Raw genomic sequence first — 230,686 nt, forward strand, 5'->3', positions numbered from 1 at the left:
AACATAATGTCATCACCTGGCTTATAACCTGCTTTTTCAATAGCTTGAAGTAAAGTATCCAAAGCATCTTCAGTTCCTTTGAAAGTAGGTGCAAAACCACCTTCGTCACCTACTGCAGTAGATAATCCTCTTGAATGAAGAATAGATTTAAGATTGTGGAAAATTTCAGTTCCTTTTCTCAATGCGTGAGAGAAAGAATCTGCTTTTACCGGCATGATCATGAATTCCTGGAATGCGATAGGAGCATCTGAGTGAGATCCACCATTGATTACATTCATCATTGGAACAGGAAGTGTATTGGCATTTACTCCTCCAACATATTTATAAAGAGGCATTCCCAATTCTGCAGCGGCAGCTCTGGCTACAGCCAAAGAAACCCCAAGAATAGCATTGGCACCAAGATTTCCTTTGTTAGGCGTTCCGTCAAGATCAATCATAATCTGATCGATATAGTTTTGTTCAAAAACCGGCTGGCCCACTAAATTCTCTGCAATTACTTCTTTAACATTTTCAACAGCTTTCAGAACTCCTTTCCCCTGATATTCTGAACCACCGTCACGTAATTCTACCGCCTCGTGTTCTCCTGTAGACGCTCCTGAAGGTACAGCTGCACGGCCCATTGCCCCGCTTTCTGTAAATACATCTACTTCAATGGTAGGATTTCCTCTGGAATCTAAAATCTGTCTTGCTTCTATGTAAGAAATTGCACTCATTTTTTATTTTTTTTAGTTTAGACAAATTTAATCAAAATTTAACTTTTAGGGGTATTTCACGGGATTTTTTTGAAATAAATCGAAGTTAAATTTTAGTTAATTTATATTATGATAATTCCACATTTTCTGGATCTTAAAAATAGAGGAACACTAAAAAAACTCACCTTAAAAAGTGAGCTTCTTTATACAATTATGATAAGCTATTTATTATTTTCTGGGCGAAGGAGAGAGAAGGCCAGCCAGAGCACCTATTGCTCCTGATGAAATGGTGGCAAAGATGGTGACCAGCTGATTATCTTTGGCGGATCCGTCATTCCAGTAAGCAATGAGAATAAGTCCTGCAATAATAGCAATGACTGCCAGCCCAAGCATCAGTACAATAATCCTGTAGATCCAATAGTCTGTATCTTTAGGATTTCTTATTTCTACATTTTTAATCGCTTCTATAGGATTTGTTTTGAACTTCTGCTGAAGATCACTGTTGTTTTTTAAAGCAGCTTCTAAATCTCCAATACTGTCGTTAATGAGAGTTTTCATGGCTTTTAATTTTATATATCAAATTTCCCTCTAAAAAATGTACCTGTCAAGTACACAAAAGGGTAATTTATTTATACTATTATTTTAAAAACCAGATAAGTTCCGGAGTTGTCAGAAACGATATTGCATTCGCCAGACAATTCACTCATTCTTCTTTTCATATTCCGGAGACCATTTCCTTCTTTCTGATCCTGTGAAATCCCAGTTCCGTTATCAGAAATTTTTATGGAAAAGGTATTTTCTTCCTGCAAAAATGAAAGTTTCAAAGTACTTGCATGACTGTGTTTATAGACATTATTAACGGCTTCTTTTAAACAGAGAAAAAGATTACGCCTCATTTCAGTGGAAAGGGATGTTTCTGCAATGATATTTTCATATTCCGAGTATACCACGATTTTTGTTTTCTTTAGAAAATTTCCGGTATAAAGGACAGCATAATCAACAAAGCTTCCTAATGTATCATTTCCTGAGTTCAGACTCCAGAGCATTTCCCGCATGGAGATATTCATTTCCTCAGAAGTTTTCAAGAGCTCATCAATATCACTTTGCAGATCATCATCTTCAGCTTTCTGTTTCAGAAATTCTGCCTGAAGCTTCAATGCCGAAATTCCTGCTCCAAGATCATCATGCATATCGTGGGAAATACGTTCCCGTTCCTGTTCCAGCACTTTCTGTTTTTCGAGTTCTTTTTGAAGGAGCTGGTTCTGGTGTTCGGATTCTTTGAGCTGTTGTTCTTTTAGGTATAAAAGCTGCTTTCTGTTGTACATCAATACAACAAAAATTGTAAAAGCAACCAACAGCACAACCAAAAGTAATGCTATAAAAAAAATAAGCTTTATTTCTGAAGGCAAAGACTTCATTTTTTATTCATCAGTTTATATTTATGCAAGGCTTATATTTATGCAAGGCAATATAAAATAAGCCACAGCATACGATATTGATTATATTTAATATTTGTTTCAGCAGTTTTAGAAACGGTTTATCAATTTCATTCAGCAGATACATTGGAATAATTCTGAAAAGAAAAAAACAGCTCCATAAAAGTAGCGAGGTTGAGATCCAAAATACGGGATCTTCTGTAATTTTCGATTTACTGATATTGTTTAATTTATAACTGCACCAATACAATACCTGCAGTATATTGATTACACAATACGTGATCGCCATATTCAAATTGTATTTATCCATATAAAAAAGTTCAATATTCCATAATATTGCGATTAAAACAATGGCAGATATGGCAACTGCAATCTTTTTATTGCTGGTGTATCGAAAATAAAAGATGATAAAATAAAAACTATTGAAGACATTCAGATAATTATACTGAATTGATTTTGTTAAAATAATATTAGTCTCTGAAAAGAAATCTACAACAAAATTTACGATTAAATACAACAAAAAATAGTCTTGAGAGGATAATTTTCTTCCTCTCAAAACTATTATACCTTTTATTACAACAATAAAAGAAATTATATAGTAAGCTGTAATAAGCATTTTATGGCTCCAGACTTCCCTGATCGTAATATGGAAATTCTCTGCTAAATAATTGTTTGTTGTTATCTGCCGGCATAGCAGCCAGATATACTGACTCTTTTTCGGTTGCGGAACTTAACGTCTTTTTTCGGCCAATACACGGTATGAAATTAATTCTGGTAACCGTTTTTTGAAGACAGCCTTCCAGATACATATGGATTCTATCGATGTACTGTTTAACAAGAATCAAATCATAGCATATAGAGTTGGCTACATACCGATCACTTGATGCTCCACTGAGGGTTCCGCCTAAGGGTGTTCTATCAAAATCACCAAAACCTGATACATTAACTTCATAATAGGTTTCCAGATTAAAGACAAAATAATGTTTATCAGTTGTGACATTTTCAGGCTCATTATGGAAGGAAAGGGTTGCATACAAATATCCTTTCATACTGTTCAAAAATAATTGATTTGCGGGGAGCATTCTAGAAAATTCACCGACGGTACTATCTGTAATTTCTCTAAAAGAGATCTTCATTTTGGTATAACCATCATTCAAATGGTTTCTAACAAGGGTTTCAAATAAACGGAAGTCAATATACAGCTCCTGTGCAAGGTTGGGAGCTCGCTGCTGGAATACTCCACTGTTTACCCGAAATTCTTCATCCCCAATAGGATGTGTTACAAAAAAGATGATACCATTCTTTGTAATATATTCCTTTATCCATTGTTCCCTTTCTGTAAACTCAGCCATTTCATAGAAATCTTTAATTGTTCCGGCTTTCTGCATTGCAATGATGGTTGCTTCCAGTGCACATTTAAAATCATACAATTCTTTTTCCATAGTTTTTAGTTTTTTGATTGATTAAATTTATTAACGGCCTCCACTTTGTTGTTTACGTGAAGTTTTCTGTAAATATTTCCTACATGTTTTTTTACGGTATCAATGCTGATGAATTTCTGATCTGCAATCTCTTTGTAGAGCAGCCCTTGTGAAAGAAGTTCAAGAATTTCTTTTTCGCGTTCCGTAAGTTCATCAAAGCCTTTTATTTCCGGAAGTTTTTTTTCGAAATGCATCAATACCCTTCTTGCAATTGAGAAACTCATAGGAGCCCCTCCATGATACACATCCCGTATAGAAGAAAGAATCTTATCCATACTTTCTCCTTTTACCAGGTATCCCATTGCGCCAGCTTTTAAAGAATTAAAGATTTTTTCATCATCATCAAAACTGGTACACATGATAAACTGTGTATTGGGCATTTCTTTTCGGAGTTTTTCTATGATTTCGATTCCGAGCATATCCTGTAGCTGGATATCCATCATTACTACATCAGGGGAAATATCAGGGAGATTCATCATGGCATCATTCCCATCAAAGAACTGAGCAATTACTTTCATATCCTTCTGATAATTGATGACCTTCTTCAACGCATTGTTGTAGTTTTTTTCGTCTTCTACTATGGCTATGGAAATGCTCATGACTTTGTTTGTTTGAAGCAAATTTCAACAGAAAACAATTTGAAATCAATTACACCTTTGTGTAATATTCGTGTTTGAGTTTGCCGTGATGGTTTCAGTCTTTTAGTTTTATTAAATTTAATCAATTTTCCACTTAGAAACAATACAATACTAATTATTTCACAATAAATTAAAACAAAAACAATTAAATATTAATACATATCATAAAATCAATCGTTATTTCACAAGTTGATCAAGAATAGGATGATCAATACTGCTTATAGTAGGATGAAAGTCAATCTGTTCAAAGATTTGAATGAGGTTTTTACCTTTTTTCAGCCATACTCCAGGAATGTAAAGTGTTTGTTGGGGCCCTGCAGTACTCCAGTATCTTCCTGCATTTTTTCCGTTGATGAAAACAATGCCCTTTCCAAAATTTCTCATATCAAGAAAAGTATCTCCCGTTTCATCAAGGGTAAATTCAGCTTCCTGAATTACAGGTGAATGGTCTGCAATATCCTTATTTTTAAAATGATGTTTAGGAAAAGTATCAAATGGTAAAGGAAGCATTTCCCAGTTTCCAACCATCTCAATCCCGTTCATTTTCACAGGGCTTATAATTCCTTTTAGATTATGAACAATCTCTGCTCCGTAATTAATCCTACCCATATTTTCCACCAGAATTTCCAGTCGGTCTCCTGATTTTATTTCAAGATCGAGATCATACTTTTTATGTATCCTGTTCATCTCTCCTTTCCATTTTCCATTGATGTAGATATTCGCATAATCCCGCAATCCTTTTATCTCTAGTTTTCCTTTCTGATCTTTATCAAACTTTCTTCTGTAGAGCATATATCCGTTTCCAAGATTCAGATCTTCAAATGTGAGCGGCTTGTCACTTATAACGGGTTTCTGATGATCGGTAAGATCAAAAAGACAGTTTACTTTTGAAAATTCAATTGCTGGAATCGTAATAACTTTGACTGGCTTTGGAACGTCAGGAAGTTTATGCTTGTTTATTTTTTGAAAAATTTCTCTCAAAGCATTGTATTTAGAGGTAGCCCATCCTGCTTCACTTATGGGAGCATCATAATCATAGCTGGTAAGATCCGGCTGGATGTCATGATCCTTATCGTAATTGGCACCGCTCGTAAACCCAAAGTTGGTTCCCCCATGAATCATATAATAATTAAAAGAAATACCATTTTCTATATACAGCTTTGTTTGCTTTACGACTTCTTCTGTTGAAACCTTAACAAAAGGTTCTGCCCAATGATCCAGCCAACCCGGATAATATTCTGCTACCATGTAGGGACCTTTCCCTCCATTATATTCATTGATACTTTTCTTTAAAACATCAATATCACTCTCTCCATTTGCTGTGGGTAAAGCACCTTCAATAGAACCTCCTTTAAAAAGTGAACTCCCGTCTGAAGTAAATAACGGCACTGAAATTCCGTTTTTCAATAGCATTTCTTTGATCTTATGGCTGTATTTCCTGTGCTCTTCAAGAGGAATATCTTTTCTCTGAGCTGCATATGATCCAAATTCATTTTCTGCCTGCACCATAATCACAGGGCCTCCATTATTAATCTGCAGCGGTACAATCTGTTTTGCCAACTGATGGATGTATTTATTACATTCTTCTAAAAAGGATTTATTATCTCTTCTTATTTCAAGGTCTTTATTCTTTTGCAGCCACCATGGATATCCGCCAAATTCCCACTCTGCACAAACATAAGGTCCCGGGCGGATGATAACATATAAACCTACTTCCTGGGCTGTTTTTATAAACTTCTGCAAATTTTTCTCGCCTGAAAAATTCCATTTCCCCGGGGCTTCTTCATGATAATTCCAAAAAACATAAGTGGTCACTGTATTCAAACCCATGGCTTTCATCATCTGCATACGATGCTTCCAGTATTCTGACGGAACTCTTGGATAATGCATTTCTCCGGAATAAATCGTGAAAGGTTTTCCATTTAAGAAGAAATGTCCATCTTTGATTTCAAAATTTCTCTTTTGTGAAAACATAGTATTCAAGGAGAAAAATAAAAGAAATATGCATAAATAACGGTTAAAATTTCTCATATTGTAAGGCATGATTTTTGTAAAATTAAAGTATAAAAATCATATTGAATATCAAATAATATAATCATGAAAAAAAGTCTTTTAGCATTAGGTGCTGTACTTGCATTGGCTGTAGTGAGCTGTAAAAAAAGTGAAAGCGGAAACAAAAGCATTATCAAAACAGACAGTTCAGAAACTGTAATTACAGATAGCAACGGAAAAATAGATTCTGTGACTCAAAGTTCATCAACAGTAGATGTAAATGGCAAAAAAATTGAAAAAACAGATTTTGTTTATAAAGCAACAGATGGTACTTTGGTAAAGGTTGTTTTCAAAAACGATCCGAAAGAAAGTACAGTAGCTATTACCAGCAATAAGAAAACATTCACGCTGCCAAAAACAGAAACAAAGGGTGATGAAACAATTTACAAGAAAGATGATATGACTGCACACGTAAAAGGAGACAGCCTTCACCTTGAACAGGGTAATAATATTATTGAGCTGAAAAGAACGAAAATTTAATAAGATCTTGTTCTTTGATTATAAAACAAAAAAACCATCCGGAATCCGGATGGTTTTTATTTATATCTGAATGAATATTATTCTTCAGTTTTTTCTTCAGTAGTATCAGCTTTAGCTTCTTCTACTTTCTCTTCTACTGCAGGAGCTTCAGCAACTACTGCTTCAGCTTTTTTAGGTGCAGCAGTTGATCTTCTGCTTCTTCTTGTAGCTTTTTTCTCTTCAGCATTAGGGTTGTAAAGCTCGTTGAAATCTACTAATTCGATAAGAGCCATATCAGCAGCATCACCTGGTCTGAAACCTGTCTTAATGATTCTTGTATAACCACCGTTTCTTTCAGCGATTTTAGGAGCTACAGTTCTGAATAATTCAGCAACCGCAAATTTATTTTGAAGGTAAGAGAATACTACTCTTCTGTTATGTGTAGTATCTTCTTTTGCTTTTGTTAATAGAGGCTCAACATATACTCTTAAAGCTTTAGCTTTAGCTACAGTAGTGTTGATTCTTTTATGCTCAATTAGAGAACAAGCCATATTAGAAAGTAAAGCACTTCTGTGAGAAGCTGTTCTTCCTAAGTGATTGAATTTTTTACCGTGTCTCATTATTAATTATTTATCAGCGTCTAACTTATATTTTGCAACGTCGAAACCGAAGTTAAGACCTTTTGAATGCACTAATTCTTCTAGTTCTGTCAAAGATTTTTTACCAAAATTTCTGAATTTCATCAAATCAGACTTACTGTAAGAAACCAATTCTCCAAGAGTTTCTACTTCAGCTGCTTTCAGACAGTTAAGGGCTCTTACAGAAAGATCCATATCTGCTAATTTAGACTTAAGAAGTTGTCTTGTGTGAAGAGTTTCTTCATCGTACTGGATAGATGCTTTTACAGCTTCTGTTTCAAGCGTAATTCTCTCATCAGAGAATAACATGAAGTGATAAATTAATATCTTAGAAGCTTCAGTTAAAGCATTCTGAGGGCTGATAGACCCGTCAGTTTCTATATCTAATACAAGTTTTTCGTAGTCTGTTTTTTGCTCTACACGATAATTTTCAATGCTGTATTGTACTTTCTTGATCGGCGTGAAAATAGAGTCAATGGCAATAGTTCCTACAGGAGCATTGTTTGACTTATTTTGTTCTGAAGGAACATATCCTCTACCTTTTTCAATATTGAAAGTAATTTCGAAAGTTACATCAGTATTTAGGTTACAAATCATTAAATCCGGGTTTAATACCTCGAATCCGTTGATCGATTTTCCTAAATCACCAGCAGTAATGATCGTTTGACCTGAAACTTTAGCAACAACCTGCTCGTTAGCCTGGCCTTCTGCTGAAGCTTTTAATCTTACCTGCTTAAGGTTAAGAATAATTTCGGTAACGTCTTCGATTACTCCTGGAATAGTTGAAAATTCGTGCTCTACACCTTCTATTTTGATAGATGAAATAGCGTATCCTTCCAGAGAAGAAAGCAACACTCTTCTCAAAGCATTACCGATTGTAAGCCCGAAACCTGGTTCTAAAGGTCTGAATTCAAATTGACCTTTAAATTCATCAGAGTTAAGTAAAATTACTTTATCGGGTTTTATGAATTGTAAAATTGCCATATTATTGGGTTGAGCAAAAATTTGATTAAAAAATTATTTAGAGTAAAGTTCGACGATAAGGTTCTCCTTAATGTCCTCCGGAATTTGGATTCTTTCTGGAGCAGAAATGAAGGTACCTTCTTTCTTCTCATCGTTGAATTGTAACCACTCATAGTTTGACTTAGAAGCCAATGCATTGGTAACAACTTCAAGAGACTTAGACTTTTCTCTTACAGTGATTACATCACCAGCTTTTACCAAGTAAGAAGGGATATTAAGAATTTCTCCGTTCACAGTGATGTGTCTGTGAGAAACTAATTGTCTTGCACCAGATCTAGTTTTAGCAAACCCTAATCTGTATACAACGTTATCCAATCTTGATTCACAAAGTTGTAATAGAACTTCACCTGTTACTCCTTTGCTTCTGTGTGCTTTTTCAAATAAGTTAGCAAACTGTCTTTCTAAGATACCGTAAGTATATTTAGCTTTTTGTTTTTCAGCCAACTGAACTGCGTATTCTGATTTTTTAGCACCTCTTCTTTTGTTAGGACCGTGTTGTCCTGGCGGTTGGTTTTTTCTTTTTTCGAAGTTTTTATCATCTCCGTAGATTGCAGCACCAAACTTTCTAGCAATCTTAGTTTTAGGTCCAATATATCTTGCCATAATGGGTAAATTCTAAAAATTAAACTCTTCTTCTTTTTGGTGGTCTACATCCGTTGTGTGGCATAGGAGTCACGTCAACGATTTCTGAAACTTCAATCCCTGAATTGTGGATAGATCTGATAGCAGATTCTCTACCTGCACCTGGACCTTTCACAAACACCTTTACTCTTCTTAAACCAGCTTCGTGAGCTACAGCAGAGCAATTTTCAGCTGCCATCTGAGCAGCAAATGGAGTATTCTTTTTAGAACCTCTGAAACCCATTTTACCGGCAGAAGCCCAAGAGATAACCTCTCCGTTTTTATTTGTTAAAGAAATGATGATGTTATTGAAAGAAGCCTGAATATGCGCTTCACCAATAGCTTCAACTTTTACTTTTCTCTTCTTAACTACTTTAGTTTGTTTTGCCATAATTCCTAACGATTATTTACTAGCTTTTTTCTTGTTAGCAACAGTTTTTCTCTTTCCTTTTCGGGTTCTAGAGTTGTTTTTCGTTCTCTGGCCTCTTAAAGGTAATCCAAGTCTGTGACGTATTCCTCGTTGGCATCCTATGTCCATCAATCTCTTGATGTTCAATTGCACTTCAGATCTTAATTCTCCTTCAACTTTTACGTTTTCTAAGATATAAGTTCTGATTGCAGCCAATTCATCGTCATTCCATTCGTTGACTTTTTTGTCTTCGCTGATACCGGCAGCTTTAAGGATTTCAGAAGAAGTACTTCTTCCAACTCCGTAGATGTAAGTTAAACCGATAACTCCTCTTTTGTTTTTTGGTAAATCAATACCTGCAATTCTCGCCATAATTTAATTAACCTTGTCTTTGTTTAAATTTTGGGTTCTTCTTGTTGATTACGAACAGTACACCTTTTCTGCGTACGATTTTGCAATCAGCGCTTCTTTTTTTAATTGATGCTCTTACTTTCATTTTGATAGTATTTATTTTTTACAAATGCCAAATGGAATGAGAATTCCATTTGGCTAAATGTTTTTAATATCTAAATGTGATCCTCCCTTTCGTTAAATCATAGGGAGACATTTCTAGTTTTACCTTATCACCAGGTAAAAGTTTAATATAATGCATTCTCATTTTACCAGAAATATGAGCAATAAGAATATGCCCATTTTCAAGTTCTACACGGAACTGAGCGTTCGAAAGTGCTTCCGTTATAACGCCGTCTTGTTCAATATGTTTTTGTTTTGCCATAAATTAATATCCAGTCGTTCTAGACAGTTTAGACTGCATTAAACCATCATAATGATGATTCAGCAGATAAGTATTAATCTGTTGAACTGTATCTAAAATTACACCTACCATAATTAATAGGGACGTTCCCCCGAAAAATAGGGCAAACGCATCTGTCTGAACAAAGCTTCCATGCACAATTGCTGGAAGGACTGCAAAGATAGATAAAAAAATTGCACCTGGCAAGGTAATTTTTGATAAAATATCATCTAAGTAATCTGCTGTCTCTTTACCGGGTCTTACTTTCGGTACTAAACCTCCATTTCTCTTCAAATCATCAGCCATCTGGTTTACCGGAATTGTAATTGCAGTATAGAAAAACGAGAAGATAATAATTAATAGCGCAAACAATACATTGTACTGCCAGCTAAAAACATTCTTGAAACCTGCAAGAAAAGTGTTAGACTCATCGAATTTTGTTAATAATCCTGGTACGAACATCAATGCCTGAGCAAAGATAATCGGCATTACACCAGCAGCATTTACTTTCAATGGAATCCATTGTCTTGCTCCCTGCATAAGATTTTTGTTTACACCTCCTCTTGCTTGAGCTCTGCTTACATACTGAATTGGAATTTTTCTAACAGCAACCGATAAGATTACTGCGAGAAGAACTACCACCATCCAGAATAATACTTCAATAAGGATCATGATAGATCCCATTCCTCCTTTACCGTTCTGCACGGCCATCTCCTGTACGAATGCCTCAGGTAATCTTGAAAGGATTCCCACCATAATAAGGATAGAAATACCATTTCCGATACCTTTATCGGTAATCTTTTCACCTAGCCACATTGCAAATACTGAACCGGCAACCAAAATAACGATACTTGGCAACCAGAACATGATTGAATTTGGCTCTACATAGTATGCAGACTGGAACTGAGCATATGGTAAGAATAATTGAGTAATAGAAGTTAAGTAAGAAGGTGCCTGTACCAGACAAACTCCAATCGTTAACCATCTTGTAATTTGGTTCAATGTATTTCTACCTGACTCTCCATCTTTCTGAAGCTTCTGAAGATAAGGAATAGCCATCCCCATCAACTGAACAATAATAGAAGCAGAAATATAAGGCATGATCCCTAACGCCATTACGGAAGCGTGGCTGAAAGCTCCCCCCGTAAACGACGAAAGCAAGCCAAGGAGACCTGCTCCTTGCTTGTTACCGCCTTGATTTTTATAATGCTCTAAGAGATCTCCCACCTCTGCAAGGTTAATTGCAGGAAGTGAGATATAAGATGCGAATCTATACACAAGGATAATACCTAAAGTGAAGAGAATTTTATCTCTCAATTCTTTAAGACTCCAAATATTTTTAAGTGTTTGTATAAATTCTTTCATTAGTAAGTATTATAAGGTAATTGCTTTTCCACCTGCCTTAGCAATAAGCTCTTCAGCAGATTTCGTGAATTTATCAGCAGAGATTGAAACCGCAGATTTCAATTCTCCTCTACCCATAATTTTCACTAATTCGTTTTTAGAAACGATCCCGTTTGCTACTAAAACTTCTTTCGTGATCTCTCCAGTGATGGATTTGTTCTCGATTAAAGTTTGGATAGTATCAAGGTTAACACCTCTAAACTCTTTTCTGTTTACGTTTTTGAATCCGAATTTAGGTAATCTTCTTTGTAAAGGCATCTGTCCACCTTCGAAACCGATCTTCTGAGAATAACCAGCTCTAGCTTTCTGACCTTTGTGTCCTTTTGTTGAAGTACCTCCTTTTCCTGTACCTTGACCTCTACCAATTCTTTTTGAGTTGAAAGTAGATCCTGCAGCAGGTTGTATGTTATTTAAATTCATTTTAATTTCTCTTTTATAAAATTATTTTTGAACTTCTAGTAAGTGACCTACAGCAGCTATCATTCCTAAGATAGAAGGAGTAGCTTCATGCTCTACAACTTGGTGAAGTTTTTTTAATCCTAATGCTTCAAGCGTTCTCTTTTGGGTTTTTGTTCTACCAATAGCGCTTCTTACTTGCTTTACTTTAATTGTTGCCATTGTTTTATTATTAACCGTTAAACACTTTACTTAGAGAAACTCCTCTCATTCTAGCGATCTCTTCAGGTCTTCTGATATCCAATAACGCTTTGAAAGTAGCTTTCACCACGTTGTGAGGGTTAGAAGATCCTTTAGATTTTGAAAGGATATCGTGAATACCAGCTGATTCCAATACCGCTCTTACCGCACCACCGGCGATAAGTCCTGTACCGTGAGAAGCAGGTCTTAAGAAGATATCTGCACCACCGTATCTAGCAGTAGTTTGGTGAGGAATAGTATGGTTCATTACAGGAACTTTCACAAGGTTTTTCTTAGCGTCTTCAACTGCTTTAGCAATTGCAGAAGCAACCTCTTTAGATTTTCCTAAACCGAAACCGATAATACCTTCTTCATTTCCTACTACAACAATAGCAGAAAATCCGAAAGCTCTACCCCCTTTAGTTACTTTTGTTACTCTGTTAACAGCTACGAGACGATCTTTTAATTCTAATCCTCCCGGTTTTACTCTTTCTATATTATCTAGTCCTAACATATTTTCCGAAATTTAATGATTAGAATTTAAGTCCTCCTTCTCTCGCACCATCAGCTAGAGCTTTTACTCTACCGTGATATACGAAACCGTTTCTGTCAAATACAATACTTTCGATTCCTGCAGCGATAGCTTTAGCAGCGATAGCTTTACCAACAGCAGCAGAAACTTCAGTCTTAGTACCTTTAGCGTCTACACCTTTCTCTCTAGAAGAAGCTGATGCTAAAGTTTTACCATTTTTATCGTCGATTAACTGAGCGTAAATTTCCTTATTACTTTTGTATACAGATAATCTTGGCAATTCAGAAGATCCAGAGATTTTCCCTCTTACTCTTCTTTTGATTCTTATTCTTTTTTCTAATTTACTTAATGCCATAATACTTATAATTTATTAAGCAGATTTACCAGCTTTACGTCTAACAATTTCTCCTACGAATCTTACACCTTTTCCTTTGTATGGCTCAGGCTTTCTGAAAGAACGGATCTTTGCAGCTACCATTCCTAGAAGTTGGTTGTCGTGAGACGTTAAAGTAATAATTGGGTTTTTACCTTTTTCAGTCAATGTATCAACTTTTACTTCACTTGGAAGTTCTAATACGATACCGTGAGAGAATCCTAAAGCTAACTCAAGTTTTTGACCTGCGTGTGAAGCTCTATATCCTACCCCTACTAGTTCTAGTTTCTTTTCGAAACCTGTATTTACACCAACAATCATGTTGTTGATTAACGCTCTGTATAAACCGTGAAGCGCTTTGTGTTGTTTAGTATCAGATGGTCTGTTTACATTCAGTTCGCCATCTTTTTGTTCTACAGTAATTCCTGCTGTAAGCTCTTGAGAAAGTTCTCCTTTAGCTCCTTTTACAGTTACTACACCGTTGTTTTCAGTGATTGTAACTCCTGCTGGAATTGTTATAATTGCTTTACCAATTCTTGACATTTTCCTCTGATTAAAAATTAATAAACATAGCAGATTACTTCACCGCCTACTTTCTCTTCTCTAGCTTTCTTGTCAGTCATTACTCCTTTAGAAGTAGAGATGATAGAAATACCCAAACCGTTTAGTACTCTTGGAAGTTCAGTAGAACCTTTGTACTGTCTCAAACCTGGTCTAGAAGCTCTTTGAATAGACTTAATAGCAGGTTTGTTAGTTTGCTTATCGTACTTTAAAGCGATTTTGATCACTCCTTGAACAGCGTTATCTTCAAACTTGAAGTTTAAGATATACCCTTGATCAAATAGGATCTTAGTAATCTCCTTTTTGATTTTCGATGCAGGAATTTCCACCACTTTGTGGCCTGCGCTTTGTGCGTTCCTTACTCTAGTTAGGAAATCTGAAATTGGATCTGTTACCATTTTTCTTTTATAAATTATTGGTTAAAGAACAATCAGTATTGAAAAGACTTGAAGAGAAAAATATCAGACTTCAGAAAACTTCGGTCTGATATTTATTCTTTAGTATCTTGACAACTTAATTGTCCCGATTTTTAATTAGTAATTATTACCAACTAGCTTTTCTTACACCTGGGATAAGACCGTTGTTTGCCATTTCTCTGAAAGTTACTCTGGAAATACCAAACGTTCTCATGTATCCTCTTGGTCTACCTGTTAGTTTACATCTGTTGTGTAATCTTACAGGAGAAGCATTTTTAGGTAATTTTTGAAGTCCTTCGTAATCACCAGCTTCTTTAAGAGCTTGTCTTTTAGCAGCGTATTTAGCAACTAGTGCTTCTCTTTTGCGCTCACGCGCTTTCATTGATTCTTTAGCCATTTCTTAGTTCTTTTTAAATGGTAAACCGAAGTGAGTTAGTAATGCTTTAGCTTCTTTATCTGTTTTCGCAGTAGTAACGAAAGTGATGTCCATCCCTTGGATTTTTTTCACTTTGTCAATCACGATTTCAGGGAAGATAATCTGCTCAGTAATACCTAAGTTGTAGTTACCTCTACCATCAAAACCGTCAGCTTTGATTCCAGAGAAATCTCTGATACGAGGTAAAGCAGAAGCAGTAAGTCTGTCTAAGAACTCATACATTCTGTGAGCTCTCAACGTTACTTTTGCACCTACAGGCATACCTTTTCTAAGTTTGAATGCAGCCTCATCTTTCTTAGAGATTGTTCCTACTGCTTTCTGACCTGTAATGTTTGTCAATTCTTCTACAGCATAATCAATAATTTTCTTATCTGCAGTAGCATCTCCTAAACCTTGTGATACAACGATTTTCTCTAATCTAGGTACTTGCATGATTGACTTGTACCCAAATTCTTCCATCATTGCAGGAACAATTTGCTCTTTGTATATTTTTTTGGGTCTTGCTATAAATTCCATGTTAATTCAAATTATAAAGTTTCACCCGTTGCTTTGTTAACTCTCACTTTCTTATCTCCTTCGATTTTGTAACCGATTTTGATAGCTTTTCCGTCTTTACCAACTAAAGCTACGTTTGAGATATGAATAGAAGCTTCCTTTTCAGTAATTCCTCCTTGAGGATTTGAAGCTGAAGGCTTAACGTGTTTTTTAACGATGTTAAGTCCTGCAACGATTACTCTAGGGTCTTTTCCTTCTTTCTTGATCACTTCAATAACTTCACCAGTCTTACCTTTGATATCTTTCTTACCAGTAGTAATGATTACGTTATCTCCTCTTTTTATTTTTAACTTTGACATTTCTTTAAAAAATTTTAAAAATTAAAGTACTTCAGGAGCTAATGAAATGATTTTCATATATTCTTTGTCTCTCAACTCACGAGCAACTGGTCCGAAAACACGCGTTCCTCTCATTTCTCCCGCTGCGTTTAGTAATACACAAGCATTGTCGTCGAATTTGATGTATGAACCATCTTTTCTTCTTACTGCTTTTTTAGTTCTTACTACTACAGCTTTAGATACCTGACCTTTTTTAGCGTTTCCTGATGGTGTAGAATCCTTGATAGTAACAACGATTTTATCACCAACTGAAGCATATCTTCTTCTGGTTCCTCCCAGAACTCTAATAACTAGTACTTCTTTAGCACCTGTGTTATCAGCAACTTTTAATCTTGATTCTGTTTGTAACATTATTACTTAGCTTTTTCAATGATTCTTACTAATCTCCATCTCTTGCTCTTGCTCAAAGGTCTAGTTTCTTGGATAAGAACTGTATCACCTTCTGTGCATTCGTTGTTCTCGTCGTGTGCAGTATATTTTTTCGTTTTCAAAACGAATTTACCGTACATCGGGTGCTTTACTCTTGTAGTTTCACTAACAACAATAGTTTTTTCCATTTTATTGCTGGAAACCACTCCGATTCTTTCTTTTCTTAAATTTCTATCCATTGTAAAATGAAATTATTGTTTGTTAGTTAACTCAGTGTTTAGTCTTGCGATTGTTTTTCTCAAATCTCTGATTTGAATCGGGTTTTCAATTGGGCTGATTGCATGAGCTAATTTCAATTTAGAATATTGAGCTTTTGCTTCAGTTAATTGAGCTTGAATATCACCCGCGCTTAAATTTTTAATATCAGCATTTTTCATTGTATTCAAAGATTATAGAGGTTTAACAAAATCGTTAGCAACGATGAATTTAGTAACTACTGGTAATTTTTGTGCAGCAAGTCTTAAAGCTTCCTTAGCGATATCGTAAGGTACTCCTCCGATTTCGAACATAATTTTACCTGGTTTTACTACAGCTACCCAATATTCAACAGCACCCTTACCTTTACCCATACGTACTTCCGCTGGTTTTTTAGTAATTGGCTTATCTGGGAAGATTTTGATCCATAGTTGACCTTCTCTCTTCATGTATCTTGTTGCAGCGATACGAGCTGCTTCAATTTGTCTCGCAGTGATCCAAGCTCCTTCCGTTGCTTTGATCCCAAAAGTTCCGTAAGCAAGTTGACTACCTCTTTGGGCATTCCCCTTCATCTTCATCTTGTGAACTCTACGGAATTTGGTTCTTTTTGGTTGTAACATAATTTCTAAATTTTAGATTTTAGATTTTAGATTTTAGATTTTTTTTAATTTTAAAAAAGTAACGGTAATTTAAAATTCAAAATTTCTAATCTAAAATTTTAATTATTATTGTTATTGTTGTTGTTTTTTCTAGGTCTTCTGTTGTCTCTGTCTCCTCCTCTGTTTCCTCTGTCTGACTGACCTCCTTTTTTCTGTTGTCCCACTAATGGAGAAAGTTCTCTTTTACCGTAAACTTCACCTTTCATGATCCAAACTTTTACTCCTAATCTACCGTAAGTAGTGTGAGCTTCTGCCCAGTGGTAATCGATATCAGCTCTGAAAGTTGACAATGGAATTCTTCCTTCTTTGAAAGATTCTGATCTTGCCATTTCAGCTCCGTTCAATCTACCAGAGATTTGAACTTTGATACCTTCAGCACCCATTCTCATAGTACTTGCCATTGCCATTTTAACAGCTCTTCTGTAAGAAATTCTGTTTTCAATTTGCTTAGAAATACTATCAGCAACTAGTACAGCATCTAATTCAGGTCTTTTGATTTCGAAAATATTGATTTGAATATCCTTACCTGTAAGTTTCTTCAATTCTTCTTTCAATTTATCAACTTCCTGACCTCCTTTACCGATGATAAGTCCCGGTCTAGCAGTAGTGATTGTAACTGTTACTAATTTAAGTGTTCTTTCAATATAGATTTTTGAAATACCACCTTTAGATAATCTAGCTTCAAGGTATCTTCTGATTTTGTAGTCTTCAGCGATTCTGTCTCCATAATCGTTTCCACCAAACCAGTTAGAATCCCATCCTCTGATGATACCTAATCTATTACCAATTGGATTTGTCTTCTGTCCCATACCTTGATTAATTTTCTTTATTACCTAAGATTAATGTAACGTGGTTAGATCTTTTTCTGATTCTATACCCTCTACCTTGTGGAGCTGGTCTTAGTCTCTTCAATTGTCTTGCGCTATCCACGAAGATTTCTTTAACGATAAGGTTAGCTTCTTCAATATCCGCACCTTCGTTTTTAGTCTGCCAGTTTGCCATAGCAGAAAGAAGTAATTTTTCTAACTTGTTAGAAGCATCCTTCTTAGAATATTTTAGGATATAAAGAGCTTTATCTACCTGCTCTCCTCTAATGATATCAGCAACTAATCTCATTTTTCTTGGAGAAGACGGGCAATTATTTAATGAAGCTTTTACAACGTCTTTGTTAGCTTCTTTTCTTGCGATTGAACTATCTTGTTTTCTTGATCCCATGATTATCTGCTTCCTTTATTTTTGTTACCACCATGACCTCTGAAAGATCTTGTTGGAGAAAATTCGCCTAACTTGTGACCAACCATGTTTTCTGTAACATAAACAGGGATAAAAGATTTCCCGTTGTGTACAGCAATAGTTTGTCCTACGAAGTCCGGAGAGATCATCGATGCTCTAGACCAAGTTTTAATAACTGTCTTCTTACCAGACTCTATGTTTGTCTGAACCTTCTTATCTAAAGTATGATGAATGAATGGTCCTTTTTTAAGTGATCTTGCCATAATTATTTACGTTTAGATATGATATGACGGTTAGACGCTTTATTTTTCTTTCTGGTTTTGTAACCTTTAGCAGGCATACCATTTCTAGATCTTGGGTGACCTCCTGAAGAACGCCCTTCACCACCTCCCATTGGGTGATCTACTGGGTTCATTACAACCGCTCTTGTTCTTGGTCTTCTACCTAACCATCTGCTTCTACCAGCCTTACCTGATACAGTTAACTGGTGGTCAGAGTTAGAAACAGATCCAATCATTGCCATACATTCAGTAAGGATCATTCTAGATTCTCCTGAAGGTAACTTGATGATTGCATATTTTCCGTCTCTTGAAGTTAATTGAGCTGAAGAACCAGCACTTCTTGCTAAAATAGCACCTTGGCCAGGCTTCATTTCAACACAAGAAATCACAGTACCTAATGGAATGTTTTTCAACTTCATTGCGTTCCCTACATTTGGTTCTACGCTTTCACCAGAAATTACTTTCTGATCAACTTTGATACCGTTTGGAGCGATGATATATCTCTTCTCTCCATCAGCATACTCTAGTAAAGCGATAAATGCAGTTCTGTTTGGATCATACTCTACAGTTTTTACAGTTGCTTCAACGTTTGCTTTGTTTCTTTTGAAGTCAATAATTCTGTATTTCTTTTTGTGTCCACCTCCGGTGTAACGCATGGTCATTTTACCAGTTTGGTTACGTCCACCTGACTTACTAATACCAACTGTTAGAGATTTCTCTGGTTTGTTGGTAGTAATTTCTTCAAAATTGTTAACAATTCTGAATCTCTGTCCCGGGGTGATAGGTTTTAATTTTCTAACAGACATTACTATTATATATAATTAATAATTAATTTACAGCAAAAATATCGATAACCTCACCTTCAGCAAGTTTGATTACCGCTTTTTTCAATTTGTTTGTCTTTCCTACTTGAAGACCTTTTTTAGTGTATTTTGAAGAAACCTTCGGAGCATAAATCATTGTGTTAACGTCTGCTACTTTTACACCGTAAGCTGCTTCAACAGCCTTTTTAATCTGGATCTTATTCGACTTAGGGTTAACTAAGAAAGAATAAGTACCTCTTAAATCTGTAAGGTAGTTAGCCTTTTCTGAAATAACTGGTTTAATAATAACTGACATGACTTATTTCTTTAAATTTTCCTGGAATTTTTCAACTGCACCTTCGAAGAAAATGATCTCACCAGCATTTACTAAATCGTAAGAACTGATTTCGTTGAAGTTCATTACTTTAGTTTTAGGTAAGTTTCTTGAAGATAAATACACATTCTTGTTAGCTTCAGGAAGAACGAATAAAGATTTTTTACCGTTAAGTTCCAATGCATTTAATACATTGATGAAATCTTTAGTCTTAGGAGCATCAAAGCTCACATCTTCTAAAACTTTAATGCTGTTGTCTCTCATTTTCTGAGATAAAACAGATTTCTTAGCCAATCTCTTAAGAGCTTTGTTCAATTTGAATCTGTAGTCTCTTGGTTTTGGTCCGAATACTCTACCTCCACCTCTGAAAGTTGGAGATTTGATATCACCATATCTAGCAGATCCTGATCCTTTTTGCTTCTTAAGCTTTTTAGTAGAAGCAGTAATTTCGCTTCTTTCTTTTGCTTTATGAGTTCCTTGTCTTTGTGCAGCAAGGTACTGTTTAACTTCTAAGTAAACCGCGTGCTGATTTGGCTCAATTCCGAATACTGTTTCGTCTAGAGTTACTTTTCTTCCGGTCTCTTTTCCTGATGTATTTAATACTACTAGTTCCATTTTCTGATAATTACATAAGAATTTTTAGCTCCCGGAACAGCACCTTTTACTACTAAAAGATTTTGTTCTTGATCAACTTTTAACACTTGAAGGTTTTGAACAGTTACCTGCTCACCTCCCATTCTTCCAGCCATTCTCATCCCTTTGAATACTCTTGAAGGGTCTGAACCAGCACCGATAGAACCTGGAGCTCTAAGTCTGTTGTGCTGACCATGAGTTGCCTGCATTACACCTCCAAATCCGTGTCTTTTAACAACACCCTGGAAGCCTTTACCTTTTGAAGTTCCTGTTACGTCAACATATTCACCTTCGATGAATAAATCAACTTTTACTTCTTCTCCTACTTTCACATCAGCGAATCCATTGTGGAATTCTACTAATTTAGCTTTAGGAGCAGAACCAGCCTTTTTAAAATGGCCAGCTAACGCTTTACCAACGTTCTTCTCACTCTTGTCATCGAAACCTAACTGCACAGCTGTATAACCGTCGTTTTCTAAGGTTCTGACCTGTAAAACCGAGCATGGACCTGCTTGAATAACTGTACAAGGAATGTTTTTTCCTTCTTCGTTAAACAAAGATGTCATACCGATTTTTTTACCAATAATACCTGACATTGTTTATATTATAATAAAATTTATCCTTTATTTATCCCCATTTTTCGGAAGTCTGAAGTAATTTCTACTTTTGATATAGGCATACTACGCCCCTAAAATGAGTGTGCAAATGTATGAATAATTTTGTAACTGACAAATATTTTGACTAAAATATTTTGATTTTTAATCAATTAGATGATTTTAAAAAAATTCAGAACAAATTTCTCCAAGATTTATTTTGATTTTTAAAAAGAAATTAAGATGAAGACGTTACCGGGCAATCACTTTCACTCCTGCTTCTTCCAGTTTAACCCTGTCTTCAGCACAGATACCATCATCGGTAATCAAATAATCCACCTGATCCAAATCCGCAATCTTTCCAAATCCTTTTTTATTCAATTTTGAGGAATCCGCGAGAATAACCGTCTGATCCGCACATTCCATCATAATCTGATTCAAATGAGCTTCTGCAGCATTGGAAGTACTGATTCCAAATTCAGGATCAATCCCGTCCACTCCCATAAAAAGTTTATTACATGAAAACTGTTTGAGGATTCCTTCGGAAATAGATCCTACTATAGAAGTAGAGCTCTTTCGTACTTCTCCTCCTAATTGTATAATATTAATATTAGGATTATTACAAAGTTCAATGGCTACCCGTAAAGAAGATGTCAATACAGTAAGCGGCCCAAAGTTCATCAACATCCTGGCAAGATAATGCATGGTTGTTCCGGATGCCAGAATAATACAGTCGTTTTCCTGAATCAATGACAGTGCAGCTTTTGCAATAACCTGCTTGGCCTCCACATTGATATTTTCTTTTTCCCCAACATTTTTTTCATAAGCATATCTTACCTGCTTACTCGCTCCTCCATGATTTCTGAAAAGAAGCCCCAGACTTTCGAGATAGTTCAAATCCTTTCGGATCGTAACTGAAGATACATTGAGCTTTTCACACAGATCCTGCACAAGTACATGCCCTTTCTCATCCAGCTCTTTAAGTATTTGATCCTGCCTTGGTAATAGCTTTTCCATTTTATTCGTTTCATCAAAAATACCGTTTTTTTTCGACATCTTAAAATTTCATTTATTTTCTTTTTGCTTTCATTTTTAATTTATATATTTGAAAACGAAACATAAACGAAACATTTATGAAACGAAACGAAGAACTTAGTAAGTTAACCCATGTAAAAGAATGGGACTTTATTGTCATAGGAGGAGGAGCCAGTGGTTTAGGTTCAGCATTAGATGCTGTAAGCAGAGGATTCAAAACATTATTGCTTGAATCTCATGACTTTGCAAAAGCAACATCCAGCAGAAGTACCAAATTGGTACACGGTGGAGTTAGATATCTTGCCCAGGGAGATGTCGGATTGGTAAAAGAAGCATTGAAAGAAAGAGGACTCTTAGCAAAAAATGCAGCACATATCGTAAAAAATCAGTCTTTTATTATTCCCAACTATACATGGTGGGGAGGAATCTATTATAAGATAGGATTATCAATTTATGATTTTCTTGCCGGAAAACTGAGTTTAGGTAAAACAAAATACATCAGCAAATCAAAAACCGTTGAAAAGCTTCCTACTATTGAACAAAACCATTTGATGAGTGGGGTTGTTTACCAGGACGGACAATTTGACGATGCCAGACTTGCGATTAACCTTACCCAAACCATCATTGAAAAAGGCGGAAGTGCCGTTAATTATGTAAAAGTAGTTAATCTTCTGAAAGATGCTTCTGATAAAGTCATCGGTGTGGTTGCAGAAGATCAGTTTTCCAAAGAGCAATATCAGATTCATGGTAAAGTAGTCATCAATGCTACAGGGGTATTTACCAATGATATTCTTAATATGAATAATCCTAAACATGGTAAGCTGGTAGTACCAAGCCAGGGAATTCACCTTGTACTAGATAAATCCTTCCTGAAAAGTGATGATGCCATCATGATTCCGAAGACATCAGACGGCAGGGTTTTATTTGTTGTTCCATGGCATGACAGAGCGTTGGTAGGAACTACAGATACGCTTTTAAAAGATGAAAGTTTTGAACCGCGTGCCCTGGAAGAAGAAATCAACTTTGTTTTAAATACCGCAAGACAATATCTGGCTAAAAAACCAACGCGTGAAGATGTAAAATCTGTTTTCGCAGGTCTTCGTCCGCTTGCTGCTCCTAAAGACGGAAGCAAAAGCACAAAAGAAGTTTCCCGAAGCCATAAGGTTATTGCATCTGACACCGGATTAATTTCCATCATTGGTGGAAAATGGACTACTTACCGTAAAATGGCCGAAGATACCATTGATAAAGCAATGGAAGTTCACAAGCTTGGTAATAGTACTTCTAAAACAGAACACATGTCTATTCATGGAAATGTAAAACCAGAACAGGTAGACCGAACGAACCATCTCTATGTTTACGGATCTGATATTCCTGCTATCAAAGCATTACAGGAAAGCAATTCGCGTTATGCTCAAAAGATCCACCCTGATCATCCTTTTACTGTAGCAGAAGTGGTATGGGCCGTAAGAGCTGAAATGGCAGAAACCATCGAAGATATTCTGGCAAGAAGAGTCCGTTTACTGTTCCTGGATGCAAGAGCAGCAATAGACAGTGCTCATAATGTAGCAAGAATCATTGCTGAAGAAAAAGGATATTCTGAAGAATGGGCTCAGCAGCAGGAAAATGAATTCATTGAATTAGCAAAAGGGTATTTATTAACTCCTTACTCACCTAAAGTTATCAACCTAAATTAGCATTATATACATGAATGAAAAACTAATTCTCGCTCTTGACCAGGGAACAACTTCCTCCAGAGCGATTCTCTTCAATCACAGTGGAGAAATAGAATATGTATCTCAAAAAGATTTCAGACAAATATTTCCTACTCCGGGTTGGGTAGAACACGATCCCAATGAAATTTGGTCTTCACAGATCTCCGTAGCAGCAGAAATTATTGCGAAAGCAGGAATCTCCGGACTTGAAGTTGCAGCTATCGGAATTACCAATCAACGTGAAACAACAATCGTTTGGGATAAGGAAACCGGTGAGCCCATCTACAATGCAATTGTATGGCAGGACCGCAGAACTTCAAAATATTGTGATGAACTGAAAGAGCAGGGACATGCAGAAACGATCAAAGAAAAAACAGGACTTGTTCTGGATGCCTACTTTTCAGCAACCAAATTAAAATGGATTCTTGATCATGTAGAAGGAGCAAGACAAAAAGCTGAAGAAGGAAAATTATGTTTTGGAACCGTTGACACATGGCTTGTATGGAAGCTTACCCGTGGAAAAATGTTTATTACGGATGTTTCCAATGCCAGCAGAACAATGCTTTTAAACATTCATACACTAGAATGGGATAATGATTTATTAGAATTATTCGACATTCCTAGAAACGTTCTTCCTGAAGTAAAACAAAGCAGTGAAATATATGGAGAAACTGCTACTACTCTATTCTCTACCAAAATTCCTATTGCCGGAATTGCCGGAGACCAGCAGGCTGCCTTATTCGGACAGATGTGCACCACTCCGGGAATGGTAAAAAACACCTATGGAACAGGATGCTTCTTATTAATGAACACAGGAGCAGAAGCTGTTTCTTCTAAAAACAATCTTCTTACAACAGTAGCCTGGAAAATCAATGGAGAAGTCAACTATGCACTGGAAGGAAGTGTATTTGTAGGAGGTGCAGCTATTCAATGGCTAAGAGACGGTCTTAAGCTTATCCGTTCTTCTGAGGAAGTAAACAAACTGGCTGCTTCTGTACCAGATAATGGCGGAGTTTATTTTGTACCTGCACTGACTGGTCTCGGCGCTCCTTACTGGGATCAGTATGCCCGTGGAACAATTGTAGGAATTACCCGAGGTACCACTGATGCCCATATTGCAAGAGCCACACTGGAAGGAATTGCATTTCAGGTTTATGATATTGTAAAAGCTATGGAAGCCGATTCCGGAACAGCCAGTCTTGAATTAAGAGTAGACGGCGGCGCCTCTGCCAGCGATCTTCTGATGCAGATACAGTCTGACCTTTTCGGATTTAAAATTACAAGGCCAAAAACATTGGAAACCACTGCACTTGGAGCTGCCTATCTTGCCGGACTTGCAGTAGGATACTGGAAAAGTATAGACGAAATCCAGGAACAGTGGATTGTAGACAAAGACTTCCACCCTCAATTGGACAGAGAAAAAGTGGATAAAATGACCCACTTCTGGAAGAAAGCGGTAAAAAGCGCTCAAAGCTGGATAGAAGATTAACTCACATATCAAAAAAACTTATATGACCCCATTTATTGCAGAAGTTATCGGTACGATGCTTCTTATATTGTTAGGCAACGGTGTTGTAGCCAATGTTGTCTTAAAAGGTACGAAAGGAAATAATTCCGGATGGATTGTGATTACTACCGCATGGGCATTAGCCGTATTTGTGGGAGTAACCGTTGCAGGGCCAATAAGTGGGGCCCATCTGAATCCGGCTGTAACGATTGGTCTTGCAGCTGCAGGGAAATTTTCATGGGATCTCGTCCCTTCTTATATCGCAGCCCAAATGATTGGAGGAATGTTGGGAGCTTTTCTGGTATGGCTGTTTCATAAAGATCACTTTGCTATTACAGAAGATGAAGGCGCAAAACTGGCTTGTTTCAGTACCACTCCTGCTATCAGAAAAACATCGTCTAACCTTATCAGCGAAATTATCGGAACATTTGTACTGGTATTCTGTGTCTTTTATTTTGCAGATCCAAGCATTTCTTTACAGGCAGATCCAACTGCTAAAGTAGGATTGGGTTCTATCGGAGCCATTCCCGTTACGTTTGTAGTATGGGCAATCGGTTTATCTCTTGGAGGAACTACAGGGTATGCCATTAACCCGGCAAGAGATCTTGCTCCAAGAATCATGCACGCCATTTTACCTGTAAAAGGGAGCAGTGATTGGGGATATGCATGGATTCCTGTAGTAGGTCCTGTTACAGGAGCTATTATCGCTGCCGTTTTATATGGATTTCTAAAATAGTAACAGATGATGAGAAAAGTCTTACAAGGAATCTTCCTACTTGCTATAGGCACAGGAAGGTTATTTTCACAGGAAAATGGCGAAACCAAGGAAACTAAAGAAGGGAGGCTTGATTTTACGGCCAACATTCAGAACAATCACCTATGGAGAGGCCTTATTATTACTGATAAACCGGTGGTAATGGGTAATCTTTCTTATGCCTTAGACGCAGAAAAGAAATGGAAAGTAGGAATCTGGGGAGCTTCTGCATTAGCGGATGATAAAGACAATACCCATTATAAAGAGATCAATTATTATGTTCAATATTCTGACGGACGTTTTTATATCGGATTATGGGATCTTTATAATTCCAGGAATATCAATACTGCTGTGGCCGCTGATGATATCTTCAGTTATTCGCAGAGAAGAACGGCTCATATCATTGACTTAAGAACAAACTACACTTTCGGACCTTCATTCCCTATTAATATTGAAGCTGATATTATGCTCTATGGAGGAGCTAATGCGGGAGAAGTTATCCTTGAAGCCGACGGAAGCTATAAGAAAAACAGATATTCTACTTACATTCAGGCAAGTTATCCTGTTATTAAGGGGCAGAAAGTAAATCTGGACGCATTTGTAGGAGCAGGATTTGCTCTCAACGACAAAACATTCCTGTATGGCAATGGTAAAAACAGTTTCGACATTGTAAATGTAGGTCTAAAGGCTGGAAAAGTGGTGAAGATCACTGATCATTACAGTCTTCCTGTATCAATGATGGCTATGTGGAATCCATCCAATAAGTATGCAAGAATTCAGCTTGCAGCAACCGTTTTTTAATTTGACTTTAACTCAATTATAGAAAGCCACTTCGTTTAGGAGTGGTTTTATTTTTCAAAGAACCTCCCCATCAACGGATTAGATTTACCTCTTCAAAATAACCAATCTGTACGGTATATCTTTTACAGTTTACAATAACCGTATTTTTACGGTCGATGTTTTGCTGAAATATCTTTACTTTTGAAAAAAAATATCTATGAAAAAGTTTTTCAGTGTAATGATTCTGTGCATCAGTATTTTTACATGGGCACAGCAGACAGAAGTTCCTTTTATTGGATACAGAGCTTTTGATATTATGAAGGGGTATAGTGGCACCGGTACTCCTCATTATTATGTGGATGTAAAAAATAATGGGGATGTCCATTTTGGATATGTCCAGGTGAATCAGGCTAGCGGAGAAGAAACAACGGAGGAGATCAATGCAGGAAAATATGCTCCGAATAAGGTAATGAAAGTGGTTTTTAAAAAATATGAGGAAACGTTTTTCGTGAAATTCGACAAAGAAAAGATTTACCTTACCGATGAAAAGGGAAACGTTAAAAATCTTGAAGGCTGCTGCTCATCTTCTGATAGCATCAAAAAAGAAACTTGTACCTGCGAAAGCGAATTTTTTAAGTAGTATAATAATATATAGAGAAAGCCATTCCATTTGGGATGGTTTTCTTGTTGTTGGGAACCACCCCGTCAAATTATAAATTTGCACCCCTCCGGAGGAGGGGAATAGTTATACAATCTACTGCATTGGAACAAGTCATAGTACGTAAATACGATATTCTTTTGCTTCTGACCTTTAATCACCGGGATTTTACGGTTTATATTCTGCCAAAATATCTTTAATTTTGAAGGGTGATTTACACCAATGAAACATTTTAAAATTTTATTTCTACTTCTTCTCTTTCTTACTGTATCATGCAACAGGAAAGAGCATCATTCTTACACATTTTATTACTGGAAAACCAAACTGAAGCTTGACAATGCAGAAAAGAAAGCATTGGATAAAGCCTCAATTCCTTATTTATATACCAGATTCTTTGATGTAGATAAAGTGAACGGGAAATTTCAGCCGGTGGCAGTGATTACCAAAGACCAAAGTTTTCAGACAGACAAGCAGATTGTTCCTACAGTTTTCATTACCAATCAGACGTTACTGGGCATTTCTGCGGAAGAGATCAAATTCCTGGCAGAAAGCATTCATTTATTGGTTCAAAAGAAAACAGAAGAATATCAACTGAAAACCTATCCTGAAATTCAAATCGACTGTGACTGGACTGCCGGAACACGGAACGATTATTTTAAATTCCTGAAAGAACTGAAGAGAGTTTCCGGAAAAGAAATTACCTGCACACTTCGTCTTCATCAGGTGAAGGATAAAAAACAAACCGGGATTCCTCCTGTTGAAAAAGTATATCTGATGTGCTACTCTACTTCTTCGCCATTGAAAAAGTCTGATAAGAATTCTATTCTGGATGTGAATATCTTAAAAAGCTATCTTTCAAAAATTGAAGAGTATCCTATCAAAAAAATTGAAGTCGCACTTCCTATTTATTCATGGGGAATTGTCACCAACCATTTGGAAAAACATAAACTCATCAATGCTTTATCCAAAAGAGATCTGGAAAATCCGAATTTCAAAAAGATATCCGACTATGAAATTGAGGTTCTGAAAGACGGATTCTACTTTGGAAGTTATTTAAACAAAGGCTTCAAAATAAAGGTAGAAGAAATAGCTGAAGAACAGCTTGAAGAAGTAGTTTCGTTTTTGGAGAAAAAAATTCCACACTTTACTATTATTTATTATCAATTAGATAGTAAATTTGTGTTAGATCGGAAATTTTAAATCTCCCTGAGACAGAGACCTGCCAACGGCCAGAACCAAACCATACAATATTAAAACTAAAAACACTACACACCCTATGAAAAAGTATATTCTTTCACTTGCGGTTGTATCACTTTTCTATACACAATCTGATGCCTGCGCGTGGTCAGATCCTGATTATGATTACTTCAACCTTTTTACGCAAACCATTATCAAGGACAAAGCGTATCTTCCTTTTCTGCACAACTATTCAAGCAGGTTTTATGGAGGTTACAACTCATCATTGATCCCTGATGACAATGTGGAAACATGGAAAAAGTTTTTTAATAATCAGCTCAGTTATTCTGAAACCCAGAATCTGGTGTATAAGATCAGCATGAACGACCTGAATGCTTTAAAGAACGGAAATCCCACAAATCCTCTTTTACAAAAGCTCGGTACAGGATTTTACTCAAAATATAAAGAGGCTATTGATTATTTAATTGAAGCCAAATATCTTGAGCCTTTTATGAGCATCAATTATGTTGAAAGTGAGAATTCATTTTATTACGACAGAGATGCCAGCAGAAAAAATGCAACAGCTCTTGATTATCATAAAACTATTGCCGCCTTAACTTCTTTGTACAATGCAGCAAGAAATCCCGAAATCAAACAACGTTACGGGTATCAGCTGGTTCGTCTGAATCATTATACAAGAAACTATGATTCTGCAGTACAGGCTTTTAAAACTTATGTGGCTCCCATAAAATTAAAAGGATCGGTTTACTTTATGTCTCTGGATCAACTGGCAGGAGCACAAAGAGGATTGGAAATGAACAGTGATGCCAACTGGAACTTCTTTCAGGTATTCATGAATAGTAAAGACCGTAAGGAATCTGCATTTGTTTCTATGAAGCTTTCTGATACGGCATCTTTCAGCAATATCATGAAAAGAGCCAATACGAATGAAGAAAAGAATATGGCTTATTTCCTTTTAGGATATGAAGACTTCAACAATCCTATTCCAATGATGGAAAAAATGTATGAAATCAATCCTGATTCTGAAATTCTGAAAGTAATGGCTGCCAGAAGTATCAATGAGCTGGAAAGAAGCTATTTGCCTACGTATTACTATACTTCAGAGGCTCAAAAGGTATCGGCAAAAGAAAACTCTGTGAACGACGCTGCAAAAAACAATTCTACAGCTCAAACAAAACCTGAAGTAAAGGAAGAAAAACTTTCTTTCTGGCAGAAAATTGTAAGGTTCTTTAAAAATCTTTTCGGCGGTTCGAAATCTGAAAAAACAGGTGATAGTGCTAAAGCTGATCAAAGTGATGATGAGTTATTTAGTAATCCTGACCGAATTCCATTCTATAACAGAACAGGTTATTACTACGATGAAAAAACACAGGATTTCCTTGATGATCTGGAGAAATTCACTGATAAAACAAAAGAAAAATCCAAAGATGAATACTGGCAGATTGCCGATGCTTATCTCAAATTTTTAAAGAAAGATTACAAAGGAAGTTCTGAAATTCTGGACGACATCAAAACAGCTAACCCTGAATATCTGGAGGAAATCAAAAGAATGAAAGTTCTGAATGATATTGTTTCCCAGCCTAAAATTGATGCAGAATATGAAGATCACCTGATGAAAGATTATGCGGAATATTTCGTAGAGAAAAAAGTAGAAAAAGACACCGCGGCTACAGATAATTTCGATTATTATGGTGAAGTACCTTCTACTGCAGATTTCCTTAAAGATGTTATTGCTAACCGTTATTTCCTTCAGGGAGAAGACGGAAAATCTTTCCTGATGAACAATAAGCTCTCTGATCTCCAGTACAATCCAAATTCCAACTTAGTGAAAAGTGTGGAAGAGTTTTACAGAAAGCCCAATAAAACTCAGTTTGAACAACAGATCATTGCCAAAAACATGGACAGTGTAGGCAATATTGATGCCTTCTTCAGTACCATTTATGGAGACAGAGCCATGAGGCTTGCCGATTTTGAAAAGGCAAAAGCTTATTATGGAAAAGCAAAAAGCTTTGCAGGTATTCCAAGACAGAATTATGAATGGACAGAAAAGAATGGGCAGACCATCACTCCAAAACAATATGCACCCGCAGAGTATGACGGATTTAAAAACATTTCAAATCTTGTATTCGGACATAATGTTTGGGAGAGTTTCGGAAGTCCTGATGCTGAAAGTATGAAAGCCGAAAACTATACAGATTTCCCTTTCATCAAAACAAGTATGGATAAACTTGAACTGGCAGACGCACTGATTCAACTTAAAAAGATTGGAAACGGAACGGATGAAAAAGCAGCAAAAGCCAACCAGCTTATCGGAAACTTATTGTACAACACCTCCATTTTAGGCTATTACCGTCAATTGTTTGTTATGGATATTGATAACAGCAACGGAGGTAAATACGACTTCTGGAATACGGACAGAAAGAATCCTTATAAGTATTATTATAAAAACTTCCTTGATACCTCTTATATTGAACCTGACAATTTTGATCTGTCTATCAATTATTATCAAAAAGCACTTAAGCTTTCCAATAATAAAGAAGAAAAAGCAAGAATCCTATTCCAGATGGCAAGTGCTGAACAGGGGAAATATTACCAGTATGAAGCGAAAGCTCCAAAAGATTTTGATTATTCAGATCCGAAATGGTCTGAAAAAGAAGACGCCCGCCAAAAGGAAATGGACCAACTTAAAAACCAGAAATACAGAACCTACTTTGCTCAGCTAAAAGCTCAGTATTCTGACACTGAAACAACGAAGAGCCTTATGGGCAGCTGTAGTTATTTCAGTTATTTCATGAGATAATATCTTCCATAAAAAAACCTCTGAGTGATCAGAGGTTTTTATTTTGGTATTTTTACCGTATTATTTTTTCACAAATTTAGTGGTGCTCTTCTCTTCTTTATTATTGATTGTAATAAAGTAGATTCCTTTAACCAGTGTTCTTACATTAATTTTACCCTCTCCTATGGTTCCTTTTGCAATCACCTGTCCCGGAGCATTGAAAATTTCATAAGAAGCGTTTGAAGAAACATTCATGACATTCAATACATCTTCTACCGGGTTCGGATAAATCTTAACAGATTTGGTACTTCCAGCTTCAGAAACAGCCAATAGACTGGATACAGTAGCCTGCTTCGCTGCGTAGAAAACATTTCCGATTGCAGAAACTCTCAGGTGAATTGTTTTTCCGGCTAAAGATGCAGGAATGAAAACACTTGCCGATCCGTTATTTGGTACTGATGCTGCCAGATCACTCCAGGTTACTCCACCATCTTCTGTATAATCAATTTTAACATTCGCTACATTATACGGAGAAGCTGTAGTTCCGGAAACCGTCCATGCAATAGTAGAGTTTGCATTAGGAGTCAGTGATGTTGTATTAACGGTAAACGCAGCCGCATTCCCTACAACGACAGTCTGTGTAGCATAAGCAGTCTGAGCCTGTCCTCCCGGTTTATTATCTCTTACCGTTACCCGGAAGTTTGTTGTTCTTGCTACTGTACTGGCAGCTTCAAAATCTGTTGTATTTTTTACAGCACCGCCAAGCACGGTAGCCAGTTTTGGAAAATATCTTGTAGGACTTGCAGTAGGTGCCCAGGATCTGAAATTCGCTCCTGAACTTGTATTTCCAATATTATTTTTGGTTACTCCATTGCCTAAACTACTTGGATTTACCTGTTCCCAGCAATAGGTCAGTGCATCTCCATCCGGATCTGTAGCTGATGCTGTTAACACAAATGCTGTAGATTTCGGAATGGTATAAGTAGTAGGCATTGCTGTAACCACAGGTGGGTTATTGGTAATCGGAGTTTCAATATCTGCTGTTACAGAAGCAAGATTGGTCTGTACCTGCTCAATACTTACATTATGAAAATACACATCGGAATGCTTTTGTACATCTGTATTTGGACCTGTAATTCCGGCATATCCCATGATGGTAGACCCTGAACCTGGTTCTACTTCCTGATTCAGAAAATTTTCGTAGAAACTGTATGTATGGGAATCTCCCAATTGATGTCCGATTTCATGCGCTACAAAATCAATATCAAAAGCGTCTCCACTTGGTGGTAATTGAGCGGTACTGTTTTGGTTCCATGTTCCACCAGCGTAATAATCTATTCCAGGGGAAGTATATCCACTTCCTTTATAATTGCCTGGAGAAGGTGAGTTTTGACAATTAGGATCAATACTTGTAGAGGTATCATTACTTCCGATACAACCGATGCAACCGGCACTTCCACCGCCACCTGTTGCTCCAAATAAATGTCCTATATCAAAATCTGCATCTGTAACACCGTATGCTCCTCCATGTAATGTATTCATCAATTCATTATTCCATTTGCACATAAGACTGGACTCGCTATAAGGATCATTGGCAGCATCCGTAAATATCAGGTTGGGAGCATTAATCGCATTAACATGTACATTAAATTCTTTTTCAAGTACACCATTCACTCTTGATAAGGTAGCATTTATTTGGGTAAGAGCACCTGCTGCCCCTCCAAAGAAAGCAGTATATTCCCCTGTTACAGACATTGCCAGTCTAAGGGTATGGAATGTTTTATTATTTGATTTTGCTGTAGATCCGGAGTTCATAAGCTTCTGCATTCTGGCAACAGCTTCTTTATCTTCTTTTGTATTACACACAAATGCATGTCCGTTCTTATTAGTCTTCCCATGAACGGAATAATAAGACTTATCAGACGTTGCAGGTTCTATAAATTCATATTGCCCGTCGGCACCAATAATCATAGACTGGAAATCATTGGGAGCAACGCTGAACCGGATGTATTTGGTTGGATCATCAGTTCCAATCCCTACATAAGAGCCCAACTGGTATTTATTAGCCAAAGCTTCATCCATAACGGGAAAACTGTTGACTGTAAATTTTTCTATTTTTCCATCAAGAGTAGGAATATTGATAGTGATGGGAGAACCTTCACCTATTTTAGGAGCTCTTAGCAACTGCGTTCTTATCTGGTCAATATCAAGCTGGTAGTAAACAGAACGATCACTCTTTTTTATTATTTTCTGTTGAGGCAACCCTCTGCTCCATTGTGCATTTGCTGATATTGCGAACAACAATACTGGCAAGCAAAATAATTTTGTTTTCATATATTTTTTTCAATAAATGTAGATATTTATCAAAAAAAATACTAAAAATCAGATGAAAAATCAAAAACAAGCCCGAAAACCACCATAACACCCATTAAAAAATTAAAAATAAACCACAATATTTAAAATATTAAGAAAATTTTTAATCAATTCTATTTTTGTTCCCGCTTTTGCAGCCATTCTTCATGTTTTCTTTTGAAGAATTCATATTTGTAATCCTGGTTTCTTTGTGCCGCATCTATGGAATGAGATGTATGAATATCGGCATCTTTTTTGGCAAGCTGCCCCAGTTTTTCATAATAGATGTGGAGCTGATCAAGTTCTGCTTCTGTAAGGTCTTCAATATCTACAATACGGTTGCTTGCTTTTTCATGAGCGGCAATGAGTTCATTCAGTTTGATCTGTATGGCTTTGGAATCTTTGTTCTGAGCTTTCTGAATCAGAAATACCATCAGGAAGGTAATGATTGTTGTTCCGGTATTGATGACAAGCTGCCAGGTTTCAGAATAATCGAAAAAAGGTCCGGAAACTGCCCATATTACTACAATAAGAAAAGCGCCCATAAAAGCATATGGACTTCCTGTAAATTTTACAGCCCAGTTTGAAAATTTTTCAAAAAAACTATGGTTCTTTTTTTCCATGATTGTCATTTTATAGAGTGATTAAATGTATAAAATTAACAGGAATCAGGAGTCATAAATACAAACAAAAACATTAAGACAATACTACTGTCTTAATGTTTTCTAATTAAAATTGATATGAATGTTTGAAATATATTATTTGATTTTTCCTGAAAAACGATTTTCAAGGTTTTGTTTTTCTTCTGCTATCATGCTTTTACCGATGTGAGGAGGTGAAAAAACTTTTGGATAATATGTATTATTCCAATGCTCCTTCCAGGGTGAAATGTTACCCCAAGAATACATACTTGTAGGATTTTTATAATGTTTTTCAATATTTTCTCTTGCTGTTTTCAGTTCTTCTTCAGACAAATGTTCTTCGGAACATGAAGCTAAACCAGCTGTGGCAATCAATACTAAGAATACTGTTTTGGTAATTTTCATTATATTTTTTTGATTTAGAATTTATAGTTTACCTGTACAGCAAAGTTTCTAGGCTGAATCTGATCAATGTATCCACCTCTGAAATAAGAATTATATCCTACTGAATCAAAGATGTTATTGAAGAATCCTCTTAATCCTAATCCATTTTTGAAGGAATATCCTATCTGGGCATCTACCGTAGTATATTGCGGCATGAAGAAAGGTTTTTCTCCTGGCTGAGTTCCATTCACATGGCCATTTTCTGTATTGGTATATTGTTGTTTATAGTCATCTACTGGTCTTTGTCCAACAAAATAGATTCCGGCTCCTACGTCAAGGCCTGTTAACATCCCTGTATCGAATTTATAATTCAGCCACGCATTAGCAGAATGCTTAGGCGTATTAATAGGTGCTGAACCATTCACAAATGAAGGGCTGTCTTCATATTGTGCATCCACATAAGCCCATCCCGTCATCACTTGTAGGTTGGGAAGAATTTTACCTATCAATTCAACTTCAACACCCTGTCTTTTTAAGTTACCGGCAAGGGCATATTTTCCGGTAGGATTTCCGCCATCAAGAAGTTCATATGATAAATTATCTGTCTTGATATCAAAAAGCGTTACATTAAATCTTAATCTTTCATTCAGCCAGTCTGATTTAATTCCAGCCTCCCATTGTTTTGTAGTAGATGCTCCTACAGTCCCTCCGTTGAACAATACATTATTGGAACTTCTCAACGCAGTAGTGCTTGTATAGGAACCAAATATGTTCATATTTTCAATCGGAGAAATCATAATCCCCAGTGAAGGATTCCATGCGTAGTCTTTTTCTTTATCTGAGCCAATGAGTCTGCTGTAACGAACTCCTAAATGAGCTTTAATATACTTATTAAAAGTAATGACATCCTGTGCCATTAGCCCCATTGTAGGTGCTACTGTGTTAATAGCATTAGCCGTTGATAAGTCTATATTAACTCCCGCAGGAAGAATATTGTTGATTTCATTCAGGACATTGATCTGGTCAACATCTTTAGCTTTATACGAAGTGGTTGTAACATTAGATTCTTTCCAGTCAAAACCTACCTGAAAAGTATGTTTCATGAATCCTGTCATGACATCGGCTCCAATAAAATCGAACTGAAATACTTTATTTAAATCCTCTCTATCAGATCGGGTTAATGTTCTGTTACGGAACTCTGTGGGATTATCTCTCTTTAAAGGAGCCAGCGCTGCACCTACAATTTCAGTCTGATAAGATGAGCTCATATAAGCCGCCCTTAATTTCAATTTCTCAGTCAGCTTTCGTGTAACCGTTGTTGAGAAGTTGAATGTTTCAGTCTTTGCCTTATCTGTAGAAAATCCAAGGAATTTTCTTCCCGGCATTTTATATATTGCCTCAGTATCTCCTTTGGCAAGGTTTACAGTTCCTCTATCCGGTGTTGTATTGTTATGCATATAATCCATTTCCACCACAATCTCAGTTTTATCGTCCGGACGGATGGCAATGGATGGATTTACGTAAATACGCTCTGTATTAATAAATCTTCTGAAGCTATTATTATTTTGGTACGCTGCGTTTAGTCTGACAGCAACTTTCCCCTGAGAATCTAATACTCTCTGGAAGTCAACTGTTGGTCTATAGAAATCCCAGCTACCGTATCTGAAGCCAACATTAGTCTGATTGATAAATTTAGGAACTTTAGTGACCACATTAATCACTCCACCTGCAGAACCTAAACCGTCACCTATTCCCTGTGTAACAGCCGCAGATCCTTTAATTATCTGAATACTTTCTATTCCCTGCATATCAGTAAGCATTCCTGCAGTACGGAAATCAGAATCCATCTGAACCCCGTTCTTTAAAACCGGAACTCCTCTGTATCCTCTGATAGACATACTTTCTCTGGTTCCGCCGTAGCTACCGAATTGAGTTACTCCAGGAACATTCTTTGCAACGTCTGTAACCGTTAACCCTCCTAGATCCTCAATTACTTTATGGGAGATTACTGAAATACTCTGAATCTGATCTCTGGTTTTTAATGGCAATCTTGTGATTGTCTCCAAACCTTGTGGTTGCTTTTTTCTTTCACCGAATAATTCTACTTCGTCAATTTCCTTCGACTTTTTAATAGAATCATTAACTTTCTGTGCATTTACAAAAACCCCACCTAACACAAGCAGAGAAAAGGATACTACTTTATTCATCTGATAATTTTTTGCAAAATTATTATTTTTATTCATTCTAAATAAATAAACAAGAGTGACATATGTCACCTGAAAAAGAAGTATTAATATCAGATCATTAATCTTATCCTAAGACCCATTATAATCTCCAAACAGATTCATAACATCATTAAAGGTTATTTCTCCAACGCCTTTTATGGTTATAGAAAGTACAATGCAAAAAAAAGCAGATTTGATGGTTTTACAATCTGCTTTTGATCGTTTTAATTCCGTTAAGTAATCGCTAAAAAAAATCCGTCCCTAAAAAGGAACGGATTTGTATAATCATTGCAAAGTATGCATTTATCACACTTTAATTTCAACGTCTACACCTGAAGGAAGTTCTAATTTCATTAGAGCATCAACAGTTTTAGAAGAAGAAGAGTAGATATCCATTAGTCTCTTGTGAGCTGAAAGTTGGAACTGCTCTCTTGCTTTCTTGTTTACGTGCGGAGATCTCAATACTGTGAAGATTCTCTTATTCGTTGGCAATGGAATTGGACCGTTTACAACAGCACCAGTAGCCTTTACCGTTTTTACGATTTTCTCAGCAGACTTGTCTACCAAGTTGTAATCGTAAGATTTTAGTTTTATTCTGATTCTTTGTGACATTTCTTTAATTTAAAAATTAACCTTTTGCTTTAGCTATGATTTCTTCAGCAACGTTTTGTGGAGTAGCTTGGTACTTCTCTAATTCCATAGAAGAAGTAGCTCTTCCTGATGAAAGTGTTCTTAGAGTAGTTACATATCCAAACATTTCAGAAAGTGGAACAGAACCTTTGATTACAACAGCACCGTTTTTCTCTTCCTGACCACTGATAGTACCTCTTCTTTTGTTAAGGTCACCAATGATGTTACCCATATATTCTTCCGGAGTTACAACTTCCAGTTTCATAATAGGCTCCATAATTACTGGCTTAGCAGCACGTCCCGCTTCTTTAAATCCTAATTTAGCAGCCATTTCAAATGAAAGAGCATCAGAATCCACCGCGTGGAAAGATCCGTCTTTAAGAATAACTTTAATACCTTCAACTTCGAAACCAGCCAAAGGACCGTTTTTCATTGCAGCTTTAAAGCCTTTTTCAATTGCAGGAACAAATTCTCTAGGAACGTTACCACCTTTGATCTCATTGATGAATTCTAAACCAATTTTACCTTCTTCTGCAGGTCCTAGTTCAAATACAATGTCAGCAAATTTACCTTTACCACCAGATTGTTTTTTGTAAACTTCTCTGTGTTGAGCAACTTTTGTTAAGTTTTCTTTGTACTCTACCTGAGGTTGTCCTTGGTTTACTTCAACTTTAAACTCTCTCTTCATACGGTCAACAATGATATCTAAGTGAAGCTCACCCATACCAGAGATAATCGTTTGTCCAGAAGCTTCGTCAGTTCTAACCGTAAACGTTGGATCTTCTTCAGCCAATTTAGCTAGAGCGTTACCCATTTTATCCTGGTCAGCTTTAGTTTTAGGCTCAACAGCAATACCAATTACCGGATCAGGGAAAACCATCGATTCAAGAACGATTGGGTTTTTCTCGTCACACATTGTATCACCAGTTTTGATAGACTTGAATCCTACCGCTGCACCAATATCACCAGCTTCAATATATTCTACTGGGTTTTGCTTGTTAGCGTGCATCTGATAGATTCTAGAGATTCTTTCTTTATCTCCTGAACGAGTGTTCAAGATATAAGAACCAGCATCCAGTCTTCCAGAGTATGCTCTGAAGAATGCTAATCTTCCCACGAACGGGTCAGTAGCAATCTTAAATGCTAGAGCAGAGAAAGGCTCATCTACAGATGGCTTTCTTGTAATTTCAGCATCTGTTCTTGGGTCAGTACCTTTGATATCATCTTTATCCAATGGAGAAGGCAAGTATTTACATACTGCATCCAACATAAACTGTACTCCTTTATTCTTGAATGAAGAACCACAAGTCATTGGGATAATAGATAAATCGATAGTAGCAGCTCTCAATGCAGCATTAATTTCTTCTTCTGTAATTGAATCCGGATCTTCGAAGAATTTCTCCATCAAAGTTTCGTCATATTCAGAAACAGCTTCTACTAATTTCTCTCTGTATTCAAGAACTTCATCTTTCATGTCTTCAGGAATTGGCACTACTTCGAAAGTAGCTCCTTGTCCTGCTTCATCCCAGATGATCGCTCTGTTTTTAATTAAGTCAACAACACCTTTGAAATCTTCTTCAGCACCGATTGGTAAAACGATTGGAACTGCGTTAGATCCTAACATTTCTTTAACCTGGTTTACCACGTTAAGGAAGTCAGCACCTTGTCTGTCCATTTTGTTTACAAATCCCATTCTTGCAACTTTGTAGTTGTCAGCAAGTCTCCAGTTTGTTTCAGACTGAGGCTCTACTCCATCTACTGCAGAGAATAAGAATACCAATCCATCCAATACTCTTAAAGATCTGTTTACCTCTACTGTGAAGTCAACGTGTCCCGGTGTATCAATGATGTTGAAGTGGTAAGGTTTAGTATCAGCAACAGGTTTTCCTTGATCTGTTGGAAAGTTCCAAGAACAAGTGGTAGCTGCAGAAGTAATAGTAATACCTCTTTCTGCTTCCTGCTCCATCCAGTCCATTGTAGAAGCACCATCGTGAACTTCTCCAATTTTGTGGTTTACCCCTGTGTAGAATAGAATCCTTTCTGTAGTGGTAGTCTTACCTGCATCAATGTGAGCAGCGATACCAATATTTCTTGTAAATTTAAGATCTCTTCCCATTTCAGATTAGAATTTGAAGTGTGAGAAAGCCTTGTTAGCTTCCGCCATTTTGTGAGTATCAGATTTCTTTTTGAAAGCAGCACCTTCTTCTCTTGAAGCAGCTACAACTTCGTTAGCTAATTTCAAAGCCATAGACTTATCATTTCTAGCTTTAGAATATTTGATTAACCATTTCATTGCCATAGAAATTTTTCTATCAGCTCTGATTGGCATAGGGATTTGGAAGTTAGCTCCACCTACTCTTCTAGAACGTACTTCTACGTGAGGCATTACATTTGTAAGTGCATCTTTCCAGATTTCAAGTGCAGTTTTTTCGTTATCTCCTTTTTTAGTTTCTACGATCTCTAATGCATCATAGAAAATTTTGAATGCGATAGACTTCTTACCGTCTAGCATTAAGTTGTTTACGAATCTCGTTACCAATTGATCATTAAATTTCGGATCTGGTAACAACGGTCTTTTTTTCGCTTTTGTCTTTCTCATTGCTTTTGTACCTTATTTAATGATTATTTTTTCTTTCCTTTTGCAGGAGCAGCAGCTGCTTGTCCTGGTTTAGGTCTCTTAGCTCCGTACTTAGATCTTCTCTGAGTTCTTCCATTTACACCAGCGGTGTCTAATGCACCTCTTACGATGTGGTAACGTACTCCCGGTAGGTCTTTCACCCTTCCGCCTCTAACCAATACTATCGAGTGCTCTTGAAGATTATGTCCTTCGCCCGGGATATAGGCGTTAACTTCTTTACCGTTTGAAAGTCTTACCCTTGCTACTTTTCTAAGTGCAGAGTTAGGTTTCTTAGGTGTAGTAGTATATACTCTCGTACATACTCCACGTCTTTGTGGACAAGAATCAAGGGCAGCCGATTTGCTCTTCTTGGCAAGCGTGGCTCTTCCTTTTCTTACTAATTGTTGAATAGTAGGCATTTAATTGCTTTTTATTTTAGGGTGCAAAAATAGTAATATTTTTTTAATCTGCAAATACTTATATAAAAATTAAAATCAAATACTTACATCCCAAATCAATCACATTTCATAAGTACCATTATGGAAGTACAATCTACATGCGGAAAAGAGACAGAAAAATTTATATTCCGGAGCTTTAAAAATGGATATTAAATAATTATGAAATTTATCTTTTTAAAGATGATGTATAAAATTTTTCATTGTAAACAGATTCCGGACTCCTTCTCCGATATATCCAAACTATATTTAAAAACTTTCTTATAGTTATCATCTATTAATAATCAGAGGTGTTCGGCACGATATTTCGTAAATTTGAAGTACACAAAATAATAAACGATCTATCACATCCACAAAGCTTCTTCCTACACTTAATAGAAGCTGTGATTGTATACGACCATAAAAAAATAAATATATACATATGAAAAACGCAAGTATTATTGGCCTTAAAGAAGCCGACTGCAAAAACATTTCAGAAAAATTAAATGTACTGTTAGCGAACTATTCTGTATTCTATCAGAACACCAGAGGTTCTCACTGGAATATTAAAGGAGAACAGTTCTTCATCCTTCACCCAAAGTTTGAAGAATTGTATAACAGTCTGGTTTTAAAGATTGATGAAATCGCAGAAAGAATTCTTACCCTGGGAGCTACTCCTGCACATAATTATTCTGATTATTTAAAGGTGGCAACCATTAAAGAAAGTAAAGAAGTGACAGACGGTACTAAAAGTGTTGAGCAGATTCTTAATTCATTTAAAGTAGTCATTGATCTCCAGAGAGAACTTTTAGACATTACAGATAAAGCTGGAGATGAAGGTACCAACTCTCAGATGAGCGACTATATTACGGAACAGGAGAAAGAAGTTTGGATGTACAATTCTTATCTTGGAAAATAACTCCATCAAAAGCATGGAAATATTTCAAAAAAATCGCCTTACATTTAGGCGATTTTTATTTTTTATTTTTATATTTGCGTTAAAATTACACATATTATGAACGGCGTAAGATTAAATTCTATTCTCGATAATGATTTCTATAAAATAACCATGCAGAATGCAGTGGTAAAACTATTCCCGGGTTCTATTGTAAAATATGAATTTATCAACAGGGGAAAACACCACTTTCCGGATGGATTTGATGCAGCTTTAAGAGAGGCCGTTAATAAGATGGCTGAACTTAAACTTACGAAAGACGAAAAAAAGTTCATGGCGAGAACCTGTCCTTATATAGATCTTCCTTATCTTGATTTTTTAGAAGGGTATCATTATGATCCATCCGAAGTAAAAATACATCAGGAAGGAGGCGATCTTTCTGTTACGGTGGAAGGTCTTTGGTACAGAACCATCCTTTGGGAAGTTCCATTGCTTGCACTGATCAGCGAGCTGCATTATGAAATGAACCACATGGAAAGAGATTCTAATGAGGTCGTAATGAGCAAGACGATAGAAAAAGCAGATTCACTAGGCAGACTTGGAGTAACATTTGCAGAATTTGGAACCAGAAGAAGACATTCTTATAAGGTACAGAATCTGGTGATGGAAGCTTTGACCCAGAAAAAAGAGTCTACCTTTATAGGAAGTTCAAATGTTCATTTTGCTATGAAGTATGGCGTAAAACCTATCGGAACACACGCACACGAATGGTTTATGTTCCATGCTGCTGAATATGGATTCAAAATGGCCAATGAAATGGCACTGGAACATTGGGTAGATGTTTACAGAGGTGATCTTGGAGTAGCCCTGTCTGATACTTATACTACTGATGTTTTCTTCCAGCAGTTTGACAAAAAATTTGCAAAACTTTTTGACGGGGTGCGTCATGACAGTGGTGATGCTTTAGAATTTGCAGACAAAACCATTGCACACTATCAAAGAAATGGCATCAATCCTATGTTTAAATATATTATTTTTTCTGATGCATTAAATCTTGAAAAAGTAGAAGAAATCACCAATTACTGCAGAGGGAAAATTGGGATCTCATTCGGAATCGGAACCAACCTTACCAATGATGTGGGATTAAAACCAATGAACATTGTGATGAAACTCATCGGTGTACAGGCTCCCAATAAAGAATGGATTCCTACCGTAAAACTTTCTGACGAACATGGTAAATATACAGGCGATCCAAAGATGATTGAACTGGCGAAAGAATTTTTAAGAATAAAAGATTAAAATAAACTCATCTGAACAATAAGATAAACCTCGTATCCATCGAGGTTTTTTTGTATCATGCCTTCATTTGAAATTCAATTCAGAAATCTTTAAGATTTTATTATATTTATCAAAATAAAACAAGATGAAATCAAGAACTTTACTCATCGTAGGTCTCCTCCTATCAGCATTATCTATTGCTCAGGAAAAGAAAGCAGATAAACCTAAATACAATCAGGAACTGGCTACATCTTTAGGGGCTGACAAATATGGAATGAAACCCTATACTATTGTCATGCTGACAACAGGTACCGCTAAGATTGAAGATAAAGCCAAAATGGGCGAACTCATGAAAGGTCACATGACCAATATCGGGAAACTGGCTGATGAAGGTAAAATTGTTGTCGCCGGACCTTTCCTCGAAAAGAATAAAGAAAACTACCGCGGTATGTTTATTTTCAATACCAAATCTAAAGAAGAAGCCGAACAATGGGTAAAAACAGATCCTGCAGTTCAGGCTGGTGTTTTCAGTTATGAAATATTCCCCTGGTACGGTTCTGCTGCCCTGCCTTTGTATCTTAAACATCATGATGAAGTTGCAAAAGAAAATCCTTAATAAACAAGAAATCCCTCAATTGAGGGATTTTTTATTAATCAAAACAGATATACGGTTTTCTTGGGGGATAACAGCAATAAGGATTACTGCAGAATATGTATCCTGCCGGACAACCTCCATCTACGGGTGCCTCACAAGCTAATGCCGCACCACCCAAAACAGTTTTTAACTCTTTTCTGTTTAAGCTTTTTAGATTTTTCATGATTAATTTAGTTTAATTTAGTTTCCTACTCTTGAAGATTTTCGGATTCCTCTTTTTATTTCTCTTTATATGGAATTAAATATACGGTTTATTTTTAAAAAATTCTGAATTTCAGATCATTATCATTAAAAAAACAATTATTTTAAGAAATACATCTTGTCACAATGAATTAATTTAATTATTTTAGCTCAAAAGCAATATAACTTACATAACTCACTGTAAATAAGTGATAAACCAATATCATAATTAAAAATTAAACCATGAAAAAGAACTTAACAAAACTTTTAAGAACAGATTTGAAAAATGTATTCGGAGGAACTCTTTATCCTGCAGAATGTCCCGGAGGATGCCACGGTGAAGGCATGATCAGATGTCCTGACGGCACCACTACTATGACTAATTTTATATGTATGGGAGGAACCTGTCAACCGGCAGCCATGTGCAAACCATTGGTTCTTGAACCTTTTCCAGATCCGATTACCATCACCCCGTAATCTGATAAATTAAAAAAGAGACTGTTTTCTGACAGTCTCTTTTTTTTACAATTATAATTTTACCTTAAAAAATATCGCTGCCGATGATATAACCATTGGTACCGTTTATCTTTTTAACTGCATTATTATTAAATCGATATTTATTATAGACACCAATATTAGGAATATATCTTAAAGTATTACCTTCCCTCATATATATCTTATTGGTATAATTATCCTGTTTAAGATCATTATCAGGTGTTAAATCCGCCCCGCGCTCTACTGTTGACAAATTACTTGGACTCACAGTCGCGATTTCACCACTGGTAATATTAAACAATCCGTAAAGAGTCATAGGACTTTGAATATATCTAAGTTTGTTTTCAAACATAAAAAATATCTGGTTGGTAGCAGGATTTCTAACAAAATTACCATTCACGAGGTTTGCAGTATTGGTATAATCCAGTCTCACCTGATTATCAATTAAATATTGATCTATATAAGCTTTTAACTGAGCTTTCTTTACAGGATCTTTAATAAATTCATAAAGAGGGATCAAACCATTGCTTCCAAATTCTACCAACACTGCATTAGCTGGTGTTGAGCTGTTTTGCCAGCTTGAAATATTAATTTTAGGATTTGCCTGGTCAAGGTTTAGCTCTCCCACCAAACTCTTCGATGGATCTCCACCTCTGGTTTTAAAGGATAATTTTCTAGAAAAGTTTTTACTGGATTCTGAAGTATCGATGTCATTATCAACATTGGCATCAAAAATACTCTTTACCCCAACTTTAACTCCCACTCTGGCTGCTTTTTCACGGCTTTGATTGGTGGTTTCAGATTGAAACATAACATCTAACTTAGCTCCGGTATAAATATCAATGGCAACGTGGGTTCCATAATCGTTTACAATCTGCGCAGGGCTATTATTCTGTAAATCACTGGAAAACTCCGGTGTCAAATAATCAGATAATAAGACAGGAGTAGCATTAAATCTAAATCTTCTTTGCTTAATTAAAAGATTATAACTTCCATAAATGTACTTTGCATCAAATTTGTTGGTAGTAGTGTTGCTAACCGCAGAACTAAAAGTAACCGAAATAAGTTTTTTAAATAAAGAGAATCCAGCTGAAGCTCCTACTTTGGTAGAGACCATTTTTGAATAAGCTTCTGCATTTTCCCCATACTCTTCAAGGTATTCCTGAGAGAATACATTATCAGTGATCAATCTACCTGCCTGTTCGTTTTTAAATTTCTCAATATCAATCACCTGATATCCTGCAGCGTTAGAATTAGCATATTCCCCCGTGGCATTATAACCGTATCCTAAAACATCATAGATACCATCACCAGCGCTTTTAGCAAAATTTCTCCCTGAATTTTTTTTTGAGTTTTCATTTAGGTTAGGATTTTCCAGCTCATCAGTAGAGCAAGAAGCTGCAAACAGTAATATAATACTGGCAAACAAGAAACTTAGTTTTTTCATATTTTTATTTTAAGTCTGTAAACTTACTTCTTTGTACCCAAAGCCAAAATGACATAAATCATATATAAGGGAATTAATTAAAAAATATGCAATATTATACTGTACTAATAATTTCTCAATATCTTTAAATAAAAATCTACCATGAAAACCATTGAGGAAGTTCTGAAAAAACTGGATGAAATCATTATCTGGTGTAAAGAAAATCAAAGTCCGGCAGGATATTTTGCCTGTACCTACCGAATCATGACAGCCCAGGTTCTGAAAGGAATCCAGCAAAAAAAGTTTGAAGACAATCCTAGAATGACATTGCTCGACATTGCTTTTGCACAGAGATACCTTCAGGCATGGGAAAGCTACAGCAAAGGAAAAAGATGCACCAATTCATGGTACATTGCATTTGACGCCGCTAAAAACAAAAATCTTTTGATTTTGCAGCATATATTTTTGGGTATGAATGCTCACATCAATCTGGATCTGGGTATTTCTGCAGCGACGATAATGCCTTACCGGAAAATAAATCCTTTGAAAAAAGATTTTGAAAATATTAATAATGTCATTGCTTTTATTAATCAGAACGTGCAGGAGTCTTTAAACAAAATCTGTTATCCCGTAGACCTTATTGACCAACTCTCTAACGGAAAGGATAATGTGGTACTTGATTTTGCAATTTCCAAAGCACGAGACACCTCATGGGCAACAGCAGTCATTGCATGCAATACTCCAATTTTCTTAAGAGAATCTGTAACCGGTATTGTAGATTATGCAACAGCAAAAGTCGCTACACAAATTCTGAACCCAAAGATCCTCACTCCCACCCTTTTAAAAGAACTTAAAAAATGTGAAAGCAGTGATGTGGTGAAAAATATTGAGATTTTAGAGTCTACAAAAAATACTTAACAAAAAAGGCCGGGATCTTCCTCACGGATCCCGGCCTCATAATGAACAAAATAAAAGAAACTATATTGCTCCTTTATGCTTTTTACGATAAGCATAATGGAAAATAATAGGCAGTATTGTAAAGGACAGCAGCATACAGACAATCAATCCTCCAACAATCATAATGGCTAAAGGTTTCTGAATTTCTGAGCCCATTCCGTTTGACATCGCTGCGGGAAGAAGTCCCATAGATCCCATCAGGGCAATCATCACCACTGGGCGGATTCTACTCTTCACTCCTTCTGCAATGGATTCTTTGAGAGACATTCTGTTTTGGAGATTTTCTTTCATCACTCCAATCAGGACGATACCATCTATCGTTGCAACACCAAAAAGGATAATGAACCCGATTCCCGCTGAAATTCCAAAGATGGTTCCCGTAAACCAAAGGGATAAAAATCCTCCGATAAACGCAAATGCCAGTGTAATGGATGAAATCAGCGTATCTTTTATGTTTCCAAAGTTGAAGTACAACAGCATCAGAATAAGAACTAAAGAAATCGGTACTACCATTGCCAGCTGTTTTGCAGCTCTTTCTTTGCTTTCAAATTCTCCGGCCCAGGTCATTTTATGGTTTTTCGGAAGTTTTACTTCTTTGTCTACTTTTGCTTTTGCTTCTTTGATGGTACTTCCCAGGTCACGGCCTTCAATATTAAATCCAACTCCGATGTATCTGCTGTTTCCTTCACGGTAAATAAATGATGGTCCTGTATGATAATCAATCGTTGCAATTTCTTTCAACGGAACTTTTTTATTATCCTGAGTCGGGATGAGAATATTCCCCATCTTTTCAGGAGTATCTCTGTAATCTTTTTCAAATCTCAGCATGACATCAAACATTCTTTCTTCTTCATAAAATTTAGTGGCAGCCTGTCCGCCAATCGTCATTTCGATGACTGCCTGTGCATCTGCTGTGGAAACTCCATACTTGGCCATTTTAGAATCATGAAGCTGTATTCTCAATTCCGGCAATCCAATATTTTTAAAAACATTCACATCGGATATTCCCGGAACTGTTCTGATGGAATTGGCTACTTTATTGGCATAATTTTCAAGTTCGAAAAGATCATTCCCGAAAATTTTAATGACCAGCGGAGCTTTTACTCCTGCAACATATTCTTCCACATTATCCTGTATTGGCTGGCTGAATCCAAAGTTGATACCAGGATACTTTTCAAGAGAGACTCTCATTTCTTCAAGGAGTTCTTCTTTGGATATTTTTTTCTTCCATTCGTTTTCCGGCTTCAGCTGAATGTTGAATTCAATATTAAAAAATCCGGTGGGATCTGTTCCGTCATTGGGACGGCCTGTCTGGGTCATGACAAATTTCACTTCATCATATTTCATGAGAATCTCCTTCATCTCTTTGGTCAATCTTACAGACTCATCCAAGTTGACACTGTTGGGAAGAGTTGCTCTCACGTAGATGGCTCCTTCGTTCAGTTTTGGTAAAAATTCGGATCCGTAATTTGAAAATCTCCATCCACAAATGGCAAGTAAAGCAACAAAGCCAATCATGAATCCTTTTTTGTGACGGTCACTGAACTCATAGATTCTGTAGATATTAACTCTGAAAAATCTCGAGATAAAGTTTTCTTTCTCTTCAATATTTTTAGTCAGTAACAGTTTACACATTGCCGGAACGTAGGTTAAGCTTAAGATCAATGATCCTAACAACGCATATCCAAGCGTAAATGCTAACGGTGAGAACATTTTTCCTTCCACTTTCTGGAAAGAGAAAATCGGCATCAGGGCAACGATAAGAATCAACAGGGCGAAGAAAATATAACTTGCTACACTTCCGGCACTTTTCTTAATAATTCCCAGTTTTGAAATTTTGTTGAATCTTTTCAGCCCTATCTTCTTGGCTTTAAGTTCGAGGGCGACAAAGACATGTTCAACAATGACCAGCGTTCCTTCCAGAAGCAGTCCGAAATCCAGTGCTCCCATGGAAATCAGGTTTGCCGGAAGTCCCTGAATTTTCAACATAATAATTGCAAATAAGAAAGCCAAAGGAATTACCGATGCTACAATGAAAGTTGTTCTCCAGTTGTAGAGGAATATAAATACAATGATGGAAACCAGAATAACTCCTTCAATAAGGTTTTTGGAAACAGTATGAACAGTAGTATTTACCAATTCTGTACGGTCAATGATCGGAACAATCTGAACATCACCGGGAAGTTCTCCTCCGTTCAACTGCTCTATTCTATCTTTCAGTTTCGCAATCACTTCACTTGGATTTTCACCACGAAGCATGATGACAATTCCTTCTACAACATCATTTTCTTTGTTGTATCCTACCTGTCCTAATCTTGGTTTTGCCGAAATTTTTACTTCAGCAACATGCTTTACCAAAATAGGAGTAGAACCTTTTACCTCAATCTGAATATTCTCAATATCTTCTTTTTTCTCCAAAAGACCAATCCCCCGCACTACATAAGCCTGATCACCTTTTGCCACTACATCTCCTCCTACATTAATATTACTCTTCGAAACTGCTTCATACACATCCAGGGGGGAAAGGTCGTAATTGTGTAATTCCGTAGGATTAATTTTTATTTCATATGTTTTTTCTTCACCTCCAAAGCTTACCACATCAGCAACACCGGGAACCGCAAGTAATTCTCTTTCTACCACCCAATCCTGGATTGCCGTCACTTCTTTGATGGGAAGTTTACTCTTGATAATATACCGGTAAATTTCACCGGTAGCTCCGGACGGAGGTTCAATACTATATTCTGCTCCGCCAGGAAGTTCTACATTTCCTAGTTTATTGGAAGCATACTGCTGTGCATAAAAATCATTGACATGATCATCAAAAATAACAGTCACCACTGATAATCCAAATAGGGAAATAGACCGTACCGAAGTTTTATTCGGAATAGCATTCATTTCCTTGGAAATAGGTATGGTGACAAATTTTTCTATTTCTTCAGCACTTCTTCCAGGCCATTGGGTAATGACTCTTACTCTGGTATTGGTAACATCCGGAAATGCTTCAATGGGGGTATGTAAATAAGAATAGATTCCTCCGGCCAGCAATAGGAAAGTTCCCAGAAGAACAATCAATGAGTTTTTTAAAGAGAAGGAAACTATATTCTGTACAAATTTTCGCATTACTTCGTGGAGTTATTTAATTGGTTTTTCAGGTTTTCATAAATCAGCAATCCGTTGGAAGCAATCACATTTTCACCCGGTTTCAAATTTCCTTCTACATAAATATACTGACTGTTGGAAGCTATTTCCGTCACAGGTCTTATTTCCAGTTCACAGTCCTTTTTGTAAACCACTACATAACTTTGGTTGTTATCAAAAATCAAAGCTTTTGCAGGAATAGCCAATGCACTTTTGTTTTGTGAGTTAACGGGTAATACAACATCTGCAGACATTCCGGGTCTTAGCTTCATTCCATTATTATCCATAATGATCTTGGCTTTGAGAACCCTTTCATTTTCGTTGAAAACCTGGGAAATATTATTGATCTTTCCTGAAAAGCTGTCATCCGGATAGGCCAGTGTTTTTACCACTACGGGCTGATCTACATAAACATGTCTCATATTGGTTGCGTATACATTAGCCATGACCCAGACTTTATCCAGATTGGAAATCGTAAACAGCTGATCTCCACCAGCAGTAACAGGCATTCCTTTAGCAATATTCTTTGAAATAACATATCCGTCTGCCGGAGCTTTTATCTGAATGGTATTTCCTCCTGCTGAATACAGCTGCATATTTTTCTGTGTTTTGGAAATATTAGATTGCAAAATGGCAACTTCCGAACGGGCTTCCTGTAAATCTTTCTGTGAAGCAATATCATCTTTATACATGGCTTCTACAGAAGACAGCTTTCTTTTGGCTACTGCCAACTGTGCCTGTAAAGTTTGGGTATCATCCTGCATTTCATTCACAGCCGTACTTTTTACACTTGCCAGGGTTTGTCCCTTTTTCACATAATCGCCAAGAGAGAAATAGGTATCAATCACCACTCCGTCCACAAGACTTACAAAAGGAACCGTTTTATCTGAATTACTTTCCACCTCTCCGGTAAGGGTGATACTTTCTTCTATGGGAAGCATTTCTGCTTTAACCAGCTTAATATCTTTTTTAAGTTCTTTGCTGATGCAGTAAGCTTTATCGGCTTCTTTATTTTCTTCTTTTCCGGCGCAGCCTGTAAAGATCATGAGAGCAGACAGATAAGCTGCAGCAATGTATTGGGTAATATTTTTGTTCATATCTTATAAATCTTGTCCTACAACATACTGCAGGTTTTCGTAGTATTGATTAAGTTCTTTTTTAGTATCCAGAATGATCATTTTATTTCCGATGTAGGTATCCAGAAAATCCATGTATTCCAGCATGCTGATATTTCTTAGTCTGAAATTTTTCTCATGACTTACCAGCAAGCCATCAAGTGTAGATTCATAATTTTCATCAATTTCTTCTGAAACCTGTTGGGTACGGATATAGTTTCTGAAAACAGAGACAATTTCATTCTCAGACTTCAGCATGTTTTTACGGGTCTCAAGTTTACTTTTCTCAATTTCAAGCCTCGCTTCCTGAATATTTCCTTTATTGCGGTCGAAAATGGGAAGATCCATAGAGACACCTAATCCTATAAAATCTTTCATGATATTTCCTCCGCGGTCATAGCCAATAGAAACGGCGACATCGGGAGTTTTCATAGCATTTTGAATCTCCAGATTTTTAGCCGCATGCTTTTCTTTATTCCTTGAAATCATGATATCAGGACGGTTTTCTTTTGCTTTTTCCATCCATTGGGCAACCTCTAATTCGGAAAGTTGTTTTTCGGGCATCACAAATGAATCCGATATAACCAGATAAGACTGGGAAGGCAGCATCAATAAAGCTTTAAGCTCTACCTGCTGATCCTCGATTTCCTGTTTTAATGAAATCAGTTTCTTTTTAAATTCAATTTCCTGTGCTTTTAGGCGGACATATTCAGCTTTACTGATGTTGCCCAAATTCAGTTGATTGTTATAGGATTTTGTTAGTTTCTCAATGGAAGCAATCTGTCCCTGATAAATTTTCTGCTGTTCCTGATTGTAAAGAATTTCGGTAATGGTATTTCTAAGTGTTTTTTTAAGCTCACGTAAAACTTCCTGCAATTCGTACTTCTCGCCTTCCACTTCTATTTTCTGCAGCTCGATATTTTTTCGTCTTTTACCTGCTGTCTGAATCACCTGCTCTATCTCTGCAGAGATTTGGGTATTCTTTCCCCAATTTCCGATCAGCGCCGGCTGCTCTTCAATATCATACGTTCTCCATAGGTTTACTTCACTGATGCTCAATGTAGGATTAGGCCAGTATTTAGCCTGAACCGCTCTTGCTTCAGCTTGGGAAATTTCAAGCTTCTGTGCAATGAGGTCGAGGTTTTTAGCCAGAAAAATAGTTTCAGCCTCCTTTCTGCTGATTTTCATAGTATCTGAAATCTGCGCTGAAAAGAAACTGAAACAATGAATATAAAATAGGGTAAAAAATAGCTTCTTCAAGGGTCTTTTATTTATGACTACAAAGCTATTTGTCTAATATTAGAGGGAATTGTAAAGAAAATTAGAATTCGGTTAGTTCAACATTAGAGTTTGATTAGAACTTTTTTTATTCCTGGGAAGTGTGTTGAATTAATATGTTTTGGCTGAAGCCGAAGGATTTTGAATGCATTTTGTAAGTGGGTTAAAAACCGCTCCTATTGAATATTCAAATCTCTCACAGATTTCACGGATGACACAGATTTTTAAGATTTAAAATGAATCTAAAATTATCAATTTGCGAGATCTGGAAAATCTGTGGGAGAAAAAATCAAGAATGAGCTGGAAATTCAAGAAGAACACTGGTCCCAACATTTACAACGGAATCAATTTTCATTGCAATATGATGATGATCAAAAATACTTTTAGAAAGGGATAAACCAATTCCACTGCCTTTCACTGTGTCTACATTTTTTCCCCTGTAAAAAGTCTCAGCTATTTTCATAAGATCATCCGCTGGAATTCCCCTTCCTTCATCTCTTACTTCAATATACAACTGGCTGTTTTTCTCTGATAATACAATCACTACAGGTTTATCATAAGAATACTTGATCGCATTTTCAACAATATTATATAATGCCAAATATAGCAGAGTTTCATTTCCCGGAAATTCCAACAAAGCAGGTTTTGTTACCTGAAGCTGTATTTTAATGGATGAATTGTTTTCTTTTGCTTTCGGTTCTAATTTCTCATAGATTTTCCAGATCAGCTCATCCACTCTCATCAGTTTATGAGAAGATTCCAGTTTAGACATTCCGGACATCAGCAGAAGATTGTTTAAAATATTTTCAATCTCATAAACATGATCTAATGATTCTTTTGCCACTTCTCTATATTCTTCCGGAGTTCTATCCTTTTGGGCAAAGACTTCCAGGTTTCCGGAAATTGCTGCCAGCGGAGTTTTAAACTCATGAGAAACATAATTAATAAAATTCTGCTGTAAGAGAACATTTTCAGAAATCCTTCCCAACAGTTTATTGTAAGATTTTATAAGATCTTCAATTTCATCATTGGTATTGGTAGAAGTAATTGCCGTAGAAATATTATTGTAATCCACTTTATTAATACGTTCTACAACATTGGAAATAGGTTTATAAACCACCTTAGAAAGATACCTGCTCAGAAAGTAAATTGCCAGCAAACCCACTACCAGTACAGAAAGCATAATAATGGCAAGCCTCAATATCTGTGATTGAAAAGAATCGTTTGATGATTTTACAAAAACCACGAAATCACCTTGATTATCCGGATAAAAAATTCCATAGTAGAATTGATTATCAGACATAAACTGAATTCCTTTATTATTTCGGACAGCCTGCAGATGAGAAAGCTTTATATTTTTATCATTCACATTATGTCCAAAGGTAACTTCGTTATGCTGATTGTAAACCGCTACCCTGTTATTCTGAATCAGGTGATTATATTCTTTTTTGATCTGAGCATGACGGTCTTTTGGAAGCTCATCTTTTTCAAGGTAATAAATAGCAGAAATAAGAGCCGTATTTCTAAGCTTTTCAAAATAAAAAATCTTGGTACTGTCATAATAAGCAAAGAATATCACCGCAGATGTGATGATAGAAACAATGCCGAACGAAAGGCTTGAAATAAGGGTAAACCTGTTTCTGAGAGTCATTTTCAGTCTTTAATCAAATAGCCGGTTCCTTTCACCGTATGGATTATTTTCTGTTCTGTTTCGTCAATCTTATTACGCACGTAGGAAATATAAACGTCTACTACATTCGTTGTATTATCAAAATCAATTCCCCACACTTTATGTAAGATCTGGGTTCTGCTCAGCACTTTATTTTTATTCTCCATAAGGAAAGTGAAAAGCTTGTATTCTGTAGGAGAAAACTCAATTTCCTTATCATTCTGGGTAACCTTATGAAGGTCTGTATCAATGGTGATATTTCCACATGACAGATACTGGTCTTCTTTCTGATAGCTCAGTTTATTGCGTCTTGTTAAAGCTTTAATCCTTGAAATCAGTTCTTCAAAATGGAAAGGTTTAGATAAATAATCATCCGCACCCATATCCAGCATTTTGATCTTGTCATCCGGACTGTTCAATGCACTTAAAACTAAAATCGGAGTATAATTTCCTTTAAATCTGATAATCTGGGTAAGCTGCATCCCATCCAGTCCGGGAAGCATGATATCCATTAAAATAATATCGAAATCATAGGTATGAAGAAGTTCACGAGCCTTTTCCCCGGAATCTGCAAGCGTCGTATTATATCCAGCCTCGGAAAGGCCTTTTATCAGGAAATTGCTGATTCTTTGATCATCTTCTACCAACAAAATATTCATAAGTCTCTGAAATTTCCTATAAATATAGGTATTCTAATTAAGAAAGGAAGCCGGAGGCTGGAAGAGAGAAGTAATGAAGCTTTATCAAATAGTCTCAGGCATTTCATCCATCTTTTAAAATAGTAGAACAAACACCTATTATTGTCCATGCAGCTTCCAGCCTTTTTTCATAATTTTGGAAGATGGAGATGATATATTTAATTATTGGGTTGGTTGCCGGTGGTGTACTGGGCGCTGTTATATTATATTTTGCACTGAAATCATCAATGGTTTCAAGGAGTTCTTATGACGAGCTGAATACCTTATCTATTAAAAACCAGTCTGATCTTGAAAATTCCAATCTTAAGATTCAGGAACTTAATCAAAATATCAATAAAGAGAAGGAAGCCAATATCCTACAGCAGGACCATTTGGATGATTTGAAAAATGAATTTTCTAAAATTTCTGCCGAATATGCTTCTTTAAGCACTCAGTTTCAGGAATTAAAACAAACCAATCAAAGACAAGCTTCGCAGATAGAAACCCATATTCTTGAAAAGCAGTCTATTTTTGCAAAAAACTCCGAACTTTCAGCAAAAAATGAAGTTCTCCAAAAATCTCTTGACACTCAGAAAGAAGAAATTATCAAGATCCAGGAAGAATCAAAACTTCAGTTTGAAAACCTTGCGAACAAAATTTTAGAAGAAAAAACAGAGAAATTCACCACTTTAAATCAGAATAATTTAAAAAACATTCTGGAGCCTTTTCAGGAGAAAATTGCTGATTTAAAAAATAAAGTCAACGAGGCCTACGAAAAGGAAAATAAAGAACGATTCTCCCTCGCTGAAAAAGTGAAGGAACTGGCAGAACTGAACCAACAGATTTCTGATGATGCCAAAAAACTTACCCGCGCTCTGAAAGGAGAAAGCAAAACTCAGGGAAACTGGGGTGAGATGATCCTTGAAAGCATTCTTGAAAAATCCGGGCTGGTAAAAGGAAGAGAATATTTTCTGGAACATGAATTACGCGATGAAGACAATAACGCTTTATTCTCCGAATTCTCCGGAAAAAAAATGCGCCCCGATGCAGTGATAAAATATCCGGATGAAAGAAATGTCATCATTGATTCCAAAGTATCCCTGACTGCCTTTACAGATTTGGTAGACGAAACCGATCCGGACGTGTATGCCATAAAGCTGAGCCAGCATCTTGGATCTATCAAAAAACACATTTCACAGCTAAGTCAAAAAGCTTATGACGACTACGACAAGTCTATGGATTTCGTCATGATGTTTATTCCTAGTGAACCAGCCTATATTGCAGCCATGCAGGCTGATCATAATCTATGGAACTATGCTTATGAAAAAAGAATACTTCTGCTTAATCCAAGCAATCTGATCACTTCTCTTAAACTGATCGCTGATCTTTGGAAACGTGAATATCAGAATAGAAATTCTATAGAAATTGCTGATCGCGGAGCAAGACTGTATGACAAATTTGTAGGTTTTGTGGAAAACCTGGAAAAAGTAGGGCGAAATCTGGATCAGGCAAAGAATGTATATAATGATGCCTACAAACAACTTCACACCGGAAATGACAATCTCATTACCCAAACTCAAAAGCTGAAGTCATTAGGAATTAAAAACAAAAAAGAACTGCCTCAAAGTCTTATCGATAATAGTAATCTTATTGAACCGTCAGACAGCTAATCCTCATAAAGAAGTCGCTTACCACAGAAAGTTCAGATTTAAGTTTTGTGTAAAAAGAAAAATAAATTTCATTTGAAGTTAAATGGAAAAGCCTTTTTATGAAAACCAGGGAAGTTCAATCATAAATTTTGCATAATTTTGCGGAATGTTGATAGAAAGTTTTCAAAACGATAAAATAAAAAATGTCACTAAGCTCCTTACTGACAACAGATTTCGTAAAAAATCAAAAGTTTTTGTAGTAGAAGGCCAACAGGAAAATGAAAGAGCCATGCAGTATGATTTTGAACCGATGGAGTTCTTTATCTGTGAAAATATTTTTAAAGGAACCCTTCCCGGTGGAAAAATTCATTATGTAAGTGAAAAAGTATATGAAAAAATAGCGTACAGAGGAAGTTCTGAAGGGATTATCGGGATCTACCACGCCAAAGAAACGCCACTTTCTTCATTTATTCCTAAAGAAAATTCTACAGTAATTATTGTGGAAGGAGTGGAAAAACCAGGAAATCTTGGTGCTATTTTAAGAAGCTGTGAAGCATTTGGAGTAGATGCATTGATTGTTGCTGATGGGAAAACCGATTTCTACAACCCTAATGTAATCAGATCCAGTGTAGGATGTCTTTTTGGAATGGAAGTATATCAGGCTGAAAATGAAGAAACATTGGAATTCCTGCAAAAGAATAGTTTCAATATCTACACTACACTCATGGATGAAAGTGCTGAAGACCTTTATAAAAGAGATTTCAGACAACGTTCGGCGGTATTATTCGGTACAGAACATTCGGGATTAAGTGATTTCTGGATTGGAAAAGGAAAAAACACGCTGATTCCTATGGCCGGAAGTATTGATTCTCTTAACCTGAGCAATGCAGTAGCGATTACCTGCTATGAATCTTTGAAACAGAAGAAAGGATAAATCCTATATAACTTTTTATAAAATGAGATTGCTTCGCCTTTGGCTCGCAATGACTAAGCACAAAAAAACCGTTTCACTGGGTGAAACGGTTCTTTTATTGTTAAGCGTATGCTAGAATTATTTCTTAGCAGCATCTTTAGCAGCATCAGCAGCTCCTTTAGCAGCATCAGCAGCTCCTTTAGCAGCGTCAGCAGCACCTTTAGCAGCATCTTTAGCAACTTCAGCACCAGCAGCAGTAGTAGCAGCAGCAGCATCTTTAGTAGCTTCTACAGCAGTAGTTGCAGCAGAATCAACAACTTTAGCAGCTGAATCAGAAACTACAGCAGCAGAATCAGCTACAGTAGCAGCAGCAGAATCAGTTGTACCTTCAGTAGCAGTAGCTTCAGTTTTTTTACAAGCAACTAGAGAGATTGCAGCGATAGCAGCTACGAATAATGACTTTTTCATAATAAATTAAATTTAATTTTGTTAATATTGTTTTATAAAATTTTCTTCTGTTCTGTTATTTGAACAAGACAAAGGTAGAGCAGTTAGAAAATTTGTCTATGAAAAATAATTGTAATACCTTTGTAAAATAGTTTTACAAAAAAACATAGCTGATAATCAACAATTTAATTACTTTTTGAAAAATTGACAGATTTAGATCTATTACACTTTGAACAGCTAAAAAAGGAAGTTCAGGGTCAATACTTAAAAGAATATACCCCTTCACAGGATGATATCTCCAAGTGGAAGGGTATAGATATTATATATTTCCAGGAAGACCTGCGGAAAAAAGCAAAAGGTAACATCAGTGAAAAGTCATTTTACACCTATTTTAAAACTTCACCTGTTACTAAATTGCCAAGAATAGATATGCTCAATTTATTGAGTATTTATACAGGTTATGACTCGTGGTATGAATTCAAAAAACAACATCTTTTTGCCGGTGAATTATTACTGGAAAATGAAAATCTGGAGGAAGAAGAAATCAATGAACTAGAAAAAACAGTTTCTTCGGCACCTGAACTTCCAAAAACAGAAATTCAGCCTAAAAAACCCGAAATAAACACCCCACAAAACACTGATTTACAAAAATCAAATACTGATAATCAAAACGTTACAAAAAACAACACAACAACTAATGAAATTGAAATTTCATCGGTTCCGCTTAAGAAAAATTTCTTCAAAAAGAATGCCTGGGCACTTGTTACTTCCGTTTTGATTACCATTACCGGTCTTTTAGGATTTAAGGATGTACTTTTTTCAAAAACTTACAAATATTGTTTCATTGATAAAGACAGAGGAGTTTCCGTTATCAATACATTGGAAATAATGGTGGTGAAAGAAAATGAGTCTCCGTTGATGTATAAAATAAAGCCGGGCGAGTGTTTTTATTATTCTACGAAGGATAAAAATCTAAAAATGCGAATCAGCGCTCCTTTCTACGAGCCTCAGGAGGTAAATCGAAATCTTGAAAATGCTCCGGAAGAAGAAAAAATCGAGCTAAAACCGGATGATTATAAGATGGCCGTTTATTATTTCTCTATAAAAGACATTAAAGGAGGAAATCCTGATGAACAGGTTGCTCTTATTAAGCAGAAAAGAAATCAGCTGGAAAACCTGATCAGTAATAATGCTGTAATCTACCAGGTTTATGACAATGATACGTATGGTATAGAAAGCCTGAATAAGCAGAAATATATAACACTGGTAACCACGCCTACCACTTCTCTGAAAAACCTGAATGTAATAGAAATGAAAAAGGATAACAAAGGTAAGATTGTATCCATCAAATTTAAAATTGCTACCACAGATGAAAAGAATAAGTAATTTTTTAATTTTCACCGTGCTTCTGACATTATTTATTGCCTGTAATAATAAAACCTCAGAGGTAAGCGACCTCGATAAACTACGAAACAGCAACAATGAAAAAAGCTATCCTGCGGTACAAATGGATAGCATGCAGGCAATCAATTCCATTACTAAACAAAAAGTTCAGGAACTCCTGGATCTGTCTACCCTATACCTTAGCGGAAACAGAAATACAGAAATAGATACGGTTATTTACTCACAGATGGAAAGTTATTTCCATAAACCGGATTCTCTGACTTTTAAAAGATTATTGAAGGAACTGGACAGCCTGAAAGCAAAATCAGCAAAGGTCAGCAGCCTGAATGTGTATAAAGAATTCTATAAAAAGGACACCTTAGACTACGCCAAGTTCAATGTGGAGTACTTTGACAATAAAAACAAGTCTTTGGGAAGCTTTGAAAAGAACGCACAATACATCCTGCTTTCAACGTCCAAGCTTAAAAAAGAATTTAAGTTTTACTTTTTAGATTTTTATTCCAAACCGCTTAAGAATGACAGTACTTTAGTAGGAGTAACCAAATAGTCCAGGGGAATATCATTTTCCCAGACATCATCCACATATTCATCGGGGTCAAAATAATTGACTCCGATTTTTTTGGTCTCAGCGGACACATTTTGAAACAATCCATCATAAAACCCTTTGCCATATCCTACCCTATTTCCTTTTTTGTCACAATACAACAAAGGTGTAATCACATAATCAAATGCATTCTCACCGGAATCTTCATTGGAAACAGGCTCAGAAATCCCCCAACTATTGGTCTCAAAGACCGTTTCTTCAAAAACTTCTATAGTAATAAGCTGATCACCTACAATTTTAGGCACATAAACACGGATATTATGAGCCAGAAAATAGTGTATGAAGATTTGGGTATCAATTTCCTTTCTTACCGGAATTGGAACAAAAACATGTACTTTTTCCGATTCTTTTGGATTGAAATAATGAATGAAATTTTCAAAAATATTCTCTGATAACAAGAAAGCCTCATCAGGAGACAAGGCTTTTCTTTTTTGAGTGTATTTTTTTCTAAGCTCAGCTTTTAGCATAATTATTAAGTTATTTGAACTGAAATAATTTGTACCTGACAAGCTTTTGCAGCTTTATCGCTTATTCCGGATTATGCGTTTTGCACAATTCTGTACAGTTTATCAGATAAACGAACTCTAAATGGAAGCTCGAAGGTAATCTGATCTCCAATTTTTGCTGTTTCACAAGGACCTCCGTTCGCATAGATTTCAGTAATAGTAACTTCCTGCTCCCCAGTGGTAGGACCTGAAATTAATACTTTATCTCCAACTGACAAGTCTTTATGTTCAATTAAGAACTGTGCAATTTTTGATTTTGAGAAGTAATGTTCAGCCTTCCCGATCAATTCTTTTTTAACAGCAATCTTTTGACGGATATTTTTTGTTTCAGCTTTCGCTAAAGGTTTATCAGTTAAATCCCCTGAATTTTTGAATTTCAAGGCATCAGATTTTCCTTTTCTGAATACTTTATTCCCAACCTGCAGTCCTTTTCTTAATTTTAGCTGCTCGTCCCAAGGTAAATGTACCGTATCCAGACATTCTGTGGAACAGCAGTTTTCCATGGCTGCTTTACAGTCATCACACTGGATAAACAATAGATGACAAGCATCATTCGCACAGTTGGTATGATTATCACAAGGTTTTCCACACTGGTGGCACTGGGCAATGATATCATCAGTAATCCTTTCTCCCAAACGGTGGTCAAATACAAAGTTTTTACCGATAAACTTACTTTCTATTCCTTCTTCTTTGATCTGGCGGGTATATTCAATAATTCCGCCTTCTAATTGATAAACATTTTTAAACCCTTGATGTTTGAAGTAAGCACTGGCTTTTTCACAACGGATTCCTCCGGTACAGTACATCAACAGGTTTTTATCTTCTTTAAAATCCTGTAACTGCTCATTAATAATTGGTAAACTTTCTCTGAAGTTTTCCACATCCGGAGTAATAGCTCCTTCAAAATGTCCTACTTCACTTTCGTAGTGATTTCTGAAGTCTACTACGATAGTATTTGGATCTTCAAGGAGATTGTTGAATTCCTGAGCTTTTAAGTGAATTCCTTTGTTGGTAACATCAAAAGTCTCGTCATTCAAACCGTCAGCAACAATTTTGTTTCTGACTTTTATGGTTAATTTTAAAAAAGAGTAATTGTCCTGGTCTACCGCTACGTTCAAACGGATTCCTTTCATGAAGTCATACACTTCCAGCGTATCTCGAAAAGCCTCAAACTGGTCTGCAGGAACACTCATCTGAGCATTGATTCCTTCTGTTGCAACATAAATACGGCCAAGGGCGTCAAGGGCATTCCAGGCTATAAATAATTCGTCGCGAAATTTTTTGGGGTCTTCGATTTTGGCATACGCATAGAAAGACAAAGTAAGACGGTCTTTACCGGCTTCATCAATAAGTTGAGCTCTTTCTTCTGCGCTTAAGGTGTTATACAGTTGCATGCTATAAACATTTTAAGTGAGAATAAAATTTTTGCAAAGATAAGAATTTTAGAATTAAGTATATTGATGACAGAAATCACGAGTTGTGAACAATCCGTGATCAGAAGTAAACAATGCGTAATAAAAGAGTAAAAAATCCAGCATATTTTAACCAACATTCTGTCATATTTTCTTTAATTTTTTTTTAAGTTTTGTTAACTCTGGCATTAACAATTATGACATAAGACACAAATTGATATAATAGCCGTTAAATTTTAGTTAAAATTGAAACATAGCATACTAATTGCTTACTTATTTAACATTAAATTTGTTTACTCAAAAACATAAAAAAGAAATTAATTAATAAACAAGAAAGATATACAATGAAGAGTACTTTAAAAAAACTATTACCATTTGCAGTAGTTGGAGTCATTTCCGGAGCTACTACCGTTGGAGGTTTACATTATTTCGGACACAACTCCAATAATGGAGATCAATCTTATTTTACAACCGCTGCACCTAATACTTCATTCGCAGGAATGAATACAGGAGCTGTAGGTGATGATTTTGTAAAAGCAGCGAAAACAACCGTTCCCGCTGTAGTTACCATTAAGAATTACCAAAGCAGAACAGCAAGCAGGGCTTCAGAACAGGACTTGTTCGACTTTTTCTTTGGAGATCCTTTCGGAGGAAGAGGCCAGCAAAGACAGAAGCAACAGCAGACTCCTGAAAATATGCCATCAGGAATGGGTTCCGGTGTAATTATCTCTCCAGACGGTTATATCATTTCCAATAACCACGTTGTAGCAGGTGCTAATAAGCTGGAAGTAGTGTTGAGCAACAAGAAATCATATATTGCAACATTGGTGGGAACAGACCCTAATACGGATATCTCTTTATTAAAGATTGAAGAAAAAGGTCTTCCTTATTTAAATTTTGCAAACTCAGACAATATTGATGTAGGACAATGGGTACTGGCAGTAGGAAATCCATTGGGATTAAATTCTACCGTAACCGCTGGTATTGTTTCTGCTAAAGGAAGAGGTATCGGAATTCTGGGAAGCCAGGGAAAAGCAACGAATCCTATTGAAAGTTTCATTCAAACCGATGCAGCCATTAATCCGGGTAACTCAGGAGGAGCTTTGGTGAATACGAATGGGGAACTTATCGGGATCAACTCAGCGATTCAGTCTACTACAGGATATTACCAGGGATACGGATTTGCTGTTCCTGCCAATCTGGCAAGAAAAATTGTTGAGGATATCAAGAAATTCGGAATTGTACAGAGAGGATTCCTTGGAGTTCAGTCTTTAGATCTTTCAAATGATCAATTGGTAACTTCATACAACAAACAGTTTAAAACAACTCTAAAAGTAGGTTCAGGAATCTATATTACAGGATTTGGTGAAAACAGTGGTGCTGAAGATGCAGGATTGAAAAAAGGAGATATAATCACCAAAGTAGACAACTACGACATCACAGATTTTGCTGATCTTTCAATGTCCATCGGAAGCAAGCGTCCTGGAGATAAAGTACAGGTGACTTATGTAAGAAATGGTAAAGAAGGAACTACTTCTGTAACACTTAGAGACCAGAAAGGAGGAACTTCTACCAGAACGAAAGCCGACCTAAGTGTGACTGAAAAAATCGGAGCTGAATTTGATCCTCTTACAGAGCGTTTCAAAACAGAATATGGACTGAACAGTGGTGTTGTAGCGAAAAATGTATCTGAAGGCAGCGAAATGGCTAAAATCGGGATCGTTGACAACTACATCATCATTGAAGTAAATGGCAAACCAGTAAATTCACAAAAAGATGTAGAAAAGACTCTGGAGAAATATCAGGGGAATGTACAGGTAAAATTTGTGGATGACTACGGAAGAATTTATACGAAAGGATTTAAAATGCCTTAATCAGAAAACAAATTGGTTTTCATATCAACAAAAAAACGCTGCAGAAATCTGCAGCGTTTTTTTATATTTTATTTAGGCTTATTCATTTTTTCAGAAATTATTTTCTTCCTGTTCCGCTCATAAATCACTTCTACAATCTTACCTCCAATCCAGGAAAACGGAAAAAATGTAAGGAAAATAGAGATCTTATAAAATGTGGGATGATAAGGAAAAATAATAACATCCAGCATTGCGATAAAGAGCATAATGAATCCGATCAGAATAGCATAGGCTACTTTAGCATATTTTACAATAATAGCTGTTGCGACTCCTCCAATTGTAGTTCCCAGACCGGAAATAAACAACAGGAAGCCGAAAAATGCCTTGTCATCTTTCATGCTGAAAAGAAACCTTTGCCAGTGCTCAAACGGAGCAAAAGCCTCAAAAGTTACCCATTGCGGAAACACCCTTATACCAAGAGTAATAATAAGTCCGGCAATACCAAGACCTACCAGAACCGCAATTGTATTTCTTATAAAATTCATTAATCCTGATGTGCAATCATAGAAATTTCGATATCCACATTTTTAGGCAGGCAAGAAACCTGTACGGTTTCACGGGCCGGGTAGCTTTCTGAATCTAAGTAAGAAGCATAGATATCATTCATTACAGCAAAATCATCCATACTCTTAAGGAAGATGGTAGCTTTTACAACATTTTTAAAAGTCATACCTGCTTCAGTAAGGATCGCTTCAAGGTTTTTCATTACCTGGTGCGTTTCCTTTTCAATTCCTTCTACCAATTTACCAGTTGCAGGATCTACAGGAATCTGTCCGGAGATATATAAAACTCCATTTGCCATATTAGCTTGTGAATAAGGTCCGATAGCTGCAGGTGCATTAACTGTGTTGATTATTTGTTTCATATGTGGATATTATTTTTTCTAAAGTTATAGGCAGTCACATCTACAGTATTCATTAAAAAGAAAATCTCGTTAGCAGTGACTTCATTAGAATTTATTTTGCTTGCAAATATAAAATTTATATTCTCAAATGCCAATCTGATATTAGAAAGGTGCATTAGGCTGGGTAAAGCTTCTGTCTTTGTACTTCAATGCATCACTTAAGATATTGGCTTTGATCCCGATAAAGAAGTCATATACTTTATACTGCCCGAAAGGAACCCAGTTGAAATTGATGGTAAAACTTCGCTGATCTCTTGAAAAACCAATTCTTGTATACGCCAATTCTTTAGTCACCATATCATAATGCGTACTTCCGTTGATATTCCAGTAAGGGGTAAGTTTAATACTACCATCCAAACCTAAAGATGCAATTTTATTACCAAACCTGCTTAATCCTTTTGAGTAGGCATAATTGGCACTAATATTCAAAGTCCATGCCTGATCAAAGTGAGCATAATGATCATCATCAAAATAATAATTTTCATTTCTGACTTCTCCTTTGGACGAATACTTTTTAGCATAATCTTTCTTCTCTCCAAAAATTTCGCTGCTTAAAGGATAAGACAACTGAACGTTGAATCCCTGTACACTGAAATGCCCGAACTGTTCTGTTCTTATTCCTGTATCCTGTCCTGATGAGAAGTCAATTTTATAAGGTTCCAGTGCCAGACTGGTATTTACCGTAAGTTTATTGTTGAAAAAAGAAGACTGTCCATTGATTGAAAATACGGACCACGGATGATCTTTAGCGGCAAAGTTGTAGCTTCCTGCAAAGTTTAAAGATTCAAAAATTTTGACTTTTTTCACTCCTGTAGAATCACTCTTAGACTTTACTTTCATCTCAATATTGTTACCGATATTGAAACCTAAAGCTCCCTGCATACCACTTGACGGACTTGAGATGATCCCTTTTTCAAAAATAGAATAAGGGGTCAGTGCTCCGTTGGCATTGTAATAATTCTTGTAATATCCGAAGTTAGGACTTGAAAAGTCCGGTGAATAAGTAAAGCTCACACTTGGAGTCATCATATGTCTCACCGCTTCCACTGTAGATCCTTTTTTGAATTTCATCATTCCGAAAAGCGTTGTCTGAAGACTGGCAGAAGTAGAGAAGGTAGAATATCCTGTAAAGTTTTTATTGATCTCGTCAACGGTTACATTTTTTACGGGATCATAATATCTGTTCAGCGTTTTTGTAGTCAAAGCGTTATCAATATTCGCACTTAAACTGAAAGTGAAATATTTCGCCAATGTTGTATTGGTTGCTAAAGCGATGTTATTTTTAAGCCCTGTCTGCATCTTATCCCACATTTCTTTTTTAAACAGCTCATTTTCCTGAGTGTTTACGAAATTGGTAAGGTTGAATCCGGTATTTACTGTAATATTTTCAAGAAGTCCCTGTCTGATTCCTGTTCTTGATTTAAACAGATAAAACTGGTTGATGGCTACGTTCATTTGCGGAAGACGAAGGTCTGCCAATCCCGTTGCAAAGTTTTGAGAATAAGAAGCAGTTCCTGTAATCGTCATCGGAAGTTTCAGGAATCTCTTGGTAAGGGTTACCGTAGAGTTCTGCTGGGTATTCAATACATTCTGGTTGAAAATGTAGTTGTTATTAAGCGGATTATTATAAAACTTGGTACTTACAATATCTACTGAAGCACTGAATGTAAGGAAAGGATTAGCTTTAGAATCCTGAGAATGCGTCCAGTTTATTCTGTATGTACTGTTTTTGGTATAATCATCCAGTCCTTTAATTCCTCTTACCATGGTACCGATGTCTGCCGTAAAGTTTCCGGAGTAACGGTATTTCTTCTGATAGTTCATCTGAGGACGTAAATTCCAGCTTCCTTTTGTATAGATATCAGCTAAAACTTTAAGATCGAAGTGTTCTCCAATGGGTTGGTAATATCCTATTCCATTCAGGAAGAAACCTACATCTTCCCTTTCCCCGAAACTTGGGATCAGGATACCCGCTGCTCTTTTATCCGAGAACGGCAAAATGGCAAAAGGAAGATAAAGCGGTGTAGGAACCTGCTCAATAAACATTTGAATAGGACCTGTAACGATCTGGGATTTATTCTTGGTTTTAATCAGCTTAATATTATAAGCTCTCATAAAATAATCCGCTGCCGTATCTTTTTTCTTAATGAAATAATCATCCGTTGTATAATCCGCTTTTCTCATCGCGAATACGGAATCATTATATTTTTTTGTTTTCTGAGCTATAATTACCCCTTCACTTTCTTCTGTTCTTGCATTGAAAGCAATGGCCTGTTTCGTTTTTGTATTATAACTGAATTCGTTGGTTTCATATTTTTTTCCTGCCTGAGTGGTAATTACAGGTTCAATAATCTTCCCTAAAGAGTCCTGTTTTCCTCTGGCATAGATCAGACTTTTATTATCATCAATAGAGATATAGTCTGCATCAATCTGCATATCCTGATATTTTACCTGAGCATTTTTATTCAGGAATGTCATTTTTTTCGGGACATCTCTTCTCTGATCATCCGCTTTGGTACGAAGAACATCATTTAAAGATTCTTTTTTTACAACTATGGTATCCTTTTTGGAAATAGTATCATTAACCGCATTTTTAGGCAATTTTTCAGGAGTTTTCTGTGCTAAAAAATTGTTAAAAATTAGGATAATTAAAATTTGTAATATATTTTTGAAGACGGTTTTGGCCAATTTTATACTATATAATTAAGGCTCAAAATTAATATAATTTTTATAACTGTAAGATGTACAAACAAAATTTTAAAATAATTTTATCATTTCTCCTTATCCTTACCAGCAACTTTATTTTCTCCCAAAAGAAGTTTACTATCGTTCTGGATGCGGGTCACGGAGGAAGTGATCATGGAGCCAACAGGACTTATTCTGACATTGGAAGAGTCGCAGAAAAAGACATTACACTTTCCATTACGTTAAAAGTAGGGGCAATGTTGGAGAAAAACAGAGACTTCAAAGTAATATATACCCGAAAAATTGACGAATATCCTTCTCTGTCGGACAGAACCAATCTGGCCAACAGGAGTAAGGCAGATCTTTTTGTATCTATTCACTGTAATTCTTCTCAAAGACCTACAGCATATGGTACTGAAACATATGTACAGGGACCTAACCAGAATAATGAAAACCTGGAGGTTGCTAAAAGAGAAAATGACGTGATCTTTCTGGACGAAAAAGATAAGCAGACATTCGGGTCGTATAATCCGGATTCACCAGAATCATTAATTGCCCTGAAGCTTCAACAAAGTAAATATCTGGAGTCAAGTCTTCTTTTGGGAGGATTGGTAGAAGATAACTTTGTGAATAAAGATAAAAGATCTTCAAGAGGTGTATTCCAGAAGAACCTTCACGTTCTCCGTATGAACGCCATGCCATCTGTACTGATAGAAACAGGGTTCATCAATCATCCTGAGGAAAGCCACTACATTGCATCAGACAAAGGACAGAGTGAAATTGCGGAAAGTATCTACAATGCCATTATTGATTATAAAAAAGCTATTGACAGAAAATCCGGAGGTTCTATTGCTGTCAGAAAACCTGAACCTGAAAAGCCGGCAGAAGTTCCTTTGAAAAATGATTTCAGAATTCTCTTAATGAGTTCACCTACTAAATACAATGAAAATGATCCAGCACTGAAAGGACTGAACTATATTCTTACCCTTAAGGAAAACGGACAATATAAGTACTATTACGCTGTAACCAATATGGCTTCCGTGAAAGACATCAATCTTAAAACGGCCAAGGATGCAGGCTTCAGAAATGCTTTTGCGGTAGGATTTATGCCTAACCAGAGAATCAGCATGGGATATTATACAATAGAAGTATATTCCGGTGATAAGCTGAATGGTAATTCTTATATCCTTCAGAATTTAAAAGATGTGGAGCGAAATAAGGACAGTGGTATATTTTATTACACGTATGGAAAAGTATACACCTTAGAAGATGCTGTAAAACTTCAAAAAGAACTTGAAGCTAAAGGTGTCAAAAATACTGTGATACAGAAAGTCTACAAATAATTTAAAAAAATAATTTTGAAGTTAAAAAGTTAATGATTACTTTTGCAACCTCAAAATTTGGCCTATTCGTCTAGTGGTCAGGACTCAAGATTTTCATTCTTGCAACAGGGGTTCGATTCCCCTATAGGCTACAACTTATAAACCTTTAGCTGATCAGTTAAAGGTTTTTTTATGGGCTCTTCTGTTCTTATTTTTTAAATTTTAACAGCTTGGAGTACCTTTCAAATTTTGTCATTATATTATTAATGAAAAGGACAGGGATTTTTAGCATACTGACACTCTGATAATTACTGTCATTATATTAAAAAGGAGTTTACTTTTATTTGAAAAAAGCATTCTGCCTATGTTATATGTTACAAAAGCATTATATTTGCAAAAATTTTAGCCATAGTTGGTCACCCAAATATGGTCACACTGATGAAAAATATTATTGATAAATCATTGTTTGTAGTTTTCTACAGGCTATCAAATTTTATATCATGCCGGATTTAAAAATACAAGAAGCTAAATTGCTTTTTAAGAAAATCCACTCTAACCCAAAAAGTTATGATTTACAAATCAATGAAGGCGGGATTACAGGCAGAGATGATAAAATCAGTTTCAGACTTTACAGGACTGGAGAAAGGGTTGCTTTTGAAGTAACAATTGACGAACTTACTTTCACCAACACCACTGGAGAATGGAATAATGCACTGATCATGCTAGGAAATACGATCAAAAAATTAGAAAAAGAACAAGAAAATTTAAAAATAGAACAAGCAATAAATAAACTTAGAAAGTACCTCTCAGAAGAAAATTAAAATTTTTGAAAATAAATTTGGTAGTTTAAAAAAAAGTTTATAGTTTTGCACTCACATTTAAACGATATGGCAAATCATAAATCAGCACTAAAAAGAATCAGACAAAACGAAACTAGAAGACTTCGTAACAGATATTACCACAAGACTGCTAGAACAGCTTTAAAAGCTTTAAGAAATGAAGAGAACAAAGCTGCTGCTACAGAACAATTGCCAAAAGTTATCGCTTTATTGGATAAATTAGCTAAGAAAAATATTATCCACAAGAACAAAGCAGCTAACTTGAAAAGCAAATTAACAAAGCACGTTAATAAATTAGCGTAATAATATAGCTGGCCCGTTCGTCTATCGGTTAGGACCTCAGATTTTCATTCTGGTAAGAGGGGTTCGATTCCCCTACGGGCTACTTACATCTTATAAAACCACTGTAATAACGGTGGTTTTATAAAGATCACAGTAGAAAAGCTATAACAAAATACATCTAACCGGCCCGTTCGTCTATCGGTTAGGACCTCAGATTTTCATTCTGGTAAGAGGGGTTCGATTCCCCTACGGGCTACAATAAGAGTTGATACTTATAAAAACAAAAACTAGCACATTACTTCGGTAATGGAAGATAGAGGGCCCGTTCGTCTATCGGTTAGGACCTCAGATTTTCATTCTGGTAAGAGGGGTTCGATTCCCCTACGGGCTACAAAAGGACTTTTTAGAAAGTCCTTTTTTCGTTTCTGCATATGCATTCTGGCACTTCCTTTCCAAAAACACCAACGTTTTAAGCATTCTCACCAATTGATTATACGGATTACTACCGGATAAAACAATCTTTTTCCTGAATAAAGCTTCCCATTTACTAAACTGTTTATACTCTACTCTACAGTCATATTAAATTTCATTAAAAATATCACCAATAATGGAAATATTGCTTTCTCATTATTCCACTAATCCTTAAATTTGAATAAAACTATTCATTTTAAAATATATAACATGAAATTCAATTTACTTTCGGGGAATCCATTCTCTTTCAAAGCCGGGCTGATGGCTTTATTTCTATTTTCAGCCAGCACAATGTTTTTTGCACAAAACAGAATTTACGCCCATGCCCAAAGCTCGGGTGTATTCGGAGTAGCCTGCCTGGGATGTCGTATAGATAATCCACTTAATGCTGTAGGATATGACGAAGATGATTATTCAACAATGGTATTGGGAACAGCTCTATTGGGAGGAATTCAGCAGACACTGATTTTCCCTGACCTAAGATCAGACACAAGACTGGTTGTAGGAATCGGTACAGACAATATTCCTTTATCTGTGCAACTATTAAGCGGAGTAACTCTTGAAACAATGAACGGAGGAACCTCTAATGACGACCGCAGAACCATTGATGTCAGCCTTCTTAAACTGGGAGCCACGCCGAACAGAGGTACCGTAGAATTCAAACCAACAAAGCCTTATGATGGGATAAGAATAGGCTTAACAGGAGGAGTACTAAGTCTTGGCGGCGGATTCAGAATTTATTATGCTTATCAGGATCCATTGGCAAACATTTTGGCCCACAGCTTAAACGGACAGGTAACTCTTGGAGGAAACGTAGCTTTGGAAGGCTCAGAGGTTACACTATATAATACATCAGGAAAAGAAGTATTCCGTTCTACATTGAAATCAAATACTTTTGAATCCAGACAATCAGACGGTATTTATATCATGAATGTAAAAACCAAAGAAGGGAAAACATACTCCAGAAAAATTTTAATCAAATAATTCAATAAGCAATAAAATAAATACGGCAGTCTTTTTAGGTCTGCCGTATTTTTTGTCTTCATTTTCAGAGAAATACAAAAATATCTATCATTAAATAAAAACAAATTCACAACCACAAATATCAACAAATCATTAACAAATCACAGAAATATGAAATAAAATAAGCAACATAATCATTTTATTTATAAATTTACAAAAAGCTAAAACCCAAAATTTTCCAACATATGAAAACTTATTTATTACTTAGCCAACGCACGATGAAAGCTGCAGTTTTGGCGTCATTCCTATTTTTAACAAGCACAATGTCTTTTGCACAGATTGTAAAAACCTATGCAAGCAGCCAAACCAATCAGGTACTTGGAGTATGCTTAGGCTGTGGTGTATTGAATCCTGAAAATGCTTTAGGAAGTAACGAAAGTGATTACTCCACCATTCAGGTTTCAGTAGGTCTTTTGGCAAGAACGGAACAGACATTGATCTTCCCAACGACCAATATCGCGAACAACACCAATAAGCTTGTGGTTGGAATTGGTTCCAATGGAACTCCATTATCTGCTCAGGTATTGGGAGGTGTAACTATTGAAACATTTAACGGAGATGTTTCCAACAACGACTACCAAAGTCTTACCAATACTCTGATCAACCTGGGAGCCGGAGATCCGAGCAAAGCTGAAATTGAACTTAACATGAACATTCCTTTTGACCGTATCAAAATCAATGTGAATTCAGGGTTATTGAATATTGGCGGTGAGCTTAGAGTATACTATGCTTATCAGTACAAAGATCCATTCATCAATTTCATGGCTCACAGCCAGAACGGGCAATTCACTCTTGACAAAAATGTTTCTGCTGAAGGTTCAGAGGTTACTCTAACGAATACATCAGGAAAAGAAGTATTCCGTTCTAAGCTGACCTCAAATACATTTGAAACAAAACAGCCACAAGGAGTATACATCATGAATATTACCACTAAAGAGGGAAAAACATATTCTAAAAAAGTGATCGTTAAATAAAAAAATACATAACAAATCGAACCCGGCAAGCTTTTCAAGCTTGCCGGGTTTTTTATATTCAATCTAGAATCATATCCGGCTCATAATGATGTTGAATGATAAATAAAAACCCCTGATCAGTTTTGATCAGGGGTTTTATTAACAAGATTACGAACTAAAATACTATTAGTTTTTGATTACTTTTTGCTGATATACAGCTTTATCTGTCACGGCTTTCAAAATATAAATACCTTTTGGAAGTGAACTTACATTGATCTGTCCGTTATTCAGTTGTGCATTTACTACTCTGCCTGAAGCATCATACATAGAAACATTCTGAATTTTCTCCTGAGTTTTAATCATAAGAATATCAGTTACAGGATTCGGATAAATACTGAATTCCAGTTTTTTCACCTCAGCTGTAGCTAAAGTTGATGTGGTACTGTTTACCGTAATTGTCTTTTCTACCAGCTTACCATTTGAGTTAAAGCTGATCACAATATCAGATGTCCCCGAAACAAGCGGCGTCAGAACCAATTCATCACTATTGTTAATAGCAGCAGAAACGACCGTAGGATTACTGTTTGATTTTATAGTTTTTACCACAGATACCGCCATGTTATCTGCATCAGAAACTATTGATTTCAGATCAACGGTTGTGGTATTCCCAGCTGTAATCTGTGAAGGTAAAACGTTGCTTACAACAGGAACGGAATTGTTGGTAAATACTGTCAATGCAGGGAACCAATAATAATCGTTCAGTGTTTTTGTATTGATAAGAGCTCCGGTCATATCATAGGTATGAATCCAGTTTTTCTGATAATGAGCTCCATATCCGCTTTCCGTTGTATTCAGAACCAGTTCTCCGGTAACAGGATTTATACGAAGCGCCGCACCGTAAGGAATTTGCTTAAATTGCCCTGTCTGCCCTGGGATTGCAGCAAAATTTTCGTTAAATGTTTTTGTAGTAACATCGAATCTTACAATCTGTGTTCCTGAACTCCAGCTGCTGATTGAATTGATCCAGTATAAAGCATTTTCTTTGTTACTTGCTGAAAATTTACCTGCATTCCATGCTCCCCAGTCACCGATATATTTTGTTGTTGGGATATTGTAAACCTGTGTTGCAAAAGTAGTAGGATTGATGCTGATCAGCTTCTGATCCTGAATTCCCCATATACTTCCGTCTTTAGCCTGAGCAACTGAGTAGAAACCTCCGGCAATAGTACTTACTACGGTATCTGTATTAGGATTTATGACTAAAATCCCTACTCCTTGTTTCACCGCAAATACATATTGTGAAGTACGGATCATATTTCCGATCTGTCCCGTTCCACCCGTTCCGGTAATTAAAGAACCAACCTGTAAATTATCAATATTGAAAGTAACAATTCCTGTAGAAGTACCGATATATCCTTTATGTTCGTTTACTCCCACAAATGATCTACCATCACCACCTCCGATATTGTTGAATCCGGCAATTTTCTGCATGGTCTGTGCATTGGCTACAACCAATCTTCCTCCAGGTGTATATTGAGTATCTCCTCCATCAGCAGCTTGTTTTGACACGAAATAGAATTTATCACCATAGATTGTTCCGTATTGTGTAGTGGCACCGAAAGCCTGATTATTATTTGCATTGCTGTATACACGATAGTTGATCTGCCCGTTATTGTCAATGAAGTTTACGGAACCATTGGTATGGCCAAACCATTCTTCGTTCACCATGAAATATCCATTGGTAAAGTTATTGGAAGCCACATAAGGAGAAACCGGAGTGATGGTAGAAGAAATAGGAGTTTCATTAAATCCTACATTAAAATTCCAAACATCCCATGAACCGTTTTCCAAAACACGTGAAGAAGCTCCTACACTAGAATATCCAAAATCGGCATCCGCAGGGTTCTTTACCCAATATGCCCAGTATCCGTTCACGGTCCAGCCTGACTGCCAGTGATCATTAGCAGCATCTACAATCGTATAGCTGTCAAAATCATAAGCTGTAGTATTCACAAAGCCATTCACCGGATATAGCGGATAAGTGGCATTTCCGCTTTTGATCAGTGCATTGGTATTCTGCCCATTCAGGTCAAATCCTATTCCTCCAACAGCGGATCCAAACTGCGTTCCCTGATAAAGCAGTGTATATAATCTGTGGTCTGCTTTAGCAATAGCTTTCAGCATATCTTCACCTGTAGCATTTCCGTTCCATTTGAATCCCCAAACCATAGCATCAGGGTTTTTGCCATCGTTCCACTGTACTACAAAAGCAGCCTGGTTGGTGCCTGATCCTACCCAATACTGAATATCAGAAAAACTGATTGTAGTGGTATTAAGCTTGCTGATCCCTGAAATATCATTTCTGGGTACACCCTGAACTTTTATCTGTGCATTTGATAAGCATGCAAACAGAAAAAGCATCATAAAAAGATAAAACTTTTTCATTTTTTATTAATTTAAATAGATTGTATTATTGACTTATTATTTGAAGTGTAAATCGTAAGCTCCCGCCACTTCTGTGGAAACTTCTCCCAGCCAGCCAGCTTCCTGATTAACTCCTGTGTATATTTTCATAAAATCGACTCCCGGAAGTTTCACATATTTTCCACTTCTGTCTACCGCCCAGGAAATATCAATATTGGAGGCATCATCAGTATTCGGAGCATTATCCGCATATCCGAATTCATATGATTTTCCTACCCAATAGGATCCGTCACCGCTCTGATCGAAGAAGTTATTTGCCAGTCTGGTTCCCGAAAAACTGTAAGAAGGATCTGTAAACCATAAAGGATAATAGCTTTGTGCATGAAACGTATTTTTTGTTTTAAATCCCTGATTCCCCAGATTATCATTCCACTTGATATATTCTACATCAGTCTGCCAGAATTCGGTCCCGGGTACAGGAACTTTATTTTCATTAGGCTTATGGTACGTAATACTATAATCTTTTACGGTTGTATTTTTGAAATATTCGCTGCCTGCAATTTCGTACCACTCATCATTATCGGGTTTCCCATTTTTATTTTTGTCGTAGGCCACCATAATAATTCCCGGCTCACAAGATCCTGAACGCTGATCATTAGCATCATTTCCAAAGAATGCATTTCCAAGCACTTTAAAATCTCTTCCATTCAGATTGGGAATTGTATGATCAAAACCGAAAACGACATAACCGCCATATCCTCCAAGGCTGATCATCGTAGAATTCCCTCCTACCAATGATTCATTTGCTTTCTGAAGCATATTCGCAGCAGTATTTCCAGGTATATATTCCGGAATTTCATTCATGAACTGTCCTACAGCAGGACGGAATTCTAATACTTTGGAAATATATTTACTATAAGGTGTTTTTTCTTTGGTAACGATTATTTTAGAATGATAAATCTGCTCCTTCCCTTTATTGTTGATCTTCAAAGTCAGAGGATACGCATCTGCGTCCGGACTGATAAATTCAAGTTCTGAATTTTGAGAAATGATAGAATCATTAATGCTCCATGTAACCGATCCTGATGCATGGGTAGGAATACTCAAAACTTTAAAACGCTCAATGGAATAGGAATCATCAAGACCGTTAAATGTAAATTCATCTTCATCATCATGTTTGCAGGCTATCACTCCTACGAGGAAAACTGATAAAAATCCGATTTTTAAATAGGTAAAGGTATTTCTGTTCATTTCTTAAAGTTTGATTATTTGTATAAAAAAGCAAAGTGGGCAGGAATATTTCCTCCCTCCGTTTTCCACTTAAAGTGTCCGTTTTTATCAAAGCAATACACAAATCCCATGGATACATAATTTCTGGCATCTGTGATGTAGATATCTTCTGTGATGGGGTTTACTGCTATGCCGTAAGGTGTTTTAATGGCAGTTTCGTATTCTTTGTCAAAAATTTTGTTGGCAATAATCTCTTCTGTTTTCACATCAATGATTCCAAATGTTTTTTTATAGCTGTGGGTATTGTAGTTGAATTCATTTCCGTAGAAATAGAGTTTATCATTAACGATTGTCATTTCACTGACTGAGAGATGGAAATCTTTTTTAACAGTTCCTGTGGCTGCATCAATTAAATAAAGGCTTGAAGGAACGTTATAATAATCTCCTCTTGAGCTTACATACAGATCTCCATAATTGTCCTTTTTAATGTGGTGAAGATTGATGGCAACATTTAGTTTTTGGATTTCAGTAAAAGTGCTCAGGTCAATTACAGAAACCGTATTGTCATAATCGGGCGCTTTGTATCCTCCGGAATTGGCAACAAATAACTTATTGCCTACAATTTCCATTTCTTCCGGCTGATATCCCACCACCACCTCACGTTGAATAGAAAGAGAAGTGGTATCAATCTCCACTACTTTTCCTTTTGGTGCTTTGGGATTAATGGCTACAGGTCCGGCATAACTACTGGCATAAGCTTTCCCGTCTTTGAAGGCCAGATATCTGCAGTTTTGCAGGGGAATGGAAGTAATACGTTTAGCGGTTTTGGCATCCAGCACTTCAATTTTATTGGAAACATTGACTACGATATAGAGTTTGCTTCCATAGACTTTGATATCATTTCCTACATCTCCCAGCTCTTTTACTACATTCGGATTGATTTCAGCATAGATATTCCGGTAATAGGTTCCTTTGGTGTAATCAAAAAAATCCAGCGTACATTTATTGCTTCCCATATTCCCTTCATTCAGCATGTAAAAACCTTTTATTGCTGTATTTTCTGAAGGAAGTCCTTCTACCACTTCCTGACGGACAATAATATCATCTGTACGGCATGAAGTAAGAAAAGCTAATACCAGAAATAAAAAATAAAAGTTTAGTTTTCTCATAAGGTGAAGTTTAGAATAAGTTTAAAATTTCTTCCAGGCATCGGATAATTGATGACAACATCATAGTATTGATTGAAAATATTATTCATCTCAAGGCTCACTTTAAATTGGTGATTCGCCCAATTGAATTTTTTCTGAACAGACAGATCGTGAGTGTACCAGGGCTGCACATAATTGTATTGAATATTGTCCTGATTCACATCATATCTTTCTCCTACATACATCGCACTGTAATTGAAACTCCAGTCTTTATAATCTGCCATCAAACTGAATGATCCGCTATGCCATGGGGTATAAGGAATCTGATTACGATAAAAGGTATCTTCCGGATCACTTATATCTCTTGCGCTTTGATACGTGTAAGAGAGCAATGGCCTTAGCTTTACCTTTCCTAATTGCATTTCAGTCTGAATATTCACATCCGCTCCAATGATTTCAACCATTCCAAGATTCATCATCAGCCAGCGGAACATACTTCCATTAGGGGCCGCTACAATTTTATCCTGTACTTTGTTGTAGTAACCATCTACTTTAGCATAAAAGCTTTTAAAGAAATGGTTGGTATAATTCTTCTGATAAGTAAATCCTACGTCATACTGATTGGTAAATTCCGGTTTCAGATAGGTATTTCCGATATTGGTATAATATAAATCATTGAAAGTGGGAAGTCGGAAAATTCGTTTATAGAAAGCTCTAAGTGTAAGCTCAGGAATGATCTCAGGCTGATAACTCATAAATACGGCTGGTGTCCATTCTCTGCTGTCTCCGGGTCTTTTGTTTTTTCTTACTTCTTCAAACGTAAAAGTTCCTAAAAGGCTTCCCAGAATTTTGAACCTGTTCCACTGATAGGTTGTTGCCAATGCCACCAATGTGGTATAGCGTGTAGGATAAGAAAAGTTATCAAGATTAGCATCAAGATTATTATATTGAAAATCTCCGCTCAGACTCACATCCCAATTGGGTGTGATAGAATAGATATTGGATGAGGAAAGATAGAGCTCTCTTTGGATATAGGTATTATCGGTATGAATAATAGACTGCGAACGAACCGTATCCATGAAATGAGTATAATCGTAGGCGAATTTTGCTTTCAGCTGTGTTTCAAATTTTGGGAACAGTTTTTTTCTCAGATTGGCCTGTACAAAATAATTTTCGTCAGAAAGTCTCGCTCCTCTTCCACCAAAACGGCCGTTAACAATAGGGGCCGGCATCCCACGGTTTGAAATATAACCGTAGCCACGGATATTCCAGCTTCCGTTATTTAAAGTGCCATTGATAGACGTTTCAAAACGTTTTGCCCTGATATCTGAATCCTGTCTCTTTGCGATGGTATCATAAGCCTGCTGGCCATCGGGATATTTCTTGGCATACCGAAATCTGTAAATCCCGTCACTCTGCATGAATTCTCCACTGAAACTGGCAGAAACTCTGTCTGATATTTTTTGTTCCAAACGGAATGATGGATTGAAAAGATCAATGGACGCACTTTTTGCTCTTATAACGAGATTGGTTTTTCTTGTTCCTTTAAATACGGGTGTCTTGGGCTGCAGATAGATCGATCCCGAAGAGCCAAAGTCTTTTGCAGGTTGGAAAATTTCACTTTTCTGCCCGTTATACAATGATATTTCTTCCAGATCATCTAATGAATATCTCCCGAGATCTACCAGCCCGTTTTGAGCATTTCCCAATTGAATTCCATCATAGAAAACACCTACATGCTGGCTTCCCATACTGCGGATATTAATGGTTTTCAAACCACCTAACCCTCCATAATCTTTGATCTGAACTCCGGAAAAATACCGCAAAGCATCAGCAACTGAATGGCTGTTCAGTCTTTCCAGCTGCTCACCTTGCAGGGTTTGTGCCGGAATAATTTCTTTAAAATTCTTTTTATAAAGACTAATCGCCTTGATGGATTCCTCCTTCAGAGTGTCATTTTTCTTTTTTTGAGAATATAAAAGTTGAGATGTGATCACCAGTATTGTGAAAACAGCTTTATGAATTGCAGAAGTAGTTTGTTTTGCCGCCATTAGCTCATTTAGGATAATGAAGACGCTAATGGATATAAGAAAGCAACGACAAAGCACAGCTGTCACTGCACAGAATCATTGATGTCCTAAGCTTTATTCCACGAAAGCGTCAAACGATTATTTTCTGGCAGGTCTTCTGACTTACTCCATTTTTGAAATCCTTCCCATTAAAAAACAGTGGATATATTCTTCAAAAACCTTGGTGTGGAGCTTACAGCAGCGGGTCTGTTCCGGATTTTCACCGGATTCCCTTTTAAGAGCTTTTTAGGGCTCACCAAATTCCGGCAAAGATAAAAAATTATTCCTAACCCCCAATTAAAATAATGATTCATAAACAATTAAAGCTCCCGAAGGAGCTTTAACATGATTTTCAAAAGGGTTTTTATTTAAATTCCAATATTCAGGAAAATACTGAATCTTGATTTTGCTTCGATATCACCTCCTGCCAGATGGGTATACATAGGAAGCATGAGTTCACTTCCCAAACTCAGCCTTTTGTAAGAAGCTTCAAAACCCAATTTCCCATACAAAGCACTTCCTGCAGTATTAGGCAAGGCTTCATTGAACTGTTTATTCTGAGCATAAACCTCTCCCTGAACTCCCGTTTTTACAGAAAAAATAGATTTTTCATTCCCCGCAACCTGATAAAAACCTGTTGCAGCATAATTCCATTGGTTTCCAAATCGGTAATTTTTCTTATTCTCCGTTTTGATGGTATAATCTGTATTCACCAACACAGCCACTTTATTTTTCTGAAACTTATAATTCAAAGCGGCCTGATAATCCCAGCTTCCGGTTCCCAGCTGAAAACTCGGATTAACGCCGGAAGCTCCTTTCTCATCGAATTTCCCCAAAGGGATTTTCACACCCAACCCTCCGCTTAAGTGGTGAAAATTATCTTTAGAACTCATCAGCTGATAAATTCCCATCAGGTTAAGATCCCCGATTCCATTGATTTTGATATCTCCCTGTTGGGTTTTCTTTTCATGGAAATGGAATGGCAGACTTGCATATACACTCAGTTTTTTAGTTAAAGGAATCTTTCCCCAAAGCTGTAAGGTATTGAAATACTGATCCTGTGTAAGATCTTTCACAAATAGGTTTTCTTTTGCTTTGTAATGCTGGGCAAAGTATTTGATTCCGATAAACTGTGGATTCAATAAAGACTCAAAGCCGGAAGAACCGTTTCCTGCAGCACAGCCACAGGCATCACAATCATCATCAAAATCAAATCTGCTAAAGCTGTCCGGAGCTATATATGCGCTATCTCTGATGGTTTTTGCCTGATATTGCCCAAACAGGATTAAACTTATTATTACTATAATCTTCTTCATGTTTTCTATAAATTATTCTGCAAATTTTGGATTGGATATAAAACTTTTATCTGATAATGTTTTCAGGAATGCAATGATCGACTGTTTTTCCTGACTGTTCATAGCAATACCTATATGCCCATTCTGTTTCAGCTGCGAATCCAGATTGGGATTATCTTCTACCTGATCAGAATAGAAATTAAGTACCGCCTCTAAGGTGTAAAATCTTCCGTCATGCATATAAGGTGCTGTATATTCTACATTTCTCAGACTCGGAACACGGAATTTCATCCAATCTACCTGATTAAGAGTAACTCTGTAGCGTCCTGCATCTTTGAACTCGGTGTTATAATACATTCCTGTATTGCGGAAACTTTCATCGGTAAATAATTCTCCACTATGACAAGAGGCACATTTCTGACCGAACAAAGCCATTCCCTGAGATTCTGTTGAAGTTAGCTGCTCTTTTCCTTGTCTGAATCTGTCATATTTTGAATCTGCAGAAATCAGTGAAGCCATAAACTGTGACAGCGCTTTTAGAATTCCTTCTCCTGTAATCGTTTCATCTCCATAAGCTTCCCTGAAAAGTTTTTTATACTTCTGGTCATCTTTTATTTTTGAAATAGCTTCCGGTATAGAACTGTCCATTTCATTGATGTCTGTAATAGGGCTGATGGGCTGTTCATTAAGATTATGAATGACACCGTCCCACATATATCTTTTCAAAAAGGCCATATTCTGAATGGGTGGAGCATTTCGGATTCCAATTCTGTCATCTACCCCATGGCTTACAGTATGCCCATGATGGGTAAAAGCGTTTTCCTGAATATGGCAGAAACCGCATGAAATGGTATTATTCCGGGAAAGCTTTCCTTCGTAGAATAATTTTCTTCCCAATTCTACACCGTTTTTTGTCACCGGATTCGTTGATTTATCAAAAGTCATTTCAGGGAAATAAGAAGGAAACTGCAGATTATATGCTTCATCATTTTCCAGCGGCTGTATCACCTCATCTGAACAGGAAATACAACTCAGCAGAAATACACCCAGAACCAGTATTGTTTTTACAAAAAAATTAATCATTATGAACGTGATCTACTTTAAACATTTTTGTAAGGTTATTGGTAACGTCTACCAGATGTTGATTTGAACCCATCAGCATATCATTAGTTGCGGTAAGGGTAAGCGCTTTATCTCCACTCAAAAACTGATTCAGATCTGCCAGAATATGAACAGAAGGGCGAATTTGTCCTGTTACTCTGGCTGTTGTTGGAAGATTCAAAGTAATTTCACGATAAAGATCAGGGGTATTATTTTCCGTAGTATTTCCCATATTTCCTGTATGATTCATGAATTCCTTTGATGGAGAATCTGCTCCATACTTTCCTTCCAGTTTTACAAAAACATATCCGGCTGCCCATGACCATGACATCCCTTTCTGCTTGGCTTTTGTCCAGAATTCAGCTTGACCGTCCTGTCCCAATAAGTAAGCTTTCTGGCTGATTCCTAATCCGAATTTTATTTTTTTATAATTATTTTTCGGAATACCCTCCAGGTTGAGGTATATAATTCCGGCTACCGCATCAGCCTGATCCACGATGAAAGCACCTTTATCAGGGTTGTTTTCATTGTATTTAAATTCATTCCCGTTCTCGTCTATCAGGGAAATGTTACTGATTACATATTTTAAAGCAGAAAAATTATGTTTCTGTCCATTAGAAGAAGTCTGAACCGTTTGATTCAGGACAATATCTCCTACATTATTAAATCCGTTTTCAAATTTAATCTGAAGTTTTCCGGGCGTAGTATCCTGTGGATTTTCATCATCTCTGCTGTTTTCGCAGGCTACAAAAGAGAATAAAGTAAAGGCAATAAAGAATAGTGATAAAAATTTATAAATTTTCATTGTTGATTTTTTTAAGTTGAATGATAATTGTTGAATGTGAAGACATTCTTTTTTTTACCACAAAAGGCACCAAAGCTCTTACACTTAAGGTATATCAAGTGGTAATTTTTATGCACAATAAGAACACTTAAGCATTTTTATTTATCTGTGCTTTTGTGACTTTTGTGGTTGAATAGTGATCGTTTAACTTAAAAAACCGGTGGTTTGAAAATATGGGTAAGAAACAGAAAAGAATAGGCTGTTTCATAAGTGAAGTTGAAATTGAAAAACGGTTGTTTTTCAGCAGTAATGATCTCTGCAGTTTCAGGCAGAATATAGGTATCAAGGAGTTTAGGTCCTGAGCTTTTGAGTTTCTGAAAAGGTGAAGATTCTGAATCATTGGTTTTAGCCAATTCTTTACTCAGGTAACACTTTCCGTTACAGTGAACCTCTGGCCTGGATTTATTAATACAGAGAACTTTAACGATATAATCATAATTTACAGCATACTCTATCACAGGCACTAAAGGTCTTAGCACCATGTAAAAAGTAAAAAGTATGCTGTAAAATAATTTCATCAGATTATTTCTTGCTTAAAGCTTCGTCATATCTTCTGCTGATTTCTTTCCAGTTGGTAACGTTCCAGATCGCGGTAAGATAGTCTGCTCTTTTATTCTGATATTTCAAATAGTACGCATGTTCCCAGACATCAATTCCGAAGATAGGAGTTCCCTTCTCTTCCACCACATCCATCAAAGGATTGTCCTGGTTAGGGGTTGAAGAAACGAACAATTTTCCATTTTTATCTACGGAAAGCCATGCCCATCCTGATCCAAAACGGTCTGCTCCTGCTTTAGCCATTTTTTCTTTAAAAGCATCCATACTTCCAAAAGTTTCAGTGATGGCTTTTACCAATTTTGCAGAAGGCTGTGTATTCTTCTGAGGAGTAAGAACCGTCCAGAACAGTTCGTGATTGTAATGTCCTCCTGCATTATTTCTTACTGCAGCGGGCAGTTTTGAAACATTGGAAAGAATCTGAAACAACGTTTCTTTTTCCTGTGGAGTTCCTGTAATTGCTTTATTCAGATTAGCGACATACGCTGCCGCATGTTTTGAATAATGAATTTCCATCGTTTGGGCATCAATATTCCCTTCCAAAGCATTATAAGCGTATGGTAAAGGAGTCTGCTTAAACTGAGCCAGTGTAAACTGGGCCGCGAAAACTGCAGTTACAGCAGCTATTTTCAAAATCTTCATAATGTTTTTGTTTATGGTTGAACAATGTTTTTTGCTAAGCTGGAAGATGGGAGATGGAGGCTGGAAGTAATTGGCATTAAAGTATAAATCCTTCAACTTCTATTTACTTCTATAGCGATCTAAAAACCGCTATAGCTTTATCGTCTGGAAGAACTTCCAGCTTCCAGCTTCGTGCTCCCATCTCCCTTATTTCAATAATTTCTTAATATCCTCAATCAGAATTTCTCTGTCCGGATGGTATTTTCCGGTCAGCATAGGTGTTTTACCTTCCGGATCTTCATAATTCAATCCTGAATAATACAGAATAGGCATATTTTCTTTATTGTATCTGCATCTGATATTTCCATCCTGATCTACCAGGGCGATCATTCCGCTGTGGTTCAGGCTTTCTCCTTCATCTTCTTTGTCCCCCACATAGATATTAAATTTATCCGCGAGATCACCAATATAGGTACGGTCTCCGGTCAGGAAATGCCAGTTTGGAGACTTGGCTCCTATTCTTTGGGCATGTTCTTTCAGTGCTGATGGAGTATCATTTTCCGGATCAATGCTGATGGAGATAATACCAAAATTCGGATCATCGATCTGATTCTGAATAGCCTTCATATTGGTATTCATCACCGGACATATTGTAGGACATTTACTGAAGAAAAATTCTACGAGATAGACCTTTCCCAGCATATCTTTATTGGTGATTTTTTTACTGTTCTGATCTGTCAGTTCAAAATCCGGAACTTTCATTACGGTATAAAGGCTCTTTTTAAAATACCCCATTCCGACACCGATTCCCAGGAAAAGCAATGCAAAAACCACAATGGGTATGATCACTTTACTTTTATTATTGGTCTTGTTATTTTTGGGCATATTTCTCAGGGCTTTTTTTGAATTCATCTTTGCAGTAAACACTACAAAAACCGTACGTTTTATTTTTATATACCGCTGTATCTTTCATAGATCCGGCCGTTTTCATGTGGCAGATCGGGTCTTCTTCATTGACGACCTGTACATTTTCTATTTTCTTTCCGGAAGAATCCATGTGGCTTGCATGCTTTACCTGAGGCGTTTCCTTGGCACACGACAATAATGATATTGACAGTATTGCCGTCAAAATAAGAGGAGATTTCATTTTAATGTTAAATTGAAATTAATAATGATAAATTAACTTAGAACACAAAGCACAGCGTTATAAATTGTGGGAAATTAAACCCCAAATTTAATGATGCAAAGTGTAGTAATGACTTTTAATTGAAAGTTTCAGCACCTCCAATTTATAAACTAAAAATATAGTTTAAAATAAAATTAAGCTAATGGAGGATGGAAAATCCTGGAAAAATATTCTGAAGAATGAGAATTAAAGTAACTTGAATCAGGAATCTCAGTAATCAATTCCGGGTTGAGTAGTGAAGAGAACGAAAGGATATCATGAGAGATAAAGGCATCTAATCCTGCAATCTTTATGGTTTGAGAGCTATTGGACTGTTTTTCTGTTTTTGCCAGTTCTTTTTCCACATAGCATTTTCCCTTACAGGTTGATTGTGGTACATTTCTGTTCTCACAAAGGTTTTTCACAATATAATCATAGTTCACCGCATAGTTTACCAATGGCAAAACGGGACGTAATGCAATGGTAAAAATGACGAATATGGAAATAAATAACCTCAACGATTTTTTCTCTGTCACAAATATACTACTTCAAAACTGTTTTATGTATAATTTATGATGAATGTCATTGATGGTTGTTTACTGTTACCCACAAAAATTATAAAACTGTGCCTGTCAGCTGTATAATTTTATCCCGAACTTTGAGTAAGACTTTAGACCTAAATAAAAATTTAGTTCTTTATATACAATTTAATCTTGTTGATAAAAGCTTTGCTGATGTTTTTGGCAGAGCTTTTTTATGTTTTGTTGGGAATCAAAAGGTGCTAAAAATGTTTCCGAATACTTAATGTTTTTGAATAAGATTTTCAATCAAGAAGTAAACTTGCTTAAAATCTTTGATTTTCTTGCGTCCTTAAAAACAACACAATTTTTATCTTCTTTGCGCCTTTGTGTTTATCCAATAAAAAATCTATTCCCTTTTTTGAATTATGTTTTGGTATGGTGTAATGTTGGAAACGCAAAGACGCAAGTTTTTTTAAAATGCTTACTGTTTTAAGGCGCGAAGATTTTATCTCCGATAAAATTTAAAACTAATAATAATGAAACTGCTCATTAGATTCCTGCGGAATGACAAGCTGTGTGTATTATTTTCATACTTGTTGTAATTGTCTAATTATCTGTCATAGTTTATACGGAAAGTAGAGACAGTCCCTTTGTCACTCCGTAAGAGTTTCAATAGTATAATATGGATTTCAATGGAATGACTGGTATGATGGGTAATTTAAAACAAAAGCTCTACTGAAAATCAGCAGAGCTTTTATTGAATATAATTGAGTTGTGTTTATTATTTGCTTTTTAAAATTTCATTCTTTGAATTCTTACCGCATTTAAAATAGCCAGCAAGGCAACTCCTACATCGGCGAAAACAGCTTCCCACATAGTAGCCAGTCCACCGGCACCCAGAATTAAAACCACTGCTTTTACGGCAAAAGCAAGAATTATATTCTGCCAAACGATTTTTTTCGTTTGTTTTCCGATATTGATTGCCATTGGGATTTTGCTTGGTTTGTCATCCTGAATGACTACATCTGCCGTTTCAATGGTGGCATCACTTCCTAATCCTCCCATTGCAATTCCCACATCACTTAAAGCAACAACAGGAGCATCATTCACTCCGTCTCCTACGAAAGCTACGGTTTGTTTTCTGGCTTTAATTTCTTTAACCTTATTGACTTTATCTTCAGGCAAAAGGTCTCCGAATGCATTGTCTATGCCCAACTGATCTGCTACATATTTCACAACGGTACTTTTATCACCGCTCAGCATTGTAGCTTTTACATTCATCTTATGCAGATTGTCTACGGTTTCTTTGGCATCTTCTTTTATGCTGTCTGCAATGGTGATATATCCTGCAAACTTTTTATCATAAGCCACTGCGATGACCGTGTACACAATATTGGCATGGTTAAGATCATAATTGATATTAAATTTATCCATCAGCTTAAAGTTCCCTACCAGAAGCTCTTTTCCGTTAATCGTTGCTTTGAGTCCGTGTCCTGCAATTTCTTCTACATTTTCTAATGGAATATTGTGGTTGATATCTCCTACATAATTGTGAATAGCTGTTGCCACGGGATGGGTACTTTTGCTCTCAAGAACATTTACCATCTGAAGGATTTCCTCTTTATTAAATTCAGAAGCCATACTTACTTCCTGAACTTTGAATACGCCTTCTGTCATCGTTCCGGTTTTATCCATCACTACATTCTGAATTTCTGCAATACTGTCCAGGAAGTTACTTCCTTTGAATAAAATTCCATTTCGGCTTGCGGCACCAATTCCTCCAAAATATCCCAATGGAATAGAAATCACCAAGGCACAAGGGCAAGAAATCACAAGGAATATCAATGCTCTGTACAACCAGTCTCTGAACTGATAATCACTAACGAAGAAATAAGGCAGTAAGCAGATTCCAATAGCAAGAAATACAACGATAGGTGTATATACTTTAGCAAATTTTCTGATGAATAGTTCTGTAGGGGCTTTTTGAGCTGTTGCATTCTGAACCAGTTCAAGAATTTTACTCAGTTTACTGTCTTCATAGGCTGTATTTACTTTGACTAAGGCAATACTGTTCATGTTGATCATCCCTGCAAGAACAGCTTCTCCTTTATTTTTGGTATCGGGTTTACTTTCTCCTGTTAAAGCTGCTGTATTGAATGAAGCTGAATCAGAAAGCAGTTCTCCATCGAGAGCCAGTTTTTCACCGGGTTTCAGCTGGATAACATCACTGATTTTGGCTTCTTTTGCTTTTATCGTTTTGGGCTGATTATTTTCTATAATGGTGACCTCATCAGGACGCTGATCCAATAAGGCTTTTATATTTCCTTTGGCTCTGGTAACTGCCATAGACTGGAATACCTCTCCTACTGCGTAGAACAGCATCACCGCTACGCCTTCAGGATATTCTCCGATGGCAAAAGCACCAATCGTTGCAATACTCATCAAAAAGAATTCTGAAAACACATCTCCCTTGATAATACTTTTATAAGCATCTTTCAATACCGGAAATCCTACAGGAATATAAGCTGCCAGAAACCATACCAGGCGCACCCAGCCTGCAAACCATGCAGGTTTTATATAGTTATCAAAGGCAATTCCCAATAATAAGATAACAAAGGATATAATGGCGGGAAGAAACATCTGAAAGACTGTCTGATCTCCGGAGTCGTGAGAATGATCATGGCCGTCGTGGTCATGGCCGTCTCCTTCTGCATGATTATGTTTGTGTCCTTTTGTATCTGGTTTTTCCGGGGTTGTACTACAGCATTTTTCCATAACTGAATATTTTTATACAAATTTAAAGGTGAGACTGATGCAATGCTATTGCAAACTTTCGAGACAATTTTCGCAGATTCCTTTGGCAAACAATCTTATTTCATCAATCCTGAAGTTGGTCTGTATGTTTTCAGGGAAGGAAATATCTTCTTTACAGGTTGTCTGCTTGCAGATTTTACAATAAAAATGGAGATGCCAGTCTTTATGTGTTTTTTCATCACAATCGTCTTCACATAACTTGTATTTTGTGGTGGTATTTTCCTGAATGCTGTGAACAATTCCTTTTTCCTCAAAGGTTTTCAATGTTCTGTAGATGGTGATTCTGTCAGCATTTTCAAAATGATTTTCTATTTCAGAAAGGGATAAAGCAGCTTCCTGAGAGCTTAAAAAATCATAGACCAAAATCCTCATGCTTGTGGGTTTGGTATTTTTATCAATGAGTTTGTCTTCTATATCTTTTTTCATTGTACGCTTTTAAAGTTTTACAGATGTACTTCATCTTCTTCATAGCCTTCCTCTTCTATCTGAAAAGTGGTATGACTGATTTTAAAATTATTAACAGTAGTGTCTGTCAATGTTTTTAATAATTGATTCTGAGCATATGCCGCTTCTTTTACCACATGGGCACTCATTGCATTTACGCTTGATGTTAATGACCATACGTGCAGATCATGAATATTTTTCACTCCCGGAGTTTGTTCCAGAGATTTACGAAGTTCATGAATATCCACATCTTTAGGAGTTCCTTCAAGCAACACATTAATGGCTTCTTTCAACAGCCTCCATGTTCTTGGGAAGATCAGCAATCCAATTGCGGCTGAGATCAGGGGATCGGCATAATACCAGCCTGTTGTCAGCATAATTACTCCTGCAATCATCACTCCTACTGAAGTAAGCATATCTGAAAGGACTTCAAAATAAGCGCCTTTCATATTTAAGCTGCCTTCCGAGTCTTTTCTCAGAATCATCATTCCGACAATATTAACGATCAATCCGATTCCTGCTACAATCAACATTGATTTACTTTGTACTTCCGGCGGATTTTGAAACCGCTTGTAAGCTTCAAACAAAACATAGATCGAAATTCCCAGTAAAACAACCGCATTAATAACAGCTGCCAATATTTCGGTACGATAATATCCATATGTTCGGGAAGGATCTGCTTTTCTTTCTCCTATTTTGATGGCTATAAATGCCAGCAACAATCCTACCACATCTGTCAGCATATGCGCTGCATCTGCCAGTAACGCAAGACTGTTGGTAACAATTCCTCCTATCACCTCAGCAATGAGATAGGTCCCGCTAAGGCAAATAACGATCAGAAGGTTCTTTTTATGTCTGCTTCCTGCAGAAACGGTTTGTGTTGGTGTGTTTTCCATATTGTGTATGGTTTAATTACATTTCATAATAAGATGTATTTTCTTTTTTGGGTGGAACATTCTGCTCACCAATCATTTGTCTGATATTAATCTCTATGGTTTGTGCCAGAGAAGTCATTGGCGTATCTACAGGGCTATTTTCAAAGGGATCCTGCATGATGATTGATGTTTTTTCAATCGCAATGAATGTTACCGGAACCAGGAAAGTAATCGCAATTTCAACTGCCAGCTGTGAATCATCAAGTCCAAACGGAAGTATTGCTGCAAAAACATAAATCAAAATATGGACTAAAACACTATAAGAACGTGGAAAAACCGTATTCTTCAACCTCTCACATTTTCCCATACTGTCGCAAAGTCTTGTAATGATATCATTCAGCTGCATCTGTTGAAAATCGGTCAGTCCTTTGGAAGCGGCAATTTCTTTAAGCTGTCTGGAGTGTTCGTCCAGAATAGCATTGGGAATATTCACTGCTTTTATCTTATGCTGATCGAGATATTGCTGAACTTTTTCAGAGAATGGCAATTTTCTGAGGGCTTCTCCCAGCCCGTAAGTCCAGATGATTTGTCTTTCGGCAAAATCTTTTACTGTTTTATCTTCTCCCGCCGGCATAAACTGGATGATTAACCTTACAAAAGTCCGGGAATCATTCACAATAGCTCCCCAAACGGTTCTGGCTTCCCACCATCTTTCGTAGGACTGGGAAGTACGGAAAGCCAGCAGTAAAGACACTGCCGTTCCCAGCAATGCCGGAATATTCAAAGGCAGTGAAATTTTACGAAACCATGGCAACATATCCAAAAGACCGATGGCTACAGCGAATATTCCGATAAACAGAATTTGGCTTTTTATTTCACGGATGAAATACCAGACTGATATTTTTTTGTTTAATAACATAATCGGGTTATTTATTAAAATTAGGGTAGATAATCTTTACCTTTTTCCTGCCGCTTTTATTCAATAAAAAATTCCGTAAACAGCTCTAATTTAAGGATAATAATCGACATTTTACTGGCTCCAGCTACTTTCATTAATGCTCGTGTTCCCCGGAATTCACAAGTTTCGCATTCACGAAAAATGCTCCTTTCACTACTATTTTTGCATTGTCCGGAATATTTCCTACCGCAGTTATCGCCGTATATCCCATATCAGAAGTTCCTTTTACCACTTCTATTTTTTCAAAGTTTAAAGTTTTCGGATGAGGTTTTCCTTTTTCATCATGTTCTTCCTCTACTTTTTTATCAGTCTGAACAAATACAAAGTATTTACCATCTGCTTCTACGATGGCTTCGGTAGGAACTGCAGGGGTTGTACTTTTATCGAGGCTTACAATTCCGGTGATATTCATTCCATCAATCAGTCCGGATTTATTTCCGATTACTTCGCAATGCATAGAGATGGTTTTGCTTTCATTTTCAAAAGAAGATCCTATGCTGTAAATTCTGGCATCATATTCTGTTTCCGGATTATTGGTCAGTTTAAAATGAACAATCTGCCCGACTCTCATTTTGGGAAGATCTTTTTCAAACACCTGAAGATCGAGATGAATGGAACCGTTATCAATTACGGTTGCAACCGGAGAAGAAATATCTACATAACTTCCAATCTGTGCTGTGATACTGCTGATCGTACCACTGATAGGTGCTGTGATAACCAAACCTGATCGCATATTTCCATTATTTACTTTCCCCGGGCTTATTCCCATCATCTGTAGCTGTTTTAACAGGGAAGCTCTTTTTGTTCTTAATGTTTTCAGTTCAGCATCAGCACTTTGAAGGTTTTTCTTGGCTCCGGCATCATTATCAAAAAGTTCTCGTTGTCTTCTGTATTCCTGTTCGGCATACGTTATCCTGCTGTTGGTAGTCAGATAATCTTCCTGAAGCTGAATGTATTCCGGATTGGCAATGGTAGCAATCACCTGTCCTTTTTTCACAATACTTCCTACCTGAATATTGATGGTCTTGATGATCCCTCCATACAGGGAAGTGATGGTTGCTTTATTACTGTTGGGAACACTCAGCAATCCATTTGCTTTGATGGTGGACGTAAGCTCTTTCATTTCTACGGCTCCCAAAGCTACTCCTACAGACTTCATCTGATCTTCCGTGAGTGAAGCTATCGTTTGTGGAGCTTCTTCATGTGCCGCCTCTTTCTGTTCTGTTTTTTCAGGAGCTTTTTCTTCTGCAGCTTCTTTTTTTCCACAACTTGTTAGCAATAGTGAAATCAGGATAAAAGGAATGATATTATATTTGAGTTTCATAAGTAAAAATGTATTTTGTCTGATGCCGTATGCCATCGTTTTCATGGGTCTGGCAGAAAATTTTGATAACAGCGCTTTCATATTATTTATTAATGATTGAATTGATGATTACAACAGATTGATTCACCTGCTGGATAGATTCCAGATATTTTAACTGAATATTGGTAGCCGTTTGCAGGGCAAAAAGATATTCCACATAGGAAATTTCCCCTGTTTTATATCCTAACTGGGCAGCCTTTACAATTTTCTCAGCATTGGGTAGTGCCTGGCTTGTATAATAATCATACTGCTGAATATCCTGCTGGTACTGACTAAAAGCGTTTTCTAATTGAGCAGCAAGTTGTTTCTTCTGCATTTTGGCATTGGTTTCCGCAACCTGTCTGTCATATTCCAATGCCTGAATTCTTGCTTTCGTTGCTCCAAAGGTCAAAGGAATTGCTACTCCTACGGTTGCCGACTGAAAACGTTTTCCCGAGTTATAAAAATTTTCCTGTCCGTTGATGGTATGAAGGCCTATCAAAGATTGATTGGTATATCCTAAGCTGAAATCTGGCAGTCCAAGAGATTTTTCTACTTTCTTATTTTTCTCAGCAATTTCCATTTCCTGGTAAAAAGCTCTTACAGACGGATTGTTGGCCACCACGGCACTGTCTAGTACATTTTCTGCTTTTAGAGGAACATAATCTTTATTAAACGGAACTTCAAGATCTTCTGATGTGTTCATCAAAGTCTTTAAATTCTTATAGGCATTATTCAGAAAGACTTCATTTTGTCTGAGCAGCAGATCAATTTCTCCTTTCTGAGTTTCCGCTGTACTGATTTCAATCTTTTTGATATCACCCGCCTTGAATCTTACGGTTGCAATTCTGATGAATTCCTCATAATATTTATCCAGACTGGTCAGCTGGGCTTTATTATACTGAAGATATTCAATCTGATAATAATAGGTACGAACCTGTTTTATCAGTTCATTCGCTGTGATTTCTTTATCAATCTGCTTGCTTTTAATATTCTCAGTAATTACATCTTTTCTTGCTTTAAAAAGGGTAGGAAAAGGAATGCTCTGTGAAATCGCAAACGACTGGTCAAACTTTGGACTGTTGTATTGTCCCAGCTGAGCTTCAAAGCTTAATTTAGGAAGCTCTTTCGCAGTTGCCCTTAATGCTTCAGCAGACTTAATGCTTAAGTCTTTTGACTGTAAGGTTAAATTATTATTAACTGCCTGTTCTACCGCCTGTTCTACAGAAACCGGTCTGGACTGCGCTTTAAAAGTTTGTCCCAGCATCATGAATCCTAATACCAGAACTACTGTAAATGTTCCCGGATTATTATTTTTTCTTTTCAAAATTTTTGTGTTAAAAATGATATACAGCATCGGCAAAACAAATAGCGTAAGGAATGTAGCCGTCACCAGACCACCAATCACCACTGTGGCAAGAGGTTTCTGTACTTCTGCTCCGGCTCCGGTGGAAATAGCCATCGGTAAAAATCCTAATGAAGCCACTGTAGCGGTCATTAATACAGGTCTTAATCTGGTTTTTGTTCCTTCAAATACTCTTTTCAAAATATCTGTTTCACCTTCTTTTTCTAACTGGTTGAATGTTCCGATCAAAACAATTCCGTTCAGTACTGCCACTCCAAAAAGGGCAATAAATCCAATCCCTGCACTGATACTGAATGGCATATCTCTTATTAAAAGGGCAAATACTCCACCAATAGCACTCATAGGAATCGCGGTAAAAATCAATGCAGCCTGTTTGAATGAGCGGAAAGTAAAATACAACAGCATAAAAATAAGAAGCAATGAGACCGGAACAGCGATCATCAGGCGTTTGCTTGCTTCCTGCAGGTTTTCAAACTGTCCACCATAGGTAAAGTAATATCCGGAAGGCAGTTTCACTTTATCCAGTTTTGCCTGAATATCTTTCACCACACTTTCCACATCACGGTCTTTTACATTAAATCCGATAACTATTCTACGTTTTCCTTGTTCACGGCTGATCTGTGCCGGACCTAATTTATAACTGATGTTAGCCACCTGTGACAATGGAATCTGTGCTCCGGTGCTGGAGGTGATCATCAGGTTATTTACATCCGAAATATCTGTTCTGTGAAGACTATCCAGACGGACTACGAGATCAAAACGTCTTTCGTTTTCAAAAACCTGTCCGGCAGCTTTTCCTGCAAAGGCTGTACTTACGGCATTATTGACATCTTCGATATTCAATCCATAATTGGCGATTCTTGTTCTGTCATATTGAACATTAATCTGCGGAAGGCCACTCACTCTTTCAATCTGAGGCGCTGTAGCCCCATCTACTGTCTGAATAATTTTTCCCACCTTATCTGCATACACGGCTAATGAATCAAGATTCTCTCCGAAAATCTTTACAGCAACATCCTGTCTGATCCCTGTCATCAATTCATTGAAACGCATCTGGATAGGCTGGTTTTTCTCAAAGAATACACCCGGAATCGTTTCCAGTTTCTCACTGATCTCATCTGCCAGTTCGTCGTAAGATTTCTTGGTTTTCCATTCGCTTTGTGCTTTCAATACCACAATCATATCGGTTGCTTCAGGCGGCATCGGGTCTGTAGGAACCTCAGCAGAACCGGTTTTTCCGACTACCATTTTCACCTCATCAAACTGTTTGATAATTCTTGATGCCTGCATGGAGGTTTCTATACTCTGGCTCAATGAACTTCCCTGCGGTAAAATACAGTGAAATGCATAATCTCCTTCCTGCAGCTGAGGAATAAACTCACCACCCATATTTTTAAAAATAAACGCAGAGATAAGAAAGACTACAGCCGTTGCTGAAACAATTGCATATTTTACTTTTATTGATTTTTGCAATAATGGCTGATAAATCTTTTGCAGGCTATTCATCATTTTATCAGAGAACGTTTCTTTGTGAGATATTTTCTTAGATAAAAACAGGGCGCTCATCATTGGAATGTAAGTCAGAGATAAAATTAAAGCTCCTAAAATGGCAAATCCTACTGTTTTTGCCATTGGAGTAAACATTTTCCCTTCCACACCAGCCAAAGTAAGAATCGGGATGTATACGATAAGAATAATGATTTCCCCGAAGGCTGCACTGCTTCTGATCTTTGATGCAGAAAGAAATACTTCTTCATCCATCTCAGACTGCGTTAATGCACGGGCAGATTTCCTTACTCCTAAATGATGCAAGGTGGCTTCTACAATAATTACCGCACCATCTACAATCAATCCGAAATCTATTGCCCCAAGGCTCATTAGGTTGGCACTTACTCCAAAAACATTCATCATTCCCAGCGCAAACAATAAGGAAAGCGGAATAGCAGAAGCCACGATAAGCCCTGCTCTAAGATTTCCAAGGAAAATTACAAGTACGAAAATAACGATCAGTGCTCCTTCAACAAGGTTTTTTTGTACGGTATTGATGGCTCTGTCTACAAGATCTGTCCTATCCAGAAATGGTTCTATAATAACATCATTGGGAAGAGATTTCTGAATGGTAGGAATTTTTGCTTTGATATTGTTTACGACTTCATTACTGTTCGCTCCTTTCAGCATCATCACTACTCCACCTACGGCATCTACTTTTCCGTCATAGGTTAATGCACCGTAACGAACGGCACTTCCTAAACGAACATCAGCAACGTCTTTGATAAAGATCGGAACGCTTCCTGTTTCATTTTTAACTGCTATGTTTTTGATGTCTTCAAGGGAGGTTACTAACCCTATCCCACGGATAAAATAAGCATTGGGCTTTTTATCAATATAAGCTCCTCCTGTATTCTGATTGTTTTTTTCAAGCGCTGTAAATATTTCAGTAATACTTGTTCCCATTGCTTTTAAACGATTGGGATCAATAGCCACTTCATATTGTTTTAATTCTCCTCCAAAACTGTTGATTTCTGCAACACCTGGTGTTCCGTTCAGCTGTCTTCGAACGATCCAGTCCTGCATGGTTCGGAGTTCTTTGGCATTGTATTTCTTTTCGCTTCCTTTTTTAGGGTGAAGAATATACTGATATACTTCTCCAAGACCTGTACTTACAGGGGCCAGCTCAGGAGTTCCTACTCCTTTTGGAATTTCTTCCACTGCATTTTTCAGCTGTTCATTAATGAGCTGTCTCGCAAAATACACATCTACATTTTCTTTGAACACCACTGTAATCACAGAGAGCCCGAATCTTGAAATACTTCTTGTCTCCTGAATATCGGGAACATTGGCAATGCTTTGCTCAATGGGAAAGGTAACCAGCTGTTCTACTTCCTGTCCCGCCAGTGTAGGACATACGGTAATGATCTGCACCTGATTGTTGGTGATATCCGGCACAGCATCTATTGGCAATCTGGTGGCACTCCACGTTCCCCAGATGATCAGTACCAGGGTCATCAACCCAATGATCACCTTATTTTTAATACTGAATTTTATGATTTTATCTAACACGATTTTTAGGTAATTTTTATTGAAAATGAATGCACACAGCATAAAATACTGCAGCAAAAATATCCTGAAAACCTCTGCAATGGTATTGCAAAGTTTCAAGCACAGTTAAATATTAGAAAGCATAACTTTCTAAAAGTCAATAAAAATTAAATTTTAGGAGGCTGCCAGATAGGGTCGTAAATTTGGTAAGCAAAGTCGTTTTTGTGAAATAAGATCTTCTTCGAAAAGTAAGCAGGAATCTGCTCAGGAATCTCCAATAAAGGATCCATTTTAAATGCTGAAACTGTCATCTGGCAACAACTGCATGCACACAGTGGAGAACAGATATCTCCTTTTTCTGTAGAATGAACGCCATGAATACTTAATGAGATCTTATTATCTCCTGAATTCAACGGATGGGACGTGTCTTCACATGGCATCAATGATAACGCCATGAAGTAAAATGCAAGTATCCATCTTAAGAGGTTCATTGTTACAAAGGTAGAGATTTTTTCTAAAATGGGTAAAAGCTTTGGTTGTTTTATAGATTATTATTCTTATCAAAACTAATAAAATACCATTCCAATTATTATTTGTTAGCTTTGTATTTCACAAAACCACTAGTTCCAATACCTCTATTAATCTGAATGAGTCTGTTCACATCAAAAATATTTTTCACAGCTTGTCTTTGCTTCATCATATCATCCTGTGAACAAAAAGAAGTATTGGCCAAAGACATTTCCATTGAAACAGAAAGCAGAAACCTGTCAACTCTTAAAGGCACGGATATTTATAATACCCTATTATATACCGAACCGGACACTTCAGATACCCTCCGATTCAAACTTACAGAGCGGGATTGGATTATTTTAAAAGAAAGTTTTGAGAAGCATCAGCTCTACCTGATTGACAACACTACAAAAATTGGGGAAAGGGTACATTCCATTTACCTACCGCATAAGATTAAAATCAAAACCAACAAAAGGCTCTTATCTGTACAGTATCGGTTCTTCATTGGGGAAAAGGAAAATTTTGATCGTATAAAAAGTGAAAAATTTAAAAAGTTCTTAAAGACTTTTGATTCTTTGGTGTATTACAGATCAGAAAAACATATGGATTAATCCGAATATAATGAAGAATATCAAATACTTAGTTTTCGTATTATTGTTTATTAGTATTATAATTTATAATAATTCAACCTCATTCACTGATGAAATGAAATCCGATTATTTTCCTATGGAAATGAAAGGAAAGATATATGATATTTCTCGAATAAAAGGTGGGCCCCTATATTTAAATATACATACTTATTCCAAAGATGATGGAATCAGTATTAGAAATTCAGATTTTGTTTTGAATAGTATTAAAAAGCAATTTTATTTCCGGAAACTCTCAAATAGTAATCAATGCTATATTATAAAAGGTGACAGCATTATGTATTTTGATTGTTATATTTTTTCAAAAGAAGACTCTGTTAAAATAGGAAAAATCAAAGGATGGAAACCAGCTATTACCAACCACTGGTTATTAAAAAAATAAATAATACCCCCTTAATAACAGATAGATAAACTTAACTTTTAAATGAATAAAATCTCCATTCTATTAAAAAACATAAACCACTCTTTAGTAAGAGTAGTTTTTATTATTTATACTTAAACTATCTTTTATTTTAAAATAAAAAAGCCACCGCAAAAGCAGTGGCCAAAAAATCAATCTAATTATAAGTATGTTCCTTATAAATTCGGGTTATTTTCAGCTTCTCTCTGTGGAATACTGAATAAATAATAATTGCTATTCGGTACAAAAGCAGATTTATCCGGGAAATCAAGAACAGAATGCCCTCTACCATCTACAGTTTTCACTGCTCCTTCTGGTGTAGTAATCTGAACTTTTATCGGTTTACCATCAACATCTACAAACGGTTTTCTTACCACCGTTCCTTGCGTTCTGATAATATCTGAAAGGGAGAAACCCTCTCCAAACAATTCTTTTCTTCTTTCAATCAAGACTGCTGCTACAACCTCATTCTGTGATAATGAACCATTATAAATATTGGCATTTCTGGCCGATTTCAACTGATTCAGAACAGCTACTGCCTGAGAGACATTTCCAGTTCTGGCTTCAGCTTCAGCTTCAATAAGATACATTTCTGCAGCTCTCATGTACACAATATCTGCAATAAGGGTTGGTTTAAATTTAAACTTAGCATACCTCAGCAATCCTTCTCTTCCTTTCTGCCCGTCCCATGAAAATAATTGGGATCTGATATCATTGCCATCAAAAAGATCTTTAAAGTAAGGATCCGCCATAAAGCTGTAATAATAACTTCCTGATGAAGATACATCCAGATAATGGAAAGCATAACTTGCGTCAGACTGTTCCTGCGTCTGTCCGTGTCCCCAAATCCATTCTGCATTGTTGATATCATTAAATCCATCTTTGTATTTTTCCGGAGCCATCAGTGGAAAACCTTCTCTTGCAATTTTTGCAGATGCTGAAGCTTTGCTCCACTCACCGGTATTCAGGTAAGTTCTTGCCAAAAGACCGTTCACTACGGCACGGTTGATTTTATCCTTGTTATTTCTCGTATAAGTTTTCAACAGGTTATCTGCATCAGTAAGATCACTTTTAATCAAAGTATAAATCTCTTCAAGACTTGCCCTCTTCTTCCCTACTGTAGTTGTTGTGGATGGCTCAGTATAAATTGGAGCTGTCAAGGCCGACTTATCTTTCAGGTAGCTGAACTGATAAAAGCTTGCCAGATTCAGGTAACAGAAAGCACGTAATGCTTTTGCCTGACCTTTCACCTGATTCTTTTTCTCCTGGCTGCCTTCCGTTCCATCAATTCTTGTGATCACATTATTCATATTATTAATGGTAGAATACAACATCGTCCAGATAAATAAAGGTCTGCTTGCTGTACTGTTTACCATTTCAGTAAATGCATAGGTTGAAGCAAAACCATATTTATTAGTCAATACAGCCACATCACTTCCCATCGCATCACTGGCTCTTAAAACTGTGGAATACCCGATATTGGCATACGTTGTTCCGTCGTTATTAAATTTTGCCCACGTACCATTTACTACAGTTTCTGCACTTTCAGCTGTTTTGAAAACTTCTACGCTGTTGGCCTGATCAGTCGGAGCTGTATCTAGCTCACTTTCACAGCTTGACAGTGACAAAAATCCGATGAGCGCAAATGATAGATATTTTAATTTTTTCATTGTTTCAATTTTAAAAGGTTAAAGAGTTGCCTGAAGACCAAATGTAATTGTTCTCATTGCCGGATATCTGTAATATGTTGTTCCGTCCAAAGCCTGTTCAGGATCCATTCCTTTATGTTTATAGAAGGTCAGAAGATTTTCTGCCTGGATATAAATTCTGAATTTCTTAAGTCCTATTTTCTCAAAATAATCCTCAGGAAGAGTATATCCTAAGCTTACATTTTTAAGTCTTGCATACGTTCCGGAGTAAAGGAATCTTGAAGATGTTGAGGTCCAGTTATTCGTTGTTGTACTCAATCCAGGAACATCTGTATAAGGATTTTCCGGAGTCCATCTGTTTACCATTTCAGCGCTCCATGCACGTCCTCCGGCACTTCCGTTATGCATGATGGAAGTATAATCAGTATCTAGAATTTTTCCTCCGATTTTGAATGTCAGTAATCCTGAAAAATCAAAATTCTTATAGGTGATACTGGTACTGATTCCTCCTGTCAGTTTAGGCAAGGCTGAACCCTGTAACAACTTTGTGGCTTTTGAATATTCCGAAGTCGTTCCTTCTACTGAATTTCCGCTGGCATCGGTAGTAACCGTTTTCCACAAAGGCTTTCCATTGCTTGGATCAACTCCAGCCCATTCCGGAATAAAGAAGTCGTATACCGAACCTCCTACTGTCAACAGCTTAGTTCCTACTACAAGAGAACCTCCGGGTAATTTCGTTACCTTATTGTTTAAAGTACTCAGATTCACATCTACATTCCATTGGAAATTATCATTCTTAATGGGTGTTGTGAATAATGAAAATTCAAATCCTGTATTCTGAATGGTTCCGATATTCGCCGGATAATCACTGATTCCCAACGACGGCGCAACCGGCATATTAAACAGAAGATCCTGGCTTTTTCTTTTGAAGTATTCGATATTTCCTTTAACCCTGTTATTCAGAATCGCGAACTCCAATCCTACATTTAAATTAAGGTTCGTTTCCCACTTTACATTATTGGTAGACGTTTTTTCCAGTGTTGTTCCCGGTTCTCCGCCAAGGCTGATAAATCTGTACAACTCCTGATAAGCATAATAAAGCGGCTGCCCGTTAGGTCTAAGTAATTTATCATTTCCTTGTCCTCCGTAGCTGGCACGCAATGTCAATTGATTGAAGACATTCAGACTTTTGACAAATTCTTCGTTTGAAATTTTCCATGAACCTCCTACTGACCAGAATCTTCCCCATCTGTTATCTTTTGCAAATCTCGAAGAGCTGTCTGCCCTTCCTGATGCAGATAAGAAATAGGTATTGTTGTAATCATACTCTACTTTTCCAAGGAAACTCAATAAACTCAATTTATTACTGTTTCCGCTGAAACTTCCCAGTAAAGAAGCGGCATCCGGCTCATAATAGTAAGGTAGTGAGAACTGACTTCTTGTTCCGGAAATTGTCTGATAATCATATTTATAGAATTCGTGCCCCGCTAATGCATTGACATGGTGTTTTCCAAACTTTTTATCATACGTCAGAATATTACTGGTTGTATAAGAAAGCGTTCTGGTATTGGTTTTCGTCACCGATCCTCCAATCTCAGCGCCTTGCCCCAATAATGGATTTGAATAATAATGTCCGTTATAATTCACCAAATCCACAGAGAAACTCGTCTTGAATTTTAGCTCCGGCAAGAAAGTAAATTCCATGAATCCTTTCCCTGAAAAGTTGTCCTCTTTATTTTCGTTTTTATCTAATGGTAAGGTTGCTGCGGCATTTTGATTCTGAAGCGCATTTGTGGGTCTGTATTTTCCAAAATCATAAACCGGGTTTCCATCAGCATCCAAAATATAAGTTCCGTCAGCATTTCTTTCATAATAAGGATAGAATGAAGGAATAAATCTTGCCGCATTGATGATGTTACTGGCCTTGGAATCCGAAGAAGTAGGCGCCTGCTGAATACTGTTTGTATAACTTAAGTTCACCCCAACATTCAGCCATTTTTTTACTTCAGAATTGATTTTCAATCGGGTATTATATCTTTTATATCCTGATTCAATTGCCATTCCTTTATCATCCAGATACCCCAGAGAGAAGAAATAATTACTTTTCTCACTTCCTCCGCTGATATCAAGATCCACCTGATTTCTTGAAGCCACTCTCTGCAAGATATCTCTCCAGTCATCATTCCAAAGTGGTGATGCACCAGGTAATAGTTTTCCATCTGTACCTACAGGCTTTGGATAAGCTGTCCCATATGGATTAATCCCCAGTGAAGAAACAAGGTTGTCTGTTGCCATCTGAGCGGCCTGCTGAGAAGAAACTTTCCCGGATTGATATCCATTTCTCAATGCTTCCCAGTACAGTTGAAAATACTGATCTGTATTTACCTGTTCATAGTCTTTAACGGCTCTTCCGGAGAATCCCTGACTGATATTAAAATTAACTTTTGCTTCCCCTTTTTTACCTGATTTTGTAGTAATGATGATGATCCCATTTGCTCCTCTTGAACCATACAAAGCACTTGCTGTAGCATCTTTCAGAACACTTATAGATTCGATATCGCTGGGACTGATTGAGTTTAGATTTCCATCAAAAGGAATTCCGTCCACTACATATAACGGATCACTGGAAGCACTTATTGAACCAATTCCTCTGATTCGGATAGTGGAAACAGCACCTGGCTGGCCTGATGCACTGGTAGTCTGAATCCCTGCAACCTGTCCTTCTAATGCTTTCGTAATATTCGTTACAGGTCTGTTATTGATTTTATCACTGGAAATTGTAGCTACGGAACCGGTATAGCTGTTTCTTTTCGCTTTTCCGTAAGCTACCACTACTACTTCATCAATCTCTTTTTCATGAAGGCTATCTTTTTTCGGCTTGGAATTCTGTGCATTTACACTGGTAATTCCCAGAAAAAAAACAGCAACCGGAGGTATCCAAGCTTTAGAATTAAATAAAGTTTTACTAATCATAATCAATTTTATTTATCATATATTAAAATTTAACCCTTTGCAGAAAAGTCAGCAAAGGGCATCGATAAATACGATAAACCAAATGCTTATTTTTCCTTAAAAGGCTGAACGTAACACCTTGCCCAATGGGTAGGTTGTTAAGACTTCACGGGGTCAGTTCCCTCCATCTTTCTTTATAAGCCGATCGAAATATGTTTGCAAAGCTAAAAACTTTTAGTCTACAAAACAAGTAGACTTATTTATTTTTCATGATAAATTTTTAATAATTAACATAAAATTTTAATAAAACTCATTACAATAAGGAGTTGTAGCCGTTATCATTTATTCAAACATGATAAATATCATTATTAATAATTCAATGGAACAAATATTTGAGGACACCTTAATTTTTGTACTATTAATTGAAAAAACTTTTTAATTTTATAGTATGAAAGTTTTGATTATAAATGGGCCTAATCTCAACCTTTTGGGCACCCGGGAACCGGAAATTTATGGAAATGTTTCCATGGAAAGTTATTTGGAAAATTTAAAATCCGAGTTTCAGTCTCATGAAATACAATACTATCAGTCTAATATTGAGGGTGAGCTTATCAACAGACTTCAGGAGGATGATTTTGATGCAGTGGTGATTAACCCGGGAGCATTTACCCATTATTCTTATGCTATCGCTGATTGTTTAAAGAATATCCGCAAGCCAAAAGTAGAAGTACATATCAGCAATATATACAAAAGAGAAGAATTCCGCCAGAAATCTGTAACGGCAGCGAATACAGATGCTGTTTTATCCGGCTTTGGAATGGATGGGTATAGATTGGCTTTATTGAGCCTGAAGTAATTTTCAGTCTATATTTTCCCACAGATAGCACAGATTCTCACAGATAATTATGTATACAAAGAGAATAATTTATGAAGATAAAGGATAAGATTTACTGTAAAAGCATTGGCATATATTCCGGGCAATTAACGAAGAGAGAATCTTATATCGTTGAAGAAATAAATGATGAAAATATAAGAATCTGGAATGACGAAGGAAGACTGAGATGGTATTCTGATTTTTATTTTACTTTAAACAATGAACCGGAAATCATTTCTATTAATATAGATGATCCAATAGAAAATATTGAATCTGATGCCATAGAAGTAACTATTACCTTTTCCAACAAAGCAAAATACTGGATAACTTTCACTAATCCAAAGTATTTAGATAAGATATTGGACGAAGAATCTTACTTTTCTTCAAAACATTTTATGATCATAAAACATTTAACTGAAGAATCAATCAAATCAACAGTCTTAAAACTTGATGAACAGGATGAATTGATTGAAAACTGTCAAAAATATTAATAAAAAAGCCTCATCAATGATGAGGCTTTTCCTTATGTTATAGATAACTATTAATTAGATAGTTTGTTCCTGTAACTGAGGTCCTGAAGCAACTAATTTGTTACCTTCTTCAGTATCACAATACTGTTCAAAGTTTTTGATATATCTTGAAGCAAGATCTTTTGCTTTTTCTTCCCATTCTGAAGCACTTTCATATGTATCTCTAGGATCTAAAATACCTGTAGAAACGTTTGGCAATTCAGTAGGAATCTCAAGATTCATGATTGGAACCTGAGTTTTAGGAGCGTTATCGATAGATCCGTCAATGATTGCATCAATGATTGCTCTTGTATCTTTCAGAGAAATTCTCTTTCCTGTACCATTCCAACCTGTATTTACCAAATAAGCTTTAGCTCCGTGCTCCTGCATTTTACCGATCAATGTTTTAGAATACATTGTTGGGTGTAATGTAAGGAATGCTTCACCAAATGCAGGTGAGAAAGATGGTTGAGGTTCTGTAATTCCTCTTTCTGTTCCAGCTAGTTTTGATGTATAACCGCAAAGGAAGTGGTATTGAGCCTGATCTTCATTCAAGATGGAAACCGGAGGAAGTACTCCGAATGCATCTGCTGAAAGATAAACAATCTTCTTAGCATGACCTGCTTTAGAAGGCAATACAATTTTGTTGATATGATAAATTGGATAAGAAACTCTTGTATTCTCAGTGATTGATCCGTCTGTATAATCTGCTACTCCATTGTTCACAACAACGTTTTCAAGAAGTGCATCTCTTTTGATGGCAGCAAAGATATCCGGTTCTTTTTCTTCAGATAAGTCGATAACTTTAGCGTAGCATCCACCTTCATAGTTAAATACTCCGTTGTTATCCCAACCATGCTCGTCATCACCAATAAGATATCTTTTCGGATCTGCAGACAGAGTCGTTTTTCCTGTTCCTGAAAGACCAAAGAATAAAGCTACATCACCTTTTTCTCCTACGTTAGCAGAACAGTGCATTGAAGCCATACCTTTTAATGGAAGGTAATAGTTCATCATTGCGAACATCCCTTTTTTCATTTCACCTCCGTACCATGTACCTCCGATGATCTGTAGTTTTTCAGTAAGGTTGAACATGATGAAGTTTTCAGAATTCAATCCTTGAGCTTCCCAGTTAGGGTTTATTGTTTTAGAACCGTTGATTACTGTGAAATCAGGTTCTCCAAAGTTTTCAAGCTCATAGTGAGAAGGGCGGATAAACATATTAGTAACAAAATGCGCCTGCCATGCTACTTCAACGATAAATCTTACTTTAAGTCTCGTATCTGCATTCGTTCCGCAGAATGTATCTACTACATAGATCTTTTTAGATTCAGCAAGCTGGTTCAGCACTAGTTCCTTACAAGAACCGAAAATTTCTGCAGTAGTAGGTAAGTTTACTTTACCATCCCAGAAAATTGTATCTCTTGTAACATCATCCTGAACAATATATCTGTCTTTAGGTGAACGACCTGTGAAAATTCCTGTTTTTACTGACACCGCGCCAGATTCCGTAAGTTCAGCTTTCTCAAATCCCTGATTTTCAGAAGAAACTTCAGCCTGGTATAATTCTTCATAAGAAGGATTATACACTACTTCATAGTTTCCTTTAATCCCCAATTTCTCTAAATCCTGGATGATTTTAGTGTTTTTCATTTTACTTATATTTTCTATTTCTTTATTGACTTCAACAAAAATAATATTAATTATTTGTTAAAGGTGGTTTAAATATACTGATATAAGTCAGAATGGCAAATAAAAAAACAGGATTGTAATCGACTGATTACAAATCAATTATATTTTCCCATTCAAAAACCGAAGGAAAACCTTTCTCCCAAAAATAGTTCTTATAGTCCCCAAATTTGGCACTCATTACAAAATCTCCGCCCCATGCCCCTAAACTTTTGACAAAAGAAGGGCAATCTGAGAATAGCTTCTCTTTAACTGTGGAAATTTCAAGAAAATTAGCGATTTTATGTTCATGAATCATCATTAATTCAGAAAAATTTTCCAATTCATTACATAACAATATTTTTTTTGTAAGATCAGAAAATTCATTAACCAATTCCGGAGACTTCTTTTTTGACTTGTAAAAATTGATTCCTTCTCTGCTATCCTGTTTCTGATTTAAGTGAATAAAAATCAATTCATTTTTAAAAGAAGGATTGAAATTAACCTTTTCATATTTTATTTCAGGTTTACTTTGGAAAAGAACGGCAGCCTTTTCTTTCGCCACCGCAATATCGTATCCACTGCCTCCTAAACTTATTGCATTAAGATAAAACGGGTCTATTCCGGCCCATTCTGAAAGATTATTCATCAGGGTAGAACTGCTCCCAAGTCCATAGTCTGGTGGAAACTGAAGGTTTGTTTTTAAATGATAGGTAAGATCAGTCTTGAATTTCTGATGAGAAAGCTGCTGAACATTTTTTAAGGTTTTGGTAATAAATTCAGCGCTTGATGGAATGTTGGTTTCTAAGATCTGCCATGTTTTATAATCAATAACAGCTTTCAACCATAATGTATTCTGATGATAAGCCTCCCAAATAATCAGAGATTTTTTATCATCTGTTTCTTCAAAAAAAAACTCTTGTCCCAGCTTGGTAGGTACCGCTAAGACAAGAGCTCCATCGATTGCGAAATATTCTGAAGTAAGCATAAGCTTGCCCGGTGAAAATATCGCGTTCATATATTTTTGAATTAGATTGCAGAAGCAGATTCTACGGATCCGTCAATTTTCTTGATCAATCCCTGAAGGGTTTTTCCCGGTCCTACTTCTACGAAATTAGAGGCACCGTCTTTAATCATGTTCTGAACAGATTGTGTCCATTTTACAGGACCGGTAAGCTGAGCGATCAGATTTTGTTTGATCTCATCAGGATTTGTTACCGCTGTTGTAGTGATATTCTGGTATACAGGAATGGTTGCTTTTCTGAATTTTGTTTTTTCAATAGCTGCTGCCAGTCTTTCCTGTGCAGGCTGCATTAATGGTGAGTGGAAAGCTCCGTTTACCGGTAACAGTAATGCTCTTTTAGCTCCTGCTTCTTTCAGCTTTACGCAAGCTTCTTCTACAGCAAGTGTTTCTCCTGAGATTACCAATTGTCCCGGACAGTTATAATTTGCAGGAACAACAATTCCGCTGATCTGTGCACAAATCTCTTCAACCTTAGCATCCTCTAATCCTAAGATCGCTGCCATAGAACTTGGATTTGCATCACAAGCTTCCTGCATAGCTTTTGCTCTTTCAGAAACTAATTTCAAACCGTCATCAAAAGATAAAACTCCGTTGGCAACTAAAGCCGAAAACTCTCCTAAAGAGTGTCCTGCTACCATTTCAGCGCCAAGACCATTTACGGCTTTTAATGCGGCTACTGAATGTATAAATATTGAAGGCTGGGTAACCTCTGTTTTCTTAAGATCCTCATCCGTTCCGCTGAACATCATGGAAAGAATGTCGAAACCTAAAATTTCATTGGCAGATTCCATCAGATCTTTAATATCTTTTCTAGAATCATACAATTCTTTTCCCATTCCTACGAACTGAGAACCCTGCCCTGGAAATACAAGTGCTTTCATGTATTGAATTAAATATTATGCAAATATAACTATAATGTTAACAATATTCTTTTAAACAGTTATAAATCATTTAAGGTACTAACCTGATTACTCTATAACCAGTATTTACATAAGCACCATTAGCTTTAGATTTTACAAACTCAAATTTTGTAGCAAGCTGAGTCTGAACTTTATTCATCTGTTTAAATATCTCTCCTTTTTTATTTTCTCTGGTTAACATGTCGTTGACAACATCAAAACCTACGATAGCATATTTTGGTGGAGTTTTGCAGTATTTGCTTTTATAGGCAGCCAGAATTTCTTTTTCAAAATTACCGTCAGTATTAATCTTTCTATCCATCAGATATACCAGACTTGCCTGGCTCAGCTCATCTACTTTCTTTTCAAAAACAGGAGAATAGAACATACTGAAGGCTTTTACTCCCTGTACTTCTTTAGAAACGGCGATTATTCTGCTGGCAAAAGCATCTCCTGCCGCATTATCATCATTCGCTAAAATAGCAATAACCGGAGCAGATTGTCCTGTCATCATATTCTGGTCAGGCTGAATATCTGCCGGAGAATTCACAATAATGATATTAGGATTTTTCACCGCTTTTTCAAGTCCTGCTTTGATGTAGTTGGCATTTTCTTTTTTAGAATCTGCCACGATATATATTTTTTGATCTGAATAGGTACCTTTAACTTCTTCCACAATCTTGTCAGCATAAGTCTGATTGTTCGTTTCTACGATAATAAGATTGCTGTAGTTATAGAGTTCCGGAGTATTGGCAAATGGCGCTACTACCGGGATTTTCTGATTTTTTGTAAAATCAAGAACATCAATTACATTGGATTTGAAGAATGGACCGATAATAAGATCTGTATTATCCGGATTAATCTGCGTCAAAGAATTTTTAAATGAAGCTTCATTTCCTGAGTCTACTACTTTAATATCCAGTTTTTGTCCACCTCTTGCATTTCTTTCGATGGCAAGTTTAGCACCAGTCAAAAAGTCAAGAGCCATTGCTCTGTATTGGGTTTCATTTGTACTGTACCCGAAAGGAAGCATTAGGATAACACTTAAAGCATCACCGTTTTTCTTCACATAAGCAGCATCCTGCTTCTTGATTCTTAGAACCATTCCGGTTTTCAAGCCATGTGAAAGGTCTGGGTTCAGAGCAATAAGTTCATCTATGGAAACACCGAATTTATTAACGATAGAAAATACTGTATCTCCCTGCTGAACCGTATAGGTAACATAATCATCACCTGCTACAACATTGGAAGCAGCTGTTGATTTTTCGTTCCCGGAATCCATTTTTGCTTTTGGATTTGAAGGTTCAGTAGGCGTGTCGGTGTTGGTATTATTTGCAGTGGATGTTTTTATTTTGATGGTATCCCCAGGCTTAAGTCCTTTTTCTTCCAATCCTGGATTTAAAGCAAAAAGATCCTGCTGGCTGATGCCAAACTGTTTTGTAATTCTGTAATAATTATCTTTAGACTGAATCACATAAGACTCTCCTTCTACAGCAGTGGTAACAGTTGTAGGTGTAATGGTGGTTATGTTTTTTTCTACGGCAGGTTCAGCATGTCTTTCTCCTGTTACAGCCTGTTGCTCTCCGCCATATTTTTTTATGCTTGCAAGAGGTAAAGTAATCTCATCTCCGATTTTCATGTGAGAATCCAGCTCAGGATTCAATTTTCTTAAATCAGTTTCGGAAATTCTGTATTGTTTTGTAATACCATAGATGGTTTGCTTTGGCAGTAAAACAATTTTACCTAGAGAAGAAGCACTTGTAGTTGAAGTTACTTTTTCTGTTGGAGCTGTTTTTGTCACAGCCGGAGTGGCTGCTTTATCTGATTTTATTGTTAAAACATCTCCGATGGCCAATTTGCCATCTTTATGTTTTGGGTTTAGCTTCAGCAATTCATCTACAGTCATTCCATACTTTTTGGCAATGTTGTAAGGATTATCACCTTGCACAACCGTATGTGATTTCTGGGCTGAAACTCCCAAAACCATACATAAACTGGATAGAATAAAAAACCTCTTTATCATATTCGATAATTATAATTTACAAAAATACTTCTTTAAAATTAAATGGCAACAATTATTAATTTGGAATCATCAACCACCATTTCTTCCAAACAATTTTCAAGCCATGAATATCCATAATCTGAAAAGAATACACTAAAGTTATATACTCTTTCCTGCCATGTTTTAGCAGGATGAACATCTAAAAACAGATTTTCAAGTCTTTCCAGCAATTCATTCTGTTTTATTTTCTCAGCATGAAGCAGGCGTTTTTTCATTCTTTTAAATGATTTTAATTGCCGTACCTCTTCTGCCTTCACCATATTTCCAAAAGATCTTTCAGTAGTTTCAGCAGCTCTTTTCAACTCCGAAAAATTACGGATCAGCCATTCTTCTTTTTCTTCCAGCAGCTGCAAAATAGGGTTATCTTTTAAAATCTTCTGATTGGTAAGTACCGTGAAGTTCTGGAAAAAGTCGTCTATTTTAAGATCCAGTTTCTCAATTTTCCCTATTATTTTCTCCTTCAGGAAAAGCATAGAGTTTCTTGGAATCAGAATAGGGAAAGGAATCGTAATTTTTGAGAAATAGTCTTTCAGTTCCAGCCAGTACATGATTTCGGCATTTCCACCGATATAAGCCAGGTTTGGCAATACATTTTCCTGGTACATCGGGCGCATTAATGCATTGGGACTGAATTTTTCAGGATGATTTTCCAATTCAGCCAGGATCTCCTCTTCTGTAAACTGAATTGCTTTATCTACAATGATATAGTTCTGTCCGTTATATTCAATTCTGTCTCTGGTATCAGAAAGGTAGAAAAGGTTAATTTCACGAGGATTCACCTGAACCTTTCCATATTTCTCTGTCAGAAAATCTACTTTATCTTTAGCTGTTTTTTGTAAGCTGAAGTTCAGAAGTTCATCTTTAAAAATTGCCTTCATCTGCTCTTTAAGATCCTTAGAATCTCCATCTACAATCAAAAGCCCGAATTCTGAAAAAAGACGGTTAACAAGAATCTTAATAGCTTCCGTTAAGGTATTTCCTGTTTTGTAAGCTTCTTTCATCATTAAGATCAGCTCTGTTCCGAAAATAGAATCTTTAAATTCTTTTTCAAATTCCGAAATAAAATAGGTATCACTGATTTCAATTCGACCTACCGGACCTCCGGATTTCTCGTTGGTTTCGTAATAATTATTTTCGGTTTTAAAATGATTGATCTCAGCAAAGTCATGATCCTCTGAAGCCATCCAATACACCGGAACGAAATTAAAATCCGGAAAGTTCTCTTTCAGATAACTGCATGTCTTGATGGTCTGAAGAATTTTATACACAAAGAACACAGGCCCTGAAAATAAATTCAGCTGATGTCCTGTTGTAATGGTGAACGTATTGGGCAGCTTAGTATTCTCAATATTTTCTCTTTGCTTTGAAGAAAGGGAAAGGCTTGCAAGCTGGCCTTCGAACACATCTGATAAAATGCTCCTTTTCTCTGCTGTGAAAGAATCTTTTTTCAGATGAATCTGCTGCCTGAAATGATCCAGGGAAAATGTATTATTTTCAAAACCCTCAATTTTTTGATTTAAAAAATCTTTTACCAACTGAGGAATGCTTTCTATATCGTTAAATGATATTTTATTAATTGTTTTCAACCTGTATAGTTTTTAGTTGAACAAATACCACACAATTCCAATATTCAATCTGAAATCATACACCGGATAATGTGGAAATGCATATGCTTTGTTATTGGAAATAACAGTTCCTATCTGCTGACCTTCTATGAAAAAGAACATTTTTTTCACTTTCATATTAATATAGATATCGGCGATAGGCTGTCCTCCAATTGAAAATGAATTGGCGTTAGGAAGGATATATTCGTTAAGAACAGGGAAATAATCTCTTGATGCAAATTTAGAAAAATAGTATACTTTAACTCCTGCCTGAATTTCTGCTGCTTTTTTGAAAGCCTGTGTCTGGTAGAAGAAATTGGCTCTCCCAATAAAGCCTGGCATAGGAAGCAGTTCTTTGTTTGTTAAAGTATTCTGGAAATGCACTCTTGTATTCAGATGGAATTTGTTGAAGCTGAAAGTAGCATCTCCTCCAATCTGAGAGATATTCACTGAGTTATTACTTTGCTTAGGACTTCCGTTACTGTCAAAATAAGTATAGTTATCAATTCTGAAATAATTGGCAAAGATTTCTGTTTTAAACCATTTTAGATTAATACTTCCTCCCACTTCCATTACAGATTGGTTCTTTGCATTTTCAAGGTAGTAATTGAAATTATTGTAAACGGAAGTATTCAGTAAGTAATTGAATGAAGGGTATGCACTCTGGAAGTTCACTTTTGCATTAACAAAATAATCTTTGATAGGTTCAAACTTCAGATTATTGGTTGTTTTCAGGTAACTTTTAAACTGGCTTCCGTTTGAAAATTCAAGGAATGAGTTCAGCTGGATTTTATCCCAAAGTTTTACCTGCAGATTTCCTACAGCTCCAATTCTGTTTTCTTTTAGCTCACCCGGGAAAGGTACTCCATTAAGGGCAACAACGTCTCTTATTCCTAATTTGATCATCTGATAGCGTACCCCGGCATCCAGTTTGAATTTTTCATTATTAAAAATCAAGCTTAATGTATTACTGAAGTTTTCAGAGTATTTTTTGGTTGTCAGTGGAAACCCATTCACTAAATCCGTAGGATCATCATACCAATAAGACTCCAATCCAGTTTGGTTATAATAATATTTATTCCCCTGATGAGAAATAATATGTCTTATGCTGAAAGGAAATTTCCCGGAGTTGAAAGGCGTAAACTGATGGCTCAGATAGTATCTTCTGTAAGAAAACTGCGAGCTTGAAGAGGCCAGATTTACCTGTGCGTTTTGCCTGTTGCTATAATTACTATCCCCATTCATAAACAGGTTATCCTCTGTAATACCACCACTTTCCTGATTGTTTACATTCTGGTGAAGATAGTGAGCAAAGAGCTCATAATTGCCACTTTTTGAAACATAGTGTCCTGAGAAAAGGGTATTATTATTTGCTGACAATGAGTTTCTGTAAAGTCCCTGAGAACGAAGTCCCATGTATTCAAGGGCAAAATTGAATCTTTTCCCGATGTTCTGGGTGTAGGTAGATCTTAGAGCGGCTCCGTTTCGCATGGCATTGTGATAAACAAAGGTAGCGGTAGGTGTTTTTACATCGTAATATTTCACATCATTTGCTCCAATGATCATATACGATTTATTGGATGGCAATAAGGAAAGGTTTTCCTCAGCATTTACTTCGAATACAAGAGGGTTAAATCCAGAGCCAATATTGGCAGGCTGTACTCTTCCAAAGTTATCTTTATTATTTTGTTGTGAAAAGATATACGTTTTATCAAAAGTCATTACCGTATCAAAAACTTTCTTTTCGGAAAACTGAGTCTGATACTGGTAATCATTAATGGTAGGTTTGAAAATTTTCAGGGAATCTTTCTTCCCGGAATCAATCACAAGGGTGTCTTCTTTCTGTGGTTGAGGCTTAGCGTCTGCTTTATTAACAACCTGAGCCTTGGCTATAAAACCTAAAGAGAAGAGTATGAAAAGGATGTACTTCATTATTGATTATTGTACAGCAAAAATAAGAAATAAAAGAACATAAAAAACCCCTGCTTTGAGCAGGGGTTCTATATTGAATGATTATTCTATGATTAATAACCAGGGTTTTGCTGAATCTGTGGATTGTTATCAATTGCTCCTTGAGGAATTGGTAATTGCCACTTATGACTTGCAACAGGAAGCGACAAAACAGTCGCCGGGTTTCCTGCTCCATTAGATTCCGGACCGAAGTTAGATCTTTGAATAGGTAGAGCAAGTCTCTTTAATGTAAAGAATCTGTCTGTTTCAAATGCTAACTCTAATCTTCTCTGTAACATAATTGCATTCCAAAGATTTTGACCAGATTCTGTTCCTGGAACAAAACCAGTATATCTTTGTGCTCTTAATGTATTTAATAACCCTAGAGCTCCAGCTTCATTTCCTTTCTTAAACATTGCTTCAGCAACATTTAAAACTACTTCTGAAGTTCTTAAATACTTAACATCCACAGCTTCAATTGGCTTGTCTGTAGCTTGTTTGTATTTAATTACGTTATTATAGTTCTTACCATTAAAAGGAGAAGTTATAATATAAGAAGATTTTCTGATATCTGTATCTAGGAATTTAGTATATAGATCATAGTCAACAACATATTCCGACTTAATCTGACCTCCTACAGTCTGGTTATAAGCAGAACCTGTTTTAATGTTTTCAATACTTGAGTTCAATACTTTGAATAATACTCCATCAGTAGAAGTATCGTTCCAGATATTTTTGAAAGTTCCGATTGCTCCTACACTTGGTTTCAAAGCGATAGATTTTTGTCCCCAAAGAATCGCATTATCATAGTCACCTTTATATAGATATACTCTTGATAACATACCTTGTACAGCAGCTTTTGTCAGTTTACCAACATTTGCTGATTGCGTAATGTTTTGTTCAGCGAAAAGTAAATCATCAAGAATTCTGTCATAAACCTGATTTACGTTTAAGTTTCTTGTCGTTATTAAAAACGGATCGAATTTATCTACATATGCAATACCCATTGAAGTTCCCGCATCAGCAGACTGAGTAGGTATTTTACAATATCTTCTAACAATATCAAAGTGAGTAATTGCACGAAGACCTCTTGCTTCAGCTTCGATATTGGTTCTGAATGCTCCTGCAGGTAAATTATTAATCTTATCAAGAACTGCATTAGCTCTAGCTGCCACAGCATAACCTGCTCCATACACAGAAGTAATCTCTCCTACGTTTCCAGCAAAGTTTAAGTTGTAACCATCATTATTAGATCTTCTTCCCTGAGGATTCTGAATTAAGTTATCTGAAAGAATATCTGGAATAATTAATTGGCTATTATCTCCAGCATAGTACCCTCCTGCTTTGAATGCATCATAAGCATAATCAACACCTCTTCTGAAATCTCCTTCAGTTGTATAATAGTTATCTACAATCAGTCTATCATTTGGCTGTACACTTAAATCATCAGTACAAGATGTTGCGGTGAAAGCAAGTGATGCAAATAATACTATTCTTACTATATTTTTTTTCATGATAAAATTGAATTAGAAGTTAACTTGCACTCCCATTAGGAATGTTCTTGTATTTGGATAGTTGTATAAGCTTAAAGCTCCTGGAATAAATGCTCCATTGTTAATCTGAGTTTCAGAAGCTACAGCGATTTCTGGATCCCCTGTAAAGTTAGTCCAAAGCGCTAAGTTCTGACCAGAACCGTATACTCTGATACTGTTTACAGGAAGTTTCTCACCTAAGAATTTCTTATCAAATGTATATCCAATTTCTACTGATCTTAGTCTTACGAAATCTGTTTTTTGTAAGAATTGATCTGTTGTTTGAAGACCATTTACGTTAGGTTTTGGCAATACATCCTTATCACCTGGGTTTTTCCAGTAGTTAAATGCATCTGTGCTTAAGTTTTGGTTATAAGCAGAGAAGTCAACAAGGTTTTGTCCTACAATATTGTAGCTATATCCTCCTGTCTGGAAAGAGAAATCTGCATTTAAGTCAAATCCTTTATATCTGAAAGTTGTTCCAAAACCTCCATAAGCACTTGGTAATGTAGATTTTCCTGGTAAGAACTGAGCATCACCTGAGCTATATACATTGGTGATAGAGCCATCAAGTTTGTAGTACAATGCATCTCCATTAGTAGGATCTACCCCTGCACTTTTAACCATTTTAAATACTGTTGGCTCATTTCCGATACTCATAAATGTGTAACCGTCTAAACTAAGCTGAGTGTTAGTTCCATACAAGCTCTTCACATTATATTTAAGCATTGAAATGTTTCCTCTTACTGACCAGTCAATATCTTTACTTCTGATGATATCAACATTTAATTCAGATTCTAAACCTTTGATTTCAATATTTCCGGCATTAGTAACACTCGAGAATAAATATCCTCCACCTTCATATTGAGTACTTGGAATTGCATAAAGGAAATCTTTTCTGTCATCCTTAAATACTTCCGCACTTAGTTTAACTCTGTTATTCCACATTACAAAGTCAACCCCTAAGTTTTGAGATGTTTTAGATTCCCATTTAAGGTTTTTATTTCCTACGTTATTAGAAGGACCTGATGTAGGATCTAAACCATAGTCACCAGATACAATAGAAATAAGGTTTTGGTAATCAGCAAGAGCAGAGATATTACCTGTTGTACCAATACTATATCTGAATTTGATATCATTGAAGAAAGGTACATCAAAGAAAGATTCTTTTGCTAAGTTCCATGCTGCTGAAGCAGACCAGAAGTTACCATATTTATTACCTTCTCCTAATCTTGAGTTTCCATCTCGTCTGATGGATCCTGATACAATATATCTATTAGCGTAGTTATAGTCAACAACTCCTAATAAACTCACGTAGTTTGTTGTAGTTGTATTACCTGTAACAGCAAATGGAGTAGCTGCAGAACCTACGTCAGTAATATCTGGTCCTAGCATAACTCTTTTTGTACCGGATAAACTACCGAATTGTTCCTGGCTATATTCAAATGCAGCAACTGCAGATACTTTATGTTGTCCAAAAGATCTTGTAAAGTCGAATCTGTTGTTAAATACATATGTCCAGAAATCTGATCTAGTATCTCTGATACTTCCATCCGGATATCCATATACTTTAGCAATATCTGAACCTTTTCTTACAACATATTTGTTTTTTCTAAGGTCATAGATCGTACCGAAAGTAGATTTAAATGATAATCCTTTAAAGAATTCGTATGTACCAAAAACCTGTCCTGACAATCTAGTTCTCCAATCTGTTGTCACCTCATTTCTTCTAAGGTCAATTGGGTTAATAGAGTTTGTTGTAGGGTTAAATGAACCATTTGGATTATAAATTGGCTCATATGGATTCAATGAATATACTGAATAGAATGGGCTTAATGCGTTATATGAAAAACGTTGATCCTGGGTCTTAACATTTACGATACCAAAATCAAAACCTAACTTCATTTTATCAGTAATCTTCTGGTCGAAGTTAAATCTTGCATTATATCTTTTGAAACCCTCTAATTCTTGTAGGATCCCTGAGTCAGAATCATAACCGATAGAAGCATAATATGAGTTTTTATCTCCTCCACCTCTTACAGATAAGTTGTGGTATTGAATGCTTGAGTTTCTTAAAATTTCTTTTGACCAATCATGATCTTGTGCTAGCAACTGAGCTTTTTCCTGCTCTGTATAAAGTGGGTTTGGATTAATTCCAATAGTAGACATCTCATCTTCAAACTGAATCTTTTGTGCAGTATTCATCATTTTGAAGTTGATATCTTTTGGCTTATAAGCAAAACCAAATCTTGTATCATATGTAATGGCAGGTTTTCCTAACTTACCTCTTTTAGTGGTAACTACGATAACCCCGTTTGCTGCTCTAGCTCCATATACAGCTGTAGAAGCTGCATCTTTCAATTCTGTAACACTTTCAATATCTGTTGGAGGGATCGAGTTAAACTGACGTTGAGTCATGTAAACACCATCAACCACAAATAATGGATCAGATGCTCCTAAAGTAGAAGAAACGTTAATAGCTCCTCTAATTCTAATTGATCCTGGTTCTCCTGGCTTACCAGAGTTTGTAGACACCTGCAAACCTGACATCTTACCTTGAAGCATGTTTGTAATACCTGTACTTGAAGCTGACATTCTAGTTAATTCTTCACCAGATACTACAGAAACAGCTTGGGTAACTTCTTCTTTTTTCTTTTTTTGTACCCCAACTACAACAATCTCATCAATTACTTTAGTATTTGCTGTATCTTTTTTAGTTGTTTGCGCAAAAGCGGATTGTCCTAAAAAGAACATAACTCCTGCACTCAATACACATAATTTAACATTCATATTAACAAATTTTAATATATTTTAGCAACAAATATGTTAATAAATATTAACACTAGCAAATTTTTAACTTACATAAAATGAGATATTTTTAACAACAAACAGTGATTATAGCTTAAATTATAAATATATCGCAATTTTAAAAGGACAAAAAAGCTTAAAATTCAAACAAAATATAAAAACAAACACTTTAAATATCTAATTCATAAATTGATATTTTTTTATTTATAATCATTCTAAACTAAAATATTGAATAAATTTAGCTTTTAAGACCATATTTACATATAAAAAGAAGAAAATCCCCATATTTCATTCACAATCTCAACCAATTATCACCAAACCATCTTTTTTCCATAATGTTGATGTAATGAATTTTGGAAAGTCTCGCATAAAAGTATCAAAATGCTAAGCGTGTAGCCAATGGGTTACATAAAAAATCACATATCAACATATAAAAGCACCGAAATATTCTAACTGAAAAAAATTAACCAATACAAGAAATAAGACTAATAAAATACTTGACACCTTTATAAAAGACATAAAAAAAAAGTGCCATCTCATGAGATGGCACTTTTATCTATTATACTAAGATATTATTTAAGTTTTTTCTTAACAGCTACTTCTTCGTATACTTCAAGAATATCGCCTGTTTCAATATCATTATATCCTTTAAGGTTCAGTCCACATTCGTAACCTTTTGTTACTTCCTTCACATCATCTTTGAAACGTTTTAAGCTTTCAAGCTCTCCGTCGAATTTAACAATACCATCTCTTAACAGACGTACTTTGGATTGTCTTGTTACTTTTCCGGTAAGAACCATACAACCTGCAATTGTTCCCACTTTAGAAATTTTGAATACTTCACGGATTTCAACATTACCAATTACCTGCTCCTGAATTTCCGGCGAAAGCATTCCTTCCATTGCTTCTTTTACCTCATCAATGGCTTTATAGATTACAGAATATGTTCTGATCTCAATTTCTTCACGGTCTGCAAGTTCTTTTGCATTAGCACCTGCTCTCACATTGAATCCAATGATAATAGCATCTGACGCTGCCGCTAGGTTGATATCAGATTCAGTGATCTGTCCAACCCCTGAGTGAAGAATTTTCACACTGATTTCCTCTGTTGACAATCTTTGTAACTGATCAGAAAGAGCTTCTACAGAACCATCCACGTCTCCTTTCAGGATAATATTCAATTCTTTGAATTCTCCTAAAGCAATACGTCTACCTAATTCCTCAAGTGTTGTATGTTTCTTGGTTCTGATTGACAATTCTCTCTGTAACTGTTCTCTCTTGTTGGCAATAGCCTTACCTTCACTTTCATCAGCATATACTCGGAACTTATCACCTGCAGTAGGTGCTCCGTCCAATCCTAAGATCGTTGCCGGAATAGATGGTCCTGCTTCATTAAGGTTTTTACCTCTTTCATCAAGCAAAGCTTTTACTTTACCGTGATTTTTACCTGCTACTACATAATCACCCACTCTTAGAGTTCCGGTTTGTACCAACATTGTTGCTACATAACCTCTACCTTTATCTAAAGATGCTTCAATAACAACTCCATTTGCTGCACGTTCAGGGTTTGCTTTCAACTCAAGCATTTCAGCCTGTAGTAAAACTTTCTCTAACAATACATCTACATTGTTACCAAATTTAGCCGAAATCTCCTGCGCCTGAACATTACCACCCCATTCTTCTACTAAAACCGGAGGGTTTAAGCCTGAAAGCTGTTGACGGATGTTATCAGGGTTTGCGTTCGGTTTATCAACTTTATTGATTGCAATAATCATTGGAACCTGAGCAGCCTGAGCGTGAGCAATAGCTTCTTTCGTCTGTGGCATCACATCATCATCAGCAGCAATTACAATAATTGCAATATCCGTGATCTGTGCACCTCTTGCTCTCATCGCTGTAAAGGCTTCGTGACCAGGTGTATCTAAGAAGGTAATTCTCTGACCGTTTTCCAGTTTCACATTATAAGCACCAATGTGCTGTGTAATTCCTCCTGATTCCCCAGCAATTACGTTGGTTTTTCTCACGTAGTCCAATAATGAAGTCTTACCGTGGTCAACGTGTCCCATTACAGTAACTACAGGAGCTCTTTGCAATAGGCTTTCTTCAGTATCCACTTCTTCTTCTGAATCCGTATCTTCAAGATCAGCATCCGAGAATTCAATTTTGTAACCAAATTCATCTGCTACTAATAATAAGGTATCAGCTTCAAGTCTCTGGTTCATGGTAACCATTACCCCTAATGAGAAACAAGCAGAGATTACTTCAGTTGGAGAAACATTCATCAAACTAGCCAGTTCACCTACTGTGATGAATTCTGTTACTTTAAGAGTTCTGTCTTGTGCTTCAAGCTCCTGCTGACGCTCATCCTGCTCTCTACGGAAAGTTCTTTTGTCTTTTCTGTGTTTTGCAGATTTAGATTTCCCTCCTTTATTAGTAAGTTTTTCTAATGTTTCTTTGATCTGGTTTTTAACTTGTTCGTCAGTAAGCTCAACTGGCATAACTCTTTGTCCAGGTCTGTTGTTCTGGCCTCCTTTTTTGAAGCCACCACCACCTTGGCCCTGACGGTTTCCACCACCCTGGTTATTTCCAAAACGGTTTCCACCCTGGCCTCCCTGACCTTGCGGACGGTTTCCTTGACCACCCTGACCCTGGCGGTTTCCACCTTGTCCACCCTGACCTTGCGGACGGTTTCCTTGGCCTTGACCACCTTGGTTATTGTTATTATTATTTCCTGAGTTTTGATTATTCCCCTGACCTTGTTGGTTATTCTGGCCACCAGGTTTTTCAATTCTCTTTCTTTTCTTTTTTGCTCCGGCACCTGGCTTCGGCGCAAACTGAGTTAAGTCAATCTTTTCCCCAACGATCTTAGGACCATCAAGTTTCTGATATACTGTCTCAATTTTCTGTGGTTCCTGAGATTCAGGCTCAGCCTCTACTTTTGGAGTTTCCACTTTTTTCTCCTCTACAACTACTGGTTTTGGAGTTTCTTTTACAGGTTCCACAGGTTTAACTTCTTCTTTTTTCTCCTCCATTTTTGGCTTGTCTTTTTTCACAGGTCTGTTTCTAGATTCTATTTGAGACAAATCAATTTTATCCAAAACTTTAAATTCCTGCTTTTCAGGTACTGCTTTAACTTCCGGCTGTTGTTCTTCTTTCACGATTTCTTCTTTCTTTTCTTCAACCGGTGCTGCAACAGGAGCCACAGGAGCTGCAGGAGCTTCTTCAACTTCAGGCTTCTTAGGTTCTAACTCTATTTTACCTAAAATTCTAGTTTCTGGTTTATTTGCTTTAGCTCTTATCACTTCAGGGGTTTTCTTTTCTTCAATTTCCAGTTTTTCTTCCGGAACTTTAGTGATCACCACCTCATGGGAAGCCTTTCTTTGTTCGCCGTCTTTAGCAAACTCAGCCTCCAATGCAGAATATGCCGATTCTTCCAATTGAGCGTTAGGATTGCTTTCAACTTCGATACCCTTTGATTGTAAAAACTCTACTAATCTGGACATCGAAATATTGAATTCCTTAACCGCTTTATTTAATCTAATTTTTGGCATTTATATTATTTACTGTTTTTAATTTTTAAAATTAAAGTATTTCTTTTTTACTGTTTATTAAAATTTATTTAAAATCTTAATCTTCAAATTCTTCTCTCAGAATACGTTTAACCTCTTCGATTGTTTCTTCTTCAAGGTCAACCATATTTAAAAGACTCTCAGTTTCTTTATCCAATACTGATTTTGCAGTTGTAAGTCCTACTTTCTTAAACTCATCCAAAATCCACTGCTCGATATCGTCGTTAAATTCTCTCAATTCAACATCATCATCCTCGCTGGACTCTCTGTACACATCAATCTCATATCCTGACAACCAAGAAGCCAGTCTAATATTCTGTCCTTGTTTTCCAATTACTTTAGAAATCTCTTCAACAGGAGTATATACTAGTGCATAGTTTTGTTCCTCATTGATGTCAATTTTATTGATGGTAACATTTCCTAATGCTCTCTTCACCAAAATCTCAGGGTTTTTAGACCACTGAATAACATCGATGTTTTCATTTCTCAACTCTCTTACAACACCATGAATTCTGGATCCTTTCACCCCAACACAAGCTCCTACCGGATCAATTCTGTCATCATAAGCATCTACTGCAATCTTCGCCTTTTCACCAGGAATTCTTACTACCTTTTTCAGCATAATTGTTCCGTCCTGGATCTCAGGAATTTCCAGCTCTAATAACTTCTCAAGGAATTTAGGTGCAGTTCTGGAAATAATAATCTGTGGTTTAGAACCTTTAAAATCTACTGTCTCAACAATAGCTCTGATATTCTCACCCTTTTTAAAGAAATCGGATGGGATCTGGTTTTCTTTTGGTAAAATAAATTCATTTCCTTCATCATCCAACAAAATCACATGCTTGTGACGGATATGGTGGATTTCCCCTACAACAATTTCCCCAATTTTATCTCTAAACTGTTCGTACAGCATTGCATTATTATGCTCCTGAAGTTTTGTAGCCAGAATCTGCTTAAGGGTAAGAATATTTCTTCTTCCCAATTGCGCAACAGGAATTTCCATTGTAAAGTCCTCACCTACTTCGAAGGTAGGGTCAATCTTCTTAGCTTCAGAAATTTCAATTTCCAAATCATCATCTTCAGACATTTCGTCCTCTACAATTGTTTTATTTAAAAATATCTGAAAATCTCCTTTATCCGGGTTTACAATCACATCAAAATGATCATCTGAATCAAATCTCTTTCTTAAAAGAGTCTTCAGTGAATCTTCAATAATTGCCATAAGATCAATCTTACTGATCCCCTTTTCGTCTTTAAAATCACCAAAGGATTCAATCAACGCTATATTATCCATCTATTCTTTTTTCTTTTTAAAATTTAATTACTACTAATGCTTTTTTGATCTCAGGATAAGAAATCTCTTTCTCTTCCTCCACATCTACTTTTCCTTTTCCGATATCTTTCGGCTTGCGGTAACGTAAAACAAGTGTGATCTTCTCATCATCTACTTTTGACAATTCTCCTTCAATTTTAGAAGAATCTTCCAGCATTACCTCAATTTCTCTTCCAATATTTTTACCGAATTGTCTTGGTGTGGATAATGGCTCGCTCAGTCCTGCAGACATCACCTGAAGGCTAAAGTCATGCTCTTCACGATCCATATTAAATTCAATTGCGCGGCTTGCATCAAGACAATCCTGCAAAGAAACTCCGTTATCACCATCCAAAATCACTGTAATATCATCCCCTGCAGAAATTTTAAGATCAATAAGAAACAGATCTTTTCTGGTCTCAAGGAATTCATTTAATAATTCTTCAATTCTTTTTCTAAACTCCATATATTTTTATCTTGATTTACAGTACGAAAAAAGGCTTTCTTCCGAAGCCTTCCCATTTTTTCCGTAAATCCATTGCAAATATAAGCTTTTTTTCTAAAAACACAAAATTATCTTAAGTATCAAGTAAATAGCGCCAGATTCATTTACAATAAATTAAAAGAATATGTCAGAGGATTTTTATTACTTTTGTCTTTAGAATTTTAAAACAAACATTTTGAATATAACGATTGTAGGAACAGGTTATGTGGGATTAGTTACAGGAACTACTCTGGCAGAACTTGGCAATTCAGTATACTGTGTTGATATTGATGAAAAAAAAGTAGAAGGTATGAAAAACGGCGTTGTTCCCATCTATGAGCCGAACCTTGAAGAAATGTTTTTAAGAAACATCCAGTCTGAAAGATTATTTTTCACTACCAACCTTAAGGAAGCTTTAGACAAAAGCGAAGTAATATATCTTGCACTGCCAACCCCTCCGGGTGAAGACGGATCTGCAGATTTATCTTATATCCTTCAGGTAGCTAATAATATTGGTGATCTGATGACTGAGTACAAAGTCATTGTAAATAAAAGTACTGTTCCTGTAGGAACCGCAGACAGGGTAAGAGAAACGATCTCTTCTAAAACAGACATTCCTTTTGATGTCGTTTCAAATCCTGAATTCTTAAGAGAAGGCTTTGCCGTTGAAGACTCCATGAATCCCTCAAGAGTCGTTGTAGGTGCCAGCTCAGAAAGAGCAAAAGATATTATGTCTAAAATATATCAGCCTTTCACCAATATCGGAATTCCTATTATTTTTATGGATGAGAAGTCTTCAGAACTTACCAAATATGCCGCGAATTCATTTTTAGCGGTAAAAATCACCTTTATGAATGAGATTGCCAACTATTGTGAAAAAGTAGGCGCTGATGTAGACAAGGTAAGACTGGGAATGGGTAGTGATGACAGAATCGGGCATAGATTCTTATTCCCGGGAATCGGATATGGCGGAAGCTGTTTCCCTAAAGATGTAAAAGCTCTTATAAAATCCGGAAAGCAGGAAGATTTTAATTTCCAGATTCTTGAAGCTACGGAAAAAGTAAATACAACCCAGAAAGTAATCTTAGTCTCTGAAATTGAAAAATATTTTGGCGGAAATATTGAAGGAAAGAAAATTGCCATGTGGGGACTCGCCTTCAAAGCAAACACAGACGACATCAGAGAAGCTTCGTCTTTAGACAATATCGCGCTTCTGCTGGAGAAAGGAGCGGAGATTATAGCGTATGATGCCGTAGCAGAAAGCAATGTTCAAAAACTTCTAGCCAATAAAATACAATATGCCAAAGGAATGTATGATGCACTGGAAGATGCAGACGCATTATTTATTGCTACAGAATGGCCTGAATTCAAAAATCCTAATTTTGAGCTTATGGCTAAAAAAATGAAAAACAAAGTCATTTTTGACGGTAGAAATATGTATCCCTTGGAAATCCCTGAACAAAACGGATTCCATTATAAAAGTATAGGAAGAAAGACCATCTCAAAATAAATAAATGAAAAACATTATCATTACAGGAGGTGCCGGATTTATCGGCTCCCACGTTGTAAGAGAATTTGTAAAAAACAATCCGGATACTAAGATCATCAATCTCGATGCTCTTACCTACGCCGGAAATCTGGAAAACTTAAAGGACATTGAAGATGAACCCAATTATGTTTTCGAAAAAGCAGATATTACAAAACCCGAAGAACTCAGAAAAGTTTTTGAAAAATACAACCCTGATGCTGTTGTACATTTAGCAGCAGAAAGCCACGTAGACAGAAGTATTACCGATCCAATGGCGTTTATCAATACCAATGTAAACGGAACAGCTAATCTTCTTAATCTTTGTAAAGAGTTCTGGACATTAAATCCTGATCATACTCATGGCAGATTCCCGGATGAAAAAAGAAACAACCTTTTTTATCACATTTCTACAGATGAAGTATATGGAAGCTTAGGGGAAACAGGTTTCTTTTTAGAAACAACATCCTATGACCCTCAATCACCATATTCCGCTTCAAAAGCGGCTTCAGACCATCTGGTAAGAGCGTATGGAAATACCTATGGAATGCCATTCATCGTATCGAACTGTTCTAACAACTACGGCCCGAATCATTTCCCTGAAAAGCTGATTCCACTTTGTATTTCTAATATTATCAACGAAAAACCGCTTCCTATTTATGGTGACGGAAAGTACACCAGAGACTGGTTATTTGTCATTGACCATGCCAGAGCCATTCATCAGATTTTTAAGGAAGCAAAAACCGGTGAGACCTATAATATTGGAGGATTCAATGAGTGGCAAAATATTGATCTTGTAAAAGAGCTGATTAAACAAATGGATGCCAAACTGGAAAGACCGGAAGGCTATTCTGAGAAACTGATCACTTTTGTAAAAGACAGACCAGGTCATGATAAACGTTACGCCATTGATGCCACAAAATTAAATAAAGATTTAGGCTGGAAACCATCGGTAACTTTCGAAGAAGGTTTAGGAAAAACCATCAACTGGTATCTGGAAAACAAAGAATGGCTTGAAAATGTAACCAGCGGAGATTACCAAAAGTATTACGAAAAGCAATATTCGTAAAATGAAAAAGTACTTATTTATATTTTTCGTGATTTTCTCAGCTTTGTTGTATTCGCAATCTGTCATTCAGACCAAATATCCCACTGAAACCCAAAAGAAACTTATTGATAAGCTTATTGAAGTAAGTGGATATAATGACTCATTGATGAAAACAGCCAACTTACTATTGTTCAGAAAGTCTATGCAGCATGAAAATGGTAAAAATTTCGAAATTTTAAATACAGAAGAAAAGAAAATCATCCTTAATAGAATAAGACATAATTATTCAGAAAAAGATAAACTCTATTTTGATTTCATGAATTTGACTGAAAAGAATCTGATGAATTTGATTCAATTTTATGATGAAAATCCGAATTTGAAATCCAGTAATTATATATTTTCCTCAGATATTATAATTCATAATCTGGACAATGAAATCAGCCATGAAGTCAATAAGATTTTAAAAGAAAAATCCACACAATAAAAATGAAAGGAATAATATTAGCCGGAGGTTCCGGAACAAGACTTTACCCTCTAACAATCGCAGTAAGCAAGCAGCTGATGCCTGTTTACGACAAACCCATGATCTACTATCCTCTTTCCACATTACTTTTAGCAGGAATAAAGGATATTCTCATCATCACTACTCCACATGACCAGGCAGGTTTTATCAAACTTTTGGGTGACGGTTCCCAAATCGGCTGTAATATAGAATATGTTGTACAGCCTAGCCCGGACGGTTTAGCACAAGCTTTTATTCTGGGTGAACAGTTTATTGGTAATGATCCCGCTGCACTGGTATTGGGTGATAATATTTTCTACGGTTCGGAAATGGGAACGTTGCTTAAGAATAAAACCAATCCTGAGGGAGGTGTTGTTTTCGCTTACCATGTTGCAGATCCGGAAAGATATGGGGTTGTAGAATTTGACAAAGATCTTAAAGCTGTTTCTATTGAAGAAAAGCCTTTAAAGCCTAAATCAAATTATGCTGTTCCCGGTTTATATTTCTATGATAATACAGTAGTGGAAATTGCCAAAAACATCCAACCTTCCGCAAGAGGAGAACTGGAAATTACCGATGTCAATAATGTTTATTTAAATAACGAAAAGCTTGAAGTAGCTGTTCTGGACAGAGGTACGGCATGGCTGGATACCGGAACATTCGATTCTCTTCATGATGCTTCAGAATTTGTAAGTGTTATTGAAAAAAGACAGGGATTCAAGATCGGGTGTATTGAAGAAATTGCCTTCAGAAACAAATTCATTGATGAAGAAAAACTTCTGAAAACAGCTACTAAATACGGAAAAAGCGGTTATGGTGAATACCTGAAACAGCTTATAGAAAAATAACAATATAGTTTATAAAATTTGCACACTATTGGCTTTATGGCCAATAGTTTTTGTTCATACCGTCAAATATCAATATATTAGTTGTTGATTTTTAGTTTTATTGACAATGAAAATTCATAAACTAAGAAATACGGTAAGAATTAATTATTATAAATTTGCAAAAACTTACACAGATGAATGAACCACAACAGAAGTGGACTGAAACGATTGATGCTGATCATTCGTTATTTGACTTAAAGCTAAAAGAAGTCTGGAGATACAAAGATCTTGTTTATATGTTTGTAAAAAGAGATTTTGTGTCCAGTTTTAAGCAGACTATTTTAGGACCGATCTGGTTTTTTATCAATCCCATCTTAACAACCATCGTATATCTGGTTATTTTTGGAAGAATTGCCAAATTGCCTACAGATGGAGCTCCGCCTCTTCTTTTTTATCTGGCAGGTGTTACCCTTTGGAATTATTTTTCTTCTTCATTAGTAGCAACATCTTCTACTTTTACAGGGAATGCCGGAATTTTTGGAAAAGTCTATTTTCCAAGACTGGTTACTCCTTTATCGATTGTCCTTTCCAACCTTATGAGGTTTGGAGTACAGTATGTTTTATTCATCATTGTATGGGCCTATTATTACTATAAAGGAGAAGTTCATCCTAATGTATGGATTCTTGCAACTCCATTCCTTATATTCTTAATGGCTCTTTTTGCATTAGGAATGGGAATGATATTTTCTTCCCTTACGACAAAATATAAAGATTTGGCAATGCTGTTAGGATTTGGGGTAAGCTTATATATGTATGCAACTCCAGTAATATACCCTGTCTCATCACTCCCTGGATTTTTTAAAAAACTGGCTTATTATAATCCTTTAACGGGTATTTTTGAATGCTTTAAATATGCATGGATTGGTGTAGGAGACTTCTCCCCTGCTATGCTGGGAATCAGCACAATTATTATTCTGATCCTTTTAGTGATAGGAATTGTTGTCTTCAATAAGGTGGAAAAAACCTTTATGGACACCGTATAGATTTTACTAGTAACCTTTTTATTAATTTTAAATCATTTAAGAATATGCTGTCTTTAAAAGCAGAAAATATATCAAAACAATACCGTCTGGGACAGGTGGGTACAGGAACTCTTTCCCATGATCTCAACAGATTCTGGTATAAAATAAGAGGAAAGGAAGATCCTTATCTGAAAATTGGTGAAACCAATGACAGAACAACAAAAGGATTATCTGAGTATGTATGGTCTCTTCGCGACATTAATTTTGAAATCGAACAGGGAGATGCTGTTGGAATTATTGGAAGAAATGGAGCAGGAAAATCAACCTTATTAAAGGTTTTAAGTAAAGTTACAAAGCCTACTACCGGAAAAATATACAACCATGGAAGAATTGCATCCTTACTTGAGGTAGGAACAGGGTTCCACCCTGAAATGACTGGACGTGAAAATGTCTTCCTTAACGGTGCTATTTTAGGAATGACAAGAAAGGAGATCAAAAGGAAGTTTGACGAGATTGTAGATTTTTCAGGTGTTGAAAGATATATAGATACTCCTGTTAAAAGATATTCTTCAGGAATGTATGTCCGTCTTGCGTTTGCAGTGGCGGCTCACTTAGAATCTGAAATCCTTATTGTAGACGAAGTATTGGCAGTGGGAGATGCAGAATTTCAGAAAAAATGTCTCGGTAAAATGAATGATGTAACGAGAGGAGAAGGTAGAACGATCCTTTTCGTAAGTCATAACATGACTGCTGTTAAAGAATTATGTTCAAAAGGAATTCTTTTAAATCAAGGAAAAATCGATTACCAGGGGGATATTCTAAATACAATCATAGAATATCAAAAAAGTAGTGCAAGAGCAAGCTCTTACTTCTATAATGGTAATTTAGATGAAGCTTTGGGTAATGAAAATATCCGTATAAAAGAATTTTCCGTTTCGCCAATCAATGGAAAGCTTATTGATATTGACTCTGGGATTCGTGTAAAATTGGTTTTCCAAAACTACTGCCCGGATATAATGCTTGACACAACATTTGAATTAAAAAATTATGAAGAATTGGTAATTTTCCATGTTGGAAAATCTGTTTCTGAGAATCACGATTCAAAAGTAGGCGAATATTCTGTAGAATTTGATATCCCAGCAGGTTTTTTGAATGCTGGAAATTATTATTTCAGACTTTACTTCGGTAAGGATCAGAGAATACTTTTATACGGAATTGACGAATTTATTGGATTTGAAGTAGAAAATGTAAAAGTTGGAAAAATGATGCACATCTATCCAGGAGTCACCAGACCATTCTTTGAATACAAAGTACAAACACCATGATCCCCAAAATAATAGAACTTCCCAAAATATATGATAAAAGAGGAAATCTATCCTTTTTTGAACATCCCAATCAATTACCTTTTGAAATAAAGAGAACATACTGGGTATATGATGTACCCGGAGGAGAAGTGAGAGGAAGTCATGCTTTCAAAGAACAGCAAGAGTTTATTATTGCTCTTTCAGGAAGTTTTGATGTGGTAATCCATAATGGAAAAGAAGAGCAGAGATTTTCTTTAAACAGATCTTACTATGGCTTATATATTCCTAAAATGTTTTGGAGAAGATTGGAAAACTTTTCAACGAACTCACTAGCACTTATTGTTTCCGACAGAGAGTATAACGAAAGTGATTACATAAGAGATTTCGAAGAATTTAAAATATTGGCTGATGAAAAATAATATTTCTGTATTTGACTGTAATGTTATTGATTTAGGTAAAATCAGTTTTGATGAAGGCAACCTTACAGTGGTTGAAAACAATTCATCTTTTCCTTTTAATGTAAAAAGAGTTTTCTATTTATATGATATTGCCGGGGGTGAAAGCAGAGGAGCTCATTCCCATAAAGAATGTCATCAATTTTTGATTGCTGCAAGTGGCAGTTTTGAAGTTTCTTTAGATGATGGAAAATTTAAGCGACAGGTTTTTCTTAACCGTCCTGATTTAGGATTGCATATTCCTCCCGGGATCTGGGCTTCAGAAATTAATTTTTCTTCTGGTGCTATTTGTCTTGTACTGGCTTCACATACTTATAATGAAAAAGATTATATCAGAAATTATGAAGACTTTTTAAGTTTTCATCAACTTAACCTTGTAGAATATACTCCGGAAATATTGAGTAAATCCTGGGATTGGCTCAATGAACCGGAAATTAAACACTTAACAAGCACTCCTGATTTTTCAAAAGATGACCAACAAAAATGGTTTGCTTCCCTCAATCAAAATCCAACATATTGGGTTAAAGGTATCCGGTACAACAATACCATTATTGGAGTTGCTGGTCTTAAAAACATAAATATGGATGATAAATCTGCCGAATATTTCGGATATATAGGAGAAAAAGAATATTGGGGAAAAGGATTAAGTACTGAAATTTTCAAACACATTTTTAAATTTGCCAAAGAAGAATTCAATTTAAAAAGTCTCTATTTAAAGGTTATAACAGAAAATACAAGAGCTATAAAAGCTTATGAGAAAGCTGGTTTTGTAAAACAGAAATCTGAAGATTCTAATATCATCATGTCCATAAACTTATAAGATGGCTATTGAAATAAAAAAGTATAGAAAAGAATATTATGATCAGTGGAATCAATTCATAATAGAAAGCAAAAACGGACTTTTCTTTTTTGCCAGAGATTTTATGGAGTACCATTCAGATCGATTCAAAGACCACTCTCTTCTTATTTTTAAAAATAATAAGATCGCAGCTGTACTTCCTGCTAATGAATCTGAAAAACAGATTATTTCTCATGGCGGATTAACTTTTGGGGCTTTAATTCTATCTCATACTGTAAAGGCCAGTGAAGTTCTGGAAATTTTTACTGAAATAAAGAAATACTATTCTGACCTTTCTTTCAGTGAAATAATATACAAAGCGGTTCCCTATATTTTTCATAAATATCCTGCTGAAGAAGATTTGTATGCACTTTTTCGTAATGATGCCCATCTTTTCAGAAGAGACATTTCATCTGTTATCGATCTTTCACACCCTATCCGATTTTCAGAAACAAAAAGACAATTGGTAAGAAAGTGTAAAGAAAATAATGTAGCAGTCACAGAAAATACAAACTTCGAAGAATACTGGAGCTTACTTTCCTCTGTTCTTCAGAAATTTGATACAAAACCGGTCCATACAACAGAGGAAATCACTCTGTTAAAAGAAAAATTTCCAGAAAACATAAGACTTTTCGAAGCCAGGCAGGATGGCAGGATTTTGGCTGGTATTGTTATTTTTGATTTTGGAAATACCATTCATACCCAATATATGGCAGCCTCATCAGAAGGAAGGAAAGCAGGCGCATTGGATTTTATCAATCATTTTCTTTTGGAAAAATTCAATGACCGAAAATATTACAGTTTCGGAATTTCCACAGAAGACCAGGGCAAATATTTAAATGAAGGGCTAATTCAGCAGAAAGAAAACATGGGAGCAAGAGGAATTGCCTTAGATTTTTATTCAATTAAACTTTAAACTATGATTAAATTTCTTGATTTACAAAAGATAAACTTACAATATCAAAACGAAATAGAAGCCAAACTCTTGGAAGTCTTCCGTTCCGGATGGTATCTTATGGGCAGCCAGCTTTCAAACTTCGAAAAAAATCTTTCAGATTATATCGGAGCTAAACATTCTATTGGTGTTGCCAATGGGCTGGATGCTTTAAGGCTCATTTTGAGAGCCTATATAGAATTAGAAGTCATGAATATCGGAGATGAAATTATCGTTCCTTCCAATACTTACATTGCTTCTATTTTAGCTATTTCAGATAATGGTTTAATTCCAGTTTTGGTAGAACCGGAAATTAATACGTATAATATTGATATCTCTAAAATTGAAGAAAAAATAACTTCAAAAACCAAAGGTATTCTTATTGTACATCTCCAGGGCAGGATTGTATTCTCTGATTCACTTAAAGAAATTGCAAGAAAGCATAACCTCAAAATTATAGAAGATAATGCTCAGGCAATCGGAGCAGAATGGAATGGAATAAAATCAGGAAACCTTGGTGATGCAGCTGGCTTCAGCTTTTATCCGGGTAAAAATCTAGGCGCTTTAGGAGATGCAGGTGCTGTAACTACCAATGATGATGACTTAATGAAAGCTATCAGAGCTTTAGCTAATTATGGTTCCAATAAAAAATATGTAAACATATATAAAGGATTAAATTCCAGACTTGATGAAATTCAGGCCGCAGTTTTGGATATTAAATTAAAATATATTGACCACGAAAATAATATCAGAAGAGAGATTGCAATGCGTTTTATAGATGGAATAAACAACCCGGCAATTATTCTTCCTGAATATCCTGCTGGTGAAAAAGAACATGTATGGCATGTATTTGTTATCCGCTCCGAAAGAAGAGATGAGCTGCAGTCTTATCTTACAGAAAATGGAGTGCAGACTTTAATTCACTATCCTATCCCTCCGCACCAACAAGAAGCCTACAAAGATTGGAATGATATGTCCTTCCCGATCAGTGAAAAGATACATGCTGAAGTATTGAGTCTTCCTATTTCACCTGTAATGGAAGCTGAAGAAATAAATACAATTATTGAGATTATAAATAAGTTTTAGTCCATGTCAAGACTTTTAGAGAATAAGAAATATTTCCTTAAAACATTAAAGATCGCAAAACTTCTTTTTAGTGAAAAGAAGTATAATGATTGTTTGATGTATATAGAGAAAATCTCATATTCGGCATGGTATAATTTTCCTGGTTATTACACTTCCAATTGTTTTGAATCAATAATCAGAAAAATAGCCATTACAAGCTTAGATTTTGATCATCAAGAAAACCACACCCACACACAAGACACAACATTACATCTTTTTTCTGAAATCAGTAGTATCGGAGGACATTCAAAGCTTATCTTCAGCTGGATGGAAAATGATAAAACAAGTAAACATTATCTGATGAGTAACTGGCAAAATTTTCAGGAGGTTTCTGAAATAGCAGAATCTTATCAGTATAAAATCAATAATAACTTATTTGTTTACGATCAAAAACTAAGCATTATTGAAAAGGCACAAAAAATAGTAGATACTTTAAAGAAAAATCATTTCAGCAGAATTGTCCTGCATATCCATCCCCATGATGTGATCCCATCAATGATCTTTTCTTCAAAAAAAATAAAAAGCCCTGTCTTTTTTCTCAATCATGCTGAGCATACTTATTGGTTAGGAGCACCTGTTACAGATTTTTTGCTTCAGATAAGAGAATCAAATATTTTAAAAGATTCTAAAAACAGAAATATTCCTGTACAAGATCAGTTCTTTTTGCCAATCCCTGTAGATGAGTCATATTCACTAAAAAAGACGGAGAAAAATACATTCAATATTATTTCAATTAGCAGAGAATCGAAGTATGAACCTAATCAGGATTATAATTTCTATCAGGAAGCATTAAAAATTGTAAGAAAATTTGACCATGTTGTCTTTACTATCGTGGGAATTGCATCAAATAATCCTAATAGAAAAATCTACCAGCATGAACGATTAATTTTCATTCATCCTACAAGAGATATTAATCAATATATTGAAAATGCAGATTTATACTTAGAAGGCTTCCCTATTCCTTCTTTCACATCACTTCTGGAACCGGCAATGGCAGGAGTTCCTTTTGTATTGCATTATAATCCGGCAAGCGTCTATAAGGTTTTTGATGATAATAAGGAAAAAGGAATATTCTATCCAAAAGACCTGAAAAGCTGGGAACTTGAAGTGGATAGGATGATCACAGATGAAAGATACAATAACCTTATTAGTAAGTTACAATTAACATATTTACAGGAAAATTATTCCTCACAAGGATGGAATTTAAAACTAGCGAAGATTAAAGATTCTTGCAAAAATAAACAACATAATATCCGCACTATCTCTAACGAAGAAAAGTATGTGGATGGAAGAGATGAAGAGTTGGTATCCGTTATCGAATCAAAACCAACTAATCATTACTCGTATACGAACCGGCTGGGATTTTTTTCAAAATTAAAAGTCATAGCACTATCTTTTGATAATCCCTCTTGGGTAGAAATTTTACCTTGGAAACAGACGATCAAGTATTTATTTAATAAATAATTTAAGCACATAAATATGAAAATAAGACCAATCGCCATACATTTACCACAATTCCATCCGTTCCAGGAAAATGATGAATGGTGGGGAAAAGGTTTTACAGAATGGACTAACGTTACCAAGGCGAAACCACTGTTTGAAAACCATTATCAGCCACATCTTCCCTCGGATCTGGGGTTTTACGACTTAAGACTAGAAGAAGCAAGAGTTGCACAAGAACTTCTTGCTAAACAATATGGAATCTATGGCTTTTGCTATTATCATTACTGGTTTAATGGTAAAAGATTAATGAACGAACCTATTGACAGAAAATTAAAAAATCCAAAAGAAGATCTCCCTTTTATGTTTTGCTGGGCCAATGAAAACTGGACAAGACGTTGGGATGGTAATGACCAGGAAGTATTGATTGAACAAAAATACTCTGTTCAGGACGATGAAGCTCATATTGATTTTTTACTTCCTATTTTCATGGATCAAAGATATATTAGAGTAAATAACAAGCCTATTATTGTTATTTACAAACCCAATATTTTACCAAATGTACAGGATACAATCAAGTGTTGGCGGGAGAAAGCAAAATCTGTTGGCTTGGAGCTCTATATATGTCATATGGTATTTTCATATCAAAAAGGATGGGATGAATTAGTAGAAGGTTTTGATGCTGCAATTGATTTCGAACCTTTTGGAATACGCAGAAAAAGTGTTTTTCAGGAGATTAGGGAGAAAAATAAAAACAACAAGAAAGGTCTTGTCAATAGGTTGAAGAATGTTTTCACTGATACAGAGAACAGATACAATACAATTCCATATAAATGGATGGGAGAAAGTTTAACTCAGCAGAAACATTTTGATTTTAAGCTGTATCCTTCTCTCGTACCAGGATGGGATAATACATCTAGGAGAGGTACAAATCCTACCTTGATACTTGAAGATTCTACACCTGAGCATTTTGGAGACTGGCTCTCAAAGATTAAATCTGATTTTACTCCTTATTCAGAAGACGAGAATTTCATTTTTATTAATGCATGGAATGAATGGGCAGAAGGCAACCACTTAGAGCCTGATCAAAAGTTTGGAACACAATATCTGGAATCAGTTAAAAATTTATTCTTAAATCAATAATGAAAAAAATAAAACCCCTTGCGTTCTACCTCCCTCAATACCATCCCGTTCCCGAAAATGACGAATGGTGGGGAAAAGGTTTTACAGAATGGACGAATGTAGGAAAAGCCCAACCATTATTTGAAGGGCATGAACAGCCTATCTACCCTGGAGATTTGGGATATTATGACCTGCGTGTTCCTGAAGTAAGAGAACAGCAGGCTCAGATGGCTAAAGACTATGGAGTACATGGATTTATCTACTACCATTACTGGTTTGGTAATGGGAAACAATTGTTGGAACGTGTTGCTAATGATGTATTGAAATCCGGAAAGCCAGATTTCCCGTTTTGTTTCTGCTGGGCCAATGAAACATGGTCAGGAATATGGCACGGATTATCAGAGAAGATACTTGCTGAACAGGTTTATCCGAGTGAACAGGATTTAATTGCGCATTTCGAATATCTTCTTCCTTTCTTCAAAGATGAAAGGTATATAAAGGTAGACAATAAACCTCTATTGATTATCTATGACTCCAATCATTTACATGATGGTGACCCTAACTATATTTTAAAATTCAGAGAGCTTGCAAAAGAAAACGGATTTGATGGTTTGTATGTTATGGCATCCAATAAACTCCGTGATGATCTCGATTTTAAATCTATGGGATATGACAGTAAAATTTCTAATGCTTTTCTGAAAGCCTGGATTCCTCATATTGACAAAAAAGAGTATATCTCCCATTCCCAATATTATAAAAACAGAATAAAAGGATTAATCGGGATTAAGAAAAAAGAACAGCCTAAAGTCAGAATTCAGGATGCCCAGGCGGTAGTTAATGACTTAAAGTTTGAAGAAAGCAACGTTCCTACCTATCCATGCATACTGCCTAATTGGGACAATACTCCCAGAAGCGGCTACAGAGGTATTATATTGGCTAACAATTCTCCGGAATTATTCGAACTACAAGTAGAAAAGGCAGTAAAATATCTTGAGGATAAAAAAGACTATCCGGAACAGTTTTTAATTGTTAAATCATGGAACGAATGGGCAGAAGGAAATATTCTGGAACCAGATAGAAAAAATGGTTTCGGTTATTTAAATGCATTAAAGAAAATTCTGAATAAACATAGCCAAAATGAGTAAATTCAGCCTACTTATCGCCAACTATAATAATGGACATTTTTTTGAAAAATGTTATCAAAGCTTAGTGGCTCAGACTGAAACAGACTGGGAAGCTGTAATCCTGGATGATGGTTCCACTGACGATTCTCTTGATGCTATAAAAAAAATAATCGGAGATGACCAGCGGGTTAAAATCAATCAGAATGACCAAAACAGAGGAATCGGATATACAAAAAGGAGATTAATAGAACTTGCTGAATCAGAAATATGTGGTTTTTTAGATCCTGATGATGCATTAACAAGACATGCGCTGGAATTGGTTTTAAAAGCACATTCTGAAAATCCCGAAGCAGGTTTGGTATATTCAAATTTTGTTTTTTGTGATGAATATCTCAATCCTCAATCTGTTCATAAAGCAAAACAAATTGCAGAACTGGATCAGTCTTACTATAATTTTAATGGCGAAATCTCACATTTTGTCACTTTTAAAAAGAAAATATACGAGAAAACATCTGGTATTGACCCTTTCTTAAAAATAGCAGAAGATAAAGACTGGTATATGAAAATGTGTGAAATAGCACCAGTGAAATACATTGATGAAGATCTATATTTATACAGAATCCATGATAGTGGTATCTCTACAACTAAAAATTCTGAAAAAGCACTGTTCTGGCACTGGGTAGCCCTTATAAAAATGGCAGAAAGAAGAAACATCAGTGTTGAAGATCTTTTTCTTCAAAGCTATGTTCCCAAAAACAAATACGAACACGCTCTCAACAAACTGAATCATGTAAAAAATTCAAGATGGGCAAAATTGGGTAATAAACTTGGACTTTTTAAAATCTTTAAAAACCTTTAAAACTAACATCTTAATTAGACTAGAAGCATATGATTATTGGTAATGGAATTCTGGCAAATGCCTTAAGGTTTTATGATAAAGAAGATGTTATTTTTTTTGCATCAGGAGTTTCCAATTCACTGGAAAAAAATCCTGCGGAATTTGAAAGAGAAATATCCCTGCTGAAATCGGTTATTAGCCAATATCCGGATAAAAAGCTGATCTATTTTTCTACGTGTAGTATCTACGATCCAAGCAAAACTGAAAGTCCTTATGTGATGCATAAACTTGCTATTGAAAAAAAAATTGCTGAACAGTGTTCAAGCTTTGTTATTTTCAGAGTTGGTAATGCAGTAGGCCGTGGAGGAAATCCCAATACACTGATCAACTTTCTTAAAAACTCAATTTTATCTGAAAATAAACTCACCATTCACAGCAATGCAAGAAGAATACTTATCGGTACGGATGATATTGCTTTGTTTGTTTCAAAACATATAGAAACTCTCAACAATAAAATTGTCAATCTGGCTTATCCTTATCAGTATTCATTGCATGAAATTTTATCACAGCTGGAGAATCATCTTGCCAAAAATGCGGATTGTGAAAGTGTAAATGAAGGTTCTTTTTACAATATAGAATTTGACAGTTTGACAGAAGATTTTTTCAGAGGCCTTTCCCCTGATGAATACCTGAAAAAGCTTTATTCATCATATTTGTAACATATTATGCAGCAAAAAAAATCTATTCAATGGCATATCCAAAAGTATCCCATTCCAAATTCCCGGAAAAAATAATTTTGTACCTTCGAACAGAAAATTTCAGGTAATATTATTAAGGTGTGGCAGAAAAAATTTAAAAAGCTGTAATCTTAATGATCAACTGAAAAGTAAAACACAATAAATTTATTGAATAAAAATGAAAATGAATCCCAAAATATCTGTAATCGTTCCCTGTTATAATCAAGCACGCTTTTTGGATGAATCTCTGCAATCTGTTCTTGATCAAACGTATGAAAACTGGGAATGCATTATCGTTAATGACGGATCTCCTGATAATACGGCTGAAGTAGCAGACAAATGGGCCCAAAAAGATAGCCGTTTCAGATATCTTTACAAAGAAAACGGAGGGTTATCTTCTGCAAGAAATGCAGCCCTGGAAATCATAACCGGAGATTATATTCAGTTTTTAGATTCAGATGATATCTTAGTTAACACTAAGTTTTCAGATTCTTTAAATTTGATACAAGAAAAAGAAGCAATAGTGGTGTCAAATTTTTGTTTGTTTGACGATTCAGATAAACAAAAATTATTACCTCCTTTTTGCAAGTTATCTCAGGATTTGCTGAATTTTGAATCTATCCTATATCAATGGGATTTTACATTCACAATTCCTATTCATTGTGGTTTTTTCCCAAAATCTCTTTTTGAAAATATTCGTTTTAATGAACATCTAAAAGCAAAAGAAGACTGGCTTTTCTGGATTCAAATTGCACAAAAAAACATCAATTTCATTTTTTTAGACGCTCCTCTTGCGTTGTATAGAAAACATGCAAGGAGTATGTCCAGAGATAGAACACATATGATTGTATATCAGATGCTTTTCTATAATGAAGCTGAAAAGGTAATTTCAAATTCTGATTTCAAGAAATTGCTTTTAAGGCACTTAGACACTAACTACAACAAAGTGAATGAATTAACAATTGAAATAAGAAATCTAAAAGAATCAAGAACTTTTAAACTGTTTTTGTCTCTTAAAAAAATAATTGAAGATCTGGGGTTATTACATTTATCTAAAAAAATATTCCGCTTCATAAGGAAGCTTAACAAATAAATTTCAATCCAGAGATTTTACAAAGTAATACTAGATTAAAAACAGAAAAAAATATCAATATCCAGAAAGTAAATTATTTTTTACAATATATTAAGACATTTCAACAACTTTTACTTCCAAAATCCTATGAATATAGCTTTCACAATCTGCTCCAATAACTATTTAGCACAAGCTAAAGTTCTAAAAAATTCTGTTAATAAATATGGTGAAAATTTCAAATTTGTAATAGGATTATGCGATGAAAAATCCAGTGAAATAGATTATGATTCTTTCCAATGCGAAATTATCGAAATGAAAGATATTGGAATAAAGAATTTTGATGAATTATGGATGAAATATGACATTATAGAATTTAACACCTCTGTAAAAGCATCATTTTTCAAGTACTTATTGGCAGAAAATCTAAATACAGAATTTATATATTACTTCGATCCGGATATTGAGATATTTGATCAATTATCTATATTAAATGCAGAATTTGATAATAATACAGATATTTTGCTCACCCCTCATATCCTGAGTTCTATTCCCTTAGATGGCTACAAACCCGTAGAAAATACTTTTCTTAATTTTGGCATATATAATCTGGGGTTTATTGGATTAAGGGGCAATTCTGAAGAGGTCAAAAAACTTCTCGATTGGTGGGAGGAAAGATTATTATCTCTTTGCTATAATCAGCCGGAAAAAGGTCTGTTTGTAGATCAAATCTGGATGAACTTTACACCTGTTTTTTTCAAAAATGTAAAAATTCTCAATAAAATGGGATACAATGCCGCTCCATGGAATTTGCATGAAAGAATAGGATTAGTAGCAACAGAAGACAATAAGTACATTATGCCGGACAAATCCCCTTTAGTATTTTATCATTTTTCAAATTTTAAATATAAGAATCCCGAAACTCTGGCAAAATACTATAACAGATACTCTCTGGAAAGTTCAGGTTCTTTGAAAAAACTATATCAAAATTATTATCAGAAAACCATTGATAATGACATTGAAAGAATCTCGAAAATAGATTGTAAATATATAATTTTGAAAAATGCTATACCTCAAAAAAGCAAACCGTTCTCTCAAATTTTGAAATCAAACTTCAATAATTTATTAAAAATAATTTATTATAAAATCCGTTACAACTACAATTATGAACCAAAACTCTAAAATATATATTGCAGGACATCGAGGTATGGTTGGAAGTGCCATTTTAAGAAACTTAATTTCAAATGGATTTAACAATATTGTTACCAAAACCTCCGACGAATTAGACCTTACAGATCAAAAAAAAGTACAAGCATTTTTTGAATCTGAAAAACCGGAATATGTCTTTCTTGCTGCAGCCAAAGTAGGAGGTATTCTTGCCAACAATACCTATCGTGCAGATTTCCTTTACGAAAATCTTATGATTGAGTCTAATGTAATCCATCAAAGTTATTTGCAGGGAGTAAAAAAATTACTTTTTTTAGGCTCTAGTTGTATATATCCCAAACTTGCTCCTCAACCTCTAAAAGAAGAATACTTATTAAGTGGATTTTTGGAAGAAACCAATGAGCCTTATGCCATAGCAAAAATCGCAGGGATAAAAATGTGCGATGCATACAGAACTCAATATGATTGCAATTTCATTTCTGCAATGCCGACCAATCTTTATGGCCCTAATGATAACTACGACTTACATAATTCCCATGTTTTACCTGCTATGCTCAGAAAGTTTTTTGAAGCCCAGCAAAACAATGTAAAAGAAGTGGTCTTATGGGGAGACGGCAGCCCTTTCAGAGAATTTTTACATGTAGATGATCTTGCAAAGGCATGCGTATTTTTAATGAATAATTATAATGATAGCGGTCATGTAAATATAGGTTCATCCAGGGAAATCTCTATATTAGAACTGGCCATGCAGATTAAAGATATTACCCAATATGAAGGAAATATAGTTTGGGATACGGAAAAGCCCAATGGCACCCCTAGAAAATTAATGGACTCCTCTAAAATTAATTCTATGGGATGGTCCCCTAACATATCTTTAGAAGAAGGAATAAAACAAGTTTATCAAGAAAAATTTTTAAACAAATGATGAAAAAAGCACTTATTACAGGAATTACGGGACAAGATGGTTCTTATCTTGCCGAACTGCTTTTAGAAAAAGGCTATGAAGTTCATGGTGTAAAACGAAGAGCCTCCTCTTTTAATACTCAAAGAATTGATCATTTATACCTAGATCAACATGAACATAATGTAAATTTCAAATTACACTATGGAGACCTTACAGATTCTACCAATATCATCAGAATTATACAAGAGGTACAACCAGACGAGATCTACAACCTGGGGGCAATGAGCCATGTGAAAGTAAGTTTTGATATGCCCGAATATGTTGCCAATGTAGATGGTTTAGGTACACTGCGTTTATTAGAAGCAATCAGGATTTTAGGACTAACTCATAAAACGAAAATTTACCAAGCCTCTACCTCAGAATTATATGGCGGGCTTCCTTCCAATAAAAACGAGAAAGGATTTTATGATGAAAATTCTCCCTTCTACCCTCGTTCTCCCTATGGTGCTGCAAAAATTTATGGTTTTTGGATAACAAAAAATTACAGGGAAGCATACGGAATGTTTGCCTGCAATGGTATTTTATTCAATCACGAATCGCCTAGAAGAGGTGAAACTTTTGTTACCCGGAAAATAACCATGGCAGTAGCTAATATAGCAAAAAACAAACAAGATTGTTTATATCTGGGAAATCTGGATGCTAAAAGAGATTGGGGACATGCCAAAGATTATGTAGAAGGAATGTGGAGAATGCTGCAGCAGGATAAACCGGAAGATTTTGTTTTAGCAACAGGTGAAACTACTATGGTAAGAGATTTTCTGATTATGGCTTTTGAAGAAGCAGGAATAGAGCTTGTCTTTGAAGGCAGTCAGGAAAATGAAATTGCCAGAGTGCTGCGCTGTAATAATCCAGATTATCAATTACCTGTAGGTAAAACTGTTGTAAAAATAGATCCTAATTATTACCGTCCAACAGAAGTTGATCTCCTAATTGGTGATCCCACAAAAGCAAAAAACATTCTCGGTTGGAAGCCACAATACACCGTAAAAGCTCTTTGTAAAGAAATGGTAGAAAATGATTTGAAAATAATATGATCTTTTTAAAATCATTTTCTATTATACAACATCATTTTTTTGCAATAAACAGGCAGATATTTACCAAAAAATCACTCAAAAAATATGCTTAACAAATCCCTTACAATCATAACGATAAACTTTAATGACCAAAATGGTTTACAAAAAACCTTCAATAGTGTATTTGGCCAAACCAATAAAGATTTTGAATATATCGTAATTGATGGTGGAAGCTCAGACGGAAGTAAAGAACTCATAGAAAAAAATAACTCCAGAATAAACTATTGGGTAAGTGAACCAGATAAGGGAATTTATCATGCGATGAACAAAGGAATTGAAAAATCTACCGGAGAATATCTTCTTTTCCTAAATAGCGGAGACGAGCTGATAAATGAATCAGTTGTAGAAAAAATAACTCCACTACTGCATACAGATGATATTATTTCTGGAGATTTAGTTATAGATGAAGATAATAAAGATGTTCTCAGACCCACCAAAAAAAATATCTCATTCTTAGATTTTATTGCAGAAACTATTTGGCATCCCAGTACATTCATTAAAAAAAGTGCTTTTGAAAAAGTAGGTCTCTATGATGAAAACCTGAAAATTTGTTCGGATTGGAAATGGTTTTTGATTTCTATTTTTAAGTATAATTGTACTTATAGACCTATAGAACACACCATATCCCGATTTTATAAAGATGGTATAAGTTCCGATCCAAAATCACAATCTTTAAGAAAGGAAGAAAGAAGAAAAATACTCGTAGAAAATTTTCATTTTTCTGAATTCGAGACAGAAGAATTAATCGATAAAATTAATTTATATTTTAGTGCACAAAATTCTTTAGACAAAATAAATAAATTGAAAAAATCAAGATTATTAAAATTTTTATATCGAATAGGGGTATTTAAAAACTATAAATATCTTTAAAAAAATTTAAAGGATAGGATGATTTTTCTTCTGCTATGAAACTTAACAACCTCCAGATACTAAGAGGGATTTCAGCATTATTGGTATGTTGCTTTCACTTTCGGGATACCATCAACTTACCAGGGCTGAATCTTGGTGACCTTCTATTTAAAAAAGGAAGCATCGGTGTTCCCGTATTCTTTATTATCAGTGGATTTATCATGGCTTTCACCACTCAAAAAATAAATTTCAGCAAGGATACTTTTCAGCAGATTACTTTATTTTACAAAAGAAGAGTGATCAGAATTGTTCCATTGTATTATCTTTTGACATTTGTAGCCATGATACCGGGAGGCAGTTTCTTTCTATATTTTCATGGAGCAGGTCTTTATGAATTAATCCATTCTTTATTATTTCTTCCGACCAAGAAAGAATTTCCGGTTCTTTTCTTAGGCTGGTCTTTAAATTTTGAAATGTTCTTTTATCTCATATTTGGACTCTCGTTATTTTTTAAAGAAAAGAGGTATTATTTCATTGTAGGATTTTTCATCCTCACTTCAATTTTAGGCTATATTATCCATTTTGACAGTCCTTATCTGAAAATGGTAACCCACTCACTGAATCTTTATTTTGTTGTGGGAATACTTTTTGCACTTTTACTGAACAAATATTCAGTTCCAAAGAATTGGGCAGCCATAATTTCTGTAATAGGAATAGTATCATTTATACTTGTATTGCTTAATATTATTCCAATAGATAATACTTGGATAAAGTTGGCCATCATATCCACCTTTGTCTTTTCTTTCCTTACCTTTGATTATATTTTCCATTGGAAAGGAAATAGATTATTAATATTTCTGGGTGATATTTCCTATTCATTATACCTGTCTCATCCATTCGTGGAGATTGTTCTCAAAAGATTCAAAGTAGAAGGCTATTTAAACATTCCTTTTTTTCTTCTCAAAATTGTTTTAGTTATTATGGTAGCTTCCCTTCTGTATTATTTTGTAGAGAAAAAAGTTACCCATTATTTGAAAATTAAATTAAAAGCATAATCGAAAAAATGAAAATTTCAGTCATCATTCCCGTCTACAATGCCGAAAAGTATGTTGCTCAGGCTGTAGAATCTGCACTTCAGTTCGAAGAGGTATATGAAGTTGTATTAGTAGAAGACCAATCACCGGACAATGCATTACAGGTTTGCCGGGAACTCGCTGAAAAATATGACAGGGTAAAGCTCTATCAGCATCCGGACAAAGGAAATCACGGGGCAGGTGCCAGCAGAAACCTTGGGATGGAAAAAGCAGAAGGAGATTTTATTGCTTTTCTTGATGCAGATGATTATTATCTTCCCAACCGTTTTGATGCAGAAAAAAAACTTTTTCCCAATCATGAAGTAGATGGCGTATATGGTGCCATAGGCGTTCATTATTATTCTGAAAAGGCAAAAGAACAGTATTATAAAGTTTTTGGAGACCGCCTGACTACAGTTTATAAAGAACATTCTCCTAAAGATGTCTTTCCGGGACAGCTTAATATGAGAGGAACTTTCGGGCTTTTCAGCATTGATGCGTTAACGATCCGTAAAAGTTCTTTGAAAAACATGGAGTATTTCTTTAAAACCCATCTAAAGCTTCATCAGGACACAGAATTTTTATTCAGGCTTTCCTACTATCTGAATCTGTATCCGGGAATTCTTGACAAAGCGGTAGCGGTGAGAGGTGTTCATGAGAATAACAGAATTACCAAAGTAGATTCCGGAGAAGTAAAACCAGCCTCAACAAGGGTTGTATTGTGGAAAGAGGTCAATTATTGGGCAGAAAATGAAAATACTATTCCTGAAGATATTAAACTTCACATCAAAAGAGTATACAGAAGTTTCCAGATCGCCAATGCTCCTCTTCTCAAAAAATGGGGAATGATTACGAAGTATCTGTTTACAGATTATAAAAGTATACGTTCAGGGCTGTATAATATTAATTTTAGAAACGATTTGTTCTAACAACAGAAGCAAGCTAAACGTCTAGTTTAAACTATTTTTAAAATTGTTATCGTTTAGCAAAATGGATTTTCCTTAGAAGATCACGCATTGGTTTTTCAATAAACTGGTAAAAAACGGCCGAACTGAAAAGCATAACAATAATATAAATCACAAATACAATATCAATACTGAACGTATATTCTTGCCATTTTAAAAATGCTCTCACAAGATAAAGAACAGGAATATGGGTAATGTATATTCCATAACTTATTTCTCCCAGATATTCCAGAGGCTTTAGTGAAAAGAACTTACTGACTCTTCCGTTATTAGCCGAAATGAAAAGAATAGCGGGAACAAAAAGCAAAGCCATCAACCCGTTGTGGTAAAAAAGCGGAACAAACATCAGAGACACAAGAATCAGTAAAAAGACTGCGATCACCTGACGATCGTAATTTTTTTGTTTGTAATTTCTCACGAAAAATATCCCCGCAAGATTTCCGATCAGGAACTCATTAAGATGCCAGAAAGGAAAATAATATAGAAACTCATGACTTTTTGTATGTGGCCCTTCATAAGCTCCATACACAGGATAAAGATTAGAAAATACCTGAGTGATCAACCAGAGGCCGATCGCAAATACCCAGATCATTTTATTTTTCTTAGCATAAAAGTAATTGTACAAAAACGGAAAAAGCAAATAAAAGAAGAACTCTACGGAAATAGACCATCCCGGAAAATTAAGGATCATTGCTTCTCCCGGGATCCAGCTCTGAATGCCCAATCCATATAAAACCAGTTTATACCCATCAAACATCTCGTATCTCGTCATAAAATACAGCAGAAGCCCCAGCATATAAAGCGGATAAATCCTGGCAAACCTATTTTTGTAAAATTCCAGGTAATCAATTTTATCTTTTTTATGATAAGCAATGATCATGATAAATCCTGAAAGAATAAAAAAATAGCTTACTCCAACATTCGCCCTCAAAAAAAGATTGGAAATATAATCTATCTTATATAAAAACAGATCTTTATTGAAATGAGAAATAACAATTGCCATGGCGGCAATAAACCTGGTAAATGTAATCTGACTTATCTTCACAGAACACAAAATGCTTTCCTTTATCAAAACCGGACAACCTCAACGCTGAAGGCTGTCTTATTTGATATAAAGTATTAATTTAAAGGCACAAAAATAAGATTTATTCTTATAATTATATAAAACAAATTATATTTGTAAACTACAAATGTGAAAATAAATTCAGGTATGCTTGATGAAATTTTAGCAAAAATTCAACGAAAGGGCCAGATTTCTCGTCTTAAAAAACACCCCAATGTTTCTTTTAAAGGGATAAAACTTGGGATCAGTAATCATTTTGTTCTGCACGAAAATCTAAAAAATATTACTATTGGAAATTCCGTTAGTTTCAGAAACTATGTACATATTCTTGTGCAGCAAAATGCCACTTTAGAAATCGGGAATAATTTTTTTATGAACAATTTCTGCTCCATCAATTGTCTCGACAGAATTTCAATAGGAGATAATACATTATTCGGAGAAGGGGTGAAACTGTATGACCACAACCATGCTTACCAGACCCAGCCGGAATTTAAGCTGTTCTCATCTGAGTTCACTACAGCTCCCATCAAAATAGGAAGTAACTGCTGGCTTGGAAGTAATGTGACCGTCTTAAAAGGGGTTACTATTGGAGACAACTGTATCATTGGAGCCGGATGCACCATTCATAAAGATATTCCGTCTAATACCACTGTTATCAATCATCAGGATTTAATACTCAAGGAACGGTAATGAAGTTTTCTATTCTTATTGCACATTACAACAACGCCATTTTTTTTAAAGACTGTTTGGAAAGTATCCTTCAACAGACCTATACAAACTGGGAAGCTGTAATTTTAGACGATGCCTCTTCTGAAAATGAGAAGATAATGATCCGGGAAATGATTTCAAATGACAAAAGATTTAAATTTTTTGAAAATGAAAAAAATTCCGGTGTAGGAGTTACAAAAAGCAAACTGATTGAGCTTGCTGAAGGAGAAATCTGTGGTTTTGTGGATCCGGATGATGCCATTTCCCCTACGGCTATTCAAAAATGTATGGAGATTTTTCAGGCTAAAAAAAATACGGTCCTTACCTATTCAAGGTTTATGACATGTGATCAGAATCTGAAGCCTATAGCTCCGTTCAGATCTGCGATGCAGGTACCGAATGGAGATCCTTATTTTTTTAATTTCCCGATTCAGATTGCTCATTTTGTAACTTTCAGAAAATCGGTTTATGAACAGACTGAAAAAATGAATCCTAATTTAAAAATAGGAGAAGATCAGGATTTATATCTTAAAATGTATGAAAAAGGGAACGTTCAGTTTATTAATGAAACCAACTATCTTTACAGAACCCATCAGGGCGGAATTTCACAGAATGACAATAAAAAGAAATCCCATGAGTATTTTGCCCAGGTGATTTTCAATACGATGAAACGCAGAGGACTTACCACCATCAATGGAGAAAAAGTTCCTGATCAGTATACAGGTTCAGATGAAATATTTGAACTATTGCAGTATCAGCATCAGCTGCCTTTCCGTATCATGAAAAAAATAAAAATTACGTTACAAACAATCTTCGGATAATGTTAGAAAAAAAAATAAAAATTTTGTTCAGGCATCGTTCCATGGAAATGGGAGGTGTAGAAAAAGTATTACTGGGACTTCTCAACAATCTTAATCCTGACAAATTTGAAATGACAGTATGTTTGACTCTCAACCAGGGGAAACTGCGTGATGAACTTCCGAAACACATCAGAAAAGTATACCTAACCGACGGAAAAGAAGATTTTTCCCACAACGCTCTTTTACAGAAACTTCAGCTCGTTAAAAGAAGAATAAAGCTAAGAAAACTGAAAAATTCTCCTGCCATCGCAGACCGTCTTATTAATGATACTTTTGATATTGAGATCGGGATGGATTACAGGGATTATGATGCCATTCTTAATTCTACCCATAAGAATTCAAAAAAAATAGGCTGGTTTCATTCTGAAATTAATGTCCCAAAATTTCAGCCGTTAGTACCGAACATTTTAAAGAGCTTTCCACAATTTGACCATATGGTATACTGCTCTCATAAAATAAAGGATATGATGCATCAGTATTACCCGAATCTCAATTATCCTGCTGAGAGCGTTATCATCAATCCTATCCCTATCGAAGAAATTAAACATAAGGCGGAAGAAAAGCTTGAAAATTTTCCTGAAGGGCCTGTTTTTGCGTCTATCGGAAGACTTCATTCAAGAAAAGGATATCACAAACTTATTGACGCTCATACGAAGCTTATCAATGAAGGGTTTCATCACAGCATCATTGTCATTGGTGATGGCGATGAAATGAACAACCTTAAAGCACAGGCAGCCAAAAATAATGTTGAAAAGACATTTATTTTAATGGGAAATCAGATGAATCCTTATCCTTATATTAAAAAGGCGGATTATTTCATCCTTTCTTCTGAATCTGAGGCATGGCCACTGGTAATTGCTGAAGCTTTAATTCTTCAGAAGCCTATTATTGCAACAGAAGTAGGAGATGTAGGCCTTATGATCAAAGACAGGGAAACAGGATACCTCATCAATTATGACACAGATGAAATGTATTCAGCGATGAAAACATTCCTTACCGACCCCAGCCTTGTTTCGCACATTAAAGAGAATCTTAAAACTATTGAAAGTCAGTTTGATAATAAGAAAATATTTGACAGTGTAGAAAATATTATAGAAACACTGCTCAAAAAATAAGTTATTGTGCAGAATATCCTCCGTCAATCACAAGGTTAGTTCCTGTGACCCATCTTGAGGCATCAGACAGTAAAAAAATACAGGCATTCGCTACATCTTTAGGTTCACCTATTCCCAGCGGATGCTTTTTTATGATTTCTGATGAAGCTTCTTCTCCGATATTTTCAAACATTTTCTCTAAAATTGGAGTATTGACCATCGCCGGACTTATGCTGTTAACCCGAATATTACTTCTTGATAGCTCCATAGCCAAAGAACGGGCTCCGGAAATCACAGCTCCTTTGCTGGCAGAATAAGCAGCCTTCCCTGCCTCTCCTATCATTCCTGCAACGGAAGAAATAAATACAAAACTTGAGATCTCATCCTTATACTTTTTTAAAGATAAAATTTTAGCAATTTCAAGTCCTGCAATGACGTTGACAGCAAATATATCCTGATAAAGCTGAGGGTTATGTTTCTTTAGTGGTAATGTTTTCTCAATACCGGCACAATGAATAAATCCTGCTATTTTACCTAATACTGAAACTTTATCCGCAATGATGGCTTCAAGGTTTTCAGATTGGGTAATATCTTCAGTGATGGTTTCAACTTTTGTTTCAGGATTCAGCATAGACACTGTTTTCATCAGTTCCTCATGGTTTCTTCCCACGAGAATAAGATCAGCACCACTTTTGCTGCATTCTACAGAACAGCTTCTCCCGATCCCGGAAGAAGCGCCTGTAATGAGAATAATTTTATTTTTTAATGAGAAAGCATCCATTAATCTTCAAAATTTTCTTTTCCTATAACATTCATCAGGTCTGAAACGGTTTCAATATCTTTAAAATGTTTAGTATCAATTTTTTTGCTGAAGTTTTCGTCTACGAATGCAATAACAGAAAGCAAGCTGATAGAATCGTAGCTTTCCAAAGATTTTAAATTCGTTTCAGTGGTTAATGTTTCATCTTCTTCCAATTCCTCCTGTAGTTTTTCTAAAAAAACGGATGTTTTCATATTTTATAATTTTAAATGTTTTGTTCTCTTATATTTCAATAATGGTGGCTCCCCATGAGTATCCTACTCCAAACCCAGCCATTAAAACCTTATCCCCTTCTTTTAGCATTCCTTTATCCATCATATTTTTAAGAGCAATAGGAATGGTTGCAGAAACCGTATTCCCGGTTTTTTCCATATCAATATAGAACTTTTCTGCCGGAATTTTGGTTTTCTTTCTTAAATAATTCAGCATAAAAGAATTGGCCTGATGGAAAACAAAATGATCAATATCATCCATCGTCATTCCATTCACTTCCAGTGTTTCTTTTACCAGCCCGGGGATATTTTCAATCGTAAAATTAAAAATTTCAGGGCCATTCATATAAATATTTTCAGGGCTGAATTCATGTTCAGGATTGAGTTCAAAATCTTTTTTGAAAGCACCTTTCTTCACGATAAGATTTTCTGCACCACTTCCATCTGTTCCCAGGCAGAACTGATAATCATTGCCTTCTGATTTTTCAATAATTGCAGAAGCAGAGGCATCCCCGAATATGCTGCGGTTGCCTTTATCATCAGGGTGAATGTGTTTGGTATACGTCTCTGAAGTTACCAAGAGAATACTTTTTGCAATGCCTGCGGAAATTAATCCTTTTGCAAAAGCCAGTCCATACACAAATCCTGAGCAGCCAAGGTTAAAATCTATAGCGCCGATATTTTTTCTAAGCCCCAATCTGTCCTGCAAAATACAGGCCGTTGTAGGAAGGAAATATTCGGGACTTTGGGTACAGAACAAAATAAAATCTACTTTGTTTCTGTCATAGTTTTCAAAAATTTTTTCTGAAGATTGTACAGCCATATCCAGTACGGTTTCGCTGTCAGAAGAAATATGACGTTGGGAAATACCTACTTTCTCCTGGATACGTTCGGAACTCCATTCAGGGAACTGTTTCTCAAGGTCCTCGTTAGTTAACACCTGCTGAGGCAGATAATATTCTATTTTTGAAATTTTCATCATATTAATAAATTCTCTTTCTTTGCAAAAGTAACGAAAACAAATTTACACTTGTGATGATTTTTATATTCAGAATCCTATTAAAAATAGACTCCCTCTACCATACTTTTTTGAACAGGGGCAGCCTTGAAGTGGCTAAATATAGAGGGATGAAAGTAGGAAAAAACTTTAACATGCCTGATAAAGTGTATTTCGGAACGGAACCTTACCTTATTGAAATTGGTGATAACGTAAATATTGCCGGTGATGTAAGGTTTGTGAATCACGGTGGAACAACCACCTTGCTCAGAAGACTTCCAGGCTATGAAGACGCAAGAATATTAGGAAGAATAAAAATTGGAAACAACTGCACTATTGGACTTAATTGTGTAATTATGCAGGATGTTCAGATTGGAAACAACTGTATTTTGGGCGCCAACTCTGTATTATCACAGTCTATGCCTGACAATACGGTCTTCATCGGAAACCCGGCACAATTTCTGTGTACTATTGAGGATTATGGTGATATTGTTCTTAAAAACAACCCGGAATATCCCCGTGAACTGGAGAAAGACCGAAAAAAGCTGGATGCTTATATCAAAGAAAATCTTCCTCACAAGTATAAAAAAGCAAGAAAAATTAAATAAATTTAATCTTGCCAAATCATAAAAAAGAAAAAAAGCAAATTGAAAAAGAAAAAACTCCTCATTCGTATAGGTTCATTACGTCATGGTGGTGCTGAGAAAGTATTAATCAACTTTTTGAAAAATCTTCCTCCTGATAAATATGAAGTCGACCTTTTACTTAATCTCTATTCGGGACTCTATATTAAAGAGGTTCCGTCATGGGTGACCCTGTACTATTTGACAAAAGGAGAAATGATAACAACCAACAGGCTGCAGGATATTCCTGTAAAAGCTTACAGGGTGCTTTATCAGAAGATGTTTCTTTGGTTTCCTTCCCTACTTTATAAATTTGTTTTAAAGAATAAAAAATACGATGTAGAGATTGCTGCCATCCATGCGATGCACCAGGAAATTCTCTCCAGTCCTCAAAAAGATTCGAAAAAGATTATCTGGGTACAGAATGATATTTTCAATTTAAAAGGGTACACTCCGGAAGTCATCAGACAGTTTTTCAAGTTTGACAGAATACTCGTTATTTCCAACAAACTTCAGGAAGGAATGTATGAGCTGGCTAAAAACGAAGCAGAAAAAGCATCCGTGATTAAGATCTTTAATCCGATTGACAAAAATGATACGTTAAGAAAGGCAGATATTGAAGTTAATGACTATCCTTTCAACAGTGATCTTCCTACTTTTGTAACGGTAGGAACTGTATATCCGCAGAAAGGATATGACAGATTGCTTAATGTTCATAAAAAACTGATTGATGAAGGGCTTCAACACCAACTCCTGATCATTGGTGACGGATACGACTTTGATACTATTCAAAACCAACTTGATACCTTAGGGCTTCAAAATACGGCCAAAATGCTTGGCTTCAGCAGTAATCCGTATCCTTATATGAAAAAGGCAGATTTTTACATTATGTCTTCACGACACGAGGGATTCCCTACGATTATAGCAGAAGCGCTTATCCTCAATAAACCTATTTCTGCTACAGATATTTCCGGCATCAGGGATCTTCTTCAGGACGGTAAGCTGGGAAATATTACCCCCAATTCCGAAGAAGGAATATATGAAGGAATGAAAAAGTTTCTTACGGATAAAAATATCACTGAAGAATACAAAAAGCAGGTCTCAGAAACTGAGCTTCCATTTGTTTTGGAAAAATCTGTAGAACATCTTCAGAAAATAATTGACGAAGTATAAAAACATTTACAATGGCCGATTATTCTATCATTCAAAAAGATTTTTACCGGGAAAGCGGAAAATGGCTTTCAACTTTTCAGATCTGGAAAAAATGCATTCATCCGAATCTTCATTTTGTCTATATCCTGAGAAAGGCTCAGAAATATCAGAAGATTCCTTTTTTGAATATTTTCTGGAAAATTGTACTAAGACATTATCAGATCAAATATGGTTTTCAGATTTATCCTGAGACCCAGATCGGCGAAGGTTTTTATTTGGGACATTTTGGAAGCCTTGTCATTAATCCCAAAACAGTTATCGGAAAAAACTGCAATATTGCTCATGGAGTCACCATAGGTCAGCAGAACCGTGGAAAAAATGAAGGGTATCCGGTTATTGGCGATGAAGTATGGATTGGCACCAATGCCGTTATTGTAGGAGGAATCACTATCGGAAATAATGTATTGATTGTTCCTAATTCTTATGTCAACTTTGATGTTCCCTCCCACTCTGTTGTGATTGGAAATCCTGCCAAAATTATCCCTACAGCAGATGCAACAAAGGATTACATCAACCGTAAAGTATAGTAAATCCAATAGTTATAGTAAAAATTCTACTTGCATTTATCGGTAATTTCCTGTACATTTGAAAAAAAATGTATTGTTTGGTTATATAACAACAACACAATCATCAATTTTAAATAAAATATTACATTTTATTTTTGATGACACCTATCCTTACAATACCACAAATCGCTTAATATTAAAAACACAACCCAGACTTATTATTAATTTTTTAAAATAATTTTTGATGAAAAAAAATATGACCCAAACGTCCCTATTCCTACTTACACAATCAACTCTATAAAGCGGAAAAATACATACCGCTCTAAACTACAACAATTTATCTTCAAAAGTTTCTTTGTTGAGTTGATGCAATATCTATAACATTTGGGAATTATTATCTGATAGTAATTCTTTTCATGCACTCCATGATTCTGATATTCGGCAGGCTCTTCCGGAAACTCTAAGAGGTAGATGATATAAAATTTATCCTAACAGCCCAGACACCTACAACCATGTTCAAAAAAATAGTTCCTATTCTTCTCATTATAATATACCTAACGGGTTTCTTGATTTCATTCCCTTACATCTTTGATAATCTCTTTGGGGCTGAAAAAACAGACAGTATCCGGAATATTTTTGAGTATGGAATTATGTTTTCTTCGTTTCTGGTATTCAATGCACTTCTTTTTAAGAATAAATATACAACTGTCATTGCTGGTATTCTCTGTTTATTGCTAAGCATTAACTTTCTGATCTCAGTATCCTGTTTTCTTATTTATCATTCCGGATTTAATGTAGGAATGGCCATCAGTATTCTTGAGTCTAATCCGGATGAAGCCATGAGCATGTCTTATATGTTTATTCTTCCGGTCATCTTGTTTTTCGTTTTTCTGGGAACGATAGTGTACTCGGTGAATTACCTAAAAACAAATGTGGTCAAGTTTGATGCCAAATTTATCACTATTGCATTACTGTGGCTTATTTTACCCTTCGGATATCACCTTAAACACACCTATGTAAGTAATAAAGGTGGAGGCAGGATGATCAAGAATGTATATTATCATTTATCTGATTTCAATACCGCATTGAATATACAGAGAGATATTAATGAAATAAAAAAGAATATTCCGGTTTTCAATATCAAAAAAATACAGCCTGGAATAGAAAATGTAATTCTTATCATCGGGGAATCAGAAAGAAAGCAAAACATGTCCCTGTATGGCTATTCTAAAAAAACAACTCCTTATACAGATCAACAGGCTGAAAACATGATAATTTTTGATCATGCTGTTTCTCCTGCAGGAATTACAAACCTGAGTGTCCCATTAATGTTATCCAGCATTCATCCTGATGAATTCAGATATCGTTATGATAAACTTTCCTACAATATCATCAATCTTGCCAATCAGAGCGGGTACAATTCTTTCTGGCTCAGTACACAGGCAAGTGCAAAAGGAATTACAGCCATAGCGTCCATGTCTAAAAATAAAAAATGGGTAAACGGCTACGATGAAATAATTGTTCCTGAACTCAAAAATGCAATACAGAAGAAAGAGAATAAATTTGTAGTTCTTCACATCATGGGAAGCCATCCAAACCCATGTAACAGACTTCCTCCCAACTGGAATTCCGGAGATCTTAACTGCTATGACAGCTCTATCAAATACACGGATTATGTTTTCAACAATATTTTCAAAACGCTGAAAAACACTAATTCTGTGGTAATTTACGCTTCAGATCATGGCCTTAAAATACAAGGAGACAAATTATTGCACGTAGACTCTAAAGAATCTACTCAGGTTCCGTTTTTTGTATGGTTTGGAGACAAAGTTCCGGCAAACTACAGAATTACCGGACATGAACCCCAACAGACCCAAACTACTTATATCTACCCTCTGATCATGAAATATATGGGGCTGGAAACACCTCAACACTATAAAAATGAAGGAAATAAGTATTTGAACTTAGAGATGAAGAGTATGGAGTATAGTCAACTACCGGAATAGAACCTTATTCTGAAATTGCAACCTTTTTTGTATTAATAAAATAGGCCATTAGCAGATTGGGAACCCAACACAGCCATGCCACTGCAATATAAGAGCTTTCAGCATCTCCAGTAATCTTTGTCAGCAAAGGATACCATAGCCTCAGTGTTACTGCAGCAAAGGTGCAGGCATAACTATAGGTCATGAATTGCTGATGTTTACTGATATTCCCTTTTCTGATCTGTATAACCGCTGCAAGAGTAGTCATCAGCCAGATTAATCCCAAACTGATAAACCCTGCCGACGAAATTAATCCGCCATTAGCATAAAAGCCCATATAAACAGCCGAAACAGAACTAATAACCACTGCAATCACATAGAGCTTCCCAATGATGCGATGCACCCTGATATTTTTATTGCGGAATGATTTCCCAAACTGAGACCAGCCAATAAAAAGTGCCAGCCCACCAAAAATAATATGAGAGAAAAAGGCGGATTTCCAGATAATATTATGGAGAACTTCTGATGATTTTGAACCCAGAAAGGTATATTTATGTTCTACAAAAGCGTAAATAAAAGGATATAATCCAATAAGTAATGCCAAAATACCCATTATTACAAACAGTAACTTTTTCATAGTTGTCAATTTAATTTTCTGTAAAAATGAGCATAATAAAAGTGTCAATTGTTCCAAAATGAAAGGTGGAACCTATTTATAAATCGCTAATAATAAATCGTTTACAAAATATCAACAATAAATCATTCCATATGAATGCTTTGGCTTTTTAAAAATTCTGTAGGTGAGCAATTCATGTATTTTTTAAAATTTCTGTTGAAAGAAGTTTTGGAATTGAATCCACATTCAAAAGCCAATGAAAGAATCGTATATTTTTGATTTTCCTGAAGTACTACAGTCCGTTTAAATTCTTCAATACGCTGCCTGTTGATGTAATCATAAAAATTTTTCTGCTCCATAGAATTAATGACCTGAGACAATACATTAGGGTGAACCTCCAATACTTTGGCAATATTGTTCAGATTAAGTTCCGGGTCTTTGTATAGTTTTTCGTGTTCCATTTTATACACAAGCTTTTCATAAATAGATTGTATAGCCTCATCACCCGGAGAATTTTTCTGATATTTTACCATTTCATGATCCTGCTCCTTATCTTCTGGTAGATCAATACTAACTGGCAGATCCAAAATCCCCACCCGACTGATTCCAAAGTACGCTGCCACTACAATAAATAGAACAACGATGGAAAAAATAAGAATATCATTTCTAATAATAACAGCAATCCATATGAAGGCGATACCTGCAATAAGATAATACAACCAGTTCAGATTAATTTTCTCAGTATTTGAGTATTGGCTGGATATTCCTTTCGTATATTTCCTGACGGCAAGAAGGCTTAAAACAACATATCCAATTCCTGATAAGATCATAAGATATTTGATGACCTTACTTAATGATTTGCACCCGTTATTCCCATTCTGATAAGAAGCAAGCTTATCCCAGGGAGACATCATCAGAAATTGAGATAACAATATACAGATCATCAGAACAGGAATGCCATGCAGCAACGCTGTCTTCACACCAGGATTTCTTCCTGTTACACACAGAACATATACATACAGTATTGGCCCGTGAATAAAGGGAAAGATCACTTCAAAACCAAGAAAATAAGGATATTTCACATAGCTGCCGGAAAAAAACAGCATAAATAATATAAGATGTATTCCTATCATCAAAAACCAAACTGCCAGTACATAATCTGCCTTTATTTTTTTGCGTTTCCCCAGAATCAAAAGAGAAGAAAAACAGGCAATAAAAACTCCTGCCAGGTAAAATAAGGATGGTAAAGATTGCAATCCAAAATCAGACATTCAATGAATAGATTTATCAGACCTTTAAATTATTCATTTTCTGATATATTTCGATGATTTTTTTTAAACTCAAATCCAATACATCCATGAACCGATAAATAATTAAGAATATTTTAATTCACAAATCTCAAATTTTAATTTATACTTCGTAATTTTATCCTAGTTTTTTAAACGTTTGGATTACCTTATAGATATCAATATGGGTAAAGCAAAGTATATAGGAATATCAGATATGATTTTAAGCATATTTTACTATTAAACTTTGTTAAAAGTGTTTGACTTTTTAACAAAAAGTATATTTTTGCATAATTATTGATTTAGTCTATTGATTTTGAAAATAATTTAAACGAAATAAATAATTATAAACTTTTAAAATTTAAAATTATGTCACAATCGTACGAGGTTATTTTCGAAAACAATAAAAAATGGGTAGAGTCAAAGTTAGCAGAAGATCCAAATTTCTTCCATGAACTTGCAAAAACTCAGCATCCGGATTATCTGTATATCGGATGTTCAGATAGCAGAGCCACTGCAGAAGAGTTGATGGGAGCAAAACCTGGAGAAGTATTTGTTTACAGAAACATTGCTAATGTTGTTAATACTTTGGATATGAGTTCCACAGCTGTTATTCAGTATGCTGTAGAACATTTGAAAGTAAAACACATTGTTGTTTGTGGGCATTACAATTGCGGAGGTGTAAAAGCAGCGATGACTCCTCAGGATCTTGGATTATTAAATCCATGGCTGAGAACCATCCGTGATGTTTACAGACTGCATCAGGCAGAGCTGGATTCTATTCAGGACGAAAACAAGCGTTATGACAGACTTGTAGAACTTAATGTTCAGGAGCAGTGCATCAACGTGATCAAAATGGCCTGTGTACAGGAAAGATACATTTTAGAAGAGTATCCTATTGTTCACGGGTGGGTATTTGACCTTAGAACAGGTAAAATCATTGATCTGGAGATTGATTTTGAGAAAATCTTGAAAGACATCCAAAAGATCTACAATCTTACAGGTTCTGATTGGGTAATGAGCAGAAAGACCAAGTAGTTTTTCTAAAAAGAAGGTAAAATGAAATTCTGGAGTATTATTGTATTAACGTTTTTTCTCAATTTCACAGCGCTGCCAGGCATTGCTGCAGTTGCAGGCTGGGATATTGCGAGAACGAATATAATAATCAATGAAGAAGAACCCCATTCTCACCCATCCTCATTCATTGTTTACGAAAAGACCATTCCGAAACCTTTAGATGTTTTCGATTATCTGAAGTTTTCTGAACCTGATGTTCAGGGTGTGTCTTTTATTCTGATTGATGATTCTTTTCATCTTTCCCCTTTACTTACTATATTTTCCCCTCCTCCGGAAGCGTAACTCCTATAGTTAGATTTTTTTGATACTATTTCCATATCATTTTTGATATCGGATACGCATGTACTTTAAAAATTATTTTTTTCAACTTTTTATAATTGACTTATCTAAAAACAGATAAGCCGGTTATACCTTACAGCTTCACATTATGAAAAAGACATCATTAATAGGAGGAATCAAGGAAAATTTTCCTTCAGGACTCGTGGTATTTTTAGTAGCACTTCCGTTGTGTTTAGGAATTGCTTTAGCATCAGGTGCTCCCCCATTATCCGGTATTATTTCCGGTATCGTAGGCGGCCTGGTAGTAGGAACAATCAGTAATTCAAATATTTCAGTATCAGGACCTGCAGCGGGTCTCACAGCTATCGTTTTAACAGCAATAACAGATCTTGGTGCATTTGAACTCTTTCTGTGTGCAGGAATTATTGCAGGACTTATTCAATTGGTTTTAGGGTTTGTAAGAGCCGGAAGTATTTCCAACTATTTCCCGAATAACGTTATTGAAGGAATGCTGGCAGCCATAGGAATCATTATTATTTTAAAACAGATTCCGCACGCTTTAGGATTTGATAAAGATTATGAAGGCCACGAATCTATTTTTGATAACGGCCTGAATTTCGGATATTTTACAGAATTATTCGGAGCTATTCATCCGGGAGCCATTGTTATTACTTTAGTTTCTGTAGCCATCCTTATTGCATGGGACAAAATCCACGTACTGAAAAGGATGAAAATGCTTCCGGGAGCATTGGTGGCAGTAATTGTAAGTATCCTTTTGAATCAACTCTTTAAGATGTCCGGAAGTTCTCTGGCTATCGAAACCCAGCATTTGGTTTCTTTACCGGTTCCGCAGACTTTCGATGATTTTAAAAATCTGATTACGACTCCGGACTTGAATGGTTTTACCAATCCTAAAGTATGGATTGTAGGGGCAACAATTGCCATTGTAGCTTCTATTGAAACGTTACTTTGTATTGAAGCTTCGGACCGTTTAGACAGACAGAGAAGAATTACAGATACCAATCTTGAACTTAAAGCCCAGGGAATAGGAAACCTTATCAGTTCATTTATTGGTGGGCTTCCGATGACTTCTGTAGTGGTAAGAAGTTCTGCCAATGCCAATGCCGGAGCAACCTCTAAAATTTCCTCTATTATTCATGGAGTCTTTTTATTGATCTGTGTGCTTTCAATTCCTGTTATTTTAAATTTAATTCCATTAGCAACATTAGCTGCGGTATTAATTTTAGTGGGATATAAATTGGCAAAGCCAGCTACGTTCAAACATTTCTGGCACCTGGGAAAATTCCAGTTTATACCGTTTGTAGCAACCGTAGTAGCTGTAGTGGCAACAGACCTGTTAAAAGGGGTAGGAATTGGTCTTACCATCTCTGTTTTCTATATCCTTCAGGGAAATATGAAAAGAGCTTACTATTTAAGCAGAGAAAGACTGGATGACGCTGATGGGATCAATATCAAGCTGGCTGAAGAAGTATCATTTTTAAATAAGGCAGCCATCAAAAAAACACTTAAAAATATAAAACCCAACTCTACAGTAATCATAGATGCAAAAAGTACATCCTACATTGCAACCGATGTACTGGAAATGATTCAGGACTTTGCCAATATCCGTGCAAAGGAACAAGACATCAATGTAGAACTGATAGGGTTTAAAACTTCATACAGAGATTACGAAAGAAGCGAGGACTCTCACATTTTAGTTACGCATAAAAGAGCTATGTAATCTCTACAATTAATTAATTTTTTTAACTTTAAATTCGAAAACAATAAAAATATGAAAGCACATACATACGAAACACAGTCAACTATTACTCCTGAGAAAGCATTAGAATTCTTAAAAGAAGGAAACCTGAGATTTGTAAATAACCTTAAGGCAAACAGAGACCTTCTTGAGCAAGTGAATGCAACACGTGAGGGACAATGGCCTTTTGCAGTAGTTTTAAGCTGTATAGACAGCCGTACTTCTGCAGAGCTTATCTTTGATCAGGGATTAGGAGATGTATTCAGTATTAGAATTGCTGGTAATTTTGTTAATCAAGACATTTTAGGATCTATGGAATTCGGTTGTAACGTTGCCGGTTCTAAGCTTATCGTAGTATTAGGACACACGAAATGCGGAGCTTTGAAAGGAGGTCTTGACGCGGCACAAATTGAAGGGCTGGGAATGGATAACCTGAACCACCTTATCAATCATTTCAACCCTATCATCAATGACATCATTGAAGAGAACGAAGAGCGTTCATCAAAAAACAGCTCACTGCTGGAAAGGCTTAATCATCAAAACGTAAAAAGTGCGATTGAAGATATCCGTAAGCAAAGTTCAACACTTAAAAATCTTGAAGCAGAGGGTAAAATTAAAATTGTTGGAGCAAATTATGATGTTGAGACAGGTGCAGTAACCTGGTTATAAGAAGTAACTTCATTAAATTTCAATTATAATTTACAGAAAATGCCATCGAAATTCGGTGGCATTTATTTTTTATTGTTTTTGTCCTGAAATCAGTTAATAAGCTTTTATAATACAGCTTTATTTATGCAGATTCCTAATACTGTCATTCTTCTTTTTGATTTCCGAGTAGATCAATTTCAGTTTTTCAGCGTCTGTTTTAGCAGGATTTACTTTTACTATCAATCCATTATTTGAATGAATCATCGCTTTTTTCAAATCAAATTGTTCAAGATCCTTTTGAGTGTAAAATACTTTAAAAATTCCACCTGTCTTACCAGGAATTTCTTTGGCTTTCATTGTATCAACTTTTACTGATTTCATTTTTTCAAATTTTAGATTGCCCTTTACATCCATAAATACTGGAGAAACAGCAAAATCTTTTGGGGTAATCACAATAGAATTAATTGTAATATTATTTTTTACCGCTTCGTTCACAGGCAAACTGATAGGATAAGAATCTATGGTTGTTGTTCCATCGGAAAACAAAAGAATTGAGTTTTCTCCTTCTTGTCCTTCTAAGGAATATAATGCATTTAATAATGCATGTGAAAAATTGGTTCCGGCCTTCAATGGCCCGAAAGGAGTTATCTCTTTTGTAATTTTATCAATAGTTGTAAGCAATTTTTGTTTGTCTTTTGTAACAGGACAGATGAGATAAGAGTCTCCCGCAAAAACTACAATCGAAAAAGCCTGATTTTCTTTTTTAGCAGACACTACATTTCTTAAAACATTCAAAATTGCTTCTGATCTGCTGGGCTTAAAATCTATCGAATACATCGATATTGATCTATCTATCATCAAAACTATATTTTGCTGTGATGAATCGTTTCTTTTCTCTCCGTTTTTATTTTCAGTCTGGTTACAACTTAAGAGAGTTACAAAAAATAGGATAAAAAAATACTTCATTTGTTTTTTATATTTCCTGGAAATATTATATTTTAATTACAATATTTCTCACCTGTGAATTCATTACACAATAATAATCAATAATTTAATATCAGCAATACATCTTAAAGCGAATAGGTTTTAACCCATGTGTATTTTGAAAATATTAAATAAATGACTGCCTCAATAATAAGGCAGTCATTCAATATGATAAACTGTATTTTAATTTCAGACCTTCTTTATCCTAATTAGAAATTATTTCCCGTTAAATGCAGACATTGTATTATTCAGGCCTGCGAAAACGAAAGAAAGACTGGCCTTAGCAAAGGTTTCAATTCTTTCTGTAAGTTTTTCTGATTCCTCTTCATTCCATGTTCCTAATACATAATCTACCTGTCTTCCGGCAGAAAAATCAGCAGAGATGCCAAAACGTAACCTTGCATAGTTCTGGGTCTGCAATACTTCATTGATATTTTTAAGTCCGTTATGACCTGCATCAGAGCCCTTTCCTTTCATTCTTAAAGTTCCGAAAGGCAATGCCAGATCATCGGTAACAATCAACACATTTTCCAAGGGAATATTTTCCTTCTGCATCCAGTATTTCACTGCATTACCGGAAAGGTTCATGTAAGTATCCGGTTTAAGAACAAAAACTTTTCTGCCCTTGTGCTTTCCTTCCGCCAGCCAGCCAAAATTGGAGGTATTGAATGATACTTCGAGAGTTTCAGCTATTTTTTCAGCTACTTTAAAGCCTATATTATGTCGTGTATTTTCATATTCTGAGCCTTTATTACCAAGCCCGACAATTAAATATTTCATCAGAAATTTTTTGCAAAATTAAGGGATAAAAAATAAAAAACTCAATCTTAGGAAAGATTGAGTTTCAATATTGTAAAAAAAATTCTTCTATTGTGGTTTATAGATGTAATTAACGCCATATCCCTTTGTCATGTAAGTCTGAGGATCATAAACGTAATTGGTACTCTTAACAACCGGAGTTGGAATAGGTGGTGTAAGATCTGTTACCGACCATCTCTTAGGGTTGTTTGGAGATAAGATAAGGCTTTCTTTATCGTTGATTACTGTAGATAACAATCTTGAGATTTTATATACATGTGGCAACAAGGTGAATGGGCTTACCTGATCATCATATGCATAGTACTCGTAGCTATATTTTCCAGTAACAGCACCAAATACTCCTCCTGTCATTGTTCCGTAGTTTCTTACCACTTTAGATACATTGTCTCCAACATAAGTATAAGCTGTTTTAGAGTAATCTGTGAAATTAAGTGGAGCTCCCGGAACATCTGGTCCGTTCTTCATAATGATTGAATCAAGCTTTCCTGTAGCAGTACTGTACTTAACCTGATAAGCCGTTTTCTCTTTTTTCAGTAACGTCTGTGGTCCCAAAGGGCCTCCCGGTATTACAGGCGGAGGTCTTCTGAAGGTTGAACGGCTTTCAGAAATCAGCTGAAGCTTATTGTTATTAGCATAAGTGAATAATTGAGTGTATGATACACTGTCCTTATCAAGTTTTCCGTTTCCGTCAAGATCCAGGAAACCGTTGAAATTAATCTGGCTGATTTTATCACCACTGTACATAATATCAGTAATGGAAGCACTGTCTGTGAGTACTTTAGTCACAAGAAGTCCGCTGTAATGATATTCTGCGATAGTATCTTTATCTGTAATTTCTCTGTATAATGCTCTGGGACCGCTTAGTCCTCCTGTATTGTTAAGATCCAGCAATGGATTTCCGTCCTCATCCAGCATGTCCTTGCAAGAATGTATTGAGGAGAAACCTGCGATCAGTAAAATAAAATAGAAAATTTGTTTCATTTCCTTGTAATTGATTATTTTTTTGACAAATATAATTTTTTTTTGCCTAAAAATTGTATTATTATTTATATTCTGGTAAGATTAATAACTATATTTCTCCTATAAATTTTTATAGGTAAAAGTTAAATTTTGATTTTTCTCAACAACCACATATCCTTGATTATCATAAGAATAGCTTTGCGCTGTATTAACAGGAGTGGCTGGTGCCGGTAATTCTATAAACATTGAAGTAGGGTTATTCGGAGATATTTTATAGAACTGAGCTGGATTGATCAGACTTCGTGTGATGAAATAAGCTGTTGGAAGTGTGGAGTATGGACTTTTCTGAGCGTCATAGTTCTGAAAGCTATACTTACTTATCACAGCTGTACCCATATTCGGGCTTCCGTTGATATCCAATAACCCTTTGGAGCAAACTACCTGAGTTACATTTTCTCCGCTATACACAAAAGCATAGTTGATAAATTTATTATAAGCACTTATTCCTGCTTCTTTTCTCTTCTCAAGAATCTTGGTAAGTCTATTGGTAACCGGGTCATAGGTAAAAGCATAATCACTCACCACTGAAGCGGAAGGAGTTGCCCCCGTTGCTGTAGAAGTAGCATTATAAATCTTTTTACCTGTAGCATCAGGAACAATATTAAATTCATAAACAAGACTGGATGTTGCTGAGCTTACAAATTTAATTTTAGTGATATTTTTGTTAGTATACGTTACCGTTCCTGTGTAATAAGCACTTCCGGCAAAAGATTCATCTTTAGACACCGCGGTCTGCAGATCTCCGGTTACAGCTGTTGTGACATAGTCTTCCTGAGACATATTATTCGAGCTCACCTTTGCTAAAACCCTTTTAGGAGGTGGTCCATCATCCGGATTCGGGATAGATTCTGTAGGATCTGAAGTAGTATTACATGCTGTCAGCAGCCCAAGAAAAGCAATACCGGCAAACATTTTTAAAAAATAGTTTTTTACCATATAGAATTTTTTTAGCTTGTCCAAATATAATTCAATTTTCGATAATACACTTCACTTTATCTGAACAAATTCACAAGAAATAGAGTTAATAAACAAAAAAAATCTAAAAACATAACGTTTTTAGATTTCCTATTATTGTATTATGATGAAAATTAATAAGGCTGCAATATAGATGTTGTCAAAACAGACTGTGACATATCGCTATTGAGGAAGGTAGTATTCACCGCAGTTCCTACTCCAAGTGTTGATCCGGAAATAGCTCTTTTTGTGCAGGCAACTTTAACTTTATAATCATTTTTAGGCATAAGATTCGTGAGTGTTGCATTAAGATTGAAAATTTTATATGCTCCTGGATCACCAAGCAATACATCAGTTCTTACGGCTCTCAACACATCGTCTACAAATACACCACAAGCAAAACTTGCAGAATTGGAGCCTGTTTTCTGTACTGTTGTTTGAAACGAAAAAGTAGCTTTATTCGTTTGATTGGTCACAGAGAAAGTATCCATTGTTCCTGTAAGTACAGACCAATTCGTATTCAGTGGATCTCCATCACCGTAAGGGTTAGTTGAACCATTATTTCCTGAAAAGCTAACTCCGGTCTTGTCTGAAACCGTATTTATTGAAAATACAGACATACTTCCCTGCCCGTCAGCAATTTTTATCGCTTTCCAGTCATTGGTGTTTAAATCTGCATTATTATGCAGGATATCACCTGCTGTTCCGGCAGATCCTTTCAGTATATCAGTACCTCCTGTTCTTAATTCTTTTCCAATATTCAGATCTCCGTTTACATCCAGCATATTCGTTGGATTAGGAGTATTAATTCCCACTTGTGCAGTTACTATAACAGCTAAAAGAAGTGATGTTACAAATAGTATTTTTTTCATGACCTGCTTAGTTTATAATTGTGTTAAACACTTCTGGAACTTCATATACGTCAACTTTTAGAGAAGACTGGGCAATAAAGTCATTAATGTTAGTATATCCATTAATTCCTATCGAAAGTTTATTGCCGGAAGCTCCGTAAGAACCCAATCTTGTACAGGCAACGTCTACCGTATGATCTCCTTTAGCAAGATTATCTACAATCCCGATCTGAGTATGGGTAAGAAACGGATATGTACTGGTAATGGCCTTTAAATTCCTTTGTCTCAGGTTCACCAGTTTACCATCTACAAAAATACCACAAGCATAATCTATTGAAGTATCTACTGCTCCTACTGCTCCAAAGTCAGCCTGAACCACTGTTTCGAACTGGAAGTAAGCCTTACTTTGAGTACTGAATACACTGATCGTCTTTGAAAGGTTCGTAATTTTTTTAAAACCCGGAAGACTGTTAAGTTCTTTTCCTTTGGTAAAAGTTGCCCCTCTTGAAGCGAAACCTACCGTAGAATCTTCTGAAGAGGTAAATGTAACTCCTACTTTATCTGAAAAGGAGTTGTTGTAGATCAGATAAAATTTATTCGGTTCATATTCAGGAATACGAAGGGATTTCCAGATGGGAGCAAAACCCTCACCTCTCGAAACCAAAAGCTGATCATTATTTCCCTGAAATACGGTGTTATCTGTGGCATTAAAAATACCAATCTTATTTCTGAAGTTAACATCTCCGTTTACATCAAGCTGTGCTTTTGGAGTGTCTGTTTTTATTCCTACCTGAGCTGTTGCCAAAAGTCCTATGCTACAAAGCAGTGTTGATAATAGTTTTTTCATCATTAGTTAGTTTTTATAGCTCACGTATTCGATAACATCCATTTTCATGGTAGATTCCAAAGTAAACGAGCTGGATACTCCACTTGAAGACTGTACATTACTTCCGATTGAAAATTCTGAAGTGGAATTTGAAGCATCGATCTTGCGGCATGCAATTTCAATATTATGAACCCCTACAGGGACATTCTGTTCCGTATAATTGAGGGTAAAGATATAGTCCTGAAGACCATTTTTTCCACTGTTGTTATTCGTAGCGATTCTATCCGGACGTACAGCCACCAATAAACCGTTTCTGAAAACACCGCAGGCAAATCTTACACTTTCTATGGTGGTAGATGACTGTGCTTTCATTTCAATACCTGTCTGAAACTGATAAGTGATTCTGTTTTTTCCGTTTTTGATTGTAAACGTATTTTTAAGACCATCAATCTTTTTCCAGTTACCTTTAGCTGCATCAGTGACATTATCTCCCACTTTGCTTGTATAGATATTATCCCCGGCAACCCCATTGGAAATAGAGGTAACCCCTAATTGATCCGATGACAGATAAGAATTGATCAGCTTATACTGTCCCTCTTCCATAAAGGAAACATTCAAAGATTTCCACACAGGAGGCAAACCCTCACCCTGAGAAACCAAAACCTGGCCGTTTAACCCGGCATTTCCAGCCTGAGTTGAAGTCCCGCCTACTCTAAGTTCTTTTCTTAAGGTGGTTTTTCCGTTCACATCAAGAACAGATTTCGGTTTCGTAGTACCTATTCCCACCTGTGCGTTGGCGTAGAATGAAAGAAGTCCAGCCGCGCAGCAATATATAATTTTTTTCATAATAAGGACTGCAAAGGTAAACAATGAAGTCCAAAAAATTCCAGTTATACATCGGTAAACCTATAGAAATAAACACATTACGGAATAGAATTAATCACACACAAAAGTAGAATTATTTCTACATAACTCCACTTTTCACAATTTAAAAAAAGAGATTAACGTCTCAAACCCTTACTGTACGGGCGTTTACAAGATTTCTTTACTCATCAGAAAGTGATTTCAAGCCCCTAAAAAGGCCCTTAATTCTCTGTAACAGGAATATTACAAAATAAAAACATGATAACAATCACAAAAAAACGCATAAAAATTTAATATTCTTATACGTTTTTCACAACTTTTATCATCTTATTTCCAACAAATAAAAAATAAAATTTAATTATGTTCAATGATAGCTTTAAGCAATAGATTAACCTCATCTACATTTTTAACCCTTTCCTTTCTCATCATCAGTTGGTTACCTTCTTTTCCTGACTTCTCTTTGAGCTGTGCCTCAGCGGGATTTCGGGTCAGATAATTAATGATATGCCTGAATCGGTCGGTCTGATAAAACTTATCCTGAGGATTCCCCGGAAAGTACCCTAAAAACACTCCGTTTTTCATAACAATTTTCTCAAAACCAATATCAGCAGCAAGCCATTTCAGAGAAACGCTCTTCAAAAGGTTGATAACTTCTTTTGGCAATGCTCCGAAACGGTCAATCAATTCCAGTTCAAACTGATGAAGATCCGCCTCATTATTAATCTCTGCAATTTTCTGATACAACAACAGCCTTTCTTCTGTATTGGAAATATATGAATCCGGTAACATCAACTCTAGATCTGTATCGATATTAACATCCTTCACAGATTTGAAAAGTTTCTGCCTGTCTTCTTCATTTTCAAAAAGGCTTTCAAAATCAGCATCATCTTTCAGTTCTTCTAAAGCTTCCTGCATCAGTTTCTGATAAGTCTCAAACCCCATTTCATTGATAAATCCACTCTGCTCGGCACCCAAAAGATCACCGGCACCACGGATCTCAAGATCTTTCATCGCAATCTGGAAACCGCTTCCCAAATCTGAAAACTGTTCAATGGCTTCCAGACGTTTTCTGGCATCTGAGGTCATCATATCGTAAGGAGGAGTAATCAGATAACAGAATGCTTTTCTGTTGCTACGTCCTACTCTTCCTCTCATCTGATGCAGGTCTGCCATACCAAACCTTTGTGCATCATTGATAAAAATAGTATTGGCATTCGGAACGTCCACTCCACTTTCTACAATGGTAGTAGAGACAAGAACATCATATTTCCCTTCCATAAAATCCAGCACATTCTTTTCCAGCTGTTTTCCTTCCATCTGCCCGTGTCCTGTGATCACTCTTGCATCAGGCACCAGCCTTTGGATAAGTCCCGCAATATCTTTGAGATTTTCAATTCTGTTGTTGATAAAATAGACCTGTCCATCTCTCTGAAGTTCATAGGAAACAGCATCTCGAAGAGTTTCTTCATTAAACCCTATCAACTGCGTATCTACAGGCTGCCTGTTAGGCGGTGGCGTTTTGATAACAGATAAATCCCTTGCAGCCATTAAAGAAAACTGTAGAGTCCTTGGAATAGGAGTAGCCGTAAGCGTAAGCGTATCTACATTACTTTTAAGTGTTTTCAGCTTATCTTTTACTGAAACTCCAAACTTATGCTCTTCATCAATAATCAGCAAGCCCAAATCTTTAAATTTAACAGAACTGCTTACTAATTGATGAGTCCCGATAATAATATCCACCTTTCCATCTTTCAGAGCACTTAATGTTTCTGATTTCTGTTTAGCGGTTCTGAATCTGTTTACATAACCAACATTTACCGGAAAATCTTTAAGTCTTTCTTTAAAACTTCTGTAATGCTGAAAAGCAAGAATAGTCGTGGGAACCAATATCGCAACCTGCTTCCCGTCTGTCGCCGCTTTAAATGCTGCACGGATGGCAACCTCCGTTTTACCGAAACCTACATCACCACAAACCAGCCTGTCCATAACCGTATCAGCTTCCATATCTTTTTTCACATCTATGGTCGCTTTTTCCTGATCTGGAGTATCTTCATAAATAAAGCTAGCCTCCAATTCGTTCTGCAGATAGGAATCTGGTGTAAAAGCAAAACCTTTTGCCGTTTTTCTCTGGGCATATAGCTGAATAAGATCAAAAGCAATCTGTTTAACCTTCGCCTTTGTTTTCTGTTTCAAAGATTTCCAGGCTGGAGATCCCAGTTTACTCAACACAATTTCTCTTCCATCCGGTCCATTGTACTTCGAAATCTTATGAAGAGAATGAATACTTACATATAATAAATCTCCATTTTTATAGGTCAGTTTAAAGCATTCCTGAATTTTACCATCGTTATTAACTTTTACAAGTCCCATAAATTTTCCGATTCCATGATCAATATGGGCGATGTAATCCCCGATTTTCAAAGACATCAGGTCTTTCAGGGTAAGCTGTTCAGATTTTGCAAAAGTATTTTTAGCTTTATATCGCTGGTAACGGTCAAAAATCTGGTGATCAGTATAGACCATCAGTTTATGGCCGTTATCTACAAAACCTTCATGAAGTTCAGATTTAAAGCTTTTAAAAGGGAGCTCATGTTCAAGTTCTTCAAAAATAGATTCCAGTCTTTCCTTCTGTTTTTCTGTTGAAAAGGAAATCCAGGTGTCAAATCCTATATTCTGCTTTTCTTCAATATCTTCAATCAGCAGTTCAAAGTTTTTATGAAAAGACGGTTGTGGAAGCTGTTCCATTTTGACTTCGGTAATTTCTTTCAGTCCTTCAATCACCGTTCCTCCAAAGTCAACCGTTTTGAATTTTTTATAATCGAATAGAAACTCCTGATCAGAAATAAAAAGTTCCTGTGGAGCTCTGTGCGCAATATCTTTACTTAATGTATCATATTTCTCCAGAGATTTTTCGTAGAATGTTCTGATCTTCTGCATTCCCACCATTCCGTTTTTGGTAACCACAAAACTTTCTTCAGGCAATAGCTGCAGCAATGACACTCTGGTTCCCGTTACTGAAAAGTTCATATTGGACACCAATTGGAAATCCTTCACTTTATCCACTGAAAGCTGAGTTTCAATATCGAAGGTTTTAATACTTTCCACTTCATTACCAAAGAAAGTAATTCTGTAAGGCTTTTCATGTGAATAGGAAAACACATCTACAATTCCTCCCCTTACTGAAAACTCTCCAGGTTCAGAAACGAAATCAGCCTGCTGGAAATGATAATGATTAAGCAGCTCATCCACGAAATCAAAATCCAGCTGGTCGCCTACTTTTATATGATGAGAAATTGCTTTAAAATCTTCCTTTTTCAAAACCTTTTCAGATAAGGCTCCGGCATACGCTACAATCACTTTCGGAGATCTTCCTGAATTGATTTTATTCAACACCTCGGTTCTTAAAACCAGATTGGCATTTTGTGTTTTTTCCACCTGATAAGGTTCAAGATGGGTAGCAGGAAAATACAGCACTTTATCCTTACCAAGAAGATCTTCCATCTCAGTATTGGCATACAATGCATCCTCTTTATCATCTACCAGATAAAGAATATTTTTCTTCTGAACCAAAAAAAGCTCAGCAACAAAAATAGAAACCGAAGATCCCGCACTTCCTTTTACAGCAATATGCTGATTGTTTTCTAGCTGGGTAAAAATTTCTTTCCCAAACTCTTTCTGCATAAGGTCTGGAAGGAACTTTTCATTGATGGATTTTAACTGCATAGATAGTAAAGGTATAAACGACAAAAGCGATTTCGGGAGTTTTCCGAAACCGTTTATGATATACAAAGGTACGGATATTTTTTTTCTTCCTTGGAAAAACTGAAAGACTGAGGGTTTAAAATGAAGGACTTAACCTCAGAAATCTTAATTTTTTACAATTTTATTTAATAACCTGTTAAAAAAATTCAATTTTTTCCTCATGGCATAGTGTTTGGCCTTTTAAGTATAACCAAACATTTAAGAATGATATTATGAAAAAAGCAATTAAAATCTTAGGAGTTATGATGCTGTTATTATTCACAGCATTATCATTTTCGTCGTGCAGCAAAGATGACGATCCTGTAAACAATGAATTTTTTGCCGGAACCTATAAAGGAAAGATTTCCTATAATGATGGAGGCTCTACCAGCATCAGTACCGATAACGGAAGTGTATTTGTAACAAAAATCGCCAGCGGCACCAAGTATAATTTCGCTTTCTCAAACAGTATTCCGGATCTTAACGGAATTGAATTTAATCAGGAAGGTGACCATACTTTAGTGATGATTGGTTCTACAGCAACCTCTTATATCAGAATTGATAATAATACCTTAAAAATATTATTTGCAAAAGACGGCAAAACGTGGACAGCCAACTGTACACGTTAGATTTGTCTATTTATATATTATGCAAGCCTGTCTTCATCTTTGAAGGCAGGCTTTTTTATTGTAAATGAAGCGTTTTAATTTTTTTTTAAGCTGTAATAAACTTTAGTTAAGTTTCAAAATCCCAACATTCTAGCCTGCTTTTTGTATATCTTTATTCAACAAAAAACAAACAATAATTCTTATGAAAAAATTCTTATCTGCAATGTCTTTGATCCTGGGATTAGGACTTGCCACTGCTCAGCAGACTGCTCCCGCTACAAGCGCTACCGCTCATCCACCTGTAAAAGCAACGACTGCAAAAGCTGCTAAACCAGCAGAAGTAAAAGCGGCAAAACCGGCAATGGATGCAAAAGCTGCGAAGCCTGCACAACCGGCGGCCAAAATGAAAAAAGACGGTACACCGGATAAGAGATATAAAGAAAACAAACACCTGAAAAAAGACGGTACGCCTGATAAAAGATACAAGGCCAACAAATAAGCATAACATTAACATATAGTTGTTATTTTCATAATCAAATTTCGAAAAGCCGGTGGAACATGTTCCATCGGTTTTTTTATGTGAAGCTTTATAAAAAATGATTCCAGATTCTCTACTTATTTATAAATTTGACCCATGTTAAACTTCTTCAAGAAAAATGCGGCGCTGATCTGGGCAAAGAAACATGTCCAAAAAGCAGAGGATTTCAAAAAAAATGCTGAGAAAAATCAGGATGACCTATTAATTTCCCTGGTAAACACTGCTCAAAAGACTCTTTTTGGGCGTGAACATGATTTTGAAAACATCCATTCTGTAAAAGAATTTCAGGACAGAGTTCCTGTAGCCGACTATGAAGATCTGAAGCCTTATATTGAAAGGGTAAAAAAAGGACAATCCAATATTCTATGGACAGAAACTCCGGAATATTTTGCCAAAACTTCGGGAACAACCTCAGGGTCTAAATATATTCCAATTTCCAAGGAAGGAATGCCATTTCAGATTGCAGGAGCTCAAAGCGCTCTTTTTCATTATATCAGCAAAAAAAACAATGCTGATTTCGTCAACGGAAAAATGATTTTTCTACAGGGCAGCCCGGAACTTGAAGAGGTATTCGGAATAAAGACAGGAAGATTATCCGGCATTGTAGCTCATCACATCCCTAATTACCTCCAAAAAAACCGCCTTCCAAGCTGGGAAACCAACATTATGGAAGACTGGGAATCCAAAGTAGACAAAATCATTGAGGAAACAGAACATGAAAACATGACTCTGATCTCTGGAATCCCGCCATGGCTGATTATGTATTTTGAGAAACTATCGGAAAAACATGATAAAAAGATCAAACAGCTTTTTCCTAATCTTCAGCTTATTGTAACCGGAGGAGTCAACTATGAACCGTACCGGGATAAAATGGAAGAGTTATTGGGTGGTACAGTAGATATTGTTCAGACTTTCCCGGCATCTGAAGGCTTTTTTGCCTTCCAGGACGACTATACCAAAGAAGGACTTCTGTTATTAACCAATCATGGAATTTTCTATGAATTTATTCCTTTGGAAGAATATGGTAAGCCAAGAGCGAGAAGATTAACGTTAAAAGAAATTGAACTTCATAAAGATTACGCGCTGATTTTGACCACCAATTCCGGGTTATGGGCATATTCTATTGGAGATGTAGTAAGGTTTATCAGCAAAGATCCGTACAGGGTTTTGGTAAGCGGAAGAACCAAACATTTTACTTCTGCATTTGGAGAACATGTGATTGCCTTTGAAATAGAAGAAGCCATGAAAGCGACGCTTGAAAAATATCCGGCACAGATTACGGAATTTCATCTTGCCCCACAGGTAAATCCATCAGAAGGCCTTCCTTATCATGAATGGCTGATTGAATTTGAAAAAGAACCGGAGGATTTAGAAGCATTTAGAGAAGAACTGGATCAACAGCTGCGGGCAAGGAATACTTATTATGATGATTTGATTTCAGGAAATATTTTACAGAAGCTACACATTACGAGACTTAAAAAAAATGCCTTTCATGAATATGCCAAATCTCAGGGGAAATTAGGAGGCCAAAATAAGACTCCGAGATTGGCTAATGACAGAAATATTGCAAATCTCTTAGAAATTTACAAACTTTAATCATATTTTTTCAATTCCGAAAACATATATTCGAAAAAAATTATAAATTTGAAAAACTAAAAGAAAATAATGAAAGCATCTGTACTGTTGAAATCATCTTTACTAACGTCTTTATTTGTTATTACGTCTTGTGCTACGACAAAATACAGCGAAGATATTTCAAAAAACAACTATTCTAATCTTGAAGCCGGAAAAGTATATAAAGTCACTATGAGAGACGGCTCTCCAAAACAGACCATCTTATTCAGAAATGTCGTTGGCGAAAATCTTGTTGGTACAGCCGGTAAAAAAGACAGTACAGAAGTAATTATTCCTAAATCAAATGTAGCAGCTGTAAAAGACAGAAGAAAAGCAAGAATTGCTGCGGGAGCTACTATCATTGGTGCAGCAGGAGTTGCGGCCATCGTATTAAGTTCTTCCAGAGCTGACTAAAATAGATTTTATCTTTTGAGATATATTTAATATATCTTTCAGAAATTGTCATATGAATAGCCTTAAATAAATTTTTAGGGCTATTTTTGTTCATGATTTCCTTTACCCCGTTACAAACATTACAAAATGTTGAATTCAGAAATCTTCTCACCGGGAGATTTTTTATTGTTTTAGCTTTCAGAATGCTTGCCACTTTATTAGGATGGTGGGTGTATCAATTAACAAAAGATCCTTTTTCAATTGGCCTTATCGGACTTTCAGAGGTTATTCCCGCTGTAAGCTGTGCGCTGTATGCGGGACATGTTATTGATATGAATGAAAAAAAGAGACTGCTTCTCATCTGCAATTATGCTTATATTTTCCTGATCGGGCTTCTGCTGATTCCGGCCTTTCTGGATGTAGAAATGCATTTCACCGGTCATCAGATTACATATTATATTTATGGAGTTATCTTTTTTACGGGAATAGCAAGAGCTTTTATCGGGCCTATCGTTCCTTCTATGATTCCTAAAATTGTAAAGAAGGAAAACCTTCCGAATGCAGTAACACTGAACCAGGCCACTTTCCTGATCTCTTCTGTTTGCGGACACGCAATTGGTGGTGTTCTTATTGGATTCATCGGTGTAAAATGGACTCTGGTTGCTATTTTAGCATTAATATTTGTTGCCTCATTATTTTTCTGGCAGCTCCATAAGCAGTATTCAGAATATAAAAAAGAAACGGTGAATGTAGTGGAAAGTATGCGTGAAGGGATTTCTTATATTTTTAAAACCAAAGAAATTCTGGGTGCTTTATGTCTTGATATGTTTGCGGTACTTTTCGGGGGTGCGGTGGCAATGATCCCTGTATTTGCAACAGATATTTTAAATTCAGGAGCTGAAGGCTTCGGTTTATTGAATGCAGCTTCAGACATTGGTTCCATGTGTATTATTACTATTTTGTCGATTGTCCCTCTGCGAAAAAACCAGGGAAAAATACTGCTTGTCGTTGTTACAGGATTCGGACTATGCATCATTGGATTCGGCTTATCAAAATTATACTGGCTGTCTTTTATGTTCCTGGTGATGAGTGGTATGCTTGATGGAATTTCCGTGGTTATCCGAGGTACAATTGTTCAGTTGAAAACACCTGATCATATCAGAGGACGTGTTCTGAGCGTGAATTCAATTTTCATTATGTCCAGCAATGAAATGGGGCAATTCGAAAGTGGACTTATGGCCAAATTATTAGGGGTTGTACGCTCTGTTGTATTTGGTGGCTGTATGACTGTTTTAATTGCTTTGCTTGTAGGAAGTACCAATCCTAAATTGAGAAAGATGCAATATTAATTTATTGTTTATCAGTTTATTTAAAATCTGAGCCAAAAAAAATCAGAATTCGAAATACTTAAAATCAGAATAGAACGTTTTTCTATTCTGATTTTTATTTTATACCTATTTTTTAAAACCTTATAAAAGAATTAAACTACAAATATTCATCAAAACCACTCATATCTTTACGATCTCCATATAATTCAACCGAAAGAATAAAATACCATATTAAAAACCAATATATTACTTTCATTAAATATATCTCAAAATCTTTAATTTAACGTTAATAATTTTTTATATTTGCTTCATAAAATATCCCCTATGACTAAACTTTTACTATTTTTGAGCTTTCTCATGGCAGGTTCTCTGATGAATGCTCAATTTTTTTCAGATCAAACCTTACAACAAACTGTTCTGCAGTTCGATACTGCTAAAACAGAAAACGACTATGATATGCTTTTCTCTAAGTTTTCAGAGGCTAAAACTTCAGAAAAATGGCAGGCTAATTACTATGCAGCAGCAGCATTATATCTTAAAACAAATTTCCTGTTAAAGAACAGCCCGAACAGCCCTCTTGGAGATCCTAATGAGTCTGCAAGAAAGCTGGCAATGCAGGCACTTGCTTCGGAAAAGAATAACGGAGAAGTAAACCTTCTTCTTGCTCTTATTCATTTTCAGAAAATCAGAATAAAAACAACTGCAGATCCTCAAAAGGAACTAAAGACTGTTACAAGCTTCATGAATAAAGCCGAAACAACTTTAAAGAATAACCCAAGACTTTCCTTCTTAAAGGCTGAAATGGCTGAAAAACAAGGAAACAAGGTAGAAGCAATAAAGTTATATCAAAAAGCAGCCCAAGAATTTGAAACATCAAACCCCTCATCCAGTTCACCTAACTGGGGAAAACAGTTGATAGGAACAAATTAACCGTAAGAAAATGCATGATCTTCTGAATACATCGGATGATCAGTTTTTTTTGATATAAAAGCTTTAAAATTCATTTAATGATCAGCGTATCACTATTTTGTATCAGGTAAAAGACAGCATTTTTTTAGTAAAAAAAACTTTTAATATTTCTTTTTAAAATCTACTCTTATGAAAAAAACATTACTTGTTTTCTTACTCATATTTTCACATATTTTATTTGCCCAATCAGACTGTAATACTGCAATGGCAGTCTGTGGCAACTCGGATATTTCATATACACCAGGCGGACACGGGGACATTGCAGAAGATTTGGGCGGATGTTTAACTTCTGATGAAAAGTACTCTGTATGGTATTCTTTTACCATAGCTACGGCAGGAACCCTTACCTTTGAAATTATCCCTAATGACCAGGGAGATGATTATGACTTTGGAGTATATGGACCTAACAAATCTTGTGGCAATCTTGGAACTCCAATCCGTTGTTCTTATTCAGGACAAAGCGGAAACACAGGTCTTAACATGACCTCAACAGACCTTAGCGAGGATGCAACAGGAGACAAATGGGTGAAGTACCTTGATGTATTGCCTGGCCAGACTTACTATCTGATTGTAAATAACCACAGAGAAACAGCTAACGGATTTAAATTATCATGGGGCGGAACAGCTACTCTGTCTTCTCCATTCACAGATCCGAATATACAACCTCATCCATTCATCCCACCGGGAGTTCCGGGGGCTAATCCTAATGATCCAAGAGAAGTGGTGATATGTTCAAACCCGGCGACTTTTGATTTCGCATCATTATCAGCAGGAATCCTGAACGGTAACCCTAACTTCAGCATTAGCTATCATACCAGTCAAAATGATGCCCTAACAGGTAACAACCCTCTTGTTGGACCTCAAACAGTTACTCCTGTTGGAGTGTATTTCTACAGTATCAACTATACTGACCCTACGAATCCGAACAGCCCTATTAACAAATGTAGACAGACTGGTAAATTTAAATTTAAAGATGGCACCATAACAGCTACAGACGTTACATTAACAAGCTGTAACAACAACAATGCAGGTACGGCAATGTATGACCTTACTACGGCAGCTGTTTTTGCTGATCCTACGGCAACCAAAAAATATTATTATACTTTATATGATCTGAATAACTCAATCAATGAGATTACAAACATTTATCAGTTTGTTTCTGCAGAAGGTAAAATATATGTAAAAGTAACTTCTGTATTCGGATGTACTGATATTGCAGAAATTACCCTTAAGTTCTACCCGGCAATTATCGCAAAAGATGCAGAATTAAGATCATGTTTTCTTGAAGCCAATCCTTCCACAGCTTTATTCAACCTTGATAACGCTGCTGTAATTACACCACAAGCAGGTATCACTAAAAAATATTTCCCTTCACTGACAGATGCAGTAGATGGAACCAACCAGATTTTAAATGCTAATTATACTGCACCAAGTGGTTTGGTTTACGTAAGAGTATCTGATACCAGAGGATGTTTTGTAGTGGTAAAAATCGGTTTAACTGTAATTGCTCCGGTAACCTCTAGTGTTCTGAAAGACAAAATCATTTGTGTAGAAGATACGACAACGTTAGATGCCGGACCTGGATTTAAAAGCTACGAATGGAGCACAGGAGCGACAACTCAGTCTATCAAAGATGTAGGAGTGGGTGTTTACTGGGTAAAATTAAAAACGGGAGAATGTGTTGCTACTCAAAAGGTAACTGTATATCCTTCTGAACAACCGGTAGTAACCAACGTTGACATCTCCAACACTACACTAACAATCAATGTGATAGGAGGAACACCGGATTACCAGTACTCTATGGATAAAATTTTATGGCAAGCCTCTAATACATTCTCCAATGTAGCAAGAGGAACTTATAAAGTATATGTAAAAGATGCTTATGACTGCGAGCCTATTGAAGTTACCGTAGTAGTTCCTAACCTTATCAATATGATCACTCCAAACGGAGATGGTGTAAATGATGTTGTAGATTATTCTGCTATGGCAGATAAACAAAGCCTGGTTTTAAGTATCTTTGACAGATATGGAACAAAAATCCACCAGGGAGACAAATCCAATGGTTACAAATGGGATGGTACAATTGCCGGCAAGAAAATCCCAACCGGTACCTACTGGTATTCTGTAACATGGAATGAGAATGACAAAAAGAACACTCCTTTCAAGTTTTCAGGTTGGATTGTTGTAAAAAACAGAGAGTAATTCTTAACAATATAAAAAGCCGCTTTGGCGGCTTTTTCTTTTACAAATAATGATAAAATTTATTGATTTCAAGTTTGTTTAACAAAAATAGTTTTAACAATGAAAAAAATATTACTTCTTTTTATTTTATTGATAACGCAAATGGCCTTTTCACAGTCAGACTGTGTCACAGCAATTCCCATCTGTGGTAACTCTGACATTTCTTACACTCCTTCAGGACCTGGAAATATCATAGAGATTCTTAACCAAAACGGAGGATGTCTTGGTACCAATGAAAGATATACCGTTTGGTATACCTTCACGGTATCCTCACCAGGAACACTGGCATTTAAAATAAAACCTAACGATCAAGGTGATGATTATGACTTTGCAGTCTATGGGCCAACAGCAAACGGTTGTGCTTCTTTACAGAATGCAGATCATGTCTTCATACAGCCTATAAGATGTAACTATAGCGGTACTCCGGGAGACACAGGTCTGGATCTTACTCTTGCTCCACCTGCAGTATTCCCTACTAACCCTCCTGGCGTTACATCCAGTATGAACAATGGGAAATGGAGTCCTTACATGGATGTGCTGGCAGGTCAAACATATTATTTGGTTATTGACAACTTCAGTAGATCCGTTAATGGTTTCTCTTTAGAATGGTCTGGTACGGCAAGTTTAAGTTCTGCATTTAACGATCCGGTTCTTTCCCCTAACCCATTTATTGCGCCGGGAATTCCTGGAGCTACTCCTACCGACCCGAACCAGGTCATGGTTTGTGCATTACCTACGCAGTTTGATTTTACAACACTTTCTGCAGCTATCATCAATGGTAACAGCCCTAACTTCAAGGTTACTTATCATAAAACAACCAACGATGCCCTTACAGGACAAAACCCTCTTACAGTAGCAACTGTTGATGGCGTTACAACATACTATTACCGAGTTGTATACCAAGATCCAAACAATCCGACCAACCCTATTAACGGATGTTTCATAACAGGGAAATTTAAATTTGTCAACGTGGGTATTTCAGCCAATGCGGCCACTTTATACTCATGTAACAACTATGGAGCCGGTACTGCAAAATATAATTTAACAACAGCCAATGTATTTGGAGGTAGTGGTGCAACCATTAAGTATTATGCTACCATTGCTGATATGAATGCAGAGATTAATGAAATTACAGATCCTGCCAACTATACTTCTCCTGAAACAACGATATACGTAAAAGTAGTTTCTACTTTCGGATGTATTGCAACCACAACGATCAGATTATTATTCTACCCTACGGTTGTATTGAAAGACGCTGTACTACAAAACTGTTATATTGATAACGATGTTACCCGCTCAACATTTGACCTTTCTAAAGCAGATATCGGAGTAGCTGTTCCAACACCGGCCGGAACTATTATTAAATATTATACTTCTATAGCTGATGCCCAAGCACAGACAAACCCTATTGTAATGGCATTAAACTATCTTTCAGAAAGCAAAACGGTATATGCAAGAGTAGATAATGACAAGCTGTGTTATTCGATTGCCAAGATAGAACTGATTGTATTACCTCCGGTAAAATCAGCTGTATTAAAGGATAAAACGATTTGCGCGGAAGCCAAAACCACTTTGGATGCGGGACCTGGATTTGTAAGCTACGAATGGAGCACAGGTGAAACTACACAAGCTATCAACAACGTAGGGGTGGGTGTTTATTGGGTAAAACTTCAGACCGGAAAATGTTTCACCCTTCAGGAAGTACGTGTACACGCAAGTCTTCAGCCTGTGATCTCAGGAATAGAAATCAGCAACAATAATATCACTGTAACAGCTTCAGGTGGAGTTCCTCCTTACAAATATTCTGTAGATGGTGTTAACTGGCAGGATTCCAATATATTCACAGGACTTCCTAGAGGAGAGAACACAATCTATGTAAAAGATACTTACAACTGTACTCCTATTCAGGTAACTGTGACGGTTCCTAACCTTATCAACGCTATTACTCCGAACGGAGATAACGTAAATGATGTTATTGACTATTCAGCATTAGCTTACAAGAAAAACCTGGTCTTCATTGTATATGACAGATATGGAAACAAACTTCATGAAGCCAATAGAATGAATAACTTCTCTTGGGACGGAACAGCCTTTGGTAAGAAAATTCTTACCGGAACCTACTGGTACACGATCTCATGGAACGAAAACAATAAAGACAATACCGAAACCAAATATTCAGGATGGGTATTGGTAAAAAATAAAGAATAAGCTATACTTCATCTTTTTGAAAAATCACCTCAGTCTGAGGTGATTTTTTTTATCAACAAGATCAACCTCCTGTTTACAGCATTTTCCGAAAGACTGCTAATAATTTGTTGAATACTATTTTTTTATTATTTTTTAAATAAACTATCTTTGCACCATGGCGCAGAAAGAAACATTATCATCCCTGACACACGGAAACTTTGCAAAAGAATTGTCTATTGCGGATGGAAAAATGCCTCCCAATGCAGTGGATTTCGAAAGACTTGTTATCGGAACTTTTTTGATTGATAAGAAAGGGCTTGACCATTCCATTGACCTTCTTACCTCAGAAGTATTTTATGATCCGAGACATCAGGTCATCTTTTCTACCATCTTAAAGCTTTATGAAGGCAACCATCCGGTAGACTTAATGACCATTATTCAGGAATTAAAAAAAGAAGACAAACTAAGCCAGGCAGGTGGTGACCATTACATCATTGATCTTACTATGGGAGTAAGTTCATCTGCCCATATTGAATATCACGTACGTGTTATTCTTGAAAAATATATTTTAAGAAGCCTTATCAATGTTTCTGCCAACGTTATTGATTCTTCATACAAAGAGTCAACCGACGTTTTTGAACTTTTGGATAAAGCGGAACAGTCTTTCTTTGAGATTACCAACGGAACGATTAAAAAAGGATTCGATACAGCCAACTCATTGGTAAAACAGGCTATTGATACGATTAAATCTTTAAAAGATAAGGAAGGACTTTCAGGGGTCCCTTCAGGATTCCGGGATGTAGATAAAGAAACCGGTGGATGGCAAAACTCTGACCTTATCATTATTGCTGCACGTCCCGCGATGGGGAAAACGGCATTCCTTCTTTCCATGGCAAGAAATATTGCAGTAGGGCACAAAGTTCCTATGGCTCTTTTCTCTCTCGAGATGGCATCTGTACAGCTGATCACCAGAATGATCGCTTCTGAAACAAGAATCTCTTCAGAAAAATTAAGAAAAGGAACTTTGGATGATGAAGAATGGCAGAGACTATTCTCTAATGTATCTGAGTTGGAAAATGCTCCTTTATATATTGACGAAACTCCTTCCCTTTCCATATTTGACTTCCGTGCAAAATGCCGAAGACTTGTCATGCAGCATGGTGTAAGAATTATCATGGTCGACTACCTTCAGCTGATGACAGCAGGAAGCAGCGGCGGAAAAGGAGTTGGAAACCGTGAACAGGAGATCTCCATGATTTCACGTTCATTAAAAGCGATTGCAAAAGAACTTAATGTTCCGGTGATTGCTCTTTCCCAGCTTTCGAGAAGTGTGGAAGCCCGTCCAGGAAAAAGACCTCAGCTTTCAGACCTGAGGGAATCCGGAGCGATTGAGCAGGATGCGGATATCGTATCTTTCATCTTCAGACCGGAATATTATAAAATTACTGTTTGGGATAATGATGAGGAAGGACAGGAAACTTCTACTGAAAACCAGGCCGAGCTGATTATTGCAAAGCACAGGAATGGTGCTACGGCAGATGTCCGACTATCTTTCTTAAAACATTTTGCAAAATTTGGTGATATCGAAGCAGCAATGGACGGAGCCGGAGGAGGATATCCTTCCAACTTCGGAGAGCCAAGCGGCTTTGACAAGATCAAAACAACCATTCAGCCAGGGGCAGCATTTGACCTTCCGGACAGCTCAAAACTTTCCGGTTCATCAATGAATGACTTTGATGATGATGATGACTTCCCGTTTTAAGGAAGACTAAAGTTTAGATCAATTCATTTTAATTTTACGGTCAATACATCAATTTTTAAAAAACAGATTTGAGAATCGAAATTTATACCGACGGGGCTTGCAGCGGAAATCCGGGAAAGGGCGGATATGGAATTCTCATGCGCGTTCCTGAAAAAAATTACCAGAAAACATTTTCAAAAGGTTTTCGAAAAACCACGAACAACAGAATGGAACTTCTGGCTGTTATCACGGCATTGGAAAAACTGAAATCAACAGAAAATGAAATCCATGTCTACACTGACAGCAAGTACGTATCTGATGCCATCAACCAAAACTGGATTGCCGGATGGATCAAAAGAGGCTGGAAAAATGTAAAGAATCCTGACCTCTGGAAAAAATTCGTTGAGCTATACAATAAGCATACCCCAAAAATGCATTGGATAAAAGGGCATGCAGGACACTTTGAGAATGAGCTTTGCGACAAATTAGCTGTGGCAGCAGCCAATTCTTCGGATCTCGAAATTGATACTTATTTCGAGAATCTTGATAGTAATTCTCTATTTTAATCTTAATTAAAACAAATCTAAAGGCACTGCTCAATATTTACCATTTCAACAGAAGAAACAAGATTTATTAAAAAATAATTAAATTTTTTAACAAAATTAACATTAAATACATATTGTTTACTTGGGATTTAATATCTTTACACCTTAATAAAAGTCCCATTTACATGAATAAAAATCTATTATTGTATTTATCTGTTTTTTTACTCTGTATAGCCGGGAAGTCCTTTGCCCAGACTTATCAGCTTGTTGGAAACCCGGTGAACACTACCGGATGGACGATGGTTTCACCTACTCAGGTAAACACAGATTTTATTCAGCTTACTCCGGATACCAACAACCAGTCCGGCTCCATCAGGCTGAATGACCCTATTAATTTAAAATATTGCGACAAATGGAGAGTGGAATTTGATTTCAGAATGGACTCCAACCAAACTTCTAACGGCGACGGAATTGCCTTCTGGTATCTTGCCAACCCACCCGTTGCCAGTGTATTAGGTTCTGGTCTTGGAGTATCTCAAAATGCTGTAGGGCTTATCGTAGGACTTGACACTTACAACAATACCACTACTGCTACCATGAGTAAGGTTCATGTTGCTTATGGACAGGTTCAAAACACAACCGACAACAATAACGTAGAATTCTTCAATGTTCCCGGAAGTTCCTTTCACTCACCGGATCTAAATACTACACAGCCTTTTCAGGGAACAACTTTTAAACATGTTGAAGTAACAGCGCAGGTAGATCCCGCTTCTCCTACCGGCTGGATTATCAAGATCACAATAGATGGAAATGTAATTTGCAATCAGCCTTTTGCTCCTTCAGGCACCGCTGCCGCAATGACGGTAGGATATTTTGGTTTTTCCGCCTCTACAGGAGGGGCAAGATCAAGACATTCTATTAAAAATGTAAAAATTTACACGGATAAAGTTCCTATTTTACAGAATTCAGCAACACAATCGTTTTGTCCTAATCCCACAACGGGATTTGGGTCTGTAAACCTGACATCTTTCAATTCACAATTTGTCAATAATACATCAAATTACACCTTTACCTATTATCCGCTGGGAAGCTCAACACCTATTGCCAACCCTACCAGTTATCAGTTCAATGCCAACACAACGGTGACGGTGGTTATTAAAGATAATGCAGGATTGCTCTGTGATAACCCGGATGGTAAAATTTTATTGGTTCTCGCCCCTTTCAAAGCAGAAGACAAAACAATTACCGTTTGTAATAATAACAAGATAGGAACAGCCGCCTTCAATCTGAATACTGCAGCCGTCACAAATGTTCCCGGGGTTACAAAAAAATATTATAAAACTTTAGCTGACCTCAATGCTGATGTTAATGAGATTCAAAATCCTGATAATTATTTATCGGCTCCCGGTGTCGTTTACGTAAAAGTAACAACACCTCAGGGATGTACGGGTTCAGCAAAAATTACACTTACATTTTATCCTGATACTCCAGTGAAAGAAGCGACCTTAAGATCATGTTTCATTGAAAATAATATCACGAGTGCCATCTTTAATTTAACAACGGCAGATGTTACTACTTTAGGAGCTGGTGCCGCAAAGAAATATTACACCTCAATAGCCAATGCTTTAGACGGAATCAATGAGATTATGAATCCTCTTCAGTATTTATCTACAAACACTGTCGTATACGCAAAAGTAACTGATACCAACGGATGTTTTAATATCGCTAAAATTAACCTTATTGTATTGCCACCTGTACCATCTTCTGTTCTGAAAGACAAAACCATTTGTATTGGTGAAAAAACAGATCTGGATGCAGGTCCCGGATTCGATGGTTATGAATGGAGCACCGGAGCAACAACCTCTTCCATTAAAGATGTAGGAGTAGGCACTTATTGGGTAAGACTTAAAACAGGCAACTGTATCACTACGCAGATTGTCAACGTAAAAGCATCTGCAAATCCTGTAATCTCCAGCATTGATATTGACAACAACACGATAACAGTAAATGTAGCAGGGGGAACTCCTCCATACCAATATTCGCTTGATGGAGTCAATTGGCAGCCCAGCAATATATTTACAGGCTTAGCAAGAGGAGAAGTAAGAGTTTATGTAAAGGATTTTTACAACTGTACACCTGTTGAAGTTCAGATTACAGTACCTAACCTTGTTAATGCAATCACTCCAAACGGTGATAATGTAAATGATTTCATTGACTATTCAGCACTCGCTTACAAGAAAAATCTGATATTCATCGTCTACGACAGATATGGCAACAAATTATACGAAGCCGGAAAAATGAGAAACTTTACCTGGGACGGAACAGCTTCCGGTAAAAAAGTTCTTACAGGAACGTATTGGTACACCATTTCATGGAACGAAAACAACAAAGACAATACTGAAACTAAATACTCAGGCTGGGTATTGGTTAAAAACAGAGAATAAATTTTACTATCAGAAACTACCTCATTTGGGGTAGTTTCGGTATTAAGAGCAGGATCTGCCTCATCAGAATCTGAGACCGGATATTGCTTTTTATGATCTATACAAACATTCAAAAAAAACAATTTTATATCTAAGATTAAGTATAACATCACAATCCATCCACTATGAAAAAAGATATACTCATTTTTGCACTGACTATCTTATTATGCTTGCCGGGAAGATTATTTTCACAAACCTATCAGCTTACCGGAAACCCAGTAAATACAACAGGCTGGGATCTTGTCTCTGATGCCATAGTAAGCGGAGACTTTGTACGGCTTACAACCGATCAGACCAGCAGATACGGAGCTGTAAAATTATCAACCCCAATTACGTTAAGCTATTGTGATAAATGGAAAGTAGAATTCGATTTCAGAATTGACGGAAACGGAACCACGCAGTTTGGAAAAGGAGATGGTTTTACCTTCTGGTATCTTGCTAATCCACCAACAGGATTTGTATCAGGAGGTGGACTGGGTATTCCTGCCAATGCTTCAGGATTGATGGTTGGTTTTGATATCTTCAACAATACCACTGAAGGCCAGATGAGTAAAGTTCACATTCTTTACGGAACCAACAATACAGCAGGAAACAATATTGAATACAATACAACTCCTGGAAGTACCTTCCACTCTCCTGACCTTATTGCTACGCAGCCATTTGTAGGGGACACTTACAGACACGTTGAAGTAAACGGAGAAACAGACCTTACCAACCCAACAAACTGGATCATCAAAGTAAGAATAAACGGTGTTCTTATCGTGGATCAGTCTTTTGCTCCTTCCGGAGGGGCAGTAGGAATGTCACAGGGATATTTTGGTTTTTCCGCAGCAACCGGGGGAGCCAGCGCAAGACATTCCATTAAAGATGTTAAAGTATTTGTAGATAAAGTACCCATTTTAAGTAATACCCTAACTCCGTTCGTATGTACCAATCCTGCTACAGGAAACGGTGTGGTAGACCTTACTTCTTACAATTCTCAATTTGTAAATAATCCTGGAAATTATATTTTCACTTATTATGTATTGGGAAGTTCTACCCCTATTGCCAATCCTTCAGCTTTCCAGTATTCAGGAAACACTACGATTAAGGTGGTTGTAAAAGATCCTACTTCTACGCTTTGTGATAATGGTGACGGGGTTATTCAACTTAATCCTACTCCATTTGCTGCAACAGATGCCAGTCTTTCCGGATGTAATAACAACAATGCCGGAACAGCGACTTTTGATCTTAATACTGCGGCTGTAACAACTGTTGCCGGAGTTACCAAAGAATTCTACCCTACTTTATTTGATCTGAATAATGGAACAAACCAGATTACAAACCCTTCTGCCTATGCATCAGCAGCAGCAACTATATATGTAAAAGTAACCACACCTCAAGGTTGCGTAAGTACTGCAAAAATTACATTGAATATTTACCCTGTTGTGGTTGTGAATGACGTTGAAATAAAATCCTGCTTTATAGAAGCCAACCCTTCTATGGCATCCTTTAATCTTACAGGAGCTATAGTTTCTCAGGGCGGAGTTACCAAAGAATATTATCCATCATTAACTGATGCGATCAGCGGGACTAACGCAATTTCTACTCCAGCAGCATACATTGCACCTAATGGAGTTATTTATATTAAAGTATTCGGTGCAAACGGGTGTTATTCTATTGCTAAAGTTACATTAACCGTAATTCCTCCTGTTTTCTCAAGAACTTTACATGATGTGACGATTTGTATTGAAAACACCACAACATTAGATGCAGGAGCCGGATTTAAAAGCTATGAATGGAGCACGGGAGCTACTACACAATCTATCAAGAATGTAGGAGTAGGAACGTACTGGGTAAAACTAAAAACCGGAGATTGTATCGCAACACAAAAAGTGACGGTATACCCTTCCGATAATCCAGTGATTACCACCGTAGACATTTCAGGAAGCACGGTGACCGTATATGCCAACGGTGGAACTCTTCCTTACCAGTATTCTATGGATAATATTAACTGGCAGGATTCCAATGTGTTTACCAATATCGCCAGAGGAGAAGCTAAAGTATATGTAAGAGACGGCTACAATTGCATCCCTGTTGAAGTGAATATCACCGTTCCTAATCTGATCAATATCATTACTCCTAATGAGGATGGAATCAATGATTTCGTTGACTATTCAGCATTGGCCAACAAACAAAATCTGGAAATAGCGATCTTCGACAGATATGGCTATAAAATGTTCCAGGCAGATAAAACCAACGGCTACAAATGGGCAGGAACAACCAATGGAAGCAAAAAAGTTCCTACAGGAAACTACTGGTATTCTGTTTCATGGAATGAAAATAATAAAAACAGTACTCCGATAAAATTCTCAGGCTGGATTGTTGTAAAAAACAGAGAATAATTACACTTTCCGCCACATCAAAAGAATCACCCCGCCAGTCGGGGTGATTTTTTGCATTTACAGGGAGGAGATATTTCATTTTAAAGACTCTTTATTCATATTCAATTCTTAAATTTGTGCTATGAATTATTTGGAAGCTTTAAGCAGAAGATATTCTGTAAAAAAATTCAACCATCAGATTATTCCTCAGGAAGCCCTTCACAACATTCTTGAGTCAGGAAAGCTGTCTGCCAGTTCTCTGGGACTTCAGCCCTATAAAATTGTGATTGTTGAGAGTGAGGAAATGAAGCAGAAATTAATTCCGGCTTTCTATAATCCATCTCAGATTTCCACCTGTTCTCATCTTATTGTCATTATTTCAAAGAAAATTATTGAAGAGAACTATATCCGGGGGTATTTTAATCATATCTCTGAAGTAAGGGATACTCCTATGGAAAAACTGGACCCTTTCAGAAACAGCATTAATCAGCATATAAACCAGAAAACACACGATGAAATTTTCAACTGGGCAGAAAAACAGTCTTATATAGTATTGGCCAATCTTATGTATGCCGCTGCTATTGAAAGTATAGACTCTTGTCCTATGGAAGGCTTCCGTCAGGATCTTATAGAAGAAATTCTGAATATCAATCCTGAAACAGAAAAAGTAACCGTTACCCTCGCTTTAGGCTATCGTTCTGAAGAAGATCATTTCCAACACATGAAAAAAGTAAGAAAACCAAACGAAAAATTGTTTAAATTTATTTAATATTTTAAACGATTGTACTTAAAGCCAGCATATGATAAAAGCGGATGTATTAGTAATCGGTTCCGGCATTTCCGGACTTTCCTATGCCATTAAAGTTTCTGAACAGCTCCCTGATGCCAAAATCATTATTGTAACAAAATCTGATGAAGACGAAAGCAACACAAAATACGCTCAAGGCGGTCTTGCTGTTGTTACAGATTCTAAAAATGATAATTTCAGCAAACATATTGAAGACACGATGCGAGCCGGAGACGGGGAAAACAAACGCGATGTCGTAGAAATGGTCGTTACGGAAGCTCCAAAAAGATTTAAAGAAATTGTAGAATGGGGCGCACAGTTCGATATGAAGAATGGTAAATTCGCTTTAGGAAGAGAAGGAGGTCATACCGAGAACAGAATCGTCCATCATAAAGATATCACAGGTTTTGAAATTGAAAGAGCTTTATTGCAAACGGCTAATAACAGCCCGAATATCGAAATTCTTGATCATCATTATGTGATTGATATTATTACACAGCACCATGTTCCCGGAAAAGAACTTAATGAAGGAGACATCCACTGTTATGGCGCTTATATTCTGGATGAAAAATCCAAAACAATCAAAAAAATAACGTCTAAAATAACACTGGCTGCCACTGGGGGAGCCGGACATGTTTATAAGAATACAACCAATCCTACTATTGCTACCGGAGACGGAATTGCTTTCGTAGCCCGTGCCAAAGGAAAGGTTTCCAATATGCAGTATTATCAGTTTCACCCAACTGCTTTATATAGCAAAATGGATGGAATGTTATTTTTAATTTCAGAAGCTGTTCGCGGAGACGGAGCTAAATTAAGAACCAAAAGAGGCGAAAAGTTCATGCATAAATATGATGAACGTGAGGAACTCGCATCAAGAGATATTGTAGCAAGAGCCATCGATGCCGAAATGAAAATTACAGGAGACGAATTTGTCGGTTTAGATTGTAAGGAAATGAATCATGAAAAGTTCTTAGAACATTTCCCGAATATTTATAAAAAATGTAAAGACGAAGGAATTGATCCTTTCACTCAATTGATTCCTGTTGTACCTGCCTGCCACTACTTAATGGGAGGAATTGAAGTAGACAGAGACGGACAATCTTCCATCAGAAATCTTTTTGCAGTAGGAGAATGTACCAACTCAGGACTTCACGGGGCCAACAGACTTGCTTCCAACTCACTGCTTGAAGGTTTGGTTTTCGGACACAATGCCGCCATGAAAACAGTAGAACTTCTGAATGAAAACAGTTTCAACTTTGATGATCTTAAAGCCGTTCCGGAATGGAATGAAGAAGGAATGAAAATCATGGACGAAATGGTCATCGTCAGCTATCTGAGAAAACAGCTTCAGGAAATGATGAGTGACCTGGTAGGTATTGTAAGAAGTAACAGACGTCTGAATATGGCACTGCAAAAACATCAGGAAATTGCCGCAGCAGTGGATGAAATCTACCACTACTCTATTCTTTCTCCTCAATTATCAGAATTAAGAAACCTAACAACCGTTGCACATCTCATCATTACCCAATCTATGGAAATGACAGAGAATAAAGGAGCATTTTATAATAAAGATTTAGTCTAAAAGAATCACACAATGAAAAGACCAGCATACGTAACAGATAAAGCATTAAAGACATTTATAAAAAACGCGCTTGAGGAAGACATTCAGGATGGAGACCACTCTACCCTGTCTACTATTCCACAGGATCTTGTACAAAGTGCTAAGCTTTTGGTGAAACAGGACTGTATTCTTGCAGGGGTTGAACTGGCAGAAATCATTTTCAAGACTTTTGACAAAAATCTGAAAGTGGAAATTTTCATTAAAGATGGAGCCCCCTGTAAATTCGGGGATGTAGCCCTTATCGTAACAGGAAGCGCAAGATCTATTCTTTCCACAGAGAGATTTGTTCTTAACTGCATGCAGAGGATGAGCGGTATCGCAACCCTTACCCATGAATGGGATTCCCGATTAGTGGGTACAAAAACTAAACTTTTAGATACAAGAAAAACGACACCTAACTTCAGAATGTGTGAAAAATGGGCGGTAGCTATTGGCGGCGGAACCAACCACAGATATGGTCTTTATGACATGATCATGCTGAAAGATAATCATATCGATTACAACGGAAGCATCACCAATGCAGTAGCAATGGCAAAGGATTATGTTAAAAAGAACAAGAAAAAGTTAAAAATAGAGGTCGAAACCAGAAACCTGGAAGAAGTTCAGGAAGCAATTAATGCAAAAGTGGACAGAATCATGCTTGATAATATGGATGTAAAAACAATGAAGCAGGCTGTAAAAATGATCAACGGCGCTTGTGAGTCTGAAGCTTCCGGAGGAATTACCCGGGATATGCTCAAGGAAATTGCATCAACCGGCGTAACATTCATCTCTGTAGGGGCCCTTACACACTCTGCAGATAATATAGATTTGAGTCTCAAAGCAGTGAAATAGCGTTGAATTTTTAACAAAAACACACCCCCTTTGTTAAAAATTCAATAACATGACTTTTTTCATACAAAAATTCAATTTTTAGCCATAATACTGATTTTTAACACATTAACATTATTAAGACTGATTAAAAATTAACATTGAGTTAATAATAGTTAAATTTTATTTTGCGAATTTTGCAGAAAATTAAATCTAATTATTACTAACGATTATGAAATTAATCAACAAATCGATACTAACTGCGGTTATTACATTATCTACAGCTAGTGTTTATTACGCTCAACAAGTTCAGGACACAGTGCAAAAGTCCAAAGATATTGAGGAGGTAATCTTAAGAGGTGTTACGGATATCGCTAAAGATAGAAAGACACCGGTAGCAGTATCTACTATTAAGGCTGCTCAGATTTTAGAAAGACAAGGAAACCAAGAACTTGTCGAAATACTAAACACAACACCTTCCGTATATGCTACAAAAGGAGGTGGTGGTTTCGGAGATTCTCAAATTGTAATGCGTGGATTTGAGTCTAGAAACATTGCAGTAATGGTAAACGGTATGCCTGTAAACGATATGGAGGGTGGTACTGTTTATTTCTCAAACTGGACTGGATTATCTGATGTAACAAGTACATTACAGGTTCAAAGAGGATTAGGTTCTTCTAAATTAGCAATTGCTTCTGTTGGAGGTACAATGAACTTCATCACCAAATCTGCAGACATGAAAAGAGGAGGAGTTATTAGATTAGGAGTTGGTAACAATGACTATTTAAAAACATCTTTTGCCTATAATACTGGAAAATCTAAGGATGGTATTTCTGCATCATTCTTAATGAGCAGACAAGCTGGTGGTACTTATATTGAAAATACTGATTACGAATCTTATGCATATTTCTTTGCATTAGGTTATGAGATCAATAAAAAACATAACTTACAGTTCTCAATCACTTCTGCGCCTCAGTGGCACGATCAAAGAACTTTTGCTCCAACAATCCAAAATTATATCAACTATAATCCAGATCATGACGGAACTCCTAATAGAAGATATAACTCAGATTTTGGATATTATACTGATGCAAATGGAAACAAAGTTGCTTTAGCAAACAGAGCAAACTACTATTCTAAGCCGGTAATGATGTTAAACTGGGACTGGACGATGAGCGAAAAGTCGAAGTTAAGTACAGTTGCATATATGTCTAACGGTAGAGGTGGTGGAACTGGTGACTTAGGTCGACTAGGAAACAAAAGTATTAATGACGCAAGCTTTACTGATGCATCAGGACACATCAACTATGATGCTCTCTTTGCAGCTAACGCAGCTGTTAATTTAGATACAGCAGGTGCAGGAAGTACTATTGTTCGTAGATCAAGTATCAATTCACACAACTGGTATGGTATCTTGGCTAACTTCCAACACAAAATTAACGACAACTGGAACTTCTCAATCGGTACAGACGACAGATACTACTACGGTTACCACTATCAGGTGCTTACAGATCTTTACGGAGCTAAAGGATACAAAGATGCAGCTAACAAAAACATCACAGCACCTAGAATCGTAAATGCACTTTATGACTATAAAAAACTTTCTTGGAATCCTTTCGGAGGAAAATTAGCTCCAGCTGAAGATCAGGTAGGATACAGCAACGATGGTGAAGTTATTTGGTACAGTGGATTTGCACAGGTAGAATATACCAAAGATAAATTATCTGCATTCTTACAAGGTTCCGTATCTAACCAAGGGTATCAGAGAATTGATAACTACGTAGTAGACGGAAGCACATTAAGAGGTCAAACCATCAACACGAAAACAGGATTCAAAAATATTTTCGGATATAATATTAAAGGGGGTGCTAACTATAACATTAATGAGCAACATAACGTTTTTGCTAACTTAGGTTATTACAGCAAACAACCATTCCTTAATACTGTTTACCCAAGTAACCAGCAGCTTATTAATCCTTATCTAACTAACGAGAAGATTTCTTCTGCGGAAGTTGGTTATGGGTTCAGATCTGCAAAATTCACTGCAAATGTTAACGTATACAGAACACAGTGGAAAGACAGATGGTTAAGAAAAACAGGTCAGACTTTCAATTTAGCAGACGGTACAACGACTACAGGTTATTCTGAAATCAATGGTATCACTGAAATTCACCAAGGTGTAGAATTTGATGGAGTTTACAAACCAAACCGTTTCTTAGAAATTCAAGGAATGTTCTCTTGGGGAGATTACTATTACAAAGGAAATGCTAGTGTAGCTTCTTTTGATGACAACAACAACCCTGTTACTTTAGCTGGATCAGCAGGAAACGAATTATACTTAGATAAAGTAAAAGTAGGTGGTTCAAGTAACAACAGTATCCCTCAGATGACTGCATCATTAGGACTTACTGTAAAACCGGTAAAAGATCTTAACATCTTTGGAACATGGAGATATGTAGGTAAACTTTATTCTACAATTGACGCTGGAACATTTACCAATATTGCAGCTCAGGACAGAGGAGTATTGAAATTACCTGATTTCAACTTATTTGATGTAGGTTTCTCTTACAAAATCAGATTACAAAACGAAGCTCAGTACTTCACAATTGGAGCTAACGTTTACAACTTGTTTGATAAAATTTATATTTCTGATTCTGCAACAAGTATCTTCGGAACAGATAAAATTACAGCAAACAATGATCCTGACAAAGGGAAAACTTATGAAGAAGCTGGTAGAATGTACAATGGTATTGCAACTGGTAACCGTGCTTATTTCGGTTTCGGAACTACTTGGGCAGCAACATTATCATTCAACTTCTAATAATATCACAATATTAGATTTTATAAATATCAATCCCGGCTTTGAGCCGGGATTTTTGTTATCTTTGTGTACAAAAAAATAGGATTATGGATTTTTACAACATTTTACTTAATGCCCACAAAGGTTTCGGGTATCTTGAAATTCTTTTGGTAACATTATTTATCATTGCACTTTTAGCTACCATGTTTGGTTTCAGTGGAAAAGTGAACAAATTTTTGAAGAAAACAACTCTTTTCACGATGATTTTCTTCCACGTTCAGTTTTTATTGGGAATCATTATGTTGATCACAACTTTTAGCAAAGGTTTAAACATGGGAGAAGTAATGAAAAATGCAGCATTGAGATTTCAATATGTTGAACATCCATTCTCTATGCTTATTGCGGCAGTTTTGATGACGATCGTCAACAAAAAAGTAAAATCAAATGATACTATTTCTTTAGGAGTAGTGATTATGGGACTGATTGCAGTAGGTTTATTTGCATTTGCATTCCCTTGGACAAGAGTCTTCGGGGCTTAAAACAGACAAAGAAATTATATGCGTTATAATTTATAAATAGTTTAATCTTAAATTTTTAATTAAATCAATGAAAGTAGCTGTAGTAGGTTCAACAGGAATGGTTGGACAAGTTATGCTTAAAGTTTTGGAGGAGAGAAACTTCCCTGTAACAGAATTAATCCCGGTAGCATCCGAAAGATCTGTAGGCAAGAAGGTGAAGTATAAACAGAAGGAATTTACGATTGTAAGCATGAAGGACGCTATAGCTGCCAAACCGGATATTGCCATCTTCTCTGCTGGAGGCTCTACTTCTCTTGAATTCGCTCCTTTATTTGCAGAAGCTGGAACAACAGTCATTGACAATTCTTCTGCATGGAGAATGGATCCTGATAAAAAATTAGTGGTTCCGGAAATCAATGCTGATGTGCTAACAAAAGAAGATAAAATCATTGCAAATCCGAATTGTTCTACCATTCAATTAGTAATGGTTCTTGGGCCGTTGAACAAAAAATATGATTTAAAAAGAGTAATTGTTTCTACTTACCAGTCTGTAACAGGAACAGGTAAAGCTGCTGTAGACCAGTTAAACGGTGAAATCAATGGAGATGATGCTACTGAAAAAGTCTATCCTTACCAGATTTTCAAAAATGCATTACCACACTGTGATGTATTTGCAGAAGATGATTACACGAAAGAAGAGATCAAACTGATGAAGGAACCTAAGAAAATTTTAGGTGATGATACCTTCAACCTGACAGCAACCGCTGTAAGAGTTCCGGTTCAGGGAGGACATTCTGAAAGTGTAAATATTGAATTCGAAAATGAATTTGAACTGGACGAAGTAAGAAAAATCTTAGCTGAAACTCCGGGAGTCATTGTAATGGATGATGTAAAAAACAACCACTACCCGATGCCTCTGTATTCAGAAGGAAAAGATGAGGTCTTTGTGGGAAGAATCAGAAGAGATCTTTCGCAGCCCAAAACGCTCAACCTCTGGATCGTTGCAGACAATCTGAGGAAAGGAGCAGCAACAAACGCTGTACAAATTGCAGAATACCTTGTAGCAAACAACTTAGTATAAACTAACAAAATAAAAAGAGTCTCAGAATTGAGATTCTTTTTTTTATCAAACACAGTATGAATACCCAGAAAAATACCCATAAAGAGAAAATAGGATTCCAGAAGCTTATTGCTACATTTGGAATCATCCTTTTTGTCGGAAAAATTATAGCATGGAAACTCACCAATTCCGACGCTGTTTTTTCCGATGCTATGGAAAGTATTGTCAATGTCATCAGTGCATTCATGGGGCTTTATTCACTCCATCTTGCTTCCAAACCTAAAGATGAAGATCACCCTTACGGCCATGGAAAAGTAGAATTCGTTACTTCCGGCATTGAAGGTGCTCTTATTGCTATAGCCGGCGTTATGATTATTTATGAGGGAATTCATAGTCTTATCGTAGGAAAAACGCTGAGTAAAATTGATCTCGGAATCTGGATTATTGCAGCCACTGCAGTCATTAATTATCTCCTGGGATATATTTCTATTAAAAAAGGAGAAAAAGAAAACTCTCTGGTTCTCATTTCATCCGGTAAACACCTTCAGTCTGACACCATTACAACGCTTGGAGTGGTTGCCAGTTTAATTATTGTTTACTTCACCAAAATCTATTGGCTCGATTCAGTAGTAGCCTTAAGTTTTGGACTTTATATCATATTTGTAGGCTATAAAATCGTCCGAAAATCATTAAGCGGTATTATGGACGAACAGGATCCTGAAATATTAAATCAGGTCATTAGAATCCTTGAAGAGAATCGACAAATAGAATGGATTGATGTACACAATATGAAAATTCAACAATTCGGATCTTCCCTGCATATTGATGCCCATATTACCCTTCCATGGTATTATGATCTGCGTGATGCCCATGGAGAAATGGAAAAAGTAATCATCCTTCTCGCTAAAAACATGAAACGCAGTATTGAGTTCAATTTTCATATGGATGATTGCAAACCGATTTCATGCCCGGTATGCCAGATCAAAGACTGTCCTGTGCGGGAGAAAGATTTCATTAAACGAGTGGAATGGACTCCGGAAAATATCACCAGCGTGGATAAACATACTACAGAATAACGGGAAAATAAAGAAATACCGATGACTTTTCGCCTTCTTATCTATTTTCAGTTTCTTTACTGATCATTTGTTTCCTGTAATAAAACATCGGAACAATCAACAGGATAATCAAAGGCTGGATCACAAATCTTCTCATATAAAAAGAAAAAAGATAACCTATTTCGAACTTATCATAAATACAATACAGGTAAATTGGCAGCGTAATAACAAATACCACAAGGATCATGATCGCTCCCTGTAAAGTCCATTCCTTATTTTTAAATAAACCATAGATAATCAGGCAGGAAAAAAGAAGGTTTAACATAAACCTGAACACATGTCCGGCAATAAGCCTTCCCCATTCAAATCCTGGGAATTCGATATTTTTATTGGCTTCATGAAAGTAGCCTAAAAACGGGTCATAAAAAACCGCATTCTCAAGAACTCTTACACTTATCAATCCGCAAACTCCTGCGATCACCAGAAACCAACTAAGAATTTTCATGTTTTAAAGCAAAAAATTTAATCCAGATCAACCAAAGAACTACCACACTTCCGTAAATAATAGCAGGGAAAATAAAATCATGAAACATCTTTCCGTATTCCTTATGATCAGACATGACGATATTTAATCCTACAATTCTCAAAAGGTTTATAATATATAACAATACTAATCCTACTCCCACAAAAACAAAAGTTTTCACCCCTTTGTAAAAAGCAAAAACAAAAGACACAAATAAAATGATGACAGAGATCGCATTACAACCCTCCACCATTCTCGTTACATAATTGTGTTTTACATAAAACCAAACCTGCTCGTTCTTTACATCATCATAAAGCTCCGTGGGATAACCAATAACGCTCTGCAGAGAAGTCACCTGATTGGCAATCATCCTTGAAAAAGAATCCAGCCCGGAATCTTTACCGCTATTCAGGTAGAACTGATAGGCGATAAGCAACACCAGGTAGATAATAATAAAACGCAATAAAATACCTAAAACAGGTTTAAAGTCTTTCAGCATACTGCAAAGATAAAAATTAGCATGTAATATCCTGAATTTGAATAAAGAAAGTTAAAATCAGGAGTAAAACCCAACGGATTTAGGATATAATACTTAAAATTTTTCGCAAAACCATTCAATAATATCAACATTATAAAGCTTCCCTCCCATACTCTTCAGCTTTCATCCATCACTTCTTTAAACTATAATTTCCAACTCATGTTAATTTAGTATATTTGTTTCCATATTATGACTTCTGAAAACGCAAAACGATTTTTTGAAAACCATTTAGGTAAAAAATCTTCCGAATTCGTCACATTAGCTCAAAGCGGCTCTGCGAGGGTAAATTTTCTGGCCACTGCCGGTACTGAAAAATACATCATCACGTACAATGAAAATATCCCGGAAAATGAAAGTTTTCTTTATTATTCCGAAGTATTCTCAGGCCTGAAACTTAATACCCCTTCCATACTTGCTATTTCTGATGACAGAAAAATGTACATCCAGGAATTCCTGGGACAGCATACGCTTTCTGAGATCATTGCAAAAGAAAAAACAGCTTCTTCGGTAAGATCCTTGGTTCAGCAGACTTTAGAAAAGCTTTTCAAAATGCAGGTACAGACCCAGGGAAAAATTGACTTTTCAAAAACCTTTGAATATGAAAGTTATGATGAACTTCCCGTGATTCATGATCTTTATTATTTTAAAAACTTTGTGGCCGATTTCCTGGAGCTTGAATACAGCAAATCTGCTCTTCTGAAAGAATTCAAAAGAATTGCAGTTCTCATTGAGAATCTTGAGCCTAAAGGAATTATGATCCGCGATTTCCAGGCAAGAAATATCATGGTAAATGAAAAGGGTCAAGTCTCTTTCATCGATTACCAGTCGGCAATGAAAGGCCCGCTAATGTATGATGTGATCTCTTTTCTTTTTCAGGCTAAAGCTAATTTTCCTGAAGATTTCAAACAGGAAATGCTGGAATTTTATATTCAGCAGTTCGAAGATCCTGAAACAAGAAGTCAGCTAAAAAATGCAGTGATGCCTATTCAGATGATGAGATTTTTACAGGTTTTAGGAGCCTACGGGTTCAGAGGACTGATTCAAAGAAAACCCCATTTCATAGCCAGCCTTGAAAAAGGGATTCAGAATATAACACAGTTTGCAGACTCATGGGAACAGATGAACAATTATCCAGAACTGCAAAAAGTAATTCAGCAACTGACATCAGAGAAGGCAAAGCAAAAAATTGAAGAAATAATAAATAAATAAGTCTTCGGCTCCGCTCAGACTGACAGATTGAAAATATTTGAGCAAAGCACAAAGCGACTTCAACATAACTAAATAAGCCTTAATGGTTTAAAAATAAAAAATATGCTACACATCGAGATACACAGTTTTTCTTACAAGAAAGGAGGAATTCCTAAAGACAATTCAGGAAACGGCGGAGGTTTCGCTTTTGACTGCCGTGGAATTTTAAATCCCGGAAGAATTGAAGAATATAAAATCCAGACCGGAAATGACATTGGAGTTCAGGAATATCTGGAAACGAAAACAGAAATGCCCAGGTTTTTAGAACTGATAAAATCTCTTGTTTCCATCAATATCGACGACTATCTTGCAAGAGGCTTTGAACACCTGCAGATCAATTTCGGGTGTACTGGCGGGCAGCACAGATCGGTATATTCTGCTATAAAAATCGCCGAATTTATCAAACAAAAATATCCTGAAGGAACTCAGGTAACCCTTCATCATGACGAACAACCCCAACTGAATAAATAAATGATAAGCGATGATTGATAAATGATTTAATTGTCATTTATTAATTGTAATGTTTTATCATTCATCCACTATCATTTATAATTATAAAAAATGAAAGCTCTAATCTTCGCAGCTGGAAAAGGTACCAGACTTAAACCGTTTACAGATCACCATCCGAAAGCTTTGGCAAAAGTAAATGAAGTTCCGCTTCTGGAAAGAAATATCAAATACCTGAAAAGCTATGGAATCACTGACTTTGTGATTAATATTCATCATTTTGGAGATCAGATTGTTGATTTTTTAAATAAAAACAATAATTTCGGATGTAAGATTGAAATCTCTGATGAAACCAATGAACTTCTGGAAACAGGTGGCGGCTTGATTTTTGCAAGAAAATTCCTTGATCACGGAGAAGATTTTTTAATCCTGAATGCTGATATTCTAACAGACCTGAACATCAATGCATTGGTAGAATACCACAAAAAGATAAAAGATTTTGCTACTTTAGCGGTTTCGGACAGAGAAAGTTCGAGAAAACTCCTTTTCAATGATGATATGGTTTTGAGAGGCTGGCTGAATGTACAAACCGGAGAACAGAGGCTGGCAGAATTCAATAAAGGTTTTAAGGCTCTTGCTTTCAGTGGAATTCATTGTATCAATCCTGTCATCTTCAAAAAAATAAAAAGAACAGGCAAATTTTCTGTTATGGAAGAATATCTTGACCTCATGCAGACCGAACATATACACGGTTTTGTACATGACAGTATTCTTATTGATGTCGGAAGACCGTCTTCCGTAATAGAGGCCGAGAAACATTTTAAATAAATTTTACAATGGAAATTGATGGAACTAGGGATGAAAGTTTAGTAAATCCAGAACTTGATAGTAACGAAACAAAACTACATAACAGTTTCAGACAAAAAACCTGGGACGAAACAATCACCAAAGACAGTTGGATGGTATTCAAGGTCATGGCTGAATTTGTTGACGGCTATGAAAAACTGGCTAAAATTGGTCCTTGTGTTTCTATATTTGGGTCTGCCCGATTGAAACCGGAGAACAAATATTATGAAATGGCTGTAGATATTGCTGAAAAGATCACCAAACTAGGTTTCGGAATTATTACCGGAGGCGGCCCTGGGATCATGGAGGCAGGAAATAAAGGAGCTTTCAATGCGAAAGGAAAATCTATCGGACTTAATATTGATCTTCCTTTTGAACAGCACTTTAATCCTTATATTAATAAATCCTATTCCATGAATTTTGATTACTTTTTCGTGAGAAAAGTAATGTTTGTAAAATACTCTCAAGGTTTCGTAGTAATGCCCGGAGGATTCGGAACACTGGATGAGCTGACTGAAGCAATGACCCTGATTCAAACCAACAAAATTGGAAAATTCCCAATCGTTTTGGTAGGAAGTGAATTCTGGGGAGGATTACTGGATTGGTTTAAAGCAACCCTGTTAAAAGAAGGGATGATTGCTGAAGATGATCTTGATCTTTATCGTGTGGTAGACACTGCTGATGAGGCCGTAGCACATATAAAAGCCTTTTATGATAAATATTCTGTGAATGTAAATTTTTAATTGGCATATTATTTGTGACTTATAATGAACAAGTATGATTGTAAATCTATTAATTAAGATGAAAAAACTTTTATATATATCAGGAATTTTAACATTTTTTGTGTTAATGAGTTTTATGTATGTAGACTTTTTCTCTTCAATGACCAAAGTGGACTATATTGATGGAAGCAAGACATTGAAGTTTACCACAAAAATGAATACAAGCCATATCTCTGACGCGATTAAAATCAACCCAAATACGGCAGGATTTGAAGCAGAGGTAAAAAAATATGTGAACAATAATTTTGATGTATTTGTCAATGGAGCTCCTAAAACTATTACCTTCACAGGAAGTCAGGTCAGCGGAGAAACTGTATGGGTATATTTTGAAACCGGAGGTGTTTCAGATATCAATACCTTAAAGATTAAAAATACGATCCTTTTGAGCGCTTTTCCTAAGCAGATCAATCTGGTGAACATTGCCTATAAAGGCAGCCAGAAAACAATGAACTTCCAAAGAGGAAAAGAAGTGAACGAGGTTTCTTTTTAAACGAAAATTAGATTTAACCATTATAAAATGGGTACCCTGAGAAGTTGAACTTTTCAGGGTATTTTTTTTGCATCATAAAAAATCACTTCGAGGAGATTAATTAAGTACAAATACTTAATCTTAAATTTCAGCATTTCCACTCTAATATTTTCATTTTCAGCAATGTACATTTGTATTGTAATTACAACCACCAAGGTGAAGCCGGAATCACATAAATAACGGGGCGAAATCTGAAAAGCCACATGAGTAAGAAAACACCAAACTAAAAACGAAATATCATGGACGATGTACAACAAAAATCATCCAGTCAGGAAATAGATGTCCTGATTGTAATAGACACGGATTATGTAAGAGCTACTTATCCAAACCCAAGTAAAGACCCTAATAATCCTACAGGAATTGATCATAACAGCCAGCATATGATTGTTTCCAATGCCAACGCAATTTCCGGACAAGGTTCTGCCGACTTGAATTTCAGCGCAAGAGCCGGAGATACAGTTTCCTTCAGAGGAACTTCAATCTATCAGAATTCTGACGATGCTGTTATCATCTACAATATTAAATACTGGTCCGGAGATCAGGTTTTTAACAGCTTTATCTACAATTCTGTTGAAAGAAGACAAGCTGCAGTACCTAATTTGAATTCACAAAATGGTCTTCCTGCCGCTGCTGCTGATATTACATTTGCCAGTATCGACTCTAAAGTAAAAGCTACAGGAAAAGAGAATTTCTATGTACAGTTTGGACTTTATATTTTAGATCCGAATGACAGTAACAAACAGATTCTGTTTGGCTACTTTTACTGGGATCCAACAATTACAGTTAAATAAAAGGAAATAAAAAACCACTGCTGATGCAGTGGTTTTTGTTTTATAAAGTGTATTAGAATATATTGTTATCCTAATGTATTACTCAATTTTGATGTTATCAATCTGAACATCATAGATTCCACCATTTCCAGTTTTGATCGCAAACATATCTTTTGCGGCTGTAGTGTTAATATCTGTAATACCTGTAAGGGTAAGCTCCACTAATCTCCACTGTCCGTTTGTATTGATAGATCCTGTGTAAGAGTTAGCACTTTCTACTCCTAAAGTAGCCCCTGTAGAGAATGTACCTAAGTTAAACACATAGAAACCTCCACCTGCTTTGTATACGTTGAAAGAAAGAGTTTTTCCTGTTGCAGTACCTTTGATATACATTGTAATTCTTTTTGGTACAGCTGGGATTCCTGTAGCAGCCACAGAGGTAAATACATAATCGTTAGCTGTAGGAGTTCCTTTGATCTGAAGTGAATTTGTACCATTATATCCCAGACCCACACCTTGTGTAGCGTAAGGCTTAAGACCGAAAGTATTTACACTTGATAAGAAAGTGGTCCAGTTTTCAAAGTCTGAACCTGCGAAAAGGTTTACAGCAGAAGCAGAAGGAGCGTCTGGTTCACCTGGATTGAATCTGTCATTAGGGAAGTTTATGTCATCAAGATTTCTGATATACGCCTGATCCGTGAAAATTGTTGCATTACTTGAGCTTGTAAAACGGCTCAGAAGAAGAACGATTTCACCACTTTTTGCATATTTAGGAGAGATCGGAGATTTCGCAAAAGTTGCATAATTACTGAAACGAAGATCTAATCTACCAGCTTTTTTATCAGTAATATAACGATCACCTGTAGCAGATTCATCAGCAAAAGTTTTTGTCAATTCAGGTTCTTCAAACTGAACATTTTTAATTTTTACAAGCTGATTGATGTGAGCACCATTTTTAAGAGCATCAGCGATAGAATTAAACTCTAATGGCTTTATTGCAGTTACTACAGCCTTTTGTCCGTCACAAACTCTTGCAATATAATTGGATACTTTATTAGGGTTGATTCTACCGATAGGATAGTTAGGATCAAAAGAACCTACTTTAATGTTCCCGTTAATACCTTGAACGATCAATCCTTTCAGGTTAATTCTTACTAAAGATCCGGTAGGATAATCAAGATACTGATTTCCACCATCGATGTCAATTTCAATCCCTTGTGTCGGATTTTCAGGCTTATCCTGAAGGAACATCATTTTATAGATGTTTCCTGATTCATCACTTGAAGAAACATAGGCTTCAACAATGTAATCTTCTTTAATGATATCGGCTTCCGTTGGTTTTGCTTTTGCAATAGTAGCAAGATCAGTTAACGGGTGATTAGCTGCTGCAAATTTGTTGGTACATTTAATTTCCGGCACCTCATAATCATCAGTTTTTACACAAGACGAGAATGACAGCATTGAAATAGCACTAAAGATCGCCGCTTTAAAATATATATTTTTCATTGTTTTCGATTTTTAATTTTAGTTTTTTAGAATCTGAATTGAAGGTTAACAAAATAAGATCTCCCTTGATTATACCAATACTTTGGTGCGAATACCATGTTTCCGCTGTCATAATCACTTGCATAATCAAGATAGTTAACGTTTCTGGTCTGCTCAAATCCTCCAGTAATATAATTTCTATTATTAAGGATATTATTAACAGATGCAGATACCAATACATAATATTTACCAATCACCCATGACTTCCCTGCGTTTACATTGAAGAAGAATGCTGAAGGCAGTTTTGTAGGCGTAAGAACTCTTGCAAGTTCTTCATCGTTTACCTGGTCATAAGGTACTCCCGGTGTATTAGGATTGGTATAGAATCTTGTTGTTCTGGTTACTGGAGACGGATCCAGGAACGAGTGCCCGAAATAGTTCCATGTTGCTCCTATCCACCAGTAATTAGGGCTGTAACGAAGACCTAGCGTATATGCCTCCTGAGGTGTACCTCCTTGTCTGTAGTTTTTAAGCGTTGCTTCACCCATGTTGGTATAAGATCTTGACACGATATTTCCGTTTCCGTCAAGCTCTCTGAATGTTCCAACCGCGTCAGATGCAAAATAAACAGTAGGGTTATTGGTATACGTATATTGTCCTAAACTTAATAATCCACTGGCAGTTAAAGTAGGAGTTACTTTCACCTGTGCACCAAGTTCAATACCCATATTTCTCTTATTGGCTCCAGCCAATACCTGTGTAATGAAAGCACCATCCTGAATTGGAGCCTGATCACCACTCTCAGTAAGGTTTGTGAGTTTAACTCCCTGTGCGAAATACCGTTGTACACTTGTTTCGTTTTGAGTATTAACAAGGTAACCCGTCAGTCTAAGTTTAACAATCGGAGTAGAGATAACATAACTCAAATCGTTGGCATCAACAACAACATTCTTGATCCCAGGAGTTGTAACACCACTTACTCTTGTATTAAAATAAATATCATTTAAGAAAGGAGACTGTGAGAAGTAAGCTCCGTTATAAATCAGGAAGTTTCTCCCGTTAATTTTATAGGTAACCTGACCTTTAACACCTGCATTCCAGAAGTTTTGATCTGCTCCTTTTCCATAAGATGACTCATACAGATAATGCTGGAATAATCCTTCTCTGCTGTTTGTTGTATACCCGAATAATCCGGAAATAAAAACATCAAACTTTCCTGTTGAGAATTTGAAAGCTGGGTTTATTTTGAATTCCTGTCTTCTGAAAATATAGCTGTATCCGATTTTATCACCTTCTCTTTTGGCAACATCCGTGTCACTTTCTCTTGTATTGAATTTCCCCCAAACACTTCCTGCAGTGGTATTGGATGCAAAAGGATCCATATTCAGGGCAAAATCAGCACCTAAAAGATCGTTTACTTCCCTGTACTGTTCAGATCTGTAGTTCTGGTACGATAAGTTTAAGATAAAACGGGAAGTATCGGTGAAGTTATACGTATAGTGAGTAGATACATTCCATACTTTGTCATCTTTAACATCATCTACAAGATAATATGCTGCTCTTCTTCCGCCAAGTAACGCATTGTACTCTACGTTTCTGTTGGCATTATAAAGATTATCCCAGTTGATCTGTGTATGAGACTGATCATCATTCGTCCACCAGTCTCTTGTAATTCCGATGTTGGCACTCTGCTCCGGAGACGGATCTTTATAATTTAACCAATAACTCGGTAGATTACGGTAATAGGTTGGAGATGGGTTATTCGCTCTGTACCAATCCAATCTCGAACTGTATTCTTTCCCAAACTGGTAAGAAACAGATGTCCATAGCTGAGAGTTTTTATTGATTTTCCAGAAATCCTGTAATTGGATCATTGGCTGGAAACCTCTTTTTACTCTTTCATTTCTTTTATCTCCGTTTTGCCATCCCCAGTAAGAGTTGTAATGAACTCCTCTGAAGTCATATACTTCCTGAGTACTTGGGCTTGAAGAACTTCTTGCATATTTAGAACCAATGGCATTTAAAGTCATGGTATGGCTGTCACTGAATTTCTTCTCAACACCAATATATCCACTATATGCATCATAAGCGGTACCATCCTGAATCCCTTCCTGTGCCCATCTTCTTGCAATCATTCCTGTAAATGCCCATCCGTTCTTATTCATTCCGGAAGAGAATCTGTAGGATAATCTGTTGGTATAGTTTCTGTTGGTCAGAGAGTACGTCAGCTGACTTCCTTTTCTGTACTCACTGGCTTTTGTATTCTTATAAAATACTCCGGTAGTTCCTCCGAAAGCATATTCTGAAGGTGCATGGTTCACTGCAATTTCCGGGTAACGGGTTATTTCGTTCAACCCTCCCCAGGTACTGAAGTCTACATCTCCATTATCTGCTGCGGCCATAGAAATCCCGTTGATCATATTCTCCCCTGTTCTGCTATCAATTCCTCTTGGGCGGAACCAGTATGGTCCTAAATCGAAACTTGCAATTCTGTTGAAAACATCCTGAGAAGACTGTAGCAAACCTACAGTTGCGGTTTGCTGAGCACCACCGCCATCACTTTCTCCAGAATCTTCTACGATAGCCAATCCTTGATCTGCACCGTTCAATGCAGAATAAAGAGTAATTACTCCAAGATCTTTTCTTTTCTCATCACTGGTTACATCAAATTCAAAAATTTTAGTTTCAAAATTGGGTTTTGTAACCATAATCTGATAATGTCCGGGCATCAAATCTTTAAATTGGAAATATCCGATTTTGTCTGCCTTTGCATCATTTCCTGCTCCTTTTAAATCTACACTTGCTTGCTCAACAGGTTTACCGTCTGCATCCTTAAGATACGCAAACACAGTTGTCTGCGCATAATAATATGAAGCAGGCAGCAAAGTAAATAAAGAGATCAATGATAATTTTTTAATCATGAGTATATTTATTTTTTAAATACTTTTCTTGTTAATTTTCAACAGTTTAAAAGTTGGGGGCACAAATTTAATCAAATTTTGTAATTCAGAACTTTTTTAACATTATTTTTTCATAACATTGCAATCTTTTAAGAATCATTATAAAAGAGAGGTTCGAATTACTGCTTTTAAATTTACAAATATTTAAAACGCAGTGAATTAAAAAAAAGTAAATTTGTAATTAATAGAATAATAAAACTCTAAAGAGATGAAGAGATTTTCGAGTCTGTTTGCCATTCTTATTTCGATCGTGGCATTCTCACAACAACAAGGAAAACTGAGAAAAGTAGCTACCGTAGGTTTTTTAAACGTAGAAAACCTTTGGGACACGATCCGTTCAGCAGATTATATTGACGGAACCAAAGACATAAAAAACCCTGCTTTCCACAGAAGTATTCCTATGGATTCTATCCAGTTTCTGGAAGCTGAAAAATATGACGGGCCATGGAGCGATGGTGCATTAAAAGGTAAAAAAGCAGTAAGAATACAAAGTGGCTCTGAAGAATTTACCCCGAAAAGCGCAAAGAACTACGGAACTAAAATTTATAAGACAAAACTGGCTAACGAAGCTAAGGTGATTTCTGAAATGGGAGCACAATATACAAAAACAGCTCCTGCAGTAGTTGGCTTAATAGAGGTTGAAAACAGACAGGTCATTCAGGATCTTGTGAACGAACCTGCTTTAAAGAAATATGACTACGGAATTATTCATTACAATTCTTATGACTACAGAGGGATTGACGTAGCCCTGATCTATCAGAAAAGAAGATTCACCCCTACCAATTCATTAAAAAAAGAACTGGTCATTTACGGTGACAACGGAAAAAGAGAATATACCAGAGACATCCTTGTCGTAACGGGCTTTTTAGATAATGAAAAAGTAGCATTTTTCATGAACCACTGGCCTTCAAGAAGAGGTGGTGAGGCGATTTCTTTGCCTAAAAGAAATGCAGCGGCTGCATTGTTAAAACAACAGATGGACAGTGTAAGAGCTGCAGACCCAACCACAAAGCTTTTTGCGATGGGTGACTTTAACGATGATCCTGTAAGCCCAAGTTTAAAAAATCACCTGAAAGCTCAGGCAAGCCCTAAAGATTTAAGTGAAGAAACACCTTATCTTAATCTGATGTATCCTTTATATAAAAAGGGAGTTGCTTCTCTTGCGTATCAGGATGCTCCTAACCTGTTTGACCAGATCATCGTTTCTAAAAACGTAATTTCAGATCAGGTGACAAAAGAATATTCTGTATATAAGGCAGAGATTTTTGCACCCGCTTATTTAGTCAATAAAGAAGGAAATTATAAAGGATATCCTTTCAGATCCTGGAATGGAGACCAGTTTACAGGAGGCTACAGTGACCACTTTCCGGCATTTGTAGTTCTTCAGAAAGAACCATAAAAAAGTTAGGCACTCTTATTGGAGTGCTTTTTTTATGTAAATACCTACATCATGAAAAATATTATTTTATTAATAATGATTGCGTGGATCCCTTTCAGCTGTTTTTCTCAGGAAACCCCTAAGAAAGATAAAGAGCAACATGAAATGAAGCCTTCTAAAAACGAAGACGGTGAATGGGATCTTACGGTCATTGATACTCAGTTTGATTATTTTCTGAACGCTGTTGCTAAGCCCATCAGTCAGTATACAGAATCTTATCTGAAGACAAAAAATACATTTTTGGTCAACGAATGGAACGGCTATTATAATTCCGGCAGATATAGAAATATTATAGAATCCGGGATAGATTATGATCCTCAGGAAAACTACGGGATCAAGTTTGAATATAAATTATACCAGGTTTTCGTGTATGTCAACTGGAAATACAAACTAAGGTTGAACGGGTTAACCGGAAGTGACGCCATAAGGTAAGTATACATAATTCTCAATAAAAAAGGTTCAGAGTAATTCTGAACCTTTTCATTTTTATAATAGCTGAAAATTATTTATTGAATAATTCCTCTACTTTATCCCAGTTTACTACATCGAAAAATGCAGAAACATAGTCAGGTCTTCTGTTTTGGTAGTTTAAATAATAAGCGTGCTCCCAAACATCTAATCCTAAAACAGGTGTTCCTTTAACGTCTGCTACAGGCATTAATGGGTTATCCTGATTAGGTGTAGAAGAAACCGATACAGAACCGTCAGCATTTTTTACTAACCAAGCCCATCCTGAACCGAATCTTGTTTTAGCAGCATCAGAAAAATCAGTTTTGAATTTGTCAAGACCACCATAGTTTTCAATAGCAGCTTTTACATTTCCTACTGGCTCTTTGCTCCCTCCTGGAGTTAAAATTTCCCAGAATAAAGAGTGGTTGAAGTGACCTCCACCGTTGTTTCTTACTGCTGGTTTGTCAGTTCCTGTCTGGCAGATTTCTTCAATCGTTTTTCCTGCTAGTTCAGTTCCTTCAATTGCTTTATTTAAATTGTCAATATATGCCTGGTGGTGTTTTGTATGGTGGATTTCCATAGTTCTTGCATCGATCGTTGGCTCTAATGCATCGTATGCATATCCTAGTTTTGGTAATTCAAATGACATAATCTTTATTTTTAATGTTATAATTCAAAATTAGCCAATATTTAAGGGATTATCAAGGATTGTGGATTACTTTAATAAATCTTTAACATTGATATATTGATTTAGAATGAATTAAGTTTTATTTTTTTATTGAATACTAACAAAAAGCACGAACCTAATGATCCGTGCTTTTTATTTAACAATATTAAATTAAATTTATTTATTCATAGACATCAGGAATTCTTCATTATTCAGAGTTCCTTTGATGTTCTTATTAACAAATTCCATAGCTTCTACAGGATTCATTTCAGAAAGATATTTTCTGAAGATCCACATTCTCTGAGAAGTCACTTCATCAAGAAGAAGATCATCTCTACGAGTGCTGGAAGAAATTAAGTCGATAGCCGGATAGATTCTTCTGTTAGCAATTTTTCTGTCTAACTGAAGCTCCATATTCCCTGTACCTTTAAATTCTTCAAAGATCACTTCATCCATTTTAGATCCTGTGTCAATCAATGCTGTTGCAATAATTGTTAAAGATCCTCCACCTTCAATTTTTCTTGCAGCTCCAAAGAATCTTTTTGGCTTGTGAAGCGCATTAGCGTCTACCCCACCGGAAAGAACTTTACCTGATGCCGGAGTAACCGTATTGTATGCTCTTGCCAATCTTGTAATAGAGTCCAGTAAAATCACCACATCATGTCCACATTCTACCATTCTTTGTGCTTTTGCAAGAACAAGATTAGCTACTTTCACATGTTTTTCTGCCGCTTCATCAAATGTAGATGCAATTACTTCTGCATTTACACTTCTTTCCATATCTGTAACTTCTTCCGGACGTTCATCGATCAGAAGAACCATCATATAAACTTCCGGGTGGTTGGCAGCAATAGAATTAGCGATATCTTTAAGCAACATTGTTTTACCTGTTTTAGGCTGTGCAACAATCATTGCTCTTTGTCCTTTTCCAATAGGTGCAAATAAATCTACAATTCTTGTCGAAATCGTGGAGTTACTTCCTGCCAAATTGAATTTTTCTTCCGGGAAAAGCGGAGTCAAATATTCAAAAGCTACACGGTCCTTGATGAATGCAAGGTCACGCCCGTTAACTTCTGTAGGTTTCAATAATGAAAAATATTTCTCCCCTTCTTTCGGAAGTCTTACAATTCCTTTAACTGTATCTCCGGTTTTCAACCCATAATTCCTGATCTGTGCTGTAGATACATACACGTCATCCGGAGAAGAGATATAGCTAAAATCTGAGGAACGTAAAAATCCGTAGTTATCGGGTAAGATTTCCAACACCCCTTCAATGCTTACCAATCCATCGAAATTAAATTCTTTTTTATGGTCATGCTGCTCCTCTGCCTTTTCAGAATGTCTATTTTGATTTTGATTCTGATTTTGGTTTTGATGCTGATGTTGGTTCTGGTTCTGGTTTTGATTTTTATGTTGGTTTCCACTGTTCTGTGGATGGTTATGTCCTTTTTGAGGTCTGTTAGCCTGTTGTTGAGGAGGATTGTTAGGCTTTTCTTCGGCCTGGGCAGGCTCTTGAGAATCTGTGTTTTTTGGAGCTTCTGGTTTTTCCTGAGATACTTCAGTATTACCTGTATTGGTAGAAACTCTTTTTCTTTTCTTTTTAGCTTGAGCGGCGGCTGATGTATCTTCTGTTACGATTGCAGTGGCTTCAGCTTTGGGCTCTTCCTGTTTTATTTCTTCAGCAGCAGGAACCTTTTCTTCTATTTTTTCCTCTTCTTTAGGTTCTACCGGAGCTTTTGTATTTGCTTTTGGCTTGGGGGCTGCCGGTTTTTTTGGGGCAGCTTTTCTTGCCGGGGCTTTAGCAGGTTTTTCTGCTGAGGCCTCTTCAGTATTTATACTGGCGGTTTCTGTGGCGTTGAAATAATCTTTTGCAACTTTAGGGTTAGAAGCCTGAAAGTCAAGAATAGCAAAGATCTTGTCATTTTCATTGCTGGTTCTTGCAACTTTAACGCCCAAATCTTTTAAGATTTTAGTCAGTTCCGTTACGGATTTTGACCTTAACGTTTCTATGTTAAACATATTTATGTAAAAATGTAATTAATTGTGAGTAAGAAAAGTAAGTCCGGTGACTTTGGTTTTCAAGTACATTGTATAATGCAAATCTACACTTATTTTTGAATTGTGCAAAATTTATGTTATTTTTGCCAAGAATTTAATATTCAATGCTACAGAGAATACAAACTATATGGACTTTATTAGCAGTTTTAGCTGCAGTTTTCCTTTTCATAACAGGACAGGATGTTGTCATTTCTGACAGTATTCCCTTGCTTAATATAAGCTGTATCGTGCTTGTTATTACAGGAGCATTAAGTATTTTTAGTTTCAAAAACAGAAAAAGACAAATTTTGCTGAATACCATCAGCATCATTATAAACGTTTTGTTGATTGGTGTATTGGCGTACTGGTTACTAAACTTATCCGGAGGAATTCATTTTCCTGAGAAGGGTATTGAGCCGATTTTCCCATTGCTTGCGGTGATCTGTCTGCTTATTGCAAACATTTACACCCGCAAAGATGAGAGGCTCGTAAAATCTGTAGACAGACTTCGATAGCCTTACAACGATTTTTTGAGTGAGAACAGCTTCTTTTAAGGAGCTGTTTTTTATTTACCTCATATTCTTATTTAATTTATGTAATTTCATTGCAACTTTTTGATCAGAAATACGACAGATCATATAACTTTTAATAAAAGACAATGAAAAAGCTAACGTATCTTACATTATCACTATTCTCCATACTTACTTTTGCACAGGAGGTTTCCAAGGAAAGAGTAAAAACAGTTCTTTCCACTCTTGCTTCAGATGAAATGAAAGGCCGTGAAATCGGAACTCAGGAAAATGAAAATGCTGCCAACTATATTGCAAAGCTTTTCAAAGAAAATAACCTGGAATACTGTACCGGAAAATCTTATCTGGTTCCTTTTGATTATAATGGAAAAACGGTATATAATGTCTGTGGAATCAAAAAAGGAAAAACGGATCAATATCTTGGATTCTCAGGGCATTTTGATCATATCGGAACCAGTGATAAAAGCGGAGACAATATCTACAACGGAGCAGATGATGATGCCAGCGGAATTACCACCCTGGTAGGCATTGCCGATTATTTCAAAAACAAAAAACCGGAATTCTCTATGGTGTTCATGGCATTCAACGGGGAAGAAAAAGGTATGCTGGGTTCAAGAGCTATTTCAACAGATAAAAATCTGGATCCTATTTATAATAAGATGACTGCCCTTTTCAATTTTGAAATGGTGGCTACAGAATCTCAATGGGGAAAAAACGCACTATATATGACCGGAGACGGATTCTCGGATCTTGATGAACTTTTCAATCAAAATGCTGTGAATGGATTAAAAATTAATGCAGATCCTTATGCAAAACAACAGCTTTTCTACCGTTCAGACAATGTGAGTTTTGTAAAAAAGAAAATCATTGCCCATTCATTTTCAACAGTTGATATGACCAAAGCATCTCATTATCACCACGAAAATGATGATATCAATATTGTAGATTTTGATAATATGACCCACATCATCAATAATTTTGGAAAAACACTGGATAAACTGAATCCTAAAAACTTTGCTCCGAAATATAATGACCAGGTGAAATTTTAATTAAACCCTATATGAAAACCGCTGAGATAGCGGTTTTTGCATTAAACAGCCTTAGTCTTTTACTTCCTGTTCTTTAGTCTTATTGATTCAAAAAATAAGATTCAATAGTTGTGAGTTGTAACAAAAAGACATTTTTTGAAACTTATCCATTAAAGTAAAACAGGATTAAGAACGTCTTATCTTTTAATTTTACGTAATTTTGCTATCCAATTTTTTCATTGAATGAACCAATATATTAAAATACTAAAGTTCGCAAGACCCCACCAAAAATACATCTACGGAAGTTTATTTTTTAATCTCCTGTATTCTGTATTTCAAATTGCTTCTTTGGGAACTATTCTACCCGTTTTGGGAATGCTTTTCGGCACCATTGAGGCTAAAAAATACAGCCATGCCCCCGTATATTCGGGAGAAATTTTAGATTTTTTCTCTTATGCAAAAGAATATGCCAATTATTATGTTCAGAGTTTAGTAACCGAACATGGAGCGCTTAACGTTTTGGCCTGGCTTTGCGTGATAACGGCTTTTATGTTTTTACTGAGAAACCTTTTCAGATATTTAGGTTCATTTTTATTGATCAATTATCGTGTGGGTGTTACTAAAGACCTGCGTGGAGCGATGTACAGAAAGATTCTTTCTCTACCTGTTTCTTTTTTTACAGAAAGCAAAAAAGGAGATCTGATGTCTCGTATGTCAAATGATGTGGGTGAAGTTGAAGGGAATATTTTGGGAAGTTTAGTTGAATTAATCAACGCTCCTTTTATGCTGATAAGCACATTGGTAACTCTTTTCTTTTTAAGTACAGAAATGACTCTTTTCTCGCTTTTAGTACTACCTGTAATGGGAACAATGATTGCTTTAATAGGAAAAAGTCTGAAAAAAGATTCTCACGAGGCTCAAAATGAGATGGGAAATATTTTCTCCATTGTAGACGAAACATTAAAATCTACAAAGGTGATTAAGATTTTCAGTGCAGAAAAAATAATGGACAACCGTTTTATGCAGTCTATGCAGAAATGGATTAACAGTTCAATAAGATTAGGAAGAAAAAAGGAATTAGCCTCTCCAATGAGCGAATTTTTGGGCTCCGTTACTTTTTTAATTATTGCCTGGTACGGTGGAAAGCAAATCATTGTAGAACAAAGCATTTCACCTGCAGATTTCCTGGTTTTCCTGGGTATTTTCTTCCAGATTTTACCTCCTGTAAAAAGTTTATCTCAGTCTATTTCGAATGTGCAGAAAGGGGAAGCATCTCTTGAAAGGGTGTTGGCAATTCTTGATGCTGATGTAAGAATTGACGAAATAGCGAACCCTGTTTCCATCTCAACATTAAATAAATCAATCGAGTTTAATAATATTGGTTTTTACTACGATAAAGATCATACGATTCTTAAAAACTTCTCACTTTCCATCCAAAAAGGAAAAACGGTTGCTCTTGTCGGGCAAAGTGGAAGTGGTAAAACAACTATTGCCAATCTTTTAGCAAGATTCTATGATGTTTCGGAAGGAGAAATTCTGATTGACGGAACAGACATTAAGCATTTAAAATTACAGGAATACCGTAAGCTTCTGGGAATGGTAACACAGGAATCTGTATTATTCAATGATTCTGTTTACAACAATATCCTGATGGGTAAACCTGATGCCACCAGAGAAGAAGTGATTGCAGCCGCTAAAATTGCTAATGCAGACACCTTCATCACCAATCTTCCGGAAGGATATGATACCAATATCGGTGATGATGGCGGAAAGCTTTCCGGAGGTCAGAAACAAAGGGTTTCTATTGCAAGAGCAGTGTTGAAAAACCCACCTATTATGATTCTGGATGAAGCCACCTCTGCACTGGATACGGAATCTGAAAGATTTGTACAGGATGCACTGGAAAAAATGATGGAAAACAGAACTTCTTTAGTCATTGCCCATCGTCTTTCAACCATTCAGAAAGCAGACTGGATTGTGGTAATGGAAAAAGGTGACATTGTAGAACAGGGAACACACCATGATCTGATTGCTAAAAGAGGCGTATACCACAAACTGGTTGAACTTCAAAACTTTGACTAATCATTTAACTGAATAAAATGAACCCCATACAAGAGTATTTCTACAGAATCGAAGAGCCTGAAAGAAGTACTCTTTTGTTTTTGCGCGATACTATTTTAGCCTCAGATCCGGAAAATATAACAGAAACATTCAGTTTCGGACTTCCGTTTATTAAATACAAAAAGAAAATGCTGTGCTACTTCTATTACAGCAAAAAATACCAAAAACACTATCTGAGTTTTTATCACGGCGACAGACTTGATTATCCTGAACTGATTCAGGATGGCAGAAAGAAGTTCAAAATTCTACTTATCGATACAGAAGAGGATATCCCTGTGGAATTTATATTACACCTGACACAGGAGGTTAAAAGATATATAAAATAAAAAACTCCGGCACGAATAATCGTGCCGGAGCCATCTTTAAAAAACCTTATCATTTTGTGTTTATTCCACTGAATTCTGCCTTTTTAATTGCCCAGGCAAGAGCATTTGCATAGAATATTGAGTTATATACATTCATTTCATAGGCCGCTGCCCCATTTCCATAGTTGGGTTTAGGAATTGGTTTATAGTTCGTATCTGCATAGAATGGGCATATCGTATCTGAAGTATTGGGAGAAGTAACAGTTCCACACTGAGAGTTAAATCCTCCATCTCCTACCCAGATAAAGTTCAGCGTGTTATGCTTAAATGCTGTTACACGACCTACATTTCCTGTGGGTGAAGCTGTAGAAATATTTGTATCTCCTGAATATACAGTAATTTCACTGGAAGGCAGCCCTGTTGCATATGTTGTGGAAGAAGCATCTTCACCCCATTGTAATCCTCTTATATCACCAAAAGGGCCATTCAGTATTTCGTCATTGGTAAGTGGAAGTTTATAGATAGCTCCCGCACTGTTTACACTTCCTGTATTTACTGATCCGTCAAAAACATTTCTGAAAAGGTTCTGCATTCCGCTATTACTTTCAGAATAAGCAACGATTACCCCTCCTCTTGCCAGATAATTTTTTAATACCTGAGCTTCTGCAGCATTCATTCCCCATGCATATCCAATAACAATAATATCTACAGGATTTGCTCCCGTTGTCCAGGTTGTCAGCTGTGTGGCATTTGGACTGTCTGTACCGTCTATGATCTGATCCCATCCTTCATATTTTACAATACTGTTTGCCAGTGTTCCAAAATTAGCGGCTGCTTTAGTCACCATACCCGATGGTGAAGTTCCTGATACATTATATCCACAACCATTTGGAGCTGTACCAATGGTTAAAAGTTTTTTCTTGGGAACCACCACAATCACATTGACAGTACATGTGGTGGAAACTCCTCCCTGGCTGTCAGAAGTAATGGTCATTGTTTTTACAGTGGTGGAGGAAGGTGTACCTGTCCCTTGCAGTGTAACATTCTGATTTCCTGTAGCAGCAAATACTCCTGATCCACTGAAAGAAATTCCATCAACAATATTGGTGGTAATGGTGTAACTTCCAAGTGTTGAAACATTCACTGGCAAAGTAATCGTATTGGAAGCTGTAAGAGCTGTTCCTACTTTATAGACTCCGTTTACCGCTGCACTTCCACAGCTCATAGTATAGGTTCCGGAAGGGCTCAGTACCGCAATAGAAATGGCAGGAGTACAGGTAACAGCAGTTCCGTTGGCTTCAAGTGCTACATTATCAGTCTGAATATTCTGAGGAGCTCCCTGTCCCGGAATCTGTATGGTTTGTGTTCCGGCATTAAGGAATACTCCGGTTCCATAGAAGTTATATCCGTTTGTTGTCGTTCCGGAAATGGTATAATTCCCTGGTTTTGTAACATTAACAGCAATGCTCAGGTAATTCGAATTGGTAAGTTCTTTCCCTTTCACGTAGCTTCCCATTGCTTTGGAAGAGGAGCAGTCTATGGTAAAAACAGCTTTCCCCATTTGTCCGCAGACACTTTTCCATTCGTTGTCAGCAAGGCTCCAGTAATTAAAACAATCTTCTGTGGTATTGTAAATTGTCAAGCCATCATCTTTGGATTGATTAACTACAATTGCATTTCGTTCTGTTTCAGTTAGCCTCGGAATAAGTACTCCTTTGTTATTATTTCCTGAAACAACATCCAAAACAGAGTTTGAATTGGGCACAGTAGTATTAATTCCTACCGCTCCATTATTAGCCTGTGAATAAATTTTTCCAAAAGCAAAGAGCATTGCTATCAGCAAGACTTTGATTGGGAACATTGTAAATTTTGTGTCCATCATTGTATGAATTATAATTGTTTAATGATTAAAATTTCAACTAAGCAGCTCAGTCATTTAACCATCACAAAATTATCATTCACAGATCATCACTAATTAATTCCCACTACGCAATACTACTCACGCGTAGTAAAACTCACAAAAAGTCAACAACTTACAATCGTAAAAAAGCACTAAGAAAAAGTTGAATTATTCAACAAACATCAAACATAAATTCAAAAATGAAAACAAAAACAACAAAAATATCATTATTGATTATTTATTTAAAATCATAACACCAAGAGATTAAATGAAACACAATTACTCATACTTTAAAAATGATTTTCCACTTGGCAATGGTATTTCGGCTTATTTTAAAATGATGACTCAGCTGAAGATTGGTAAGCTCATTTCTTTTCTGATAACTGAGAATATTCAAAATAGATTCTTCGTCATAAGAACGGAGTCTTTGGCTGTTGCGTCCCACCGTATATTCAGGTTCACCAAAAATTATTTGATTAAATTTCAGAATATTAATGGCAGAATGGAGTGTTTCCAGCTTAAACCGGATGGTGTTGTCTATTAATTTTTCGGGGAATTTTTCTTTAAGAATATCAGTATAAATCTGCTTATAGTCAGGCATCATATTATATTTTTTTCATCCATTTATATAAGGTGGTTTTAGGAATCTTATACCGTTCCACAACATCGTTAGCAGTCATTGTTCTGCTTTCGATTTTTTCAAGTATAAAATCTTTTACTTCCTGGGTATAGATACTTTTCCGGAAAACCATCGCCTTTCCCTTTTGGATGGCTGTATTATCAATTCTTGACTGAGGAGCATATAAAATCAGGTGGCTGGTATAAAACCTAAAGAAATCAAATTTTAAAAGCTTACACCATTTCAAGAGAACATCGGTATCCATGCTTCCTGCATGATACATCATTTCTATTTCATCTTCCGTTCTGTTTAAAAATCGGGAAATTCTTTCTATTGAAATCTGATGTTCTTCTACTTTGGATTTGATCAGACTCCCAATATGAATGTTCTTAATATTCATCACAATATTTTTAAGTAAAAATATCGACAAGAAAAACAAAAAATGCCATCAAATACTACTCAACACTACGTATAAGTAACAAAAATCGGAATTTTGTTTAAATTTTAATAAGAAAACTATTAACGTTGATTTCTGAGGAAATATTCAGTTTTTTCCGGATTCTGTATTTTTTACTTTCTACCGCACGAATACTGTTATTGGTACATTGTGCTATTTTCTTGGTATCAAAATCAAGCTTCATCAAAGCACAGAAATACAGTTCAGAATGGATAAGGTTAGGATTTATTTTTAAAATATCAGGAATAAAATGAGGAAAAAACACCTGAAATTTTTCAAAAAACATAGGCGAATTATTTTCAGCCAGACTTAAAATTTCCTGGATATTTTCTTCTGAAAGATGATTGATAAGCATCTGGTGCTTCATAAGTTCTGTATTTGTTTTCACCAGATCCTTGATGGTAGAATCTTTTTCTTTTCTGTCCGTAATTAAGCCATGGATAAGGGCATCCTTCTGGGTAATAAAGACAATATCCATCAAAAAGGAAGCAATAGAAAATAAAATGTTCAACAGTTTTATTGTTTTAAAATCTTCTTTTTCTATAAATCGGCTTTTAGGCAGAAAATCAAAATCAAAATACAGACACACTATAAAATTGATACTGATCATGAATGTAATAAAAAAGATGGAAAAAGAATCTTTTTTATAATTCAGGAAGAAAGGAACCGCAAACAGAAGACAAAAGTAGAAATATTCTACCCCTGCATTCTTGTAAGTATAAATATTAAAAAAGTTGACAATAAAAGTCAGTAAAACGAATGTACCGATAATAGAAGTTTTCAAAACCTTTTTAAAGCGCCTGGTCTTTCCTTTTATAGCCATAAGAAACAGCCAGAAAAAGGTAATTACGGTAAGAAATGTTGAGATCAACATATCTCCGAAAAAAGCAATAATAAAAATGGAATAAAACAGAAATATGAAAAACAGTAAAAGCAGATACCGATTAATAAGATGCAGATAATTACTGTCAAAATCGTCATCCATCTTCTCTGTTTCATCGTTGATCATCTTAAAGAAAAACTTATAAATCATCTTGTTGTTTTTTTATGCTTTCACAAGCTTAAGTTGGTATTTGTACTCCTGAAAGCATAAATTTTCCAATATTAACAACCTTTCATGCAAAATAAAAAAATCTACAACACGAAATGTATCGTCTTTTTCAGCATTAAAAAGGATATGATTAAGGTGTTTTCTAGCTACAATTTATTAAAATTATCAAATGAAATACCATTTTTAACAAGAAATTAATAAGCATTTACCTCACATCACTTAAAAGCATGAGCTTGTGTTTTTAAGCATGCAAAATTATTGATCTCAACGAAAAAGCATCTATCTTCTGATACGCAATATTACTCATGCGTAATTTAAACTTAAAACACTCAAATGAGATTCATGTTTACTCAATAAAAAAGAGAGCTATAAAGGCTCTCTTTTGATCTTATATACGATAATACTATTAATTTTCTTTCAGTTTGGCGATTATATCTTCACCTCCTTTTGTAATATCACCAATCTTGCAGATGATCTCAGTATCCAATGGCAGGAATACATCCATTCTGGAGCCAAATTTAATAAATCCGAACTCATGCCCGGCTTTTGCTTTATCACCTTCGTTACAGTAGAAAACGATTCTTCTTGCCACATATCCGGCAATCTGTCTGAAGACTACTTTATGATTGGTCATCGTTTGTATGGCTACCGTAGTTCTTTCATTCTCCGTAGAAGACTTTTCATGCCATGCTACCAGATATTTTCCCGGGTGATATTTTTTATAAATCACTTCTCCCGAAACCGGATACCTGCAGATGTGAACATTCAATGGAGACATGAAAATAGAAACCTGGATGGCTTTTCCTTTTATAAATTCATCTTCATCCACTTCTTTGATCATTACCACTTTTCCGTCTACCGGAGCTATTACGTTTTCTTTGTGATCAAGGATATTACGATCCGGAACTCTGAAGAACCAGAAAACTAAACCGTAAATAACCAACAAAGGCATAATGATCACCAGTGACCATATTTCAAGGAAATAAATTGCTAACGCACCCAGAATAATAAAAAGCAGGGTTGCAACGGTAATCGTTCCTTTTGATTCTCTATGTAATTTCATGAGACTAAATAAATTTTTCTAAAATAAAGTACAAATATACGACAGGAACGCAGATAATAAAACTATCCAGTCTGTCTAAAACTCCACCATGGCCAGGAATGATGTTTCCACTGTCTTTTACACCGAAATTTCTTTTCAATTGGCTTTCTACCAAATCTCCCAAAGGAGCAAAGGCAGCAACCAGAAATCCTACAATCATCCAGTTTCCTCTCAGCTCAGGCTGATAATGTTCAATAAAGTAAGACAGAACCAATGTAAGAACTACACCTCCGGCATATCCTTCCCATGTTTTTTTAGGAGAAATTTTAGGCGCCATCTTATGTTTACCGAAAAACTTCCCTACCAGATACGCAAAGGTATCACTACTCCAGATCAGAATAAACAGAAACAGAACCTCCAGGGAGAAACTGTCTGTATAGCTGGAGAACTTTGGAAGCCCCAATGCAAAACTGAACGGCAGAGCTACATAAATAACGGTAAAAATGAGTTTCCCACTGTCGAAGTATAATTCGTTAGGATATTTGAATAAAGTAACCACAGCAATCCCAATAAGCGCCAGTGCCAGTATTTCACTAAGCCTGAAATCAAAAAAGAAATCGTGACTAAAATATCTTTTGGAAAAAATATAGAAAATAAACATGACTAATGGGAATACCACCCATTTTTCATATCCGTTTCCAAATTTCATGATTTTGACACATTCCCAGGTTCCCACAATCAGCAACAGACTCATTAAGCCATAAAAAAGATACTGCTGTTTAATGAGACCAGGTACAATACTGTTCAGCAGCTGTGCTCCCAACGGAGTAGAACAAAGAATAATGACGGCTACATACACTATCCCTGATACGGTTCTTTGAATGAGGTTTTTGTCCAAAATTTAAAATTTAGAAGTGGTTGCTTAATCTTCAAGCAGCAATAAAAACAGCTTTGTATTGGCATTGGAAGAACTGTCCATTTTTGACTGGCTTCCGCTGATAGAAGTAAGGTTCTTGATATTTCCGTTTCTTTTTATTTTCCCCATTGCATCATTCAGGTTGTTCACAATCTGAGAAACATTGGCGATGATAATAATTTTGTCAGGAAGCCTTGAAGAATGATAATGAAGGATATTATTATGAGAAAGCATGATTCTGCCATCATAGGCAATCAGGTATTCACAAGTAATGAATGCGGCCTCATTAGAAGACTGCAGTTCTGAAGTATAAGTAGACTTCACAACGTTCAAAAAGTTCTGAAGTTCTTTATCCCAACAGAAAAGGTTGTTAATACCTTCTATTTTGATAATTTGATTTAAAGTTTGTAGAGCTTCCGCTTCATCTGCACAATAATTAAAAAATCCCCCCGAATGCGTAAATAATTGCGCAAACTTATAGTCAAGATCCGCATTTTTCAGCGAATCCCCAAGCTTCTCCAGGCTCTGTTTGTCCTCTTCTTCAGGCTGGTTGGTAAGTTTGCTTACAATCCTCTTGAATAAATTCAACTTAATCTATTTTTAGTCAACTTTATACAAAAATAGAAAATAAATTACAATAGTGTCCAAAATATCTCTTCAAATATGAAAAAACCTGACAATTTTGCAGTTGTCAGGTTTTTGTTAATTCTATTTTTTAGAGTCTTAAAGCTGTGTTGGGCTTTCTGGAGCCTGAATTTCGCTTTCTTCTTCTTTTTCTTTGATCTGAGGTGTTTCCTCTGCTATTGGCTGATCTTTTTCAGGAATAGTATTGGTAACAGGTTTCTCTGTCAATTCAGGATCCCATGCTCTCTTACCGAATATTTCTTCTAAGTCTTCACGGAAGATCACTTCTTTTTCCAACAATTTATTTGCCAGAGCATCCAGTTTATCTTTATTTTCTTCAAGAATTCTTACTGCTCTTTCGTACTGGTTTTCGATAATCAATTTGATCTCTGCATCAATTTTGGTAGCTGTTTCTTCAGAGTAAGGCTTTCCGAATGAGTATTCAGACTGTCCTGAACTGTCATAATAAGAAATATTACCGATATTCGGACTTAATCCGTAGATTGTTACCATAGCCTGAGCTCTCTTCGTTACTGTTTCAAGATCAGAAAGTGCTCCTGTAGAGATATTGTTGAAGATTACCTGCTCTGCGGCTCTACCTCCCAATGTTGCACACATTTCGTCCAGCATTTGCTCAGTAGTGGTAAGCTGTCTTTCTTCCGGAAGATACCATGCTGCCCCTAAAGAACGTCCTCTTGGAACAATTGTTACTTTTAAAAGTGGTGATGCATGTTCTACTAACCAGGAAATTGTAGCGTGACCTGCTTCATGATAAGCAACTCTTCTCTTTTCAGATGGTTTGATGGCCATATTTTTCTTCTCAAGTCCACCGATAATTCTGTCTACCGCATCCAGGAAGTCCTGTTTCGTAACAGAAGTATGGTTATATCTTGCTGCGATTAATGCTGCTTCATTACAAACATTAGCAATATCTGCCCCACTGAATCCAGGAGTTTGTTTTGCTAAGAAATCTCTATCTACATTATCATCAAGCTTGATTTTTTTCAAGTGAACATCAAAGATCTGTCTTCTTTCGTGAAGTTCCGGAAGATCCACATAGATAGAACGGTCAAAACGACCTGCTCTCATTAATGCTTTATCAAGAATATCCGCTCTGTTGGTAGCCGCCATTACAATGACATTGACATCTGTTCCGAAACCGTCCATTTCGGTAAGAAGCTGGTTTAATGTATTTTCTCTTTCGTCGTTTCCGCCAGAGAAATTATTCTTTCCTCTTGCACGTCCGATAGCATCAATCTCATCAATGAAGATAATTGCCGGAGATTTTGCTTTAGCCTGAGCAAAAAGGTCTCTTACTCTGGAAGCTCCTACACCAACAAACATTTCAACGAAATCTGATCCTGAAAGAGAGAAGAACGGAACTTTAGCTTCACCTGCAACAGCTTTTGCCAATAAGGTTTTACCTGTTCCCGGAGGGCCTACCAAAAGAACTCCTTTAGGGATTTTACCTCCCAGTTTTGTATATTTTTCAGAGTTTTTCAAGAAATCTACTACTTCCTGAACTTCTTCTTTAGCACCTTCCAATCCTGCAACATCTTTAAATGTTACCTGAATTCTTTCTTTTTCGTCGAAAAGTTTTGCTTTAGATTTTCCGATAGAGAAGATTTGTCCGCCAGGACCTCCGCCTCCACCCATCTTTCTGAAAAGAAGGAAGTAGAATAATCCTAAGATAGAAATCCAAACCAGCGCAGGAATTAAAATATCCATTAATGCGCTTTTTCCAGTACCGTAATCTTTAGTTGTTTTAATAACCGGATTGCTGGCTTTGACCTGCTCAAATTTCTGAAGGAAAAGTTGAAGGTCTCCATATTTCACAGAAAAATCTGCTTTAGGAGCCATGTCCAGGACGGAAAGTGGGTTGTTTTCTTTTCCGGCTTTGGACACCATTGCCGATTTTGCTTCTTTTGTTAGGAAAACATCCGCTTTCTCTATGTCTTTGTATATAATTATATTCTGGACTTTGCCCGCCTGCATTTCTCTAAAGAAACCATCTTCATCAATAGATTTTGCAGTATCACCTCCAAGGAAATTGGAGCCAAAGAACAGCAAAAGAGCTATGATTGCAATAGGAAAGAACCAGTTGAATCCTTTATTATTCATTTAGACTTTTTAAATTTTTATTATTCATTTTCAATTTTGGTAATGACTGCGTCACCCCAAAGCTCTTCTATATCGTAGTACTCACGTACCTGTTTTTGGAATATATGAACCACCACTGAAACGTAATCCACCAATACCCACATCGCATTTTCAGTACCTTCTACGTGCCAAGGTCTGTCCTGCAGTTCGTTTCTTACTTTTTTCTCTACACTTCCTGCTAATGCAGCTACCTGTGTATTTGAGTTTCCGCTACATATCACGAACGTTTCTGCTACGGAGTTTTCGATGTTGGAAAGATCAAAGATCATAATGTCTTCTCCTTTTACATCCTGGATAGCTTCAACGATTTTATCTATTAACGCTTGTTTTTCTGCTGTTTTATTCATTAAAAAAATACTATAATCTGCAAATTTATTGTTTTTTCTTTACTTTAACCTTACTTTTACCCTCCTAATGTCTTAAATTTTTCTTAAATGAGCCAACTCTTCTACCTGAAAGAATGTTCTTCTACTAATGACGAAATATCAAAGTTTTTACTTTACGGAAATTCAAATTTTATAGGGCTTCATACTTTTAATCAAACTAAAGGCCGTGGTCAGTATGGAAATGTTTGGACTCAGACTGCCGGAAAAAACCTGGCTTATACGCTGGCAGTGAGTACTCAGAACATCCTGTGCTCCGACTTTATATTCAATTATTATACCGCAATGGTGATCCGGGATTTCCTTGCCAAATTGTCTGACTCTGAGGTAAAAATCAAATGGCCGAATGATATCATCCTTAAAGGTAAAAAAATCGTTGGAATTTTAATAGAAAAGAAAAAAATTAATCAAAATAATTATTTCATCATAGGAGCAGGAATCAACATTCTCCAGAAAGATTTTGATACAATATCCAATGCGGGATCACTTCTGACCCAGACGGGAATACAATTTGACCTTGAAGAACTGGCTTTAAATCTCCATGAATTCCTGTCTGAAAAACTAAAAAACATTCCTTCTGACCAGGAAATTCTGGATGGGTTTAATAAAAACCTTTTCAGAAAAGATCAGGTATCTGTCTTTGAAATTGAAAAAGAGCGACAAAATGGCATTATCCGAAATGCAGACGAGAAGGGTGAACTCTGGATCGAACTGGAAGACGGAATGCATTCCTTTTATCACAAGGAAGTAAAATTACTTTACTGATTGGCTCTTTTGATATAAAGGTAAAGAGTAAGCGGAAGGAATACCAGATTGGGCAGCCACATCGCTACAGCCGGAGACAAACTTTTATTTTCTGAAACTACTTTTAAAGCTTCAAATGAAAACACGAAAATAAAGGCCAATGAAATCCCTATGGCCAGATTAACTCCCAATCCTCCCCTTTTCTTTTGTGATGACAGGGAAAGCGCCAGGAAAGTAAGAATAATGATGGAAACAGGCATTGATGTTCTTTGGTGAAGCTCATTCAGATAGGAATTCAGGTTACTGTTTCCTCTTGCCTTTTCTCTTTCAATAAATTTCAGAAGTTCCGGTGTGGTTTTATTTTGCCCCAAAAGCTCGTTAGGAAAAAGCTCTTCCGGTGAGTGACCGTAATTTTTTCTTAATTCTATTCCGTTTCCTAGTTTTTCGGTATTGTCTTTATTGATGGTTTTTTCAAGATAATTATTAAGAACAAACTGTTTTTTTGTTTTATCCCAATATACTTCGCTTGCTTTCAGCTCGTAGGTCATTTTTCTGTCTTTATCATATTTCTGATAGACAAAACTCGATCCTCTTTTTTCTCTTTTATTCCATGAATCAACGAAAATATATTCCGTTTTACTCAGCTGTGAAGAAGCGGGTGCTGTTCCTAAAATCTTTTCTTTATTGGCTGCATTATAGGTATAAGCTTCCAGTTCATTTTTCTTGATATTAGCCCATGGCAGCACCATATGATACACCACAAGAGCAATCAATCCAATAAAAATAGAGGTAACCAGATAAGGTTTGGAAAATCTGTGGAAACTGGCTCCACTACTGATAATAGCAACAATTTCAGTATTATTTGCCATCCTGGAGGTAAAATAAATCACCGATATAAATACCAGAATGGAAAGGAAAGTCACTACAAGATTGATGATCCAGAAGGGATAAAAATGGATAAGGAAATAGGTCAGATCCAGTTTCGGATCAATAGCCTTGGCATTTTCTATCCTTGGAATCTTTTGCTGAACATCAATGACCAGTACGACTATAGACAATAATACCAACATGAAACTGAACGTTCCAAGGTATTTTTTAATGATATATCTGTCTACAATTTTAAGCATATTTTCTTACAGTCTTTGTCTAAGAATTGGTACTACAGAGTTTTTCCATTCATAAAAATCTCCTGCAATAATATGTTCTCTGGCTACTTTTACTAAATCCAGGTAGAATGCAAGATTATGAATCGAAGCAATCTGTTTTGCCAGATATTCTTTGGATACAAACAGGTGGCGAAGATACGCTTTTGAATATTCACGATCCACAAAACTGGTTCCGAATTCGTCCAAAGGCGAAAAATCACGCTTCCATTTCTCGTTTTTAAGGTTCATCACCCCTTGCCATGTGAAAAGCATTGCATTTCTTGCATTTCTTGTTGGCATTACACAATCCATCATATCAATTCCCAGCCCGATGGATTCAAGAATATTCCATGGAGTTCCTACTCCCATCAGATATCTTGGTTTTTCTTTTGGAAGAATGTCTGTTACTTCATCCGTAATTCTGTACATTTCTTCTTCAGGTTCTCCAACAGAAAGTCCTCCAATAGCATTTCCTTCTGCTCCTGCTTCAGAAATTACTTCTGCAGAAATTTTTCTAAGATCGGAATAGGTAGATCCCTGAACAATTGGGAAAAGTCTTTGTTTATACCCGTATAATTCAGGGTTATCATTAGTCCATTCAATACATCTTTTCAGCCAACGGTGTGTAAGCTCCATAGATGATTTTGCCTGGTTGTAATCACAAGGATAAGGAGTACATTCATCAAAAGCCATAAAAATATCGGCTCCGATCTGTCTTTGAATCTCCATTGATCTTTCCGGAGAGAACATATGGTAACTACCGTCGATGTGAGATTTGAATCTCGCACCTTCTTCTGTCATCTTTCTGTTGCTCGCCAGTGAAAACACCTGAAAACCTCCGGAATCGGTAAGGATCGGAAGATCCCAGTTCATGAATTTATGTAAACCACCGGCATCCTGCATCGTCTCCATTCCGGGACGAAGGTAGAGGTGGTAAGTATTTCCCAGAATAATCTGAGCTTTAATGTCTTCTTTTAATTCTCTCTGATGAACTGTTTTCACACTTGCTACAGTTCCCACAGGCATAAAAATGGGAGTTTGAATCTTCCCGTGATCTGTGGTAATTTCCCCTGCTCTGGCTTTTCCTTCAGAGGTTTTTTCTATATTAAAAAATTTCATCTCTATACTTTTTTAAAACACTGTTTTTACCAGTGATTCTTGTAGGGCAGAAACTTCCGGGTCATTTTACCTTACGACAGGCATTACAACACCATTTTGTTTCAGTTTATCCTTTATGTATTTATCTGCTTTGGGATCTTTTTTCAGCAATATTTCCTGTGCATCATTGGTAATCCCATCCATTTCTTCTTTAATCACATAGTATTTGAAACTGTCTACAAAGTCATCAGATTTTACTTTATGAGACTTCAGCACAGCTCTTGTACCTGCTTCCATATTCTTATCAGGATATACAAAGATAGCCTGATCATTGATCGCAAGATCGGCAATAATTTCTGCCATCATCTCTTTATCGATCAGATTTTTAGGCTTATCAATATAATCGCCGCACGAAAACAGGCCCAGCAAAACGAAAATAAAGATTAGCTTTTTCATCAGTTTCATAATCTGTTGATGATTGATTTCCATTTTAAGTTCAGTACTCCAAAAACGGCTTCATGGATAATTCCTCCGTTCATTTTGCTTTCTCCTAAAATTCTGTTGGTAAATATAATAGGAACTTCTACAATTCTAAAACCTTTTTTAAATGCTCTGAATTTCATTTCTATCTGAAACCCATAGCCTTTTAATTTCACATTATCCAATCCTATTTCCTCCAATACTTTTCTTGAAAAGCACACAAATCCTGCTGTTGTATCATGAATGGGAAGTCCCAGTACAAACCTTACATATTTTGAGGCAAAGTAAGACAATAATACTCTTCCCATTGGCCAGTTCACCACATTCACTCCTTTTGAGTAACGGGAACCAATGGCCATATCTGCATTTTTACAGGCTTCAAAAAGTTTTGGAAGATCATTCGGGTTATGTGAGAAATCGGCATCCATCTCGAAAATATAATCATATTTATTTTCAATTGCCCATTTAAAACCATGAATATATGCCTTTCCCAAGCCATCTTTCACATGTCTTATCGACAGGTGAAGATAATGCGGATTTTTCTTCTGCAACTCTTTTACAATCTCTGCAGTTCCATCCGGAGAAGAGTCATCTACCACTAAGATATGAAAGTCGTCATCCAATGCAAAAACTGCGGAAATAATATTTTCAATATTTTCCTTTTCGTTGTATGTTGGGATGATGACGAGTTTTTTCATTTCAGTTTGCAAAGATAGTTTATTTAACCTTTTTATTTTATACAAAATAATCTATAATTTTGCAAAAATATTTCTCAGGGATTAAGCGGATGAAACAGAAACTTTTATTCAATAGATCTGAACACTCTGTAAAATCTGTGAGAGCAAATATTTTAACTGCAAATTCACGAATCAGGTGACAGGAAAATCTGTGCCGTATTGTGTTATATGAAGTTAAATAATAAATAAAAAACTTAAATTTTGCCATCATCACAACACTTTGTCAATCACGTAAGAATACCTGAGAATAATGACTGGGTAATTTTTATCCTCGTGGGCTGTATATTTTTGTATGTTTTTATGATGAACGTCATAGAAAGGGATGCCAGTCTCAAAGATTTTCTGCTTCAGAAATATTTTGATGCGAGCAATAACCTTCCCAGCTGGATTATCACCTCATGTGTAACCACCCTTACACTGTCCGTCTTGATTTCACAATACGTTCCTATTGTCCCGAAATATATTGCCGATCTTCAGCTTTTTGGATATCAGCTTAATAAATTCGGGTATACTTTGCTGGCAGTGCTATTTTTTTATTTAATAAAATCAACATTAGGTTTTTTATTTTATCAAAGTATAGGAGACGGAAAAAAATGGACTATTTTTTATTTTACCTCCACAAAATTTTATTTCATTCTTTCATTTTTGCTAATAATTCTTTGTGTAGCCCATTATTACTTCCCGATAGACAGAAATAAAATGTTTTTATATTATTTCTGCTTCTTCACTTTTGTATTCATTTTCAAAGTTTTTTTCTATTTATTTCACAAGAACAAGATTCTTCCCGAGAAATGGTATTATAAATTTTTGTATATTTGCACCCTCCAAATCGCACCATTATTATTGCTTTGGAAGTTGTTATTTTTTTAATAAATGTCAATGATGAGAATAAAGTCTATATTGGTTTCTCAACCAGCGCCTAGTGAGTCTTCTCCATATTTGGATATAGCGAAGAAGGAAAAAATAAAGATTGATTTCCGTCCATTTATCCACGTCGAAGGGGTTGACAATAAAGAGCTCAGAACACAGAAAATAGATCTGACGCAGTATACCGGTATTATTTTTACCAGTAAAAATGCGATTGACCATTACTTCAGACTAGCAGAGGAATTGCGTTTCGCTGTTCCGGATACAATGAGATACATCTGTCAGTCGGAAGCAATTGCCAACTACCTTCAAAAGCATATTGTGTACAGAAAAAGAAAAATCAGCTTTGGGGAGAAAAACTTCTCAGACCTGCTTCCTCTTTTCAAAAAATTCCCAACTGAAAAATATCTGCTGCCCTCTTCAGATGTTTTAAGTCCGGATATTGTAAAAACCATGGATGCATCTAATGTAGACTGGACAAGAGCAATTATGTACCGTACCGTATGCAGCGACCTTACAGATATCAATGTCAAAGATTATGACATGCTGATTTTCTTCAGTCCACAGGGTATCAAATCGTTACAACAAAACTTCCCTGGCTTCAAGCAGGATGAAACAAAGATCGGAGTTTTCGGAAACACGACTTTGGCAGCCGCAGAAGAAGCAGGATTAAAAGTAGATTTAATGGCCCCTACGAAGGAAACACCTTCTATGACAATGGCCCTTGAAAAGTATATTAAAGCACTTCATAAATAGTCTTTAATTATAAAAATACGATCAACCATCTTTTCAATAAAGGAAAGATGGTTTTTTTTTACCTAAATTTGAACAAAAATTAATATTGAATTGATTTCTGCTTAAATTACTTACTTTCAGAAGAAAAAGTATAAGATTCCATTCAATAAAAAAAAATAAAAATACCCGGATGAAAGCTCCACAGGCAAAAAAAATAGAAAAAATATTAGAAACCCACGGCGATAAAAGAACCGATAATTACTTTTGGCTGAATGAAAGGGAAAACCCTGAAGTCATCAAATATATTGAGGAAGAAAATGCCTACGAAGAATTCATCATGAAAGATACGGAAGCCCTTCAGGAAGAGCTTTTTGAAGAGATGAAAGCCCGTTATAAAAAGGATGATGAATCTCTGCCTTACTTTTTTAATGAGTACTGGTATATTGTACGTTATGAAGAAGGTAAAGAATATCCTATTTTCTGCAGAAAACACAAAAGTCTTGACAACGAAGAAGAGATTGTGCTTGACGTTAATATTCTGGCAGGAGGCAAAGAATTTTTTGAAGTAGGAAGCGTAGCAGTAAGCCCCAATAATGAGCTGGCTTCTTTTTCTTCAGATGATGTGGGAAGAAGAATTTATACTCTTAACTTCAAAAGCTTAAAGACAGGCGAAATTCTTACAGACACAATTCCGAATACAACAGGAAAAGCAGTTTGGGCAAATGATAATCAGCATGTCTTTTATATTAGAAAAGATAAGAGTCTGCGTGCATTCCAGGTATACAGGCATCAGCTGGGAACAGATTCTGCAGACGATGTATTGATCTTCCACGAAGAGGATGATACTTTTGATGTGAATGTATTTAAAACAAAATCTTTACAGTATATTTTCATTGCAAGTTCAAGTACAATTTCTGATGAGCACCGCTTTATCCCTTCTGATAATGTATTTGAAGAATGGAAGGTAATTCAGCCCAGAATAGATGATCTTGAGTATTCTGTAGAGCATTATGAAGATGAATTTTACATCATTACCAATGCTGATGATGCGATCAATTTCAAAATTGTAAAAACGAAGATTGACAACTGCAGTATGGAAAACTGGGTGGATGTTATCCCTCACCGTGCAGAAGTTCTACTGGAAGGCTTTGAAATTTTCAAAGACTATCTTGTTCTTGAGGAAAGAGAAAGAGGATTACTTCAGATCAAAATTATTGATGAGAAGACCCAGGAATCTTATTATTTACCTTTCTCCGATCCTACTTATACGGCTTATATCGGAATCAATCTGGAATTTGATACAGAGATTCTACGTTATGGCTACACCTCTCTTACACAGCCGAGTTCCACGTATGAATATAATATGAAGGACAAAACCACGAAGCTTCTGAAACAACAGGAAGTGCTGGGTGGAAAGTTTTTCCCTGAAAATTATATTTCAGAAAGAATCTGGGCAGACTCCAGAGATGGGGAAGCAAAAGTCCCTATTTCTTTAGTATATCATAAAGACACCAAAAAATCAGCAGATACCCCACTTCTCTTGTATGGATATGGAAGTTATGGACATACTGTTGATGCCAGTTTTTCAAATGTAAGACTATCCTTGCTTGACAGAGGTTTTATTTACGCGATCGCTCACATCCGTGGTGGAGAATATCTGGGAAGAGAATGGTATGAGGATGGGAAAATGCTGTTCAAGAAAAATACATTCTTCGACTTTATTGATGCAGGAAAGCATTTAATTAAGGAAAATTATACTTCATCAAGGCACATGTATGCAATGGGAGGAAGTGCAGGCGGTCTGTTGGTAGGAGCTGTGGTTAATTACGAACCTCAGTTA

The 230,686-nt window shown here is 36.2% G+C and carries 216 protein-coding genes, 4 tRNA genes and 2 riboswitches (2 of these 222 only partly in view); of the genes, 99 read left to right on the forward strand and 121 right to left on the reverse strand.

Annotated features, from left to right (window positions below; genetic code table 11):
- The 6 genes from eno to ODR02_RS03660 all read right to left on the reverse strand — a co-directional run.
- Nucleotides 1-713, reverse strand: the 5' portion of a protein-coding gene (eno, locus tag ODR02_RS03635; RefSeq protein ID WP_105683346.1) for a phosphopyruvate hydratase. Its footprint begins 580 nt before the window's first position; the window shows 713 of its 1,293 coding nt (coding positions 1-713); its start codon is at nt 711-713; its stop codon lies off the left edge, out of view.
- Nucleotides 714-920: 207 nt separating this feature from the next.
- Entirely contained in the window at nt 921-1,250 is a 330-nt protein-coding gene (locus tag ODR02_RS03640) for a hypothetical protein (protein ID WP_209786158.1), read from the reverse strand.
- A gap of 71 nt (nt 1,251-1,321) precedes the next feature.
- Entirely contained in the window at nt 1,322-2,110 is a 789-nt protein-coding gene (locus ODR02_RS03645) for a sensor histidine kinase (RefSeq protein WP_309511650.1), read from the reverse strand.
- Nucleotides 2,111-2,745: 635 nt separating this feature from the next.
- Nucleotides 2,746-3,570 carry a hypothetical protein gene (locus ODR02_RS03650; protein WP_309511651.1) on the reverse strand — a complete coding sequence of 275 codons (825 nt, stop codon included), beginning with the start codon at nt 3,568-3,570 and terminating at the stop codon, nt 2,746-2,748.
- Nucleotides 3,571-3,575: 5 nt separating this feature from the next.
- Nucleotides 3,576-4,208 (reverse strand): response regulator transcription factor, encoded by a 633-nt coding sequence (locus ODR02_RS03655; protein WP_105683341.1) that lies wholly within the window; start codon nt 4,206-4,208, stop codon nt 3,576-3,578.
- Nucleotides 4,209-4,424: 216 nt separating this feature from the next.
- Nucleotides 4,425-6,278, reverse strand: coding sequence for a glycoside hydrolase family 35 protein (locus ODR02_RS03660; RefSeq protein WP_408914951.1), 1,854 nt, complete (start codon nt 6,276-6,278; stop codon nt 4,425-4,427).
- Between the two features lie 66 nt (nt 6,279-6,344).
- Between ODR02_RS03660 and ODR02_RS03665 the strand changes: the two genes are divergently transcribed.
- Nucleotides 6,345-6,779: a hypothetical protein gene (locus ODR02_RS03665; RefSeq protein ID WP_209786164.1), complete on the forward strand. Its 435-nt coding sequence runs from the start codon at nt 6,345-6,347 to the stop codon at nt 6,777-6,779.
- Nucleotides 6,780-6,856: 77 nt separating this feature from the next.
- Here the strand turns inward: ODR02_RS03665 and rplQ are convergent, their stop codons facing one another.
- The 29 genes from rplQ to ODR02_RS03810 all read right to left on the reverse strand — a co-directional run bounded on the left by rplQ (nt 6,857) and on the right by ODR02_RS03810 (nt 21,670).
- Nucleotides 6,857-7,378, reverse strand: coding sequence for a 50S ribosomal protein L17 (gene rplQ, locus ODR02_RS03670; protein ID WP_047422412.1), 522 nt, complete (start codon nt 7,376-7,378; stop codon nt 6,857-6,859).
- A gap of 6 nt (nt 7,379-7,384) precedes the next feature.
- A complete protein-coding gene (locus ODR02_RS03675; RefSeq protein WP_089734595.1) occupies nt 7,385-8,380 on the reverse strand; it encodes a DNA-directed RNA polymerase subunit alpha in 996 nt (331 codons plus the stop codon).
- 33 nt (nt 8,381-8,413) lie between these two features.
- Nucleotides 8,414-9,022: a 30S ribosomal protein S4 gene (rpsD, locus tag ODR02_RS03680; protein WP_047096812.1), complete on the reverse strand. Its 609-nt coding sequence runs from the start codon at nt 9,020-9,022 to the stop codon at nt 8,414-8,416.
- Nucleotides 9,023-9,041: 19 nt separating this feature from the next.
- A complete protein-coding gene (gene rpsK / locus ODR02_RS03685) occupies nt 9,042-9,431 on the reverse strand; it encodes a 30S ribosomal protein S11 (RefSeq protein WP_034694697.1) in 390 nt (129 codons plus the stop codon).
- 12 nt (nt 9,432-9,443) lie between these two features.
- On the reverse strand, nt 9,444-9,821 hold the full coding sequence (gene rpsM, locus ODR02_RS03690) for a 30S ribosomal protein S13 (RefSeq protein WP_034694696.1): 378 nt from the start codon (nt 9,819-9,821) through the stop codon (nt 9,444-9,446).
- Nucleotides 9,822-9,828: 7 nt separating this feature from the next.
- Nucleotides 9,829-9,945 (reverse strand): 50S ribosomal protein L36, encoded by a 117-nt coding sequence (rpmJ, locus tag ODR02_RS03695; protein ID WP_007839480.1) that lies wholly within the window; start codon nt 9,943-9,945, stop codon nt 9,829-9,831.
- 63 nt (nt 9,946-10,008) lie between these two features.
- On the reverse strand, nt 10,009-10,224 hold the full coding sequence (infA, locus tag ODR02_RS03700) for a translation initiation factor IF-1 (RefSeq protein WP_034684855.1): 216 nt from the start codon (nt 10,222-10,224) through the stop codon (nt 10,009-10,011).
- A gap of 3 nt (nt 10,225-10,227) precedes the next feature.
- A complete protein-coding gene (gene secY / locus ODR02_RS03705) occupies nt 10,228-11,607 on the reverse strand; it encodes a preprotein translocase subunit SecY (protein ID WP_105683339.1) in 1,380 nt (459 codons plus the stop codon).
- 9 nt (nt 11,608-11,616) lie between these two features.
- Nucleotides 11,617-12,066: a 50S ribosomal protein L15 gene (gene rplO / locus ODR02_RS03710; protein WP_089734597.1), complete on the reverse strand. Its 450-nt coding sequence runs from the start codon at nt 12,064-12,066 to the stop codon at nt 11,617-11,619.
- Between the two features lie 21 nt (nt 12,067-12,087).
- Nucleotides 12,088-12,264, reverse strand: a complete 177-nt coding sequence (gene rpmD / locus ODR02_RS03715) for a 50S ribosomal protein L30 (RefSeq protein ID WP_027371710.1) — start codon at nt 12,262-12,264, stop codon at nt 12,088-12,090.
- A gap of 10 nt (nt 12,265-12,274) precedes the next feature.
- Complete coding sequence (gene rpsE / locus ODR02_RS03720) at nt 12,275-12,796, reverse strand: 30S ribosomal protein S5 (protein WP_045491132.1); 522 nt, start codon at nt 12,794-12,796, stop codon at nt 12,275-12,277.
- Nucleotides 12,797-12,815: 19 nt separating this feature from the next.
- Entirely contained in the window at nt 12,816-13,169 is a 354-nt protein-coding gene (rplR, locus tag ODR02_RS03725; protein ID WP_034694689.1) for a 50S ribosomal protein L18, read from the reverse strand.
- A 15-nt stretch (nt 13,170-13,184) separates the two neighbouring features.
- Nucleotides 13,185-13,730 carry a 50S ribosomal protein L6 gene (gene rplF / locus ODR02_RS03730; protein ID WP_105683337.1) on the reverse strand — a complete coding sequence of 182 codons (546 nt, stop codon included), beginning with the start codon at nt 13,728-13,730 and terminating at the stop codon, nt 13,185-13,187.
- Nucleotides 13,731-13,747: 17 nt separating this feature from the next.
- Nucleotides 13,748-14,146 (reverse strand): 30S ribosomal protein S8, encoded by a 399-nt coding sequence (gene rpsH / locus ODR02_RS03735; RefSeq protein WP_047376575.1) that lies wholly within the window; start codon nt 14,144-14,146, stop codon nt 13,748-13,750.
- Between the two features lie 145 nt (nt 14,147-14,291).
- Nucleotides 14,292-14,561, reverse strand: coding sequence for a 30S ribosomal protein S14 (rpsN, locus tag ODR02_RS03740; protein WP_002983233.1), 270 nt, complete (start codon nt 14,559-14,561; stop codon nt 14,292-14,294).
- A 3-nt stretch (nt 14,562-14,564) separates the two neighbouring features.
- Nucleotides 14,565-15,116: a 50S ribosomal protein L5 gene (rplE, locus tag ODR02_RS03745; protein ID WP_105683336.1), complete on the reverse strand. Its 552-nt coding sequence runs from the start codon at nt 15,114-15,116 to the stop codon at nt 14,565-14,567.
- Nucleotides 15,117-15,127: 11 nt separating this feature from the next.
- Entirely contained in the window at nt 15,128-15,454 is a 327-nt protein-coding gene (gene rplX / locus ODR02_RS03750; RefSeq protein WP_105683335.1) for a 50S ribosomal protein L24, read from the reverse strand.
- 21 nt (nt 15,455-15,475) lie between these two features.
- The gene (gene rplN, locus ODR02_RS03755; RefSeq protein WP_002983226.1) at nt 15,476-15,844 is read right to left on the reverse strand and encodes a 50S ribosomal protein L14; all 369 of its coding nucleotides are present in this window, start codon (nt 15,842-15,844) and stop codon (nt 15,476-15,478) included.
- A 2-nt stretch (nt 15,845-15,846) separates the two neighbouring features.
- Nucleotides 15,847-16,101: a 30S ribosomal protein S17 gene (gene rpsQ / locus ODR02_RS03760; RefSeq protein ID WP_027371715.1), complete on the reverse strand. Its 255-nt coding sequence runs from the start codon at nt 16,099-16,101 to the stop codon at nt 15,847-15,849.
- Between the two features lie 12 nt (nt 16,102-16,113).
- The gene (gene rpmC / locus ODR02_RS03765) at nt 16,114-16,299 is read right to left on the reverse strand and encodes a 50S ribosomal protein L29 (RefSeq protein WP_034694678.1); all 186 of its coding nucleotides are present in this window, start codon (nt 16,297-16,299) and stop codon (nt 16,114-16,116) included.
- Between the two features lie 12 nt (nt 16,300-16,311).
- Nucleotides 16,312-16,737, reverse strand: a complete 426-nt coding sequence (gene rplP, locus ODR02_RS03770) for a 50S ribosomal protein L16 (RefSeq protein WP_029297776.1) — start codon at nt 16,735-16,737, stop codon at nt 16,312-16,314.
- 98 nt (nt 16,738-16,835) lie between these two features.
- Entirely contained in the window at nt 16,836-17,585 is a 750-nt protein-coding gene (gene rpsC, locus ODR02_RS03775) for a 30S ribosomal protein S3 (protein WP_034694675.1), read from the reverse strand.
- Nucleotides 17,586-17,592: 7 nt separating this feature from the next.
- Nucleotides 17,593-17,991 carry a 50S ribosomal protein L22 gene (gene rplV / locus ODR02_RS03780; RefSeq protein ID WP_047096818.1) on the reverse strand — a complete coding sequence of 133 codons (399 nt, stop codon included), beginning with the start codon at nt 17,989-17,991 and terminating at the stop codon, nt 17,593-17,595.
- A gap of 2 nt (nt 17,992-17,993) precedes the next feature.
- The gene (gene rpsS / locus ODR02_RS03785; RefSeq protein WP_034702850.1) at nt 17,994-18,272 is read right to left on the reverse strand and encodes a 30S ribosomal protein S19; all 279 of its coding nucleotides are present in this window, start codon (nt 18,270-18,272) and stop codon (nt 17,994-17,996) included.
- A gap of 2 nt (nt 18,273-18,274) precedes the next feature.
- Nucleotides 18,275-19,096, reverse strand: a complete 822-nt coding sequence (gene rplB, locus ODR02_RS03790) for a 50S ribosomal protein L2 (RefSeq protein ID WP_105683334.1) — start codon at nt 19,094-19,096, stop codon at nt 18,275-18,277.
- 22 nt (nt 19,097-19,118) lie between these two features.
- Nucleotides 19,119-19,409, reverse strand: a complete 291-nt coding sequence (gene rplW, locus ODR02_RS03795; protein ID WP_105683333.1) for a 50S ribosomal protein L23 — start codon at nt 19,407-19,409, stop codon at nt 19,119-19,121.
- Nucleotides 19,410-19,412: 3 nt separating this feature from the next.
- The gene (gene rplD, locus ODR02_RS03800) at nt 19,413-20,042 is read right to left on the reverse strand and encodes a 50S ribosomal protein L4 (protein WP_105683332.1); all 630 of its coding nucleotides are present in this window, start codon (nt 20,040-20,042) and stop codon (nt 19,413-19,415) included.
- Nucleotides 20,033-20,656, reverse strand: coding sequence for a 50S ribosomal protein L3 (gene rplC / locus ODR02_RS03805; protein ID WP_105683331.1), 624 nt, complete (start codon nt 20,654-20,656; stop codon nt 20,033-20,035). The genes rplD and rplC overlap by 10 nt, the downstream gene beginning before the upstream one ends.
- Nucleotides 20,657-20,905: 249 nt before the next feature.
- The gene (locus tag ODR02_RS03810; RefSeq protein ID WP_209789207.1) at nt 20,906-21,670 is read right to left on the reverse strand and encodes a DeoR/GlpR family DNA-binding transcription regulator; all 765 of its coding nucleotides are present in this window, start codon (nt 21,668-21,670) and stop codon (nt 20,906-20,908) included.
- Nucleotides 21,671-21,786: 116 nt separating this feature from the next.
- Between ODR02_RS03810 and ODR02_RS03815 the strand changes: the two genes are divergently transcribed.
- The 7 genes from ODR02_RS03815 to ODR02_RS03845 all read left to right on the forward strand — a co-directional run bounded on the left by ODR02_RS03815 (nt 21,787) and on the right by ODR02_RS03845 (nt 31,099).
- A complete protein-coding gene (locus tag ODR02_RS03815; protein ID WP_209786165.1) occupies nt 21,787-23,385 on the forward strand; it encodes a glycerol-3-phosphate dehydrogenase/oxidase in 1,599 nt (532 codons plus the stop codon).
- Nucleotides 23,386-23,395: 10 nt separating this feature from the next.
- Nucleotides 23,396-24,892, forward strand: a complete 1,497-nt coding sequence (glpK, locus tag ODR02_RS03820) for a glycerol kinase GlpK (RefSeq protein WP_309511653.1) — start codon at nt 23,396-23,398, stop codon at nt 24,890-24,892.
- A 22-nt stretch (nt 24,893-24,914) separates the two neighbouring features.
- Nucleotides 24,915-25,646: an MIP/aquaporin family protein gene (locus tag ODR02_RS03825; RefSeq protein WP_209786167.1), complete on the forward strand. Its 732-nt coding sequence runs from the start codon at nt 24,915-24,917 to the stop codon at nt 25,644-25,646.
- A gap of 6 nt (nt 25,647-25,652) precedes the next feature.
- The gene (locus tag ODR02_RS03830) at nt 25,653-26,465 is read left to right on the forward strand and encodes a hypothetical protein (protein WP_408914964.1); all 813 of its coding nucleotides are present in this window, start codon (nt 25,653-25,655) and stop codon (nt 26,463-26,465) included.
- Between the two features lie 196 nt (nt 26,466-26,661).
- Nucleotides 26,662-27,084, forward strand: a complete 423-nt coding sequence (locus ODR02_RS03835) for a hypothetical protein (RefSeq protein ID WP_309511654.1) — start codon at nt 26,662-26,664, stop codon at nt 27,082-27,084.
- 240 nt (nt 27,085-27,324) lie between these two features.
- Nucleotides 27,325-28,302: a hypothetical protein gene (locus ODR02_RS03840; protein ID WP_309511655.1), complete on the forward strand. Its 978-nt coding sequence runs from the start codon at nt 27,325-27,327 to the stop codon at nt 28,300-28,302.
- Nucleotides 28,303-28,378: 76 nt separating this feature from the next.
- On the forward strand, nt 28,379-31,099 hold the full coding sequence (locus tag ODR02_RS03845; RefSeq protein WP_309511656.1) for a hypothetical protein: 2,721 nt from the start codon (nt 28,379-28,381) through the stop codon (nt 31,097-31,099).
- A gap of 60 nt (nt 31,100-31,159) precedes the next feature.
- Here ODR02_RS03845 and ODR02_RS03850 read toward each other — a convergent pair whose 3' ends face one another.
- The 8 genes from ODR02_RS03850 to rpsL form a co-directional block, all read right to left on the reverse strand.
- On the reverse strand, nt 31,160-33,412 hold the full coding sequence (locus ODR02_RS03850) for a zinc-dependent metalloprotease (RefSeq protein ID WP_309511657.1): 2,253 nt from the start codon (nt 33,410-33,412) through the stop codon (nt 31,160-31,162).
- Nucleotides 33,413-33,564: 152 nt separating this feature from the next.
- Nucleotides 33,565-34,053: a low affinity iron permease family protein gene (locus tag ODR02_RS03855; RefSeq protein ID WP_309511658.1), complete on the reverse strand. Its 489-nt coding sequence runs from the start codon at nt 34,051-34,053 to the stop codon at nt 33,565-33,567.
- Between the two features lie 135 nt (nt 34,054-34,188).
- A complete protein-coding gene (locus ODR02_RS03860) occupies nt 34,189-34,476 on the reverse strand; it encodes a hypothetical protein (protein WP_209786173.1) in 288 nt (95 codons plus the stop codon).
- Between the two features lie 14 nt (nt 34,477-34,490).
- Nucleotides 34,491-36,662: a TonB-dependent siderophore receptor gene (locus ODR02_RS03865; RefSeq protein WP_309511659.1), complete on the reverse strand. Its 2,172-nt coding sequence runs from the start codon at nt 36,660-36,662 to the stop codon at nt 34,491-34,493.
- Nucleotides 36,663-36,986: 324 nt separating this feature from the next.
- Complete coding sequence (rpsJ, locus tag ODR02_RS03870) at nt 36,987-37,292, reverse strand: 30S ribosomal protein S10 (protein ID WP_002661363.1); 306 nt, start codon at nt 37,290-37,292, stop codon at nt 36,987-36,989.
- Between the two features lie 16 nt (nt 37,293-37,308).
- Entirely contained in the window at nt 37,309-39,426 is a 2,118-nt protein-coding gene (fusA, locus tag ODR02_RS03875; RefSeq protein WP_105683319.1) for an elongation factor G, read from the reverse strand.
- Nucleotides 39,427-39,432: 6 nt separating this feature from the next.
- Nucleotides 39,433-39,909: a 30S ribosomal protein S7 gene (gene rpsG, locus ODR02_RS03880; RefSeq protein WP_034694654.1), complete on the reverse strand. Its 477-nt coding sequence runs from the start codon at nt 39,907-39,909 to the stop codon at nt 39,433-39,435.
- Between the two features lie 23 nt (nt 39,910-39,932).
- Nucleotides 39,933-40,346 carry a 30S ribosomal protein S12 gene (gene rpsL, locus ODR02_RS03885; RefSeq protein ID WP_002983146.1) on the reverse strand — a complete coding sequence of 138 codons (414 nt, stop codon included), beginning with the start codon at nt 40,344-40,346 and terminating at the stop codon, nt 39,933-39,935.
- A gap of 457 nt (nt 40,347-40,803) precedes the next feature.
- On the opposite strand from rpsL, the gene ODR02_RS03890 reads away from it, so the two are divergent.
- The 3 genes from ODR02_RS03890 to ODR02_RS03900 all read left to right on the forward strand — a co-directional run bounded on the left by ODR02_RS03890 (nt 40,804) and on the right by ODR02_RS03900 (nt 43,150).
- Complete coding sequence (locus ODR02_RS03890; RefSeq protein WP_309511660.1) at nt 40,804-41,280, forward strand: Dps family protein; 477 nt, start codon at nt 40,804-40,806, stop codon at nt 41,278-41,280.
- A gap of 96 nt (nt 41,281-41,376) precedes the next feature.
- Nucleotides 41,377-42,555, forward strand: a complete 1,179-nt coding sequence (gene pncB, locus ODR02_RS03895; protein ID WP_209786175.1) for a nicotinate phosphoribosyltransferase — start codon at nt 41,377-41,379, stop codon at nt 42,553-42,555.
- A 124-nt stretch (nt 42,556-42,679) separates the two neighbouring features.
- Nucleotides 42,680-43,150 (forward strand): YciI family protein, encoded by a 471-nt coding sequence (locus ODR02_RS03900; protein ID WP_209786176.1) that lies wholly within the window; start codon nt 42,680-42,682, stop codon nt 43,148-43,150.
- A 34-nt stretch (nt 43,151-43,184) separates the two neighbouring features.
- Here ODR02_RS03900 and ODR02_RS03905 read toward each other — a convergent pair whose 3' ends face one another.
- Nucleotides 43,185-43,352: a bacteriocin-like protein gene (locus ODR02_RS03905; protein ID WP_156121331.1), complete on the reverse strand. Its 168-nt coding sequence runs from the start codon at nt 43,350-43,352 to the stop codon at nt 43,185-43,187.
- A 260-nt stretch (nt 43,353-43,612) separates the two neighbouring features.
- On the opposite strand from ODR02_RS03905, the gene ODR02_RS03910 reads away from it, so the two are divergent.
- Complete coding sequence (locus ODR02_RS03910) at nt 43,613-43,846, forward strand: hypothetical protein (protein WP_209786177.1); 234 nt, start codon at nt 43,613-43,615, stop codon at nt 43,844-43,846.
- Nucleotides 43,847-43,910: 64 nt separating this feature from the next.
- Here the strand turns inward: ODR02_RS03910 and ODR02_RS03915 are convergent, their stop codons facing one another.
- The gene (locus ODR02_RS03915) at nt 43,911-45,311 is read right to left on the reverse strand and encodes an MAC/perforin domain-containing protein (RefSeq protein WP_309511661.1); all 1,401 of its coding nucleotides are present in this window, start codon (nt 45,309-45,311) and stop codon (nt 43,911-43,913) included.
- A gap of 141 nt (nt 45,312-45,452) precedes the next feature.
- On the opposite strand from ODR02_RS03915, the gene ODR02_RS03920 reads away from it, so the two are divergent.
- The gene (locus ODR02_RS03920; protein WP_309511662.1) at nt 45,453-46,208 is read left to right on the forward strand and encodes a DUF5995 family protein; all 756 of its coding nucleotides are present in this window, start codon (nt 45,453-45,455) and stop codon (nt 46,206-46,208) included.
- A 60-nt stretch (nt 46,209-46,268) separates the two neighbouring features.
- Here ODR02_RS03920 and ODR02_RS03925 read toward each other — a convergent pair whose 3' ends face one another.
- The 5 genes from ODR02_RS03925 to ODR02_RS03945 form a co-directional block, all read right to left on the reverse strand.
- Nucleotides 46,269-49,367 carry an efflux RND transporter permease subunit gene (locus ODR02_RS03925; RefSeq protein WP_309511663.1) on the reverse strand — a complete coding sequence of 1,033 codons (3,099 nt, stop codon included), beginning with the start codon at nt 49,365-49,367 and terminating at the stop codon, nt 46,269-46,271.
- On the reverse strand, nt 49,367-50,482 hold the full coding sequence (locus ODR02_RS03930; RefSeq protein ID WP_209786181.1) for an efflux RND transporter periplasmic adaptor subunit: 1,116 nt from the start codon (nt 50,480-50,482) through the stop codon (nt 49,367-49,369). Before ODR02_RS03930 ends, ODR02_RS03925 begins: the two co-directional genes overlap by 1 nt.
- A gap of 3 nt (nt 50,483-50,485) precedes the next feature.
- On the reverse strand, nt 50,486-51,760 hold the full coding sequence (locus ODR02_RS03935; protein WP_245169790.1) for a TolC family protein: 1,275 nt from the start codon (nt 51,758-51,760) through the stop codon (nt 50,486-50,488).
- A 307-nt stretch (nt 51,761-52,067) separates the two neighbouring features.
- Nucleotides 52,068-53,429: a sensor histidine kinase gene (locus tag ODR02_RS03940; protein WP_209786182.1), complete on the reverse strand. Its 1,362-nt coding sequence runs from the start codon at nt 53,427-53,429 to the stop codon at nt 52,068-52,070.
- A 2-nt stretch (nt 53,430-53,431) separates the two neighbouring features.
- Nucleotides 53,432-54,106: a response regulator transcription factor gene (locus tag ODR02_RS03945; RefSeq protein ID WP_209786183.1), complete on the reverse strand. Its 675-nt coding sequence runs from the start codon at nt 54,104-54,106 to the stop codon at nt 53,432-53,434.
- A 182-nt stretch (nt 54,107-54,288) separates the two neighbouring features.
- Between ODR02_RS03945 and rmuC the strand changes: the two genes are divergently transcribed.
- Both rmuC and ODR02_RS03955 read left to right on the forward strand, forming a co-directional pair.
- Nucleotides 54,289-55,794: a DNA recombination protein RmuC gene (gene rmuC, locus ODR02_RS03950; protein ID WP_209786184.1), complete on the forward strand. Its 1,506-nt coding sequence runs from the start codon at nt 54,289-54,291 to the stop codon at nt 55,792-55,794.
- Between the two features lie 145 nt (nt 55,795-55,939).
- Nucleotides 55,940-56,707 (forward strand): TrmH family RNA methyltransferase, encoded by a 768-nt coding sequence (locus ODR02_RS03955; RefSeq protein WP_309511664.1) that lies wholly within the window; start codon nt 55,940-55,942, stop codon nt 56,705-56,707.
- 117 nt (nt 56,708-56,824) lie between these two features.
- Here ODR02_RS03955 and ODR02_RS03960 read toward each other — a convergent pair whose 3' ends face one another.
- Nucleotides 56,825-57,154: a hypothetical protein gene (locus ODR02_RS03960; RefSeq protein WP_034694620.1), complete on the reverse strand. Its 330-nt coding sequence runs from the start codon at nt 57,152-57,154 to the stop codon at nt 56,825-56,827.
- 183 nt (nt 57,155-57,337) lie between these two features.
- On the opposite strand from ODR02_RS03960, the gene ODR02_RS03965 reads away from it, so the two are divergent.
- Both ODR02_RS03965 and ODR02_RS03970 read left to right on the forward strand, forming a co-directional pair.
- The gene (locus ODR02_RS03965; RefSeq protein WP_309511665.1) at nt 57,338-58,519 is read left to right on the forward strand and encodes a hypothetical protein; all 1,182 of its coding nucleotides are present in this window, start codon (nt 57,338-57,340) and stop codon (nt 58,517-58,519) included.
- On the forward strand, nt 58,503-59,084 hold the full coding sequence (locus tag ODR02_RS03970) for a hypothetical protein (protein WP_309511666.1): 582 nt from the start codon (nt 58,503-58,505) through the stop codon (nt 59,082-59,084). Before ODR02_RS03965 ends, ODR02_RS03970 begins: the two co-directional genes overlap by 17 nt.
- On the opposite strand, the gene ODR02_RS03975 is transcribed toward ODR02_RS03970, so the two are convergent.
- Nucleotides 59,033-59,608 carry a 5-formyltetrahydrofolate cyclo-ligase gene (locus tag ODR02_RS03975; protein WP_309511667.1) on the reverse strand — a complete coding sequence of 192 codons (576 nt, stop codon included), beginning with the start codon at nt 59,606-59,608 and terminating at the stop codon, nt 59,033-59,035. The two genes, ODR02_RS03970 and ODR02_RS03975, sit on opposite strands and share 52 nt — an antisense overlap.
- A 71-nt stretch (nt 59,609-59,679) precedes the next feature.
- Nucleotides 59,680-61,041 carry an oxygen-dependent tRNA uridine(34) hydroxylase TrhO gene (gene trhO / locus ODR02_RS03980; protein ID WP_209786188.1) on the reverse strand — a complete coding sequence of 454 codons (1,362 nt, stop codon included), beginning with the start codon at nt 61,039-61,041 and terminating at the stop codon, nt 59,680-59,682.
- 362 nt (nt 61,042-61,403) lie between these two features.
- On the opposite strand from trhO, the gene ODR02_RS03985 reads away from it, so the two are divergent.
- The gene (locus ODR02_RS03985) at nt 61,404-62,933 is read left to right on the forward strand and encodes a trypsin-like peptidase domain-containing protein (RefSeq protein WP_309511668.1); all 1,530 of its coding nucleotides are present in this window, start codon (nt 61,404-61,406) and stop codon (nt 62,931-62,933) included.
- Between the two features lie 68 nt (nt 62,934-63,001).
- Here the strand turns inward: ODR02_RS03985 and ODR02_RS03990 are convergent, their stop codons facing one another.
- The 3 genes from ODR02_RS03990 to ODR02_RS04000 form a co-directional block, all read right to left on the reverse strand.
- Complete coding sequence (locus ODR02_RS03990; RefSeq protein ID WP_209786190.1) at nt 63,002-63,457, reverse strand: hypothetical protein; 456 nt, start codon at nt 63,455-63,457, stop codon at nt 63,002-63,004.
- On the reverse strand, nt 63,457-63,837 hold the full coding sequence (locus ODR02_RS03995) for a RidA family protein (RefSeq protein WP_034694591.1): 381 nt from the start codon (nt 63,835-63,837) through the stop codon (nt 63,457-63,459). Before ODR02_RS03995 ends, ODR02_RS03990 begins: the two co-directional genes overlap by 1 nt.
- A gap of 141 nt (nt 63,838-63,978) precedes the next feature.
- Nucleotides 63,979-66,564 carry a putative LPS assembly protein LptD gene (locus tag ODR02_RS04000; protein WP_309511669.1) on the reverse strand — a complete coding sequence of 862 codons (2,586 nt, stop codon included), beginning with the start codon at nt 66,562-66,564 and terminating at the stop codon, nt 63,979-63,981.
- 53 nt (nt 66,565-66,617) lie between these two features.
- Here ODR02_RS04000 and ODR02_RS04005 point away from each other — a divergent pair, with 53 nt between their 5' ends.
- The 9 genes from ODR02_RS04005 to ODR02_RS04045 all read left to right on the forward strand — a co-directional run bounded on the left by ODR02_RS04005 (nt 66,618) and on the right by ODR02_RS04045 (nt 71,472).
- Complete coding sequence (locus ODR02_RS04005) at nt 66,618-67,904, forward strand: N-acetylmuramoyl-L-alanine amidase family protein (protein WP_309511670.1); 1,287 nt, start codon at nt 66,618-66,620, stop codon at nt 67,902-67,904.
- Nucleotides 67,905-67,963: 59 nt separating this feature from the next.
- A tRNA-Glu gene (locus ODR02_RS04010) sits at nt 67,964-68,035 on the forward strand.
- Between the two features lie 348 nt (nt 68,036-68,383).
- Nucleotides 68,384-68,704 (forward strand): hypothetical protein, encoded by a 321-nt coding sequence (locus ODR02_RS04015; protein ID WP_105683297.1) that lies wholly within the window; start codon nt 68,384-68,386, stop codon nt 68,702-68,704.
- 66 nt (nt 68,705-68,770) lie between these two features.
- The gene (rpsT, locus tag ODR02_RS04020) at nt 68,771-69,025 is read left to right on the forward strand and encodes a 30S ribosomal protein S20 (protein ID WP_002983073.1); all 255 of its coding nucleotides are present in this window, start codon (nt 68,771-68,773) and stop codon (nt 69,023-69,025) included.
- Between the two features lie 10 nt (nt 69,026-69,035).
- Nucleotides 69,036-69,107 (forward strand) — tRNA-Glu (locus ODR02_RS04025).
- Nucleotides 69,108-69,188: 81 nt separating this feature from the next.
- A tRNA-Glu gene (locus ODR02_RS04030) sits at nt 69,189-69,260 on the forward strand.
- 63 nt (nt 69,261-69,323) lie between these two features.
- Nucleotides 69,324-69,395 (forward strand) — tRNA-Glu (locus ODR02_RS04035).
- Nucleotides 69,396-69,685: 290 nt separating this feature from the next.
- Complete coding sequence (locus tag ODR02_RS04040) at nt 69,686-70,459, forward strand: T9SS type A sorting domain-containing protein (RefSeq protein WP_309511671.1); 774 nt, start codon at nt 69,686-69,688, stop codon at nt 70,457-70,459.
- A 224-nt stretch (nt 70,460-70,683) separates the two neighbouring features.
- Nucleotides 70,684-71,472 (forward strand): T9SS type A sorting domain-containing protein, encoded by a 789-nt coding sequence (locus ODR02_RS04045; RefSeq protein ID WP_309511672.1) that lies wholly within the window; start codon nt 70,684-70,686, stop codon nt 71,470-71,472.
- 165 nt (nt 71,473-71,637) lie between these two features.
- Here ODR02_RS04045 and ODR02_RS04050 read toward each other — a convergent pair whose 3' ends face one another.
- From ODR02_RS04050 to ODR02_RS04140, 19 genes are all read right to left on the reverse strand, one after another.
- The gene (locus tag ODR02_RS04050; RefSeq protein ID WP_309511673.1) at nt 71,638-73,896 is read right to left on the reverse strand and encodes a DUF5074 domain-containing protein; all 2,259 of its coding nucleotides are present in this window, start codon (nt 73,894-73,896) and stop codon (nt 71,638-71,640) included.
- A 36-nt stretch (nt 73,897-73,932) separates the two neighbouring features.
- Complete coding sequence (locus ODR02_RS04055) at nt 73,933-75,126, reverse strand: cell surface protein (protein WP_309511674.1); 1,194 nt, start codon at nt 75,124-75,126, stop codon at nt 73,933-73,935.
- A gap of 14 nt (nt 75,127-75,140) precedes the next feature.
- Nucleotides 75,141-76,274 carry a YncE family protein gene (locus ODR02_RS04060; RefSeq protein ID WP_309511675.1) on the reverse strand — a complete coding sequence of 378 codons (1,134 nt, stop codon included), beginning with the start codon at nt 76,272-76,274 and terminating at the stop codon, nt 75,141-75,143.
- Nucleotides 76,271-78,304 carry a TonB-dependent receptor plug domain-containing protein gene (locus ODR02_RS04065; protein ID WP_309511676.1) on the reverse strand — a complete coding sequence of 678 codons (2,034 nt, stop codon included), beginning with the start codon at nt 78,302-78,304 and terminating at the stop codon, nt 76,271-76,273. The genes ODR02_RS04060 and ODR02_RS04065 overlap by 4 nt, the downstream gene beginning before the upstream one ends.
- Nucleotides 78,305-78,413: 109 nt before the next feature.
- Nucleotides 78,414-78,598: riboswitch (cobalamin riboswitch) on the reverse strand.
- A 92-nt stretch (nt 78,599-78,690) separates the two neighbouring features.
- On the reverse strand, nt 78,691-79,638 hold the full coding sequence (locus ODR02_RS04070) for a transporter (RefSeq protein ID WP_309511677.1): 948 nt from the start codon (nt 79,636-79,638) through the stop codon (nt 78,691-78,693).
- Between the two features lie 12 nt (nt 79,639-79,650).
- Entirely contained in the window at nt 79,651-80,700 is a 1,050-nt protein-coding gene (locus ODR02_RS04075; RefSeq protein WP_309511678.1) for a cytochrome-c peroxidase, read from the reverse strand.
- Nucleotides 80,693-81,523 carry an MbnP family protein gene (locus tag ODR02_RS04080; protein WP_309511679.1) on the reverse strand — a complete coding sequence of 277 codons (831 nt, stop codon included), beginning with the start codon at nt 81,521-81,523 and terminating at the stop codon, nt 80,693-80,695. Before ODR02_RS04080 ends, ODR02_RS04075 begins: the two co-directional genes overlap by 8 nt.
- Nucleotides 81,524-81,711: 188 nt before the next feature.
- Nucleotides 81,712-82,080: a hypothetical protein gene (locus tag ODR02_RS04085; protein WP_309511680.1), complete on the reverse strand. Its 369-nt coding sequence runs from the start codon at nt 82,078-82,080 to the stop codon at nt 81,712-81,714.
- Nucleotides 82,081-82,084: 4 nt separating this feature from the next.
- Complete coding sequence (locus ODR02_RS04090) at nt 82,085-82,759, reverse strand: superoxide dismutase (protein ID WP_105683287.1); 675 nt, start codon at nt 82,757-82,759, stop codon at nt 82,085-82,087.
- 186 nt (nt 82,760-82,945) lie between these two features.
- A complete protein-coding gene (locus ODR02_RS04095; RefSeq protein WP_209786202.1) occupies nt 82,946-83,623 on the reverse strand; it encodes an SCO family protein in 678 nt (225 codons plus the stop codon).
- A complete protein-coding gene (locus tag ODR02_RS04100) occupies nt 83,610-83,885 on the reverse strand; it encodes a YHS domain-containing protein (protein WP_309511681.1) in 276 nt (91 codons plus the stop codon). The genes ODR02_RS04095 and ODR02_RS04100 overlap by 14 nt, the downstream gene beginning before the upstream one ends.
- A 173-nt stretch (nt 83,886-84,058) precedes the next feature.
- Complete coding sequence (locus ODR02_RS04105) at nt 84,059-84,439, reverse strand: hypothetical protein (RefSeq protein WP_309511682.1); 381 nt, start codon at nt 84,437-84,439, stop codon at nt 84,059-84,061.
- 777 nt (nt 84,440-85,216) lie between these two features.
- Nucleotides 85,217-87,199, reverse strand: a complete 1,983-nt coding sequence (locus ODR02_RS04110) for a heavy metal translocating P-type ATPase (protein WP_309511683.1) — start codon at nt 87,197-87,199, stop codon at nt 85,217-85,219.
- Nucleotides 87,200-87,244: 45 nt separating this feature from the next.
- Nucleotides 87,245-87,664 (reverse strand): Fur family transcriptional regulator, encoded by a 420-nt coding sequence (locus ODR02_RS04115; RefSeq protein ID WP_209786206.1) that lies wholly within the window; start codon nt 87,662-87,664, stop codon nt 87,245-87,247.
- 17 nt (nt 87,665-87,681) lie between these two features.
- Entirely contained in the window at nt 87,682-88,578 is an 897-nt protein-coding gene (locus ODR02_RS04120) for a cation diffusion facilitator family transporter (protein ID WP_309511684.1), read from the reverse strand.
- Between the two features lie 16 nt (nt 88,579-88,594).
- On the reverse strand, nt 88,595-89,476 hold the full coding sequence (locus ODR02_RS04125; protein WP_309511685.1) for a bestrophin family protein: 882 nt from the start codon (nt 89,474-89,476) through the stop codon (nt 88,595-88,597).
- A 133-nt stretch (nt 89,477-89,609) separates the two neighbouring features.
- Nucleotides 89,610-90,839 (reverse strand): efflux RND transporter periplasmic adaptor subunit, encoded by a 1,230-nt coding sequence (locus ODR02_RS04130; RefSeq protein WP_309511686.1) that lies wholly within the window; start codon nt 90,837-90,839, stop codon nt 89,610-89,612.
- Between the two features lie 82 nt (nt 90,840-90,921).
- Nucleotides 90,922-95,283: a CusA/CzcA family heavy metal efflux RND transporter gene (locus ODR02_RS04135; RefSeq protein ID WP_309511687.1), complete on the reverse strand. Its 4,362-nt coding sequence runs from the start codon at nt 95,281-95,283 to the stop codon at nt 90,922-90,924.
- A 146-nt stretch (nt 95,284-95,429) separates the two neighbouring features.
- Nucleotides 95,430-95,753, reverse strand: a complete 324-nt coding sequence (locus ODR02_RS04140) for a DUF6660 family protein (RefSeq protein WP_079240189.1) — start codon at nt 95,751-95,753, stop codon at nt 95,430-95,432.
- Between the two features lie 156 nt (nt 95,754-95,909).
- Between ODR02_RS04140 and ODR02_RS04145 the strand changes: the two genes are divergently transcribed.
- Both ODR02_RS04145 and ODR02_RS04150 read left to right on the forward strand, forming a co-directional pair.
- A complete protein-coding gene (locus tag ODR02_RS04145; protein WP_309511688.1) occupies nt 95,910-96,383 on the forward strand; it encodes a hypothetical protein in 474 nt (157 codons plus the stop codon).
- A gap of 10 nt (nt 96,384-96,393) precedes the next feature.
- Nucleotides 96,394-96,801, forward strand: a complete 408-nt coding sequence (locus ODR02_RS04150; RefSeq protein WP_309511689.1) for a hypothetical protein — start codon at nt 96,394-96,396, stop codon at nt 96,799-96,801.
- A gap of 194 nt (nt 96,802-96,995) precedes the next feature.
- Here the strand turns inward: ODR02_RS04150 and ODR02_RS04155 are convergent, their stop codons facing one another.
- Together ODR02_RS04155 and ODR02_RS04160 are read right to left on the reverse strand one after the other, a co-directional pair.
- Nucleotides 96,996-98,489 carry a RagB/SusD family nutrient uptake outer membrane protein gene (locus tag ODR02_RS04155; protein WP_309511690.1) on the reverse strand — a complete coding sequence of 498 codons (1,494 nt, stop codon included), beginning with the start codon at nt 98,487-98,489 and terminating at the stop codon, nt 96,996-96,998.
- An 18-nt stretch (nt 98,490-98,507) separates the two neighbouring features.
- Entirely contained in the window at nt 98,508-101,441 is a 2,934-nt protein-coding gene (locus ODR02_RS04160; protein ID WP_309511691.1) for a SusC/RagA family TonB-linked outer membrane protein, read from the reverse strand.
- An 83-nt stretch (nt 101,442-101,524) separates the two neighbouring features.
- Nucleotides 101,525-101,623: riboswitch (SAM riboswitch) on the reverse strand.
- Between the two features lie 245 nt (nt 101,624-101,868).
- Here ODR02_RS04160 and ODR02_RS04165 point away from each other — a divergent pair.
- Complete coding sequence (locus ODR02_RS04165; protein WP_180565022.1) at nt 101,869-102,276, forward strand: type II 3-dehydroquinate dehydratase; 408 nt, start codon at nt 101,869-101,871, stop codon at nt 102,274-102,276.
- Nucleotides 102,277-102,347: 71 nt separating this feature from the next.
- A complete protein-coding gene (locus ODR02_RS04170; protein ID WP_209786215.1) occupies nt 102,348-102,785 on the forward strand; it encodes a hypothetical protein in 438 nt (145 codons plus the stop codon).
- 54 nt (nt 102,786-102,839) lie between these two features.
- Here ODR02_RS04170 and pckA read toward each other — a convergent pair whose 3' ends face one another.
- The 11 genes from pckA to rimP all read right to left on the reverse strand — a co-directional run bounded on the left by pckA (nt 102,840) and on the right by rimP (nt 121,697).
- On the reverse strand, nt 102,840-104,456 hold the full coding sequence (gene pckA / locus ODR02_RS04175; protein WP_309511692.1) for a phosphoenolpyruvate carboxykinase (ATP): 1,617 nt from the start codon (nt 104,454-104,456) through the stop codon (nt 102,840-102,842).
- A 127-nt stretch (nt 104,457-104,583) separates the two neighbouring features.
- The gene (locus tag ODR02_RS04180; RefSeq protein WP_309511693.1) at nt 104,584-105,489 is read right to left on the reverse strand and encodes a GYDIA family GHMP kinase; all 906 of its coding nucleotides are present in this window, start codon (nt 105,487-105,489) and stop codon (nt 104,584-104,586) included.
- Between the two features lie 11 nt (nt 105,490-105,500).
- Nucleotides 105,501-106,376 (reverse strand): ACP S-malonyltransferase, encoded by an 876-nt coding sequence (gene fabD / locus ODR02_RS04185; RefSeq protein ID WP_209786217.1) that lies wholly within the window; start codon nt 106,374-106,376, stop codon nt 105,501-105,503.
- A 70-nt stretch (nt 106,377-106,446) separates the two neighbouring features.
- Nucleotides 106,447-108,417, reverse strand: coding sequence for a LysM peptidoglycan-binding domain-containing protein (locus tag ODR02_RS04190; RefSeq protein ID WP_309511694.1), 1,971 nt, complete (start codon nt 108,415-108,417; stop codon nt 106,447-106,449).
- A gap of 38 nt (nt 108,418-108,455) precedes the next feature.
- On the reverse strand, nt 108,456-110,042 hold the full coding sequence (bshC, locus tag ODR02_RS04195) for a bacillithiol biosynthesis cysteine-adding enzyme BshC (RefSeq protein ID WP_309511695.1): 1,587 nt from the start codon (nt 110,040-110,042) through the stop codon (nt 108,456-108,458).
- A 12-nt stretch (nt 110,043-110,054) separates the two neighbouring features.
- Complete coding sequence (locus ODR02_RS04200) at nt 110,055-111,992, reverse strand: putative porin (protein ID WP_309511696.1); 1,938 nt, start codon at nt 111,990-111,992, stop codon at nt 110,055-110,057.
- A gap of 92 nt (nt 111,993-112,084) precedes the next feature.
- On the reverse strand, nt 112,085-113,524 hold the full coding sequence (locus ODR02_RS04205) for a RagB/SusD family nutrient uptake outer membrane protein (RefSeq protein ID WP_309511697.1): 1,440 nt from the start codon (nt 113,522-113,524) through the stop codon (nt 112,085-112,087).
- 12 nt (nt 113,525-113,536) lie between these two features.
- Complete coding sequence (locus ODR02_RS04210) at nt 113,537-116,332, reverse strand: SusC/RagA family TonB-linked outer membrane protein (RefSeq protein ID WP_209786221.1); 2,796 nt, start codon at nt 116,330-116,332, stop codon at nt 113,537-113,539.
- Nucleotides 116,333-116,922: 590 nt separating this feature from the next.
- Nucleotides 116,923-119,901 carry a translation initiation factor IF-2 gene (infB, locus tag ODR02_RS04215; protein WP_209786222.1) on the reverse strand — a complete coding sequence of 993 codons (2,979 nt, stop codon included), beginning with the start codon at nt 119,899-119,901 and terminating at the stop codon, nt 116,923-116,925.
- 76 nt (nt 119,902-119,977) lie between these two features.
- On the reverse strand, nt 119,978-121,213 hold the full coding sequence (gene nusA / locus ODR02_RS04220; protein ID WP_105683265.1) for a transcription termination factor NusA: 1,236 nt from the start codon (nt 121,211-121,213) through the stop codon (nt 119,978-119,980).
- A 16-nt stretch (nt 121,214-121,229) separates the two neighbouring features.
- Nucleotides 121,230-121,697, reverse strand: a complete 468-nt coding sequence (rimP, locus tag ODR02_RS04225; RefSeq protein WP_105683264.1) for a ribosome assembly cofactor RimP — start codon at nt 121,695-121,697, stop codon at nt 121,230-121,232.
- A gap of 214 nt (nt 121,698-121,911) precedes the next feature.
- On the opposite strand from rimP, the gene ODR02_RS04230 reads away from it, so the two are divergent.
- The 22 genes from ODR02_RS04230 (at nt 121,912) to ODR02_RS04335 (ending at nt 143,680) form a co-directional block, all read left to right on the forward strand.
- Nucleotides 121,912-123,225: a UDP-glucose dehydrogenase family protein gene (locus tag ODR02_RS04230; RefSeq protein WP_309511698.1), complete on the forward strand. Its 1,314-nt coding sequence runs from the start codon at nt 121,912-121,914 to the stop codon at nt 123,223-123,225.
- 4 nt (nt 123,226-123,229) lie between these two features.
- Nucleotides 123,230-124,309, forward strand: coding sequence for a dTDP-glucose 4,6-dehydratase (rfbB, locus tag ODR02_RS04235; RefSeq protein WP_209786224.1), 1,080 nt, complete (start codon nt 123,230-123,232; stop codon nt 124,307-124,309).
- A gap of 1 nt (nt 124,310) precedes the next feature.
- A complete protein-coding gene (locus ODR02_RS04240) occupies nt 124,311-124,772 on the forward strand; it encodes a hypothetical protein (RefSeq protein WP_209786225.1) in 462 nt (153 codons plus the stop codon).
- 2 nt (nt 124,773-124,774) lie between these two features.
- Nucleotides 124,775-125,638, forward strand: coding sequence for a glucose-1-phosphate thymidylyltransferase RfbA (gene rfbA / locus ODR02_RS04245; RefSeq protein WP_309511699.1), 864 nt, complete (start codon nt 124,775-124,777; stop codon nt 125,636-125,638).
- Between the two features lie 173 nt (nt 125,639-125,811).
- Complete coding sequence (locus tag ODR02_RS04250) at nt 125,812-126,660, forward strand: ABC transporter permease (protein ID WP_209786227.1); 849 nt, start codon at nt 125,812-125,814, stop codon at nt 126,658-126,660.
- A 44-nt stretch (nt 126,661-126,704) separates the two neighbouring features.
- Nucleotides 126,705-127,964 (forward strand): ABC transporter ATP-binding protein, encoded by a 1,260-nt coding sequence (locus ODR02_RS04255; protein WP_209786228.1) that lies wholly within the window; start codon nt 126,705-126,707, stop codon nt 127,962-127,964.
- On the forward strand, nt 127,961-128,362 hold the full coding sequence (locus ODR02_RS04260; RefSeq protein ID WP_209786229.1) for a sugar 3,4-ketoisomerase: 402 nt from the start codon (nt 127,961-127,963) through the stop codon (nt 128,360-128,362). The genes ODR02_RS04255 and ODR02_RS04260 overlap by 4 nt, the downstream gene beginning before the upstream one ends.
- On the forward strand, nt 128,352-129,218 hold the full coding sequence (locus ODR02_RS04265) for a GNAT family N-acetyltransferase (RefSeq protein ID WP_209786230.1): 867 nt from the start codon (nt 128,352-128,354) through the stop codon (nt 129,216-129,218). The genes ODR02_RS04260 and ODR02_RS04265 overlap by 11 nt, the downstream gene beginning before the upstream one ends.
- Nucleotide 129,219: 1 nt before the next feature.
- Nucleotides 129,220-130,152, forward strand: a complete 933-nt coding sequence (locus ODR02_RS04270) for a GNAT family N-acetyltransferase (protein ID WP_309511700.1) — start codon at nt 129,220-129,222, stop codon at nt 130,150-130,152.
- Between the two features lie 3 nt (nt 130,153-130,155).
- Nucleotides 130,156-131,256 carry a DegT/DnrJ/EryC1/StrS family aminotransferase gene (locus tag ODR02_RS04275; RefSeq protein WP_309511701.1) on the forward strand — a complete coding sequence of 367 codons (1,101 nt, stop codon included), beginning with the start codon at nt 130,156-130,158 and terminating at the stop codon, nt 131,254-131,256.
- A gap of 3 nt (nt 131,257-131,259) precedes the next feature.
- Nucleotides 131,260-132,759: a glycosyltransferase family 4 protein gene (locus ODR02_RS04280; RefSeq protein WP_209786233.1), complete on the forward strand. Its 1,500-nt coding sequence runs from the start codon at nt 131,260-131,262 to the stop codon at nt 132,757-132,759.
- A 15-nt stretch (nt 132,760-132,774) separates the two neighbouring features.
- Nucleotides 132,775-133,878 carry a glycosyltransferase WbsX family protein gene (locus ODR02_RS04285; protein ID WP_245169793.1) on the forward strand — a complete coding sequence of 368 codons (1,104 nt, stop codon included), beginning with the start codon at nt 132,775-132,777 and terminating at the stop codon, nt 133,876-133,878.
- On the forward strand, nt 133,878-135,002 hold the full coding sequence (locus tag ODR02_RS04290) for a glycosyltransferase WbsX family protein (RefSeq protein ID WP_209786234.1): 1,125 nt from the start codon (nt 133,878-133,880) through the stop codon (nt 135,000-135,002). Before ODR02_RS04285 ends, ODR02_RS04290 begins: the two co-directional genes overlap by 1 nt.
- Complete coding sequence (locus ODR02_RS04295; RefSeq protein WP_209786235.1) at nt 134,995-135,840, forward strand: glycosyltransferase family 2 protein; 846 nt, start codon at nt 134,995-134,997, stop codon at nt 135,838-135,840. The genes ODR02_RS04290 and ODR02_RS04295 overlap by 8 nt, the downstream gene beginning before the upstream one ends.
- 29 nt (nt 135,841-135,869) lie before the next feature.
- On the forward strand, nt 135,870-136,538 hold the full coding sequence (locus ODR02_RS04300) for an NAD-dependent epimerase/dehydratase family protein (RefSeq protein ID WP_209786236.1): 669 nt from the start codon (nt 135,870-135,872) through the stop codon (nt 136,536-136,538).
- 202 nt (nt 136,539-136,740) lie between these two features.
- Nucleotides 136,741-137,649 carry a glycosyltransferase family 2 protein gene (locus tag ODR02_RS04305; protein ID WP_209786237.1) on the forward strand — a complete coding sequence of 303 codons (909 nt, stop codon included), beginning with the start codon at nt 136,741-136,743 and terminating at the stop codon, nt 137,647-137,649.
- Between the two features lie 126 nt (nt 137,650-137,775).
- Nucleotides 137,776-138,807, forward strand: coding sequence for a hypothetical protein (locus tag ODR02_RS04310; RefSeq protein ID WP_309511702.1), 1,032 nt, complete (start codon nt 137,776-137,778; stop codon nt 138,805-138,807).
- Complete coding sequence (locus tag ODR02_RS04315; RefSeq protein WP_209786239.1) at nt 138,791-139,717, forward strand: GDP-L-fucose synthase family protein; 927 nt, start codon at nt 138,791-138,793, stop codon at nt 139,715-139,717. Before ODR02_RS04310 ends, ODR02_RS04315 begins: the two co-directional genes overlap by 17 nt.
- A complete protein-coding gene (gmd, locus tag ODR02_RS04320; protein WP_309511925.1) occupies nt 139,717-140,790 on the forward strand; it encodes a GDP-mannose 4,6-dehydratase in 1,074 nt (357 codons plus the stop codon). The genes ODR02_RS04315 and gmd overlap by 1 nt, the downstream gene beginning before the upstream one ends.
- An 84-nt stretch (nt 140,791-140,874) precedes the next feature.
- On the forward strand, nt 140,875-141,699 hold the full coding sequence (locus tag ODR02_RS04325) for a glycosyltransferase family 2 protein (protein WP_209786240.1): 825 nt from the start codon (nt 140,875-140,877) through the stop codon (nt 141,697-141,699).
- Nucleotides 141,700-141,734: 35 nt separating this feature from the next.
- On the forward strand, nt 141,735-142,733 hold the full coding sequence (locus tag ODR02_RS04330) for an acyltransferase family protein (RefSeq protein ID WP_209786241.1): 999 nt from the start codon (nt 141,735-141,737) through the stop codon (nt 142,731-142,733).
- A gap of 8 nt (nt 142,734-142,741) precedes the next feature.
- Nucleotides 142,742-143,680 carry a glycosyltransferase family 2 protein gene (locus tag ODR02_RS04335; protein WP_309511703.1) on the forward strand — a complete coding sequence of 313 codons (939 nt, stop codon included), beginning with the start codon at nt 142,742-142,744 and terminating at the stop codon, nt 143,678-143,680.
- A gap of 46 nt (nt 143,681-143,726) precedes the next feature.
- Here ODR02_RS04335 and ODR02_RS04340 read toward each other — a convergent pair whose 3' ends face one another.
- Entirely contained in the window at nt 143,727-144,761 is a 1,035-nt protein-coding gene (locus ODR02_RS04340) for an acyltransferase family protein (protein ID WP_309511704.1), read from the reverse strand.
- A gap of 147 nt (nt 144,762-144,908) precedes the next feature.
- Between ODR02_RS04340 and ODR02_RS04345 the strand changes: the two genes are divergently transcribed.
- The 3 genes from ODR02_RS04345 to ODR02_RS04355 are packed head-to-tail and all read left to right on the forward strand — an operon-like array spanning nt 144,909 to nt 147,462.
- A complete protein-coding gene (locus ODR02_RS04345; protein WP_309511705.1) occupies nt 144,909-145,469 on the forward strand; it encodes an acyltransferase in 561 nt (186 codons plus the stop codon).
- On the forward strand, nt 145,469-146,308 hold the full coding sequence (locus ODR02_RS04350; RefSeq protein ID WP_209786244.1) for a glycosyltransferase family 2 protein: 840 nt from the start codon (nt 145,469-145,471) through the stop codon (nt 146,306-146,308). Before ODR02_RS04345 ends, ODR02_RS04350 begins: the two co-directional genes overlap by 1 nt.
- A complete protein-coding gene (locus ODR02_RS04355) occupies nt 146,308-147,462 on the forward strand; it encodes a glycosyltransferase (RefSeq protein WP_309511706.1) in 1,155 nt (384 codons plus the stop codon). The genes ODR02_RS04350 and ODR02_RS04355 overlap by 1 nt, the downstream gene beginning before the upstream one ends.
- A 1-nt stretch (nt 147,463) precedes the next feature.
- Here ODR02_RS04355 and ODR02_RS04360 read toward each other — a convergent pair whose 3' ends face one another.
- Genes ODR02_RS04360 through ODR02_RS04370 form a run of 3 tightly spaced genes read right to left on the reverse strand, consistent with a single transcriptional unit; the run spans nt 147,464 to nt 149,455 of the window.
- Nucleotides 147,464-148,222, reverse strand: coding sequence for an SDR family NAD(P)-dependent oxidoreductase (locus tag ODR02_RS04360; protein WP_209786246.1), 759 nt, complete (start codon nt 148,220-148,222; stop codon nt 147,464-147,466).
- The gene (locus ODR02_RS04365) at nt 148,222-148,455 is read right to left on the reverse strand and encodes a phosphopantetheine-binding protein (protein WP_047380387.1); all 234 of its coding nucleotides are present in this window, start codon (nt 148,453-148,455) and stop codon (nt 148,222-148,224) included. Before ODR02_RS04365 ends, ODR02_RS04360 begins: the two co-directional genes overlap by 1 nt.
- 28 nt (nt 148,456-148,483) lie before the next feature.
- Nucleotides 148,484-149,455 (reverse strand): 3-oxoacyl-ACP synthase III family protein, encoded by a 972-nt coding sequence (locus ODR02_RS04370; RefSeq protein ID WP_209786247.1) that lies wholly within the window; start codon nt 149,453-149,455, stop codon nt 148,484-148,486.
- 146 nt (nt 149,456-149,601) lie between these two features.
- Here ODR02_RS04370 and ODR02_RS04375 point away from each other — a divergent pair, with 146 nt between their 5' ends.
- The 4 genes from ODR02_RS04375 (at nt 149,602) to ODR02_RS04390 (ending at nt 153,817) form a co-directional block, all read left to right on the forward strand.
- Entirely contained in the window at nt 149,602-150,078 is a 477-nt protein-coding gene (locus ODR02_RS04375; RefSeq protein ID WP_245169794.1) for an acyltransferase, read from the forward strand.
- Nucleotides 150,079-150,117: 39 nt separating this feature from the next.
- Complete coding sequence (locus ODR02_RS04380) at nt 150,118-151,266, forward strand: glycosyltransferase (protein ID WP_309511707.1); 1,149 nt, start codon at nt 150,118-150,120, stop codon at nt 151,264-151,266.
- A gap of 11 nt (nt 151,267-151,277) precedes the next feature.
- Nucleotides 151,278-151,832 (forward strand): serine O-acetyltransferase, encoded by a 555-nt coding sequence (locus ODR02_RS04385; protein ID WP_309511708.1) that lies wholly within the window; start codon nt 151,278-151,280, stop codon nt 151,830-151,832.
- 491 nt (nt 151,833-152,323) lie between these two features.
- On the forward strand, nt 152,324-153,817 hold the full coding sequence (locus ODR02_RS04390) for a phosphoethanolamine transferase (RefSeq protein ID WP_309511709.1): 1,494 nt from the start codon (nt 152,324-152,326) through the stop codon (nt 153,815-153,817).
- 4 nt (nt 153,818-153,821) lie between these two features.
- Here the strand turns inward: ODR02_RS04390 and ODR02_RS04395 are convergent, their stop codons facing one another.
- The gene (locus tag ODR02_RS04395) at nt 153,822-154,433 is read right to left on the reverse strand and encodes a DUF2306 domain-containing protein (protein ID WP_309511710.1); all 612 of its coding nucleotides are present in this window, start codon (nt 154,431-154,433) and stop codon (nt 153,822-153,824) included.
- Nucleotides 154,434-154,555: 122 nt separating this feature from the next.
- A complete protein-coding gene (locus tag ODR02_RS04400; protein ID WP_309511711.1) occupies nt 154,556-155,683 on the reverse strand; it encodes a helix-turn-helix domain-containing protein in 1,128 nt (375 codons plus the stop codon).
- Between the two features lie 384 nt (nt 155,684-156,067).
- Here ODR02_RS04400 and ODR02_RS04405 point away from each other — a divergent pair, with 384 nt between their 5' ends.
- The 4 genes from ODR02_RS04405 to ODR02_RS04420 all read left to right on the forward strand — a co-directional run bounded on the left by ODR02_RS04405 (nt 156,068) and on the right by ODR02_RS04420 (nt 159,482).
- Nucleotides 156,068-156,736 (forward strand): carbonic anhydrase, encoded by a 669-nt coding sequence (locus tag ODR02_RS04405; RefSeq protein ID WP_209786253.1) that lies wholly within the window; start codon nt 156,068-156,070, stop codon nt 156,734-156,736.
- A 21-nt stretch (nt 156,737-156,757) separates the two neighbouring features.
- Nucleotides 156,758-157,057, forward strand: a complete 300-nt coding sequence (locus ODR02_RS04410) for a hypothetical protein (RefSeq protein ID WP_105683231.1) — start codon at nt 156,758-156,760, stop codon at nt 157,055-157,057.
- Nucleotides 157,058-157,202: 145 nt separating this feature from the next.
- Nucleotides 157,203-158,795 (forward strand): SulP family inorganic anion transporter, encoded by a 1,593-nt coding sequence (locus tag ODR02_RS04415; protein ID WP_209786254.1) that lies wholly within the window; start codon nt 157,203-157,205, stop codon nt 158,793-158,795.
- 51 nt (nt 158,796-158,846) lie between these two features.
- Entirely contained in the window at nt 158,847-159,482 is a 636-nt protein-coding gene (locus ODR02_RS04420; protein ID WP_209786255.1) for a carbonic anhydrase, read from the forward strand.
- Between the two features lie 117 nt (nt 159,483-159,599).
- On the opposite strand, the gene ODR02_RS04425 is transcribed toward ODR02_RS04420, so the two are convergent.
- From ODR02_RS04425 to mfd, 8 genes are all read right to left on the reverse strand, one after another.
- A complete protein-coding gene (locus tag ODR02_RS04425; protein WP_309511712.1) occupies nt 159,600-160,319 on the reverse strand; it encodes a vWA domain-containing protein in 720 nt (239 codons plus the stop codon).
- 342 nt (nt 160,320-160,661) lie between these two features.
- Entirely contained in the window at nt 160,662-161,225 is a 564-nt protein-coding gene (gene pth / locus ODR02_RS04430; protein ID WP_209786257.1) for an aminoacyl-tRNA hydrolase, read from the reverse strand.
- Nucleotides 161,226-161,312: 87 nt separating this feature from the next.
- Nucleotides 161,313-162,245 (reverse strand): hypothetical protein, encoded by a 933-nt coding sequence (locus ODR02_RS04435; RefSeq protein ID WP_209786258.1) that lies wholly within the window; start codon nt 162,243-162,245, stop codon nt 161,313-161,315.
- Nucleotides 162,246-162,344: 99 nt separating this feature from the next.
- The gene (locus ODR02_RS04440) at nt 162,345-163,220 is read right to left on the reverse strand and encodes a hypothetical protein (RefSeq protein ID WP_309511713.1); all 876 of its coding nucleotides are present in this window, start codon (nt 163,218-163,220) and stop codon (nt 162,345-162,347) included.
- A 152-nt stretch (nt 163,221-163,372) separates the two neighbouring features.
- The gene (locus ODR02_RS04445; RefSeq protein ID WP_209786260.1) at nt 163,373-164,110 is read right to left on the reverse strand and encodes a hypothetical protein; all 738 of its coding nucleotides are present in this window, start codon (nt 164,108-164,110) and stop codon (nt 163,373-163,375) included.
- A 7-nt stretch (nt 164,111-164,117) separates the two neighbouring features.
- Nucleotides 164,118-164,939: a hypothetical protein gene (locus ODR02_RS04450; RefSeq protein ID WP_309511714.1), complete on the reverse strand. Its 822-nt coding sequence runs from the start codon at nt 164,937-164,939 to the stop codon at nt 164,118-164,120.
- 3 nt (nt 164,940-164,942) lie between these two features.
- Nucleotides 164,943-165,761 carry a hypothetical protein gene (locus ODR02_RS04455; protein ID WP_209786262.1) on the reverse strand — a complete coding sequence of 273 codons (819 nt, stop codon included), beginning with the start codon at nt 165,759-165,761 and terminating at the stop codon, nt 164,943-164,945.
- A gap of 372 nt (nt 165,762-166,133) precedes the next feature.
- Nucleotides 166,134-169,502, reverse strand: a complete 3,369-nt coding sequence (mfd, locus tag ODR02_RS04460; protein WP_309511715.1) for a transcription-repair coupling factor — start codon at nt 169,500-169,502, stop codon at nt 166,134-166,136.
- A gap of 251 nt (nt 169,503-169,753) precedes the next feature.
- On the opposite strand from mfd, the gene ODR02_RS04465 reads away from it, so the two are divergent.
- The 19 genes from ODR02_RS04465 to ODR02_RS04555 all read left to right on the forward strand — a co-directional run bounded on the left by ODR02_RS04465 (nt 169,754) and on the right by ODR02_RS04555 (nt 195,205).
- On the forward strand, nt 169,754-170,149 hold the full coding sequence (locus ODR02_RS04465; protein ID WP_105683220.1) for a hypothetical protein: 396 nt from the start codon (nt 169,754-169,756) through the stop codon (nt 170,147-170,149).
- A gap of 181 nt (nt 170,150-170,330) precedes the next feature.
- The gene (locus ODR02_RS04470; protein ID WP_209786264.1) at nt 170,331-170,627 is read left to right on the forward strand and encodes a hypothetical protein; all 297 of its coding nucleotides are present in this window, start codon (nt 170,331-170,333) and stop codon (nt 170,625-170,627) included.
- 135 nt (nt 170,628-170,762) lie between these two features.
- Nucleotides 170,763-172,262, forward strand: a complete 1,500-nt coding sequence (locus ODR02_RS04475) for a GH3 auxin-responsive promoter family protein (protein WP_309511716.1) — start codon at nt 170,763-170,765, stop codon at nt 172,260-172,262.
- 69 nt (nt 172,263-172,331) lie between these two features.
- On the forward strand, nt 172,332-172,694 hold the full coding sequence (locus ODR02_RS04480) for a hypothetical protein (protein ID WP_034691515.1): 363 nt from the start codon (nt 172,332-172,334) through the stop codon (nt 172,692-172,694).
- Nucleotides 172,695-172,786: 92 nt separating this feature from the next.
- Complete coding sequence (locus ODR02_RS04485) at nt 172,787-174,022, forward strand: MFS transporter (RefSeq protein WP_209786266.1); 1,236 nt, start codon at nt 172,787-172,789, stop codon at nt 174,020-174,022.
- A 303-nt stretch (nt 174,023-174,325) separates the two neighbouring features.
- Nucleotides 174,326-174,931 carry a tetratricopeptide repeat protein gene (locus ODR02_RS04490; protein ID WP_209786267.1) on the forward strand — a complete coding sequence of 202 codons (606 nt, stop codon included), beginning with the start codon at nt 174,326-174,328 and terminating at the stop codon, nt 174,929-174,931.
- Nucleotides 174,932-175,099: 168 nt separating this feature from the next.
- Complete coding sequence (locus ODR02_RS04495) at nt 175,100-177,172, forward strand: T9SS type B sorting domain-containing protein (RefSeq protein WP_209786268.1); 2,073 nt, start codon at nt 175,100-175,102, stop codon at nt 177,170-177,172.
- Between the two features lie 99 nt (nt 177,173-177,271).
- A complete protein-coding gene (locus tag ODR02_RS04500) occupies nt 177,272-179,419 on the forward strand; it encodes a T9SS type B sorting domain-containing protein (RefSeq protein ID WP_209786269.1) in 2,148 nt (715 codons plus the stop codon).
- 154 nt (nt 179,420-179,573) lie between these two features.
- Nucleotides 179,574-181,160 carry a replicative DNA helicase gene (gene dnaB / locus ODR02_RS04505; protein ID WP_184558556.1) on the forward strand — a complete coding sequence of 529 codons (1,587 nt, stop codon included), beginning with the start codon at nt 179,574-179,576 and terminating at the stop codon, nt 181,158-181,160.
- A gap of 68 nt (nt 181,161-181,228) precedes the next feature.
- Nucleotides 181,229-181,705, forward strand: coding sequence for a ribonuclease HI (gene rnhA / locus ODR02_RS04510; protein ID WP_209786270.1), 477 nt, complete (start codon nt 181,229-181,231; stop codon nt 181,703-181,705).
- A gap of 164 nt (nt 181,706-181,869) precedes the next feature.
- On the forward strand, nt 181,870-184,128 hold the full coding sequence (locus ODR02_RS04515) for a T9SS type B sorting domain-containing protein (protein ID WP_309511717.1): 2,259 nt from the start codon (nt 181,870-181,872) through the stop codon (nt 184,126-184,128).
- A gap of 164 nt (nt 184,129-184,292) precedes the next feature.
- Nucleotides 184,293-186,551 carry a T9SS type B sorting domain-containing protein gene (locus ODR02_RS04520; RefSeq protein ID WP_209786272.1) on the forward strand — a complete coding sequence of 753 codons (2,259 nt, stop codon included), beginning with the start codon at nt 184,293-184,295 and terminating at the stop codon, nt 186,549-186,551.
- 121 nt (nt 186,552-186,672) lie between these two features.
- Nucleotides 186,673-187,299: an NAD(P)H-dependent oxidoreductase gene (locus tag ODR02_RS04525; RefSeq protein WP_105683209.1), complete on the forward strand. Its 627-nt coding sequence runs from the start codon at nt 186,673-186,675 to the stop codon at nt 187,297-187,299.
- A gap of 31 nt (nt 187,300-187,330) precedes the next feature.
- On the forward strand, nt 187,331-188,902 hold the full coding sequence (nadB, locus tag ODR02_RS04530; RefSeq protein WP_209786273.1) for an L-aspartate oxidase: 1,572 nt from the start codon (nt 187,331-187,333) through the stop codon (nt 188,900-188,902).
- A 12-nt stretch (nt 188,903-188,914) separates the two neighbouring features.
- The gene (nadC, locus tag ODR02_RS04535; RefSeq protein ID WP_309511718.1) at nt 188,915-189,775 is read left to right on the forward strand and encodes a carboxylating nicotinate-nucleotide diphosphorylase; all 861 of its coding nucleotides are present in this window, start codon (nt 188,915-188,917) and stop codon (nt 189,773-189,775) included.
- A gap of 208 nt (nt 189,776-189,983) precedes the next feature.
- A complete protein-coding gene (locus ODR02_RS04540; protein WP_309511719.1) occupies nt 189,984-192,572 on the forward strand; it encodes a TonB-dependent receptor in 2,589 nt (862 codons plus the stop codon).
- An 86-nt stretch (nt 192,573-192,658) separates the two neighbouring features.
- Nucleotides 192,659-193,090, forward strand: coding sequence for a hypothetical protein (locus ODR02_RS04545; RefSeq protein WP_089692819.1), 432 nt, complete (start codon nt 192,659-192,661; stop codon nt 193,088-193,090).
- A gap of 67 nt (nt 193,091-193,157) precedes the next feature.
- Nucleotides 193,158-194,150: an aspartate-semialdehyde dehydrogenase gene (locus tag ODR02_RS04550; protein WP_209786276.1), complete on the forward strand. Its 993-nt coding sequence runs from the start codon at nt 193,158-193,160 to the stop codon at nt 194,148-194,150.
- A 56-nt stretch (nt 194,151-194,206) separates the two neighbouring features.
- Nucleotides 194,207-195,205 (forward strand): cation diffusion facilitator family transporter, encoded by a 999-nt coding sequence (locus ODR02_RS04555; protein ID WP_309511720.1) that lies wholly within the window; start codon nt 194,207-194,209, stop codon nt 195,203-195,205.
- Between the two features lie 37 nt (nt 195,206-195,242).
- Here ODR02_RS04555 and ODR02_RS04560 read toward each other — a convergent pair whose 3' ends face one another.
- Both ODR02_RS04560 and xrtF read right to left on the reverse strand, forming a co-directional pair.
- The gene (locus ODR02_RS04560) at nt 195,243-195,689 is read right to left on the reverse strand and encodes an exosortase F system-associated membrane protein (protein WP_309511721.1); all 447 of its coding nucleotides are present in this window, start codon (nt 195,687-195,689) and stop codon (nt 195,243-195,245) included.
- Nucleotides 195,676-196,206, reverse strand: a complete 531-nt coding sequence (xrtF, locus tag ODR02_RS04565; RefSeq protein WP_309511722.1) for an exosortase family protein XrtF — start codon at nt 196,204-196,206, stop codon at nt 195,676-195,678. Before xrtF ends, ODR02_RS04560 begins: the two co-directional genes overlap by 14 nt.
- Nucleotides 196,207-196,434: 228 nt before the next feature.
- Here xrtF and ODR02_RS04570 point away from each other — a divergent pair, with 228 nt between their 5' ends.
- From ODR02_RS04570 to ODR02_RS04595, 6 genes are all read left to right on the forward strand, one after another.
- A complete protein-coding gene (locus ODR02_RS04570) occupies nt 196,435-197,454 on the forward strand; it encodes an aminoglycoside phosphotransferase family protein (protein WP_309511723.1) in 1,020 nt (339 codons plus the stop codon).
- A gap of 102 nt (nt 197,455-197,556) precedes the next feature.
- Nucleotides 197,557-197,964 (forward strand): RapZ C-terminal domain-containing protein, encoded by a 408-nt coding sequence (locus tag ODR02_RS04575; protein ID WP_309511724.1) that lies wholly within the window; start codon nt 197,557-197,559, stop codon nt 197,962-197,964.
- A 90-nt stretch (nt 197,965-198,054) separates the two neighbouring features.
- Complete coding sequence (locus ODR02_RS04580; RefSeq protein ID WP_209786281.1) at nt 198,055-198,768, forward strand: nucleotidyltransferase family protein; 714 nt, start codon at nt 198,055-198,057, stop codon at nt 198,766-198,768.
- An 8-nt stretch (nt 198,769-198,776) separates the two neighbouring features.
- Nucleotides 198,777-199,529: a TIGR00730 family Rossman fold protein gene (locus ODR02_RS04585; RefSeq protein ID WP_114819820.1), complete on the forward strand. Its 753-nt coding sequence runs from the start codon at nt 198,777-198,779 to the stop codon at nt 199,527-199,529.
- 58 nt (nt 199,530-199,587) lie between these two features.
- Nucleotides 199,588-200,058, forward strand: a complete 471-nt coding sequence (locus tag ODR02_RS04590) for a DUF6702 family protein (protein ID WP_228377469.1) — start codon at nt 199,588-199,590, stop codon at nt 200,056-200,058.
- Nucleotides 200,059-200,336: 278 nt separating this feature from the next.
- Nucleotides 200,337-200,888, forward strand: coding sequence for an inclusion body family protein (locus ODR02_RS04595; protein ID WP_079240110.1), 552 nt, complete (start codon nt 200,337-200,339; stop codon nt 200,886-200,888).
- Nucleotides 200,889-200,966: 78 nt separating this feature from the next.
- Here ODR02_RS04595 and ODR02_RS04600 read toward each other — a convergent pair whose 3' ends face one another.
- On the reverse strand, nt 200,967-202,373 hold the full coding sequence (locus ODR02_RS04600; protein ID WP_309511725.1) for a DUF5689 domain-containing protein: 1,407 nt from the start codon (nt 202,371-202,373) through the stop codon (nt 200,967-200,969).
- A gap of 26 nt (nt 202,374-202,399) precedes the next feature.
- The gene (locus ODR02_RS04605) at nt 202,400-205,273 is read right to left on the reverse strand and encodes a carboxypeptidase-like regulatory domain-containing protein (protein ID WP_309511726.1); all 2,874 of its coding nucleotides are present in this window, start codon (nt 205,271-205,273) and stop codon (nt 202,400-202,402) included.
- A gap of 247 nt (nt 205,274-205,520) precedes the next feature.
- Here ODR02_RS04605 and ODR02_RS04610 point away from each other — a divergent pair, with 247 nt between their 5' ends.
- Both ODR02_RS04610 and ODR02_RS04615 read left to right on the forward strand, forming a co-directional pair.
- Complete coding sequence (locus ODR02_RS04610; protein WP_309511727.1) at nt 205,521-206,711, forward strand: endonuclease/exonuclease/phosphatase family protein; 1,191 nt, start codon at nt 205,521-205,523, stop codon at nt 206,709-206,711.
- 51 nt (nt 206,712-206,762) lie between these two features.
- A complete protein-coding gene (locus tag ODR02_RS04615; RefSeq protein WP_209786285.1) occupies nt 206,763-207,182 on the forward strand; it encodes a DUF6146 family protein in 420 nt (139 codons plus the stop codon).
- A gap of 70 nt (nt 207,183-207,252) precedes the next feature.
- Here ODR02_RS04615 and ODR02_RS04620 read toward each other — a convergent pair whose 3' ends face one another.
- Together ODR02_RS04620 and rho are read right to left on the reverse strand one after the other, a co-directional pair.
- On the reverse strand, nt 207,253-207,849 hold the full coding sequence (locus ODR02_RS04620) for a superoxide dismutase (protein WP_034691558.1): 597 nt from the start codon (nt 207,847-207,849) through the stop codon (nt 207,253-207,255).
- Nucleotides 207,850-208,044: 195 nt separating this feature from the next.
- Nucleotides 208,045-209,886: a transcription termination factor Rho gene (gene rho, locus ODR02_RS04625; RefSeq protein ID WP_209786286.1), complete on the reverse strand. Its 1,842-nt coding sequence runs from the start codon at nt 209,884-209,886 to the stop codon at nt 208,045-208,047.
- Between the two features lie 143 nt (nt 209,887-210,029).
- On the opposite strand from rho, the gene ODR02_RS04630 reads away from it, so the two are divergent.
- From ODR02_RS04630 to ODR02_RS04645, 4 genes are all read left to right on the forward strand, one after another.
- On the forward strand, nt 210,030-210,419 hold the full coding sequence (locus tag ODR02_RS04630) for a DUF4293 family protein (protein ID WP_209786287.1): 390 nt from the start codon (nt 210,030-210,032) through the stop codon (nt 210,417-210,419).
- A gap of 143 nt (nt 210,420-210,562) precedes the next feature.
- Nucleotides 210,563-211,483, forward strand: a complete 921-nt coding sequence (locus tag ODR02_RS04635; protein WP_209786288.1) for a M28 family peptidase — start codon at nt 210,563-210,565, stop codon at nt 211,481-211,483.
- A 222-nt stretch (nt 211,484-211,705) separates the two neighbouring features.
- Complete coding sequence (locus ODR02_RS04640; protein WP_209786289.1) at nt 211,706-213,544, forward strand: ABC transporter ATP-binding protein; 1,839 nt, start codon at nt 211,706-211,708, stop codon at nt 213,542-213,544.
- Between the two features lie 17 nt (nt 213,545-213,561).
- Nucleotides 213,562-213,909, forward strand: a complete 348-nt coding sequence (locus ODR02_RS04645) for a DUF1801 domain-containing protein (protein ID WP_209786290.1) — start codon at nt 213,562-213,564, stop codon at nt 213,907-213,909.
- Between the two features lie 49 nt (nt 213,910-213,958).
- Here the strand turns inward: ODR02_RS04645 and ODR02_RS04650 are convergent, their stop codons facing one another.
- The 9 genes from ODR02_RS04650 to rsfS all read right to left on the reverse strand — a co-directional run bounded on the left by ODR02_RS04650 (nt 213,959) and on the right by rsfS (nt 223,004).
- Nucleotides 213,959-215,749, reverse strand: a complete 1,791-nt coding sequence (locus ODR02_RS04650) for a hypothetical protein (protein ID WP_309511728.1) — start codon at nt 215,747-215,749, stop codon at nt 213,959-213,961.
- Between the two features lie 322 nt (nt 215,750-216,071).
- Nucleotides 216,072-216,392: a helix-turn-helix domain-containing protein gene (locus ODR02_RS04655; RefSeq protein WP_309511729.1), complete on the reverse strand. Its 321-nt coding sequence runs from the start codon at nt 216,390-216,392 to the stop codon at nt 216,072-216,074.
- A 1-nt stretch (nt 216,393) separates the two neighbouring features.
- Complete coding sequence (locus tag ODR02_RS04660; protein WP_309511730.1) at nt 216,394-216,807, reverse strand: transposase; 414 nt, start codon at nt 216,805-216,807, stop codon at nt 216,394-216,396.
- A gap of 97 nt (nt 216,808-216,904) precedes the next feature.
- Nucleotides 216,905-217,897: a helix-turn-helix transcriptional regulator gene (locus tag ODR02_RS04665; RefSeq protein WP_209786294.1), complete on the reverse strand. Its 993-nt coding sequence runs from the start codon at nt 217,895-217,897 to the stop codon at nt 216,905-216,907.
- 424 nt (nt 217,898-218,321) lie between these two features.
- Entirely contained in the window at nt 218,322-218,978 is a 657-nt protein-coding gene (locus ODR02_RS04670) for a phosphatidylserine decarboxylase family protein (RefSeq protein WP_209786295.1), read from the reverse strand.
- 4 nt (nt 218,979-218,982) lie between these two features.
- Nucleotides 218,983-219,855, reverse strand: coding sequence for a phosphatidate cytidylyltransferase (locus ODR02_RS04675; protein ID WP_105683182.1), 873 nt, complete (start codon nt 219,853-219,855; stop codon nt 218,983-218,985).
- A gap of 24 nt (nt 219,856-219,879) precedes the next feature.
- Nucleotides 219,880-220,461, reverse strand: coding sequence for an LUD domain-containing protein (locus ODR02_RS04680; protein WP_165791670.1), 582 nt, complete (start codon nt 220,459-220,461; stop codon nt 219,880-219,882).
- A gap of 135 nt (nt 220,462-220,596) precedes the next feature.
- The gene (gene ftsH / locus ODR02_RS04685) at nt 220,597-222,618 is read right to left on the reverse strand and encodes an ATP-dependent zinc metalloprotease FtsH (protein WP_209786297.1); all 2,022 of its coding nucleotides are present in this window, start codon (nt 222,616-222,618) and stop codon (nt 220,597-220,599) included.
- 20 nt (nt 222,619-222,638) lie between these two features.
- The gene (rsfS, locus tag ODR02_RS04690; RefSeq protein WP_047376360.1) at nt 222,639-223,004 is read right to left on the reverse strand and encodes a ribosome silencing factor; all 366 of its coding nucleotides are present in this window, start codon (nt 223,002-223,004) and stop codon (nt 222,639-222,641) included.
- A gap of 87 nt (nt 223,005-223,091) precedes the next feature.
- Here rsfS and ODR02_RS04695 point away from each other — a divergent pair, with 87 nt between their 5' ends.
- On the forward strand, nt 223,092-223,805 hold the full coding sequence (locus ODR02_RS04695; RefSeq protein ID WP_309511731.1) for a biotin--[acetyl-CoA-carboxylase] ligase: 714 nt from the start codon (nt 223,092-223,094) through the stop codon (nt 223,803-223,805).
- Here the strand turns inward: ODR02_RS04695 and ODR02_RS04700 are convergent.
- The 4 genes from ODR02_RS04700 to ODR02_RS04715 form a co-directional block, all read right to left on the reverse strand.
- On the reverse strand, nt 223,799-224,911 hold the full coding sequence (locus ODR02_RS04700) for an LptF/LptG family permease (protein ID WP_209786299.1): 1,113 nt from the start codon (nt 224,909-224,911) through the stop codon (nt 223,799-223,801). The genes ODR02_RS04695 and ODR02_RS04700 overlap by 7 nt on opposite strands.
- Nucleotides 224,912-224,917: 6 nt before the next feature.
- Nucleotides 224,918-226,048 carry a tRNA guanosine(34) transglycosylase Tgt gene (tgt, locus tag ODR02_RS04705; RefSeq protein ID WP_105683178.1) on the reverse strand — a complete coding sequence of 377 codons (1,131 nt, stop codon included), beginning with the start codon at nt 226,046-226,048 and terminating at the stop codon, nt 224,918-224,920.
- Between the two features lie 66 nt (nt 226,049-226,114).
- Complete coding sequence (locus ODR02_RS04710; RefSeq protein WP_228421735.1) at nt 226,115-226,483, reverse strand: DUF4296 domain-containing protein; 369 nt, start codon at nt 226,481-226,483, stop codon at nt 226,115-226,117.
- A 5-nt stretch (nt 226,484-226,488) separates the two neighbouring features.
- Nucleotides 226,489-227,205, reverse strand: a complete 717-nt coding sequence (locus ODR02_RS04715; RefSeq protein WP_309511732.1) for a polyprenol monophosphomannose synthase — start codon at nt 227,203-227,205, stop codon at nt 226,489-226,491.
- Between the two features lie 240 nt (nt 227,206-227,445).
- Here ODR02_RS04715 and ODR02_RS04720 point away from each other — a divergent pair, with 240 nt between their 5' ends.
- The 3 genes from ODR02_RS04720 to ODR02_RS04730 all read left to right on the forward strand — a co-directional run.
- A complete protein-coding gene (locus tag ODR02_RS04720; RefSeq protein ID WP_209786300.1) occupies nt 227,446-228,114 on the forward strand; it encodes a DUF4271 domain-containing protein in 669 nt (222 codons plus the stop codon).
- Nucleotides 228,115-228,126: 12 nt separating this feature from the next.
- The gene (locus ODR02_RS04725; protein WP_105683416.1) at nt 228,127-228,867 is read left to right on the forward strand and encodes a uroporphyrinogen-III synthase; all 741 of its coding nucleotides are present in this window, start codon (nt 228,127-228,129) and stop codon (nt 228,865-228,867) included.
- 169 nt (nt 228,868-229,036) lie between these two features.
- Nucleotides 229,037-230,686: the 5' portion of a S9 family peptidase gene (locus ODR02_RS04730; RefSeq protein ID WP_209786301.1), read on the forward strand. The gene runs 393 nt beyond the window's last position; 1,650 of the gene's 2,043 nt are visible here — the first part of the coding sequence; its start codon is at nt 229,037-229,039; its stop codon lies beyond the right edge, outside the window.

It is taken from the genome of Chryseobacterium sp. CFS2 (assembly GCF_036543225.1).
Lineage (GTDB): Bacteria > Bacteroidota > Bacteroidia > Flavobacteriales > Weeksellaceae > Chryseobacterium > Chryseobacterium culicis_A.

Bases quoted from the DNA above. Each gene is read 5' to 3' on its own strand.
- ODR02_RS03640 (WP_209786158.1), bottom strand. From the start codon at position 1,250: ATGAAAACTCTCATTAACGACAGTATTGGAGATTTAGAAGCTGCTTTA.
- ODR02_RS03645 (WP_309511650.1), bottom strand. From the start codon at position 2,110: ATGAAGTCTTTGCCTTCAGAAATAAAGCTTATTTTTTTTATAGCATTA.
- ODR02_RS03650 (WP_309511651.1), bottom strand. From the start codon at position 3,570: ATGGAAAAAGAATTGTATGATTTTAAATGTGCACTGGAAGCAACCATC.
- ODR02_RS03655 (WP_105683341.1), bottom strand. From the start codon at position 4,208: ATGAGCATTTCCATAGCCATAGTAGAAGACGAAAAAAACTACAACAAT.
- ODR02_RS03660 (WP_408914951.1), bottom strand. From the start codon at position 6,278: ATGAGAAATTTTAACCGTTATTTATGCATATTTCTTTTATTTTTCTCC.
- ODR02_RS03665 (WP_209786164.1), top strand. From the start codon at position 6,345: ATGAAAAAAAGTCTTTTAGCATTAGGTGCTGTACTTGCATTGGCTGTA.
- rplQ (WP_047422412.1), bottom strand. From the start codon at position 7,378: ATGAGACACGGTAAAAAATTCAATCACTTAGGAAGAACAGCTTCTCAC.
- ODR02_RS03675 (WP_089734595.1), bottom strand. From the start codon at position 8,380: ATGGCAATTTTACAATTCATAAAACCCGATAAAGTAATTTTACTTAAC.
- rpsD (WP_047096812.1), bottom strand. From the start codon at position 9,022: ATGGCAAGATATATTGGACCTAAAACTAAGATTGCTAGAAAGTTTGGT.
- rpsK (WP_034694697.1), bottom strand. From the start codon at position 9,431: ATGGCAAAACAAACTAAAGTAGTTAAGAAGAGAAAAGTAAAAGTTGAA.
- rpsM (WP_034694696.1), bottom strand. From the start codon at position 9,821: ATGGCGAGAATTGCAGGTATTGATTTACCAAAAAACAAAAGAGGAGTT.
- rpmJ (WP_007839480.1), bottom strand. From the start codon at position 9,945: ATGAAAGTAAGAGCATCAATTAAAAAAAGAAGCGCTGATTGCAAAATC.
- infA (WP_034684855.1), bottom strand. From the start codon at position 10,224: ATGGCAAAACAAAAACATATTGAACAAGACGGCGTTATAACGGAAGCA.
- secY (WP_105683339.1), bottom strand. From the start codon at position 11,607: ATGAAAGAATTTATACAAACACTTAAAAATATTTGGAGTCTTAAAGAA.
- rplO (WP_089734597.1), bottom strand. From the start codon at position 12,066: ATGAATTTAAATAACATACAACCTGCTGCAGGATCTACTTTCAACTCA.
- rpmD (WP_027371710.1), bottom strand. From the start codon at position 12,264: ATGGCAACAATTAAAGTAAAGCAAGTAAGAAGCGCTATTGGTAGAACA.
- rpsE (WP_045491132.1), bottom strand. From the start codon at position 12,796: ATGTTAGGACTAGATAATATAGAAAGAGTAAAACCGGGAGGATTAGAA.
- rplR (WP_034694689.1), bottom strand. From the start codon at position 13,169: ATGGCATTAAGTAAATTAGAAAAAAGAATAAGAATCAAAAGAAGAGTA.
- rplF (WP_105683337.1), bottom strand. From the start codon at position 13,730: ATGTCAAGAATTGGTAAAGCAATTATAACAATTCCAGCAGGAGTTACA.
- rpsH (WP_047376575.1), bottom strand. From the start codon at position 14,146: ATGGTAACAGATCCAATTTCAGATTTCCTAACTAGAGTAAGGAACGCA.
- rpsN (WP_002983233.1), bottom strand. From the start codon at position 14,561: ATGGCTAAAGAATCAATGAAAGCGCGTGAGCGCAAAAGAGAAGCACTA.
- rplE (WP_105683336.1), bottom strand. From the start codon at position 15,116: ATGGAATTTATAGCAAGACCCAAAAAAATATACAAAGAGCAAATTGTT.
- rplX (WP_105683335.1), bottom strand. From the start codon at position 15,454: ATGTCAAAGTTAAAAATAAAAAGAGGAGATAACGTAATCATTACTACT.
- rplN (WP_002983226.1), bottom strand. From the start codon at position 15,844: ATGTTACAAACAGAATCAAGATTAAAAGTTGCTGATAACACAGGTGCT.
- rpsQ (WP_027371715.1), bottom strand. From the start codon at position 16,101: ATGGATAGAAATTTAAGAAAAGAAAGAATCGGAGTGGTTTCCAGCAAT.
- rpmC (WP_034694678.1), bottom strand. From the start codon at position 16,299: ATGAAAAATGCTGATATTAAAAATTTAAGCGCGGGTGATATTCAAGCT.
- rplP (WP_029297776.1), bottom strand. From the start codon at position 16,737: ATGTTACAACCAAAAAGAACCAAATTCCGTAGAGTTCACAAGATGAAG.
- rpsC (WP_034694675.1), bottom strand. From the start codon at position 17,585: ATGGGACAGAAGACAAATCCAATTGGTAATAGATTAGGTATCATCAGA.
- rplV (WP_047096818.1), bottom strand. From the start codon at position 17,991: ATGGGATCAAGAAAACAAGATAGTTCAATCGCAAGAAAAGAAGCTAAC.
- rpsS (WP_034702850.1), bottom strand. From the start codon at position 18,272: ATGGCAAGATCACTTAAAAAAGGACCATTCATTCATCATACTTTAGAT.
- rplB (WP_105683334.1), bottom strand. From the start codon at position 19,096: ATGTCTGTTAGAAAATTAAAACCTATCACCCCGGGACAGAGATTCAGA.
- rplW (WP_105683333.1), bottom strand. From the start codon at position 19,409: ATGTCAGTTATTATTAAACCAGTTATTTCAGAAAAGGCTAACTACCTT.
- rplD (WP_105683332.1), bottom strand. From the start codon at position 20,042: ATGGAACTAGTAGTATTAAATACATCAGGAAAAGAGACCGGAAGAAAA.
- rplC (WP_105683331.1), bottom strand. From the start codon at position 20,656: ATGTCAGGTATTATTGGTAAAAAAATCGGTATGACATCTTTGTTTAAC.
- ODR02_RS03810 (WP_209789207.1), bottom strand. From the start codon at position 21,670: ATGGAAAAGCTATTACCAAGGCAGGATCAAATACTTAAAGAGCTGGAT.
- ODR02_RS03815 (WP_209786165.1), top strand. From the start codon at position 21,787: ATGAAACGAAACGAAGAACTTAGTAAGTTAACCCATGTAAAAGAATGG.
- glpK (WP_309511653.1), top strand. From the start codon at position 23,396: ATGAATGAAAAACTAATTCTCGCTCTTGACCAGGGAACAACTTCCTCC.
- ODR02_RS03825 (WP_209786167.1), top strand. From the start codon at position 24,915: ATGACCCCATTTATTGCAGAAGTTATCGGTACGATGCTTCTTATATTG.
- ODR02_RS03830 (WP_408914964.1), top strand. From the start codon at position 25,653: ATGATGAGAAAAGTCTTACAAGGAATCTTCCTACTTGCTATAGGCACA.
- ODR02_RS03835 (WP_309511654.1), top strand. From the start codon at position 26,662: ATGAAAAAGTTTTTCAGTGTAATGATTCTGTGCATCAGTATTTTTACA.
- ODR02_RS03840 (WP_309511655.1), top strand. From the start codon at position 27,325: ATGAAACATTTTAAAATTTTATTTCTACTTCTTCTCTTTCTTACTGTA.
- ODR02_RS03845 (WP_309511656.1), top strand. From the start codon at position 28,379: ATGAAAAAGTATATTCTTTCACTTGCGGTTGTATCACTTTTCTATACA.
- ODR02_RS03850 (WP_309511657.1), bottom strand. From the start codon at position 33,412: ATGAAAACAAAATTATTTTGCTTGCCAGTATTGTTGTTCGCAATATCA.
- ODR02_RS03855 (WP_309511658.1), bottom strand. From the start codon at position 34,053: ATGGAAAAAAAGAACCATAGTTTTTTTGAAAAATTTTCAAACTGGGCT.
- ODR02_RS03860 (WP_209786173.1), bottom strand. From the start codon at position 34,476: ATGAAAATTACCAAAACAGTATTCTTAGTATTGATTGCCACAGCTGGT.
- ODR02_RS03865 (WP_309511659.1), bottom strand. From the start codon at position 36,662: ATGAATAAAGTAGTATCCTTTTCTCTGCTTGTGTTAGGTGGGGTTTTT.
- rpsJ (WP_002661363.1), bottom strand. From the start codon at position 37,292: ATGTCACAAAGAATCAGAATAAAACTAAAATCTTACGATTACAACTTG.
- fusA (WP_105683319.1), bottom strand. From the start codon at position 39,426: ATGGGAAGAGATCTTAAATTTACAAGAAATATTGGTATCGCTGCTCAC.
- rpsG (WP_034694654.1), bottom strand. From the start codon at position 39,909: ATGAGAAAGACAAAAGCGAAAAAAAGACCGTTGTTACCAGATCCGAAA.
- rpsL (WP_002983146.1), bottom strand. From the start codon at position 40,346: ATGCCTACTATTCAACAATTAGTAAGAAAAGGAAGAGCCACGCTTGCC.
- ODR02_RS03890 (WP_309511660.1), top strand. From the start codon at position 40,804: ATGAAAAACGCAAGTATTATTGGCCTTAAAGAAGCCGACTGCAAAAAC.
- pncB (WP_209786175.1), top strand. From the start codon at position 41,377: ATGAACGGCGTAAGATTAAATTCTATTCTCGATAATGATTTCTATAAA.
- ODR02_RS03900 (WP_209786176.1), top strand. From the start codon at position 42,680: ATGAAATCAAGAACTTTACTCATCGTAGGTCTCCTCCTATCAGCATTA.
- ODR02_RS03905 (WP_156121331.1), bottom strand. From the start codon at position 43,352: ATGAAAAATCTAAAAAGCTTAAACAGAAAAGAGTTAAAAACTGTTTTG.
- ODR02_RS03910 (WP_209786177.1), top strand. From the start codon at position 43,613: ATGAAAAAGAACTTAACAAAACTTTTAAGAACAGATTTGAAAAATGTA.
- ODR02_RS03915 (WP_309511661.1), bottom strand. From the start codon at position 45,311: ATGAAAAAACTAAGTTTCTTGTTTGCCAGTATTATATTACTGTTTGCA.
- ODR02_RS03920 (WP_309511662.1), top strand. From the start codon at position 45,453: ATGAAAACCATTGAGGAAGTTCTGAAAAAACTGGATGAAATCATTATC.
- ODR02_RS03925 (WP_309511663.1), bottom strand. From the start codon at position 49,367: ATGCGAAAATTTGTACAGAATATAGTTTCCTTCTCTTTAAAAAACTCA.
- ODR02_RS03930 (WP_209786181.1), bottom strand. From the start codon at position 50,482: ATGAACAAAAATATTACCCAATACATTGCTGCAGCTTATCTGTCTGCT.
- ODR02_RS03940 (WP_209786182.1), bottom strand. From the start codon at position 53,429: ATGACTCTCAGAAACAGGTTTACCCTTATTTCAAGCCTTTCGTTCGGC.
- ODR02_RS03945 (WP_209786183.1), bottom strand. From the start codon at position 54,106: ATGAATATTTTGTTGGTAGAAGATGATCAAAGAATCAGCAATTTCCTG.
- rmuC (WP_209786184.1), top strand. From the start codon at position 54,289: ATGGAGATGATATATTTAATTATTGGGTTGGTTGCCGGTGGTGTACTG.
- ODR02_RS03955 (WP_309511664.1), top strand. From the start codon at position 55,940: ATGTTGATAGAAAGTTTTCAAAACGATAAAATAAAAAATGTCACTAAG.
- ODR02_RS03960 (WP_034694620.1), bottom strand. From the start codon at position 57,154: ATGAAAAAGTCATTATTCGTAGCTGCTATCGCTGCAATCTCTCTAGTT.
- ODR02_RS03970 (WP_309511666.1), top strand. From the start codon at position 58,503: ATGAAAAGAATAAGTAATTTTTTAATTTTCACCGTGCTTCTGACATTA.
- ODR02_RS03975 (WP_309511667.1), bottom strand. From the start codon at position 59,608: ATGCTAAAAGCTGAGCTTAGAAAAAAATACACTCAAAAAAGAAAAGCC.
- trhO (WP_209786188.1), bottom strand. From the start codon at position 61,041: ATGCAACTGTATAACACCTTAAGCGCAGAAGAAAGAGCTCAACTTATT.
- ODR02_RS03985 (WP_309511668.1), top strand. From the start codon at position 61,404: ATGAAGAGTACTTTAAAAAAACTATTACCATTTGCAGTAGTTGGAGTC.
- ODR02_RS03990 (WP_209786190.1), bottom strand. From the start codon at position 63,457: ATGAATTTTATAAGAAATACAATTGCGGTTCTGGTAGGTCTTGGTATT.
- ODR02_RS03995 (WP_034694591.1), bottom strand. From the start codon at position 63,837: ATGAAACAAATAATCAACACAGTTAATGCACCTGCAGCTATCGGACCT.
- ODR02_RS04005 (WP_309511670.1), top strand. From the start codon at position 66,618: ATGTACAAACAAAATTTTAAAATAATTTTATCATTTCTCCTTATCCTT.
- ODR02_RS04015 (WP_105683297.1), top strand. From the start codon at position 68,384: ATGCCGGATTTAAAAATACAAGAAGCTAAATTGCTTTTTAAGAAAATC.
- rpsT (WP_002983073.1), top strand. From the start codon at position 68,771: ATGGCAAATCATAAATCAGCACTAAAAAGAATCAGACAAAACGAAACT.
- ODR02_RS04040 (WP_309511671.1), top strand. From the start codon at position 69,686: ATGAAATTCAATTTACTTTCGGGGAATCCATTCTCTTTCAAAGCCGGG.
- ODR02_RS04045 (WP_309511672.1), top strand. From the start codon at position 70,684: ATGAAAACTTATTTATTACTTAGCCAACGCACGATGAAAGCTGCAGTT.
- ODR02_RS04050 (WP_309511673.1), bottom strand. From the start codon at position 73,896: ATGAAAAAGTTTTATCTTTTTATGATGCTTTTTCTGTTTGCATGCTTA.
- ODR02_RS04055 (WP_309511674.1), bottom strand. From the start codon at position 75,126: ATGAACAGAAATACCTTTACCTATTTAAAAATCGGATTTTTATCAGTT.
- ODR02_RS04060 (WP_309511675.1), bottom strand. From the start codon at position 76,274: ATGAGAAAACTAAACTTTTATTTTTTATTTCTGGTATTAGCTTTTCTT.
- ODR02_RS04065 (WP_309511676.1), bottom strand. From the start codon at position 78,304: ATGGCGGCAAAACAAACTACTTCTGCAATTCATAAAGCTGTTTTCACA.
- ODR02_RS04070 (WP_309511677.1), bottom strand. From the start codon at position 79,638: ATGAAGAAGATTATAGTAATAATAAGTTTAATCCTGTTTGGGCAATAT.
- ODR02_RS04075 (WP_309511678.1), bottom strand. From the start codon at position 80,700: ATGATTAATTTTTTTGTAAAAACAATACTGGTTCTGGGTGTATTTCTG.
- ODR02_RS04080 (WP_309511679.1), bottom strand. From the start codon at position 81,523: ATGAAAATTTATAAATTTTTATCACTATTCTTTATTGCCTTTACTTTA.
- ODR02_RS04085 (WP_309511680.1), bottom strand. From the start codon at position 82,080: ATGAAATTATTTTACAGCATACTTTTTACTTTTTACATGGTGCTAAGA.
- ODR02_RS04090 (WP_105683287.1), bottom strand. From the start codon at position 82,759: ATGAAGATTTTGAAAATAGCTGCTGTAACTGCAGTTTTCGCGGCCCAG.
- ODR02_RS04095 (WP_209786202.1), bottom strand. From the start codon at position 83,623: ATGCCCAAAAATAACAAGACCAATAATAAAAGTAAAGTGATCATACCC.
- ODR02_RS04100 (WP_309511681.1), bottom strand. From the start codon at position 83,885: ATGAAATCTCCTCTTATTTTGACGGCAATACTGTCAATATCATTATTG.
- ODR02_RS04110 (WP_309511683.1), bottom strand. From the start codon at position 87,199: ATGGAAAAATGCTGTAGTACAACCCCGGAAAAACCAGATACAAAAGGA.
- ODR02_RS04115 (WP_209786206.1), bottom strand. From the start codon at position 87,664: ATGAAAAAAGATATAGAAGACAAACTCATTGATAAAAATACCAAACCC.
- ODR02_RS04120 (WP_309511684.1), bottom strand. From the start codon at position 88,578: ATGGAAAACACACCAACACAAACCGTTTCTGCAGGAAGCAGACATAAA.
- ODR02_RS04125 (WP_309511685.1), bottom strand. From the start codon at position 89,476: ATGTTATTAAACAAAAAAATATCAGTCTGGTATTTCATCCGTGAAATA.
- ODR02_RS04130 (WP_309511686.1), bottom strand. From the start codon at position 90,839: ATGAAACTCAAATATAATATCATTCCTTTTATCCTGATTTCACTATTG.
- ODR02_RS04140 (WP_079240189.1), bottom strand. From the start codon at position 95,753: ATGAACCTCTTAAGATGGATACTTGCATTTTACTTCATGGCGTTATCA.
- ODR02_RS04145 (WP_309511688.1), top strand. From the start codon at position 95,910: ATGAGTCTGTTCACATCAAAAATATTTTTCACAGCTTGTCTTTGCTTC.
- ODR02_RS04150 (WP_309511689.1), top strand. From the start codon at position 96,394: ATGAAGAATATCAAATACTTAGTTTTCGTATTATTGTTTATTAGTATT.
- ODR02_RS04155 (WP_309511690.1), bottom strand. From the start codon at position 98,489: ATGAAAAAATTAAAATATCTATCATTTGCGCTCATCGGATTTTTGTCA.
- ODR02_RS04160 (WP_309511691.1), bottom strand. From the start codon at position 101,441: ATGATTAGTAAAACTTTATTTAATTCTAAAGCTTGGATACCTCCGGTT.
- ODR02_RS04165 (WP_180565022.1), top strand. From the start codon at position 101,869: ATGAAAGTTTTGATTATAAATGGGCCTAATCTCAACCTTTTGGGCACC.
- ODR02_RS04170 (WP_209786215.1), top strand. From the start codon at position 102,348: ATGAAGATAAAGGATAAGATTTACTGTAAAAGCATTGGCATATATTCC.
- pckA (WP_309511692.1), bottom strand. From the start codon at position 104,456: ATGAAAAACACTAAAATCATCCAGGATTTAGAGAAATTGGGGATTAAA.
- ODR02_RS04180 (WP_309511693.1), bottom strand. From the start codon at position 105,489: ATGAACGCGATATTTTCACCGGGCAAGCTTATGCTTACTTCAGAATAT.
- fabD (WP_209786217.1), bottom strand. From the start codon at position 106,376: ATGAAAGCACTTGTATTTCCAGGGCAGGGTTCTCAGTTCGTAGGAATG.
- ODR02_RS04190 (WP_309511694.1), bottom strand. From the start codon at position 108,417: ATGATAAAGAGGTTTTTTATTCTATCCAGTTTATGTATGGTTTTGGGA.
- ODR02_RS04200 (WP_309511696.1), bottom strand. From the start codon at position 111,992: ATGAAGTACATCCTTTTCATACTCTTCTCTTTAGGTTTTATAGCCAAG.
- ODR02_RS04205 (WP_309511697.1), bottom strand. From the start codon at position 113,524: ATGAAAAAAAATATAGTAAGAATAGTATTATTTGCATCACTTGCTTTC.
- ODR02_RS04210 (WP_209786221.1), bottom strand. From the start codon at position 116,332: ATGAATGTTAAATTATGTGTATTGAGTGCAGGAGTTATGTTCTTTTTA.
- infB (WP_209786222.1), bottom strand. From the start codon at position 119,901: ATGCCAAAAATTAGATTAAATAAAGCGGTTAAGGAATTCAATATTTCG.
- nusA (WP_105683265.1), bottom strand. From the start codon at position 121,213: ATGGATAATATAGCGTTGATTGAATCCTTTGGTGATTTTAAAGACGAA.
- rimP (WP_105683264.1), bottom strand. From the start codon at position 121,697: ATGGAGTTTAGAAAAAGAATTGAAGAATTATTAAATGAATTCCTTGAG.
- rfbB (WP_209786224.1), top strand. From the start codon at position 123,230: ATGAAAAACATTATCATTACAGGAGGTGCCGGATTTATCGGCTCCCAC.
- ODR02_RS04240 (WP_209786225.1), top strand. From the start codon at position 124,311: ATGAAAAAGTACTTATTTATATTTTTCGTGATTTTCTCAGCTTTGTTG.
- rfbA (WP_309511699.1), top strand. From the start codon at position 124,775: ATGAAAGGAATAATATTAGCCGGAGGTTCCGGAACAAGACTTTACCCT.
- ODR02_RS04250 (WP_209786227.1), top strand. From the start codon at position 125,812: ATGAATGAACCACAACAGAAGTGGACTGAAACGATTGATGCTGATCAT.
- ODR02_RS04255 (WP_209786228.1), top strand. From the start codon at position 126,705: ATGCTGTCTTTAAAAGCAGAAAATATATCAAAACAATACCGTCTGGGA.
- ODR02_RS04260 (WP_209786229.1), top strand. From the start codon at position 127,961: ATGATCCCCAAAATAATAGAACTTCCCAAAATATATGATAAAAGAGGA.
- ODR02_RS04265 (WP_209786230.1), top strand. From the start codon at position 128,352: ATGAAAAATAATATTTCTGTATTTGACTGTAATGTTATTGATTTAGGT.
- ODR02_RS04270 (WP_309511700.1), top strand. From the start codon at position 129,220: ATGGCTATTGAAATAAAAAAGTATAGAAAAGAATATTATGATCAGTGG.
- ODR02_RS04275 (WP_309511701.1), top strand. From the start codon at position 130,156: ATGATTAAATTTCTTGATTTACAAAAGATAAACTTACAATATCAAAAC.
- ODR02_RS04280 (WP_209786233.1), top strand. From the start codon at position 131,260: ATGTCAAGACTTTTAGAGAATAAGAAATATTTCCTTAAAACATTAAAG.
- ODR02_RS04285 (WP_245169793.1), top strand. From the start codon at position 132,775: ATGAAAATAAGACCAATCGCCATACATTTACCACAATTCCATCCGTTC.
- ODR02_RS04290 (WP_209786234.1), top strand. From the start codon at position 133,878: ATGAAAAAAATAAAACCCCTTGCGTTCTACCTCCCTCAATACCATCCC.
- ODR02_RS04295 (WP_209786235.1), top strand. From the start codon at position 134,995: ATGAGTAAATTCAGCCTACTTATCGCCAACTATAATAATGGACATTTT.
- ODR02_RS04300 (WP_209786236.1), top strand. From the start codon at position 135,870: ATGATTATTGGTAATGGAATTCTGGCAAATGCCTTAAGGTTTTATGAT.
- ODR02_RS04305 (WP_209786237.1), top strand. From the start codon at position 136,741: ATGAATCCCAAAATATCTGTAATCGTTCCCTGTTATAATCAAGCACGC.
- ODR02_RS04310 (WP_309511702.1), top strand. From the start codon at position 137,776: ATGAATATAGCTTTCACAATCTGCTCCAATAACTATTTAGCACAAGCT.
- ODR02_RS04315 (WP_209786239.1), top strand. From the start codon at position 138,791: ATGAACCAAAACTCTAAAATATATATTGCAGGACATCGAGGTATGGTT.
- gmd (WP_309511925.1), top strand. From the start codon at position 139,717: ATGAAAAAAGCACTTATTACAGGAATTACGGGACAAGATGGTTCTTAT.
- ODR02_RS04325 (WP_209786240.1), top strand. From the start codon at position 140,875: ATGCTTAACAAATCCCTTACAATCATAACGATAAACTTTAATGACCAA.
- ODR02_RS04330 (WP_209786241.1), top strand. From the start codon at position 141,735: ATGAAACTTAACAACCTCCAGATACTAAGAGGGATTTCAGCATTATTG.
- ODR02_RS04335 (WP_309511703.1), top strand. From the start codon at position 142,742: ATGAAAATTTCAGTCATCATTCCCGTCTACAATGCCGAAAAGTATGTT.
- ODR02_RS04350 (WP_209786244.1), top strand. From the start codon at position 145,469: ATGAAGTTTTCTATTCTTATTGCACATTACAACAACGCCATTTTTTTT.
- ODR02_RS04355 (WP_309511706.1), top strand. From the start codon at position 146,308: ATGTTAGAAAAAAAAATAAAAATTTTGTTCAGGCATCGTTCCATGGAA.
- ODR02_RS04360 (WP_209786246.1), bottom strand. From the start codon at position 148,222: ATGGATGCTTTCTCATTAAAAAATAAAATTATTCTCATTACAGGCGCT.
- ODR02_RS04365 (WP_047380387.1), bottom strand. From the start codon at position 148,455: ATGAAAACATCCGTTTTTTTAGAAAAACTACAGGAGGAATTGGAAGAA.
- ODR02_RS04370 (WP_209786247.1), bottom strand. From the start codon at position 149,455: ATGATGAAAATTTCAAAAATAGAATATTATCTGCCTCAGCAGGTGTTA.
- ODR02_RS04375 (WP_245169794.1), top strand. From the start codon at position 149,602: ATGAAAGTAGGAAAAAACTTTAACATGCCTGATAAAGTGTATTTCGGA.
- ODR02_RS04385 (WP_309511708.1), top strand. From the start codon at position 151,278: ATGGCCGATTATTCTATCATTCAAAAAGATTTTTACCGGGAAAGCGGA.
- ODR02_RS04390 (WP_309511709.1), top strand. From the start codon at position 152,324: ATGTTCAAAAAAATAGTTCCTATTCTTCTCATTATAATATACCTAACG.
- ODR02_RS04395 (WP_309511710.1), bottom strand. From the start codon at position 154,433: ATGAAAAAGTTACTGTTTGTAATAATGGGTATTTTGGCATTACTTATT.
- ODR02_RS04400 (WP_309511711.1), bottom strand. From the start codon at position 155,683: ATGTCTGATTTTGGATTGCAATCTTTACCATCCTTATTTTACCTGGCA.
- ODR02_RS04405 (WP_209786253.1), top strand. From the start codon at position 156,068: ATGTCACAATCGTACGAGGTTATTTTCGAAAACAATAAAAAATGGGTA.
- ODR02_RS04410 (WP_105683231.1), top strand. From the start codon at position 156,758: ATGAAATTCTGGAGTATTATTGTATTAACGTTTTTTCTCAATTTCACA.
- ODR02_RS04415 (WP_209786254.1), top strand. From the start codon at position 157,203: ATGAAAAAGACATCATTAATAGGAGGAATCAAGGAAAATTTTCCTTCA.
- ODR02_RS04420 (WP_209786255.1), top strand. From the start codon at position 158,847: ATGAAAGCACATACATACGAAACACAGTCAACTATTACTCCTGAGAAA.
- ODR02_RS04425 (WP_309511712.1), bottom strand. From the start codon at position 160,319: ATGATAGATAGATCAATATCGATGTATTCGATAGATTTTAAGCCCAGC.
- pth (WP_209786257.1), bottom strand. From the start codon at position 161,225: ATGAAATATTTAATTGTCGGGCTTGGTAATAAAGGCTCAGAATATGAA.
- ODR02_RS04435 (WP_209786258.1), bottom strand. From the start codon at position 162,245: ATGAAACAAATTTTCTATTTTATTTTACTGATCGCAGGTTTCTCCTCA.
- ODR02_RS04440 (WP_309511713.1), bottom strand. From the start codon at position 163,220: ATGGTAAAAAACTATTTTTTAAAAATGTTTGCCGGTATTGCTTTTCTT.
- ODR02_RS04445 (WP_209786260.1), bottom strand. From the start codon at position 164,110: ATGAAAAAAATACTATTTGTAACATCACTTCTTTTAGCTGTTATAGTA.
- ODR02_RS04450 (WP_309511714.1), bottom strand. From the start codon at position 164,939: ATGATGAAAAAACTATTATCAACACTGCTTTGTAGCATAGGACTTTTG.
- ODR02_RS04455 (WP_209786262.1), bottom strand. From the start codon at position 165,761: ATGAAAAAAATTATATATTGCTGCGCGGCTGGACTTCTTTCATTCTAC.
- mfd (WP_309511715.1), bottom strand. From the start codon at position 169,502: ATGCAGTTAAAATCCATCAATGAAAAGTTCCTTCCAGACCTTATGCAG.
- ODR02_RS04465 (WP_105683220.1), top strand. From the start codon at position 169,754: ATGAAAAAAGCAATTAAAATCTTAGGAGTTATGATGCTGTTATTATTC.
- ODR02_RS04470 (WP_209786264.1), top strand. From the start codon at position 170,331: ATGAAAAAATTCTTATCTGCAATGTCTTTGATCCTGGGATTAGGACTT.
- ODR02_RS04475 (WP_309511716.1), top strand. From the start codon at position 170,763: ATGTTAAACTTCTTCAAGAAAAATGCGGCGCTGATCTGGGCAAAGAAA.
- ODR02_RS04480 (WP_034691515.1), top strand. From the start codon at position 172,332: ATGAAAGCATCTGTACTGTTGAAATCATCTTTACTAACGTCTTTATTT.
- ODR02_RS04485 (WP_209786266.1), top strand. From the start codon at position 172,787: ATGATTTCCTTTACCCCGTTACAAACATTACAAAATGTTGAATTCAGA.
- ODR02_RS04490 (WP_209786267.1), top strand. From the start codon at position 174,326: ATGACTAAACTTTTACTATTTTTGAGCTTTCTCATGGCAGGTTCTCTG.
- ODR02_RS04495 (WP_209786268.1), top strand. From the start codon at position 175,100: ATGAAAAAAACATTACTTGTTTTCTTACTCATATTTTCACATATTTTA.
- ODR02_RS04500 (WP_209786269.1), top strand. From the start codon at position 177,272: ATGAAAAAAATATTACTTCTTTTTATTTTATTGATAACGCAAATGGCC.
- dnaB (WP_184558556.1), top strand. From the start codon at position 179,574: ATGGCGCAGAAAGAAACATTATCATCCCTGACACACGGAAACTTTGCA.
- ODR02_RS04515 (WP_309511717.1), top strand. From the start codon at position 181,870: ATGAATAAAAATCTATTATTGTATTTATCTGTTTTTTTACTCTGTATA.
- ODR02_RS04520 (WP_209786272.1), top strand. From the start codon at position 184,293: ATGAAAAAAGATATACTCATTTTTGCACTGACTATCTTATTATGCTTG.
- ODR02_RS04525 (WP_105683209.1), top strand. From the start codon at position 186,673: ATGAATTATTTGGAAGCTTTAAGCAGAAGATATTCTGTAAAAAAATTC.
- nadB (WP_209786273.1), top strand. From the start codon at position 187,331: ATGATAAAAGCGGATGTATTAGTAATCGGTTCCGGCATTTCCGGACTT.
- nadC (WP_309511718.1), top strand. From the start codon at position 188,915: ATGAAAAGACCAGCATACGTAACAGATAAAGCATTAAAGACATTTATA.
- ODR02_RS04540 (WP_309511719.1), top strand. From the start codon at position 189,984: ATGAAATTAATCAACAAATCGATACTAACTGCGGTTATTACATTATCT.
- ODR02_RS04545 (WP_089692819.1), top strand. From the start codon at position 192,659: ATGGATTTTTACAACATTTTACTTAATGCCCACAAAGGTTTCGGGTAT.
- ODR02_RS04550 (WP_209786276.1), top strand. From the start codon at position 193,158: ATGAAAGTAGCTGTAGTAGGTTCAACAGGAATGGTTGGACAAGTTATG.
- ODR02_RS04555 (WP_309511720.1), top strand. From the start codon at position 194,207: ATGAATACCCAGAAAAATACCCATAAAGAGAAAATAGGATTCCAGAAG.
- ODR02_RS04560 (WP_309511721.1), bottom strand. From the start codon at position 195,689: ATGAAAATTCTTAGTTGGTTTCTGGTGATCGCAGGAGTTTGCGGATTG.
- xrtF (WP_309511722.1), bottom strand. From the start codon at position 196,206: ATGCTGAAAGACTTTAAACCTGTTTTAGGTATTTTATTGCGTTTTATT.
- ODR02_RS04570 (WP_309511723.1), top strand. From the start codon at position 196,435: ATGACTTCTGAAAACGCAAAACGATTTTTTGAAAACCATTTAGGTAAA.
- ODR02_RS04575 (WP_309511724.1), top strand. From the start codon at position 197,557: ATGCTACACATCGAGATACACAGTTTTTCTTACAAGAAAGGAGGAATT.
- ODR02_RS04580 (WP_209786281.1), top strand. From the start codon at position 198,055: ATGAAAGCTCTAATCTTCGCAGCTGGAAAAGGTACCAGACTTAAACCG.
- ODR02_RS04585 (WP_114819820.1), top strand. From the start codon at position 198,777: ATGGAAATTGATGGAACTAGGGATGAAAGTTTAGTAAATCCAGAACTT.
- ODR02_RS04590 (WP_228377469.1), top strand. From the start codon at position 199,588: ATGAAAAAACTTTTATATATATCAGGAATTTTAACATTTTTTGTGTTA.
- ODR02_RS04595 (WP_079240110.1), top strand. From the start codon at position 200,337: ATGGACGATGTACAACAAAAATCATCCAGTCAGGAAATAGATGTCCTG.
- ODR02_RS04600 (WP_309511725.1), bottom strand. From the start codon at position 202,373: ATGAAAAATATATATTTTAAAGCGGCGATCTTTAGTGCTATTTCAATG.
- ODR02_RS04605 (WP_309511726.1), bottom strand. From the start codon at position 205,273: ATGATTAAAAAATTATCATTGATCTCTTTATTTACTTTGCTGCCTGCT.
- ODR02_RS04610 (WP_309511727.1), top strand. From the start codon at position 205,521: ATGAAGAGATTTTCGAGTCTGTTTGCCATTCTTATTTCGATCGTGGCA.
- ODR02_RS04615 (WP_209786285.1), top strand. From the start codon at position 206,763: ATGAAAAATATTATTTTATTAATAATGATTGCGTGGATCCCTTTCAGC.
- ODR02_RS04620 (WP_034691558.1), bottom strand. From the start codon at position 207,849: ATGTCATTTGAATTACCAAAACTAGGATATGCATACGATGCATTAGAG.
- rho (WP_209786286.1), bottom strand. From the start codon at position 209,886: ATGTTTAACATAGAAACGTTAAGGTCAAAATCCGTAACGGAACTGACT.
- ODR02_RS04630 (WP_209786287.1), top strand. From the start codon at position 210,030: ATGCTACAGAGAATACAAACTATATGGACTTTATTAGCAGTTTTAGCT.
- ODR02_RS04635 (WP_209786288.1), top strand. From the start codon at position 210,563: ATGAAAAAGCTAACGTATCTTACATTATCACTATTCTCCATACTTACT.
- ODR02_RS04640 (WP_209786289.1), top strand. From the start codon at position 211,706: ATGAACCAATATATTAAAATACTAAAGTTCGCAAGACCCCACCAAAAA.
- ODR02_RS04645 (WP_209786290.1), top strand. From the start codon at position 213,562: ATGAACCCCATACAAGAGTATTTCTACAGAATCGAAGAGCCTGAAAGA.
- ODR02_RS04650 (WP_309511728.1), bottom strand. From the start codon at position 215,749: ATGTTCCCAATCAAAGTCTTGCTGATAGCAATGCTCTTTGCTTTTGGA.
- ODR02_RS04655 (WP_309511729.1), bottom strand. From the start codon at position 216,392: ATGATGCCTGACTATAAGCAGATTTATACTGATATTCTTAAAGAAAAA.
- ODR02_RS04660 (WP_309511730.1), bottom strand. From the start codon at position 216,807: ATGAATATTAAGAACATTCATATTGGGAGTCTGATCAAATCCAAAGTA.
- ODR02_RS04665 (WP_209786294.1), bottom strand. From the start codon at position 217,897: ATGATTTATAAGTTTTTCTTTAAGATGATCAACGATGAAACAGAGAAG.
- ODR02_RS04670 (WP_209786295.1), bottom strand. From the start codon at position 218,978: ATGAAATTACATAGAGAATCAAAAGGAACGATTACCGTTGCAACCCTG.
- ftsH (WP_209786297.1), bottom strand. From the start codon at position 222,618: ATGAATAATAAAGGATTCAACTGGTTCTTTCCTATTGCAATCATAGCT.
- rsfS (WP_047376360.1), bottom strand. From the start codon at position 223,004: ATGAATAAAACAGCAGAAAAACAAGCGTTAATAGATAAAATCGTTGAA.
- ODR02_RS04695 (WP_309511731.1), top strand. From the start codon at position 223,092: ATGAGCCAACTCTTCTACCTGAAAGAATGTTCTTCTACTAATGACGAA.
- ODR02_RS04700 (WP_209786299.1), bottom strand. From the start codon at position 224,911: ATGCTTAAAATTGTAGACAGATATATCATTAAAAAATACCTTGGAACG.
- tgt (WP_105683178.1), bottom strand. From the start codon at position 226,048: ATGAAATTTTTTAATATAGAAAAAACCTCTGAAGGAAAAGCCAGAGCA.
- ODR02_RS04710 (WP_228421735.1), bottom strand. From the start codon at position 226,483: ATGAAAAAGCTAATCTTTATTTTCGTTTTGCTGGGCCTGTTTTCGTGC.
- ODR02_RS04715 (WP_309511732.1), bottom strand. From the start codon at position 227,205: ATGAAAAAACTCGTCATCATCCCAACATACAACGAAAAGGAAAATATT.
- ODR02_RS04725 (WP_105683416.1), top strand. From the start codon at position 228,127: ATGAGAATAAAGTCTATATTGGTTTCTCAACCAGCGCCTAGTGAGTCT.